Annotated in this window: 201 protein-coding genes, 3 tRNA genes and 2 pseudogenes (1 of these 206 running past the window's edge); 102 read left to right on the forward strand and 104 right to left on the reverse strand. The window is 67.5% G+C overall.

Translation table 11 applies throughout. The features are described from left to right. The 4 genes from MWN34_RS19790 to MWN34_RS08140 all read right to left on the reverse strand — a co-directional run. Positions 1-62 (reverse strand): NAD(P)-binding domain-containing protein (locus MWN34_RS19790; RefSeq protein ID WP_425532081.1); only part of this gene is annotated, 62 nt, incomplete at its 3' end. A gap of 51 nt (positions 63-113) precedes the next feature. After that, the gene (locus MWN34_RS08130) at positions 114-1,103 is read right to left on the reverse strand and encodes a 2-hydroxyacid dehydrogenase (RefSeq protein ID WP_247028377.1); all 990 of its coding nucleotides are present in this window, start codon (positions 1,101-1,103) and stop codon (positions 114-116) included. Positions 1,104-1,117: 14 nt separating this feature from the next. Beyond that, positions 1,118-1,525 (reverse strand): GlcG/HbpS family heme-binding protein, encoded by a 408-nt coding sequence (locus tag MWN34_RS08135; RefSeq protein ID WP_247028380.1) that lies wholly within the window; start codon positions 1,523-1,525, stop codon positions 1,118-1,120. A 78-nt stretch (positions 1,526-1,603) separates the two neighbouring features. Beyond that, a complete protein-coding gene (locus MWN34_RS08140; protein WP_247028382.1) occupies positions 1,604-2,719 on the reverse strand; it encodes a 2-keto-3-deoxygluconate permease in 1,116 nt (371 codons plus the stop codon). Between the two features lie 302 nt (positions 2,720-3,021). Between MWN34_RS08140 and MWN34_RS08145 the strand changes: the two genes are divergently transcribed. Next, positions 3,022-3,879, forward strand: a complete 858-nt coding sequence (locus MWN34_RS08145; protein WP_247028383.1) for an IclR family transcriptional regulator — start codon at positions 3,022-3,024, stop codon at positions 3,877-3,879. 531 nt (positions 3,880-4,410) lie between these two features. Then, entirely contained in the window at positions 4,411-5,637 is a 1,227-nt protein-coding gene (locus MWN34_RS08150) for a tyrosine-type recombinase/integrase (protein WP_247028384.1), read from the forward strand. A gap of 762 nt (positions 5,638-6,399) precedes the next feature. Here MWN34_RS08150 and MWN34_RS08155 read toward each other — a convergent pair. From MWN34_RS08155 to MWN34_RS08165, 3 genes are all read right to left on the reverse strand, one after another. Further along, positions 6,400-7,068 carry a Fic family protein gene (locus MWN34_RS08155; protein WP_247028385.1) on the reverse strand — a complete coding sequence of 223 codons (669 nt, stop codon included), beginning with the start codon at positions 7,066-7,068 and terminating at the stop codon, positions 6,400-6,402. 71 nt (positions 7,069-7,139) lie between these two features. Beyond that, positions 7,140-7,340, reverse strand: a complete 201-nt coding sequence (locus MWN34_RS08160) for a hypothetical protein (protein ID WP_247028386.1) — start codon at positions 7,338-7,340, stop codon at positions 7,140-7,142. 202 nt (positions 7,341-7,542) lie between these two features. Continuing rightward, on the reverse strand, positions 7,543-7,749 hold the full coding sequence (locus MWN34_RS08165; RefSeq protein WP_247028387.1) for a hypothetical protein: 207 nt from the start codon (positions 7,747-7,749) through the stop codon (positions 7,543-7,545). Positions 7,750-7,887: 138 nt separating this feature from the next. Here MWN34_RS08165 and MWN34_RS08170 point away from each other — a divergent pair, with 138 nt between their 5' ends. Next, positions 7,888-10,503, forward strand: coding sequence for a serine protease (locus MWN34_RS08170; RefSeq protein ID WP_247028388.1), 2,616 nt, complete (start codon positions 7,888-7,890; stop codon positions 10,501-10,503). 212 nt (positions 10,504-10,715) lie between these two features. Here the strand turns inward: MWN34_RS08170 and MWN34_RS08175 are convergent, their stop codons facing one another. The 4 genes from MWN34_RS08175 to MWN34_RS08190 all read right to left on the reverse strand — a co-directional run bounded on the left by MWN34_RS08175 (position 10,716) and on the right by MWN34_RS08190 (position 12,145). Next, on the reverse strand, positions 10,716-11,000 hold the full coding sequence (locus tag MWN34_RS08175) for a BrnA antitoxin family protein (RefSeq protein ID WP_247028389.1): 285 nt from the start codon (positions 10,998-11,000) through the stop codon (positions 10,716-10,718). Next, positions 10,960-11,235, reverse strand: coding sequence for a BrnT family toxin (locus MWN34_RS08180; RefSeq protein ID WP_247028391.1), 276 nt, complete (start codon positions 11,233-11,235; stop codon positions 10,960-10,962). Before MWN34_RS08180 ends, MWN34_RS08175 begins: the two co-directional genes overlap by 41 nt. 422 nt (positions 11,236-11,657) lie before the next feature. Next, a complete protein-coding gene (locus MWN34_RS08185; protein WP_247028392.1) occupies positions 11,658-11,912 on the reverse strand; it encodes a hypothetical protein in 255 nt (84 codons plus the stop codon). Then, positions 11,909-12,145 carry a helix-turn-helix domain-containing protein gene (locus tag MWN34_RS08190; RefSeq protein WP_247028394.1) on the reverse strand — a complete coding sequence of 79 codons (237 nt, stop codon included), beginning with the start codon at positions 12,143-12,145 and terminating at the stop codon, positions 11,909-11,911. The genes MWN34_RS08185 and MWN34_RS08190 overlap by 4 nt, the downstream gene beginning before the upstream one ends. Before the next feature lie 68 nt (positions 12,146-12,213). Between MWN34_RS08190 and MWN34_RS08195 the strand changes: the two genes are divergently transcribed. From MWN34_RS08195 to MWN34_RS08240, 11 genes are all read left to right on the forward strand, one after another. Further along, positions 12,214-12,720 carry a hypothetical protein gene (locus MWN34_RS08195; RefSeq protein WP_247028396.1) on the forward strand — a complete coding sequence of 169 codons (507 nt, stop codon included), beginning with the start codon at positions 12,214-12,216 and terminating at the stop codon, positions 12,718-12,720. Then, positions 12,720-12,896, forward strand: a complete 177-nt coding sequence (locus MWN34_RS08200; protein ID WP_247028398.1) for a hypothetical protein — start codon at positions 12,720-12,722, stop codon at positions 12,894-12,896. Before MWN34_RS08195 ends, MWN34_RS08200 begins: the two co-directional genes overlap by 1 nt. Then, on the forward strand, positions 12,862-13,740 hold the full coding sequence (locus MWN34_RS19600) for a DUF927 domain-containing protein (RefSeq protein WP_281502936.1): 879 nt from the start codon (positions 12,862-12,864) through the stop codon (positions 13,738-13,740). Before MWN34_RS08200 ends, MWN34_RS19600 begins: the two co-directional genes overlap by 35 nt. Continuing rightward, positions 13,733-15,097 (forward strand): DUF927 domain-containing protein, encoded by a 1,365-nt coding sequence (locus tag MWN34_RS08205; RefSeq protein ID WP_281502937.1) that lies wholly within the window; start codon positions 13,733-13,735, stop codon positions 15,095-15,097. Before MWN34_RS19600 ends, MWN34_RS08205 begins: the two co-directional genes overlap by 8 nt. Positions 15,098-15,107: 10 nt before the next feature. After that, entirely contained in the window at positions 15,108-15,581 is a 474-nt protein-coding gene (locus MWN34_RS08210) for a hypothetical protein (RefSeq protein WP_247028400.1), read from the forward strand. A gap of 3 nt (positions 15,582-15,584) precedes the next feature. Further along, positions 15,585-15,776 (forward strand): helix-turn-helix transcriptional regulator, encoded by a 192-nt coding sequence (locus MWN34_RS08215; protein ID WP_247028401.1) that lies wholly within the window; start codon positions 15,585-15,587, stop codon positions 15,774-15,776. Between the two features lie 89 nt (positions 15,777-15,865). Next, on the forward strand, positions 15,866-16,126 hold the full coding sequence (locus MWN34_RS08220) for a helix-turn-helix transcriptional regulator (protein WP_247028402.1): 261 nt from the start codon (positions 15,866-15,868) through the stop codon (positions 16,124-16,126). A gap of 226 nt (positions 16,127-16,352) precedes the next feature. Next, positions 16,353-16,976 (forward strand): head maturation protease, ClpP-related, encoded by a 624-nt coding sequence (locus tag MWN34_RS08225; protein ID WP_247028403.1) that lies wholly within the window; start codon positions 16,353-16,355, stop codon positions 16,974-16,976. Beyond that, entirely contained in the window at positions 16,973-17,266 is a 294-nt protein-coding gene (locus MWN34_RS08230) for a phage tail assembly protein (RefSeq protein ID WP_247028404.1), read from the forward strand. The genes MWN34_RS08225 and MWN34_RS08230 overlap by 4 nt, the downstream gene beginning before the upstream one ends. A gap of 136 nt (positions 17,267-17,402) precedes the next feature. Beyond that, entirely contained in the window at positions 17,403-19,232 is a 1,830-nt protein-coding gene (locus MWN34_RS08235) for a phage tail tape measure protein (RefSeq protein ID WP_247028405.1), read from the forward strand. Between the two features lie 58 nt (positions 19,233-19,290). Continuing rightward, positions 19,291-20,238: a hypothetical protein gene (locus tag MWN34_RS08240; RefSeq protein ID WP_247028406.1), complete on the forward strand. Its 948-nt coding sequence runs from the start codon at positions 19,291-19,293 to the stop codon at positions 20,236-20,238. A 120-nt stretch (positions 20,239-20,358) separates the two neighbouring features. On the opposite strand, the gene MWN34_RS08245 is transcribed toward MWN34_RS08240, so the two are convergent. The 4 genes from MWN34_RS08245 to MWN34_RS08260 all read right to left on the reverse strand — a co-directional run bounded on the left by MWN34_RS08245 (position 20,359) and on the right by MWN34_RS08260 (position 23,511). Further along, positions 20,359-20,435: transfer RNA gene (locus tag MWN34_RS08245), tRNA-Arg, on the reverse strand. 375 nt (positions 20,436-20,810) lie between these two features. Next, a complete protein-coding gene (locus MWN34_RS08250; RefSeq protein WP_247028408.1) occupies positions 20,811-21,662 on the reverse strand; it encodes an SDR family oxidoreductase in 852 nt (283 codons plus the stop codon). Beyond that, complete coding sequence (gene queG / locus MWN34_RS08255) at positions 21,659-22,825, reverse strand: tRNA epoxyqueuosine(34) reductase QueG (RefSeq protein ID WP_247028827.1); 1,167 nt, start codon at positions 22,823-22,825, stop codon at positions 21,659-21,661. The genes MWN34_RS08250 and queG overlap by 4 nt, the downstream gene beginning before the upstream one ends. Then, positions 22,822-23,511 (reverse strand): glutathione S-transferase family protein, encoded by a 690-nt coding sequence (locus MWN34_RS08260; RefSeq protein WP_247028410.1) that lies wholly within the window; start codon positions 23,509-23,511, stop codon positions 22,822-22,824. Before MWN34_RS08260 ends, queG begins: the two co-directional genes overlap by 4 nt. A gap of 223 nt (positions 23,512-23,734) precedes the next feature. On the opposite strand from MWN34_RS08260, the gene MWN34_RS08265 reads away from it, so the two are divergent. The 9 genes from MWN34_RS08265 to rpsU all read left to right on the forward strand — a co-directional run bounded on the left by MWN34_RS08265 (position 23,735) and on the right by rpsU (position 32,808). Further along, on the forward strand, positions 23,735-24,175 hold the full coding sequence (locus MWN34_RS08265; RefSeq protein ID WP_247028413.1) for a VOC family protein: 441 nt from the start codon (positions 23,735-23,737) through the stop codon (positions 24,173-24,175). A gap of 171 nt (positions 24,176-24,346) precedes the next feature. Beyond that, positions 24,347-25,267, forward strand: a complete 921-nt coding sequence (locus MWN34_RS08270) for a sugar phosphate isomerase/epimerase family protein (protein WP_247028415.1) — start codon at positions 24,347-24,349, stop codon at positions 25,265-25,267. 242 nt (positions 25,268-25,509) lie between these two features. Further along, positions 25,510-27,411, forward strand: coding sequence for a molecular chaperone DnaK (gene dnaK, locus MWN34_RS08275; protein WP_247028417.1), 1,902 nt, complete (start codon positions 25,510-25,512; stop codon positions 27,409-27,411). 230 nt (positions 27,412-27,641) lie between these two features. Then, entirely contained in the window at positions 27,642-28,775 is a 1,134-nt protein-coding gene (gene dnaJ, locus MWN34_RS08280; RefSeq protein ID WP_247028418.1) for a molecular chaperone DnaJ, read from the forward strand. Positions 28,776-29,093: 318 nt separating this feature from the next. After that, on the forward strand, positions 29,094-29,720 hold the full coding sequence (locus tag MWN34_RS08285; RefSeq protein ID WP_247028419.1) for a class I SAM-dependent methyltransferase: 627 nt from the start codon (positions 29,094-29,096) through the stop codon (positions 29,718-29,720). A gap of 11 nt (positions 29,721-29,731) precedes the next feature. Next, the gene (locus MWN34_RS08290) at positions 29,732-30,304 is read left to right on the forward strand and encodes an NADPH-dependent FMN reductase (RefSeq protein ID WP_247028420.1); all 573 of its coding nucleotides are present in this window, start codon (positions 29,732-29,734) and stop codon (positions 30,302-30,304) included. Between the two features lie 539 nt (positions 30,305-30,843). Continuing rightward, positions 30,844-31,557: an orotidine-5'-phosphate decarboxylase gene (gene pyrF / locus MWN34_RS08295; protein WP_247028421.1), complete on the forward strand. Its 714-nt coding sequence runs from the start codon at positions 30,844-30,846 to the stop codon at positions 31,555-31,557. Between the two features lie 131 nt (positions 31,558-31,688). After that, positions 31,689-32,333 carry a DUF1330 domain-containing protein gene (locus MWN34_RS08300; protein ID WP_247028422.1) on the forward strand — a complete coding sequence of 215 codons (645 nt, stop codon included), beginning with the start codon at positions 31,689-31,691 and terminating at the stop codon, positions 32,331-32,333. 238 nt (positions 32,334-32,571) lie between these two features. Beyond that, positions 32,572-32,808, forward strand: coding sequence for a 30S ribosomal protein S21 (gene rpsU, locus MWN34_RS08305; RefSeq protein ID WP_247028423.1), 237 nt, complete (start codon positions 32,572-32,574; stop codon positions 32,806-32,808). A 479-nt stretch (positions 32,809-33,287) separates the two neighbouring features. Here the strand turns inward: rpsU and MWN34_RS08310 are convergent, their stop codons facing one another. The 3 genes from MWN34_RS08310 to MWN34_RS08320 form a co-directional block, all read right to left on the reverse strand. Continuing rightward, a complete protein-coding gene (locus MWN34_RS08310) occupies positions 33,288-33,554 on the reverse strand; it encodes a hypothetical protein (protein WP_425532082.1) in 267 nt (88 codons plus the stop codon). Between the two features lie 145 nt (positions 33,555-33,699). After that, complete coding sequence (locus MWN34_RS08315; RefSeq protein ID WP_247028426.1) at positions 33,700-34,089, reverse strand: TIGR02301 family protein; 390 nt, start codon at positions 34,087-34,089, stop codon at positions 33,700-33,702. Positions 34,090-34,178: 89 nt separating this feature from the next. After that, positions 34,179-34,643: an NUDIX hydrolase gene (locus tag MWN34_RS08320; protein WP_247028428.1), complete on the reverse strand. Its 465-nt coding sequence runs from the start codon at positions 34,641-34,643 to the stop codon at positions 34,179-34,181. Positions 34,644-34,952: 309 nt separating this feature from the next. Here MWN34_RS08320 and MWN34_RS08325 point away from each other — a divergent pair, with 309 nt between their 5' ends. Next, positions 34,953-35,285 (forward strand): hypothetical protein, encoded by a 333-nt coding sequence (locus MWN34_RS08325; RefSeq protein ID WP_247028429.1) that lies wholly within the window; start codon positions 34,953-34,955, stop codon positions 35,283-35,285. A 10-nt stretch (positions 35,286-35,295) separates the two neighbouring features. Here MWN34_RS08325 and dapE read toward each other — a convergent pair whose 3' ends face one another. The 5 genes from dapE to argB all read right to left on the reverse strand — a co-directional run bounded on the left by dapE (position 35,296) and on the right by argB (position 40,186). After that, positions 35,296-36,510, reverse strand: a complete 1,215-nt coding sequence (gene dapE / locus MWN34_RS08330) for a succinyl-diaminopimelate desuccinylase (protein WP_247028431.1) — start codon at positions 36,508-36,510, stop codon at positions 35,296-35,298. A 245-nt stretch (positions 36,511-36,755) separates the two neighbouring features. Beyond that, a complete protein-coding gene (dapD, locus tag MWN34_RS08335; protein ID WP_247028433.1) occupies positions 36,756-37,598 on the reverse strand; it encodes a 2,3,4,5-tetrahydropyridine-2,6-dicarboxylate N-succinyltransferase in 843 nt (280 codons plus the stop codon). Positions 37,599-37,706: 108 nt separating this feature from the next. Beyond that, on the reverse strand, positions 37,707-38,489 hold the full coding sequence (locus tag MWN34_RS08340; RefSeq protein WP_425532074.1) for a pyrimidine 5'-nucleotidase: 783 nt from the start codon (positions 38,487-38,489) through the stop codon (positions 37,707-37,709). Between the two features lie 78 nt (positions 38,490-38,567). Next, positions 38,568-39,050, reverse strand: a complete 483-nt coding sequence (locus MWN34_RS08345) for a hypothetical protein (protein ID WP_247028434.1) — start codon at positions 39,048-39,050, stop codon at positions 38,568-38,570. A 224-nt stretch (positions 39,051-39,274) separates the two neighbouring features. After that, positions 39,275-40,186: an acetylglutamate kinase gene (argB, locus tag MWN34_RS08350; RefSeq protein ID WP_247028435.1), complete on the reverse strand. Its 912-nt coding sequence runs from the start codon at positions 40,184-40,186 to the stop codon at positions 39,275-39,277. A gap of 259 nt (positions 40,187-40,445) precedes the next feature. Here argB and MWN34_RS08355 point away from each other — a divergent pair, with 259 nt between their 5' ends. Next, the gene (locus MWN34_RS08355; RefSeq protein WP_247028436.1) at positions 40,446-41,927 is read left to right on the forward strand and encodes an MATE family efflux transporter; all 1,482 of its coding nucleotides are present in this window, start codon (positions 40,446-40,448) and stop codon (positions 41,925-41,927) included. A gap of 6 nt (positions 41,928-41,933) precedes the next feature. On the opposite strand, the gene MWN34_RS08360 is transcribed toward MWN34_RS08355, so the two are convergent. After that, complete coding sequence (locus tag MWN34_RS08360; protein WP_247028437.1) at positions 41,934-42,458, reverse strand: chromate transporter; 525 nt, start codon at positions 42,456-42,458, stop codon at positions 41,934-41,936. Next, positions 42,455-43,075: a chromate transporter gene (locus MWN34_RS08365; RefSeq protein ID WP_247028438.1), complete on the reverse strand. Its 621-nt coding sequence runs from the start codon at positions 43,073-43,075 to the stop codon at positions 42,455-42,457. The genes MWN34_RS08360 and MWN34_RS08365 overlap by 4 nt, the downstream gene beginning before the upstream one ends. Positions 43,076-43,229: 154 nt before the next feature. On the opposite strand from MWN34_RS08365, the gene MWN34_RS08370 reads away from it, so the two are divergent. Beyond that, on the forward strand, positions 43,230-43,745 hold the full coding sequence (locus tag MWN34_RS08370; protein WP_281502938.1) for an MmcB family DNA repair protein: 516 nt from the start codon (positions 43,230-43,232) through the stop codon (positions 43,743-43,745). Positions 43,746-44,110: 365 nt separating this feature from the next. After that, entirely contained in the window at positions 44,111-45,733 is a 1,623-nt protein-coding gene (locus MWN34_RS08375) for an ABC-F family ATP-binding cassette domain-containing protein (RefSeq protein ID WP_247028439.1), read from the forward strand. A gap of 239 nt (positions 45,734-45,972) precedes the next feature. Here MWN34_RS08375 and MWN34_RS08380 read toward each other — a convergent pair whose 3' ends face one another. Beyond that, positions 45,973-46,863: a LysR family transcriptional regulator gene (locus tag MWN34_RS08380; RefSeq protein WP_247028440.1), complete on the reverse strand. Its 891-nt coding sequence runs from the start codon at positions 46,861-46,863 to the stop codon at positions 45,973-45,975. A 154-nt stretch (positions 46,864-47,017) separates the two neighbouring features. Here MWN34_RS08380 and MWN34_RS08385 point away from each other — a divergent pair, with 154 nt between their 5' ends. Further along, a complete protein-coding gene (locus MWN34_RS08385; protein ID WP_247028441.1) occupies positions 47,018-48,514 on the forward strand; it encodes a CoA-acylating methylmalonate-semialdehyde dehydrogenase in 1,497 nt (498 codons plus the stop codon). 91 nt (positions 48,515-48,605) lie between these two features. On the opposite strand, the gene MWN34_RS08390 is transcribed toward MWN34_RS08385, so the two are convergent. Beyond that, positions 48,606-49,019: a DUF6691 family protein gene (locus MWN34_RS08390; protein ID WP_247028443.1), complete on the reverse strand. Its 414-nt coding sequence runs from the start codon at positions 49,017-49,019 to the stop codon at positions 48,606-48,608. A gap of 3 nt (positions 49,020-49,022) precedes the next feature. Further along, positions 49,023-49,448, reverse strand: a complete 426-nt coding sequence (locus tag MWN34_RS08395) for a YeeE/YedE family protein (RefSeq protein ID WP_247028445.1) — start codon at positions 49,446-49,448, stop codon at positions 49,023-49,025. A 183-nt stretch (positions 49,449-49,631) separates the two neighbouring features. Here MWN34_RS08395 and MWN34_RS08400 point away from each other — a divergent pair, with 183 nt between their 5' ends. Further along, positions 49,632-50,897, forward strand: a complete 1,266-nt coding sequence (locus tag MWN34_RS08400; protein ID WP_247028832.1) for an Hsp70 family protein — start codon at positions 49,632-49,634, stop codon at positions 50,895-50,897. An 87-nt stretch (positions 50,898-50,984) separates the two neighbouring features. Continuing rightward, entirely contained in the window at positions 50,985-51,365 is a 381-nt protein-coding gene (locus tag MWN34_RS08405; RefSeq protein ID WP_247028447.1) for an apolipoprotein A1/A4/E family protein, read from the forward strand. 63 nt (positions 51,366-51,428) lie between these two features. Here the strand turns inward: MWN34_RS08405 and MWN34_RS08410 are convergent, their stop codons facing one another. Next, the gene (locus tag MWN34_RS08410) at positions 51,429-51,851 is read right to left on the reverse strand and encodes a DUF2934 domain-containing protein (protein ID WP_247028449.1); all 423 of its coding nucleotides are present in this window, start codon (positions 51,849-51,851) and stop codon (positions 51,429-51,431) included. A 242-nt stretch (positions 51,852-52,093) separates the two neighbouring features. On the opposite strand from MWN34_RS08410, the gene MWN34_RS08415 reads away from it, so the two are divergent. The 6 genes from MWN34_RS08415 to MWN34_RS08440 all read left to right on the forward strand — a co-directional run bounded on the left by MWN34_RS08415 (position 52,094) and on the right by MWN34_RS08440 (position 60,879). Continuing rightward, positions 52,094-53,887: an alkaline phosphatase gene (locus MWN34_RS08415; protein ID WP_247028451.1), complete on the forward strand. Its 1,794-nt coding sequence runs from the start codon at positions 52,094-52,096 to the stop codon at positions 53,885-53,887. Positions 53,888-53,910: 23 nt separating this feature from the next. Further along, positions 53,911-54,387, forward strand: a complete 477-nt coding sequence (locus MWN34_RS08420) for a hypothetical protein (RefSeq protein ID WP_247028453.1) — start codon at positions 53,911-53,913, stop codon at positions 54,385-54,387. A 3-nt stretch (positions 54,388-54,390) separates the two neighbouring features. After that, complete coding sequence (locus tag MWN34_RS08425; protein ID WP_247028455.1) at positions 54,391-55,071, forward strand: ABC transporter ATP-binding protein; 681 nt, start codon at positions 54,391-54,393, stop codon at positions 55,069-55,071. Between the two features lie 3 nt (positions 55,072-55,074). Then, complete coding sequence (locus MWN34_RS08430; protein ID WP_247028457.1) at positions 55,075-56,355, forward strand: FtsX-like permease family protein; 1,281 nt, start codon at positions 55,075-55,077, stop codon at positions 56,353-56,355. Between the two features lie 116 nt (positions 56,356-56,471). Beyond that, positions 56,472-57,695 (forward strand): L-2-hydroxyglutarate oxidase, encoded by a 1,224-nt coding sequence (lhgO, locus tag MWN34_RS08435; protein ID WP_247028459.1) that lies wholly within the window; start codon positions 56,472-56,474, stop codon positions 57,693-57,695. Between the two features lie 151 nt (positions 57,696-57,846). After that, positions 57,847-60,879 (forward strand): PAS domain S-box protein, encoded by a 3,033-nt coding sequence (locus MWN34_RS08440; RefSeq protein ID WP_247028461.1) that lies wholly within the window; start codon positions 57,847-57,849, stop codon positions 60,877-60,879. A gap of 33 nt (positions 60,880-60,912) precedes the next feature. Here MWN34_RS08440 and MWN34_RS08445 read toward each other — a convergent pair whose 3' ends face one another. Then, positions 60,913-61,134 carry a hypothetical protein gene (locus MWN34_RS08445; RefSeq protein ID WP_247028463.1) on the reverse strand — a complete coding sequence of 74 codons (222 nt, stop codon included), beginning with the start codon at positions 61,132-61,134 and terminating at the stop codon, positions 60,913-60,915. A 191-nt stretch (positions 61,135-61,325) separates the two neighbouring features. Between MWN34_RS08445 and MWN34_RS08450 the strand changes: the two genes are divergently transcribed. After that, entirely contained in the window at positions 61,326-62,042 is a 717-nt protein-coding gene (locus MWN34_RS08450) for an SHOCT domain-containing protein (RefSeq protein WP_247028465.1), read from the forward strand. Between the two features lie 4 nt (positions 62,043-62,046). Here the strand turns inward: MWN34_RS08450 and MWN34_RS08455 are convergent, their stop codons facing one another. Further along, on the reverse strand, positions 62,047-62,508 hold the full coding sequence (locus tag MWN34_RS08455) for a DUF1810 domain-containing protein (RefSeq protein WP_247028467.1): 462 nt from the start codon (positions 62,506-62,508) through the stop codon (positions 62,047-62,049). Between the two features lie 73 nt (positions 62,509-62,581). Between MWN34_RS08455 and MWN34_RS08460 the strand changes: the two genes are divergently transcribed. Beyond that, positions 62,582-62,812, forward strand: a complete 231-nt coding sequence (locus MWN34_RS08460; protein WP_247028469.1) for a DUF2188 domain-containing protein — start codon at positions 62,582-62,584, stop codon at positions 62,810-62,812. 7 nt (positions 62,813-62,819) lie between these two features. Here MWN34_RS08460 and MWN34_RS08465 read toward each other — a convergent pair whose 3' ends face one another. Both MWN34_RS08465 and MWN34_RS08470 read right to left on the reverse strand, forming a co-directional pair. Continuing rightward, complete coding sequence (locus MWN34_RS08465) at positions 62,820-64,241, reverse strand: PQQ-dependent sugar dehydrogenase (RefSeq protein WP_247028471.1); 1,422 nt, start codon at positions 64,239-64,241, stop codon at positions 62,820-62,822. A 147-nt stretch (positions 64,242-64,388) separates the two neighbouring features. Next, the gene (locus MWN34_RS08470; RefSeq protein ID WP_247028473.1) at positions 64,389-64,928 is read right to left on the reverse strand and encodes a GNAT family N-acetyltransferase; all 540 of its coding nucleotides are present in this window, start codon (positions 64,926-64,928) and stop codon (positions 64,389-64,391) included. 165 nt (positions 64,929-65,093) lie between these two features. Between MWN34_RS08470 and MWN34_RS08475 the strand changes: the two genes are divergently transcribed. The 5 genes from MWN34_RS08475 to MWN34_RS08495 are packed head-to-tail and all read left to right on the forward strand — an operon-like array spanning position 65,094 to position 70,364. Beyond that, complete coding sequence (locus MWN34_RS08475; protein ID WP_247028475.1) at positions 65,094-66,077, forward strand: aliphatic sulfonate ABC transporter substrate-binding protein; 984 nt, start codon at positions 65,094-65,096, stop codon at positions 66,075-66,077. A gap of 29 nt (positions 66,078-66,106) precedes the next feature. After that, positions 66,107-66,976: an ABC transporter permease gene (locus MWN34_RS08480; RefSeq protein ID WP_247028476.1), complete on the forward strand. Its 870-nt coding sequence runs from the start codon at positions 66,107-66,109 to the stop codon at positions 66,974-66,976. Then, positions 66,970-67,743, forward strand: a complete 774-nt coding sequence (locus tag MWN34_RS08485) for an ABC transporter ATP-binding protein (protein WP_247028479.1) — start codon at positions 66,970-66,972, stop codon at positions 67,741-67,743. The genes MWN34_RS08480 and MWN34_RS08485 overlap by 7 nt, the downstream gene beginning before the upstream one ends. Positions 67,744-67,770: 27 nt before the next feature. Then, on the forward strand, positions 67,771-68,961 hold the full coding sequence (ssuD, locus tag MWN34_RS08490) for an FMNH2-dependent alkanesulfonate monooxygenase (RefSeq protein ID WP_247028481.1): 1,191 nt from the start codon (positions 67,771-67,773) through the stop codon (positions 68,959-68,961). Further along, positions 68,958-70,364 carry an FAD/NAD(P)-binding protein gene (locus MWN34_RS08495; protein WP_247028482.1) on the forward strand — a complete coding sequence of 469 codons (1,407 nt, stop codon included), beginning with the start codon at positions 68,958-68,960 and terminating at the stop codon, positions 70,362-70,364. Before ssuD ends, MWN34_RS08495 begins: the two co-directional genes overlap by 4 nt. A 3-nt stretch (positions 70,365-70,367) precedes the next feature. Here MWN34_RS08495 and MWN34_RS08500 read toward each other — a convergent pair whose 3' ends face one another. Both MWN34_RS08500 and MWN34_RS08505 read right to left on the reverse strand, forming a co-directional pair. Beyond that, positions 70,368-70,817, reverse strand: a complete 450-nt coding sequence (locus MWN34_RS08500) for an RrF2 family transcriptional regulator (protein ID WP_247028484.1) — start codon at positions 70,815-70,817, stop codon at positions 70,368-70,370. Between the two features lie 93 nt (positions 70,818-70,910). Further along, complete coding sequence (locus MWN34_RS08505) at positions 70,911-71,822, reverse strand: LysR substrate-binding domain-containing protein (RefSeq protein WP_247028486.1); 912 nt, start codon at positions 71,820-71,822, stop codon at positions 70,911-70,913. 151 nt (positions 71,823-71,973) lie between these two features. Between MWN34_RS08505 and choX the strand changes: the two genes are divergently transcribed. Then, positions 71,974-72,915 (forward strand): choline ABC transporter substrate-binding protein, encoded by a 942-nt coding sequence (gene choX / locus MWN34_RS08510; protein WP_425532075.1) that lies wholly within the window; start codon positions 71,974-71,976, stop codon positions 72,913-72,915. A gap of 600 nt (positions 72,916-73,515) precedes the next feature. Continuing rightward, complete coding sequence (betC, locus tag MWN34_RS08515) at positions 73,516-75,042, forward strand: choline-sulfatase (protein WP_247028488.1); 1,527 nt, start codon at positions 73,516-73,518, stop codon at positions 75,040-75,042. Positions 75,043-75,049: 7 nt separating this feature from the next. On the opposite strand, the gene MWN34_RS08520 is transcribed toward betC, so the two are convergent. The 17 genes from MWN34_RS08520 to MWN34_RS08600 all read right to left on the reverse strand — a co-directional run bounded on the left by MWN34_RS08520 (position 75,050) and on the right by MWN34_RS08600 (position 97,624). Then, positions 75,050-77,677, reverse strand: coding sequence for an AAA family ATPase (locus MWN34_RS08520; protein WP_247028491.1), 2,628 nt, complete (start codon positions 77,675-77,677; stop codon positions 75,050-75,052). After that, positions 77,674-78,798 (reverse strand): metallophosphoesterase family protein, encoded by a 1,125-nt coding sequence (locus MWN34_RS08525; protein ID WP_247028492.1) that lies wholly within the window; start codon positions 78,796-78,798, stop codon positions 77,674-77,676. The genes MWN34_RS08520 and MWN34_RS08525 overlap by 4 nt, the downstream gene beginning before the upstream one ends. Before the next feature lie 78 nt (positions 78,799-78,876). After that, the gene (locus tag MWN34_RS08530) at positions 78,877-79,989 is read right to left on the reverse strand and encodes an ABC transporter permease (RefSeq protein ID WP_247028494.1); all 1,113 of its coding nucleotides are present in this window, start codon (positions 79,987-79,989) and stop codon (positions 78,877-78,879) included. Positions 79,990-79,992: 3 nt separating this feature from the next. Then, a complete protein-coding gene (gene rbbA, locus MWN34_RS08535; RefSeq protein WP_247028496.1) occupies positions 79,993-82,800 on the reverse strand; it encodes a ribosome-associated ATPase/putative transporter RbbA in 2,808 nt (935 codons plus the stop codon). Continuing rightward, positions 82,797-83,864 carry an HlyD family secretion protein gene (locus tag MWN34_RS08540; RefSeq protein ID WP_425532083.1) on the reverse strand — a complete coding sequence of 356 codons (1,068 nt, stop codon included), beginning with the start codon at positions 83,862-83,864 and terminating at the stop codon, positions 82,797-82,799. The genes rbbA and MWN34_RS08540 overlap by 4 nt, the downstream gene beginning before the upstream one ends. A gap of 199 nt (positions 83,865-84,063) precedes the next feature. Then, positions 84,064-85,176 carry a siderophore-interacting protein gene (locus tag MWN34_RS08545; RefSeq protein WP_247028498.1) on the reverse strand — a complete coding sequence of 371 codons (1,113 nt, stop codon included), beginning with the start codon at positions 85,174-85,176 and terminating at the stop codon, positions 84,064-84,066. Positions 85,177-85,260: 84 nt separating this feature from the next. Further along, a complete protein-coding gene (locus tag MWN34_RS08550; RefSeq protein WP_247028499.1) occupies positions 85,261-86,412 on the reverse strand; it encodes an ABC transporter substrate-binding protein in 1,152 nt (383 codons plus the stop codon). Positions 86,413-86,423: 11 nt separating this feature from the next. Next, positions 86,424-89,042: a TonB-dependent siderophore receptor gene (locus tag MWN34_RS08555; RefSeq protein WP_247028500.1), complete on the reverse strand. Its 2,619-nt coding sequence runs from the start codon at positions 89,040-89,042 to the stop codon at positions 86,424-86,426. Positions 89,043-89,165: 123 nt separating this feature from the next. Beyond that, the gene (locus MWN34_RS08560) at positions 89,166-90,131 is read right to left on the reverse strand and encodes a FecR family protein (protein WP_247028836.1); all 966 of its coding nucleotides are present in this window, start codon (positions 90,129-90,131) and stop codon (positions 89,166-89,168) included. A 31-nt stretch (positions 90,132-90,162) separates the two neighbouring features. Then, positions 90,163-90,696: a sigma-70 family RNA polymerase sigma factor gene (locus tag MWN34_RS08565; protein ID WP_247028501.1), complete on the reverse strand. Its 534-nt coding sequence runs from the start codon at positions 90,694-90,696 to the stop codon at positions 90,163-90,165. Between the two features lie 255 nt (positions 90,697-90,951). Continuing rightward, positions 90,952-92,475, reverse strand: a complete 1,524-nt coding sequence (locus MWN34_RS08570) for a UxaA family hydrolase (RefSeq protein ID WP_247028502.1) — start codon at positions 92,473-92,475, stop codon at positions 90,952-90,954. A 3-nt stretch (positions 92,476-92,478) separates the two neighbouring features. Next, positions 92,479-93,489 carry a zinc-binding alcohol dehydrogenase family protein gene (locus tag MWN34_RS08575; RefSeq protein ID WP_247028503.1) on the reverse strand — a complete coding sequence of 337 codons (1,011 nt, stop codon included), beginning with the start codon at positions 93,487-93,489 and terminating at the stop codon, positions 92,479-92,481. Positions 93,490-93,558: 69 nt separating this feature from the next. Then, positions 93,559-94,377 carry a transporter substrate-binding domain-containing protein gene (locus MWN34_RS08580; protein ID WP_425532076.1) on the reverse strand — a complete coding sequence of 273 codons (819 nt, stop codon included), beginning with the start codon at positions 94,375-94,377 and terminating at the stop codon, positions 93,559-93,561. Positions 94,378-94,431: 54 nt separating this feature from the next. Continuing rightward, complete coding sequence (locus tag MWN34_RS08585) at positions 94,432-95,160, reverse strand: amino acid ABC transporter ATP-binding protein (RefSeq protein ID WP_247028504.1); 729 nt, start codon at positions 95,158-95,160, stop codon at positions 94,432-94,434. Then, positions 95,144-95,797, reverse strand: coding sequence for an amino acid ABC transporter permease (locus MWN34_RS08590; protein ID WP_247028506.1), 654 nt, complete (start codon positions 95,795-95,797; stop codon positions 95,144-95,146). The genes MWN34_RS08585 and MWN34_RS08590 overlap by 17 nt, the downstream gene beginning before the upstream one ends. A gap of 10 nt (positions 95,798-95,807) precedes the next feature. Then, positions 95,808-96,491 carry an amino acid ABC transporter permease gene (locus MWN34_RS08595; protein ID WP_247028508.1) on the reverse strand — a complete coding sequence of 228 codons (684 nt, stop codon included), beginning with the start codon at positions 96,489-96,491 and terminating at the stop codon, positions 95,808-95,810. Next, positions 96,488-97,624 (reverse strand): mannitol dehydrogenase family protein, encoded by a 1,137-nt coding sequence (locus MWN34_RS08600; protein ID WP_247028510.1) that lies wholly within the window; start codon positions 97,622-97,624, stop codon positions 96,488-96,490. Before MWN34_RS08600 ends, MWN34_RS08595 begins: the two co-directional genes overlap by 4 nt. A 238-nt stretch (positions 97,625-97,862) precedes the next feature. Here MWN34_RS08600 and MWN34_RS08605 point away from each other — a divergent pair, with 238 nt between their 5' ends. Beyond that, positions 97,863-98,795 carry a GntR family transcriptional regulator gene (locus tag MWN34_RS08605; RefSeq protein WP_247028512.1) on the forward strand — a complete coding sequence of 311 codons (933 nt, stop codon included), beginning with the start codon at positions 97,863-97,865 and terminating at the stop codon, positions 98,793-98,795. Next, a complete protein-coding gene (locus MWN34_RS08610; RefSeq protein WP_247028514.1) occupies positions 98,792-99,736 on the forward strand; it encodes a sugar kinase in 945 nt (314 codons plus the stop codon). Before MWN34_RS08605 ends, MWN34_RS08610 begins: the two co-directional genes overlap by 4 nt. A 5-nt stretch (positions 99,737-99,741) precedes the next feature. On the opposite strand, the gene MWN34_RS08615 is transcribed toward MWN34_RS08610, so the two are convergent. Next, positions 99,742-100,437, reverse strand: coding sequence for a FadR/GntR family transcriptional regulator (locus MWN34_RS08615; protein WP_247028516.1), 696 nt, complete (start codon positions 100,435-100,437; stop codon positions 99,742-99,744). Between the two features lie 239 nt (positions 100,438-100,676). On the opposite strand from MWN34_RS08615, the gene MWN34_RS08620 reads away from it, so the two are divergent. From MWN34_RS08620 to MWN34_RS08655, 8 genes are all read left to right on the forward strand, one after another. After that, on the forward strand, positions 100,677-102,242 hold the full coding sequence (locus tag MWN34_RS08620; protein ID WP_247028518.1) for a sugar ABC transporter ATP-binding protein: 1,566 nt from the start codon (positions 100,677-100,679) through the stop codon (positions 102,240-102,242). A gap of 24 nt (positions 102,243-102,266) precedes the next feature. Then, complete coding sequence (locus MWN34_RS08625; RefSeq protein WP_247028838.1) at positions 102,267-103,310, forward strand: ABC transporter permease; 1,044 nt, start codon at positions 102,267-102,269, stop codon at positions 103,308-103,310. A 69-nt stretch (positions 103,311-103,379) separates the two neighbouring features. Beyond that, a complete protein-coding gene (locus MWN34_RS08630) occupies positions 103,380-104,348 on the forward strand; it encodes an ABC transporter substrate-binding protein (protein WP_247028520.1) in 969 nt (322 codons plus the stop codon). 155 nt (positions 104,349-104,503) lie between these two features. After that, positions 104,504-105,508 (forward strand): aldo/keto reductase, encoded by a 1,005-nt coding sequence (locus MWN34_RS08635; protein ID WP_247028521.1) that lies wholly within the window; start codon positions 104,504-104,506, stop codon positions 105,506-105,508. Positions 105,509-105,525: 17 nt separating this feature from the next. Beyond that, complete coding sequence (locus tag MWN34_RS08640; RefSeq protein ID WP_247028522.1) at positions 105,526-106,353, forward strand: amidohydrolase family protein; 828 nt, start codon at positions 105,526-105,528, stop codon at positions 106,351-106,353. 12 nt (positions 106,354-106,365) lie between these two features. Next, positions 106,366-106,695: an L-rhamnose mutarotase gene (locus MWN34_RS08645; protein ID WP_247028523.1), complete on the forward strand. Its 330-nt coding sequence runs from the start codon at positions 106,366-106,368 to the stop codon at positions 106,693-106,695. A 19-nt stretch (positions 106,696-106,714) separates the two neighbouring features. Further along, entirely contained in the window at positions 106,715-107,446 is a 732-nt protein-coding gene (locus MWN34_RS08650) for an SDR family oxidoreductase (protein WP_247028524.1), read from the forward strand. Between the two features lie 13 nt (positions 107,447-107,459). Continuing rightward, positions 107,460-108,758, forward strand: a complete 1,299-nt coding sequence (locus tag MWN34_RS08655) for an L-fuconate dehydratase (protein WP_247028525.1) — start codon at positions 107,460-107,462, stop codon at positions 108,756-108,758. 46 nt (positions 108,759-108,804) lie between these two features. Here the strand turns inward: MWN34_RS08655 and MWN34_RS08660 are convergent, their stop codons facing one another. Further along, complete coding sequence (locus tag MWN34_RS08660) at positions 108,805-110,019, reverse strand: MFS transporter (RefSeq protein ID WP_247028526.1); 1,215 nt, start codon at positions 110,017-110,019, stop codon at positions 108,805-108,807. Between the two features lie 112 nt (positions 110,020-110,131). Here MWN34_RS08660 and MWN34_RS08665 point away from each other — a divergent pair, with 112 nt between their 5' ends. Then, positions 110,132-110,914, forward strand: coding sequence for an AraC family transcriptional regulator (locus MWN34_RS08665; protein WP_247028528.1), 783 nt, complete (start codon positions 110,132-110,134; stop codon positions 110,912-110,914). Between the two features lies 1 nt (position 110,915). On the opposite strand, the gene MWN34_RS08670 is transcribed toward MWN34_RS08665, so the two are convergent. The 10 genes from MWN34_RS08670 to MWN34_RS08715 form a co-directional block, all read right to left on the reverse strand. Continuing rightward, on the reverse strand, positions 110,916-111,860 hold the full coding sequence (locus MWN34_RS08670) for a ChuX/HutX family heme-like substrate-binding protein (RefSeq protein ID WP_247028530.1): 945 nt from the start codon (positions 111,858-111,860) through the stop codon (positions 110,916-110,918). Positions 111,861-111,887: 27 nt separating this feature from the next. Then, positions 111,888-113,639, reverse strand: a complete 1,752-nt coding sequence (locus MWN34_RS08675) for a sulfite reductase subunit alpha (RefSeq protein WP_343311920.1) — start codon at positions 113,637-113,639, stop codon at positions 111,888-111,890. Next, on the reverse strand, positions 113,636-119,143 hold the full coding sequence (locus tag MWN34_RS08680; RefSeq protein ID WP_247028533.1) for a glutamate synthase-related protein: 5,508 nt from the start codon (positions 119,141-119,143) through the stop codon (positions 113,636-113,638). Before MWN34_RS08680 ends, MWN34_RS08675 begins: the two co-directional genes overlap by 4 nt. A 541-nt stretch (positions 119,144-119,684) precedes the next feature. After that, positions 119,685-120,803: a hypothetical protein gene (locus MWN34_RS08685; RefSeq protein WP_247028534.1), complete on the reverse strand. Its 1,119-nt coding sequence runs from the start codon at positions 120,801-120,803 to the stop codon at positions 119,685-119,687. A gap of 24 nt (positions 120,804-120,827) precedes the next feature. Next, positions 120,828-122,108, reverse strand: coding sequence for a polysaccharide biosynthesis/export family protein (locus MWN34_RS08690; RefSeq protein WP_247028535.1), 1,281 nt, complete (start codon positions 122,106-122,108; stop codon positions 120,828-120,830). 109 nt (positions 122,109-122,217) lie between these two features. Then, positions 122,218-122,409 carry a hypothetical protein gene (locus MWN34_RS08695; protein ID WP_247028536.1) on the reverse strand — a complete coding sequence of 64 codons (192 nt, stop codon included), beginning with the start codon at positions 122,407-122,409 and terminating at the stop codon, positions 122,218-122,220. 34 nt (positions 122,410-122,443) lie between these two features. Next, a complete protein-coding gene (locus tag MWN34_RS08700) occupies positions 122,444-123,190 on the reverse strand; it encodes an ABC transporter ATP-binding protein (protein WP_247028537.1) in 747 nt (248 codons plus the stop codon). After that, entirely contained in the window at positions 123,187-123,927 is a 741-nt protein-coding gene (locus tag MWN34_RS08705; protein WP_247028538.1) for an ABC transporter permease, read from the reverse strand. Before MWN34_RS08705 ends, MWN34_RS08700 begins: the two co-directional genes overlap by 4 nt. A 102-nt stretch (positions 123,928-124,029) precedes the next feature. Further along, positions 124,030-125,445: a KpsE/RkpR family capsule polysaccharide export protein gene (locus MWN34_RS08710; protein WP_247028539.1), complete on the reverse strand. Its 1,416-nt coding sequence runs from the start codon at positions 125,443-125,445 to the stop codon at positions 124,030-124,032. Between the two features lies 1 nt (position 125,446). Continuing rightward, on the reverse strand, positions 125,447-125,701 hold the full coding sequence (locus MWN34_RS08715; protein WP_247028541.1) for a hypothetical protein: 255 nt from the start codon (positions 125,699-125,701) through the stop codon (positions 125,447-125,449). Between the two features lie 402 nt (positions 125,702-126,103). Between MWN34_RS08715 and MWN34_RS08720 the strand changes: the two are divergent. After that, positions 126,104-127,018, forward strand: a pseudogene (locus tag MWN34_RS08720) (LTA synthase family protein); the annotation flags it as partial. On the opposite strand, the gene MWN34_RS08725 reads toward MWN34_RS08720, so the two are convergent. From MWN34_RS08725 to MWN34_RS08740, 4 genes are all read right to left on the reverse strand, one after another. Next, positions 126,958-128,445 (reverse strand): glycosyltransferase family 4 protein, encoded by a 1,488-nt coding sequence (locus tag MWN34_RS08725; protein ID WP_247028543.1) that lies wholly within the window; start codon positions 128,443-128,445, stop codon positions 126,958-126,960. The pseudogene MWN34_RS08720 and the gene MWN34_RS08725 overlap by 61 nt on opposite strands. After that, entirely contained in the window at positions 128,442-129,836 is a 1,395-nt protein-coding gene (locus tag MWN34_RS08730; protein ID WP_247028839.1) for an aminotransferase class I/II-fold pyridoxal phosphate-dependent enzyme, read from the reverse strand. The genes MWN34_RS08725 and MWN34_RS08730 overlap by 4 nt, the downstream gene beginning before the upstream one ends. Positions 129,837-129,838: 2 nt before the next feature. Further along, positions 129,839-137,110, reverse strand: coding sequence for a type I polyketide synthase (locus tag MWN34_RS08735; RefSeq protein WP_247028545.1), 7,272 nt, complete (start codon positions 137,108-137,110; stop codon positions 129,839-129,841). Positions 137,111-137,199: 89 nt separating this feature from the next. Further along, positions 137,200-139,341 carry a glycosyltransferase family protein gene (locus tag MWN34_RS08740; RefSeq protein WP_247028547.1) on the reverse strand — a complete coding sequence of 714 codons (2,142 nt, stop codon included), beginning with the start codon at positions 139,339-139,341 and terminating at the stop codon, positions 137,200-137,202. Between the two features lie 63 nt (positions 139,342-139,404). On the opposite strand from MWN34_RS08740, the gene MWN34_RS08745 reads away from it, so the two are divergent. The 11 genes from MWN34_RS08745 (at position 139,405) to MWN34_RS19795 (ending at position 152,533) form a co-directional block, all read left to right on the forward strand. Beyond that, positions 139,405-139,620 carry a hypothetical protein gene (locus tag MWN34_RS08745; protein ID WP_247028549.1) on the forward strand — a complete coding sequence of 72 codons (216 nt, stop codon included), beginning with the start codon at positions 139,405-139,407 and terminating at the stop codon, positions 139,618-139,620. 692 nt (positions 139,621-140,312) lie between these two features. Further along, positions 140,313-142,421, forward strand: coding sequence for a polysaccharide pyruvyl transferase family protein (locus MWN34_RS08750; RefSeq protein WP_247028551.1), 2,109 nt, complete (start codon positions 140,313-140,315; stop codon positions 142,419-142,421). 80 nt (positions 142,422-142,501) lie between these two features. Beyond that, positions 142,502-143,806, forward strand: a complete 1,305-nt coding sequence (locus MWN34_RS08755; protein ID WP_247028553.1) for a capsule biosynthesis protein — start codon at positions 142,502-142,504, stop codon at positions 143,804-143,806. Then, the gene (locus MWN34_RS08760) at positions 143,803-144,735 is read left to right on the forward strand and encodes an SDR family NAD(P)-dependent oxidoreductase (RefSeq protein WP_247028555.1); all 933 of its coding nucleotides are present in this window, start codon (positions 143,803-143,805) and stop codon (positions 144,733-144,735) included. Before MWN34_RS08755 ends, MWN34_RS08760 begins: the two co-directional genes overlap by 4 nt. An 87-nt stretch (positions 144,736-144,822) precedes the next feature. Next, on the forward strand, positions 144,823-146,247 hold the full coding sequence (locus MWN34_RS08765; protein ID WP_247028557.1) for a mannose-1-phosphate guanylyltransferase/mannose-6-phosphate isomerase: 1,425 nt from the start codon (positions 144,823-144,825) through the stop codon (positions 146,245-146,247). A gap of 90 nt (positions 146,248-146,337) precedes the next feature. Next, positions 146,338-147,408 carry a polysaccharide pyruvyl transferase family protein gene (locus tag MWN34_RS08770; RefSeq protein WP_247028559.1) on the forward strand — a complete coding sequence of 357 codons (1,071 nt, stop codon included), beginning with the start codon at positions 146,338-146,340 and terminating at the stop codon, positions 147,406-147,408. Continuing rightward, positions 147,395-148,801, forward strand: coding sequence for a glycosyltransferase family 4 protein (locus tag MWN34_RS08775; protein WP_247028561.1), 1,407 nt, complete (start codon positions 147,395-147,397; stop codon positions 148,799-148,801). Before MWN34_RS08770 ends, MWN34_RS08775 begins: the two co-directional genes overlap by 14 nt. 20 nt (positions 148,802-148,821) lie before the next feature. Continuing rightward, positions 148,822-150,276: a cytochrome P450 gene (locus MWN34_RS08780; RefSeq protein WP_247028562.1), complete on the forward strand. Its 1,455-nt coding sequence runs from the start codon at positions 148,822-148,824 to the stop codon at positions 150,274-150,276. Positions 150,277-150,291: 15 nt separating this feature from the next. Further along, on the forward strand, positions 150,292-151,176 hold the full coding sequence (locus MWN34_RS08785; RefSeq protein ID WP_247028564.1) for a lysophospholipid acyltransferase family protein: 885 nt from the start codon (positions 150,292-150,294) through the stop codon (positions 151,174-151,176). Positions 151,177-151,252: 76 nt separating this feature from the next. Next, complete coding sequence (locus tag MWN34_RS08790) at positions 151,253-152,308, forward strand: polysaccharide pyruvyl transferase family protein (protein ID WP_247028566.1); 1,056 nt, start codon at positions 151,253-151,255, stop codon at positions 152,306-152,308. Between the two features lie 99 nt (positions 152,309-152,407). Next, positions 152,408-152,533 carry a hypothetical protein gene (locus MWN34_RS19795; protein ID WP_425532084.1) on the forward strand — a complete coding sequence of 42 codons (126 nt, stop codon included), beginning with the start codon at positions 152,408-152,410 and terminating at the stop codon, positions 152,531-152,533. 3 nt (positions 152,534-152,536) lie between these two features. Here the strand turns inward: MWN34_RS19795 and MWN34_RS08795 are convergent. Then, positions 152,537-152,688: pseudogene (locus tag MWN34_RS08795) on the reverse strand (ATP-binding protein); the annotation flags it as partial. A gap of 2 nt (positions 152,689-152,690) precedes the next feature. Here MWN34_RS08795 and MWN34_RS08800 point away from each other — a divergent pair. From MWN34_RS08800 to MWN34_RS08810, 3 genes are read left to right on the forward strand one after another with little or no spacing between them, the layout of a single operon-like run. Further along, positions 152,691-153,284: a hypothetical protein gene (locus MWN34_RS08800; protein WP_247028568.1), complete on the forward strand. Its 594-nt coding sequence runs from the start codon at positions 152,691-152,693 to the stop codon at positions 153,282-153,284. Next, positions 153,277-155,958: a DEAD/DEAH box helicase gene (locus MWN34_RS08805; protein WP_247028570.1), complete on the forward strand. Its 2,682-nt coding sequence runs from the start codon at positions 153,277-153,279 to the stop codon at positions 155,956-155,958. The genes MWN34_RS08800 and MWN34_RS08805 overlap by 8 nt, the downstream gene beginning before the upstream one ends. Continuing rightward, positions 155,888-156,598: a hypothetical protein gene (locus MWN34_RS08810; protein ID WP_247028572.1), complete on the forward strand. Its 711-nt coding sequence runs from the start codon at positions 155,888-155,890 to the stop codon at positions 156,596-156,598. Before MWN34_RS08805 ends, MWN34_RS08810 begins: the two co-directional genes overlap by 71 nt. A 211-nt stretch (positions 156,599-156,809) precedes the next feature. Here the strand turns inward: MWN34_RS08810 and MWN34_RS08815 are convergent. The 3 genes from MWN34_RS08815 to MWN34_RS08825 form a co-directional block, all read right to left on the reverse strand. Next, positions 156,810-156,886, reverse strand: a tRNA-Arg gene (locus MWN34_RS08815). A gap of 160 nt (positions 156,887-157,046) precedes the next feature. Further along, on the reverse strand, positions 157,047-158,363 hold the full coding sequence (locus tag MWN34_RS08820) for a glycoside hydrolase family 2 protein (protein WP_247028574.1): 1,317 nt from the start codon (positions 158,361-158,363) through the stop codon (positions 157,047-157,049). Continuing rightward, on the reverse strand, positions 158,356-159,843 hold the full coding sequence (locus MWN34_RS08825; RefSeq protein WP_247028840.1) for an ATP-binding protein: 1,488 nt from the start codon (positions 159,841-159,843) through the stop codon (positions 158,356-158,358). The genes MWN34_RS08820 and MWN34_RS08825 overlap by 8 nt, the downstream gene beginning before the upstream one ends. A 526-nt stretch (positions 159,844-160,369) precedes the next feature. Here MWN34_RS08825 and rpmH point away from each other — a divergent pair. The 4 genes from rpmH to yihA are packed head-to-tail and all read left to right on the forward strand — an operon-like array spanning position 160,370 to position 163,465. Beyond that, positions 160,370-160,504 carry a 50S ribosomal protein L34 gene (gene rpmH, locus MWN34_RS08830; protein WP_247028576.1) on the forward strand — a complete coding sequence of 45 codons (135 nt, stop codon included), beginning with the start codon at positions 160,370-160,372 and terminating at the stop codon, positions 160,502-160,504. A 45-nt stretch (positions 160,505-160,549) separates the two neighbouring features. Then, a complete protein-coding gene (gene rnpA / locus MWN34_RS08835; RefSeq protein ID WP_247028578.1) occupies positions 160,550-160,960 on the forward strand; it encodes a ribonuclease P protein component in 411 nt (136 codons plus the stop codon). Further along, positions 160,950-162,776 carry a membrane protein insertase YidC gene (yidC, locus tag MWN34_RS08840; protein WP_247028580.1) on the forward strand — a complete coding sequence of 609 codons (1,827 nt, stop codon included), beginning with the start codon at positions 160,950-160,952 and terminating at the stop codon, positions 162,774-162,776. The genes rnpA and yidC overlap by 11 nt, the downstream gene beginning before the upstream one ends. Continuing rightward, positions 162,776-163,465, forward strand: coding sequence for a ribosome biogenesis GTP-binding protein YihA/YsxC (gene yihA, locus MWN34_RS08845; RefSeq protein WP_247028581.1), 690 nt, complete (start codon positions 162,776-162,778; stop codon positions 163,463-163,465). The genes yidC and yihA overlap by 1 nt, the downstream gene beginning before the upstream one ends. A gap of 188 nt (positions 163,466-163,653) precedes the next feature. On the opposite strand, the gene ptsN is transcribed toward yihA, so the two are convergent. From ptsN to MWN34_RS08890, 9 genes are all read right to left on the reverse strand, one after another. Further along, a complete protein-coding gene (ptsN, locus tag MWN34_RS08850) occupies positions 163,654-164,118 on the reverse strand; it encodes a PTS IIA-like nitrogen regulatory protein PtsN (protein ID WP_247028583.1) in 465 nt (154 codons plus the stop codon). A 163-nt stretch (positions 164,119-164,281) separates the two neighbouring features. Beyond that, positions 164,282-164,881 (reverse strand): ribosome hibernation-promoting factor, HPF/YfiA family, encoded by a 600-nt coding sequence (gene hpf, locus MWN34_RS08855; RefSeq protein WP_247028585.1) that lies wholly within the window; start codon positions 164,879-164,881, stop codon positions 164,282-164,284. Between the two features lie 161 nt (positions 164,882-165,042). Continuing rightward, positions 165,043-166,584, reverse strand: a complete 1,542-nt coding sequence (rpoN, locus tag MWN34_RS08860) for an RNA polymerase factor sigma-54 (protein WP_247028587.1) — start codon at positions 166,582-166,584, stop codon at positions 165,043-165,045. 49 nt (positions 166,585-166,633) lie between these two features. Beyond that, positions 166,634-167,395 carry an LPS export ABC transporter ATP-binding protein gene (lptB, locus tag MWN34_RS08865; RefSeq protein WP_425532085.1) on the reverse strand — a complete coding sequence of 254 codons (762 nt, stop codon included), beginning with the start codon at positions 167,393-167,395 and terminating at the stop codon, positions 166,634-166,636. 450 nt (positions 167,396-167,845) lie between these two features. Next, the gene (locus tag MWN34_RS08870; RefSeq protein WP_425532077.1) at positions 167,846-168,619 is read right to left on the reverse strand and encodes an LptA/OstA family protein; all 774 of its coding nucleotides are present in this window, start codon (positions 168,617-168,619) and stop codon (positions 167,846-167,848) included. A 103-nt stretch (positions 168,620-168,722) separates the two neighbouring features. Beyond that, positions 168,723-169,670 carry an LPS export ABC transporter periplasmic protein LptC gene (lptC, locus tag MWN34_RS08875; RefSeq protein ID WP_247028589.1) on the reverse strand — a complete coding sequence of 316 codons (948 nt, stop codon included), beginning with the start codon at positions 169,668-169,670 and terminating at the stop codon, positions 168,723-168,725. Positions 169,671-169,771: 101 nt separating this feature from the next. After that, positions 169,772-170,398, reverse strand: a complete 627-nt coding sequence (locus MWN34_RS08880; RefSeq protein WP_247028592.1) for a ribonuclease D — start codon at positions 170,396-170,398, stop codon at positions 169,772-169,774. Between the two features lie 134 nt (positions 170,399-170,532). Then, entirely contained in the window at positions 170,533-171,495 is a 963-nt protein-coding gene (ubiA, locus tag MWN34_RS08885) for a 4-hydroxybenzoate octaprenyltransferase (RefSeq protein ID WP_247028594.1), read from the reverse strand. Between the two features lie 17 nt (positions 171,496-171,512). After that, positions 171,513-172,268 (reverse strand): hypothetical protein, encoded by a 756-nt coding sequence (locus tag MWN34_RS08890; RefSeq protein ID WP_247028596.1) that lies wholly within the window; start codon positions 172,266-172,268, stop codon positions 171,513-171,515. 91 nt (positions 172,269-172,359) lie between these two features. Between MWN34_RS08890 and MWN34_RS08895 the strand changes: the two genes are divergently transcribed. The 3 genes from MWN34_RS08895 to MWN34_RS08905 all read left to right on the forward strand — a co-directional run bounded on the left by MWN34_RS08895 (position 172,360) and on the right by MWN34_RS08905 (position 176,110). Continuing rightward, the gene (locus MWN34_RS08895) at positions 172,360-173,199 is read left to right on the forward strand and encodes a 16S rRNA (uracil(1498)-N(3))-methyltransferase (RefSeq protein ID WP_247028598.1); all 840 of its coding nucleotides are present in this window, start codon (positions 172,360-172,362) and stop codon (positions 173,197-173,199) included. 246 nt (positions 173,200-173,445) lie between these two features. After that, on the forward strand, positions 173,446-174,624 hold the full coding sequence (locus MWN34_RS08900) for a carboxylate-amine ligase (RefSeq protein WP_247028600.1): 1,179 nt from the start codon (positions 173,446-173,448) through the stop codon (positions 174,622-174,624). Between the two features lie 115 nt (positions 174,625-174,739). Next, positions 174,740-176,110 carry a glutamate--cysteine ligase gene (locus tag MWN34_RS08905; protein WP_247028602.1) on the forward strand — a complete coding sequence of 457 codons (1,371 nt, stop codon included), beginning with the start codon at positions 174,740-174,742 and terminating at the stop codon, positions 176,108-176,110. A gap of 40 nt (positions 176,111-176,150) precedes the next feature. Here MWN34_RS08905 and MWN34_RS08910 read toward each other — a convergent pair whose 3' ends face one another. Next, positions 176,151-177,035 carry a LysR substrate-binding domain-containing protein gene (locus tag MWN34_RS08910; protein ID WP_247028604.1) on the reverse strand — a complete coding sequence of 295 codons (885 nt, stop codon included), beginning with the start codon at positions 177,033-177,035 and terminating at the stop codon, positions 176,151-176,153. Between the two features lie 192 nt (positions 177,036-177,227). On the opposite strand from MWN34_RS08910, the gene MWN34_RS08915 reads away from it, so the two are divergent. Next, positions 177,228-177,635 (forward strand): DUF1127 domain-containing protein, encoded by a 408-nt coding sequence (locus MWN34_RS08915; protein WP_247028605.1) that lies wholly within the window; start codon positions 177,228-177,230, stop codon positions 177,633-177,635. Between the two features lie 407 nt (positions 177,636-178,042). Here MWN34_RS08915 and MWN34_RS08920 read toward each other — a convergent pair whose 3' ends face one another. Then, complete coding sequence (locus MWN34_RS08920) at positions 178,043-179,443, reverse strand: glutamine synthetase family protein (protein ID WP_247028607.1); 1,401 nt, start codon at positions 179,441-179,443, stop codon at positions 178,043-178,045. 189 nt (positions 179,444-179,632) lie between these two features. Here MWN34_RS08920 and MWN34_RS08925 point away from each other — a divergent pair, with 189 nt between their 5' ends. From MWN34_RS08925 to MWN34_RS08955, 7 genes are all read left to right on the forward strand, one after another. Continuing rightward, entirely contained in the window at positions 179,633-180,817 is a 1,185-nt protein-coding gene (locus MWN34_RS08925) for an ABC transporter ATP-binding protein (RefSeq protein WP_247028609.1), read from the forward strand. Between the two features lie 12 nt (positions 180,818-180,829). Then, positions 180,830-181,735: an ABC transporter permease gene (locus tag MWN34_RS08930; RefSeq protein WP_247028610.1), complete on the forward strand. Its 906-nt coding sequence runs from the start codon at positions 180,830-180,832 to the stop codon at positions 181,733-181,735. Next, a complete protein-coding gene (locus tag MWN34_RS08935; RefSeq protein ID WP_247028611.1) occupies positions 181,736-182,563 on the forward strand; it encodes an ABC transporter permease subunit in 828 nt (275 codons plus the stop codon). It abuts the gene before it with no gap. A gap of 112 nt (positions 182,564-182,675) precedes the next feature. After that, on the forward strand, positions 182,676-183,290 hold the full coding sequence (locus MWN34_RS08940; RefSeq protein WP_247028612.1) for a dual specificity protein phosphatase family protein: 615 nt from the start codon (positions 182,676-182,678) through the stop codon (positions 183,288-183,290). A 134-nt stretch (positions 183,291-183,424) separates the two neighbouring features. Further along, positions 183,425-185,350, forward strand: coding sequence for a DNA mismatch repair endonuclease MutL (gene mutL, locus MWN34_RS08945; RefSeq protein WP_247028613.1), 1,926 nt, complete (start codon positions 183,425-183,427; stop codon positions 185,348-185,350). 5 nt (positions 185,351-185,355) lie between these two features. Further along, positions 185,356-186,645, forward strand: a complete 1,290-nt coding sequence (locus tag MWN34_RS08950) for an NAD(P)/FAD-dependent oxidoreductase (RefSeq protein WP_247028614.1) — start codon at positions 185,356-185,358, stop codon at positions 186,643-186,645. Positions 186,646-186,673: 28 nt separating this feature from the next. Continuing rightward, on the forward strand, positions 186,674-187,180 hold the full coding sequence (locus MWN34_RS08955; protein ID WP_247028845.1) for a DedA family protein: 507 nt from the start codon (positions 186,674-186,676) through the stop codon (positions 187,178-187,180). A gap of 85 nt (positions 187,181-187,265) precedes the next feature. Here MWN34_RS08955 and ilvC read toward each other — a convergent pair whose 3' ends face one another. From ilvC to MWN34_RS08980, 5 genes are all read right to left on the reverse strand, one after another. Further along, positions 187,266-188,285, reverse strand: coding sequence for a ketol-acid reductoisomerase (ilvC, locus tag MWN34_RS08960; protein WP_247028615.1), 1,020 nt, complete (start codon positions 188,283-188,285; stop codon positions 187,266-187,268). A gap of 27 nt (positions 188,286-188,312) precedes the next feature. After that, positions 188,313-188,960 carry a TetR/AcrR family transcriptional regulator gene (locus MWN34_RS08965; protein ID WP_247028616.1) on the reverse strand — a complete coding sequence of 216 codons (648 nt, stop codon included), beginning with the start codon at positions 188,958-188,960 and terminating at the stop codon, positions 188,313-188,315. A 93-nt stretch (positions 188,961-189,053) separates the two neighbouring features. After that, positions 189,054-190,031, reverse strand: coding sequence for a DMT family transporter (locus MWN34_RS08970; RefSeq protein ID WP_247028618.1), 978 nt, complete (start codon positions 190,029-190,031; stop codon positions 189,054-189,056). Between the two features lie 95 nt (positions 190,032-190,126). Next, positions 190,127-190,642 (reverse strand): acetolactate synthase small subunit, encoded by a 516-nt coding sequence (gene ilvN / locus MWN34_RS08975; protein WP_247028620.1) that lies wholly within the window; start codon positions 190,640-190,642, stop codon positions 190,127-190,129. A 128-nt stretch (positions 190,643-190,770) separates the two neighbouring features. Beyond that, on the reverse strand, positions 190,771-192,531 hold the full coding sequence (locus MWN34_RS08980; protein ID WP_247028622.1) for an acetolactate synthase 3 large subunit: 1,761 nt from the start codon (positions 192,529-192,531) through the stop codon (positions 190,771-190,773). Positions 192,532-192,872: 341 nt separating this feature from the next. On the opposite strand from MWN34_RS08980, the gene dapB reads away from it, so the two are divergent. From dapB to MWN34_RS08995, 3 genes are read left to right on the forward strand one after another with little or no spacing between them, the layout of a single operon-like run. Further along, on the forward strand, positions 192,873-193,688 hold the full coding sequence (gene dapB / locus MWN34_RS08985; RefSeq protein WP_247028624.1) for a 4-hydroxy-tetrahydrodipicolinate reductase: 816 nt from the start codon (positions 192,873-192,875) through the stop codon (positions 193,686-193,688). Positions 193,689-193,727: 39 nt separating this feature from the next. Further along, complete coding sequence (locus tag MWN34_RS08990) at positions 193,728-194,351, forward strand: 2,3-bisphosphoglycerate-dependent phosphoglycerate mutase (protein WP_247028626.1); 624 nt, start codon at positions 193,728-193,730, stop codon at positions 194,349-194,351. An 18-nt stretch (positions 194,352-194,369) separates the two neighbouring features. After that, positions 194,370-194,702, forward strand: a complete 333-nt coding sequence (locus MWN34_RS08995) for an SMR family transporter (protein ID WP_247028847.1) — start codon at positions 194,370-194,372, stop codon at positions 194,700-194,702. Positions 194,703-194,723: 21 nt separating this feature from the next. On the opposite strand, the gene MWN34_RS09000 is transcribed toward MWN34_RS08995, so the two are convergent. Next, positions 194,724-195,605 (reverse strand): methylated-DNA--[protein]-cysteine S-methyltransferase, encoded by an 882-nt coding sequence (locus tag MWN34_RS09000; RefSeq protein ID WP_247028628.1) that lies wholly within the window; start codon positions 195,603-195,605, stop codon positions 194,724-194,726. A gap of 83 nt (positions 195,606-195,688) precedes the next feature. Then, positions 195,689-196,240 (reverse strand): DUF2244 domain-containing protein, encoded by a 552-nt coding sequence (locus tag MWN34_RS09005; protein WP_247028630.1) that lies wholly within the window; start codon positions 196,238-196,240, stop codon positions 195,689-195,691. Positions 196,241-196,315: 75 nt separating this feature from the next. Between MWN34_RS09005 and nth the strand changes: the two genes are divergently transcribed. After that, a complete protein-coding gene (gene nth, locus MWN34_RS09010; RefSeq protein ID WP_247028632.1) occupies positions 196,316-197,191 on the forward strand; it encodes an endonuclease III in 876 nt (291 codons plus the stop codon). Here nth and MWN34_RS09015 read toward each other — a convergent pair. Continuing rightward, the gene (locus MWN34_RS09015; protein ID WP_247028634.1) at positions 197,142-197,858 is read right to left on the reverse strand and encodes a sulfate transporter family protein; all 717 of its coding nucleotides are present in this window, start codon (positions 197,856-197,858) and stop codon (positions 197,142-197,144) included. The genes nth and MWN34_RS09015 overlap by 50 nt on opposite strands. 230 nt (positions 197,859-198,088) lie before the next feature. Here MWN34_RS09015 and MWN34_RS09020 point away from each other — a divergent pair, with 230 nt between their 5' ends. Further along, on the forward strand, positions 198,089-199,462 hold the full coding sequence (locus tag MWN34_RS09020) for a flavin monoamine oxidase family protein (protein WP_247028636.1): 1,374 nt from the start codon (positions 198,089-198,091) through the stop codon (positions 199,460-199,462). 24 nt (positions 199,463-199,486) lie between these two features. Here MWN34_RS09020 and pheT read toward each other — a convergent pair whose 3' ends face one another. From pheT to MWN34_RS19800, 5 genes are all read right to left on the reverse strand, one after another. Further along, positions 199,487-201,892 (reverse strand): phenylalanine--tRNA ligase subunit beta, encoded by a 2,406-nt coding sequence (gene pheT, locus MWN34_RS09025; protein WP_247028637.1) that lies wholly within the window; start codon positions 201,890-201,892, stop codon positions 199,487-199,489. Positions 201,893-201,913: 21 nt separating this feature from the next. Continuing rightward, positions 201,914-203,014: a phenylalanine--tRNA ligase subunit alpha gene (pheS, locus tag MWN34_RS09030; protein ID WP_247028638.1), complete on the reverse strand. Its 1,101-nt coding sequence runs from the start codon at positions 203,012-203,014 to the stop codon at positions 201,914-201,916. A 237-nt stretch (positions 203,015-203,251) separates the two neighbouring features. After that, positions 203,252-203,620 (reverse strand): 50S ribosomal protein L20, encoded by a 369-nt coding sequence (gene rplT, locus MWN34_RS09035; RefSeq protein WP_247028639.1) that lies wholly within the window; start codon positions 203,618-203,620, stop codon positions 203,252-203,254. A 31-nt stretch (positions 203,621-203,651) separates the two neighbouring features. Next, the gene (gene rpmI, locus MWN34_RS09040) at positions 203,652-203,852 is read right to left on the reverse strand and encodes a 50S ribosomal protein L35 (RefSeq protein WP_247028640.1); all 201 of its coding nucleotides are present in this window, start codon (positions 203,850-203,852) and stop codon (positions 203,652-203,654) included. 182 nt (positions 203,853-204,034) lie between these two features. Continuing rightward, positions 204,035-205,156, reverse strand: coding sequence for an SH3 domain-containing protein (locus tag MWN34_RS19800; protein WP_425532078.1), 1,122 nt, complete (start codon positions 205,154-205,156; stop codon positions 204,035-204,037). 226 nt (positions 205,157-205,382) lie between these two features. Here MWN34_RS19800 and MWN34_RS09045 point away from each other — a divergent pair, with 226 nt between their 5' ends. Then, on the forward strand, positions 205,383-206,186 hold the full coding sequence (locus MWN34_RS09045) for an undecaprenyl-diphosphate phosphatase (RefSeq protein WP_247028641.1): 804 nt from the start codon (positions 205,383-205,385) through the stop codon (positions 206,184-206,186). Positions 206,187-206,259: 73 nt separating this feature from the next. Here MWN34_RS09045 and MWN34_RS09050 read toward each other — a convergent pair whose 3' ends face one another. After that, positions 206,260-207,261, reverse strand: a complete 1,002-nt coding sequence (locus MWN34_RS09050; protein ID WP_247028850.1) for a complex I NDUFA9 subunit family protein — start codon at positions 207,259-207,261, stop codon at positions 206,260-206,262. Between the two features lie 258 nt (positions 207,262-207,519). Here MWN34_RS09050 and MWN34_RS09055 point away from each other — a divergent pair. From MWN34_RS09055 to MWN34_RS09085, 7 genes are all read left to right on the forward strand, one after another. Then, positions 207,520-207,604, forward strand: a tRNA-Leu gene (locus MWN34_RS09055). 109 nt (positions 207,605-207,713) lie between these two features. After that, positions 207,714-209,309 carry a phage integrase gene (locus MWN34_RS09060; RefSeq protein WP_247028642.1) on the forward strand — a complete coding sequence of 532 codons (1,596 nt, stop codon included), beginning with the start codon at positions 207,714-207,716 and terminating at the stop codon, positions 209,307-209,309. 394 nt (positions 209,310-209,703) lie between these two features. Beyond that, positions 209,704-210,078, forward strand: coding sequence for a hypothetical protein (locus MWN34_RS09065; protein WP_247028643.1), 375 nt, complete (start codon positions 209,704-209,706; stop codon positions 210,076-210,078). 191 nt (positions 210,079-210,269) lie between these two features. Next, entirely contained in the window at positions 210,270-210,521 is a 252-nt protein-coding gene (locus MWN34_RS09070; RefSeq protein WP_247028645.1) for a BRO-N domain-containing protein, read from the forward strand. A gap of 532 nt (positions 210,522-211,053) precedes the next feature. Beyond that, positions 211,054-211,704, forward strand: a complete 651-nt coding sequence (locus MWN34_RS09075; protein ID WP_247028647.1) for a virion core protein, T7 gp14 family — start codon at positions 211,054-211,056, stop codon at positions 211,702-211,704. Between the two features lie 278 nt (positions 211,705-211,982). Beyond that, the gene (locus tag MWN34_RS09080; RefSeq protein WP_247028649.1) at positions 211,983-212,531 is read left to right on the forward strand and encodes a hypothetical protein; all 549 of its coding nucleotides are present in this window, start codon (positions 211,983-211,985) and stop codon (positions 212,529-212,531) included. 128 nt (positions 212,532-212,659) lie between these two features. Then, complete coding sequence (locus tag MWN34_RS09085; RefSeq protein WP_247028651.1) at positions 212,660-213,298, forward strand: recombinase family protein; 639 nt, start codon at positions 212,660-212,662, stop codon at positions 213,296-213,298. Positions 213,299-214,011: 713 nt separating this feature from the next. Here MWN34_RS09085 and MWN34_RS09090 read toward each other — a convergent pair. Together MWN34_RS09090 and MWN34_RS09095 are read right to left on the reverse strand one after the other, a co-directional pair. Further along, positions 214,012-214,656 carry an outer membrane protein gene (locus MWN34_RS09090; protein ID WP_247028653.1) on the reverse strand — a complete coding sequence of 215 codons (645 nt, stop codon included), beginning with the start codon at positions 214,654-214,656 and terminating at the stop codon, positions 214,012-214,014. A 406-nt stretch (positions 214,657-215,062) separates the two neighbouring features. Continuing rightward, positions 215,063-215,746: a YoaK family protein gene (locus MWN34_RS09095; protein ID WP_247028655.1), complete on the reverse strand. Its 684-nt coding sequence runs from the start codon at positions 215,744-215,746 to the stop codon at positions 215,063-215,065. Between the two features lie 311 nt (positions 215,747-216,057). Here MWN34_RS09095 and tal point away from each other — a divergent pair, with 311 nt between their 5' ends. From tal to MWN34_RS09110, 3 genes are all read left to right on the forward strand, one after another. Further along, positions 216,058-217,029 (forward strand): transaldolase, encoded by a 972-nt coding sequence (gene tal, locus MWN34_RS09100; RefSeq protein ID WP_247028656.1) that lies wholly within the window; start codon positions 216,058-216,060, stop codon positions 217,027-217,029. 36 nt (positions 217,030-217,065) lie between these two features. Continuing rightward, positions 217,066-217,815 (forward strand): sulfite exporter TauE/SafE family protein, encoded by a 750-nt coding sequence (locus tag MWN34_RS09105; RefSeq protein WP_247028657.1) that lies wholly within the window; start codon positions 217,066-217,068, stop codon positions 217,813-217,815. A gap of 97 nt (positions 217,816-217,912) precedes the next feature. Continuing rightward, positions 217,913-218,863, forward strand: coding sequence for a ring-cleaving dioxygenase (locus MWN34_RS09110; RefSeq protein WP_247028658.1), 951 nt, complete (start codon positions 217,913-217,915; stop codon positions 218,861-218,863). Between the two features lie 64 nt (positions 218,864-218,927). Here the strand turns inward: MWN34_RS09110 and trxA are convergent, their stop codons facing one another. The 5 genes from trxA to tsaE form a co-directional block, all read right to left on the reverse strand. Beyond that, positions 218,928-219,248 (reverse strand): thioredoxin, encoded by a 321-nt coding sequence (gene trxA, locus MWN34_RS09115; RefSeq protein ID WP_247028659.1) that lies wholly within the window; start codon positions 219,246-219,248, stop codon positions 218,928-218,930. A 116-nt stretch (positions 219,249-219,364) separates the two neighbouring features. Next, positions 219,365-222,763, reverse strand: a complete 3,399-nt coding sequence (gene addA / locus MWN34_RS09120; protein ID WP_247028660.1) for a double-strand break repair helicase AddA — start codon at positions 222,761-222,763, stop codon at positions 219,365-219,367. Further along, entirely contained in the window at positions 222,760-225,822 is a 3,063-nt protein-coding gene (gene addB, locus MWN34_RS09125; protein WP_247028661.1) for a double-strand break repair protein AddB, read from the reverse strand. Before addB ends, addA begins: the two co-directional genes overlap by 4 nt. Before the next feature lie 434 nt (positions 225,823-226,256). Further along, positions 226,257-226,955, reverse strand: a complete 699-nt coding sequence (locus MWN34_RS09130; protein ID WP_247028662.1) for a nucleotidyltransferase family protein — start codon at positions 226,953-226,955, stop codon at positions 226,257-226,259. 50 nt (positions 226,956-227,005) lie between these two features. After that, positions 227,006-228,638: the 3' portion of a tRNA (adenosine(37)-N6)-threonylcarbamoyltransferase complex ATPase subunit type 1 TsaE gene (gene tsaE / locus MWN34_RS09135; protein WP_247028664.1), read on the reverse strand. Its footprint extends 65 nt past the window's final position; only the last 1,633 of its 1,698 coding nucleotides appear in the window; the start codon falls outside the window, past its right edge — the gene reads right to left on this strand; its stop codon occupies positions 227,006-227,008.

The raw sequence follows: 228,638 nt of genomic DNA on the forward strand, positions 1-228,638 counted from the left end.
TCGATCAGGTGACCCGCCATCGGCGCCCCCATGATCCCCAGACCGACAAATCCGACCTTCATCTTCGTTCCTCGTTTCTGGTCGCGTTATTTTCGAATCCGCATGCCCACGCTTCAGGCCGTCTTCCGCAGTACGTCCGGGTTGACGCAGGTTTCCGGAGCCCGGCCGTTCAATACCTTGATGATGTTGCCGGCGGCGATCCGGCCCATGGCGATGCGCGTGGCCGGCGTCGCCGAGGCGATGTGTGGAACGATGACAACATTGCGAAGCTCGGCCAAGCCCGGCGCCAGCTTCGGCTCGTCCTCGAACACGTCGAGCCCGGCGCCCCAGATTTCGCCGCTGCGCAACGCCTCGACGAGAGCAACCTCGTCCACCACCGGTCCTCGGCTCGCATTGATGAGCACGGCGGTCGTCTTCATTGCCCGGAGCTCGGCCGCGCCAATGTAGTGATGGGTCTCCGGCAGCAGCGGCACATGAAGGGTCAGGAAGTCGGCTTCGCGCAGCAGGGTATCCTTGTCGACATGGCGTGCACCGAAGGCTGCCTCGAACGCCCGATCCGGCCTCACATCGCTGTAGATAATATTCATATCGAAGGCGTGCGCCTTTTTAGCGACGTTCCGGCCGATGCGTCCGAGGCCGGCGATGCCGAGTGTCCGGCGATCGACATCGAGACCGACGAAGGTCATCGGCGCCCAGCCCTGCCAGCAGCCCTGCCGAACGAAGGTATCCGCTTCCGCGATGCGCCTCGCCGTGGCGAGCAGCAGCGTCATGGTGTGCGTCGCAGTGGCATCGTCCAGCACGCCGGGCGTGTTGGTCAGGACCACGCCGCGGCGGGTGGCGGCGGCAACATCGAAATTGTTGAAGCCCACCGCGTAATTGGCAACGATCCGCAATTGCGGCCCGGCGGCGTCGAGAACCTCGCCGTCGACCGTGTCGGTCAAAAGCGTGATCGCCGCGTCCCGTCCGCGCAGCCGCTCCTGCAACTCTGCGCGGCTCAGGGCACGGTCGTCGTTATTGACCTCGACATCGAAATGCGCGCGCAGTTCCTCGATCGTCTCGACTGGAATGGCGCGCGTCACATAAACGGATTTCCGGTTCGTCATGATGCGGATCCTGATCAGAAAGTGCCGTACGACTGCGCGAGGCCATCCGCGATGGCCTGATCCTCGCTCGGCGCGAGGCCGCTGATGCCTACCCCGCCGAGAACCGCGCCGGCGGCGTCTTTCAGCACCGCTCCGCCCGGCAATCCAGTGAGGCCGGGATCGCAAAAGGAGCTGGCCTGAATGTTTTCCCGCTGCAAACGCTCAAGGAAGACGTCTGTGCCCACTCCCATGCGGGCGGCGGAGTAGGCCTTTCCCTGGGATATCGCGATGCTTCGGACGGGGGCGCCGTCGGCACGCGCGAAGGCGAGGAGAAAACCGTGCGCATCGCAGGTGGCGACGCAGATCGGGCGGCCGGCATAATTGGCAGATGCCCGCGCGAGCCCTTCCGCGACGAGGCGACGGGCCTGTTCATAGCTGATCATCGATGGAGGCCTGTACGGTTGAGGCGGGTGGTCCGGGACAAGTAACTCGGGCCACCGCGCCGTGAGGCTGGGAGAAGGTCAGGACTTGGCCTGCTCGTAGAGTGGACGGTCGGACACCAAGGACGGTGCCGCGGGACCGCTTGCCACCAATCCTTCGGCCAGCTTGGCGGCGTTCTGCTTCTGCACCTTGCGGTAGACCCAGGCCGTCAGAAGGGGTGTGAGCACCGCAGTGACGATGACGGAGGCCGCCACCTGCACCGTCGCGACCGGAGCGATCGCGGCATAGGAGGGATCGGCCGCCGCGATGGCCTTCGGTACCGCCGCCGCATTGCCCGCGGTGCTGGACGCAGCCGCGCCGGCAACGCCCGAGCCGCCCAACAGCCTGTCGACGAAGACGCAGCAGAGGCCGGTCACGGTGAACACCAGGATGCCGAGCAGGATGCCGGAGAGACCGCCGGCAACGACATTGTTCAGGTTGATGTTCTGGCCGAGCGTGAAGGCCATGAAAGGCACAACGAGCCCTTCCTTCGAGCCGAAGAACTCACGAAGATCATCGTCGAGATTGCCCAGGATGGCGCCGGCGAAGATCGGAGCAATGACTGAAACCATCGACAGCCAAGGAATATTGGCGAGCCCCGCGCCGACCAGGATGACCATCGTCAGAAAGGGGCCGGTTTCGATGCTCTGTGCGACATAGGTTCCGGCATCCTCCTTGCTGCCCATGGCGCTGGTCAACGCCATGAACATGCCGCCATTCGTGTCGCTCATCGCCACGAGCAGCGCCAGCGTGGACAGGCCGAACAGCTCGCCGTCGAAAAATTTCGCGACCGACAGCGAGATGAGCATCGCCACGCCGACCTTCGCGAACAGGATGCCGAAGCCCCTCTTCAACATGGTGGGTGCGGCTTTGAAGGTCATTTTCGTGCCGACGGTGAAGAGATACATGCCGAGCACGGTCGGATACCCGGTACCGCTGAGCGCCTCGGTAAACCCTCCAATCTTGAGCAGGTTTGGAAAGAAGGTATTGATGATCATGCCGATAAACAGCGGCACAACCATCAGCCCTCCGGGAACCTTGTTGATCGTCTGGTAAATCTTCATGGAGCGGCATTTCCTCTGATGTTCTGATGTTCTGATGTTCTGATGTTCTGATGTTCTGATGTCCGACGGCCGGGCCGAACCATTCCACGGCATGTAGATCGAACGATCTGGTATTTATTTACCTTTATCATTGCGCGTCACATGCTTCTGCTTGGTAACGCGGAGATTCGGCGTCGAGCAGCGAAGGAGCCGGTCCGGCTCGACCGGTCACGACGTCTTCCCTCCTACCGGGTGTGCCGGCGTTTATCGCGCGTCAGGGACCGTCCATCTGCCGCGAAAGGTCGATACTCGGCACACGTGCTTCCTCTAATAAATTTCCATATATGGAATTATAATTCGTTATATGGTCATGCTAATTCCGCGACGAGCGAAGATCAATGGGGTCAGGACGGTTGATGCCAGCAGGTATCGTTGATAGTGCGCTGTGCGACGTTTCGGGGCAGGCGATGACCGACCAGGATCCGCATTCGACGAAGTCACCGGCTCCCGCCCTGACCAAGGGGTTCGCCATACTTGAGCTTTTGGCCGAGACGCCGGGCCTGCGTTTCGCGGAGATCCGCGCGCGGCTCAATCTGCCCAACAGCAGCTGCCACCACCTCGTCAACACGCTATGCCAGCTGGGCGCGCTGCAGATGAACGAGCAGCGCGGCTATGTCCTCGGCCTGCGCCTGCTGGAGCTTGGCGCGCGCGCGGTCGGCCAGCGGCAGATCGAGCATCAGGCGCTGCCCTTCCTGCGCCGCATGTCGCAAGAGTTGCAACTCACCTGCCATCTCGGCGTGCTGGAGGGGCACGCCGCGGTTTATCTTCTAAAGGTCGAAGGGCAGCGGGAGATCCGCGTCAACACCTGGGTCGGCAAACGCCTGTCGCTGCACAGCTCCTCGCTGGGCAAGGTGTTGCTTGCCTGGCTCCCGGCCGCTGATGTCGAGGACCGGCTTCGGCATGCGACCTGGGAACAGAAGGGACCGAAGACGATCACCGATCCGGCGCAATATCGCGCGCACTTGGCCGAGGTGCGCGATCAAGGCTGGGCGCTCGACGACGAGGAGGACAATCCCAACATCCGCTGTATCGCTGCGCCGGTGCTGGACCTTCATGCGCGTGTCGTAGCAGCAATAAGTGTCGTCGGCACCGTTCTTGACGTCGTACCCAGTCATATCGACGCTTTGGCCTATGCGGTTCGCCGCACTGCGGATGAGATTTCGCGCGAACTTGGCCATCGCTCTCTGGACGAAACCCCGGAGTTTCGGCGCTGAGGCCCGGGCACCGATCTCGCCGGCGTGCCCAACAATCACCCTAAGGGCGCATCCCGGCATGAAAGGTGTGCCAAAGGCGAGTAATGCCGAGTCGGCGTGTGAGCCTTTGGTGCCGATACGGCTGGGACGGCGGCTATCGCCGTGACCATCTGCGCGCACTCGCACAGCGCATCGAAGTTGACGACGCCGAGGCTCGCATCATGGGATCGAAGTCGGAATTGCTGCGAACACTCGTCGCCGCTTCGGGAGGGAAATCGGCGGCGTTCGGCGCTCAGAGTTCTGTTCTGAAATGGCGCACCCGGCACGATTCGAACGTGCGACCTTTGCCTTCGGAGGATTTCGGTCGGGTAATTTCGCGACATCGCCAGAGATTTCATCCTTAGGGTAAGCCTCTGAAAATAAGCGGTATTCCTGCTCTGTTCTGATCGTGCGAAATGGCGGGCATATTCCCGAGATGGGCATTTCGTGGTGAGTATTTGGTGAGTTTTTCCGCAAGGCAAAGGTTGCCACGTGCCCAGGCTCACCAAGTCCATGGTCGATGCCGCCGTACCAAGGGAGCGTCAGTTCACCCTCTGGTGCAGCGAGCTGCCTGGCTTCGGCGTCTATATCCATCCAACTGGCCGGCGGACCTATTTCGTCGATTACCGGAATGCTGATGGCGTCAGACGTCGAATGACGATCGGCCGGCACGGCAAGATCACGACGGAGGAGGCCCGCAGGCTCGCCATTGCCACCATGGGCGAGACGGTGCGAGGCGAAGATCCAGCGCTCGAACGGGCGACCCGCCGCAGCTCACTCACCGTCTCGGAGCTTTGCGACAATTACATCGCTGCCGCCGAGAGGGGGCTGATCATGGGCAAGCGAGGGCGCGCAAAGAAAGCGACCACGCTCTATGTCGATCGCGGCAGGATTGCCGCTCACGTCAAGCCGTTACTGGGCAAGAAGCTGGTCCGTGACGTGTCAAAGGCGGACATCGCCAAATTCATCCGCGACGTTGCGGCCGGAAAGACCGCCGCGGATCGGAAGACTGGAAAGGCACGTAGCAGGATCATCGTGGAGGGAGGTGCCGGTACGGCTGCCAGGACGGCCGGCCTGCTCGGCGGCATCCTCAGCTATGCCGTTTCGGATGGCGTGATCGACACCAATCCCGCAACGGGCGTGAAGCGCCCGGCCGACAAGCGAAGAGAGCGACGGCTGACGCCGGCGGAGTACGGCAAGCTGGGCGAGGCGCTGCGCCAAGCCGCCAGCGAGACGGAGATCGAGCAGGTCCTCGCGGGTGTGAATCTACTCGCGCTGACGGGCTGCCGCATTGGTGAGATTGCCAAGCTCAAATGGTCCGAGGTCGACGAGGCCGGACAATGCCTGCGGTTGGAGGATACGAAGGAAGGTGCCAGCGTGCGGCCTGCCGGTCGTGCTGTATTCGACCTGCTGGCGACCATCACAAGACGGCCGGGCTGCCCCTACGTGCTGCCGGCGGCGCGCGGCGGTTCGGAGTTCTATGGCGCCCTGCCGGCGGGCCTCGCCCGCATCGTCAAAAGAACGGGACTCTCTAGCGTCACGGCTCACACCCTCAGGCACAGCTATGCCTCCACCGCTGGCGACCTGGGGTTCTCGGAAAGTACCATCGCCGCGCTGCTCGGCCATGCCGCCGGGACCGTTACCAGCCGATATGTCCACCATCTCGATAGTGTCCTGGTCGCCGCCGCCGACAGGGTGACTGACGCCATTCTCGCGCACATGGCGCGCGCGGGAGAGTGATTTTCGTTCTCAGCTACATCGTTTTCGCGGGGAACACGGGGAACACGGGGAACAATGCTGGTAAGTCCTGTAATATCAATGTGTTAGCTTGTTCCCCAGCTTGTTCCCCGCGTGGGGAACAGTCGGGGAACAAGGGGAACAGAGTGTGATTGGGGTTCGCCAAAAATGGCTGCTGTGCGAAAGTGGACGTGCAACGTCGGATATTCGACCGGAGGTGGTTTCTGTGCGCGATCAAGATTTCGATCCTGCGAGCTTTCTTGCAAGACATGCAGAGCACCAGACAACGATCTGGGATAATCCCCCGAGTGACGGCAAAGTCCATTGGGTTGGAAGCTGCCTCTACCCCTCTTTATCAGAAGCTATTGAAGCTATGTGTAGGGCAGGCAATGGTGCGCCCATGCAAATGGTCGTTCATGCAAAACCTGATCGCTTTCTTGAGCGAGCCGAGATTAATGCCCTATGCGAGCATGTGATCAGCGGCACATAGCCCGTAACATGCTGAACGACCTGCTCGAAGATGGGCTGCCGGCGGTCGAGATGCGGCAGGGCTGGGTAACGATGGCGCCGGCCATCAAGGAGCTGGAGCGCGCCATTATCGGGCGGCGATCCTGTGGGCGGCTGGACAGGTCAGAAAGCCCCGGCCGGGCGACACGGCGCGCGAGATCGTCGAGGGCGCGGCGGCATAGTCAAAACAAATGCACGCCTTAGTGTAATGAAGTCGTAAATTGTTTTGAATCGAATATTATAGGCAAAAATATCGCGTCACGTGCCATTATTTTCTTCCGCGGGTATTGACGTCAGCTGCTCAATAAAAAGCCGTTTAATAAAATCATTCATAGGTCTTAAGTCTGCACTTCCAGTCTCGGAAAATGTTGAATCCGCCTCACGTAATGCAGCTTCGAATTCTGGTTTGTTACTCATTATAAGGTCTATAACAGTCGGCGTCCCCGGAATCATGACGCCAATTTTTAGACAAAGACAAGCATACGCAAACGCTCTAGCTGCGCGTCCATTGCCGTTCACAAACGGATGTATCCAATTTATTCGCCAAAGACACCAAGCAGCTATAGCAATGGCGTCCGCTTTTTCCCACATGACGGTCAAATCAGCCTCAAACGACGCCATATGACCTTCAACTTCGCTGCACGTGGGAGGCTGATGCACTATGGTTCCATCTGGTCGACCGACTCGCACCTCAATTCCCCGGTACTCACCCGGATTTATCAGGAGAAAGAGGGTCCCAGCATGATGAAGCGCCTTAAGTGCCCGTGCATTCGGTGGAGCGCGACAGCCATTTTCGGGATGAGACCCAAAAAGGGCCGTCAGTAACCGAAAAAGCGCCTCGATGACATTTACCTGATTCGCGAAATTCAGGAACTCGATGTGGTGAGCCGCGGGACCGTTGACCAATTCCCAATTATCGTCGCGCATGCTCGACTCACGAAAAAGAACCCGGAAAAACCGGGTCCTTACGTAACATCCGAACTACTTTAAATACAATCCTATCGCTTCCCGGTCACTGCCGTGGAATGGCCTTCGTGCTCGTCGAGAAGCTCCTCGACCTGCTCACGGGTAAGGGAGGAATTCTTATCCTTCAGCCCCATAATGAGGCTCACGCGCTGCATGCGGCGCTCATTGGGAGTCATCTTGTGAGCACGAGCTCGTGCAACAAGATCCTCCAAAGTTGGGGTGCGAGCCAACATTCATACCTCCTCCGAAAACAAGGAAACCCTTGATTAAGCCTCATCACAACGAACGACGAAGCTCTATGGTTTCGAAGGCGGCCGTGGGCAAAACAAACATAGGGCGATTTGGCAATCCGTTCAATCGGAATTGCATGTCCGCCTTTTTGCATAGCTGAGCATTTCCGCTATGCGCGCTTGTCCCGTAAGCTCCGTCTGTTCCTTACAAATTATCCAACGTGTAGCGGCTTTCCGGTTCTTCCGCGCCTTCGGCGATCACGGCATCAATCGCTTCGATCGCGAGCTGGATATGGGCGACCGTCACGATGCCGTCATCATGGTGATCGCTTCCGATCCGATATGCCTCTTTCCGGCGGCGCTCCACGAGATTGGCGCGCAGGTTCTTCAAATCCTCAATCGTCTTCGTCATCAGCGTTCCTTCCTCAACCTCACCCCCGGCCCCTCGCCGTCTCTGACACGAATATCACGCCGGCAGTCGCCAGCACGGGGCGTCGCATCGAAGGAGTGCCTTGGCTGTGTGAACTGCCCGTCCAACGGATAGAGATCATTGAAGGATGCTTCCCGCCCGGTATGCTTTGCCCAGGGTGCCTTTGGGGGTGGGATGTCGTATCGACAAATTATTGCTGCGGTCCTTGCCGCGGCTGTGTTGGGCAGTGGTCTGGCGCGCGCCCGAGCAGAAGACTTCACGCCTCCGCGTAACAAGCAATGGGTGATGCTCGCCAGCACTCAGGATCTCGACACAGCAATAGGGATTGCTCGATCCTATCGAGGCCAAGCCCGCGTCGTTAAGGCCAGGAACGGCTGGTATGCGGTCGCGCTAGAGCCGCACGCCGGAACAATGGAAACCATCCGCAAGGCGGTCGACTGGCCGCCTCTGCCTGCCGACGCCATGCTCTCCCAGGGCACAGGCTATATTGAGACGGTCTGGCGCTATTCCGAAGTGCCGCAGGTGACCGCAAAGGTAGGGAAGGATAAGCCCGGCACCGCGCGGATGGCCGGCCTCGAAGTTACCCTCACCCGCGAGCCGGCGCAGGAAGGCTGGACCGCCCATCTCATCGGCAGAAACGCTTCTGGCGTGTTGTTCGACCTAAGGCAGCGATTCGAGACGGCGGCGGACTACGATTCGTCGCTCAGCATCCTCGAGCTGGACCGCTCCAACGGCACACCGGAAGTCGTCTTCGATTCCTTCTCGGGAGGCGCCCATTGCTGCACGACGATGGTCGCCGTCACGCGCATCCCCGGCGGCGAATGGAAGCTGGTTCCTCTCGGAACCATTGATGGCGAGGGAATGAGTTTCGAGGATGTCGACAACGACGGCACGGCCGAGATCGTGCGAGGCGATAACCGCTTTCTCTATACGTTCGATTCCTATGCCGGGTCGATGCAGCCCGTTCTCATCGAGAGGCTGAACGGCACCCGCGTCGAGGATGTGACGACGCAGCCTGCCTTCCGCAGCCGGATCGTGCAGGACGTAAGGTGGATGGAATTCCTTGCCAAATCGGAGCCGAAGCTGTGGCGGTCAAACGGCTTCCTTGCTGCCTGGGTCGCAGCGAAGACCCGCATAGGCGAGGGTGTGGAAGCGTGGCAGCGCATGCTGCCACTCTATGATCGCTCTACTGATTTCGGCATCTCGGTCTGCACCACGGCCAAGCCGCTGACGGACTGTCCGTCAAGCGAGCAACGGCAACTGTCTTTTCCTGAAGGGCTTCGGCGTTTCATGGCGGAAGCCGGCTATGGCAACGGACCGATTGGCGATGATGCAGGCCGCGCGGCGCTGGCACCGACCTCGCTCAAGGATGCCCGTGCGGCCTTTCTGGCCCTCCCGGTCGAGCGCCGCCGCGATATCCAATTGCTCCTGGCGACGCTCGGACACTGGCCGGCGGTCGCCAATGACAGTTTCGGGCCGAAGCTGTTCGATGCGATCCGCGCTTTTCAGGCGTCGGTTGGAAGGGAGGCAACGGGCGTGATGACGTCCGATGATTATAATACGCTGCTGACAGCGGCGTCGCCCGTGCTTCGCATGTGGGGCTTGGAGCGCGTGCGCCATCCCGCCGGGAATGCAACGCTGTGGGTCCCACAGGGTCTCGGTCTCGAGCGGAGGGTTGAGGATGGGGATCTGATCCTCAAATCAGCGCACTACAATGTAACCGTATTGTTCTTCCAGATGGTCGGCGTCTCGCTTGCCGGCGGACACGCTTCGATGCTCGCCCGACTTGGCGCTGATGGGCATGTGATCGACTATTCCCTATTGAAACCGCAGTTCTTCGCCATCAGCAGCCATCGCGATGGCATGTCGGTCTACAGCCGATTCCAAGCGATCGCCGGTGGGATCGTGGGCTTCTCGCTCGTTTGGCCGTCCGACTCGGATGCACATGGTGAGCGGCTATCGACGGTAATGTCCGATCTCTTCCGGGCGGAGAACGAACTGCAGCAGCGCCGCTCGCCGCCTGCACCTATCGTTGAGATAGTCCATGCGCCCGCCGCAGCGCCCGAACCCGGCACAGCCCCATCGTCCCGCCGTTCAGATCCTGCACCGACCGATGCCGCCGTGTCCGGTTCAGGATTTTTCATCGCTGCCGACAGCCTCCTCACGAATGCACATGTGGTGAAGGGTTGCACAGACGTCGCTGTCTCGGTCAGTGGACGCACGTCGCCCGGCCGCGTCGCAAAGCGGGATGCGGTGAATGACCTTGCACTTGTCGAGACATCGGCGCGCAGCGTCACCACCGCACGCCTTCGCCTGGGCGTACGCTTGGGCGAGGATGTCGCCGTGTTCGGTTATCCGCTCAGTGGCCTGCTCGCGAGCTCAGGCAACTTTACCAAGGGCACGGTAACGGCGACCGCGGGCATGGGTGACGATACCCGCCGTCTTCAGATTTCCGCGCCGGTTCAGCCCGGCAACAGCGGAGGGCCATTGCTCGACGAGTCCGGGAACGTGGTCGGAGTTGTCGTCGCGAAGATCAACGCCGTAGCGGTGGCAGCCGCGACCGATGATATTCCACAGAACGTGAACTTCGCGATCAAGAGCGCAATCGCAGCCAGCTTCCTTGAGTCCAATGGCGTATCGTACCAATCGGGCTCCCTTGGCGAGGCGTTGAAGCCGGCCGACCTCGCGGAGAAGGCTCAATCCTTCTCAGCCTTCATTGAGTGCACGCCGAATTGATGCTTTGCGGCCAGCGCCTACCGTATCTGTCGGAAACCGACAGATGGATAAATCCTCCCGCCCCCGCCTCGTCGAGCGCAACGGCACGGTCTACGAGCAGAACACCGCCCGCATTGGCGGCGCGCCGCGTCTCTCCGCATCCGAACTCGCGGAGGCCCGCGCGCTTCGGAGTGTGGAGCGAGCCGACCCGCAAGGCAAGACAAGACGCAGGATCAGATACCCAGCGCCTTGCGCAGCGCCTCATTCATCCGCACCTGCCATCCTGGCCCGCCGGAACGCAGCGCGGACAGCACGTCAGGATCGAGGCGCACCGACACCTGTTCCTTGGGCTTGTCGATCTTCGGCCGGCCCCTGCCTCGGGTGAGCGTACCCTGCGCCGGGCGCAGCACCTTGCCGCCTTCCGCCAGCTCGGCGCGGTCGAGCTGATCTTCCGTCCATTCCGGAGCGTCGTCGGGGTCAACCCAGACGGGGGAGGACTTTGCGGGCTTCCTTGTCATGGCAATGCCTCATGCTGATGACGTGGCGACCTTCGCCGCGTGGGGTCCAAACGATCATCACCAGCCGGTCGCGCACGATGCCGTAGGACTGGAAGCGATCCTCGCCATAGTCGAAACGGTCGTCGCGCTGCGTCAGGGTGCGGCCCGCGAAGGCAATGGCGCTATCGGCCTCAAGATCGAGCCCGCGTTCCCGCAGGGTCGTCTCGCGCTTCGTGGGGTCGCTGGTGATCTTCATGTGATTATGTGTATCACAGAAAATCAGGGACGCAATAACCGTATCACAAAAATAATGTACGCGCGTTCGCTTCCCCGCTGCCGCCTGCAGTAAAGTCTGCCGGCTGACGGGTACGGATGAGTGGACGGCAGCGCATTAGGAAGAAGGGTTCAAGGTTGGTTAAGTTGTTTTGGCTCCGACATCTTCCCGCGCTCTAGGGCGGGGTGAATAGGGGAGGCCTAACCGCTCCGCTATTCCCTTGACTTGCTCAAAGGTTTTGTCAGAGCAAACCTGTTTCAATCCCTTATTGTTATGGTGGCGTCGCTTTTTGGCGCCGTTCGGATGCCGGGCAGGATCAAATCTCATGAAGGCGACCATTCCCTCTTGGGAGCCGCACCCCGGCACCGCAGCCATTCTCCGCGATGAATTCGACGCCTGCAACTTCAGGCTTCGACGATACGCAGACTTCCGGGTGAGATGAGCGACCCGCGCTTGCCTCTCGCATGCATCCAGAGAGAGTGACCCCGGCGGATCAACGCTGCGGCTTCTTCCAACGTCTTCACATAGACGGCGAATTCTGCGTGGTGCTTGCGCCGGCCGTAGAGTGGATCGCCCAGTTTATATCCGCGCGGCGTCAGCAACGGCTCTTCGACCACGCCCGGGCGTGGCTGGGTTCTTTCAATCCGGAGGATGCTCATACTCTCTTCCTCAACCTCACCCCCGGCCCCTCGCCATTCTCCGAGACGAAGATGATGCCGGCAGATTCAAGGGCGCGGCCGATTGCTTCCATCGCCTCCGCCGAAGCGGCTGGCTTGCCGGAGCCCTCAGCGCGCTTGAGCGTCATGGTGGAGATGCCGGCGGCCGTCGCCACCTCCTGTTGAGAGAGCCCTAGCAATGCCCGCGCTGCTCTCAATTGTTCCGAAGAGAACATATCTATTGATCCATTTAGAACAGTCATCTATGTTCTAATTGTATCATCTCTATCACAGGAGCACGCCCATGGGCACCCATGCCGGCGAACGGGAAAACTATGTCCGCAGCTTCACCATGGTGGAGCAGGCGGCCTTGAGGAGACAGGCGGAGGCGACAATTGAGGCGCTGCTGGACCTGCTGAATGAACTGGACGGTCCTGACAATGACGACGAGCCCGGCACATGGCCGGAGGCCGAATGGGTCCGCGCCAGCGACGCCCTGCCGGACGAGAACTGCGAGGCCAATGGCGATGAACTGGATGCCTCGGCACCGGAGGGGTGGCGGGCCGTTCGGCTTGCCTGCCTGCACGAGGACGCAGAGGAAGACGATGCGCCGGAGGATGACGACCCGCGCGAGAACACGTCGCTCGAGACTTACGGAATGGGCTTCGTTCGGTCCGGCCCTGATGACGCCGAGGACACTCATGACGCGGAGTGGGACACCTCGGACTATGAGCCCAGTCTCGGCTGGTGCGCCCATGAGCGCGGCATCTCCTACAACGGCACCGACGACCTCGAAGCGGGGTGGCTGTGATGGCGAGCGCCAGCGATTCCTTCCGCCACGCGGTCGCGGAGTTCGAGCCGCGCATCGCCGATATGGTGTTGATGGCGAGTATCGCCTCCACGCTGATCGGTGACGCATTGGAGTTCGCGGATCCTGTCGCGCCCCGAGGACATGGTGCTGATCACGGAGGGCGAGAAATCGCGTGACGCTGCGGCGGTGCTGTTCCCCGACATGGTGGTGACGACGCCGGCACATGGCGCCAAGAGCCCGCATTTGACCGATTTCGCCCCGCTCGCCGGCCGTGTCGTGGTGATCGCCATCGACAATGACGGGGCCGGGCAGCAATTCGGCGACAAGGTGTGCGATCTGGTGCGCACGGCCGGCGCGGATGCCGTCCTGCACCTCCCTCCCGATCGGCTGGGAGCATGGCGTTGGCAGGACGGCGAGAAGCTGTTGCGTGACGAGCCGCTGCCGGAGGGCTGGGACCTTGCCGACGCGCTGGAAGAAGGCTGGACCGCCGAGGCGGTGGCGGCGCTCTACAGCGATCCGGCGTTCCTGCCGCCCTATCGCGATGCCGAGGAGCGCGAGACGCTGCGCCGTCGCGAGGCCGGCGAACCGGAGGAAACCACCCGCTGGCCCTTCCGGCTGGCAGCGAACGGTGTCGAGAAGCGCATCGAGCGGGCGGACAAGGAAACCGGCATGATCACCGTCGAATGGCGGTGGTTCTGCTCCCTGCTCGATGTGGCAGCGGAAACCCGCAGCTCGGACGGCGAAGAATGGGGGCGGTTGCTCGTCGTCACCGATCGCGACAGGCGCACCAAGGAATGGGCGATGCCCATGGCGATGCTTGCCGGTGACGGCACCGCCTATCGCGAGCGCCTCCTCTCCCTTGGCCTCGTCATGGCGCCGGGCAAGTTCGCCCGCGATGCCCTGCACGAATACATCTCGACCGCCCGCCCCGAGGTGAAGGCCCGCTGCGTGGGCCGGGTCGGCTGGCACGTCCGCTCCTTCACCCTGAGCACCCTCACAGTGGAGCCGGCCCATGGCTGAACGCATCATCCTGCAGACCAATGGCGCGGTCGACCACGCCATGCGCAATGCCGGCACCCTTGAGGGATGGAAAGAGCATGTCGCCCGCTATGCTGTCGGCAATTCCCGGCTGGTGCTGGCGCTCTCGACCGCCTTTGCCGCCCCGCTGCTCTATCCGACAGGAGCCGAGAGCGGTGGCTTCCATTTCCGCGGCGCGTCCTCGACCGGCAAGAGCACGGCACTTGTAGTCGCCGGCTCGGCTTGGGGCGGTGGCGGCATCCGGGGCTATGTGCGCACCTGGCGCGCCACCTCGAACGGGATCGAGGGCATCGCCAGCATGCATTGCGACTGCCTGCTCTGCCTCGACGAGATGGGGCAGGTGGACGGGCGCGAGGCCGGGCAGATCGCCTATATGCTGGCGAATGGGGTCGGTAAGGCGCGCGCCAGCCGCACGGGTGAGGCCCGGCCGGCGGCGGAGTGGCGGCTGCTGTTCCTGTCGAGCGGCGAACTGAGCCTTGCCGACAAGATCGCGGAGGATGGCCGGGGCCGGAAGGCGGCGGCAGGCCAGCAGGTGCGCATCGTGGACATTCCCGCCGATGCCGGGGCCGGGATGGGCCTGTTCGAGAACCTGCACGGCTTTCCTTCGGCCGATGCCTTTGCCCGGCACCTCAAGATGGCGGCCGGCGAGCATTACGGGCACGCCAGCATCGCCTTCCTGCGCACGCTGGTCGACAATTTCGATGCCATCGCACCGAACGTCAAAGCCTATGTAGATGAGTTCCTCGAAGAGAATTGCCCGACCGATGCCGACGGGCAGGTGAGCCGCGTGGCGGCCCGCTTCGGCCTTGTCGCCGCCGCAGGGGAGATGGCGACGCTCGCCGATGTTCTGCCCTGGGAGCCGGGCGAGGCGACACGGGCGGCGGCGCGCTGCTTCCGGGACTGGCTTGCCATGCGCGGTGGCGTGGAGCCTGCGGAGGAAAGCGAGGGGATCGCCACGGTGCGCCGGTTCATCGAACTGCACGGCACCTCGCGTTTCGAGGCCATGGGCGATCTGGCACCGAAAGACGGTTTCGGCGGCCCGGTCGAGCAGCGCATCAGCAATCGCGTCGGCTTCCGCCGCCGTGCCGATGGTGGGGGCATCGAATATCTCGTGTTGCCGGAGGCATGGCGCACTGAGGTGTGTGCCGGCCTCGATGCGGCGGCGGTGGCGCGCACGCTGGCCCGGCGCGGCTATCTCGCCACCGACAGCGAGGGCAAGCCCCAGGTGAAGACCCGCCTGCCGGGCTTCGCCAATGCGGTGCGCTGCTACGTCATCCCGGCGGACATCCTGGGCGAGGCGGAGCCCGCGCCTGTAGCGGCCGGCGGGCCCTTGTTCTGAGGAGATGCCCATGCCGGACCTCAGCCGCTTCGCCATCTTCGCCAGCAAGAGCCGGCCTGTTCCCCTTGTTCCCCAGCCCGTGGAACGCCGGGGAACAAAAGGTGAAACAGGAAAAGCCATTGTAAATCATACACTTGGATATTCCGTTCCCCGTGTTCCCCACGTTCCCCGGCAAAACGATGTAGCTGAGAACGCATCGCGGTCGGCTGGTGTTGTTCCCCGTGTTCCCCACGCCCCGGAAGGCTGGGGAACAAGTCGGGGAACAGCACAAAGCGTTGAGGATAAAGGGTTTGTGGGCATTGTTCCCTCTGTTCCCCTTGTTCCCCGCGAAAACGATGATGGCGGAAACGAAAATGAGTGGCGGTACGCCTACGACGAGCGTGCCGGCATCCTCGAATATGACGAAGGCCTGCCACGGGCGGAGGCCGAGCGGCTGGCTGCCGAACAGATCGCCCATTCCCGATTCCTCGCGCGTGAAAGGTGAGCCATGTCCGACCGCGTCCTTCGCACCATGAAAGTCATCGCCAAGCGCCTCGGCGTCTCGTCCGCCACTGTGTGGCGCTACGCTGCCTATGAAGGCCTGCCTGTCTTCAAGATGGCGTCGGGTCCGACGTCGCCGCTCTGTATTCGGGAGAGTGATCTCGACGCTTGGCTGAAAAGCAGGTCGGAATGTAAATGACCTGAAATGCAAGAAGTATTCGATTTCTGATCTGATCCTATATTAAACGAACTGAGCTATAACTGTCTGAGCTATTCAACTGACCGTCCATGAACAAGGACACAGGGCTCACGATGGTCAAGATCGTTTCTGACGGTGATGTACTCTATGGGGCATCTGCCATTGCCGAGTTTCTCGGCCTCCCTCCCAAGCACATCTACTACCGGGTGAGCGTCGGCGACCTGCCGACGTTCCGCCTTGGCGCCATCATCTGCGCCCGCCGCTCCACCCTGCACGCATGGATGGCTCAGCAAGAGGGGACCGTCGGCACCGACCATTCGCGGGCCGGGATGATGGAGCCGAGAGGATGACGGACAAGCAGGATAGCCGTAGGCACGGCTGCAAAAGACCGTCGCAAGGCGATCGGCTTTCTCTATCGATTTCAAAAGAAAATTGCTCCAAAGATAATTCAGAAGAAAGTTCCTTTCGTTCGGGTCCTTCCCGGCTACCCCCGGCCATGGGTGTTTCGGAGGCTCGGGACATCCCTAGCGATAAAATTTTCCTATGGGGTAATGATAATATTCGGCGGACCGGCCCATGCAGGTAGCCGCCCAAAAACTCGTTGCCGACGGGGCCTTGTGGCTCTGGGGGGCGATCGGGACGACCGATCCCTATTGGCCGATGATCCGCGCCGCAGATGTAGAGGCGGCGCTCGCCGAGATGGCCGGGCCGGTGGTGGTTCGACTGAACAGCGGCGGCGGATCCCTCGGCGAGGGTCTGAAGATCTGGGCCTTGCTCGCGCAACATCCGGCGACGGTGACCATCATCATCGACCGGCTTGCTGCATCGGCCGCTTCCATCATCGCCATGGCCGGTGATCACGTCGTGATGCGGGCCGGGGCGGAGATGATGATCCACCGGCCCCGGCAGGTCTCCATGACGTCCGACAAGGCGCTTCAGCTCATTGCGGCCGGTGTCGCCTATCGCGCCGATGCCTGCGCCAGCATGGCCCTGGACATCGTGGCGATCTACGCCGCGCGGACTGGCCTGCACTCGGAGACGATCGAGCAACTCCTCGATGCGGCTGCGGTCATGTCCGGTCGTGAGGCCGTTCGTCTCGGCTTCGCGGACGAGGCTGACGTCCTCGCGTGGCAGCCATCCAGCCTCCTGCCTCATCAAGCCCTCTGTGCCGGTACGGCGCTTCATGGAGAGATCTCATGACCACGATTACGTTTTCCCGTTCGACCACCGCCTTTGGAGAAGAAGTTCAGGAGGTCGAACTGAGGGAGCCGACGGGCGCTGAAATCCGCCGGATCGGCCTTCCCTTCATGTCCCTGCCGTCGGGGGCGATCGACTTCGATATGGACCGCGTGGCGCAATACGCGGTGCTGCTCGCGAAACCTGCACTCACGCCCATGGCGGTCGACAAGCTCGGCGGTGGGGACCTCATCCGCCTAGCCGTCGGTCTCGCACCTTTTTTCGGGGATTCGACCATCCCTCCGACGTCGTGAGGCTGGCTTTCGATCTGGCGTGGTTTTGGCGGGCCACGCCGGATCACTACCTCGCCAAGCCGCTCTTGGAACTTGTTCAGGACCATGAGGACACGGTCGCCTTCATGGAGCGCAACAGAAAGGCAGAGGATCGAGCATGAGCCAGCCTCTCGACATCCGCGGCGTTGCCGAAATCAGCGATCGCGTCTCCCCGACACTGGCACGCATCAGTGCGACCATGGCGGGGGTCGCACGTAATCCCGCTCTGAAGCGCGTGGCCTCAGACATGAGCGGGCTGCGTTCGGCATCGGTCCTGACGGGCCGAGCTCTGGCTGGGGTCGGCGGCGCACTGAAGACGGTGGCGTGGAATTTCGCTGCCGTGGGGTCTGTCGCGGCGCTCGGAGTGGCCACCTATTTCGGCGCGGTTGCGACGGCGGCCTATTCCGCCGCGAAGTCGTTCGCCGCCGCTGGAGCCGAGGTGTCCGACGTGGCCGGGCGGCTCGGGGTGTCCGGGGAGAAGCTTCAGGAGTGGCGCTACGCCGCACAGGCGAGCGGCGCTTCGGCTGGCGCCCTCGATGCTGGCCTCAGCAGGCTTCAGAAGACGATGGTCGATGCGAGCCGTGGCAAGAACAAGGATGCCGCCGCGCTTCTGCATAAACTCGGCATTTCGGCCAAGGACGCGAAGGGGCACATCAAGCCTCTTGCGACGATCATGCCGCAGCTTGCCAAGGCGTTCGAGAAGAACACCGACCCGGCGCTGCGCGCCCGCATGGCTATGGCACTTTTCGGGGAGAGCGGCGCCGCGCTGGTGCCGATGTTGGCGGACGGGAAGCGGGGGCTCGAAGAGTTGGCGGCGGAAGCCCGGAAGATGGGCATCATCCTGTCGGAAGAGGACATCAAGCGCGCCAAGCGGCTGAGCGATGAAATCGACAAGACCGGGACCTCCCTCCACGGTCTCGGCCTCACCATCGGCTCGGAACTGGAGCCGGTCATGACGCCGATGCTCGGGCAGTTCCGGGAATGGATTGCCGTCAACCGCCAATGGATTGCCCTTAAAATTCGGCAGGTCGTGGAGAGCCTGCGTGACGCCTTCAAGGACTTCGACATCAAGGGCTTTGTCGAGCAGACCGAGCGAGGTTTCAGGCGCATCGACTGGGCGATTGGTAAAATCGGTGGATGGAGGAACGCATTCATCGGCTTTGCTGCCATTCTCTCCTCACCTGTGTGGCTGCCGCTCCTGAAGACGGCGTGGGCGATCGGCACCGTTGCCGGCCGCATCGTGCGCACTGGCGCCTCCCTTCTCGCCCTCGGCGGCTGGCCTGTAATCCTCGGCGTCGCGGCCATCGCCGGAGCGCTGAACAACTGGCAGGAATTTTCCGCAGGCGTCTCGGGCATCTGGAACGGCTTCAAGACGATGTTCTCGGGCGACGTGTTCGGAGGCATCGTCGGGATATGGACGGGGGTGTTCGAGACCCTCAAGTCGATCATCCGGGGCCTGCTCGCGGTGGTGGACGAGACATTCGGCACGGACCTGCGGGGCGCGCTGGAAAATGCGCTATCGTGGCTTGGCGGGTTCCTTGAGGAAAATCTGTTCGGCCCCTTCAAGCGGATCATCGATCGCATCAAGGGTCTGTGGGAAAGCCTATCGTTCACGGTGCCGTCGATTAACACGCCGGCCACCAACGGCCCGCATGGGGAGACGGTCCAGCCGACCAATCGCCCACGCGGCGCTCCGGCACTCAATTCGGCGCCGGCTACGCCGTCCCAACCGTCGCGCGGGCGGTACGGCGCCCTGTCCGATCGTCCGAGCCTCTACGCCATGGAGCGGGGTGTGCGGCAGGCCGATGCAGGCTCCGCCGTTCGCGGCGGGGCCACCCTGAACGTCCGATTCGCCAACGCACCGCCCGGCACCAAGGCCAACGTCACGCCGCAAGGATCAATCTTTGGCGACTGGAGCCTCGATATGGGCCTTCAGGGCACCGGCTGACGACAAGCGCAGGCACCACGCAATCTGCCAACTCCTGCACCCTCCAATGGAGACGACGATGAAGATCTTCGACGCATTGAAGAACATCCTGAAAGACCCGCAGCGATCGCCGGCCGATCTCGCCACTGCCGTGGAAGACGCCCGTGCAGTCGTGGCCGAAGCCGGCGCCGAGGTCGAGCGCCTTCAGGGTGAGCGCAGGGCTATGCTGACGGCGAGCGAGCCCGACCGCGCGCGTCACAAGCAGGCCCTTGCCGCGGCCTCCGACCGCCTGGCGGATGCACGGCTCTATGTCGAGGCTCTCGAGGAGCGTCGTGCCGAAGCCCAGAAGCAGGCGCAGGAAGTCATGCGGGTTGAGCGCTACGAGCACGCGCTGGCCGCGCGCGATGCCGCCGCCAAACGGCTTGCGAAGGAGTATCCGCACCTCGTGGGCATCTTCGTTGATCTGATGGAGGCGGTCGCTGGTGCCGACCTGATTGTCGACGCGGCGAACGCCGATCTTCCCACCAGCAAGCCACCGATTGCGCGCACGGAGGCACACGCACGGTTCCCCCGCCGGCAGCGGGAAGTGCTGAGCGACCGGGTTGAATTCCTCTGGGTTGCGGAGGGCATGTCGCAGCCGCTGGACAATCAGAGCCTAGTGCAGCCGACCGGGGCAGATGTGGGCGTAGCCAGGGTAAGCGACCCTCGACATAACCCGCTATGGGCTGTGCGCTCGCATGTACCCGTTCACCGCTGTGCGTTCCGCCGGATTGAATATCGCCCGGCCGACCCCGTGGTGGCGCCCCCGAACGTGCTCTCCGGTTCCGTGCGGCTGCCGGCCATGCGGGAAGGGAGCCTGTCGTGGGGCTACAGCCAGGGTCGGATCGTTGATCCGCCGGAGGTGTTGGAAGAGGTGCACGCGGTCCGCTCTGCAAAGGCGGCATGGAAGGCTGAAGCGGTTGATCCAGCCCCGGTGACGGTCGAATTCGAGAGGATAGACGATCCCGTTGAACAGACCGCCGCCTGACCATCCTGCCGGACCGACAGCTTCAGAACGGCCGCGCCTAGGTGCGGCCGTTTTGGTGAGTATTTGGTGAGTAGCTTCACTCGGGCAGAGGTGTCTGAGCAGCTAAGTATTTGAAATAATTGGCGCACCCGGCACGATTCGAACGTGCGACCTTTGCCTTCGGAGGGCAACGCTCTATCCAGCTGAGCTACGGGTGCCCGGGGCGAATGTAAATGCCCTGAGAACGCGCCTTTCATAGCCGAGGGTTTCGATGCGGGCAACTGTTCGCAGCGTTCCCCACAACAGGCAGGCATCAGGCTCTTCGCCGAACCTGTCCGATGCCCGGCCTCGGCCGACCAGGCGCCGACGGTACATTGCGTCCGCCCCGTCCGCACGGCCAGCATTCACATCCACTCCGCGCCCCCATCCGTAACGCGAACGAGGTGGACGCCGAGGCTCAGGGCAATCATTTGGCGCGACTCCTGCGAGGCGTTCGCCGCATTGCGCTGGAGCGGCGGGTACGGTGCGCGGGATGGGTCTTGAGCCCCTTGCTGTCCAGAGGGTGTCCGTGCGCGGGTTGCCGTTGTGTCTGGTTATCGCCGGTTCGTTTGGTGGAGGGCGGCGAGGCCCGCGCGATAGTCCGGGTAGCGCAGCGTGACGCCGAGCCGGCACTTGAGGCGCTCATTGCGGACGCGGCGGTTGTCCTGCCAGAACGACAGCGCCATGGGCGACATGGCAGATGCGGCTTCGGCAAAGGGAACCGGTGCCGGTGGCGCGATGCCGAGCAATTCCGCGGCGTAGCGCACGGGCGCGCAGGAAGGGGAGGGCTCGTCGTCGACGACGTTCACCGCTCCGTCGAAGCCGGTCTTGATGGCTGCGGCGAGGGCATTGGCGATGTCGTCGACATGGATCCGGTTGAACACCTGCTCCTCGCGCTCGATGCAGCGCGCCTTGCCGCTGCGCAGGTCCTCCAGCGCATTGCGGCCGGGCCCGTAGATGCCGCCGAGCCGCAGCAGGGCGACCGGACGCTGCCGCCGCTCGCCGAGCGCGCGCCATTCGGCTTCCGCCTCCAGCCGGCGGCGGCCGCGCGGATTGGTGGCGGGCGGGGCGTTGTCTTCGTCGATCCAGCCCCCGCCGGAATCGCCGTAGACCCCGATGGTGGAGAGATAGGCGATCACGCCGCTCCCGGCGCGATCGAGGGCTTGCGCGAGCTTTGCGGCGAACGGATCGCCGGTTTCGCCCGGCGGGGCGGAAACGAGCAGGACGTCCGCCCGACCGGCGGCGTCGATCAGTGCGGGGGAAGCGGCGGGAATGAGCTCGACCCGTCCGGCAGGGCTCGGCATGGCCTCACGCGTCGAGCCGAGGATGCGCGTGAAGCCGTCGCCGTGAAGGGCGACGAAGCGCTGCGCGCAATAGCCGTAGCCGAGGCAGAGAAGCGTCGTCATGACGTGTTCGCGCTCTGGTGGGCGGGGGGGTCTCCTAACATGGAACCGGCAGCGAGCCATTCCGCCCGCACCTGCGGATCGTCTTCGCTCGCCAGATGGGCTGTGCGCAGTTCTTCCAACGCGCCTGGTGCCAAAAGTTCGCCCAGCGCCCACGCCGCGGCACCGCGTACCAGTGCGGCAGGGTCGGCGAGCAGCGAGATGGCATCCGGCACGAGCGCGGCGTCTCCGGAATTGCCGATCGCGACAAGCACGTTGCGCAGGAAGCGGGTGCGGCCCGTGCGCTTGATCGGGCTTTTCGAGAAGCGCAGGCGGAACGCTGCATCGTCAAGCCGGGCGAGTTCCGCCAGCGCGGGTGCCCGGTTCTCGGTCCGGGCGGCAAGGCGGGCTTCACGGCCAAGGGCGGCGAACTTGTTCCACGGACAGGCGGCGAGGCAGTCGTCACAGCCATAGATCCGGTTGCCGATCGCCTTGCGCAGGCCATGCGGGATCGGGCCGCGATGCTCGATGGTGAGGTAGGAGACGCAGCGCCGGGCGTCGATGCGGTAGGGGGCGGGAAACGCCGCCGTTGGGCAGGCGTCGAGACAGGCACGGCAGGAGCCGCAATGGTCGTGCTCGGGCGCATCAGGCGGAAGTGCCAGGGTGGTGGCGATGGCGCCGAGGAAGAGCCAGGAGCCCCGCTCACGGGAGACGAGGTTGGTGTGCTTGCCCTGCCAGCCGATCCCGGCGGCCGCGGCGAGGGGCTTTTCCATGAGGGGCGCGGTATCGACGAAGACCTTCACGTCGCCGCCGGCACGCGGCACGAAGCGCGAAGCGATGCGCTTGAGCTTGCCCTTGATGAGCTCATGATAGTCGTCGCCGCGCGCATAGACCGAAATGGCGCCGGCGCTGCGCTCGGCGAGGACGTGGCGGGGGTCCTGGTCCGGTCCGTAATTGAGGCCAAGCATCAGCACTGCCCCGATCTCGGACCACAGCGCCCGCGGGCTGGCGCGGCGTTCGGCAGTCTCCGGCATCCAGTCCATGTCGCCATGGGCGCCGGTCGCGATCCACTCCTTCAGGCGCGGTCCGGCCTGCGGGATGGCATCCGGGGCAGCGATGCCGGCGGCGTCGAACCCCTCGCTCCGGGCGAGGTCGAACAGAAGGACCTTCGCCGCTTCCGGCGTCAGAAGTCGAGATCCGCGTAGGTCGCGGAGGGGGGAATGCCGGCCATCGTCACCGCCAGCAGCGGGCGGAAGGAGGGGCGCGACTTGATCCGCGCATACCAGGTCCTGGCGGTCTCGTCCTCGTCCCACGGCACGTCGCCCAGATAGTCGACACAGGAGATGTGGGCGGCTGCGGCAAGGTCGGCATAGGAGAGGCGGTCACCCGCGAGCCAGTTCCGCGCCTTCAGCAGCCAGCCGATATATTGCAGATGATAGCGGACATTGGCGCGGGCCGCGCGGATCGCCTGCATGTCCGGCGGGCCGCCGCCGAATTCGCGGGGCATGAAGCGCTTGAAGATCTTTTCGCGCACCAGCGGCTCGGACACTTCCAGGAAGAACTTGTCGTTGAACCAGGCGGCGAGCCGCCGCACCTCGACCCGCGCACCGATGTCGACGGGCAGCATGCGGCGGTCGCCATAGCTCGCGCCGCGCGTCTCGTCGATATATTCACCGATGATCGTGGCGCCCGGCACGGCAAAGCCGTTCGGCTCGACCAGCACCGGCGTGGCGCCGGCGGGATCGAGCATGAGGAAGTCCGGCCGTCGCTCCCAGACGCGCTCCTCGACGAGGGTCGGCTCAAGCCCGTACTCGCTCAGGAGGAGACGGACGAAGCGGGAGTGGGGGCAGAATGGATGATGATGGAGATGCATCGCTCGGGGAGAGTTTCGCCGCCTCGGCAGGGTGCGACGTCCCCCGATCTAGAGACGTTCGTGTCACACTGCAAGTGATAGCCCGGTCAATCCCCCCGGCACGGCATGCCGGAGAAACTCGCCAGTGGACCCCCGGGGCCGGTCGATGCAACATCTCCGTCGTGTAACGTCGCTACCCTGTCACCATCACGCCGAACGCGCAGCCGCGCTGGGAGCAACCGCCATGTCCGACGATCTGACCTTGCCCGAACACGGAACCTTCGTGTGGAACGAATTGCGGACGTGGGACGTCGCGAGCGCGAAGGCCTTCTACGGCACGACCCTCGGCTGGACCTTCGAGGAAATGCCGATGGAAGAAGGAGCGGCCCCCTACTGGGTGTGCCTCGCCGACGAGGAGATGGTGGCGGGCATCCTGCCCATGACCAGCGCGGATTTCGAAGGCACCCCTTCGCACTGGTTCGCCTATGTCGAGGTCGATGATGTCGATGTGCGGGTCGCGCTGGTCGAGGAAGCCGGCGGCACCGTCGTGCGCCCGCCCTTCGACGTGCCCGGCGTCGGTCGCATGGCGATCGTGAAGGCGCCGGACGGCGCTTCGATCGGCTGGATCACCTCCGCGTGGGAAGAGGAGGAGGACGAAGAAGACGACGAGGACGACGAGGATTGAGGGCGGCCCTCCGGGCAGCCCCGATCGCGCCCGCTTTCGACGCCGGCGCCCTGCCGTGCCATAAAGCGCGCCCGGACCTGCATCAGGGATGCCGCAGGTTCGGGTGCCCGACACTCCGCGAGGAGGTGTCGATCCGACGACGTCGATCCAACGACAAGGAACAACCAAACGATGCAGATGCAGATGACCGTTTCCCCCATCATCGCCACAGGTTTTTCGCTTCGTGAAGGCAGCCCCGAATTCGACGACCTCGCCGCGGGCCTCGACGAGGCGGAGGCGCTCGGCGTCGATGTGGTGGAACTGCCGGTCTATGCCTGGCATCTGATGGTCAATGGCCGGCTGCTGGACAGCCGCGTTAAGGATCTGGCCCGGATCCTTGCTGGCCGTTCGTTGAAGGCGAGCGTCCATGGCCCGCTTTCCGTCAACCTCATGGACAATGTCGAGCGTCTGCCGCGCCACGAGCGGGTGCTGGCGGCCAGCATCGAGCTGACCGCCGCAATCGGGGCGAAGCATCTCGTGGTCCATACCGGCTCGGTCCGCGGCCAGGACGATGTCGAGGTCGCCTATTCCCGGCAGCGCGAGGCGCTCGCTACGGCGGGCGACATCGCTCAGGCGGCGGGCGTACTGCTGTGCGTGGAGAACATTTTCCGCTTCGGCGATGTGCGCGAGACCGCGACCCCTTCGAAGCTCGCCGGTGAACTGGCGGCAATCGACCATCCGGCCGTCGCGGCGACGCTGGATGTGAGCCACGCCTATATCCGTGCGGCGCAGGACCGGCTGGATCCGCTGCCGGAGATAGCCGCACTGGCGCCCTATGCCCGGCACCTGCATCTGCACGATTCCTTCGGCCGCCCGTCCCAGCTCTGGACCTATGATCCCGCAGAGGCGGTGGCGTTCGGGGAGGGCGACCTGCACCTGCCGATCGGGTGGGGGGCGATCGAGTGGGACGCGGTAACCGAAAACCCGCTCCCGGCTGAGACCGTCGCGATCATGGAGCTCGACCCGCGCCATTGGAGGGAACTTGCCGGCCAGGTCCCGACGCTCAAGGCTTTGGCCGGGCGCTTCAGGCTCGCCGCTCAGGCCGCGGCCTGAGCGTTCCGCCGGCGGGTATCGGATGTGGGACGGCGGCGGGTGCGTCGCCGTCATTTTTCCGTGTTGGAAGCTTCTTGCGGGGCCAGCGGGGTGCCCCTATATCCGCCCGGAACGGTGTGGGATACACGCCGTACCCTGTTTGATTGGGGGCCGGTCCGAGGGCGCGGCGTCGGCGACAGCCACAACCGTTCTGCTCCGGGTGCTTAACGAGGCCCGGCCGGCCTGCCGGAAGGAGAGAGTATATGTCGAAAGTCATCGGTATTGATCTCGGCACGACCAATAGTTGCGTCGCCGTGATGGAAGGCTCGACGCCGAAGGTGATCGAGAACGCGGAAGGTGCACGCACCACGCCGTCCATCGTCGCCTTCACCGAGGACGGCGAGCGCCTGGTGGGCCAGCCGGCCAAGCGCCAGGCGGTGACCAATCCCGAGCGCACCTTCTTCGCGGTGAAGCGCCTCATCGGCCGCCGCTATGACGACCCGATGGTCGAGAAGGACAAGAAGCTCGTTCCCTATTCCATCGTGCGTGCAGACAATGGCGACGCGTGGCTGGAAGCGGACGGCAAGAAATATTCCCCCTCGCAGATCTCCGCCTTCATCCTGCAGAAGATGAAGGAGACGGCCGAGGCTTTCCTAGGCGACAAGGTCGACAAGGCGGTCATCACCGTCCCGGCCTATTTCAACGACGCCCAGCGCCAGGCCACCAAGGACGCAGGCAAGATCGCCGGCCTCGAGGTGCTGCGCATCATCAACGAGCCGACCGCGGCCGCTCTCGCCTATGGCCTCGACAAGAAGTCGGCCGGAACCATCGCGGTCTATGACCTCGGCGGCGGCACCTTCGACGTGTCGGTGCTGGAGATCGGCGACGGCGTGTTCGAAGTGAAGTCCACGAATGGCGACACGTTCCTGGGCGGCGAAGACTTCGACATGCGGCTCGTCAATTATCTTGCCGACGAGTTCAAGAAGGAGCAGGGCATTGACCTGCGCAACGACAAGCTCGCCCTTCAGCGCCTGAAGGAAGCGGCGGAAAAGGCGAAGATCGAGCTGTCCTCTGCCACCCAGACCGAGATCAACCTGCCTTTCATCACCGCCGATGCGTCGGGTCCGAAGCATCTGACGATGAAGCTCACCCGCGCCAAGTTCGAGGCGCTGGTGGACGATCTCATCCAGCGCACCGTCGAGCCCTGCCGCAAGGCGCTCAAGGATGCCGGCCTCACCGCCGGGCAGATCGACGAGGTCGTCCTCGTCGGCGGCATGACCCGCATGCCCAAGGTGCAGGAGATCGTGAAGCAGTTTTTCGGCAAGGAGCCCCACAAGGGCGTCAACCCGGATGAGGTGGTCGCCATCGGCGCCGCGATCCAGGCCGGCGTTCTGCAGGGCGACGTGAAGGACGTGCTGCTGCTCGACGTGACCCCGCTCTCGCTCGGTATCGAGACGCTGGGCGGTGTGTTCACGCGCCTCATCGACCGCAACACGACCATCCCGACCAAGAAGAGCCAGACCTTCTCGACTGCCGAGGACGGCCAGACCGCGGTGACCATCCGCGTGTTCCAGGGCGAGCGTGAAATGGCTGCGGATAACAAGATCCTCGGCCAGTTCGACCTCGTCGGCATTCCCCCGGCGCCGCGTGGCGTGCCGCAGATCGAGGTCGCGTTCGACATCGACGCCAACGGCATCGTGAATGTGTCGGCCAAGGACAAGGGCACCGGCAAGGAGCAGCAGATCCGCATCCAGGCGTCCGGTGGCCTGTCCGACAACGACATCGACAAGATGGTGAAGGACGCCGAGGCCCATGCGGCCGAGGACAAGAAGCGCAAGGCTCTGGCGGAAGCCAGGAACCATGGCGAGGCTCTGGTCCACTCCACCGAGAAGGCGCTCTCCGAGCACGGCACCAAGATCGGCGCCGACGACAGGGGCGCCATCGAGACCGCCATCACCGACCTCAAGTCGGCGCTGGAGGGTGAGGACGCCGAGGCGATCGCCGCCAAGACCAATACCCTTGCCCAGGTGTCGCTGAAGCTCGGCGAGGCGATGTACAGTCAGTCCGGTGAGGAGGGCAGTGAGTCCAAATCCGACGCTCCGGGCGAGGACGTGGTCGATGCCGAGTTCACCGAGGTGGACGACGACAAGAAGAAGTCGGCCTGACGCCCCCGTTCCGGGCTTCGCCTGCCCACGACATGGTGCCCGGGCCAGCCCCGGGCACTCCAGTTTAGAGGGCGATCTTCCGATCGGATCGCCCTCCAGCGTTCCGGTCCAGCGGCCGCCATCCCCATGGGAGCGGTCGGATGGCACCCGCGAGGGGTGCCGCGGGCCGTCCGATCCCCCTTCCGCCACTGGGTCTGCCACTGGCGCACCACCGGAGCCCGCGCGCACCCATGTCGAAGCGCGACTATTACGAGGTGCTCGAAGTCTCCCGCGCCGTCACCGACGGGGAACTGAAGAGCACCTACCGCAAGCTCGCCATGAAGTGGCATCCCGACCGCAATCCGGGCGACGCCGAGGCCGAGATTCGATTCCGCGAGGTCAGCGAGGCCTATGAGTGCCTGAAGGACCCGCAGAAGCGAGCGGCCTATGACCGTTTCGGCCATGCCGCCTTCGAGAATGGCGGCGCCGGGGGCCCTGGCTTCGGGGCGGACTTCGCCTCCACCTTCTCCGACATCTTCGACGACCTGTTCGGCATGGCCGGCGGCCGGCGGGGCGGGCGCGGTTCGGGCGGGCGCGAGCGCGGCGCGGACCTGCGCTACAACATGGAGATCACGCTCGAGGAGGCGTATGGCGGCAAGGACGCCACCATAAAGATCCCGACCTCGATCACCTGCGAGGCCTGCTCGGGGACCGGCGCCAAGCCGGGCACGCAGCCCAAGCCCTGCCGCGCCTGCGGCGGGTCGGGCCGGATCCGTCACGCCCAGGGCTTCTTCACGCTGGAACGCACCTGCCCGACCTGCCAGGGCCGCGGCCAGGTGATCGAGGACCCCTGCGCGGCCTGCGCCGGCGCCGGGCGCGTGACCAAGGAGCGCACCCTAAAGGTCGCGATTCCGGCGGGCGTCGAGGACGGCACCCGCATCCGGCTCGGCAATGAGGGCGAAGCCGGCGCGCGCGGCGGGCCGCCCGGCGACCTCTACATCTTCCTCTCCATCCTGCCGCACGAGTTCTTCCAGCGCGACGGTGCCGACCTGTTCTGCCGGGTGCCGATCTCCATGGTGCAGGCCGCGGTCGGCGGCGGCGTCGAGGTGCCGACCATCGACGGCGACAAGACCAAGGTGAAGATCCCCGAAGGCACCCAGACCGGCAAGCGCTTCCGCCTGACCGGCAAGGGCATGCCGGTGCTGCGCACGCGCAATTTCGGCGACATGTATGTGCAGGTCGTCGTCGAGACCCCGCAGAAGCTCACCAAGCGCCAGCGCGAATTGCTGATGGAATTCGAGAAAGAATGCTCCGGCGAGACACACCCGGAAGCCACTGGATTCTTCGGCAAGGTGAAGGACTTCTTCGCCGGCGAGGCCGAATAGGCTGGTGGCTGCGCGGAGCCGGCAACCCGGCGCTGCTGCTTCCGGAGCGATCATTGCCTCAGACCGCCCGCGGCGTCGCGACGCGGAGCGGCCCGTGCGCCGGCGTCGTAATGCAATCGTAATCGCGATGGCCTAGGACGACGAGGCCGGCACGGCCGGATGCGGTCCGGCCGGAACCCGGACGGCCCTGCACCCCCATGCGGGGCCGGCTCAGCCGGGCGCCACAGTGCGGCGACCCCGGTGGCGGGGTGTGCCGCCGGGCTTCCGTCCGGCGGGGCGAGGTGCCATTATCGCGGCTGCAGGCCTTCAGGAGTGCGCATGTTGGATCGTTCCGTCTCCGACGCTTCCCTTTCCGGCGAGCACATTGCCGGTAAGCATCCCGATGAAATCCGCTTTCTGCAGTCCTGGTTCCAGAATCCGTTGCGCACCGGCGCCGTCTCGCCCTCCGGACGGGCGCTCGCACGAAAGATGGCGTCCTATGTCGATCCCGGGCAGGCCGGTCCGGTCATCGAACTCGGCCCCGGCACCGGCCCGGTGACGAGCGCGCTGATCGAGCGCGGCATCGCCGAGGAACGCCTCGTGCTGATCGAATACAACCCGCAATTCTGCACCTTGCTGAAGCAGCGCTACCCGCTCGCGACGGTGATACGCGGCGACGCCTACAACATGGCGCGCACGCTGGACGGCCAGCTCGACGCCAAGGCGGTCGCGGTGGTTTCCAGCCTGCCGCTCTTCACCCGTCCGGTGCCGGAGCGCCGTTCGCTCTGCGAACAGGCCTTCGGCCTGTGCGTGAAGGATGCTCCGCTGATCCAGTTCACCTATGCGGTGGTTTCCCCGCTGCCGCTGGATGAGATTCCGCTGCGCGCCAATCGCAGCCGGCGCATCTGGCGCAACATTCCCCCGGCCTGCGTCTGGGTCTACCGTTCCGCTCCGCTGAACGGCTGAGGAGGTATTTCATGGCCACGCGCATCGTCGTTTTCGCCGGCTCCATCCGCACCGGCGCTTTTTCCGGCAAGCTCGCCGCGCTGGCCGCGAAGGAGCTGGCCGCAGCGGGAGCGGAGGCAGAGCTTCTCTCGCTCGCCGACTATCCCCTGCCGATCTACAATGGCGACGAGGAAGCTGCCGACGGCGTGCCGGCTCCCGCAAAGGCGCTGCGCGACCGGCTGGCGGGCGCCCATGGCGTCTTCGTGGTGACGCCGGAATACAATGCGGGCATTCCCCCGCTCCTGAAGAACGCAATCGACTGGGTAAGCCGCGTCAAAGGCGGCGAGGGCGATCCCTTCAAGGGGCCGGTCTGGGCCATCGGCTGCAGCTCGCCGGGCGCGATGGGTGGCTATCGCGCCTCGATCATGCTGCGCCAGACACTGGCGCTCGGCCTCGGCGCGCTGGTGCTGGGCGATCAGGCCTCCGTCGGCGGCGCCGGGCAGGCTTTCGACGACACGGGTGCGCTGAAGGACGAGCGCACCGCCGGATTCCTGCGCGGCGTGCTGGGCAAGCTGGTCGCGGAGGCCGGGCGCAGGGCTGGCTGAACCAGGGCGCTGGCTCTGCTTGTTCGTGCTGCCGGCTGATGCTCCCGCTCCCCGCCTGCGCTGTCGCCTCCCGCGCTCCGGACGCCATGTTTTCGCTCCCACCCGTCATTTCAGGCGGTGAAACCTTCTCATTCCTCACCCGGCTGAAGGCGAAGCCGCAGAAGCCGGGACCATGCTTCGGTGACCGCGACGCTGCCATTGCGGGGTGACGAGGAGCGCGTTCCGCCGTGCCGGGATGGCGAGGGGCCGACATTCCATCATTCCGCTGCGCCTCTCCTCCCCACGCCGTCATCCCGGCCGCAGGCGGAGCCGGTAAGTCGGGATCGGGCGCCGCTGAAGGAGGTCATCCCGGCGGGGGCGCGATCCCGGATCGCCTTTGGCCGTCCGGTGACAAGGGGCGTGCCGCGGTCCGGGGCGGCGAAAAGCGCGCGGCCTTTCCGGACGACGGGGGAGGTCCGTCGTGCAACCCCGGCGGTTGCGCCGGGACGCGGGGACCGCTACCACGCGGGGAGCCCGTTCCTGCTGCCGGAGTGCTCCACATGCCCGCGCTTCAACCCGTTGCCGATCCGCGCGATCGCCTGATCGTGGCGCTGGACCTGCCCTCGGTGCGGCAGGCGGAGGCCATTGTCGGCCGGCTGGGCGAGACGGTGAGTTTCTACAAGATCGGCTACGAGCTCGGCTATGCCGGGGGCCTCAGCTTCGCGCGCGAACTCATCGCCGAGGGCAAGAAGGTCTTTATCGACTTCAAGCTGCACGACATCGGCAACACGGTCGCCCATGGAGTCGCGAGCATCGCTGCGCTGGGCGCGACCTTCCTGACCGTTCATGCCTATCCGCAGACCATGCGCGCGGCGATGGAGGGCAAGGGCGCCAGCCCGCTGCGCATCCTCGCCGTGACGGTGCTCACCTCCTATGACGAAGCCGACCTCGCGGAGGCCGGCTATGCCGCGGGTGTCGAGCAGACGGTGGATCGCCGGGTGGCGCAGGCCCGCGAGATCGGGATCGACGGCATCGTCTGTGCGCCCACCGATGCGGCGCGGGTGCGCGGCATTCTCGGCGCGCGCGGTGCCATCGTGACCCCGGGCGTGCGCCCGGCCGGCAGCGACAGCGGCGACCAGAAGAGGGTGGCGATGCCGGGCGATGCGATCCGCGCCGGGGCCGATCATCTGGTGGTGGGCCGCCCGATCGTCGCCGCGCCGGATCCGGCCGCAGCCGCCCGCGCGGTACAGGCGGAGATCGCCGCCGCCCTCTGAAGCCATGGCTGCCCGCGATTCGGGCGGAAGGGCCAAAAAACCTCGCTTCCCCTGCGTCGGGCGAACGAACCCTCAACCTTTGTCGCGACACCATGCCCGCAAGGGTTCGGCCGCGCGTTGAGGAGGCGCCTTTGGCCAGGGGGTACTGGGTGATGCGGCTCGACACCATCGGCGAGGTCGCGCATGCGCAGGCCGCGGTGCGGGCCTGCTTTGCGCGGGCGCTCGCGGCGGTAGCGCGCTACAGCGGCCGGTTCCTGGTTCTGGGCGGAGCCTATGAGGCGCCGGAGCCGCCGGCTCGCGCGGTGAATGCGGTGGTCGAGTTCGCGGACTACGCCACGGCGCAGGCCTGCGTCGGCTCGACGATATGCCGCGAGATCCTCGCCGACCTCGGGAAGGTGTCGGTCGGCGAGCATATCGTGATCGAGGGCTATGCCGGCGCGCAGCCGGCGCTCGGCCGGACCGACGGGCCGGCGCCGCCGCAGCAGGCGGCCTACTGGATCCTGCGCGACGATGTCGAGGATGTGGAGACCTACAAGGCCTTCATCAGTGCGGACGCCATTGCCATCGAGGCGCATCGCGGCTGGTTCCTCGTCCGCGGCGGCCGCTACGAGGTGATGGCGGGCACGGCGCGGACCCGCAATGTGGTGCTGGCGTTTCACGATTTCGCCGCCGCGCTCGCCTGCTATGAGGCGCCGGCCAATCGCGAGGCCCTTGCGCTCAGGAAGGCGGCGAGTCGGGGCGAGGTGGTAATCGTCCGCGGCTATGCCGGGCGCTGAGCCGCCGGGAAGCTCTCCCGACGCGCGGCTCCGCACCGGCTGGTACGAAAGCCGTGTTTCCTGGCGCCTGCCATGTGGACAAGGCGCATGGGTTCTGCTATCTGCCCACACCTTGATCGGCGCGCCGCTCGTCCTGCCTTCGGCGGGATGCCCGCTCCGGTCTCCCGAATGCTTACAAACGAAGGTCGCGTGCGCGAGGCAAGGATCGCGGAACGCGAAGGCGCGAAGAGGAACACACGTGCAGGTTCTCGTCCGTGACAACAATGTCGACCAGGCCCTGAAGGCTCTCAAGAAGAAGATGCAGCGCGAGGGCATCTTCCGCGAGATGAAGCTTCGTGGTCACTACGAGAAGCCGTCCGAGAAGCGCGCCCGCGAGGAGGCCGAGGCCGTCCGTCGCGCGCGCAAGCTGGCCCGCAAGCGCGCCCAGCGCGAAGGCCTGCTGCCCGCCAAGCCGAAGGTCGTCCCCGGCCGCTGAGGCCAGGCCAGCCCTTCGATGCCCCGGTCCTCAGGGCCGGGCGGCATTCGGACGACGAGATTTTCGGGAGCGCGGTGGCATCGGTCGCCGCGCTTTTCGTCGTTGATGCGGCTTTGCGTGACGATGGGCATGTCGAACCGGACTGCTCTTCACCTCGCCATCTGTCCCGACATCGCCATGGGTTCCGAAGTCGTACTCCCACGTTGCGCGCTGGATCGCCGACCGTAGCTGGCGGGGATGTCCGCTGCTGCGGCGGGTTTTGCCCCCGCTCGATCCGGGCGTGGGCCGACCGTGTACAGCTTCCATCGCGACCCGGACTGGGACGGCATCAAGACCAGACGTGGACGGGCTCGATACCCATGAGCAGATGACGCTGGACTGACAAAGAGGCGGTGGCCGCTGCGTGCCACAGGAAGGCCGCGGGCTGTTGCGCGGGGACGTGAGGCATCCTGCGGGTCGCTGGCCGGCAGGTACTGTCGCTACTGGCGGTTTTCGGGGACCGTATATTCGCCTGCGCGGATGCGATCGGCGAGGCGGGTGGCGAAGCCCGCGGCGGCTTCCTCGCCATAGGTCGAAACCAGCGAGCGGATGGCGGCAAAGAGCGCGGCCTGGGCGAGGCAGTCCTCGTCGAGGCCATCATAGATCGCCTCGTTCCACGCCTCGTCGAGATAGGCAAGCGCAGCGTGGCGCTCGTCTTCCGCCTGCTGGTCGGTCTCGCCGTCGGCGAACTGGGAGTCGAGTACGATGGACAAATGCAAATCTCCGGGCCGGCTTCTGCCTGCGCCCCGACCATAACACGCTGCGGCAGGTCGCCCGGCCCAAGCTTGCGTAAAGGTTAACACCGGAGAGGGGCGGTTGCGCAACCCTTATGCTGCGTTGCGGCAAAAATTCTCAGTTGCTGCCATAGCGGGTGGCGATTTCGCGCGACAGCTTCATGCCCTCCTGCAGATAGCGGGAAGCCGCCAGCCGTGCCGAGGGCGTGCAACTGCGGTAGACCTGCGAATAGCTGTCATAGCCGCGGTTGAAGCTGGCGACGAACTGGCCGCGCCGCGGTTCCGCGGGGGTCTCCGCCTCGATCAGAGCCCGCATCTCGTCGCGCCAGCGGGTCTGCTCCTTCGCCCCGCAGAGCGGGCGCAGATAGTGCAGTGCGCCCAGCACCTCGGCGAGATGCTGCATGTCGGCATCGTAGGGCGGGGCCGCACCCTCGACCTGCTGCTGGGCGCCGAGCGGCGTGCCGACGAGCAGCAAGGGAAGAATGAGGAGCAGGGCATGCGCGCGCATGGCTCCCTTCCTGCCCGGCGCAGGTGGCAGGGTCAAGGCGGCAGCCGGCACGGGGCCGCGGGCCGGGGCGGCCGGTCGTAGGGCGGCACTCACGGCGCGGCATCCGCCGGTGCGGCGGCGCGCGCGGCGAGGGCGGCGGCAAGGTCCACCATCTCCCCCAGCCGATCGGTGATCGGTACGGGGAGGGCGTCGGGCGCGAACCAGCCGATCTCGGTCGCCTCCGGCCCCGTCTGCGGCTCGCCGGCCCGCCACAGCGCGGTATGGACCACCACGACGAAATGGGCCGCCAGAGCGCCGGCGGGGTCCTGATGGATGATGTCCAGCGCGCCGCAGACGCCGAGGATCCGCGCATCGACCGCGACCTCCTCCATCAGCTCGCGGGCAGCGGCGTCGGCCAGCGTCTCGCCGGGTTCGACCCGCCCGCCCGGCAGGGTCCAGACACCCTTCATCGGTGCCGTGCCGCGCCGTGCCAGCAGCACGCGCCCGTCGCGGAACACCGCGGTGCTGGCGGCGAGGACCGGGCGGATGTCTGTCGCGGGGATAGGCTGGGTCAAGGCGGGAACTCCGATTCCGGGGGCATGCTAGAGCGTTTTACGTGCCGGTTGATAGGCTTTCGCGGTTGGGAAACGCTCTGATCGCTTCAACCGGGAGCCCATTGAATCGAGAGCCGGATGGCGGCCGGCGGCGCAGCGGGAACGCCGCAGGATCGAAGCCCGGCACCGCCGCGGCGCGGTCCGCCGCCGGGTCGGACAGTCCGAGGCGCCCTGCCGTCCTATTCGGGCCGCAATTGCGCCAGAACTTGCTGTGGTGGCTCGGCTTGCTGTGGGGGCTTGGCTTGTCACGGGGCATGGGAGAACGGCGCCATGAACGCTCGGAAAAGCAAGGAATCGCGGGCGGCGGGCCGTGCGGGCGTCAATCGTGCCGGCGCGGGTGTCCTGCTGCTTGCCGCGATGCTGCTGGCGACACCGTCGCAGGCCGGCAGCCAGCCTTTTGCGGGGCGTAATAACGCGCCGGCCAATGCGACCGCCGCCGCGAAGGATCCGCTCTGCGCCTCCTATGGCCCCGGTTTCGTCCGTGTGGCCGGGGGCAGCACCTGCGTGCGGGTGAGCGGCTCGGTGCAGTCCGATGCCTATGTCGGCTCCGGGAACACCAGCGTGAGCGGCAGCGCCACGGCGCCCGCCCTCACCACGAAATAGCGGGCACGGCCTATCGCCCGAAGGCCTCGAAATAGCGGGCGATGATGCCGGCATAGGCCGCTTTCAGCGCAACGAGTTCCGTCACCGGGGTGGATTCGTTCGCGGCATGCATGCTGGTGCCCACCGCGCCGAATTCCAGCACCGGGCAAAAATCCTTGATGAAGCGGGCGTCCGAGGTGCCACCGGTGGTGGAAAGCTCGGGTTTGCATCCGGTGGCTTCCTCGACCGCCGCCGTCACCAGCTCGACGAAGGGGCCGGGCGCGGTGAGGAAGCTGTCGCTGGAGCGGGGCTCGAACGCCACGGAAAAGTGCACCTCGTTGCCGGCGGCGCGGGTGAGGCGGCGCTCGATCTCGGCGGCCAGCGTGTCGGGCATCCACAGTTCGTTGAAACGCACATTGAAGCGCGCCTTCGCCTCGGCCGGGATGACGTTGTAGGCCGGATTGCCGACATCCACCGACACCACCTCCAGATTGGAGGCCTGGAAATGCGTCGTGCCGCCGTCGAGCCGTTCGCCCGTCAGCGCCGCGAGCAGCCGGACCATGCCGGGAATCGGGTTTTCGGCGAGGTGGGGGTAGCCGACATGGCCCTGCCGGCCATGCACCGTGAGCGTGCCCGACAGCGAGCCGCGCCGGCCGATCTTCACCATGTCGCCCAGCGCCGCCCGGCTGGTGGGCTCGCCCAGCACGCAATGATCGATGCGCTCGTCGCGGTCGGCCATCCAGCGCAGCACCTTCTCGGTGCCGTTGACGGCCGGGCCTTCCTCGTCGCCGGTGATGAGGAAGGAGATGGAGCCGGGCAGCGCCTCGCCTGTCGCCTTCACATGGTCGATCGCCGCCGCCGCCATGGCCGCGACGCCGCCCTTCATGTCGACCGCGCCGCGGCCATGCAGCACGCCCTCCGCGATCGCACCCTCGAAGGGGGGAAAGCGCCAGTGCTCGGGATCGCCCGGAGGCACCACGTCGGTGTGGCCGGCGAAGCAGAGATTGGGCGAACGGGTGCCGAAGCGGGCATAGAGGTTCTCGACATCCGGCGTGCCGGGAGCGGAGAGCGTCATGCGGTGCACGATGAACCCCGCCGCCGCAAGGACCCCGCCCAGCAGGGTCAGCGCGCCGCCTTCGGCCGGGGTCACCGAGGCGCAGCGCACGAGGTCGCGGGCAAGGATGACGGGATCGGCGGGAGAGGGGCCGCTCGAGGGAGCGGACGGGTCGGCGGATGATGCGGCCATCGGGGGCGTCTCTCTCCAGCGCGGCGTTCGGTCGGTGCGGCGGCGCCGCATGCGCGGCGCCTGAGTTGTAACGGGGCTTGCCGCCGGGCGGAACCGCGCCGGGCGGCACGATGTCGTCATACCGGATGGCTCCGGCCGACCCGGCGTGCGCCCGGCCGGGGGGCCTCATCCACCGGGCGTGCGATCCCGGCCGGGGCTGCGCCTGGGCCGGGATGACGCCACCGGGATGACGCCACGTGAAAGGCTCAGTCGCGCAGCAGGTCGTTGATCGCGGTCTTGGCGCGGGTCTGGGCGTCGACCCGCTTCACGATCACCGCGCAGGCGAGCGAGGGGCCCGGCGTGCCGTCCGGCAAAGGCTTGCCCGGCAGCGCGCCCGGCACCACCACCGAATAGGCCGGCACCTCGCCGACGAAGACCTCGCCGGTCGCCCGGTCGACGATCTTGGTGGTGGAGGACAGGAACACGCCCATGGCGAGCACCGCGCCGGTCCGCACGATCACGCCCTCGACCACCTCGGAGCGGGCGCCGATGAAGCAGTCGTCCTCGATGATGACAGGGCCGGCCTGCAGCGGCTCCAGCACGCCGCCGATGCCGACGCCGCCGGACAGGTGCACGTTCTTCCCGATCTGCGCGCAGGAACCGACGGTGGCCCAGGTGTCGACCATGGTGCTTTCGCCGACATGGGCGCCGAGATTCACGAAGGACGGCATCAGCACCACATTCGGCGCGATATAGGCCGAGCGGCGCACGATGGAGCCGGGCACGGCGCGGAAGCCGGCCGCGCGGAACTCGGCCGCCCCCCAGCCGTCGAACTTCGAGGGAACCTTGTCCCACCAGTGCGCGCCGCCGGGGCCGCCCGGGATCGGGGCCATGTCGTTGAGACGGAAGGACAGCAGCACCGCCTTCTTGAGCCACTGATTGACGGTCCAGTTGCCGTCGGCGCCCTGTTCGGCGACCCGGGCCTTGCCGGCATCGAGCAGGGTCAGCGCTTCGTTCACGGCGTGGCGGATGTCGCCGCCGGTCTCGAAATTGACCTCGGCGCGCTTCTCGAACGCGTCCTCGATGATGGTCTGCAACTGGCTGGACATGGCTCACTCTCTCAAAACGGCAGGCGGTACGCAGGGCGCGCCGCACTTGGGACAGCGGGAACATCGCTGTCAACGGGGTTGTGGGGCGCGGCCGGGATCCGCGCCGGTTCAGCGCTTCAGCCCGGCGAGGAAGAACGCGAGGTCGTCGGTGACGAAATCGACATGGGTGGCGTCGAAGCCCTCATTCTCCCACGCCTCGCGGGTGGGAGCGGCCGGCGCGGCGGCGTGCGGCACCACCAGCACGGTCTTCATGCCGAGCATGGCGGGCACTTCGAGATTGCGCGAGAGGTCCTCGAACATCGCGGCCCGGGTCGGCTCCACCGCGAAGGCGTCGAGGAAGCGGCGATAGGCCGGTTCCTGGGGCTTCGGGTGGAATTCGGCGGCGACGATGTCGTGCACGTCGGCGAAATGCGCGGTGATGCCGAGCTTGTCGAGCACCTGCCGGGCATGGTGGCGCGAGCCGTTGGTGTAGATGAGCTTGCGCCCCGGCAGGCCCGCCAGCGCCTCGCCCAGCGCCGGGGCGGGGTCGAGCGAGGCGAGGTCGATGGAGTGGACATGGGCGAGGAACGCCGCCGGGTCCATGCCGTGCTCGATCATCAGCCCGCGCAGCGAGGTGCCGTATTGCCGGTAATAGCTCTTCTGCAGCGCGAAGGCTTCCTCCAGCGTGAGCCCGAGGAAATTCGCGATGTAGCTCTTCATCCGCTCGTCGATCTGCCGCCACAGGTCGATGCCGGGCGGATAGAGCGTGTTGTCGAGATCGAACACCCAGGTATCGACGTGGGAGAAGGCGTCGATGGGGGAAAACGCGTCGGCGGAGGCGGGCGCATCCATGGTCGCGGCGGCGTCGGAGTGAGCGGGGCGGGCGTCGTCAGGCGGGGAAGCGTGGGTCATGATGTCCTTCGTGTCGCGGCGCAGTCTAGCCGGGCGCACCGCCGGCCGCCATCCCGCCCATGCGTGCCCCCGGCGTTCCTAGCGGCCCAGCGCCTCGCGCAGGCGGGCGAAGGCGGCGTCGGCGCGGGCGCGGTCGGCGTGGTGGCCGAGCGGCACCGCCGAGCCGTCCGGCAGGCGCACGAAGACGCGGTAGACGGTGCCGCCATCGGCATCCGGCGCCCGGTTCAGCCAAGGCTGCAGCGCCTCGCGGCTGAAGCGGCGGCGGCGGATGCCGAACAGGCCGATCTGAACCAGCTCCGCCTCGTCGCCGACAAGGGCGAGCGAGGCATAGGGCCGGCGCAGCGCGTCGCGCGTCATCCATATGCCCATGATGAGGAGCAGGCCGAGCGCGAGGCCTACCAGCAGGTCGGGCACCAGCCCGGCCGGGCCGTGGCCGGTGACCAGGGCGACCATAAGCCCGCCGAGCACGAGGAGCCAGAGAAGGCTCACCGCCCAGCTGCGCGGGCCTTCCAGATTGCGCACCACGACGCGGCGCTTCGGCCTCGTCTCTTTCTTCGCCACGCTCTGCCGTCCATCCGCCTGCCGGCCCTACCTTCGACCGCCGGGGCAGGATTCGGCAAGTGGGATGTGCACAGCCTGCGATGTGCGCGGAGCCGGCAAGCGGGGGGCAGGACGGGAAGGGCCGCGGGCCGCGACCCATGGCGGCGGCGGCGATGCCCGGCTTGCGCCGGGCACGACACGGGTTCGGACGGGACGGGGCGGTTTCCGCGCCCGTCCCCTGGCTCTCAGCGGCGGATCAGCGTGCCGGCACCGAGGTCGGTCAAGAGCTCCAGCAGCACCGCATGGGGCACCTTGCCGTCGAGGATCACCACGCCCTCCACGCCTTGCTCCAGCGCGTAGATGCAGGTTTCCACCTTCGGGATCATGCCGCCCGAAATGGTGCCATCGGCGATCAGCGCGCGCGCCTCCGCGATGGTGAGCTCCTTGATGAGCTCCTTGTTGCGATCGAGCACGCCCGGAACGTCGGTGAGCAGCAGCAGGCGCTTGGCCCCGAGCGCACCGGCGATGGCGCCGGCGAAGGTGTCGGCGTTCACGTTGAAGGTGCCGCCCTCCATGCCCGTCGCCACCGGCGCCAGCACCGGGATGAGCTCGCGGCCGAGGATCTGGTCGAGCACGGTGGTGTCCACCGTCTCCGGCTCGCCGACGAAGCCGAGGTCGATCTCGTGCTCCTCCTTCGAGGTCGGGTCGACGACGGAGCGCGTCACCTTGGCGGCGCGCACCATGTTGCCGTCCTTGCCGGACAGCCCCAGCGCCTTGCCGCCGGCCTCGTTGATGAAGCCGACGATCTGCTTGTTGATGGAGCCGGCCAGCACCATCTCGACGATCTCGACGGTCGCCTTATCGGTGATGCGCAGGCCCGCGGCGAATTCCGACTTGATGCCGAGCTTGTTCAGCATGGCGCCGATCTGCGGGCCGCCGCCGTGAACCACCACCGGGTTCACGCCGGACTGCTCGAGCAGGACGATGTCCTGCGCGAAATCCCGCGCCACCTGTTCGTCGCCCATGGCGTGGCCGCCATATTTCACCACGACGATGGCGTCGTCGTAACGCTGCATGTGCGGCAGCGCCTGCACCAGCACGCGGGCCTTGGCGTGCTCGTCGATGGTGTCGGCGATCTTGTCGGTTTCGGTGCTCATCGGCGGATCGGTCCTCGCCCGGAGGGCTCAAGCGGATCACGGCGTCGGGTGACGCGGTCGAAAAGGCGTGTGCGGCGGCGTATCGTTCCCGCACCCGGCCTGTTGCAGCAGGCGGATGGGGCAGGTTTCGGGCGCGCTGCCTATAACCGATTTGTGTGACGCTTCTCAATTGCCGCGTTCACGGCTTGCGGGTCTGCACGCGATGCTTCGCATCCCGACGCCTTGTCGCGGTGGCGTGGCCGGTGCCATATCGCTGCCCATGACCGATCACGGCACGCCCTCCCGTTCCTCCGCCCGTTCTCCCGCCGCGACGTCGCTCGCCGCGGCCGATGCGCGGGGACGCTTCCTCACCGGCTCGACCCTGCGCCATGTCGCGGTGATGGCGGCCACAGGGTCGGTCGGCCTCGTCGCGGTGTTCATCGTCGACCTGCTGAACCTCTTCTACATCTCGCTGCTCGGCGAGCAGGAGCTGGCGGCGGCGATCGGCTATTCCGGCACGCTGATGTTCTTCACCACCTCGATGGCGGTCGGCATCATGATCGCGGCCTCGGCCGTGGTCTCGCGCGCCATCGGCGCCGGGCGGCCGGAGGAGGCGCGCCGGCTTGCCGCCTCCTCGCTGGTCTACATGGTGCTCGGCACGCTGCTGGTCACCGCGCTCGCGATGCCGGGGCAGGATGCGCTGCTCGGGGTGCTGGGGGCGAGCGGGCGCACGCGGGACGTGGCGAACGGCTTCCTCCACATCGTACTGCCCTCCACCGCGATCCTCGGCATCGGCATGGCGACCTCCGGCATCCTGCGCGCGGTGGGCGACGCGCGGCGCGCCATGTGGGTGACGCTGGCCGGCGGTCTCGCCACCGCGGTGCTCGACCCCATCTTCATCCTCGCGCTCGGCTGGGGCGTTGAGGGGGCGGCCTTCGTCTCGGTGGTGTCGCGCCTCATGATGGCGGGCTACGGCCTCTATGCCACCGTGAAGGTGCACGATCTCGTGGCGCGCCCGAGCGTGGCCGGCTTCCTCGCCGATGCACGGCCGATCTCGGCGATCGCGGTGCCGGCGGTGCTCACCAATGTCGCGACCCCCGTCGGCAATGGCTACATGACGTTCGCGCTCGCCGCCCATGGCGATGCGGCGGTGGCAGCCTGGGCGGTGATCGGGCGCATTATCCCGGTCGCCTTCGGGCCGATCTTCGCGCTCACCGGCGCCATCGGGCCGATCATCGGGCAGAATGTGGGGGCGGGGCAGTACCCCCGCGTGCGGCAGGCGCTAATGGACTGCCTGAAGCTGACCATCGCCTATGTGGTGGCGGTATGGGGGCTGATGGCTCTGGACTGGCATCCGATCGCGACCTCCTTCGGCCTGTCGGCGGAAGGGGCGGATCTGGTGGGCTTCTTCTGCGTCTATGCGGCGGGCAGCTTCATCTTCATCGGCGCGCTGTTCGTGGCGAATGCTTCGTTCAACAATCTCGGCGCGCCGCTGCTGTCCACCGTCTTCAACTGGGGGCGGGCGACGCTCGGCACCATTCCCTTCGTGATGCTCGGCGGCCGGTTGTGGGGCGCGGAAGGCGTCATCGCCGGGCAGGCGGTGGGCTCGCTCGCCTTCGGTGCGGTGGCGCTGGTCTTCGCCTTCCGGCAGGTCGGCCGTCTCGCCGCGCGCGCCGCGCCTCCGCCGAAGTCCGATCCGGTGGGCACGGCCGCGGTGCCGCCCTTCGCCCGGCCGGAAGATGCCGCCGCGATCGAGCCGTAGCGCCCCTCAGATCAGATGGAGCGCCCCGGCCGCGGCGCCGAGCGCGAGCATCCAGATCGGGCTCAGCCGGGTGAAGAACAACACCAGCGCCGAGACGAGGGTGAGCGCCACCGCGCCGTAGCTGCGCGCCGCCCCTTCCGCCAGCAGCGTGCCGCTCGCCGCGATCAGCCCGATGGTCATCGGCACCAGCCCGGCCTGCAGCGCCCGGCGCCAGCGCGCGGCGCGGAACCGGTGCCACGCCCCGCCCACCGCATAGGCCAGCAGGCAGGTCGGCCCGCACATGGCGAGGGTCGTCGCCAGCGCTCCGGCCAGCCCGGCGACATGCCAGCCGATCAGCGTCACCACCAGCACGTTCGGCCCCGGCGAGGCCTGCGCGATGGCGAAGGCCTGCGCGAACTGGGCATCGCTCATCCAGCCCGCGCCCACCACCTGCCGGTGCATCTCCGGCAGCACCGCATTGGCGCCGCCCACCGCGAACAGCGAGATCATGAGGAAATGCGCGACCAGCGCGGGAATCGGATCGACCTTCATGGCGCACCGCTCTTCCGTGCCGCTCGCGCGATCTGCCACCAGGCGAGCGCGACCGAGACCGGGGCGATGGTCAGCATCACCGGCACCAGCGGCAGGCCGAGCCCGGCGACCGCGCCATAGGCGGCGAACGCGACCGCCGCCGCATGGACGGTCGGCCGGCGCCAGATCGTTTCCGCCATGCGCCCGGCCATCGCTAGCACCAGCCCCGCGGCGGCGGCGGCAAGGCCGGCCAGCACGTCGCGCAGGATGGCGACATCGGCATAGCGGGTGAAGAGGGCGCCCAGCGTGATGACGATGGCCATGGGCACCAGCGTCAGCCCCAGCACCGCCACCAGCGCCCCGACCGGCCCGCGGAAGCGTCCGCCGATGACCACGGCGAGATTGACGATGTTCGGGCCGGGGAGGAACTGGGCGAGGCCGACCAGCTCGACGAACTCCTCCGGGCTCACCCATTGGTAGCGCTCCACCACGGCGCGGCGGGCGATGGGCAGCACCCCGCCAAAGGCTACCACCGCCACCGAAAGGAAGCCGACGAACAGATCGCGCAGGCTCGGCGCGGGGCGTGCGTCGGGGGACAGGGGAGCGGTCGGTTCGGCTGTGGCGTCGGGCAGGGACATCGGCAGGCTCGGGCGGGGCACGCCACCTGCTTAGAGCACGCCGATCCGCTTGCACAGATCGACGAAGGACGTTCCGCTGCGGCGCCCCGCCCGCGTCGTGCAAGCGGCCGCCATGGAGGTTTCGCTGCCGCGGAGGCAGGGGTATAAGGGGAACATGACCGATGCCCTGCTTCCACCGACCGGCCCTCTCGGTCCCCTTGCCGATCCCGTCGCACCCGTTGATGGCCGCCAGTCGCCGATGGCGCTCGCGATCCGGCGCGGGGCGATGCGGCTTCTCGCCAGCGCCGGGCTCACCGGCGTGCCCGAATTGCCGCTCGCCTCCGGGCGGCGGGCCGACATCGTCGCGCTGGACGGGCGGGGCGAGGTCTGGATCGTGGAGATCAAATCCTCGCTGGCCGATTTCCGCGCCGATCGCAAATGGCCGGACTACCGGCTGCATTGCGACCGGTTGTTCTTCGCGGTGGCGCCCGATTTTCCGCTCGCGGTGCTGCCGGAGGAGGTCGGCATCATCCTCGCCGACGGCTTCGGGGCGGCGATCGAGCGGCAGGCTCCACACCATCCGATGCCGGGCGCCACCCGCCGCGCCCTCACTTTGCGCTACGCCCGCGCCGCCGCCGCCCGCATGATGGCGCTGGCCGACCCGGACGGGTTCCGGGAGATGATGCTGTAGAGGGCGGAGAGCGCGCTGCACACAAGGTGCGGTTCCCTTGGGCGCGACGATCTCCGTCATATCGCGCCATATCGCGCTGTTTGGGCGAGGCCGTCCCCAAGCACCTTCTTAACCCGTCCCCGGCAGGGAGAGGTCGGCGCGCAGCGCCGGGTGAGCGGGAGGGCGGGCTCGTCTTCGCCGCGCGCGAGGCTCCTTACCCCAGCCCTCTCCCCGACCGGGAGAGGGGGCAAGGCGCGCCAGCCACGGCCCTTGATCGTCGCGGCGGGGGCTCCCGCATGGCACCTGCGCCCGCGTGCCGGTTTCCCCGCGGCGCAACATGGGTTAATGGGCGCGCATCCTCATTCCTGCCAGAGCGCGCCGTTCCCATGATCCGTCTCGATTCCATCAGCAAGCAGAACGGCCGCCAGATCGTCTTCATCGAGGCCTCGATGGCGCTCAACAAGGGCGAGAAAGCCGGCCTCGTCGGGCCGAACGGGGCCGGCAAGACCACGCTGTTCCGCATGATCGCCGGGCAGGAGCCGCCCGATGAGGGGCAGGTCTCGGTCGATCGCGGGGTCACCATCGGCTATTTCAGCCAGGATGTCGGCGAGATGTCCGGCCGCAGCGCGGCCGCCGAGGTCATGGAGGGCGCCGGCCCGGTGAGCGTCGTGGCCGCCGAGCTGCGCGAGCTGGAAACCGCCATGGCCGATCCCGACCGCATGGACGAGATGGACGCCATCATCGAGCGCTATGGCGAGGTGCAGGCCCGCTTCGAGGAGCTGGACGGCTATGCGCTGGACGGGCGCGCCCGCGAGGTGCTGGCCGGCCTCGGCTTCTCGCAGGAGATGATGGACGGCGACGTCGGCAAGCTGTCCGGCGGCTGGAAGATGCGCGTGGCGCTGGGCCGCATCCTGCTGATGCGCCCGGACGTGATGCTGCTCGACGAGCCGTCCAACCATCTCGACCTTGAAAGCCTGATCTGGCTGGAGGGCTTCCTGAAGGGGTATGACGGCGCGCTGCTGATGACCTCGCACGACCGCGAGTTCATGAACCGCATCGTCAACCGCATCGTCGAGATCGACGGCGGCAGCCTGACCTCCTATGCCGGCGATTACGGCTTCTACGAGCAGCAGCGCGCGCTCGCCGAGAAGCAGCAGCAGGCGCAGTTCGAGCGCCAGCAGGCCATGCTCGCCAAGGAGATCGCCTTCATCGAACGCTTCAAGGCCCGCGCCTCCCATGCCGCGCAGGTGCAGAGCCGGGTGAAGAAGCTGGAGAAGATCGACCGGGTCGAGCCGCCGCGCCGGCGCGAGAGCGTGTCCTTCGAGTTCCGCCCGGCGCCGCGTTCGGGCGAGGATGTCGTGACGCTGGCCCGCGTCAACAAGAGCTACGGCACCCGCACCATCTATGAAGGGCTGGACCTCAAGCTGCGCCGGCGCGAGCGCTGGGCGGTGATGGGTGTGAACGGGGCCGGCAAGTCCACCCTGCTCAAGCTGATCGCCGGGGCTGCCGAGCCGGATTCCGGCACGGTCGCGGTCGGCGCCAGCGTGAAGATGGGCTATTTCGCCCAGCACGCCATGGAGGTGCTGGACGGCGACCAGACCATCTTCGAATGGCTGGAGGGCCGTTTCCCGCAAGCGGCGCAGGGCAGCCTGCGCGCGCTCGCCGGCTGCTTCGGCTTTTCCGGCGACGACGTGGAAAAGCGTTGCCGGGTGCTTTCGGGCGGCGAGAAGGCGCGGCTCGTCATGGCCGGCATGCTGTTCGACCCGCCCAATTTTCTGGTGCTGGACGAGCCGACCAACCATCTCGACATGGCCACCAAGCAGATGCTGATCGAGGCGCTGGCGGCCTATGAGGGCACGATGCTGTTCGTCTCGCACGACCGGCACTTCCTCGCCGCGCTGTCGAACCGGGTGCTGGAACTGACGCCGGACGGCATCCACGCCTATGGCGGCGGCTACACCGAATATGTCGCCCGCACCGGCCAGGAAGCGCCGGGGCTGAGGAGCTGAGGCCGCGTTTCGCCGCTATCGGGATAGCCGCGATCCGATCCGCGATCGGTCCGGCGGCCGCCCCGGCGGTCGCCCCTCTTGGTCGGCACGCGATCCCGGCTTTCCGCAGCAGCGACCGGCGCCTTCTCCCCATGGGGAGAAGGCTGGGGTGAAGGGCGAATCCTCCTCGTTTCTATGTGAAATAGGCCTGGACGGGAACGCCGGAATGATGACGGGGGGTGGAGCTCTGGCAGCCTTGCTCACCCCTCCACGATGAACCGCTCCCGGTTCTCCCGGAACGTCGCGATCAGGAAGTCGTGGCACGCCGCCACCCGCGCGAGGTCGCGCGTGTCGGGATGGGCGAAGAGGTGGTAGGCGCGGCGAAAGCGGATGGCGGGCAATATCCGCACCAGCTCCGGCACGTCGCGCACCGCGAAATCGTGCAGCACGCCGATGCCGATGCCGGCGCGCACCGCTTCCATCTGTCCCACCACGCCGGCGCAGCGGAACAGGCGCTGCGCCCGGCCGGCCAGCACATGGGCGTAGTCCAGCGAGGAGGCGTAGGCATAGTCCTCCACGCCGCTGACCACGCGGTGGCGGGCGACCTCCTCCAGCGTTGCCGGCGCGCCATGGGCCTCGACATAGGCCCGTGCGGCATAGACCCCCAGCGTGTAGTCGCCGAGCCAGGTGACGGTGAGCCGCCCCTCCGCCGGCACGTCGAGCCCGATGGCGAGATCGGCCTCGCGCTTGGAGATCGAGAAGGCCCGCGGCAGCGGCACCAGCTCGATGACGAGGTCGGGATGGGCCTGCGCGAGCGTGCCGAGGGCGGGCGCGAGGAACAGGTTGCCGAGCCCGTCCGGCGCGCCGATCCTGACCGTGCCGGAGACCGAGGCGCCGGCCCCGCGCATGGCGTCCGAGATGCCAAGCAGCTCGGTCTCGATGCGCTCCGCCGCCGGCAGCAGCCGCTCGCCGGCCTCGGTGAGCAGGGAGCCGGGCGGGCGGCGGTCGAACAGAGGGCTGCCGAGCGCGGCCTCGAGCGCGTCGAGCCGGCGGGCGACCGTCGCGTGGTTGAGGCCGAGCTTGCGCGCGGCGGCGAGGATCTGACCCTCGCGCGCCACGGCGAGGAAGACGCGGATCAGGTCCCAATCCATCGCATGCCGTTTTCTGCACAATGATTGCGCCGATATGGCGCTTGATGTGCATAAAACGATAGATAAGGTGGGGCCGGTCCGCAATCGGCGGGGAGCGTCCGGCGCTTTCCTCCGCCACAAAGGGCGCCCGGGCGCCCCATGCAGAGGTCACGCCATGGTCGAGAGCATTCCCCACTATATCGGCGGTCGCCGCGTGCCCGGCACCGGCCGCACCGCGGCGGTCTTCAACCCCGCCACCGGCCGGCAGTCGGGCGAGGTGGCGCTCGCCTCCGCCGCCGAGGTGCGCGAGGTGGCGAAGGTCGCCGCCGCGGCCGCCGTCGCGTGGGGCGAGACCACGCCGCTGCGCCGCGCCCGCATCCTGAACAAGTTCCTGCGCATCGTCGAGGAGCGTACCGACGAGCTCGCCAAGGTCATCACCGCCGAGCATGGCAAGGTGCTGTCGGATGCGGTGGGCGAGATCCAGCGCGGCATGGAGGTGATCGAGTTCGCCACCGGCGCGCCGCAGCTCCTCAAGAGCGAGATGAGCGAGAGCGTCGGCACCCGCGTCGACTGCCACGCGCTGCGCCAGCCGCTCGGCGTGGTCGCCGGCATCACCCCGTTCAACTTCCCGGCCATGGTGCCGCTGTGGATGTTCCCGGTGGCGCTGGCCTGCGGCAACGCCTTCATCCTGAAGCCGTCCGAGCGCGACCCCTCGGCCTCGCTGCTGCTGGCCGAATGGCTGAAGGAAGCCGGCCTGCCGGACGGCGTGTTCAACGTGGTGCAGGGCGACAAGGAAGCGGTGGATGCGCTGCTCGCCGACCCGGACATCTCGGCGGTGAGCTTCGTCGGCTCGACCCCGATCGCCCGCTACATCTACGAGACAGCGGCGAAATACGGCAAGCGCTGCCAGGCGCTGGGCGGCGCCAAGAACCACATGATCATCATGCCCGACGCCGACATGGACCAGGCGGTCGATGCGCTGATGGGCGCGGCCTACGGCTCGGCCGGCGAGCGCTGCATGGCGGTGTCGGTGGCGGTTCCGGTCGGCGAGAAAACCGCCGAGACCCTGATCGAGAAGCTGGCGCCCCGCGTGCGGGCGCTGAAGGTCGGCCCCGGCACCGATCCCGAGGCCGAGATGGGCCCGCTGGTGACGAAGCAGCACTTCGAGAAGGTGAAGGGTTATATCGACGCCGGCGAGGCCGCGGGCGCCAAGGTGGTGGTCGACGGCCGCACGCTGAAGCTTCAGGGCTATGAGGACGGCTATTTCCTCGGCGGCACGCTGTTCGACAACGTGACCCCGGAGATGAGCATCTACAAGGAAGAGATCTTCGGCCCGGTGTTGGGCGTGGTGCGCGCGCCGGATTACGACACCGCGGCGAAGCTCATCAACGAGCATGAATTCGGCAACGGCACCGCCATCTTCACCCGCGACGGCGATGCGGCGCGCGAATTCGCGCATTCCATCAAGGTCGGCATGGTGGGCATCAATGTGCCGATCCCGGTGCCGGTGGCCTATCACTCCTTCGGCGGCTGGAAGGCCTCGCTGTTCGGCGACCATCACATGCACGGACCGGAAGGCGTGCGCTTCTACACCAAGCTGAAGACCATCACGACCCGTTGGCCGACCGGCATCCGCTCGGGCGCCGAATTCGTGATGCCGACCCTGAAGTGAGGCCGACCCTGACGTGAGGCGGGCGGCGTCCGCGCCGTCCCGATGATACGCGATGGCCGCCGGGACCCGCACCCGGCGGCCGTTCGCATGTTCAGCGGTTGCGGGTCAGCGCCCGCGCCGCCCACATTCCGGCGAGCATGGCCGGCACGAAGGCGAGCGTGCCCGGCGCGCTCAAGCCCAGCGAGACGAGCGCCGGGCCGGGGCAGAAGCCCGACAGCCCCCAGCCGATTCCGAACAGCGCCGCCCCGCCGACCAGCCGGGCGTCGATGTCGCGCCGGGTCGGCAGCTCGAAGCGCGGGGCGAGCATCGGCCGGGCGCGGCGGAAGGCCAGCCGGTAGCCGATGAAGGTCACCGCCAGCGCCGCGGCCATGACCAGCGCCAGCGAAGGGTCGAAGCTGCCGGCGAGATCGAGGAAGTTCAGCACCTTGGCCGGGTCGCTCATGCCGGCGACGATAAGGCCGATGCCGAACAGCAGGCCGAGCGCGAGGTTCACCGCGAGTGCCATCGCTCAGCCCCCGATGACGTGGCGGGTGATGAAGACGGTGAGGAAGCCGGCGGCCATGAAGGTCAGCGTCGCCACCAGGGAGCGCGGCGAGAGCCGGGCAAGGCCGCACACCCCATGCCCGGAGGTGCAGCCGCTGCCGAGCGCGGTCCCGAGGCCGACCAGCAGCCCGGCGCCGGCCATGAGGGGCAGGTTGCCGGAAACGGTTTGCAGCACGCGAGCGCCCGTGACGGCCTCGACCGTGAAGGGCGCGGCAATGAGGCCGAGCACGAAGGCGAGGCGCTGTCCCGCTCCCGCCTGCCATGGCGGCAGCAGGCGCCCGGCGATGCCGCTGATGCCGGCGATGCGACCTTCCAGCAGCATCAGCAGAACGGCGGAAAGCCCGATCAGTGCGCCGCCGGCGAGCGCGGAAAGGGGTGTAAAGGTCGTCATGGGGTCAGCTCATGCGCTGGTAGGACGAAAACCGGGCCGAACGGCCGGCATGGCGCCACTCTGCGTCACTCTCCGCGCGCGGAACATGGCCTTTTTCGTGGATGGTGACATCCGGAGGCGCCAGTCTCGCCATTTTGCTGTAGGACACCGCGCTCCCTTTCGTCTTCCGGGAGCAGACCCATGATCGCCGCCTGCGGCCTCGATTTCGGCACCTCCAACACCACGCTCGGCCTTGCGGGGGCGAACGGCCCGCATTTGGCGGCGCTGGAGGGCGAGGCCGTGGCGGTGCCGAGCGCGCTGTTCTATGACCGGTCCGGCACCCCCACCATCGGCCGCGCCGCCATCGCCCGCTATGTCGGCGGCGAGGACGGGCGGCTGCTGCGCTCGATCAAATCGGTGCTCGGCAGTGCGCTGATCGAGGAAAAGACGCAGGTCGGCCGTTCCGCCATCGGCTTTCGCGAGGTGATCGCGGATTTCCTGAGGATGGTGAAGGCCCGCGCCGAGCAGGCCGAGGACCGTGCGCTGGATGCGGTGGTGTTGGGGCGGCCGGTGTTCTTCGTGGACAATGATGCCGCGGGCAATGCCCGCGCCGAGGCGGTGCTGCGCGAGATCGCGGCGAAGATCGGCTTTTCCGAGATTTCCACCCAGTACGAGCCGATCGCCGCCGCCTTCGACTATGAGCAGCAGGTCCGGGCCGAGGAGATCGCGCTGATCGCCGATATCGGCGGCGGCACCTCGGATTTCTCGGTGGTGCGCCTGTCCCCGGAGCGGCACCGCGCGGTGGACCGGGCGGCCGACATCCTCGCCAATGACGGCGTGAGGATCGGCGGTACCGATTTCGACCGCCATCTCAGTCTCGGCGAGCTGATGCCGCTGCTCGGCTATCGCAGCCCGATGAAGCGGGCGGGCCGCGACGTGCCGAGCGGCTATTTCCACGAGCTGGCCACCTGGTCGCGCATCAACCGGCTCTACAACGCCCGCACCCTGCGCGAACTCGCCGAGGTGCGGCGCGAGGCGGCGCGGCCCGAACTGGTCGACCGGCTGATCCATGTGCTCGCGGAAGAGCGGGGCCACACGCTGGCCATGGAGGCGGAGGCCGCCAAGATCACCCTGTCCGACGCGCCCGAGGCGCGGGTGGAACTCGGCTGGCTGGAGCCGGGCCTGCACAGCGACATCGCCGCGCCCGCGCTCGTGTCCCACACCGCCGAGCTGGCCCGGCGCATCGCGGCGCGGGTCGAGACCTGCGTGAAGGCGGCGGGACTCGGGGTGGGCGACATCGACGCGCTGTTCCTCACCGGCGGCTCGACCCGGTTGCCGCATGTGCGCGCCGCCATCGTCGCGGCGGCGCCCGAGGCCCGCGTGGTGGAGGGCGACACCTTCGGCTCGGTCGGCACCGGCCTCGCCATCGAGGCAACCCGGCGCTACGGCTCCCGGCGCAAGGCGGCCTAAATCGACCATCCGTCGCTTTGGCGGGGAACCCCAGCCCGCCACCGGCCGTTCTGCTCACCGAGGCAAACGGTGCCAGCGGAGGACATCATGTCGTATTTCAACACGAACAATGGCAAGGAAGAAGAGCTGAAGAAGGAGGCCGGCCGGACAGTGGAGACCGCGAAAGAGGTTGCCCGCGACAAGGCCGACGAGCTGTCCGCAAAGGCCGGCGCGGCCTTCGACAACACCAAGGACAACGTCTCCGAGGCGGCCACGCGCACCATCGACCAGGCTTCGCGCAAGATCGACGAGATGAGCGAGGCGGCTCGCGACACGCTCGACACTGCCCGCGAGAAGGCCGGCCGCATGTATAATCGGGGCAATCTCGCCCTGGTGCGCAACACCGACCCGATTCCGAGCCTCGCCATCGCGGCCGCGCTGGGCTTCCTCGCCGGCTATGCGCTGAATGCGGGCTCGCGTCGTTCCTGACCCGGGCGCGCTTTCGAAAAAGGAAGGGGCCGGCCGCCGCAGGGTGGCCGGCCTCTTCGCGTTTCAGTCCTGCTTCGCGGAGCGGGACGTGCGGGCGGCTTCCTTGCCGGCCTTCGCCGGCTTCTTGACCGCCTTGTCGCCGCTCTTCGCCGTCTTCGCCGCAGCACGCGGTTTTCCCACCGGTTCGGCCGGCGCGGGGGCGGCATCCGCCGGGGCGGCATCGGCGCCAGGCAGGTGGGGAACCTGCATCTCGCCCTGATCGGTCGTCGTGGGGAACTCCCCGGCATTCTCCAGCGCCTCGATGGGCTCGACCGGCGTACCGGCCGGCGCCTCGTCGAGGGGGATCAGCGTCGCCGCCTGATTCTCCTCGATGGCGATGAGTTCGCCGGCAAGGACCCAATGGTCGGCATGGCGGCCATGCGGCCGGCCTTCCTCCATCCACAGATGATAGGCTCTCTCGCGGATACGCTGTTCACGGTCGTCCATAACGGCCTCCAGATGGCGATGACGGTCAACGGAAAGAACAGGCTTGGGTTTCAGGGCTCCCGCGTCCTTGATCCCGGACAAGTCCGGTCCCTCATCGGCACGAAACGTGACGGAAAGCCCGTGCCCGACCTTTCGCGTGCCGCCGCGAATCACGTGGCGAACAGCGTAACCCGAACCGGCTGTCATCGGGGTGACATCCGCGAAATCTAACGCAGGGACAGATTTCAGGCAGGAGATACGGCATGTCCACCGTCCGCCGCGCCATTCTGGCGTCCCTCGCGCTTTCCACGAGCCTCGCAGCCGCCGGCCCCGCCGGGGCGGCTACCATCTTTCCGCTCGACCGGGCGACGATCCTGGTGCGCTCGCCCTTCGACCTGAAGGTCGAGTTCTCCAAGGTGGTGGCGAAGGATGATGTCCGCGTCACCATCAATGGCGAGCCGGCGGAAGCCGTGCTGGGCCGCGGGCTCGACTTCATCGAGCAGGAGCCGGGTCTCGCACCGGGCGTCGAGGCCTCCGCGGTGCGCCTGTCCGCCGCCAGCCTCGCCAATCCGGGCCGCTACACGGTGGAAGCCCGCGCCGGCGACGAGGTGAAGACGGTGACCTGGGACGTCTACGTCACGGCCGAGCAGCCCAGGGCGAAGAACGTCATCTTCTTCCTCGGCGACGGCCTGTCCGTCGCGCACCGCACGGCGGCGCGGATCATGTCCAGGGGCATGACCGAGGGCAAGGCCAACGGCCATCTCAACCTCGACACGCTGGACCGCGCCGCCTTCATCGGCACCTCGGCCACCGATGCGGTGTCCACCGACAGCGCCAACACCATGTCGGCCTACATGACCGGCCACAAGACCGCGGTGAACGCGCTCGGCGTCTATGCCGACCGCACCAAGGACGCCTTCGACGACCCGAAGGTGGAGAACATCGCCGAGGCGGTGCGCCGCACCACCAAGAAGTCGCTTGGGGTGGTCAGCCTCGCCGAGCTGGAGGACGCCACGCCTGCCGCCGTGGTCGCCCACACCCGCCGCCGCGCCGAGAAGGCGGAGATCGCGCTCGCCTTCGAGCGGCTGAAGCCCGAGGTCATCCTCGGCGGCGGCTCGGCCTATTTCCTGCCCAAGAGCGTGCCCGGTTCCAAGCGCAAGGACGACATCGACCTCGTCGCCAAGCTGAAGGAGGAGGGCTACACACTCGCTACTTCCGCGACCGAGCTGACGGCGGCGCAGGCGGAGGCGCCCGACCGGCTGCTCGGCCTGTTCCACACCGGCAACATGGATGTCGCGCTGGATCGCCGGCAACTCAAGAAGGGAACCGTCTCCAAGTTCCCGGACCAGCCCGGCCTCGTGCAGATGACGGAAGCGGCTCTCGCCACGCTGGCTAAGAATCCGGACGGCTTCTTCCTCATGGTCGAGGGCGCTTCCATCGACAAGATGTCCCACCCGATGGACTGGGACCGCGCGGTCTACGACACCATCGAGTTCGACCAGGCGGTCGGCGCCGGCCTCGCCTTCGCCAAGGCGCATCCCGATACGCTGGTCGTCGTCACCGGCGACCACACCCATGGCGTCTCGGTGATCGGCACCATCGACGACGACAAGCCCGGCACCGAGATGCGCGAGAAGGTCGGCACCTACGCCGCGGCGGGCTTCCCGAACTATGAGGACAAGGACGGCGACGGCTATCCCGACCGGGTCGACGTCTCCCGCCGCCTCGCCATCTTCTCCAGCAACTACCCCGATTATTACGAGACCTTCCGTCCCAAGCTCGACGGCCCCTTCGTGCCGGCGATCAAGAACGAGAAGGGCGAATACGTCGCCAACGAAGCCTACAAGGACATCCCCGGCGCGGTGCTGCGGACCGGCAACATCCCGCGCGACGAGGACACCGCGGTCCATGCGGTGGACGACGTGATCCTGCAGGCGACCGGGCCGGGCTCGGATGGCTTCAAGGGCTATCTGGAGGAGAGCGACGTCTATCGGGTGCTGGTGGATGCCATGGCCCTCGCCCCTGTGCAGAAGGCCGCCAGCGCGGCGGCCCAGTGAAGGTCTACCGTGAGGACAAGAGCGTGAGCGGCAGCGCCCGTCATCCTTCCCGCCGCATCGTGCTCCGGCATGGCGCGGTGGGTCTGGCGGCGGCGCTGGCGCTCTCCTTCCGGCCTGCGCCGGCCCGCGCGGCGACGCCGCTCGGCTTCGGCGATCTCTACGGCTCGGTCGGCGTGCTGGGGCTCACCTTCTCCGACAAGGTGAAGGCGCTCGACGGCCAGGAGGTCGTGATGCGCGGCTTCATGGCGCCTCCGCTCAAGGCGGAGGCCGATTTCTTCGTGCTGACCGAGATCCCGATGTCGATCTGCCCGTTCTGCTCTTCCGATGCCGACTGGCCCGACAACATCGTGGTCGTCTATCTGGAGCGGGCCCAGACCTTCGAGCAGGTCAACCGCATGATCGAGGCGACGGGGCGGCTTCAGGTCGGCTCTTGGACCGACCCGAAGACGGGTTTTCTCAGCCGGCTGCGCATCGTCGATGCCGGCTTCGCGCGGGCCTGAGCGATGCCGGTGCTCGATCTGCGCGACGTGGAGATCTGCTTCCCGGGCCTCGACCGTCCGGCGCTGGCTGTTCCCGGACTCGCTCTCGCCGAAGGCGAGCATGCGGTGCTGACCGGGCCCTCGGGGGCCGGCAAGACGACCTTCCTCAACCTTCTCTCCGGGCTTGAGCGCACGGCACGGGGCCGGGTGGCGTGGGATGGCGTCGATCTCGGCGCACTGTCCGAAAGCGGGCGCGATCGCTGGCGGGCGGCCCATGTCGGGCTGGTGATGCAGGACTTCCACCTCTTTCCCGGCCTGTCCGCGCTGGAGAACGTGCTGCTGCCGCAGAGATTGCGGCGCTTCCGGCTGCCCGTCGCTCTCGAGAGCGAGGCGGCGCGGCTGCTGGGCCGCGTCGGCATCCTCCGCACGGAGCAGGATGTCGCGACGCTCTCGCGCGGGCAGATGCAGCGCGTCGCGGTGGCGCGCGCGCTTCTTGCCCGGCCCGGCATCATCGTCGCCGACGAGCCGACCGCCTCGCTCGACGAGGCCTCCGGCGCCGCCGTGGCGGAGCTGCTGACCGGGCTGGCGCGGGAGGCCGGCGCGACCCTCATCGTGGCGAGCCACGACCCGCTCTTCACCCGGCCGGCGTCGCGCGGCTTTGCCCGCCTGCTGCGGCTGGAAGCCGGCAGCCTCGCGGAGGACTAGACCATGCTCCGCTTCATTGCCGCCGATCTGCGCCGGCACCTCGCCGGCGTTCTCGCCATTCTTGCCATCGTGGCGCTGGCCACGGCACTCGGGGTCGCAGTGACCCTTCAGGAGCGGACGCTCCGGCTCGGCAGCGCGCGGGCAGCGGATGCGTTCGACCTCGTGATCGGGGCGCCCGGTGCGGAGACGCAGCTCGTGCTCTCCTCCGTTTTCCTGCAGGCCGCGCCCCTCCCGCTGATGCGGGGCTCTGTGCTGGCCGGGCTGCTGGCCGATCCGCGCGTCGCCTGGGCGGCGCCGATCGGTTTCGGCGACGAGGTGGAGGGCCTGCCCATCGTCGGCACCTCGCCGGCCCTGATCGCGGGCCTTGGCGGGGTGACCGAGGGCAGCGTCTTCGCCCGGCTCGACGAGGCGGTGATCGGGGCGGCGGTTCCGTTCCGCATCGGCGATCGCTTCCGCCCCATGCACGGCCACGCTTCCGAGGGCGGCGAGGTGCATGCCGGGGTCAGCTGTGAAGTCGTCGGCCGGCTGAAGCCCACCGGCACGCCGTGGGACCGGGCGGTGCTGGTGCCGATCGAGGCGGTGTGGCGCCTCCACGCACATGCGGCGACGGAGCACGCGCAGAAGGACGGCCCGCAGGCAGCTCACGATCCGGCGGGTCATGATGAGGCGCGTCCCGATGAGGTGGCTCACGGCGCGGGCGACCCCGCCTTCCACGTACCCCTCGATCCCGCGGCGCTCGCCGATCCCGGCGCGCCGGGCCTGCCGGCGATCCTTGTGAAGCCGCGCAGCGTGGCCGATGCCTACCGGCTGCGGCAATCCTATCGCGGCGAGACGACGCTCGCGGTCTTTCCCGCCGAGGTGCTGACCCGGCTCTATGGCGTTCTCGGCGACGCCCGGCTGGTGCTCGGCGCGGTGGCCTATGGCGCGCAGGCGCTGGTGGGCGCGGCGATCCTCATCGCCATCCTCGTTCACGTGCTGCAGCGGCGGCGGCAGATCGGCGCCCTCCGGGCATTCGGGGCACCGCGGCTTGCCGTGCTGGCCATCGTCTGGGGCGAGGTGTTCCTCGTGCTCGGCCTCGGCCTTCTCGCCGGGATCGGGCTCGGCTACGTCGCCGCGCAGGTGCTGTCCTCGCACGTCGCTGGCGCCACCGGGGTGCCGATGCCGGTCGGCTTCGTGCGGGAGGACGTGCTGCCGCTCGCCGGCCTGCTGCTCGCCGGTGCGCTGATCGCGCTCGTCCCCGCCGTGCTGGCCTATCGCCAGTCGCCGGCGGCGGCATTGCGCTGAGCCGGACGACTGCCAGCCGCGACGCTGCGTCTCCCGTCGGGGGCATGGCGTCCGGGAAGCCGCGAGGCTAGTGTCGCCTCCGTTTCGTGGCGAGGACGGGCAGGGTTCGGGACGGTATGAGCGACTTCGATCTGATCGTGGTCGGCGGCGGCATTGTCGGCCTTGCCAGCGCGCGTGAATTCATGCGGGCCTATCCCGGGCTCTCGGTGGCGGTGCTGGAGAAGGAGCCGGCGATCGCCGGGCACCAGACCGGGCGCAACAGCGGCGTCATCCATGCCGGCGTCTATTACGCGCCGGGCAGCCTGAAGGCGCGCTTCTGCCGCGAGGGCTCCGCCGACACCATGGCGTTCTGCCGTGAGCACGGCATCCCCTTCGACCAGTGCGGCAAGCTGATCGTCGCCACCGAGGAGGCCGAGCTGCCGCGCCTGAAGGCGCTGACCGAGCGGGCGCGGGCCAACGGGCTCGACATCGAGGAGATGGACGGGCCGGAGCTTGCCCGCCGCGAGCCGCACATCCGCGGCATCGCCGGCTTCCTCGTCAAGGCGAGCGGCATCGTTGACTACCGCGCCGTCGCCGAGGCGATGGCGGGCGAAATCACCGCGGGCGGCGGCACAATCCTCACCGGGGCCGAGGTGACCGGCATCGAAGAGAGTCCCGCCGGGGTGAGCGTGGAGACGAGGCGCGGGCGCTTCACCGCCCCCCATCTGGTCGCGTGCGCCGGCCTGATGGCGGACCGCATCGCGCGCATGTGCGGGGTGGCGGCGGATTTCCGCATCGTGCCCTTCCGCGGCGAATATTACCGCCTCGCCCACCGGCACGACCACATCGTGCAGCACCTCATCTATCCGGTGCCCGACCCGGACCTGCCCTTCCTCGGCGTGCACCTCACCCGCATGATCGGCGGTTATGTGACGGTGGGGCCGAATGCGGTGCTGGCCTTTGCGCGCGAGGGCTATCGTTTCGGCGACGTCAATCTGCGCGATCTCGCGGAGATGATCGCCTATCCCGGCTTCCGCCGCGCCATCCGCAACAATCTGCGCTCGGGCATCGACGAGATGCGCAATTCGCTCAGCAAGGCGCATTACCTCGAACTGTGCCGGCGCTACTGCCCCGAACTGACGCTGGAAGACCTGATGCCCTATCGGGCCGGCGTGCGGGCCCAGGCGGTGCTGCGCGACGGCACGCTGCTGCACGACTTCCTCATCGAGGGCACGGCGGCGACGGTGCATGTGTGCAACGCCCCCTCGCCGGCAGCGACCTCCGCCATGCCCATCGCCCGGCACATCGTCGCCCACGCCGCGACGCAGTGGAAGCTGAAGGGCGCGCCGGTCGCCCCGTGACGCCATGCGTCGTAGGGCCTACGGTATGTCGATCCGGCGCCCTCCTTTCCCCGCCCGCGCGGAAAAAACCGTGAAGAGCCGCGAAACTCTGGCGATGCTCGGCTGTTAGCGCTCAGCATCACCTCCATCTGCATCCGCCAGGTTCGTCCGCATGCACAACCCGTCCACCACCACCGCCGGTGCCAGGCCCACGGACGGCACGGTTCCCGGCTGGCGGGTCGCGCGCAGCGCGCAGAGCGAGATGGGCCGGCTGATCGAGAGCCACGACTGGACCCGCTCCCCGCTCGGCCTCCAGGCGGGCTGGAGCGCGGCGCTGGGCCATGCGGTGCGGATGCTGCTGCCGGCGCGGGCGCAGATCGTGCTGTTCTGGGGACCCGATTTCTGCGCGCTCTACAATGACGCCTACAGCCCCACCATCGGCGCCAAGCATCCCCATGCGCTGGGCCGGCCGGCGCACGAATATTGGTCCGAGCTGTGGAGCGATCTCCACCCCCTGCTCGCCCATGTTCGGGACACCGGCGAGACGCTGCACGCCAATGACCGGCCCTTCTATATCGAGCGCCACGGCTTCGGGGAGAGCGTCTATTTCGACATCTCCTATTCCCCGGTCGCCGACGATGACGGCTCGGTCGGCGGGGTGCTGTGCATCGTCAACGAGACGACGCCCCGCATCCGCGCGCAGGCGGCGCTCAAGGAATCCTCGGAGCGGCTGACGCTGGCGACCCGGGCCGCCGATATCGGCATCTGGGATTACGACCCGGTCAGCGGCACGCTGCTGTGGGACGAACGCTGCCGGCGGCTGTTCGGGCTCTCTCCCGACGCGCCGGTGACCTATGAGGGCTCCTTCCTCGCCGGCCTCCATCCGGACGACCGCGCGCGCACCGTCGCGGCGGTGGCGGGCGCGCTGGAGGAAGGCGGGACGGGGCAATATGATGTCGAGTACCGCACCATCGGCATTGAGGATGGCATCGAGCGCTGGATCGAGGCGACCGGCCGCACGATCTTCGAGGCCGGAACCGCCCGCCGCTTCGTCGGCACGGTGCGCGACATCACCGCCGACAAGGCCGCCGAAGCCGCCCTCGCCGCCGCCAGCCGGGCGCTGCGCGAGGAAACCTATGCGCTGGAGACGCTCAACGGCACCGCGATGCAGGTGGCGGCGGAGCTCGATCTCGACCGGCTGGTGGAGAGCGTGGTGGGAGCCGGCGCGGCACTGAGCGGGGCGGCCTTCGGCGGCTTCCTGAACCGGGTTGAGGATGGGTCCCGCGTCGCCGATCCCTGCACCGCGCAGGGCCGGGTGCCCGGCTTTCCCATGCCGATCCCGCCCGCTTTGCTCACCGCCACCTTCGAGGGCGGCCCGCTGCGCTGCGACGACCTTACCACCGATGCCGCCCGCATCGCCGCCGGGCTCTACGGGCCGGAGGGGGAGGGCGGCAGCGCGGTGCGCTCCTATCTCGCCGTGCCCGTGGTCTCGCGTTCCGGCGCCGTGCTGGGCGGGCTGTTCTACGGCCACGGCCAGCCGGGCATCTTCACCGAACGCGCCGAACGGCTGATCCGGGGCCTCGCCGCCCAAGCCGCCATCGGGATCGACAATGCGCGGCTGTTCCAGGCCCAGCAATATCTCAACCGCAGTCTCGAGGAGCAGGTCGCCGCCCGCACCCAGGAGCGCGACCGGATCTGGACGCTCGCCCGCGATCCCTTCCTCGTCATCGACCGCGACGGCACCTGGATCAGCGCCAGCCCGGCCTGGACCGAGATCCTCGGCTGGACGAACGACGAGCTGATCGGGCGCGACGCCCGCTGGATGGCGCATCCCGACGAGCAGAGCGAGGTACCCGGCGGGCTGGCGCGGCTGGCGGCTGGCGCCGCCGGCGAGCGGTTGCAGGCGCGGCTGCGGGCCCGCGACGGCAGCTATCGCTGGTTCTCCTGGACAGCGGCGCCGCAGGGCGAGCTGATCTATTGCGTCGCCCGCGACATCACCGCCGAGAAGCAGGCCGCCGAAGCGCTCCGGCAGGCCGAGGAAAACCTGCGCCACGCGCAGAAGATGGAAACCGTCGGCCAGCTCACCGGGGGAATCGCGCACGACTTCAACAACCTTTTGCAGATCGTCACCGGCAATCTCGAAATCATCGGCCGCAACCTGCCTGCCGAGCCGGCGCGGCTGCACCGCTCGCTGGACCACGCCATGACCGGGGCGCGGCGTGCCGCGACGCTGACCCAGCGCCTGCTCGCCTTCGCCCGGCAGCAGCCGCTCGCTCCGCGCCGGCTGGAGCCGAACCGGCTGGTCGCGGGCATGTCGGAGCTGCTGCACCGCACGCTGGGCGAGACCATCGAGATCGAGACGGTGGAAGCGGCGCGGCTCTGGCCGGTGGAGGCCGATCCCAACCAGCTCGAAAACGCCATCCTCAACCTCGCTATCAACGCCCGCGACGCCATGCCCGAGGGCGGCAAGCTCACCATCGAGACCTCGAACGCCTGGATGGACGAGGCCGCCGCACGCCACGCCGAGCTGCCGGCCGGCCAGTATGTGGTGCTGAGCGTTTCGGACACCGGCAGCGGCATGGACGAGGCGACGATCGGCCGGGCCTTCGAGCCGTTCTTCACCACCAAGGAGGTGGGGCGCGGCACCGGGCTGGGGCTCAGCATGGTCTACGGCTTCGTGCGCCAGTCCGGCGGCCATGTGAAGATCTATTCCGAACCCGGCCACGGCACCTCGGTGAAGATCTTCCTGCCGCGGTTCGTCGGTCCGGCGGAAGCGGAGGACGAGGCGGACAGCGCGCCGGCGCCGGAGGCGGGGCGCAACGAGACGGTTCTGGTCTGCGAGGACGATGCCGGGGTGCGCACCTATTCGCTGGAGGTGCTGCGCGAGCTCGGCTACCGCGTGCTCGAGGCGGAGGATGCGGAGGCGGCGCTCGCCATCATCGAGCGCGGCGACCGGGTGGACCTGCTCTTCACCGACGTGGTGCTGCCCGGCGGGCGGACCGGAGCCGATCTCGCCCGGCTGGCCCGCGAGCGGCGGCCGGAACTCAAGGTGCTGTTCACCACCGGCTATGCCCGCAACGCCATCGTGCATCACGGGCGGCTCGATGCCGGGGTCGAGTTGATCACCAAGCCCTTCACCTATGCCGATCTTGCCGCGCGGGTGCGCGACCTGCTGGACGGCGCGCCCGTCCTCGGTCAGGGCTGAGTCGCAGGAACGGGTTCGGCTGGGGGGCCGGGCTCACGGGTTTTTGGGCGCCCCGGGGCCCTCCATGATGGGGGCGACGCCCGGCCCTACCACCACCTCGTCGCTGATGAAGCCGGCGATCGCGAGGATGATGAAGGCCACCACCAGCGCCATCACGAGGCCGCCGATGAGCCCGCGCCGCGATCCGGTGCGATGGCCGAAAAAGCCGCCGCCGAGCAGCACCAGAAGGATGATGAGGATCAGGATGGTGACCATGGAACGCCCCTCCGCGGCCGGGCCCGCGAGTGCGTCCCGCGATACCGCCGCTCTTCGCAACGCGCAGGGCGCCCGCGCGTTCCGGCCGGCCGGGGCGCCGATGGGGCGCGCGGGCGCCGTGCACGCGGAACCTTGCCACCCGCTTCCGGTTATCGGGGCACATCACGCCTTGCGCGCAGTGGAACCGCATCATGGGCCAAAACATCGACAGCCGCCTTCAAGATATCGCCTCGGGCCTCGGCTTCAGCGCCGATGCGGCGCGGGAGGTCTTCGCGGCCTTGCAGCGCGGCGGCGGCCACATGGCGCAGTTCAATCATTCCGATCTCGGCGGCATGGGGCAGTGGTCGCGCGGCGGCATGATCATGGTCGGCGACATGTTCAACCACGACCTCGCCCACCGGGTCGCCCGGCTGTGCGAGGAGGTGTCGGCGTTGGAAGGGGGTAGCTCCGCTTCGGCGGCTGCGTCCGGCTCCATGGGCGGGCCGCGCAACTGGTGGCCGGACGAACTCGGCTCGCCCTCGTCGAGCGGCGGGCAGAACGACATGGCCTACGCCGTCTTCCCGACCTCCCGCCGCCTCGCGGTCCGTCAGGGGGGCACGGTGACGCTTTACGACACCGGCGCCCATATCCTGTCCGGCGTCTCCCAGCAGCAGTCGTCCGGGCAGGATCTTGCCTTCGCCAGCCAGCAGGGCACCGTGCGGCTGAGCGATTTCCAGGTGGTGGACGGCGCCAGCGAAGGAGCGCCGGAGGCCGGCGCCACGCCCGCCGCGTCCCCCGCACCGGACACCGCCTCCGCGGAGGGCGACATCGGCGCCCGGCTGGAGCGGCTCACCGATCTCTATCGCCGCGGCATCGTCAGCGAGCGGGAATATGCCGCCAAGAAGGCGGAGCTTCTGGCGAAGCTGTGAACCTTCATGCTGGCGGCCGTGTCGCCAGCAGGGCGAGGGTGCGTGGGCACTCCTCGCCCCGACAATGCACCGCCAGCGCCCGCCGCCACAGTGCGGCCCCCTCCGGGCGGGCCGGCTCTTGTCGAGCCAGCGCGAACAGCGTCATCGAGGACCGGTATTTCAGATCGTCCGGCGTGCCAAACAGGGCTCGCAGCGGCGTGTCGGCGTGGTCGATCACGGCCTCGGTGATGATGGCAAGGCGTGGGCCGAGCACCGGATGATCGAGATAGGCCCGTGCCTCGGCCAGCGAGCCGATGGCGTAGCGTTGCGCCATCGGCGACGAGCCGAGCCCGCGCAGTTGCGGGAAGACGAACCACATCCAGTGGCTCGCCTTGCGTCCGGCCCGGATCTCGGCGAGGGCTGCGTCGAAGCTGCCGTCCTGCGCGCGCAGGAAGCGGCCGAGGTCGAAGGGGTCGGGCTCGTTCATGCGGGTCGCTCCGGGAATGGAACGCGGCGGTGACGTGCCGGTTGATGCACGAGGGGTGTGCAGGGAGACGCCAATGCGCAGCGAAATCTACGAAGTGGTCGGCGGCAACGGACCCGCGAGCGGCGCGTGGCAGGTCGCGCACAATGGCAAGGCCGGTATGGATTATTCGACGAAGGAAGCGGCGTTCGAGGCCGCCGTCGCCGCGGCGTCCCTCGCCATCCGCGACGGCGCCGAGGTCTCCATCGTCGTGCAGGGGTCGGCCGAGGCAGGCCGGCCGACGCGCGATCTTGCCGATCTCACCTGATGACCGTTCAATCGCCCTCCTGCGTGGCCGCCAGGCTCCAGGCCGAGCCGAAACCGGAGGACGGGCCGGAACGCGCCGTGGTCGCCTGCCGGCTCAGCACCCGCCAGACCGTGTTGCCGACATCGTCGGCCACCAGCAGCCCGCCGCGCCGGTCCAGCAGCACCCCGACCGGGCGGCCCTGTGCCTCGCCCGCCTTGTTGAGAAAGCCGGTGAGGATCGGCTCCGGCATCCCGACCGGCCTGCCATTTTCGAAGCGCACGAAGACCACCTTGTAGCCCGCCTGCGGCCTGCGGTTCCATGAGCCGTGCTGGCCGATGATGGCTCCCCCCTCGAAGCGGGCGCCGAAGGCCGGGGTCTTCACGAAGGTGAAGCCGAGGGAGGCGGTGTGGGCGCCGAGCGCATAATCGGGCTTGATGGCCCTCGCCACCATGGCGGGCTCGGGCGGGGTCACCCGGGCATCGACATTGCCGCCGTAATAGGACCACGGCCAGCCATAAAAGCCGCCGTCCTGCACCGCGGTCATGTAGTCCGGCACGATGTGGTTGCCGATCTCGTCGCGCTCGTTCACCGAGACCCAGAGCCGGCCGTCCGCGGGATTGAAATCCATGCCGACCGGATTGCGCAGACCGCTCGCATAGATGCCGGCCTTGCCGGTGGCGAGGTCGATCCGCCAGATCGCGGCGCGCCCCTGCTCCTCGGCCATGCCGTTTTCGGCGACATTGGAATTCGAGCCGACACCGACATAGAGCGTCGTCCCGTCCGGGCTGGCAACGAGGCTCTTGGTCCAGTGATGGTTGCGCCCCGCCGGCAGGTCCGCGACCTTCACGCCCGGCTCGGTGATCGTCGTCGCGCCCTCCTTGTAGGGAAAGCGCAGCACCGCGTCGGCATTGGCGACATAGAGCTGGTCGCCGATCAGGGCCATGCCGAAGGGCGAGTTGAGGCCGGTAAGGAAGTCGGTCTTGGTCTCGGCGACGCCGTCACCATTCTCGTCGCGCAGCAGCAGGATGCGGTTCGGGCTGGGGGTCTGGGCGCCGGCCTTCTTCATGAACAATGACTGGATCCAGCCGCGCAGCCCCTCGGTCCTGCCCGGGGGCTTGGGCGGAGCGCTGGTCTCGGCGACGAGGATGTCGCCGTTCGGCAGTTCATAGAGCCAGCGCGGATGGTCGAGGCCGGTGGCGAAGGCCGCGACCTGGAACCCGTCTGCCGCCTTCGGCAGCGCGCCCTTCTGCCAGCCCACCGCATCGGCGACCTTCAGGGTCGGAATCCAGGAGTGCCGCGCCGGCGGCAGCACCGGGTCGGGACCATATTCGGCGCTTTCGGGCAGGGGCGGCTCGTTCTTGCAGCCGGCGAGCAGCAGCGCCGCACCGAGCACGGCAAGGCATGCGAAAGCGGGACGGCAGACGAAGGCGGGATGGTGGCGGGCGGGCATCGCGGGCTCCCTCGTCCTCGTGCGGATGCGACCGCATGGACAGGTTCTCTCGACCGGACAAGGCGCGAGCCGCCCGCTGCGTTCCCCGCGCCGCCGCAGCATGGTCCCATGATGGCGCGGATGCGTCTGACGTTTGCGTGAGCCGCGTCAGCACGGGCCGGGCGGGCTGTTGCGCCCGGGGCCGAGCGGACGCTGCATCAGCACCGAATCCACCCAGCGCCCGAATTTGAAGCCGACCGCCTCCAGTGTTCCGGCGGGACGGAAGCCGAGGCTGCGGTGCAGGCCGATCGAGCCGGCATTGCCGCTGTCGCCGATCACCGCCAGCATCTGCCGCCATGACCCTTCCTCGCAGCGGGCGATCAGGGTGCCGAGCAGCGTCCGCCCGACACCGCGCCCGTTCAACCCGTCGGCGACATAGACCGAATCCTCGACCGTGTGGCGGTAGGCCGGGCGCGGGCGATAGGCGCCGGCATAGCAGAAGCCAGCCACCGTACCGTCCAGCTCCGCTACCAGATAAGGCAGGCCCTGGGCCAGCACTGCGGCCCGGCGGGCGGCTATCTCGTCAATGTCCGGCGGCACCTCCTCGAAGCTCGCGAGGCCGTGGAGGACGTGATGGGCATAGATGGCGGCGATCGCCGGCAGGTCGGCGGGCTCGGCGTCACGGATCGATGGGGAGGCGCTGGGCATGGCATCCATGGGTGGAGAAGGCGGCATCGGAGGGCAGGGCAGATTGCGGCGAACCGTCCCGTTGCCGCGTTCAATGCCAGAAATAAGCCGGGAGTTTAGCGAACAGGCCGGTTGAGGGGTGTGAATTTATAGTCTATTAAAACGATGATCTAAGGAGAATTCATCATGCCCCACGTCTTTTCCGGCCTTCTGCGCGTCGCCGCCCTGTTCGCCGCCCTTCTGGTCCCTGCGGCCGTGCGCGCCGCCTCGCCCGAGGAGGTGAGGCTCGACTGGGCGACTTACAATCCGGTCTCCATCGTTCTGAAGGACAGGAGCTTCCTGGAGGACGACCTGGCGAAGGACGGCATTGGCGTGCGCTGGGTTCAGTCCGCTGGCTCCAACAAGGCGCTGGAATTCCTCAATGCCGGCTCGCTGGACATCGGTTCGACGGCGGGCGCTGCGGCGCTGGTGGGGCGCATCAACGGCAATCCGGTAAAGGCGGTCTATGTCTATTCGCAGCCGGAATGGACGGCGCTCGTCACCGGGAAGAACAGCCCCATCGCCTCGGTGGCGGACCTCAAGGGAAAGAGCATCGCGGTGACGCGGGGCACGGACCCGCACATCTTCCTCATCCGCGCGCTGGCGGAGAAGGGGCTGACCGAGAAGGACGTGCGTCTCGTCCTGCTGCAGCACGCCGATGGCCGGCTGGCGCTCGCGCGCGGCGATGTCGATGCCTGGGCCGGGCTCGACCCGATCATGGCCTCCGCCGAGATCGAGGACGGCGCCCGCCTGTTCTACCGCAACCCGGCGGCCAACAGCTGGGGCGTGCTCGATGTGCGCGAGGCCTTCGCGCAGGAGCATCCCGACCTCGTGCGCCGGGTGATCGCGGCCTATGAGAAGGCCCGGCAATGGTCGCTCGCCCACCCGAAGGAACTCGCCAGCCTGCTGGAGGGTGCGACCAAGCTGCCGCCCCCGGTCATCGAGCGCCAGCTCGCCCGCACCGATCTGAGCCATGCCGCTATCGGCCCGGTGCAGGCCGAGACGCTGAACGCCGCCGGCCTCGCCCTGCAGAAGGCCGGCGTGCTGAAGCCGGAGGTGGACGTGAAGGCGGCGGTGGCCGGCCTCATCGACCCCTCCTTCCTGCCGGCCGACCTCGCCGCGAAACCCTGAGCGTGGATGCGGGACAGCGGGAGACGGTCATGAGCCATGTGGAAGGCCTGCCCCTGACGCGCGGCGTCCCGCAGCGGGCGGACACGCGCCTGCGCATCCGCCGGCAGGGCCGGTGGCTGCTCGGCCTCCTGGTGCCGGCCGGCGCCGCGCTGGCGTGGGAGCTGGCGGTGCGGGCCGGGCTCGCCAATGGCCGGCTGATGCCGCCGCCCAGCGTGCTCGGCGCCACGCTGCTCGATCTGGCGCAGGGCGGCGATCTCGCTCTTCACATCCGCGCGACGCTGGCGCGCATGGCGGCGGGCTTCGCGCTCGGCGTCCTTGCCGGCACTGCGCTGGGCGTACTGACCGGCACCTTCGCCGGAGTGCGGGCGGCGCTCGACCCGACGCTGCAGGCGTTGCGCGCCATTCCCTCCATCGCCTGGGTGCCGTTGTTCATCCTGTGGTTCGGCATCTTCGAGGCGTCGAAGATCATGCTGATCGCGGTCGGCGTCGCCTTCCCGGTCTATCTCGGCACGCTCGGCGCCATCCGCACGGTGGACCGCCGCATCGTCGAGGTAGGACGCAGCTTCCGGCTCGGCCGGCTGGCGCTCGCCCGCCGCATCCTGTTCCCGGCGGTGCTGCCTCATTACGTCGTGGCGCTGCGCTCCGGCCTCGGGCTCGGCTGGATGTTCGTGGTCGCCGCCGAGTTCATGGGGGCGTCGGAAGGGCTCGGCTATCTGCTGGTCGATGGCCAGCAGCTCGGCAAGCCGGCGCAGATCCTCGCCGCCATTCTCGTCTTCGCGCTGCTTGGCAAGCTCACCGACACGCTGCTGGTCGCGGCCGCCGCGCCGTTCCTGCGCTGGCAGGACGTCGCCCAAGATGTGGTGCCCGGTGAACCGCCGCGGAGGCGTGAGCCATGCTGAGCCTGCGTCATGTCGGAAAGACCTATCCCAATGGCGCGGAGGCGCTGGCCGGCGTCACGCTGGAGGTCGCGCCCGGCGAGATCCTTGCCATCGTCGGCGGCTCGGGCTGCGGCAAGAGCACGCTTCTGCGCCTCGTCGCGGGCCTGGAGGGGGCGAGCGCCGGGCGCATCGCGCTGGACGGCGTGCCGCTCGCCGGGCCGCACCCGGCCATCGGCATCGTGTTCCAGGAGCCACGCCTGCTGCCCTGGCTCACGGTTGCCGGCAATATCGGCTTCGGGCTCACCCACCTCTCCCGACCCGCCCGCGAGGCCCGCATCGCCGCCGCGCTGGCGCGTATCGGCCTGCCCGATTATGGCGGGCGCTGGCCGCGCGAATTGTCCGGCGGACAGGCCCAGCGGGTGGCGCTGGCGCGCGCCCTCGTCGTCGAGCCGCGCGTGCTGCTGCTGGACGAGCCCTTCTCCGCGCTCGACGCCTTCATCCGCGAGGATCTGCAGGGCCATCTCCTGGCGCTGTGGAGCGACACGCGGCCGACCCTCGTGCTGGTGACGCACGACATTGAGGAAGCGCTGGTGCTTGCCGACCGGGTGGTGGTGATGCAGCCGAAACCCGGCCGCATCACGCAGGTGCTGACCATCGACCTGCCGCGCCCGCGCGCCCGCACCGGCGCCGATCTTCTTCACCTCAAGCAGCAGGTGCTCGGCCTTCTGCGCCATGCGCGGCCCGCGGCCGCCAAGGCAAACGCCTACGCGGCGTCGCCCGCAGCCTGACGCCGCAGAAACCTCAAGGACCGCCCAATGCCGCTTTCCGATCCGATCCCGACGCCCACCGACGGTGTCAACGTCCTCTGGTTCCTGCCGACCCACGGCGACGGGCGCTATCTCGGCACAACCGCCGGCGGACGGCAGGTGAGCATCGACTATCTGCGCCAGGTGGCGCAGGCGGCCGACCAGCTCGGCTATTACGGAGTGCTGATTCCCACCGGCAAAAGCTGCGAGGATTCCTGGCTGGTCGCCTCGGCGCTGGCGCCGGCGACGCGCAATCTGCGCTATCTCGTGGCGGTGCGCCCCGGCCTCGCCTCGCCGACGCTTTATGCCCGGATGACGGCGACGCTCGACCGCCTCTCGAGCGGGCGCCTGCTCGTCAACATCGTGACTGGCGGCGACCCGGTGGAGAATGCCGGCGACGGCATCTTCCTCAGCCATGACGCGCGCTATGAGGTCACGGACGAGTTCCTGCAGGTCTATCGCCGGCTGCTGGCGGGCGAGCATGTGAGCTTTGCCGGCAAGCATATCCGGGTGGAGGATGCCCATATCCTGTTCCCGCCGGAGCAGAAGCCCTATCCGCCGCTCTATTTCGGCGGCTCCTCGGCGGCGGCGAACGCGGTCGCGGCGACCCATGTCGACACCTACCTCACCTGGGGCGAGCCGCCCGCGGCGGTGGCCGCCAAGATCGCCGAGGTGCGGGCGCGGGCGGAGGCCGCGGGACGCACGGTGCGCTTCGGCATCCGCCTGCACGTCATCGCCCGCGAGACCACGGCGAAGGCATGGGAGGCGGCGGAGGACCTCATCAGCCATCTCGATGAGGACACCATCGCAGCGGCGCAGAAGGTGTTCGCGCGGCTCGATTCCGTCGGGCAGGCGCGGATGAGCGCGCTCCATGGCGGCCGGCGCGACCGGCTGGAGGTGAGCCCGAATCTATGGGCCGGGGTCGGTTTGGTGCGCGGCGGGGCGGGCACCGCGCTGGTCGGCGACGGCCGCACCGTCGCGGCGCGCATGCAGGAATATGTCGATCTCGGCATCGACAGCTTTATTCTCTCCGGCTACCCGCATCTGGAGGAGGCCTATCGCGTGGCCGAGCTGGTATTGCCGCATCTGAAGCTGAACCACCGCGTCGAAGGCGGCACGCTTTCGGTCAATACCGGGCCGTTCGGCGAGACCATCGCGAATGACCGCCGCCCGCCGGTCCGCGCGGTGGCGCAGTCGTGAGCGAGGGGCCGATCCGCACCCGCGTCGCCATCATCGGCGGGGGCTTCTCGGGGGCCGCTGTCGCCTGGCACCTCATGACGGCGCGGCCCGACCTCGAGCACGTGGTCGTCATCGAACCGCGCGACGAGATCGGACGGGGTGTCGCCTATGGTGCCGTCGATCCGAGCCACCGCATCAACGTGCCGGCGGCGCGCATGACGTTGCGCCCGGAGGAGCCGGAGCATTTCGCGCGATGGCTGGATGCCTCCGGCCTGCTCGATGCCGACCCCGCCGCGCGGATGCCGGACGGGCGGAACTTCCCGGCGCGCCATGTCTTCGGACGCTACGTCGCCGACGAGGTGGCCGCCCTGGGGGCGCGGGTGCTGCATCTGAAGACGACGGCGTGCGAGGTGCAGCGCGGCGCGGGCGGCTATCGCCTGCGCTGTGCCGACGGCTCCCTGGTGGAGACGGAGCTTCTGGTTCTCGCCGTCGCTCATCCTCCGCCGGGCCTGCCGGCGCGGATGGCGGGGCTGGCGGGCGATCCCCGGCTCGTCGCCGATCCGTGGCGGGCCGGCGCACTGGATTCGATCGCACCGGAGGACCGCGTGCTCATCGTCGGCACCGGGCTCACCATGGCCGACATCGTCGCCGGGCTGGACACCCGCGGCCATGAGGGGCCGGTCACCGCCATCTCGCGCCGCGGCCTGCGCTCGCGCGGTCATCCGGCGCGCGCCCATGAGGCGGTCGGCGATTTCGCGGAATCTCCCGCCCGCACGGTGCGCGAACTGGTGCGCCGGGTGCGTGCGGAGATCGAGCGGGCCGACACGGCCGGCATCTCCTGGCACGCGGTGCTCGACGCGGTGCGCCAGCAGGGCGGGGCGATCTGGCAGGCGCTGCCCTTGGGGGAAAAGCGCCGGCTGGTCCGGCATCTGCGCCCGTTCTGGGACGTGCACCGCTTCCGCATCGCCCCGCAGGTCGAGGCGGTGCTCGACCGCCGGCTCGCCGAGTGCACGCTCCACCTCCACCGCGCCGGGCTCGTCGCGGCCGAGGGTCGGCCGGCGGGCATCGCGGTGCGCCTGCGGTTGCGCGACGGGCGCGAAGTGGAACGGATCTTCGATGCGGTGGTGCTCGCCACCGGGCCGGCCCATGGACGGCTGTTCGACGACGATCCGCTCCTGTCCGCCCTGAAGGCGCGCGGGCTGGCGGGGCCCGATCCGGTCGGGCTCGGCATCGCGGTGGATGGCGCGGGCCGCGCGCTGGGTGCCGACGGCACCGCAGCGCCAGACCTTTTCGTCGCCGGCCCGCTGGCACGCGGCACCTTCGGTGAGCTGATGGGATTGCCCGAGGTCACCCGCCATGCGGTGCGGGTGGCGGAAGGGCTGGCGGCAGCGCTGCCGCGGCGGGCGGCAAGCGCGGCGGAATGAGCGTCAGATATGATACATCAGGTCGGGATGGGCGGTCTTGCCGAAGGCGACCATCTCCTCCAGCGTCATGCGGTCGAGGATGTCGGAGATGGCGTCGCGCACCTTGGCCATGGTGATGCGGACCTCGCAGCTCGGCAGGTCGCGGCAATCCTCGCAGGGCACGAAGGCGCTCTTGCTGGCGCACTGGATGGGCGCCAGCGGACCATCCAGCGCGCGGATGATGTGGCCGACGCGGATGTTCTTCGGCGATTGCGAGAGCGCATAGCCCCCGCCGGGACCCTTTTTGGTGCGCACCATGCCGGCATTGCGCAGTTCGAGCAGGATGGCGTCGAGGAACTTCTTCGGGATGTTGTTGGCCGCGGCGATCTCGGCGCCCATGGCGATCTGCCCGGCCTCAAGCGCGGCGAGGTGGATCATCGCCTTGAGGCCGTATTTGCCCTTGTTGGTCAGCATGCGCGTTCCGTCATCTCGCAGAAACTCTTTCGAAGCAGCCGAAGCCGGCACGTCTCGTGCCATCCGCCTCGCCGAATGTCGAGCGCGGTCCGGTCACGGCGCCGCCTCCCGCTCGCGCGCGACTTCGGCGATGATCCAGTCGATCAGGTCGCGGGCCGGTTCGGTGAGGTCCGGGCCCGGCAGCAGCCAGTAGCCGTGCTCGGAACGCTCCAGCGGCGCGCCGATGGCGACCAGAGTGCCGTCCTTGAGGGCGGAATCGATGAGGCCCGACCAACCCAGCGCCACGCCCTGCTCGGCGATCGCCGCCTGCACCACCATGCCGTAGGTGTTGAGGCCGAGGTCGCCGCTGTGGGGCTGGCGGGCCGTTCCCTGCGCCGCGAACCAGTCGCGCCAGCCGAACCAGCGCGGGCGGGGCGTGCTTTCAAGATGCAGCAGCGCCATGGCCCCGATCCGTTCCGGATGCTCGGCCAGCCCGTGGCGGGCGGCGAAGCCCGGCCCGCACACCGGCACCACCCGCTCCTCGAAAAGCTGCACCGCCTCGACCGGAAAGTCGCCCCGCGCGCCGAACAGCACCGCGACGTCGCCGGCATCGTCGATGCCGGGATCGGCGCTCGCGGAGGCGATGATGTGCACCTGCGCATCCGGGTGGACCCGCCGGAACCGTGCGACCCGCGGCATCATCCAGAACGAGGCGAAGCCGTAGTCGGTGAAGAGCCGCACCACCTTCTGCCGGCCCATGCGGCGGATGGTGCGGGTGCTGTCGTCTATGCCGGCCTGGGCGGTGGCGGCCGCCCGGTGCAGCACCCGCCCTGCGGCGGAGAGCGTGCTGCCCCTCGGCCCGCGGGCGAGGAGCGTGGTGCCGAGCTGGTCCTCGAGCTGGCGGATGGTGTAGCTGACCGCTGGCTGCGAGAGGCCGAGCTCGTGGGCGGCGGCGGTCAGGCTGCCGAGCCGGCCCACCGCCTCCAGCACGCGAATCCAGCCAAGATCGAGCGGGCGTTCAGCCATAAAGAATCTTGTGGTCAGATATCGAAAAGAGGCAGCTTCACAACATCACCCATCTAACGGTCTGATACCCGCCAATGCAAGGCGGGGGACAGACCGGAAACCGGCAACCCCCTTGCGGGGTCCCGCCACTCCCTTCCCAGAGGTTCCACCGATGATGCGTTCCCTTTTCGCCGCCGCGGCCGTGATCGCCGGGCTGGCCCTTGCTCCCGCCGTCGCGGCCGATGCCCCCACCTGCAAGATCATCCGCATGTCGGATCCCGGCTGGACCGACATCACCTCCACCAACGCGCTGGCCGGCGTGGTGCTCGCCGGCCTCGGCTACACCCAGGACGTGAAGACCCTGTCGGTACCGATCGGCTATGAGTCGATGAAGAACAAGCAGGTCGATGTCTTCCTCGGCAACTGGATGCCGGCGCAGCAGAAGTTCATCGACGCGCTGAACGAGGCCAAGGCGATCGAGGTGCTGAACACCAACCTCACCGGCGCCAAGTTCACCCTCGCGGTGCCGAGCTACGTCGCCGCCGAGGGGGTGAAGGACTTCAAGGACCTCGCCGCCCATGCCGACAGGTTCGGCAGCCAGATCTACGGCATTGAGCCCGGCGCGCCGGCCAATGCCAACATCCAGAAGATGATCGACGCCGATGATTTCGGCCTGAAGGGCTGGAAGGTGGTGGAATCCGGCGAGCAGGCCATGCTCGCGCAGGTGAAGCGCCAGCAGGGCAGCAAGGGCTGGATCGTGTTCCTCGCCTGGGCCCCGCACCCGATGAACAACGCCTTCGACCTCACCTATCTGTCGGGCGGCGACGCCTATTTCGGCAAGAACTACGGCGGCGCCGACGTGCGCACGCTGGCGCGCACCGGCTGGCCGGCGGACTGCCCCAATGCGGCGACCTTCTTCAAGCAGCTCACCTTCGACCTGCCGATGGAGAACGCCATGATGGGCAAGATCCTCGATGACGGACAGGAGCCGAAGGCCGCCGCCAAGGCGTGGCTGAAGGCCAACCCCGCCGTGCTCGACGGCTGGCTGAAGGGCGTCACCACCTTCGACGGCAAGCCGGGCCTTCCGGCCGTGAAGGCCGAACTGGGGCTGTGAGGCCAGGGAGCAGGGGCGCCGCGCGGCGGCAGGCGATGGAGGGCGGCGCCGCGTGAGGCCGCCCTATCGCCGGCCAACCCCCCGACCCGCCGTCATCCCCGGGCCCGGCCCGGGGACCAAGTCCGGGCTGGGCACGTTCCCGGCCGGACGGCATGGACGGCCGGGTCATGATGGCTCGTCCTTCCCGGCTGTCATTTCGGCTCCCATCACGACCGGAGGCGCAGCCTGAAGGTGGGGATTGTTCCCCCGGCAGAGCCCCCACGATGCCGGATAAGGCTGCGGCCTTTCCGGGGCGACTTCGGGCAGGAGGGCAAGGCGGCGCTTCAACCGTGCCGCGCCGCAACGAACCGGTCCGCTCGCACACCGTCATCCCCGGCGCGGCCCGGGGATCCACATCTTGGCCGGCACCGTTCCCGGCCGGACGGCGTGGATGTCCGGGCCAAGCCCGCCATGACGGCATTCACTTTCCGGTCGTGATCCCGCCGGAGGCGAAGCTGTTGAGGCGGGATCGTTGCCCGGCCCGGCCGGACCTGCGGCTCGGTGCTGCCCGATCCCTGAACCATCCATCCCAACGCCCATCCGACAAGCGTGAACCAGCCCATGACCGCGACGCCCGCCCGCCCGAACATCCTGATCCTGATGGTCGATCAGCTCAACGGGACCCTGTTCCCGGACGGGCCGGCGGATTTCCTGCATGCGCCGAACCTGAAGGCGCTGGCGGCGCGCTCGGCACGCTTCGCCAACAGCTACACGGCGAGCCCGCTCTGCGCGCCGGCGCGGGCCTCCTTCATGTCCGGGCAATTGCCGCGCCGCACCCGGGTCTATGACAATGCCGCCGAGTTCACTTCGGACATCCCGACCTATGCGCACCATCTGCGCCGCGCCGGCTATCACACCGCGCTGTCCGGCAAGATGCACTTCGTCGGGCCGGACCAGCTCCACGGTTTCGAGGAGCGCCTCACCACCGATATCTACCCCGCCGATTTCGGCTGGACCCCGGACTACACCAAGCCCGGCGAGCGGATCGACTGGTGGTATCACAATCTCGGCTCGGTGACCGGGGCCGGCGTTGCCGAGATCACCAACCAGCTCGAATATGATGACGAGGTCGCCTATCACGCCGCGCGCAAGCTCTACGACCTCTCCCGCCGGCAGGACGAGCGCCCCTGGTGCCTGACGGTGAGCTTCACCCACCCGCACGACCCCTATGTGGCGCGCCGCCGGTTCTGGGACCTCTATGAGGATTGCCCGGCCCTCGATCCGGTGGTGCCGCCCATCCCCTTCGCGCGGCAGGATCCGCATTCCCAGCGCCTGATGCTGGCGAGCGACCACGACAAGAGCGTGGTGACGCCCGAGGATGTGCGCCGCTCGCGCCGGGCCTATTTCGCCAACATCTCCTATGTCGACGAGAAGATCGGCGAACTGCTCGACGTGCTGGAGCGCGGGCGGATGGCGCAGGACACCATCGTGGTGTTCGTCTCCGACCATGGCGACATGCTCGGCGAGCGCGGGCTCTGGTTCAAGATGAACTTCTTCGAGGGCTCGGCCCGCGTGCCGCTGATGATCAGCGCTCCCGGCCTGCCGGCGGGCCGGATCGACATGCCGGCCTCTACGCTCGACGTGCTGCCGACGCTGGCCGACCTCGCGAGCCTCGACCTGTCCGGCGTCATGCCGTGGACCGATGGAGAGAGCCTCGTCCCGCTGGCGCGGGGAACCGGCGGACGCGGCCCGGTGCCGATGGAATATGCCGCCGAGGGCTCCTACGCCCCGCTGGTGGCATTGCGCGAGGGCCCGTGGAAGCTGGTGCTGTGCGAGCTCGATCCGCCGGTGCTGACCAACCTCGACGAGGATCCCCACGAGCGCGTCAACCGCGCCGCCGATCCCGCCTGCGCACCGGTGCTGGTGCGGATGACCGAGGCGATGAATGCGCGCTGGGACCTCTCCCGCTTCGACGCCGAGGTGCGGGCCAGCCAGGCCCGTCGCCACGTGGTCTATGAGGCGCTGCGCAACGGGGCCTATTATCCGTGGGACTTCCAGCCGCTGCAGAAGGCCTCGGAGCGCTACATGCGCAACCACATGGACCTGAACATCCTGGAGGATTCGCAGCGTTACCCGCGCGGGGAGTGAGCGGCGTTCAGCCGGGCGTCCAGTCGGTGAGCGTCAGCGCGGTGCCGCCGAGCCGGGCGAAGGCACGCTGGCGGCAGGAGAACACGATGATCTGCTGCTCGCGGGACTGCCGGTGCAGGGCATCGAACATCTTCTCGATGCGGTCATCGTCGGAATAGACGAGGGCATCGTCGAGGATGACCGGCGCCGGCCGCCCGTCCTTCGCCAGCAGTCGGGCGAAGGCGAGGCGGGTGAGCACGGCGAGCTGCTCGCGCATGCCGCCGCTGAGGCGTTCCACCTCCTCGACCTGCCCGTTGCGCTGCACGGTGCGCGGCAGCAGCGTGTCGTCGTCGAACGCCACGGTGGCATCGTCGAACATGGACTGCAGCAGCGGCCGCAATTCGCGCATCACCGGCTCGAAATAATGCTCGCGTGCGGCGGTGCGGGCAGCGGCGAGGGTGTCGCGCAGCCGGGTGAGCACCGCCACCTCGCGCTCGAGGCGGGCGAGCGTGGCCTGTGCCTGCGACAGCGCCTCGGCCGCCTCCCGCCAGTCCTCCTCCACCGCGTCGGTGGAGCGGGTGTGGATCCGGCCATTGAGGTCGGCAAGCTGCTCGCGCAGCCGCCCGGTCTCCGCCACCGCGGCGGCGAGGGCGGAACGGCGGCGGGCGAGGCTCGCCTCGGCGGCTTCCGGGTCGGGGGCGGAAGCCCTCAGCACGGCGACGGCCTGACCGGACTCACTGTTCGCCACACTGCACTGACTGACCTCCCGCACCAGCCCCGCCTCGCGCTCCGCCCGGTCGGCCTCCGGCCCGAGCCGGAGGTCCAGCCCCTCGCGCTCCGCCGAGAGGGCGGCAAGGGCCTTTTCCGCTGCGACGAGCGCCGCATCCGCCGCATCCCGCGCCGGCTGCAGGGTGCGGCGTGCATTGCGGCTTTCGGTGACCGCGCGGGTCGCCGCGGCAAAGGAGAGGCGGGCGGCGGGAAGATCGCCGGCGGGGGCGTCATCAGGGAACGAGGCGACCTCGGTGCCGAGCCGCTCCGCCTCGCCGCGCATGGCGCCAAGCCCCTGTGGCGCCAGAAGAATCAGGCGCTGTCGGGCTAACTCCGCCTCGCTTTGCAGGGCCTGCGCCTCGATCTGGCGACGGCGCGCCCCTGCAAGGTTTTCGACCCCCAGCGCCGCCAGAATCCCCTGCCGACGCTCCAGCGCCGGGCCCAGCGCCTCGGCCGCGGAGCGGTGTCGCGGCGTGACCGAAAGACGGCCGATGCCCGGGAGGGTCAGCACGGCAGGGCCGGCGACCGGATGTTCCTCGCCATCGGCCAGCGCGGAACCGTCGAGGGTGACCGCCGGCGCATCGGGCTCGTAGTCGATGCGAAGCACAGGCGCCTGCGCCGTCTCGGCTGCGCGAAGCCCGACGATCTCCGTCTCGATGCGCTCCAGAGCTTCGATCCGTCCGTCGGGCATCTCCCGGTCGCGACGTTTTTCCTCCAGTATTTCCAATGTCTTGTGCGCTTCGTCTGCCTGTTCAAGGGTCGAGGTGACGAGCGCGAGCCGTCGCGCGGCCTCGCGTGCATGTTCACCGCGCTCCAGTCGCGACAGGGCCTCGCGCGCCATGCTTTCCGCCTGCTCGGCCTCCTCGACCTGCCGTGCCGTCGTCTCAACCTCGGCAAATACCTGAAGCTGCCGCTCCAGCGCCTGATCGCGGCGGCGCAGCGCCTCGGCCTGTCGCACGCGGGTAACGCCGAGGTGACTCAATATTTCGCGGAAACCCTCGAGCGCCGTCCGCGCCCGCTCGAAACGGCCTTGAGCGATGCTGGCCGCCGTCTCGGCGCGCTGCAGAGCCTCGCCATGGCTGCGGGCGGCCGCGAGCGCCTGCTCCGCCTCATCGAGCGCGCGGCGACGGGCGGCATCCTCGTCGGCGTCCTCCAGCTCGGCAAGACGCGCGCGGGCCCGGCGCCGGGCGTCCAGCGCGTCCTGCAGGTCGCGCACGTCGCGTGCCAGGCGCTGCTCAACATCCTGAAGACGCTCGCATTCTTTCCTTGCTTCGGCCAGCGGCCCGCCCGCCTTGTCGCGCCCGGTGGCGGTCACATAGCGGGCGAGATCCTCCTCGCAGGCGGCCTGGACATCCGCCATGCGGCGCCCGCCGGTAAGCGCCTCGACCTCGCCGCGCACCGAGGACAGCACGCTCTCGCGCGCCCGCTTCTCGCCTTCCTCGTCGCCCTTCGCCCGCGGCTCGATGCCGGTGATGCCCTGTCGAACCCAGAGCAGCCCGGCCGGCCCTCCCATGCCGCCATGCACCAGCTCGGCGAGAATGCGCTCCGCTTCATCGGCCTGCGCGAGCAGACGGCCGGTGTCGAGATCGGTGACGCTGGCGCGGCGGCCGCCGAAGAACTGCTTGGCGATGCGCAGCCGGCCGCGCCCGGTCACGATGTCGGCCTCGATCAACGGATTGCCGCCGCTATAGGGGCGCAGGGCGGTGACGGCCTGCTTGGTGCTGCCATGGGGCAGGAAGAACAGCGCATGCAATGCATCGAAACAGGTCGACTTGCCGAATTCATTGGCCGCGCACAGCACGTTGACGCCGTCGCCGATATTCTCGATCGCGACCCCGCGGCCGGCGAAGCGGCGGACATTGTGAAGACGCAGGGCCCGGAGCTTCATGCCGTCTCGATCGCCTGACAATAGGTGAACAGCCGCACCAGCGCTTCGCGGGCGATGTCGCGATCGGCGGCGGGAGCGGCGCCGTCCTCGCCGGCGGTCCGCAGATCCTCCGCCGCCTGCCGGAGCGCACCGGCACGGTCGATCAGGTCGAGATCGGTGGTCTCGCACAGGGTGACGAGCCCGGAAGCCTCCATCTCCGCATGGGCGAAGTGCGGGGCGAGGGTGTCGAAGATCGCGGAAAGCTCGGTGCGCGCCGCGATGCGGGCCCGGCCGCCCACCATCAGCCGCAGCAGGATATCGCGGCGCCCGGAGGCCGGGAGCACCGAGCCGAGCGCATCCGCCATCACCTCGTCGCCAAGAAGGGCAAGCTCGCGGGTCGTCCAGAGGAAACGGCCGGTTTCCACCGGCGTCACCTCGGGTTGCGCGCCCGGTCCGGCGATGGAAACCAGCAGCGCATGGCCGGCGCGGTCGTGCTTGAAGCGATCCGGCTCCGGCGTGCCGCTGTACCAGGCCCGCGGACCGATGCGGACCTGGCCGTGCCAGTCGCCGAGCGCGAGATAATCCAGCCCGGCGCGTTCCGGCCGGTCGGGAGCGATGATGTCGGTACCGGCGCCGTCCTCGGAGAAGTCCTGCACCGGGCCATGGGCGAGACCGATGCGGAGCATTCCCTCGGGCGTCGCCGCCGTGCCCATCCATTCGGTGAGGTCCCGGCCCGGTCGCCGGGTGGTGCAGGGCGCAGGCAGCAGCACGACGTTCGGGGTGAGTGCTATGGGTTCCGGCGTCGCGGCTAGCCGGACATTGGGCGGCAGTGCGCCGCGTGCCGCCGCCCATAGCTCATCCGCGAGCAGGGAATCGTGGTTGCCGGGCAGGATGATCCAGACGAGATCGGGATGGTCCGCCATGGCGGCGAGCGCCTGATGAAGCATGGCGGGCGTCGGCGTTTCGGTGTCGAAGGTGTCTCCGGCCAACAGGACCGCCGAGACCCCGCCCTGTCGCGCCGCGTCGGCGAGGCGCGCGAGTGCGCCGTGACGGGCTTCGCGCAGGCGGCCCCTTATGTCGTCGGGCAGATGGCCGAAGCGCTTGCCGATATGCAGGTCGGAACTGTGAAGCAGGCGAAACATGCAGACATGACGATTCGGTAGGTCTCGATCCGCGCAGCATTGCGGCACGGAGCATCGCTGTCGAGGGGACATGCCTCGTCAGCGCAAAAACTGTCGGAAGCGTCGCAGCGCGAGGATGAACAACGCGCCGCCGATGCCGATCAGCGCGAGGAATTGCGGCCACACCACCGAGATGCCGGCGCCGCGGAACAGGATGGACTGGGCCAGGATCACGAAATGGGTGTTCGGCGCCAGCAGCATGATGTCCTGGATGATCTGCGGCATGCTCTCGCGCGGTGTGGTGCCGCCGGACAGCACCTGCAGCGGCAGCAGGATGAGCACCAGCAGCAGCCCGAATTGCGGCATGGTGCCGGCGACCGTGGCCAGCAGGATCCCCATGGACGTGGTCGCGAAGAGCTGGAGAGCGGTGCCCACCAGGAACAGGGCGACCGAGCCGTTGAGGGGCACTTTCAGGGCCCCCTGGACGATGACGATGAGCGAAACCGCGGTTGCCACCAGAACCACCAGACCCATCGACCAGATCTTGCTCAGCATGATCTCGGTGGGCGTCACCGGCATCACCAGCAGGTGCTCGATCGTGCCGTGCTCGCGCTCGCGGATCAGCGCGGCGCCGGTCAGGATGATCGACAGCATCGTGATCGAGGAGATGACATTCGTCACCGAGCCGAACCAGCCCTTGTCGAGCTGCGGATTGAAGCGTGCGCGAAGAGCGAGGTCCACGGGGACGGTCGTGGCGCGTCGCTCCCGTTCGAGAAACTCGCTCACCTCGCCGGAGACAATGGACTGGATATAGCTGCCGCCGGTGAAGGCCTGCGACATGCGGGTGGCATCGACATTGAGCTGGATGCTCGGCGAGCGGCCCGCCAGCAGGTCGCGCTGGAAATTCGGCGGGATGTCGAGGGCGAAGGTGTCCTGCCCGGCGTCCATGCGCCGGTCCATCTCATGGGATGAGATCAGCTTCGGCACGGTGAAATAGGGTGGATAGAACGCCGTGATGATGCGCGACGACACCGGCGACTGGTCCTCGTCCACGATCGCGATGGCGGCGCGGTTCAGCGTCTCCGGCATGGCGGTGGATGCTGTGTAGATCGAGACGGTGAAGGAATAAACGATCAGCACCATCAGCATCGGGTCGCGGCCGAGGCCGCGCAGTTCCTTGATGCCGAGCTGGAAGATGTTGGCGAGGCGCATGGATCAGCTCGCCTGCTTGCGCAGCAGCGCCGCACCGAGGCCGAGAAAGATCGGCCCCGCCAGCAGCAGCGGCAGGAAGGAATCCCGCAGCTCCGCAAAGCCCAGCCCCTTGGAGAAGGTGCCGCGTGCGATGGTGATGAAATAGGTGGTCGGATAGATGTGCCCGATAAAGGCGCCGGCCCCCTGCAACGAGGAAACCGGGTCGATCATCCCGGAATACTGCACGGCGGGAATAAGGGTGATGAGTGCTGTGCCGAAGATGGCGGCGATCTGGCTGTTCATGAAGCTGGAGATCAGCAACCCGAGCGCCGTGGCCGAGAAAACATAGAGCAGCGCGGCAAGGCTCAGCGTTGGCAGGCTGCCGGTGAAGGGCACCTTGAAGGCGAACACTGCGAAGGCCGTCAGCATGATGAAGTTCAGGAAGGCCAGCACGACATAGGGCAATTGCTTGCCCAGCAGGAATTCGAAGCGCGTGACCGGGGTCACGTAGAAATTGATGATGGAGCCCAGCTCCTTCTCGCGCACCACGCTGAGAACCGCCAGCATGGCCGGAATCATCATCAGGAGCAGCGGCATCACCGCGGGCGCGATTGCGATCAGGCTTTCGACGCCGGGGTTGTAGCGGTAGCGGATCGCGATCTGGAAGTCGCCGATGGTCGCGGCATTCCCGTAGAGTTCGCGCGCCTTCTGGGTGAGCCAGGTCTGGTGCATGCCCTGGACATAGCCACGCACCGTCTCGGCCCGGTTGGGCATGGACCCGTCGATCCAAGCGCCGATCTGCACCGTCGTGTGGCCGCGCTCCACGTCCCGGCCGAAGCCGGGAGGGATCTCGATGGCGAGAGTGATCTCGCCGCTGCCCATGCGGCGATCCAGATCGGCGTAATCGGTGATCGGCGCCTTCTCGGTGAAGTAGCGCGAACCGGCGATCTGCTGGATGTAATCGCGGCTGATGGTGGTGTCGTCGCGGTCCAGCACGGCGAAGGACAGGTTCTGCACGTCCATGTTGATGCCGTAGCCGATGACGAACATCAGGATGACGCTGCCGAGGATGGCGAGCGTGGCGCGGATCGGATCGCGGGCCAGTTCCAAAGCCTCGCGCCGGGAATAGGCGAGGAGGCGACGCAGATCGAAGCTGCGATCCCGGGCCGCGACATGACCGGCGGGGGCCGGAAGGGCGGGCGCAGGAACCGGGCCTGTCGCCGCCGCCGTCTTTGCGCCGATGGCGTCTTCGAGATAGGCGATGAAGGCGTCTTCCAGCGTCTTTGCCCCGCGTTTTTCGACGATCGCGGCCGGCGTGTCGCTCACCAGCACCTTGCCCGCATGCATCAGCGAGATGCGGTCGCAGAGTTCAGCCTCGTTCATGAAGTGGGTGGAGACGAAGATGGTGACGTTGTCCTTGCGCGAGAGGTCGGACAGGATCTGCCAGAAGGCATCGCGCGCCACGGGGTCGACGCCGGAGGTTGGCTCGTCGAGGATGAGGATGTCGGGCGCATGGATCATCGCCACGGCGAGGGACAGGCGCTGGCGCACGCCGAGCGGCAGCGCGTCCGGCAGGGTTTCCATGATGTCGGTGAGGCCAAAGTGCGTGGCCATCTCCTCGATGCGGGCCGGTATTTTCTCCGGATCGAGCCGGAACAGGCGGGCGTGCAGATCGAGATTCTGCCGCACCGTCAATTCGCTGTAGAGCGAGAAGGCCTGGCTCATATAGCCCACGCGCCGGCGTACCTCTATGTCTTTGGGATCGACCTCGTGGCCGAACAGCCGCGCCGTGCCCTCGCTGGCCGGCAGAAGGCCGGTGAGCATCTTCATGGTGGTGGTCTTGCCGCAGCCGTTCGAGCCGAGAAAGCCGAAGATCTCGCCGCGCGGGATGCGGAAGCTCACATCGTCGACCGCAGTGAAGCTGCCGAACCGCATGGTGAGATGCTCGGCCTCGATCGCGATGTCGCTATCCCGTCCCGGCTGGCGCGCCGGGATATCCACCTTCTTGTAATCGCGACGTTTTTCTTCTGGCAGCAGGGCGACGAAGGCGGCATCGAGGTTGTTCGTGCCGGTGCGCTGGAGCAGTTCGTCGGGGGTTCCCGTGGCTAGAATCGCGCCGTCATCCATCGCGACCAGCCAGTCGAAGCCCTGCGCTTCCTCCATATAGGCGGTGGCGACGATCACGCTCATGCCCGGCCGGTCGCGCCTTATATCGGCGATGAGCTGCCAGAACTGGCGGCGGGACAGGGGGTCGACGCCGGTGGTGGGTTCGTCGAGGATCAGTAGGTCGGGATCGTGGATCAGCGCGCAGCACAGGCCGAGCTTCTGCTTCATGCCGCCGGACAACTTGCCGGCCGGGCGGTCCGGGAAGGGGTCGAGCCCGGTGCCGCGCAGCAATTCGCCGATGCGGCGCTCGCGCTCGGCCTTGTCCTGCCCGAACAGGCGGCCGAAGAAATCGACGTTTTCATAGACGGACAGCGTCGGATAGAGGTTCTTGCCGAGGCCCTGCGGCATGTAGGCGATGCGCGGGCAGGTGCGGCGGCGGTGGCCGGAATCGGTCATGTCGCCGCCCAGCACCTCGACGCGGCCCTGCTGCACCGCATGGGCCCCGGAGACGAGCGAGAGAAGGCTCGACTTGCCCACGCCGTCCGGTCCGATGAGTCCGATCATGCGACCGGTGGGGACAGTGAGGGTAACCTCGCGCACCGCACGGGTCGCGCCATAGGAGAGGCCGACCTTTTCCAGCCGCACAACCGCGTCGGCGGTCTTCTTGCCGGCCTCCTCCGTGCCGGCGGCGGCGTCCTCCTTGCCGGGAGGCGCGGGCGGGGTCATTGCACGAGGTTCCGGCTGAGATTGGCCGGCCACTCGACCGCCGGGTCGACGCGGACATAGGCCATGCCGGGCAGGCCGGTCTTCACCTGCTGGATGTGCTTGCGCAGCAGCTCCGGGGAGATCCGCGCCTTGATGCGGAACATGAGCTTCTGGCGCTCCTCCTCGGTCTCCACCGTCTTGGGCGTGAACTGGGCGACGTCGGCGACGAAGCTCACCTTGGCCGGCACCACATATTGGGGGATCGCGTCGAGCACGAGCCTCACCTCGGTGCCGAGCGCGACCCGCCCGGCCTGGGCGGTGGGCAGGAAGAAGGTCATGTAGACATCGCCGAGATCGACGAGGTTCAGCACCCGGCCGCCGGCCGAGAGCACCTCGCCCGGCTGGGCGACGCGGTACTGCACGCGCCCGTCGCGCGGCGAGGCAAGGGTGCTGTCGTCGATGTCGGCATTGATGCTGGCGATGCTGGCCTTGGCCGCATCCACTGCCGCCCCGGCGTCGATCACCTGCGCCTTCGCTGCGTTCACCGCGGCATCCGAGGCCGCGAGCTGGGCCTGCGCGGCGGCGACGGCGGCCGTCGCGCCCTGCTGGCTGGCCTTGTCGTCGTCCAGCGTCTGCTGCGAGACCGAATTGGTCTGGACGAGCTGCGAGGAGCGGGCGAGGCGCTTGTCGGCGGCATCGAGCTCGGCCTGCCGCTGGGCGATGGTCGCCTGCGCCGCCTTGCGCTCGGCTTCGCGCTGGGCAACGAGGCTCTCCGCGGTGTCGATGCCGATCTCCGCGCGCCGGAGCTGGGCTTCCGCCTGCCGGCGCTGGGCCTCGAGCTGCACCGTGTCCATCCGGGCGAGCACCTGCCCGGCGGTGACGAAGTCGCCTTCATCGACAAGGATCTCACGGATGCGGCCGGGGGTCTTGGTCGAGATGTCGATCTCGGTGGCTTCGATGCGCCCATTGCCGGCGGCGATGCCGGCGGGAAGACCCGATCCCTGATAGACCCGCCAGCCATACCACGCGCCACCTGCGAGCAGGATGACCAGAACCGCGAGAATCCAACCCTTTGCCGACTTCATCATCCAGCGATCCACGATCTCGACGGGCATATGGTCCGGCATCTCGGCCGGTCCGGCTGGAGGCTGCCAGCCGGGACAGGTGACACGCCTCAACCTTTCGCGAGATAACCGGAATTCCCCTGGCAAGGTAGCCGGGATTCCCACGTGCGCAATCCTTGCCGGCGGAAATATGCCGGTCGAGCCCTGTCGCGCGGCGCGCTCAAGCCTCGCCGGCCCGTCCCCGCCGCCAATAGGACACGATCAGCGCCTGCTTCGGGGTCATGCCCATCTCGCTGCGCAGAAATGTGCGAATGCGCAGGGCGGCCTCATGTTCGCAGCCGGCGACGACCGAGACGCTGCGGGCGGCGTCCGGCCAGTCCAGCCCGCGCAGGGCATCCTCGATCAGCGTGGTGGTGCCCGGAGCGGCGCCGTCGCGGTGCAGCCAGCGAATGTCGAGCTGGGCGGGCGAGCAGATGGGCTGCTCCTCGCGTGCATCCGCGACCTCGATCAGCGCGACGGCACGGCTCGTCGCCGGCAGGTTCTCCGCAAGGCGGGCGATGAGGGGCAAGGCGGTCTCGTCCCCCGCCAGCACGCAGATCTCGGCCGCGATGCCCGACAATCCGCCCGGCCCCACCATGCCGATCCGCGCGCCCGGCACGGCCCGCGCTGCCCACCCTGCGCCGGGACCCGGCACGTCGTGCAGCACGAAGTCGATGTCGAGGGTCGACGCCTCAAGGTCGACCGAGCGGATAGTGTATTTGCGGATGACCGGCTTGCCGGCCCCCTGCGGCCACTGGAAGCGCCCCTCGCTGTCGAGGCGGGGCCATTCCGGCTCGAAAGGGGGCGGCGGCGGTATCAGCAGCTTGCAGTGGAGGTCGCGATCGCCCGAGAAGCGCAGAAGGTTCTCGCCGGCAAGGGTGATACGGCGCATGTGCGGGGTGAGATCCCGCACCGCGACGACCTCCATCAGCCGGAAATTCGGCGGCGCTTCGAGCGTGGCCTGCCGCCCCGCTTCTTCCCACAGGAGGGAATTGGCGCGCCGGCCGGAAAATTCGGCCAGATGCTCGCCGAGCAGGGCGCGGATCTCCTGTAGAAAGGCGGAATCGGCAGCATAGGCCCGCATTTCCAGCATGTCGTCGGCTGTCTCCAGCTCCGCACCGAAGAAATCGAAGTCGAGCCGGGTGACGGCGCCGTCATTCGCCACCAGCGCGCCATGCTCACCCATGTGCTCGGCGATCTGCGCCGCATGGAAATCCGCGCGCGGCAGTTCGAGCCGGACGCGATCTCGGAAAGGCATGGGGCGGGGGGTGGCGCGAGGGTTGGCGTGCGTCATGGCGTTCTCCCACTCAGGTTGATGCGGTCCGGCTCGCGACCCGCGCGGCGGGCCTGCTCACGGCCCTGAATTCATGGCGCCGATTCACGGCGCCGGCGCGCTCTCCGGCCCGACGAGAAGGGTTCCGGTGAGCGGGACGGCGAGAAAGTCGCGGTTGATCGTCGCGAGCGTCGCCGCCGGATCGAGATTGGCGAACAGCTCGGGATGGATCCAGCGGGCGATGGCTTCGATGGCGACGAGGTTCAGGGCCGAGCGCGCGAGATCGTGCCAGATCGCGTAGGCGCGCCTGTCCCGCACCGCCTTGAGGGTGGAGATACCGGGCCGTGCCAGCACGCGGGCGAGCGTCGCCTCCGCCTCGCCGAACGTGCGGCCGGGGCCGAGCACCACGCCGCCGCGGCTTGCCATGTAGCCGCCACCGGTCGCGATATAGACCGCCGGGTCGGCCGCGATGATGTATTCGAGGCTCAGCGTGCCGGCCATGCCGGAAATGAGCGCGGCGCCGATATTCTCCCCGCCTGCGAAATCCACGAAACGACCGATTCCCTCGCCGCGGCCCGGCGACATGCAGCAGGCCGCGCTGCCGGCATGGGCTTCCAGCAGCACCTTGGGACGGGGGAGGCCGGGCTGCGCGGCGAGCCGGTCGCGGATCCGGGCGATGCGGGCCTCGAAGAAAGCGAGATAGGCGTTCGCCTCCTTCTCGCGACCGACGAGGCGGCCGAGCTTCAGGAGATCCTGCTCCGCTGCCGGCCGTTCCACCGTGGGGGAGGGGGAGAGGATCGCGACCGCGATGCCGGCGGCTTCCAGCGTACCGACGAGGTTGGTCTGGCCCGCGAAATAGGGGCTGAGCACGATGAGATCCGGGCGCAGCGCGAGGGCGGCCTCAACCGGAAAGGCGTCGCCGGCGGTGATGCCGGGCACCGCATCGATGCCTGGCGCCACGGCCCGGATGAGGGCCATGGTCGGCTCGTCGAGGAAGCGGGGGCTCCAGCCGGCGAGCCGCTCGACCGGGTGGGGGTCGATGAGGCCGAGGGCGATCAGGTCGATGCCGTCCGACAGCACGATGCGCCGTGCCGGCGCCGGCAGCGTCACGGTGCGGCCGGCATGGTCAACAATGCTGATCTCGGCCCGCGCCCCGGTCGTGGCCGCGATCAGCAGCCCGGCCAGCAGGAAGGGGAGCAGGGCGGCGAGCACCTGCCACCGGCGCGACGCCGGCGGCAGGTGCCAGGTAGGACTCATTTGGCAGGGGCTCACCACTTGTAGCGCAGCGTTGCCAGCACGGTGCGGCCCTCGCCATAGTAGCAGGTGTAATAGGGGTTGCAGGACGCCACATAGGACTTGTCGAACAGGTTCTTGGCGTTCACGTCGAGCGAGAGGCCCTTGAGCTTGGGGTTCTTCACGCCGAAATCATAACCGACCACCATGTCGAACAGGGTGTAGGACGGCACCTTGGCGGCGGTGTAGCTGTATTGCGGCGCCACCAGCCCGACATTGGGATCGGTGCCCCAGATGTTGGAATCGGTGCCGTAGGTCGAGCCGATGTAGCGCACGCCGCCGCCGATGGAGAAGCCGCCGAAGGGGCTGGCTTCCGGCACCTTGTAGTCCAGCCATGCCGAGGCGGTGTTGCGGGCGACGCCCACCGGGGTCTTGCCGAGCTGGGAAGCGGTGCCGACCACGCCGGTCTCGCCGCCGCCGATGTCGCCATAGATGTCGTAGGTGGTGTTGCTCTTGCTCACCTCGGCATCGGTATAGGCGTAGGCCAGCGTCAGGTTGAAGCCGTTGCCGAGGCTGGCCTTGGCCTCGAACTCCACGCCGCGCGAGGTGATCTCGCCGGTCTGGGTGGCGTAGAGCGGGTTGGTAGGGTCGACGGTCGAGACGTTCTGCTTGGTGATGTCGAACAGCGACACCGTGAAGAACGCATTGTAGCCCTGCGGCTGGTACTTCAGGCCGACCTCGTATTGCTGGCCGGTGGTCGGTTTGAAGGCGCTGCCGTCGATCGTGGTGCCGGCCTGCGGCTGGAACGATTCCGAATAGCTGAAATAGGGCGCGAGGCCGCTGTCGAAGAGATAGACGAGGCCGGCGCGGCCGGTGAAGGCGTCGGAACTGGTCTTGGCGTCCGAGAGGACGGTGCCGGTGGAGATGAGGCTGCGCTCCTGCTGGGTGCGCGCCCAGTCCTCGCGCCCGCCGAGCCACAGCCGCCAATTGCCGAGTTCGGCGATGTTCTGGGCGTAGAGGCCGGTCTGGTTCAGCGATTCCTGGAAATTGACGCGCATCACCGGGTTGATGGCGGCGGTGCCATAGACCGGGTTGAACAGGTCGAGCGAGGGCGCCGAGCCCCAGCCATAGGTCCAGGGCGCATCCATGTACTGGTAATCGAGGCCGACCAGCGTGGTGTTGGCGACAGGACCGATGTTGTACTTGAACTCGATCTGGTTATCGATCGAGAAGGTCTGGTCGTCATTGTGCTTGGCCCAGACCGCCAGGCGGTCGGCCGTGCGCTGGTCGGCGTGGAGGAAGTTGGCGGCGGTGGTGGCCGAGAGGTCGACGCCGCGGAAATCATCCTTCAACTGGCCGTAGAGCACGTTCTGGCGCACGGTGACGACCTCGTTGAAACGGTGCTCGAACTGGTAGGACGCCCAGGCCTGCGTGCGCTCGAACTTGCTCCATGCCGGCTCGCCGGTGAAGAGCGTGTTCTTGAGCTTGCCGTTCGGCGTCGGCAGCACCGAGCCGAGAACCGGCACGAAGCTCGCTTCCGAGGTCTCGGGGTCGTGCTGGTAGACGAACTGCACGGTCAGCGAGGTGTCGGTGTTCGGCCGCCAGGTGAAGGACGGTGCGAGCAGGATGCGCTGGTCCTGCTGGAAATCGACCTGGGTGTCGGCGCTGCGGCCGAGGCCGATCATGCGGTAGAGCAGCTTGCCCTCGGCATCCACCGGGCCGGAGAGGTCGAAGCCGCCCTCGATATACTTGTTGTTGCCGCCGCGGATGAAGACCTCGCCCTGGGCCACGTCGCTGGGGCGCTTGCTGACGAGGTTGACGAAGCCGCCGGGGGTCGCCTGCCCGTAGAGCACCGAGGACGGCCCCTTGAACACCTCGACCCGTTCCAGCAGGAAGGGATCGAACTGCACCGCGGTGCGGGCCGGGAAGTTCCAGCGCAGCCCGTCGATGTAGGACACATAGCTCGCATCGGCCGAATAGCCGCCGAAGCCGCGCATGAAGATCGGGTCGAAGCGCCGGCTCTGCAGGCCCGCCTGCCCGGTGACGATGCCGGCCGTGTAGCGCAGCGCTTCCGACACGGTGGTGGCGGCCTGATCCTGGAACTGGTCGCGGGTGACGACCGAGATCGACTGTGGCGTCGCGATCAGTGGTACATCGACCTTCGAGCCGGTTTCCGAACGGGTCGCGACATAGCCGTCCACCGGGCCGTCCGCCCGCTCGCCCTGCACCGCGATGGTGTCGAGCATCTCGCCCGCGGCCCCGCCGGAGGGATCGGCGGCCGTGGTGGCGGGGTTGTAGATGCTGACCGCATTGGCAGAGGTGAAGCGGTAGCTGAGGCCGCTGCCGGCCAGCAGCCGGCCCAACGCCTCCGACTGGGTGAACGAGCCGCGCAGTGCCGGTGCGGTGCGGCCCTGCGTCAACGGCGCGCTGTAGGCGAGCTTCAGCCCGGAATGGATCGCGAAGGCGGTGAGCGCCGAGGTGAGCGGCTGGGCCGGAATGTCGTAGCTGATGACCTCAATGGATCGCGCCGGCACGGCTGCGGTCTGCGCCTGTGTGAGCAAGGTCGAGCCGAGCAGGGCGGCACTCGTCGCCGCGACGATCGACCATCCGCGCATCCGGCCCTGCCGATGCCCCCGCATCGAAAGAAACGCCATGTCTTACCCCCGTTGAAACCCCATGCCTGCCATCTGCGGGCGGCTCTCCGGGGATTGAGACGGGTGGGACCGCGGAAATCCTCAATGCCGGTCCCACATTTTTTTCGGGACCGGCGGAAGGGCTCAGCGCGCGGCGATGATGGCGAGGAAGCGCGAGACCCGGCTGACGCTGATCGGCAGGCCGGCGGCCAGCGTGTCGAGCGCCGCGTTGGGGTTCCTGAGGTCCAGCACGGCGGTGACGCTCATCTGCCGGACGGCGTCGCCACGGATCACCAGCCAGCCGGGATAATAGGCCCCGAGCGCGGCGATCACGTCCTCCAGCGCGCGGCCCTCGGCGACATAGTGGCCGGAGCGCCAGGCGGTCGCGACCATCGGGCTGCGGGCGATGGGGGTGCCGAGCCGGCCGCCGGCATCGACGAAGACGCTCTCCCCGGATGACAGAGTGAGTGGCGCGTCGCCGGAGCGGGCGAGCGATTCCACCCGCACCGCATGCTCGGTGACGGAAACCATGGTGCGGTGCTCGGCCAGCGTCATGTCGATGTCGAAGGCGGTGCCGAGCGCGGTCACGCTGACCTCGCCGGTGTGCACGACGAAGGGGCGGGCGGCATTCTCCGTGACCTCAAAGAAGGCCTGTCCCTCGATGAGACGGACCGTTCGGCGGCCGGGCTCGAAGGCGACGGCGAGCGCCGAGCGGGCATTGAGGAAGACCCGCGAACCGTCCGGCAGCACGATGCCGCGCGTCTCGCCGGTTCCGGTCGTATAGTCGGCCCGCACGGTGCGGAACGCGCCCGAACTCCAGAGCACGCCCGCAGCGACGCCGACGCCGGCAAGCCCGAACGTGCCGCGACGGGAGAACCGGCGGGCAGCGCCGGGCTTGACGAGGCCGGAGCGGGCATCGTGGCGCAGCGCGCCGGCATCGCCCCACAGCGCCTCGGCTTCCCGCGCAGCCTGCTCATGGGCGGTGCTCAGCATGCGCCATTGCTGGAAGGCATGCCGCTCGGCCGGGCCCGACCCGCCGGAATGGAGGCGGACGATCCAGCGCAGGGCTTCGTCGGAGAGTTGGGGCGGGGAAAGCGGCGCTTCCGGCATTTCGCTCACGACGGCACGGCCCGCCTGTTTTTCAGTACTCGTCCAGATTCCGCAGCACGTCGCGACAGTGCAGCATGGCACGCATCATATGCTTCTCGACCATGCTGGTCGAGACGCCGAGCCGGGCCGCGATCTCCTTGTGGCTGCGTCCTTCCAGCTTGTTCATCACGAAGGCGGCGCGGCAGGCGGGGGCCAGTTCGTTGAGCGCGACGGCCAGCGCGGCGATGCGCTGGCGATGCTCGAGCGCGCGCTCGTGGTCCTCGCTCGGCAGGACGGCGTCGAGATCCTCGATGTCGACACGGTACGACCATTCGGTGCGCCGCCGCGCCGTCACGTCGATCGCGACATGGCGCGCCGAGATGAAGAGGTAAGCCTTCAGGTGCTCGATAGGGCCGGCGAGGGCATTGCGCCCGACGATCCGCAGATAGGCGTCCTGCGCGATCTCCTCGCCGGTCTCGCGGTCCCCCACCAGCCGGGCGGCGAAGCGGACGAGCTCGCGATGATGCAGCCGGAACAGCTCGGACAACCGGTGATTGAGGGTCGTCGGCAGCAGGCTACCATTCATCGCGCTGACCTGAGTTACGGTTCGTAATCCGAGATAGCAGGCGGTGAATTTTATTGCAATATCAATATGTTGTAGGGATTCTAAGGTGTGGGCGCCTGCACTGTCTTTCGTCACGGTGCGCCTTGCTCTCGTCATCCCGGCCGGAGGCGGAGCCGTCGAGCCGGATCGCGTGCCGACAAGGAGGTCTGCCCGGCGGGAGACGATCCCGGCCCGGACCTGCGGTTCGTCCGGGATGACGAGGAGACCTCGCCGCCGCTACATGACCGCGCCGATCTGCCAGGGCACGAACTCGTTGCGGCCATAGCCCAGCAGTTCGGATTTCGACCGCCGGCCGGAGGCGATGTCGAGCACCAGAGCGAAGATCTCGCGTCCCTTCTCGTCGATCGAGACGCCTTCGAGCACGTCGCCGCAATTGATGTCCATGTCCTCCTCCATGCGCCGGTAGAGGTCGGAGTTGGTGGCGAGCTTGATCGAGGGGGTGGGCTTGCAGCCATAGGCCGAGCCGCGTCCGGTGGTGAAGCACAGCACGTTCGCCCCGCCCGCCACCTGCCCGGTGGCGGCCACGGGGTCGTAGCCGGGCGTGTCCATGTAGACGAAGCCCTTGCGGTCGATGCGCTCGGCGTAGCGATAGACGCCGCGCAAGGTGGAGCTGCCGCCCTTGGCGACCGCACCGAGCGATTTCTCCAGAATGGTGGTGAGCCCGCCCGCCTTGTTGCCGGGGGAAGGGTTGTTGTTGAGTTCGCCGCCGGTGCGGGCGGCATAGTCGCGCCACCAGTCGATCAGGTCGACGATCTGCCGTCCCACCGCCTCGCTCTCGGCGCGCCGGGTGAGCAGATGCTCGGCGCCGAAGATCTCGGGCGTTTCGGAGAGGATGGCGGTGCCGCCGTGGCGCACCAGCAGGTCCACCGCCGCGCCGAGGGCCGGGTTTGCGGTCAGCCCGGAATAGCCGTCCGATCCGCCGCATTGCAGGGCGAGGACGAGCTCGGAGGCCGGCACCGTTTCGCGGTGCGGCCGGTTGGCGAGCGGCAGCATCTCGCGGATCTTCGCGACCCCGGCCTCGACCGAACGCCGGGTGCCGCCGCTTTCCTGGATGGTCAGGGTCTGGAAATGCGGGCCTTCGACCAGCCCGTACTTTTCCTTAAGGCGGGGAATCTGGAACACCTCGCAGCCGAGCCCGACCAGAAGGATGGCGGCGAAGTTCGGGTGGCTGGCATAGCCCCATTGGGTGCGGGCCAGGATATCGAACTCCTCGCCCTTGGCGCCCATGCCGCAGCCGGTGCCGTGGGTGAAGGCGATGACGCCGTCGACATTGGGATAGTCGTCCAGCACGCCGGAACGCGTCACCGCATCGGCGATGAACTCCGCCACCGTGGCCGAGCAGTTCACCGAGGAGAGGATGCCGATATAGTTGCGGGTGCCGACCCGCCCGTCGGCGCGACGGAAACCCTCGAAGGCGGCGGGCGCCTCGCCGGGCCGCAGGCCTTCATCGGGCCTGGCTTCGGCGGCATAGGCATAATCGCGCTCGAAATCGTGCAGCACCACATTGTGCTCGTGCACCCAGTCGCCGGGCGCGATGTCGCCTTTGGCAAAGCCGATCACCTGGCCGAACTTGCGCACCGCCTCGCCATCCGCGATGGGCCGGGCCGCGATCTTGTGGCCCTTGGGAATGAGCCGCGCGGCGGCTATCCCCTCCGCCACCTGCTCACCGGCGCGGATGCCGTCCACGGCGATGATGACGTTGTCGGCGTCGCTGAGACGCAGGGTGCGCGGGGTGGCCATGGTTCAGACTTCCAGGATCGCCTTGATGACCCCGGCCTCCGGCCGGAGCCATGCATCGAACAGCGCCGGGCCGTCGGCCAGCGGACCACGATGGGTGTTGAGCGCGCGCGTCGGCACCTTGCCGGCCTCCATCTGGCGGACCACCTCGGCGAAATCGTCGGCCTGGGCGTTGCGGCTCGCATAGAGCGTGGCCTCGCGCTTGTGGAATTCGGGATCGGAGAAGGTGATGTCGGTGCGCACGACGCTCACCAGCACATAGCGGCCGGCATGGGCGAGGAAGCCGAAGCCGCGCTGCATCGCCCCGGCATTGCCGGTGGCGTCGATGACGACGTCGTAGAAGTCGCCGCCGGTGAGACGCTTCGCCTCCGCCTCGGCATTGCCGTCGGCGATCAGCATCTGGTCGGCGCCGAGTTCGTTCACGGTGAAGGCGATCCGGTCCTCGCGCACGTCCATGACTGTGACATGGGCGCCCCGTGCCTTGGCGAAGATGATGGCGGACATGCCGATCGGGCCGGAGCCAACCACAAGCACGCGGTCCTGCGCGGTGATGCCGCCGCGCTTCACGCCATGGGCGCCGATGGCGAGGAACTCGATCATCGCCGCGTCGTCCAGCGAGGCGGTGCCTGCCGGCACGACATTGCCGACCGGCACGCACAGATATTCCGCCATGCCGCCGTCGCGATGCACGCCCAGCACGTTGATGTTCATGCAGGCATTGTTCACGCCCTTGCGACAGGCGAGGCAGGTGCCGCAGGACAGATACGGCACGATGTAGACGTTCTGCCCGCTGGCGAGCCCGCTGCCCTCCGGCGCGCTCTCCACCGTGCCGGACAGCTCGTGGCCCATCACGCGCGGATAGTCGAGGAAGGGGTGCTTGCCCTGGTAGATGTGGAAGTCGGTGCCGCAGATGCCGACGCGCCGGATGCGCACCAGCGCCTCGCCGGGGCCCGGCACCGGCTCGGGCCGGCTGATGATCGACAGGCGGCCGGGTTCGTCGCAGATCAGGGCTTTCATCGCAGCGTTTTCCAGAGAGCGGGGCAAGGCGCAGGCGGCCCGGCGTCGCCGGGCCGCGGATAAGAAACGTCAGTTGGTCTTGGGCAGCTCGGCCGGCAGCGGAACGCCGTTATATTTCACGTAGATCTCGCGCAGCTTGCCGCTGGCGAGGTCCTTGGCGATCCATTCGTTGAGCCGCGTGCGCAGCGCGTCCTCGCCCTTGCGCAGGCCGATGGCGTAGGGGTTGGTCTTGAGAACGATCTTGGTCTCCAGCGGGTCGTTCGGCCGGCGCTGGTTGACCGCGGCCATGACCTGCGGCGAGGAGCCCATGACATCCACTTGGCCGGAGACGAGCGCCGTGATCAGGGTGGCGTCGTCGTCATAGCGCACGATGGTGGCGTTCTTGATCTGGGTGGTGACTTCCTTGTCGTTGGTCGAGCCGCGCGTGGTGCCGACGCGCTTGCCGGCGAGGTCGTCGATGCTTTTGATCGCAACGCCCTTCGGCGCGGCGACGACCACCTGAATCACGCCATAGGCATCGGAGAAGTCGATCACCTTCTTGCGCTCCTCGTTCACGCTGAACGAGGCCATCACGATGTCGGCCTTGCCGGTGAGCAGGAAGGGCACGCGGTTGGGGCTGGTCACCTGCACGATTTCCAGCGGCACGCCGAGATCGGCGGCGAGCAGGCGCGCGCTCTCCACATCCGAGCCGGTGGGCTGCATCTGGGCGTCGGTCTGGCCGAAGGGCGGGGAGCCGAGGTCGATGGCGACCAGGAGCTTGCCGCGCTTCTTGATCTCGTCGAGCGTGTCGGCGCGGGCCGGGCTCACGAGGCCGGCGGTGGTGCCGGCGAGGCCGGCCATGCCGATGGCGAGCGTGGCGGCGGTGGTGAGGAAGCGGCGGCGGTTCATGGTGTCCTCCCTGCGGACGTTCATTGTTGTGGTGGCGGATCCGATCCTGCGGCCTCAGAGGCCGGAGCCGACGAAATCGGCGAGTTCGGGCGTGGTCGGCTTGTCCAGCATGCTGCCGGGGCCGGTCTCCCAGACCTTGCCCTTGTGCATGTAGACGACCTTGCTCGCGACCTTGCGGGCGAAGGCCATTTCATGGGTGACGAGGATCATGGTCATGCCGCCCCGGGCGAGGTCCTCCATCACCTTCAGCACCTCTCCGGTGAGCTGGGGATCGAGCGCGGAGGTGACCTCGTCGAACAGCATCAGCTTCGGCTGCATGGCGAGCGAGCGGGCGATGGCGACGCGCTGCTGCTGGCCGCCGGAGAGCTGCTCGGGATAGTGCCCGGCCTTCTCGCCGAGGCCGACGCGGGCCAGCACCTCATGGGCGAGATCGCGTGCCTTCTGCTTGGACAACGCCTTCACGCAGGTCGGTGCGAGCATGATGTTCTGCTCGACCGTGAGGTGCGGAAACAGGTTGTAGCTCTGGAACACGATGCCGACGTCGCGCCGCAGGTTGCGCCGGTCGAGCGCCTTGTCGTGCACCGCATGGCCGCAGACCTCGATGGTGCCGCCCTCGATGGTCTCCAGCGCGTTGATGCAGCGCAGGGCCGTGGACTTTCCCGAGCCGGACTGTCCGATGACCGCGGCGACCTCGCCACGGCCGACCTCGAAGGACACCCCGTCGAGAACCTTGTTGGAGCCGAAGCTCTTGTGGACGTTGGCGAGTTTAACGACGGCCGACATTGAGCTTCCTTTCCAGACTCCGGCTCCACGTGGAGAGCGGGAAGCAGATGGCGAAATAGAAGGCCGCCACGACCATGAAGACGGTGAAGGGTTCGAAGATCGAATTGTTGATGAGCTTGCCCGCCTGGGCGAGCTCCACGAAGCCGACCACCGAGGCGAGCGAGGTGTTCTTGACGATCTGAACCAGGAACCCGACCGTTGGCGCGGTGGCGATGCGCAGCGCCTGCGGCAGGATCACCCGCGTCATGCGCTGCCAGGGCGTCAGCGCCAGGCATTCCGCGGCCTCCCACTGGGTCTTCGGCACGGATTCGATGCAGCCGCGCCAGATCTCGGCAAGGAAGCCGGAAGAGTAGATGGTGAGGCCGATGCCGGCCGCGATGATCGCCGGCACCTCGTTGAAGCCGACAATGGCGATGCCGAAATAGATGAGGAACAGCAGGATCAGCAGGGGCGTGCCCTGCACCACCTGGATGTAGACGATGGCGGCGTAACGCAGCGCGCGGATGTGCGAGATGCGCGCCAGCGCGACGGCGAAGCCCACGATGCCGCCGCCGACGAAGGCGATGGCCGAGAGCCCGATGGTCCAAAGGGCGGCGAAGGCAATGAATTCGAGATGGACGGCGCTGAAGGTCGGCATGGGTTCCACCTCACAGAGCCGTGCCGAGCTTGCGGCGCCGGACGAACACGACAAGTCCGAACAGCCACAGGCCGATGCGCACGATGAAGGACAGCGCGAGATAGATGACGCCGACCACGATGTAGGTCTCGAAACTGCGGAACGTGTCGGACTGGATGCGGTTGGCGACCGCCGTGAGCTCTTCCGCCGAGATCTGCGAGGTGATGGAGGAGGCGAGCATCAGCAGCACATACTGGCTGGTGAGCGCGGGATAGACGCGCTCGATCGCCGGGCGCAGCACGACATGCCAGTAGATCTGCGTGCGCGACAGGCCGAGGCAGTCGGCGGCCTCGAGCTGCGACTTGTGCACGGATTCGAGCCCGGCGCGGACGATCTCGCTGGTATAGGCGCCGACATTCACCACCAGTGCGATCACCGCGGCCATATCGGCGCCGACATGGAAGCCGAGCGTCGCGATGCCGAAATAGACGATGAAGACCTGCACCAGCAGCGGGGTGTTACGGATCACCTCGACATAGGTGGCAACGAGAAACCTGACCCAGCGGGGCCCGTCGGCCCGGCCGATGGCGCAGAGCGTGCCGAGGATGAAGCCGAGCACGGTGGCGATGGCGGAGAGCTGCAGGGTGAGCAGCGCACCCTGCAGGAACTCGTGCCAATAGGGCAGCAGGGCCGCGAAATCGAACTGGTATGTCATTCCGCCACCTGCTTCGAACGGTGCCGGTCGACGAGGGCGGCGAGATGCGGGGTTTCGGGCGGGCCACGATCTTCCGCGATCCAGTCGAGGAAGGCGCCGATCCGGCGCTCCACCTTCACCGCGTGGTTTTGCGCGATGTCGGCGATGCGGTGATCGAGGAAGGGATTGCGGAAGCGGTCTAGGGTGACCGCGACATAGGCGCCCGCCTGCGCCTCCATGCCGCGCGCGGCAAAGCCGGGCACGACCTCCAGCGCGTAGAGCGTTTCGAGGCGCTCGCGGACGGCATCATCGGCGAGGAGGCCGCGTACCGTCTCGTCCGCGGGGCGGCCCTCGCGCATCCACAGATCGGCGAGGACCGTGTGGCCGAGATTGAGGATGTGGAGCTTGAGCCGTTCGAAAGGTTCGAGGTCGTCGGTCATGACGAGGCTCGGATGGACGAAGGGCGCTTCGAGACCGGGCCGGTTCTCGATGGCCCAGAGCGCATAGGGCTCGGCCACGGCACCGACCGGTTCGATCGGCTCGGAGACGATGCGGTCGACCAGCGTGTTGGCGAAGACCACCTCGCGCGCGATCCACGCGGTGAAGGCGTCCGGCGCGCCGCTCTGCCGGGCGAGGTCGAGCACGGCGGCGGCCAGCACGTCGCCATTGCGGTTCACGAGCTCGCAGGGCAGCACGGTCAGGGGTGCGCCACCGGCGGTCCAGCGGTGATGCAGCAGGGCGGTGAGCTTGGCCGGAAAGGAAGCGGGCACGCCGCCCGACAACAGAGCGGGTCCGTGGTCGGCCGGCACGACCCGGTAGCCGGTGTCGCCCATATTGGACACGATGAAGGCGGCATCGAGAAAGAGCGCCTGCAACTGCGTCCAATCGGCGGCGGCGGACAGGCCGCGCTCGACCGCGCGCACCCGGATCTCGCGGTCGACCGGCCGGCCGTCCACCAGGCCGCGGATGCGGACCGGATAGCCCTCCGGCCGGCCGAAGGCGGCGACGCGGCCGACGCGCTCCGCCGAGCCGGAGGCTTGCACGATGGTGATGGGGCCGACATCCGCACCCGCCTCGCGCGCCTCATGGACGAAGAGATCGACATGGGCCTGCAGGAAGCGGCTGGTGCCGAACTGTATGATCGGCCGGCTCACGGAAGAGCCTTCCCGATGCGGGCGATGTCGCCGATGGGTACCACAAGAAATTGACAAGGCACGGCTTTCCAGCCGCCGCTTCTGCGCCGCATGGTCGTTTTCCTCGCCCGAACATTTTTGTTCTTGATGTCTTTTAAATATAAAAATCCATGCTGGACGCGGCGTGTCAACCTGTTTTTAATGTAAAAAAGACAGAGGTATTCGGGGGCTCACCCAGGAGGAGCCCGGCGGGGAGGCGATGAAGGGAAATTCGGTCTTCAAGCGGTGCTACAATCACTGCCTCGACAGGCTGGCGCAGATGGCGCCCGGTGCGGGGCTGCCGTCGGAGAGCGAGCTGGCGCAGCGGCTGGAGGTGAGCCGCACCACGGTGCGCGCCGTGCTGGCGGCGCTGGCCGAGCGCGGCATCGTCCGTGCCGCGGCCGGTCGCCGGGAGGTGCTGCGCCTGCCCGCCGCCGCCGATTATTTTCCCGATCCGCAGACCATGTCGGCGGTCGCCAGCGTGGAGCGGCGATTCATGGACTGGATCCTTCAAGGCGACTTCCGTGCCGGACAGCTTCTCAATACCGCCGAGCTGGCCCGGCAGTTCGGCACCTCGACCACCACGATCCGCGAGCATCTGGCCCAGTTCCAGCACCTCGGCCTGCTGGAGCGGCGGCCCAACAGCGCGTGGCTGTTCAAGGGTGTGACCACCGAATTCGCGACCGAGATCTACGACGTGCGCGAGATGTTCGAGCTGCGCGCAACCCGCAGCTTCATCGAGCTGCCGGCCGATTCCGGGCCATGGCAGGAGCTCGACGCCATCGAGGCCGATCACCATGCGCTGCTGGCGAACATGGATACGGATTATCCGCGCTTTCCCAGGCTCGACGAACGGTTCCACCACATGATCCACGCCAGCGCGCAGAATCGCTTCATCCTCGATTTCTACGATACCGTCTCGACCCTGTTCCACTACACCTATCGGTGGAACAAGACCGACGAGAAGCAGCGCAACACCACGGCACTGCTGGAGCATCTGGACTACATCGAGGCCTTGCGCAGCCGCGACCCGCGTGCCATCGACGCGCGCTGCCGCAAGCATCTGCGCACCTCGCGCGCCACCTTGCTGCGCTCGATCGCGGTCGGACCCTTCCGCATCGACGCCATTTCTTCTCCGGGAGCCCAGTCGTGAGCCGCACATTTGTCAGCATCGGCGAATGCATGATCGAAATGGCGGTGACGGAGCAGGGGCTCTATCGCCGGGGCTTTGCCGGCGACACGCTCAACACCGCCTGGGGCGTGCGCGGCTTAACCGATCCCGCGGCCCTTGCGGTGCGCTATGTGACGCGGGTGGGCGACGACGTGCCTTCCAGCGACATGCTGCGCTTCATCGCCGGGGCGGGCATCGACGCCGGCCACATCGGACGGGAAGCCGGGCGTACGGTCGGCCTCTACATGATCGCGCTCGACGGCTATGAGCGCAGCTTCACCTATTGGCGCGACAGCTCCGCGGCCCGGCTGCTGGCGGCGGACCGCGACGTGCTGGGCGTGGCGCTGGAGGGGGCGGACTACATCTATTTCTCCGGCATCACGCTGGCGATCCTCTCCCCCGCGCACCGGGCGACGCTGCTCGGCGTTCTCGCCGAGGCACGGGCGCGCGGCGTGCCGGTCGCCTTCGACGGCAACATCCGCCACCGGCTCTGGGCCGGTCCGGACGACCTGAAGGCCGGCCTAGAGGCCGGCTACCGCGCCGCCACCGTTGGGCTGCCGACCTTTCCGGACGAGGCCGGCCTGTTCGGCGATGCGTCTCCCGCGGACACGGTGGCGCGGCTCCGCGGCTATGGCGTCGAGGAGATCGCGGTGAAGGACGGGGCCGAGCCCTGCACCCTTTATGCGGAGGGGGCGAGCGAGGTCATCCCCGCCGTGAAGGTCGCCAGCCCGCTCGACACCACCGGCGCCGGCGATGCCTTCAATGCCGGCTATATCGCCGCGCGGCTGGATGGCCGCTCCCCGGCGGAGGCGGTGCGCTTCGCCCACCGGGTGGCGGCCCGGGTCATTTCCTGCCGTGGCGCGCTCGTCGACATGACCCTGCTGCGCGAGCTTGGCGATGGGGAAAGAGTAGCCGGCGCATAGATCGGCTAGCGCGGCTCGCTTTCGATCCAGCGCCGGCGCGATTCCTCCAGATGACGGTGCATCCGCATCTGCGCGGCCGGCGTGTCGCGCATCTCCAGAGCGGCGAGGATGGCCTCGTGCTCGGCCAGCGCACACCGCCAGTTGTCGGTCGTGTCGAAATGGGCCCGCAGCTGCGAGGAGATCGGGCTATGGCGCTCGTCGAACAGCTCGGCGACCACGCGCGCCATTACGCCGTTGCCGGTCTGGCCGGCGATGAGGAGATGGAACTGCCGGTCGTGCTCGATCGGCTTGCGGCCTTCTTCGATCGCCGCGCGCATGCCCTCGATGCTCTGCCGCAATTCGTCGAGCGCCTCCTGAGTGAAGCGCCCGGCGGCGAGGCCGAGGATGGCGGCCTCCAGCGTCGCCCGGGCATCCATCAACTCCACCGGGCTCTCCCCGGTCGCCGCCGGCGGCGAGGGTTTCTGCTCGCCATTCGAGGCGACATAGATGCCGGATCCCATGCGGATCTCGACCGTTCCGTCGATCTCCAGCGCAATCAGCGCCTCGCGAAGAGAGGGCCGGGACACCCCGAGCTGCTGGGCCAGCTCGCGCTCCGCCGGCAGGCGGGCGCCGAGCGTGAAATGACCGCTCTGGATCAGCCGGCGGATCTGGTCGGCGACCTGCTGATAGAGCCGGCGTTCGGGTGTTCGATTCACGGACATAGCTGCTCTCGATTGGCCTTACCATAGATCAGAAAATGGCGCATGCTGAAAGCCGACACGAAAGATTTCGGAGCATTTCGGGCGAGATTTTGCTCCTGAAAGAGCGGTCTCTAAAATTGGCTTGACCAATTCGTGCGTCATGGGCAGCATGATCCTTAATCGGCCGGACATGATCCGGCCCGCTCGAGAGCCCGCGTCAATCGGGCCGTCGCATGGGTGCGACACCTGGGAGGAAGCCTATGCCGGACGGCGCCAGCGCCGGTCTTCGGCCCGATCTGCCGCACCCGGTGCGGGCGGGCGAGGATCTGCTGTTCCTCGATGCGATCAGCAAGGAGTTCCCCGGCGTGCGCGCGCTGCAGGGCGTGAGCTTCGACCTGCGCCGCGGCGAGGTCCATGCGGTGTGCGGAGAGAACGGCGCCGGCAAGTCGACGCTGATGAAGATCGTCAGCGGCGTGTTCGCGCCGACGGCCGGCCGCATCGTCTACAAGGGAGTGGAGCGGCGGTTCTCCTCCCCGCTCGACGCCGAGGCGCTGGGCATCGCCATCATCCACCAGGAACTCAACCTCGTCCCGCATCTGAGCGTGGCGGAGAACATCTATCTCGCCCGCGAGCCGCGCCGCGGCTTTCTGGTCGATCGCAAGGCGCTGCGGACCAACGCCGCCGCCTGTCTCGCCCGGCTCGGGGTCGCCATCGACCCCGACCGCCCGGTGCGGGGGCTTTCGGTGGCGCAGTGCCAGATGGTGGAGATCGCCAAGGCGCTGTCGCTGAACGCCGAGGTGCTCATCATGGACGAGCCCACCTCCTCGCTGACCGAGCAGGAGACCCGGCGGCTGTTCAAGGTGATCCACGACCTCAAGGCGGCCGGCGTCGGCATCGTCTACATCTCGCACCGGCTCGACGAGATGGCGGAGATCGTGGACCGGGTGACGGTGCTGCGCGACGGCCACCATGTCGCGACCACCGACTTCGCGGCCACCACGGTCGACGAGATCGTCGCCCGCATGGTGGGGCGCTCGCTGGAGGAGAAGTTCCCCGAGCGGACCTCCCGTCCTGCCGGAGACTGCTTGCTCAAGGTCGAGGGGCTGGCCCGCAGCGGCGTGTTCGCCGATGTCGGATTCGAGCTGCGCCGCGGCGAGATCCTGGGCTTTGCCGGCCTTATGGGGTCGGGGCGTACCGAGGTGGCGCGTGCCATCTTCGGAGCCGATCCGCGCGATGCCGGAACGGTGACGCTGGAGGGTCGGCGGCTCGATATTCGCTCCCCGCGCGACGCCATCGCCGCGGGCCTCGCCTATCTGTCGGAAGACCGGAAGGCGCAGGGCCTCGCCATCAAGATGCCGGTCGATGCCAACATGACGCTCGCCAATATGGAGGCGGTGTCGAACCGCTTCGGCCTCATCGACTTCGCGCGGGAGGCCGAGGTGGCGCGGCGTTATGTCGACCTGCTCAACATCCGCACGCCGACGATCCACCAGCCGGTGCGCCTCCTCTCGGGCGGCAACCAGCAGAAGATCATCATCGGCAAGTGGCTGTTCCGCAAATCCCGCGTGCTGTTCTTCGACGAGCCGACCCGCGGCATCGATGTCGGCGCCAAATTCGCGATCTACCGCATCATGGACGAACTGGCGGCGGAGGGCATCGGCGTGGTGCTCATCTCGTCCGAATTGCCGGAAATCCTCGGCATGACGGACAGGGTCTGCGTGTTCCACCAGGGTCGCATTGCCGGAATCCTCGAAACCGCCCGCACCGACCAGGAAGAAATCATGCGCTACGCCTCCGGCTACGGCCCGGCGCACAGCCGTCACTGACGGGGCCGCGAGATGACCATGACCATGACCGATCCGCCTGCCCGCCCTCCCGCGGAGCCCGCCATCGCCCCGCGCCGCGGCCTGACCGACCGGCAGAAGGACATCCTGCAGAAATTCGCCGCGCTCGGCAGCCTTCTGGTGCTGATCCTCGTCTTCTCGCTCACCAGCGGCGCCTTCTTCACCGTCAGCAACGGCATGACGATCGCGCTGCAGGTGACTTCGATCGCCCTGCTCGGCATCGGTGCGACCTGCGTGATCATCACCGGCGGCATCGACCTCTCGGTCGGCTCGGTGCTGGCGCTTTCCGGCGTGGTGGCGGCGCTGGGGGTGAAGGAACTCGGCATGCCGGTGCCGGTCGGCATGGCGCTCGGCATCCTCACGGGGGCGGCGTGCGGGCTACTGAACGGGCTGGTGGTGACCGTGATGCGCCTGCCGCCCTTCATCGCGACGCTCGGCATGATGCTGATCGCGCGCGGCGTCGCCCTGCAGATCACCGGCGCCCGCGCGGTGTCCGGCCTCGGCGAGAGCTTCGGCGAACTCGGTAACGGCGCGCTGTTCCGCATGGTGACGATCGGCGATGACGGCTTTCCCAATGTCGCCTTTCCCGGCATCCCCTATCCGGTCATCCTCATGGCGGCGATAGCGCTGGCGGTTTCGCTGATGCTGAACCGCTCGGTGCTGGGCCGGCACATCTATGCGGTCGGCTCCAATGTCGAGGCGGCGCGGCTGTCGGGCGTCAATGTCCGCCGGGTGGTGTGCTTCACCTATGTGTTGTCCGGCACGCTCGCCGGGCTGACCGGCTGTGTGCTGATGTCCCGCCTCGTCACCGCCCAGCCCAATGAAGGCGTGATGTACGAGCTGGATGCCATCGCCAGCGCGGTAATCGGCGGCACCTCGCTGATCGGGGGCGTGGGCACCATCTCCGGCACCGCGATCGGCGCCTTCGTCATCGGCATCCTGCGCAACGGCCTGAACATGAACGGTGTCTCGGCCTTCACCCAGCAGATCATCATCGGCCTCGTGATCCTTCTCACCGTCTGGATCGACCAGTTGCGCAACCGCCGGTGAACGCACGCCTCAACGCACGCCAATGCTCCGGCGACCGGAAGACCGGCGCCGTTTCCTGGAGGAAACCCAATGAAGACGCTTGTGACCAAGAACCGTGTCACCAAGAATCTTGCCGCCGCCCTTCTGGCCTCGGCGGTGTTGTTCGGCGGCGCGGCCGCCGATGCCGGTGAAATCGCCGTCATCGTGAAGACCGTGAACTCCACCTTCTGGCAGAACGTGCAGAAGGGCGCCGATGCGGCGATGAAGGAAGCGGGTAGCAACACGCTGACCTTCCAGGGCCCGGCCTCCGAATCCGCGATCGCCGATCAGGTCAACATGGTCGAGAACGCGGTGAACCGGGGCGTCTCCGGCATCGTGCTCGCACCCTCCGATCCCGATGCGCTGGTGCCGGCGGTGAAGAAGGCCTGGGAGGCCCGCATCCCGGTCGTGATCATCGACTCGCAGCTCGCCAAGGGCGCGGAGCAGTACTACCAGTCCTTCCTCGCCACCGATAACCGCAAGGCCGGCGAACTCGCCGCCAAGGCGCTGATCGAGAAGACGGGCACCGAGGGCAAGATCGCGGTCATGTCCTATGTCGCGGGCGCGGGCTCGGAGATCGGGCGCGTGGGCGGCTTCACCGACTATATCAATGCCCATTCCAAGCTCACCATCGTCGGTCCGTTCTACTCGCAGTCGCAGATGGCGACCGCACTGAACCAGACCACCGACGTGCTGGCTGCCAATCCCGATCTCAAGGGCATCTTCGGCGCCAATGAGCCGACCGCCATCGGTATGGCGCGCGCGATCAAGGAGGCCGGAAAGTCCGGCAAGATCGCGGCGGTGGGCTTCGACGGCAATCAGGACCTGCAGGGCTTCGTCAAGGACGGCACGCTCGCCGCCATCGTCGTGCAGGGCTCGTTCCAGATGGGTGAGCGGGGCATCCAGACCCTGGCCAGGCTGATGAAGAAAGAGAAGGTCGAAAAGTTCGTGGATACCGGCGCGGTCGTGGTGACCAAGGCCAATATCGACGAGCCGGAAGCCAGGAACGTCCTCTACTGAGGCGCCTTGTTGACGAGCCTTCACTTCATTCAGGGCCTTCCTCCCGCTCTCCGGGGCGCGGCCTCTCCCGCTGCGCCCCAGCCTTTCTCTCTTCAGATCGCCTTTCTCTCTTCAGATCGCCTTTCTCTGCACGGCATTGTCGGAACCATCCAGTCATGAAGGTCGGCGACACACGCATCCATGCCCGCACCGGCGTCCGGGTCACGGCGCTCGGGCTCGGTTGCGCGCAGATGGGCAGCCTCTACCGCGTCACCAGCTACGCGGAGGCGGCGGGCGCTTTCGATGCCGCCTGGCAGGCGGGCATCCGTTCCTTCGACACCGCGCCCTATTACGGCTTCACCCGTTCCGAGCGCCGGCTCGGCACGATGCTGACCGACAAGCCTCGCGAGGCCTACACCCTCTCCACCAAGGTCGGCCGGGTGATGGTGCCGGACTCGACAGTGGGACCGATGGAAGAGGGTTATGCCGAGCCGCTGCCCTTCCGCCCGACCTTCGACTACAGCCATGACGGCGTGATGCGTTCCTTCGAGGCCAGCCAGCAGCGGCTCGGCATTCTCGCGCCGGATATCCTCTATGTGCATGACATCGGTCGCTTCACCCATGGCGAGCGTCATGCCCATTACTGGTCGCAGCTCACCGATGGCGGCGGCTTCCGGGCATTGACGCGGCTGCGCGAGGAGGGCGCGATCCGCGCTTTCGGGCTGGGGGTCAACGAGATCGAGGTGATCGGGCAGGCGATGGAGGTCGCCGACCTCGACATCTGCATGCTTGCCGGCCGCTACACCCTTCTGGAACAGGCGAGCCTCTCCCTGATCGATGCCTGCGCGGCGCGCGGCATCGGCATCATGGTCGCGGGGGCGTTCAATTCCGGCATCCTCGCGGGCGGCACTATGTTCAACTACGGCGCTGCGCCACCGAAAATCGTGGCGCGGGTCGAGGCGCTGCGTGCCGTCTGCCGCGAGCAGGGCGTGCGGCTGGAGGCGGCGGCGCTGCAGTTCCCGCTCGCCCATCCGGCTGCGCTCGCCGTGGTCTCGGGCGCGCATGATGGCGGGCAGATCAGCGCCAATATCGGCTGGTTCGAGACCCCGATCCCCACCGGGTTCTGGACCTGCCTGAAGGAGCGCGGGCTGATCGCCGCCGGCGCCCCGGTGCCGGCGTGACGGGCGGGGCTGCGGGCATGCGCATCGACGCCCACCAGCATTTCTGGCGCCTTGCCGACCGGGCCGGGCAATGGCCGCCACCCGCACTGGCGGCGATCCATCGCGATTTCGGGCCGGAGGATCTGGAGCCGCTGCTCGCCGCCAGCGGCATGGACGGCACCGTGCTGGTGCAGAGCCTGCCCTGCGAAGCCGACACGCTGTGGATGCTGGAGCTTGCTGAGCGGCATGCGTTCATCCGCGGCGTGGTCGGCTGGTGCGATCTCAAGGTGGAGGACGCGCCCGCGACGATCGAAAGGCTGTCCCGGCATCGCAAGCTGAAGGGCCTGCGGCCGATGCTGCAGGACATTGCCGACGATCGCTGGATCGAGGATCCGGGGCTCGACCCCGCCGTCGCGGCGATGATCGCCCACGATCTCGCTTTCGACGCTTTGGTGTTGCCGCGCCATCTCGAACCGCTGCTCGTCTTCGCCACGCGCCACCCCGGCCTGCGCGTTGTCATAGACCATGGCGCCAAGCCGCGGATCGCCGAGGGGCGGATGTCGACCTGGCGGCAGGACATGACGCGCCTCGCTTCGCTGCCGCAGGTGCACTGCAAATTGTCCGGCTTGCTGACCGAGGCGGGCGGGCACGATCCGGTTGCCGTGCGGCCCTATGCCGAGACGCTGCTGGATCTGTTCGGCCCGGAGCGCCTCATCTTCGGCAGCGACTGGCCGGTGCTGCGCCTTGCGGGGCAGTACGACGCCTGGGTCGAGCAGTGCCGCGCCATCGTGCCGGCCGAGCACCATGATGCGGTGTTCGGAGCCAACGCGGCGCGCTTCTACCGGCTCGATGCCACGGCTTCATGAGGTGAGGGCGCGATGCAACGCATGGGTATGATGATCGGGCTGGAGCCCGGCATGGTCGAAAGCTACCGCGAACTGCACGCGGCGGTGTGGCCGCAGGTGCTGGCGCTCATATCGAGCTGCAATATCCGCAACTACACGATCTTCCTGCGCGAGCCGGAGAACGTCCTGTTCGCGAGCTTCGAATATCACGGCACCGACTTTCCCGCCGACATGGCGCGGATGGCGGCCGATCCCGTCAATCAGAAATGGTGGGAACTCACCATCCCCTGCCAACGTCCGCTCGACAGCCGGGCGCCGGGCGAATGGTGGGCCGCCATGGAAAACGTCTTCCATCTGGACTGAACGAACAAGGAGAGTTGGCATGGCCAATCTTGAGGGCAGGACCGTCCTCGTCACCGCCGCCGGGCAGGGCATCGGCCGCGCCAGCGCGCTCGCTTTCCTGGCCGCCGGTGCGACCGTGCACGCGACCGACATCAACGAGACGCTGCTGGCCACGCTGCCTGCGTCCGATCGCCTCGTGACCGCCCGGCTCGACGTGCTGGACGATGATGCGGTTCGCGAGACGGTGGGCCGGATCGGGCAGGTGGACGTGCTGTTCAACGGCGCCGGCTTCGTCCATGCCGGCAGCATCCTCGACATGAAGGACGGCGATTTCGACTTCGCGGTCGACCTCAACGTCCATTCCATGGTGCGCACCATCCGCGCCGTGCTGCCCGGCATGATCGAGCGGCGCGAAGGCGCGATCATCAACATCGCCTCTGTCGCCTCCTCGGTGAAGGGCGTGCCGAACCGCTTCGCCTACAGCACCACCAAGGCGGCGGTGATCGGGCTCACCAAGTCGGTCGCGGCCGACTACGTGGCCCACAACATCCGCTGCAACGCGATCTGCCCCGGCACGGTGGAAAGCCCCTCGCTGCAGGAGCGGCTGCGGGCGCAGGGCGACTACGAGACGACCCGCGCCGCGTTCATCGCCCGCCAGCCGATCGGGCGCATCGGGACGCCGGAGGAGATCGCCGACCTCGCGGTCTATCTCGCGGGTGCCACCTACACCACGGGCCAGGCCGTCTGCATCGATGGCGGCTGGTCGCTCTGAAGGGGAGGGCATCATGACGACAATCACCGGCATGCGGGTCCTCGACCTGCGCTTTCCGACCTCGCTGTCGCTCGACGGCTCGGATGCGATGAACCCGGACCCGGACTATTCTGCCGCCTATGTGGTGCTGGAAACCGACATGCCGGGACTGGAAGGGCATGGCCTGACCTTCACCATCGGGCGCGGCAACGAGATCTGCTGCCTTGCGATCTCCGCGATGCGCCATCTCATCGTCGGCACCGATCTCGACGTGGTCCGCGCCGCACCGAGCCGGTTCTGGCACCATCTCACCGGCGACAGCCAGCTGCGCTGGATCGGGCCTGACAAGGGGGCGATGCACCTTGCCACCGGCGCGGTCGTCAATGCGGTGTGGGACCTGATCGCCAAGGAAGCCGGCAAGCCGGTGTGGCGGCTGGTGGCCGAAATGTCGCCCGAAGAGATCGCCGACATCGTCGACTACCGCTATCTCACCGACGTTCTGGACCGCGACGATGCGCTCGCCATCCTGCGGCAGGCCGAGTCCGGGAAGACCGGGCGCATTGCGACGCTTCGGGCGGAGGGCTATGCCTGCTACACCACGTCGGCCGGCTGGCTGGGCTATGACGACGACAAGCTGCGCCGGCTGTGCCGCGAAGCGATCGATGCGGGCTTCAACCATGTGAAGATGAAGGTCGGCCGCGATCTCGAGGACGATATTCGCCGGCTCACCATCGCCCGCGAGGTGATCGGTCCGGACCGCTTTCTGATGATCGACGCCAACCAGGTGTGGGAGGTCGGCGAGGCGATCGACTGGGTGAAGCGGCTGGCCTTCGCCAAACCCTTCTTCATCGAGGAGCCTACCAGCCCGGACGATATCGCCGGCCATCGCAAGATCCGCTCCGGCGTCGCCCCGGTGAAGGTCGCGACCGGCGAGATGTGCCAGAACCGCATCATGTTCAAGCAGTTCATCGCCGAAGGCGCGATCGACGTGGTGCAGATCGATTCCTGCCGCATGGGCGGGCTCAACGAAGTGCTCGCGGTGCTGCTGGTGGCGGCGAAATATGGCCTGCCGGTCTGGCCGCATGCCGGTGGCGTCGGCTTGTGCGAATACGTCCAGCACCTGTCGATGATCGACTATGTGGCGGTGTCCGGCACCAAGGAAGGGCGGGTGATCGAATATGTCGACCACCTGCACGAGCACTTCCTCGACCCCTGCGTCATCAGGGACGCCGCCTACATGCCGCCCGAACGGCCCGGTTTCTCGATCGAGATGAAGCCGGAAACGCTTGCCGGCTTTGCGTTCCACCCGCAAGCGCGCCCATCGGCAGCCTGAAGCCGCGCCGACGGGACAGGGACCGTACTGCCGGACGTCTTCCGGTTCATGCCGTTGCAGGTCTGGGCGCGCGGCGGTCGAGATTGGGCAGCAGCGCGGCGAGCAGGCCGATGGCCGGCAGCACGGAGCAGGCCTCGAAGACGAAGGTGATGCTGGTCCAGTCGGCGAGCACGCCGAGCACGGCCGCCCCGATGCCTCCCAATCCGAAGGCGAGGCCGAAGAACAGTCCCGACACCATGCCGACCCGCCCCGGCATCAGGTCCTGCGCATAGACCACGATGGCCGAGAAGGCCGAGGCCATGATCAGCCCGATCAGCACGCTGAGCACCAGCGTCGCAGTGAGGCCGACATGGGGCAGCACCAGCGAGAAGGGCAGCACGCCGAAGATCGAGCCCCAGATGATCGCCTTGCGCCCGATGCGGTCGCCCAGCGGGCCGCCGACCAGCGTACCGGCGGCGACCGCGGCGAGGAACACGAACAGATAGAGCTGTGCCTGCTCCTGCGAGGTGCCGAAATGCTGCATCAGATAGAAGGTGTAGAAGCTGGTGAAGCTGGCGAGATAGAACCACTTCGAGACCAGCAGCGCGACGAGGATCGCCATCGCGCCGATCACCTTGCCGCGCGGCAGAGGCTGGGCCGTGTTTGCAGCGGCGGCGGTGCGCCGGGCATGGCCGTGGGTCTTGTACCAGCTTCCCAGCCCGGTGAGCATGATGATGCCGCCGAGCGCGGCGAGGGTGAACCAGGCAAGGCTCGACTGGCCGTGCGGCAGCACGAAGATCACCAGCAGCAGCGGCCCGAGCGCGCTCCCGATATTGCCGCCGACCTGGAAGGTGGATTGCGCCAGCCCATAGGCGCCGCCGGAGGCGAGGCGGGCGATGCGCGAGGATTCCGGGTGGAAGATCGACGAGCCGATGCCGAGCAGCACGCCGCCCAGCAGCAGCACCGGGAAGGCGGGGGCGAAGGCCAGCACCAGAAGGCCGGTGAGCGACATCGCCATGCCGCAGGGCAGCGAGTAGGGCAGCGGCCGGCGATCGGTATAGAGCCCGATCACCGGCTGCAGCAGCGAGGCGGTGACGTTGTAGACCAGGGTCAGCAGGCCGATCTGCGCGTAGTTCAGGTCGAAATTGGCCTTGAACATGGGATAGGCCGCGATGAAGAGCGACTGCAGCATGTCGTTCAGCAGGTGGCACAGCCCGGCGACGCCGAGGACGAGATAGGCGGCACCCATATGCGGGCTTCGCGCGGCGGCAATGTCGGACATGGCGGTACGGCACCCTTGGTTGCGCCCGGAGGCGCTTCAGCGAGCCTCAGTCATAATCCCTGGCGGGCGGCCCGCAACCGCGTTAGGGTCAGTTTCTTATGCGAGTGGGCCAATGAACGGGCACAAGCCGGCCGATCACGTCTTCGCCAATGTCGCCCGCCCCGTGGTGGCGCTGGGCACGGATTATCCCGACGGCCACATCGTCGCGCCGCATCACCACGGGCGCGACCAGTTGCTCTATGGCGCGACCGGGGTCGTGCTGCTGAACACGCCCCATGGCGCCTGGGTGATGCCGCCGGAGCGCGGCATGTGGATTCCGGCCGGTATGGTGCATGACGTGCGCATGATGGGCGAGGTGCGGATGCGCAGCCTGTACATGTCGCAGGGCGTCATCACCGGCATGCCGCCGCATTGCCAGGTGCTGGCGATCACGCCGCTGATGCGCAGCCTGCTGGCCGAGGCGGTCGCGGTGCCGGCGGCATATGATCCTCATGGGCGGGACGGCGCGCTGATGCAGCTGATCCAGCATGAGATTCCCCGCCTGCCGGCGCTACCGCTCTCACTGCCGCTGCCGGGTCATCCGGCGCTGGCGCGGCTGTGCCGCAACTTTCTGCTGGAGCCGACGCATCATGCGCGGATCGAGGACTGGAGCGACGCAATCGGGGCCAGCCGGCGCACCTTCACCCGGCTGTTCCGCCGGGAAACCGGGCTGAGCTTCGTTGCCTGGCGCCAGCAGGCCTGCGTGATGGCGGCGCTGCCGCGCCTTGCAGCGGGTCATCCGGTCACGGAGGTCGCGATCGACCTCGGCTACGACAATCCGGCGGCCTTCACCACCATGTTCAAGCGCATCCTCGGGGCCGCGCCGGCCAGCTATATCGGGCGGGACGCTTCGTGAATTATCCGCCTCCGATCCGGCCCAGCGACAGCAGCACCTGCCGCCAGTAGCCGCCGAGGCCGGGATCGGGGAGGCCGGGAGCGGCGAATTGCGCGACGCAGTGGAAGCGCCAGTCGTAAAGCTCCAGCATGTGGGCCTCGCCGGACGGGCTGCGGTAGCAGGTGACCCAGGCTTCCTCGATCTCCGCGCCGTCGAAGGACAGGGTGCAGCAGCCCGAGCGCAGGATGACGAGGGCCTGCGAACGACGGACCTGTTCAAGCGGCCCGTTATGGATCTGGGCTGCGCCGGCATTGCCCACCATCTGGCTCAGCGGCATGCGGATTTCGGCGGCGAGAGCGAGGGCGTTCAACGCCAGTTCCGGCGCGACTCGCCATGCGCGCGTCCCGCCCCATCCCGGGAGCTGCGACCGGCGAGTCAGGCCGCTGTCGCCGAAGACGCTGTCGAGCTGCGCCGCGCAATCGCCCTCGGGGCGGGCCGGGCTGGGCGACCGGCACGAATCAGCGTGTGTCTCCGCCGGGCCTGCCCACAGATCGGTCAGCCGCGCGAAATCGAGGTCGTCGCGGCATTGGGTGAGGAAGCATTTGTGCAGCACGGCCCCTGCCGGGCAATAGAACTGGAGGGAGCAGGGCAGCCGCTGCACCGGCATGCGCTCCACTGCCAACGCGGTGTCGATGGCGGATGTCTCGAGCCGCACGCAGGTCGCCTCGGGATCACAGCGCAGGGGCTCGCCGGTGAACTGGGGTGGGCCGTAATGGCCGATGCGGGTCATTACCGCGGTGGTGTTGGAGGTCACGGCCACCGCTTCGCCGAGGAGCCGGAAGTCCGCGGCGATGCGCTCGACCGGTGCGTGCAGCCGGCTGCCGCAGAAGCCGGGTTCGGCGGTGAGGGCGCCGAGTTCGCTGACGAAGGGACGGGAGCAGCCGCCACGTCCGCAGGCTGATGCCATGATGTCTCGCCTTCCCGTGAACGCCGCTCAATACACGTCGCGCTGGTAGCGCTTCTCGCGCCGCAGCCGCGCGACATAGTCGGCGGCCGCTTCCGCCGACAGGCCGCCATGGACGACGATGACGTCGTGAAGGGCCTGCTCGACGTCCTTCGCCATGCGGCTGGCGTCGCCGCAGATATAGACATGAGCGCCTTCTTCCAGCCACGCGAACAGGTCGCGGCCATTTTCTCGCATGCGGGTCTGGACATAGATCTTCTCGGCCTGGTCGCGCGAGAAGGCGAGGTCGAGCCGGGTCAGCACGCCGTCGCGGCTCATCTCGGCGAGTTCGTCGGCGTAGATGAAGTCGCTGGCCTGGTGCTGGTCGCCGAAGAACAGCCAGTTGCGCCCCTCCGCGCCCTGCGCCTTGCGGTGATGCAGGAAGCCGCGAAAGGGGGCGATGCCGGTGCCGGGTCCGACCATGATCATCGGCACGGCCGGATCGGTGGGCGGGCGGAAAGCCTTGTTGGGCGACATGAAGATGCCGGCCTGCCCGCCTTCCGCCAGACGGTCGGCGAGATGGGTGGAGCACACGCCGCCATGCTGGCGCCCCTCCCGCTGCCAGCGGACCGCGGCGATGGTGAGGTGCACCGATCCTTCATGCGCGAGCGGGCTCGACGAGATCGAATAGGCGCGGTGCTGCAAGGGCCTCAGCCAGCCGAGGAACTCGGCGAGATCGAAGGAGAGGGCGGGATTGAGGTCGACGAGGTCCAGCACGTCGCGACCCCACAGCCACGCATCCAGCGCCTCGCGGTCGCCATGGCGCAGGACATGCGTGAGCTGGTCGTCGCCCGCGCGGGCCTCGATCGCGGCGATCAACTCGCGGGACGGGGTGCGGATTTCGTAATGCCGCAGCAGGGCCTCGCCGAGCGGCCGGTCGCCCGAGGGAGCTGGCTGCTCCCACGCGGCGCCGAGCCGGGCGAGCAGGGCCTTCACCAGTACCGGATCGTTGAGCGGCATCACGCCCAGCGCATCGCCGGCCTCGTAGGTCAGCCCGCTTCCCGTGAGGTCGAACTCGTAATGGCGGATGTCCTTGGCCGATTCGCTACCGGAGAGGCGCCGGCTCACGGCGAGGCACGCCGGATAGGGGTTGCGCCGGCTCCATTCCGCCCGCGCCGGCGCCGTGGACGCAGCCGCGACCGGGGCGAGCGGAGCCTCCGCACCCTTGGGTCGCGGGAACTGCGGCAGGGTGCTGGCGATCCAGCCGGCGCAGGCGCGCTCGTAATCGACGTCGCAATCGAGGCGGGAGGCGAGCCGGCGCGCGCCGAGCTGCTCAAGGCGGGTGTCGATCAGCTTGCCGGCCTGGCAGAAGCCGTCATAGGCGGAATCGCCGAGCGCCAGCACCGCATAGCCCACCGCTTCAAGCCGTGGGGCGTCGGGCGCGGACAGCGCCTGCCAGAACAGATGCGCATTGTCCGGCATCTCGCCCTCTCCATAGGTCGAGGTCGCGACGATGACGCGCTCCATGGCGGCGAGGCGGGGCATGTCGACATCGTCGAGACCCATCACTTCCGGATCGAAACCCTGGGCGCGCGCCGCGGCGGCGGCCTCCTGCGCGACCTGTTCGGCATTGCCGGTCTGGGTGCCGAACAGGATGCTCAGTCGCGGCCGCGCGACCGATGCCGCAGACGTGGCTTCAGCTTCGACGAGGCGCGAATTGAGCCCGGCCATGAAGCCGGCGAGCCATGCGCGCTGCTCGCCCGAAAACGGGGCGTCGTCGGGAATGGCGGGGAACGTCATCATTTGCCTCGGCTGAAAGCCACGAGATCGGGCAGGGCGGCGCGGGCGAAAAGCTCCTCATAGCTGGGGATACGCCCGACGATCTCGCGGTTCCTGGCGCTCTGATGGAGGATCCAGCCATAGGAGCCCGGACCGTCCATGGAGAGGATGTTGCGCCGGGTGAGGGCCGTCTTGTAGTCGCCGAGCCGCTTGTCGGCGACCAAGGCGGCGAGCTGCTCGTCCGGGTAATGCTGAAGCGCCGCGCGCGCATGGCGCTGGATCTTCTGCATCAGGCCGAAATCCTCGGTCATGATGAGCTTGCGCACGCCGCCCTGCAGGGCAGGATCGTCCATGTCCTGCACACCCGGCAGTCGGGCGCGGGCGAGCTGCTGGGCCATGGCGAGCACGGTGTAGTTGTTCAGCAGCACCAGCATGTCGGTGCCGTTCGCGGCATTGGCGTCCGGCAGGGCGCCGGCGAGGATCGGCGTGCCGTCCCGATAGGCCAGTTTGAACTTGCGCAATTGGTGACCAGCCACGGCGGTGGCGAGCTCCTCCAGCAGGTCCTTGCGCGGCTTCACCTTCAGGATCGCGCCGCTGTCCTGGTATTGCAGCAGCGCGACCGGCAGGCCGTAGACGAAATTCTGCCGCTCGCTTTCCCAGTTCTCCAGCAGCCACGCTGCCTTTGCCGAGCCGGTCGCCTCAAGGTGCCAGCCGAGCAGAAGGTGGATGGCGGCGGCATGAAGCTCGGCTTCCGGCCCCTCCTCGCGCAGCGAGAACAGCAGGATGGAATCGTGGCTGGCCCGCGCCGGCAGATCGCCATAAGGATCGTACTGGTAGACGAACCCTCCGCTCATGCCGTTGCCGACGCCCTTGCCGAAGGCGCCGAGATTGAGCACCGCGCCGTTCGTCATGTATTCGCAGGCGAAATCGCCGACGCCCTCGACCACGGCGGTGGCGCCGGAATTGCGCACGGCGAAGCGGTCGCCGGCCTGTCCTTCGACGAAGAGACGGCCGCCGGTGGCCCCGAAGAGCGCGAAATTGCCGATCAGGACATTGCCGCCGGCCTCGTCGCAGCCGCCGCCGGGCGAACGCACGGTGATGGTGCCGCCGCACTGGCCCTTGCCGACGCCGTCATTGCAGGTGCCCACATGGCGCAAGGCCATGCCGTCATTGCAGAACGCGCCGTAGGACTGGCCGGCCGAGCCGGTGGTGCGGATCACGACGCTGTCGGGTTGCAGATAGCGCCGACCGCGATCGTCCTCGCACGCGGCGGGCAGCGCGCGGGCGGCCTCGGGCGCGAGCGTATGGTTGAGCATCCGCTCGATGTCGACGGCGAGCTGCGCGCCCACGCTCTTGTTGCGGTTGCCGAGCCGGATGCCTTCGCCGAGGGCGACGCTCTCCGCGCCGCCTTCGATCAGGGCGGCGGTCATCCCGGCGAGGAAATCCGCGTCGAGCCCATAATCGGCTTCCATATAGACCGGTTCGTCGATCACCACCTCCGGCACCACGGCGAGCATGGCCCGCAGGTCGAGCTGGCCGACGCTGGAGGGGTGGTCGAGCAGGTGCAGCAGGTCGGAGCGCCCGCGCGCCTCCTTCAGCGAGCGCAGGCCGAGCGCGGCGAGGATCTCGCGCGTCTCATGGGCGATGTTCATGAGATATTGCGCCAGCGCGCGGGGATCGCCGTCGAACAGTTCCGAATTGGTGGTGAGGCCGGCCGGGCACTTGATGTTGCAGTTCTTGGCCATGACGCATTTCAGCATCATCAGAGCGGTGGTACCGAACTCGAAACTGTCGCCTCCGAGCAGCGCCGACTTCACCACATCGCTCGCGGTCTGGTGTGCGCCGGAGCAGCGCAGCGTCACCTTGCGGCGCAGGCCGTTGGCGCAGAGCGCCTGGTGCACCTCGGCGATGCCGATCTCCGCGGCACGCCCGGTGTATTTCAGGCTGGTCACGGCCGCCGCGCCGGTGCCGCCGGTGTTGCCCGCGACATTGATCACGTCCGCCCCGGCCTTGGCGACGCCGACGGCGATGGTGCCGATGCCTTCGGACGACACCAGCTTGACGATGACCCGCACCCGCGCCGCCTTGCAGTCGTGGATGAGCTGGGCGAGGTCCTCGATCGAATAGGTGTCGTGGTGCGGGGGCGGCGACACCAGCTCGACGCCCGGCGTGCCGCCGCGGGCGGCGGCGATCTCGACCGTCACCTTCTGGGCCGGAAGCTGGCCGCCCTCGCCGGGCTTGGCACCCTGGCCGATCTTGATCTCCAGCTCTTCCAGCGAGGGATCGGCCAGATAGCCGGCCCATACGCCGAAACGGCCGGAGGCGAGCTGCTTGATGCGCGAGGCGCGGATCGTGCCGTAGCGCGAGATGTGCTCGCCGCCCTCGCCGGAATTGGAGAGGCCGCCCACCATGTTGGTTCCATGGGCCACCGCCTCGTGGGCAGGGGCGTTCAGCGCGCCGTGGCTCATGGCGCCTGAGGTCAGGAGAGGGGTGATCTCGCTCGCCTTCTGCACCTCTTCCAGCGGGATCGAGTCGGGCGCCGCGTGCAGCAGGCAGAGCCAGTCTTTGGCCTCGCCGGTGGCGCGTAGCGCCAGCCTGCCCGCTTGCAGCCAATGGCCGTTGATCGCACCGCGGAACCGCATGAGGAGCGACTGGCCGAGTGCCGCGAGCCGCGCCGGATCATCGCCCAGCGGGCCGGTGAGGCCGACGAGGAACACATTGCCCGGCATCTGCTCGCAGGTGAGGCCGCGCACCAGGAAGCTGTTGTTGCCGCGCCGCGCGAACTTGCCCATCTCGCGGCGGAAATCCTGCGCGTGGCTGAGGAAAGTGATGTCCGCCGGCAGGGACAGCACGTCGCGCAAGGCGGCAGGGCGGCGCATCCGCTCCTCCGTCATCATGCGGCTGAAGGCACGATAGGCCGGAGTGATGCGGAAGGCATCCACCGCTTCCGGCGTCAGCGCCTCGAAGCTGGTCGAGCGATAGGCCCCGGCATCGAGGCCGAAGGCGTCCGTTAGCCGGTTGAGAGGCAGCAGGCGCAGGGCGTCGACATCGGTCTGCGGCGCCTCGGCCTCCGGCAGAAGGTCGGCGGGCTCCTCGGTCATGTCGACGAAGCCGCGCACGGCGATGGCGCCGAAGGAATGGCCGGCACCTTCCGCGCGTTCCTTGAACAGGCCGAGCAACGGAATATCCGCCTCGTCCTTCACGGTGAGCGCGCGGGCATGCCAGTCATTGACCGCCTGGGCGATGACCGGGAAGGTGACGCCGCCGACCGGGGTGCGCATGTTCGGGAAATAGCGCTTCAGGACGGGATCGTTGGTATCGAGGAAATTGGGCTCGAAGAACTCGCCGCCGATATAGCTTTCGGCGGTGCAGAGCCCGACCTTGCCCATGGTCTTCATCAGCGACTTCTCCGCCGCCTTGGCGAAGCGCTTGAACGCCTTGTCGGCCTCGGCGCCGAACTTTTCCTCGGCCCGGAACTGCACGCAGAGCGGATAGACAGCGGAGGCGCCGAAGCCCAGCGCCACGGCGCAATGATGCGAGGAGGAGATCTGGCCGCTCTCGGCGATGATGGAGAGGCGCAGGCGCAACCCTTCTTCGATCAGCCGCTGGTTGACCGCAGAGACCGCCAGCGTCAACGGCAGCGCGGCGCGCTCGCGCGCGACATGGCGGTCGGTCAGCACCGCGATGCCGCCGGCCCCGCGTGCGAAATCGGTTACCTCGCGGCATAGCGCATCGAGCGCGTCCTCGATGGCCTGCGTGTTTGCCTGCGCCTCGCCCGGTACCGGGCGGTACAGCATCTCGAAGCGGCGCACTGGCGTCGCCGTCTGCTCGCGGATCTTGAGCATGTCGAGATGGGTGAGGATCGGCGAACGGATCACGATCTGCGGGGCAGAGGGTGCGCCGATGTTCGGCTTGGCACCCAGCGCCACGCGCAGCGTCATACCATCGGCTTCGCGCAGGGAGTCGAGCGGCGGGTTGGTGACCTGCGCGAAGCGCTGCGAGAAGTATTTCGCGACGCCGCCTTCCTGGTCCGACAAGGCATTGATGGCGTTGCCATAGCCCATGGCGGAGATCTTTTCGGCGCCGGCCTCCAGCATCGGGTCCATCAGGAACCGGAAGCTTTCCTGATTATGCGAATAGGCGACATAACGCTGGTGCCGTTCCAGATCGCCATTGTAGCGCAGCGGCGAGCCCTGCTTTTCGGGCGGGATTTCCGGCAGCGATTCAAGCGTCACGCGCGCGGCATCGAGCAGCGCCGGATAGTCGCGCCGGGCCGCCAGAATCTCCAGCGCCTCGATCGAGCCGTAGCTGCGCTGCTCCCGGTGATCCCAGTAGAGCATGCCGCCGGCCTCGATCCGGCCGCGCCGCAGCACGCTGTCGGGGGGAAAGCCGATCTGCCCGGCTTCCGACATCACGCACAGATAATCGGTCGTCTCCACCGTACGCAGCGGACGCAGGCCGAGCCGATCGAGCCGGGCGCCGACGATCTCGCCATTGCCGAAGATGAGCGCCGCCGGCCCGTCGTTCTTCTCCTCATACAGCGAGAAATATTCGAGCATGGCGCGCACGGCAGGGGAGAGCGTGTCGTCGTTCTCCCAGGCCGGCGGCATCATCGACACCACGGCCGTGACCAGATCGAGGTCGTCCTGCATCATCCGGCTTTGCAGGGTCTGGTCGAGCCGGCAGGAATCCGACTGGCCCTTCGGCGCCACGATGAGCCCGTTTCGCGCCCGTGCGATCGCCGCCTCGGAGAGACGGTTCTTCTTGTCGGTGTTCAATTCGCCATTATGCGCCATCAGCCGGAAGGGCTGGGCCATGGAGGGGTGCGGGTCGGTGTTGGTCGAGAAGCGGGTGTGGAAATAGAGCGTGTGAACCGCGTGGTCGGGATCGGCCAGATCGCGAAAATAGGGGATGACCTCGTTCGAGTTGAGGCGGCCCTTCAGCACCTGGGTCCGCGCCGAGAGCGAGAGCGGGTAGAACCCCTCGAGCGCCGGATCGGTGAAGGCCTCCGCTTCGATGACCAGCAGAGCGCGATGGATCGCCCGGTCCAGGGCCTCGACCGACGTCGTCCCCCCGGCCGCGGCGAAGACCCACTGGCGGATAGGGAGCTGGTACTTCAGCGCCGCCGGCCGCAGGACGGACGGCTCCACCGGCACTTCGCGCTCCAGCAGCACCGCGAAGCCTTCGTCGGCCAGCGCGTTCCCGATGATGAGGCGCGCCCGGTCCTGCTGCGAGCTATCGGAGGGCATGAAGAAATTGCCGACGCCGAAGCGGCCGGCTTCCAGATCGCCCCGACCGGTCCGCGCGCGGAAGAAGGCCAGCGACAGGTCGATCGACACGCCCGCGCCGTCGCCTACCCCTTCGGATGACATGCCACCGCGATGCGGCACGGCGCATAGCGCCTCATGGGCTTTCTGCAGCACGTCCGGGGTCTGGCGTCCATCCTTACGGGTAATGAAGCCGACGCCGCAGCTGCTCCTGTCGGATGCAGGATCGAAAAGCCCGTAAGGAGAAACGGATGTGCTCAAAGGCGAACAATCCTGCTGGCAAGGGTGAAGGAATGTCTATTTCGACCGTTTCCAGACAGGGTGAAAGTTGATGCTTGCCCAACCCGGAGATCGATCCATATGCACGCAAGAATTCCGGGGCAAGTACTTCATGAAAGTATAGAAGTATAATCGTTATAATCTGTCGAGGCGTATTGCCTCGTGCCCTGTGTGTCCATGTCGACGGACCGGCCCAATGGACTACGCCGATGGACATGGCTGATAGCCGGCGTCAGCGATCCTGTTCGGGATTCGGCATTCTTGGTGCGCCTCACCCCAAAAACGGGGGCCTCATTCCATGCCGATTCACAGTCCACGGATATGCTGCGGCTCGACGAGCCGGACCACCTATCTCGACATCGCCCATCGGCTGGACGTGGTCGATCTGCTCCAGAGGCGGGTTCGCGGAGAGGGAAAAATGATGAATGCAGGCATAATCCATCATCAGCGAAGACGTGAAGCTGAGCTGTGGAACACGGAGGATCCCAGCTCCCTCCAGAGCATCCGGCTTGAGGTTGATCGGTCAGGGAAGCCAGTAGGCCTCGTCCGAGAAACGGAGCATCTCCGGCATCGGGCTCGCGAGACGCGGCTGGATGTTGGTGTAGTCCTCGCACAGCGTCATGTACCAGACATGGCTTTCGCCGGTCGAAGGATCGCTGATGGTCCGAGTGTAGGCACCTGCCTTTGAGGGACCGTCGCTGAAGCGTGTATGCGCCGATACGTTGAAAGTACCACCCGCCGGAGGGCTGCAACGTCCGCGACGGAAAAGCTCCTGCGCCAGGTCCGGTGCAGCGCGTCCGCTACGAGGGTGGATCCAGTCGGCGCGCGCCCACTTCTCCCAGCGTGACAGTCCGAATTCGCGGGTCCAGTAGGTCTGTTCCAGCTGCATGGAGTCACCCGGCGAAGCGCCATCTTCGCCGACCTGCGCAAAATGGCCGGAAACGATCGCCAACAGATCCCGCCCGGACTTGAAACGGACATTCGTGATCAGCCATGTGGTCAGGGCGCTGCGATAATCGGTGGGGCACTGGGCGGGCAGGTTCGAGGCGGCTCCGGTTGTGAGCTTGCTCTGGAACACGCCATAGCCAGCCGCCCCCACAGCGGGAACCTGTGCCGGAGCGATCACCCAGCCGCGAAAGAACCGGCGAGACGAGCGCGTGCCGGGCTGGCAGCCGGGGGTCTGATAGATCGACAGCGCCACCGGGCTGTAGCTGCCCATGATGAAGCCATAGCCATTGTCGTGCCACTGTATCGACGCGCCGCCGCTTTCGCCGTCCTTTGCCGCGCCGCCGCCCGCGCAGGGCGCCGCGACCGGTGTGTTCGACGAGACGATGCGCGTCTGACCGTTACGTGTCACCGGCAGGTTCAGGCGCGTGATCGTGCCGGTATTCGCCGGACACCCGCGGCCGGGGCTGCCGAAGTTCCGCAGTTCGTAAGGCGGTGTCTCGCCGGGCCGGATGTCACGATGCCGGCGGCATCCGGCATCGCCGGGGGCAAGAGGCAGGATGCGGTCGGAACTGTCGACGCACACATCCATGGTCATGAAGTCGGCGATGTTCAGCCCGTCCGCGTAAACCACGGTGGAAGGCTGACCCGCGGCGACAGCCGCGAGAAGCACGGCCGCGAGCAGGCGTGGAGTCATCTCAATCCTCGCGCTGGTTGCCGATCAGTCCGACACGGCCACGGCGTTGGACCGCACCACCGAAGAGATCGTCTGCGCCATTCTCAGGAACTTGGTGAACTCGACGCCGGGCGCGTTGGCGACATAGACGACGTCGCCGACCCGAACAGGGAAGGCGCGAGCGATGAAATAGCCCGACGGATCCTTGAGGTTCAGCCGGTAGATGACCGGCACGAAGCTGTTGCCGTTCAGGAATGGCGACTCCGGATTGATGGCACGCACCACCGGAGACTGCTCGAACCGGAAGATGAAGACGCCGCTCGGATCCGCCTGCGTATCGGTCAGGCCGCCGGAAACGCCCATGGCCTCCGCGACGGTGAAGTTGTCACGGTCGATGGGAAGTTCGCCGGAGTTCCTGATCGCCCCGAGAGCGGTGAAGGTCTGCGGCCGACGATAGACATAAACCGTATCCGCCGGGCGCATGTAGACGTTCTCGGACGGATTGGCGAGGATCGCCGTGAGTTGCATGGTCGTGGAGCGCGAGCCACGCGTCAGCCGCACGAATGTCTCATTCGCCGGCCCCTTGATCCCGCCGGCCTGGGCGATGACCTCGAGCAGCCGGTCGCCCTTCACGTTCAGGCTCACCCGACCAGCGCCGGTCAGGTCGCCGACCACCACCACCGAAGCCGAGGATTGCTGCGGCAGCGTGACAAGGACCTGCGGTTCGATAGCCTTGCCCTTGAGCGCCTGCTCGATCTGGCTGGCGATCTCGCCGGGGCGCTTTCCTACCACCGACACCTCGCCGGCATAGGGGATCTTGATATGGCCGTCACGCCCGACGGTCTGGGGAGGAAGCGTGGCGTTGCCGCCCACGGCGTCGGACGCGCTGCGCGAGCTGAACAGCCCGCCGCCGCTGGCCTCCCAGATCGAGACCTCGACGACATCGCCGACATTCACCACATTCTCCGGGGCGGTCTTCCGCGCACCGAAGCTGCGGGCGAGGCTGTCCGAGCGCCACAGGCGCATGGCGTCGATCGCCCGGCCATCGACGTCGACGATCTCGTAGTCGGCCACGTCCTTTTTCGGGTTGATGACTTCCTCGGTCGTGGGACCGGAGCCGGGGAAAAATGTGCATCCTCCCAGCCCCAATGACAGGACAATGAGAGCGAGAGCGCCGACTTTCATACAACGCGCAAACAAGCCGATTATTCCCCTTGCGTTTAGAAATAACCGATAAGCCAGAATGCCGTCGATTTCATCGTCATCAAAGGAGTTATCCGCAATAATGCGAATCTCATGTGCCAATTTTGTCACACGATGAGGCATGCAATATTTGCAGGATACTTGACCTACAGTGATGTAGCAAAGAAGGAGGAAATGTCACTGCAAGTGGCGAGCGCGACCGGCTAAAGAATTCACCGGTCGCGCTGCAGGCTCAGGCGGTCTGCGGGGCGGCCGCCTGGCGGGCGTAGTAGTTGCGTTCCGCACGCAGGGCCCGGCGCGCGATGAGAATGCATTCCTTGCGCTTCTCCACGGTCAGCTCCTTCCAGCCATTCTGATCGAAATCGAGCATGCGGCGAGCCACGAAGCGTTCAAGCTGGCGATCGATCTGCGGCAGTTCGTTCATGTCAGTTCCTTCCATGTTGAGAGCAGGTGGGAGGTCATTCGAGCGGTCCGAACGGTTCGTCCAGATCGCGCTCTTCATCGACTTCGTCGTCCTCTTCCAGGGTATCGTCCGATTGGGGCGTCGCCTTGTCGAGAGCGAGGAAGGTTCGTATCGCGTCACCGACGCGATCGAATAGCTGCAACTGCCCGTCATGCAGGACGCCGCCGATATCGGCGAAACGTCGCAGCATCTGCGGAGAACGGGTGGCGAAGATGAAGCTCGCCTGCGCGCGCCGCGCCTGCACCAGGGCGGCACAGCGTTCCCGGAACGGGCCGGACCCGCCGAACAACGCCTCGTCGGCGATGTATACGTCGAAGGGCAGCGCGTAGGACGCGGCGAACAGGAACCGTGCGCGGCTTTCGCGGGTATAGGTCGACAGCGGCTGATCGAGCGTCGCCCCAAGCCCGGTGAAGTTTTCGACGAAGGCGGAAGCGGTCGGACCGTCCAGACCGTTGACCCTCGCCACGAAGTGGATGTTCTCGCGTCCGCTGAGCGAAGCATGGTAGGCGCGGGTGTTGGCAATGGGCGGCGAGACGAGCCCCTGACGCCGGATCCGTCCCCGATCCGGCAGGGTAGATCCGCCGATGAGGCGTATCAGCGTGCTCTTGCCCGAGCCCTTGGTACCAAGAATGCCGACGGCGCTGCCGGCCGGAAAGCGCACGCTCAGATTTTCGAACACCCGCTTCGCGCCATGCTTGCCGCGATAGGTTTTCGTGACGTCGTCGAGATCGACCGCGATCATATCAGCCTCGACCGGAAGACCCGCTCGAGTGCCAGGCCGATCAGCAGTGAGGCGACGCCGAAACCGATCAGATAGGACTTGCTCAGGGTCAATGTCGGATAGGTAAGATAGAAGCCCGAGCGGAACCATTCGAGCCCATGGAGAAGCGGGTTCCAGCTCAGCACGTACCGGATACCGGGCGGCATCAGGTCCGGCACGAAGAACACGCCCGACAGGAAGATGAGCGAACGCGACGCCACCCCGTAGATCACAGCCCAGAGACGGAAGAAGGAGCCGATCACCCCGTTGATTAGGCCGACGCCGATGCCGAGCAGGGCGGTGGCCGCAAAGCCCTGGATCGCCACGATCGGCTGGATGGGAAACGCTTCCCGCACCCCGGTCGCGTAGATGAAGCTGAACAGCATCACGGCAACGATAAGCAGCGTCGCCGTCTCGAGCAACGCCCGGGCGATCATGATGTCGATCGGCTGCACTGCCGTCAGCGCCCGCACCAGCCCGCTCGCGCGGATTGCGCCGGTGCAGCGACCCGAAACGTGCGTGAACAGAAAGAACGGCATGATGCCGGTGCCGAGGAACAGAAGCAGGCTGGTGCCGAAATCCGGACGGCGGCCGATCAGGGTGAAGATGGTCATCATCATCACCAACTGGAGGATCGGTTCCACGAAAGCGAGCAGATAGCTCAGCCGCGAATGGATCGAACGCAGTCGGATTTCACGCAACATCAACGCCGCGATCACCCGCGCCTGGGTCCGAAACCCGTCGAACAGGGTCGCATGCCGGGTGCGCCGGTCGTCGCCGTGGTCGAAGAAAACGTTGTCCACCATGCCGTACCGGTCCCGTCAGGCCGTGTGGTCACGGATGGAGAAGAACAGCATCACGCTCACGAACCAGAACGCCGCGCAGGCCAGGAACACGATGAGGATGGCGATGGCCCGTTGCGGGTATTCGCTCATCTGGGCAATGCCGGGTTGCACGTAGGTTGCGACATAGGTCTGCTGCGTGGCGGCCTGCGACCGGGCAAGTTCGAGAGCGGACAGGGTCGTGTCGTAATATTTCTGTGCGAACTGCGTGCTGAGCTCGACATCCTCATATTTCGACAGCGTCTCGGCCATGACCTGCGGGTCGCCGCCCGCGCTTTTGGCCGATGCGGCAGTGGAGGAGCCGGATGCAGTTGCTCCATCCGCCCCGGTGCCGAGTTCGCGCCCGACGGAAGCGATCTGCTTGTTGACGGCGGCTATGCGGCTCTCCAGCACTTTCACCGAGGGCGCGTTCGCATCCATGTAGGTGCGCAGCGTCGTGAGTTGGGACTGGAGCGTGGCGACTTCGGCCCGCAGGTTCATCGCGAGATCCAGCGTGCCGCCGGCGGTGCGCGCCGCGTCGGGTGTCTGCTGGCGGTCGCGGAACTGGCGCATGTCGGCACGCGCCGCACGCAACCGCTCCTCCGCTCGCGTCACATCGCCCTCGGCGAACTTCACAGCGTCGAGACGTGCACGCGCGGTTATGTCGTTGACGAGCTTCTCGCTCTGTTTGACAAGCGCCGAAGCGATGGTGTGGGCGTCTTCCGGGTTGAAGGCGCGCACACGCACCAGAGCGAGGCCGGTGACGAGGTCGTAGGAAGCGTCGATCTTCGATTGCCAGTAGCGCAGAAGCTCCTCATTGGTGCTTTCCGCGCGGAGTCGCGAAAGGTAATCGATATGCTCGTTGTCGTACATCTTGCGCAGATCGACGGCCTTCATCAGATCCTCGATCGCCTGCCGGCTCTGCAGGTAGTCAATCACCATGAAATCATTAGTGAACATCGAGCCGCTCACCACGCCGCTGAGGGTTGTCGCGGATGACGATGAGCCTGCCGGAGCGAAATCCTGGCTGCGAACGGTGAAGCGGAACTCCGACATATACTGGTTCGAGGCGATAGCGACGTAATAGACGGTCGCCGCCAGGGTCGGAAGCGCCACCAGAAGCAGGAAGGACGCCCAGAGGCTACGCGAACGCTTCGGCTTCCTATGCTTCGGCAATGTTGCCGTGAGGCCCGAGAGGTCCGGCAGCTCGGTGTTCGACTCCCTGGGACTTCTCGCCATCGGACGCACCGGTGTCGGACGTACCGGCTTGGCACGTATCGGCTGAGGAGCCTCGGCATCGGCTTCAATAGACTTCGTCGGCCGGATGGGTTTCACCTTCGAGGCCACAGCCACCGGCTCGACATCCGCAAGATCGGGCGTCGCCGGAATATTCTTCAGCGGTTCCACCTTGCTCATTTCACGACCTCGTCCTTTTCGGGCGATAAACATCTTTCACGACAAAGCGAATATGAAGATATTTACAGTGCAAATGTTGTTTATTATATGAATAATGACTTTCTGTCGGAAATAATGCCAGAAGTCCTGGGTGTTTTTTGATGTTGAGAGCAAGCATGAGCCGTTCTTCCGGCGTATGCCGCAGACCGCCGGCGCGCCGATGACCGGGTGCATATCCTTCGGGCTGGCGTGCTTCGGCGTTGCGGGTATCGGACACATCGTCCTGGATCGTTTCGCCATGCCGGGTGTCGTAAATGACGAGGGCTGGGCCCGCGGACGTCTCGCGCTCGGACTGGCGATTGCGCTGTGGCTGTGGGCGCTGTGGATAGGCTTTGCGGCGCGACCGGCGTTCGCCACGCTCGCCACGCTCGTCACCAGCGCGGTGTTCGTGTTCATCTCGCGGGAGAAATACACCTATCTGCGCGAACCGCTGGTCTTCAGCGACCTCGGCTTTCTGAGCCTGCTCATCCGTCATCCGGCACTGTTCTATATCGGGCGCAAGGAGGGTCTCGCCCTCGGGACGGTGGTTGTCGCGTTGCTGGCGGTCATCGTGGTGTGGACCCATTACGAGCCCCGCACCATGGGTGGCGGGATTCAGGGCGCCGTCGCGTTCCTGGCCATGCTGGGGGCCGGACTGTTCGTAGCCGGCGCCGGGAAGGGCGCCCGCTTCGTTCCCGGACTGGTCGCGGAGGTGGCAGATCATCCGGCGCGCCGGTTCGTCAAGCGCCTCGGCCTTTCGGGATCCCTTGTGGCCGGCTATGCGGCCTGGCGCGCGGGCGGCGGCGTTCATCAGGCCGGAACGCTCGACGGAACGGGCCATGACGTCGTCATCGTCGTGCAGTCGGAATCCTTCGTCGATCTGCGCCGTGAGGGTGTCGGCATCGACCTGCCGAACCTCGACCGGATGCGCCGCCGCGCGCTGGCTCACGGACGGCTCGCGGTGTCCTGCTTCGGAGCCTACACGCACCGCTCGGAGGTGGAGATGCTCACGGGCGTTCCGTTCGCCGCGCAGGGCATGGATCGCTTCGATCCCTATCTTCGCCCCGAGCGGCTGGCCGCAGCCTCGCTCGCCACCGGCCTGCGCCGCCTCGGCTGGCGCACCTGCTTCATCCATCCGCACGACAAGCGCTTCTTTCGCCGCGACCACGCCATTTCGCGGCTCGGCTTCGATCGCTTCGTCGGCGAAGATGAATTCGCCGCGACCGACCGCTACGGCCTCTATGTCGGCGACCGCGCGCTTGCTGCACGGATCATCGACGAGATCGACGCCGCCCGTCATGCGGGACAACCACTTTTCCTGATGGCCGTGTCGATGGAGGCTCATGATCCCTATGGCGTCGGCCGCCTGCCAGACACCGACGATCCGGTCGAGCAGTATATCCGCCACATAACCCATGCCGACATGATGCTGGGGCAATTGGTCGACGCACTGGATGCGTCTGCTCGGCGCGCGCTGCTGGTGTTCTACGGCGATCATGCGCCGATCCTTCCCGGCCATGAATCATTGGCCGAGGATACGGCGACCGACTTCGTGCTGCTCTCGTGCGGGCTGAAGGCGGACAAGGTCGAAGAAGAGCTCGCACCCGTGACGCTGCCGCCCGCCGGGGTCCATGCCTTGCTCCGGTCGAGGCTCGGCAGCCAGCCGGCAAGCAGCGACGTGCCTTCCTCCGGCGTGGCGATCGAATCGATCAGCTGATCGACATCCTTGAAGTGATCGCTCCATCGCGGCACCTGGAACGTGGAGAGCCGCTCCAGCTGAGCGGGGCGCCGAACCGAGTCCGGACGAGCGTATTCCTCGATGACCCTGGCCCAGCCGATCCCGTCGATCGGATCGAGATAGCAGGGCGTCGCGCCGGCGATGTCTCGGAACACGGGAAGATTCGAGCAGATGACCGGCACCCGCAGCGCCAGCGCCTCGAACAGCGGCAGGCCGAAACCCTCGGTGAAGGAGGGCAGCAGCACCGCCCGCGCCTGGCGCATCAGCCGGCGGAGATGGGCATCCGGCAGGCGGTTACACTCGAGGACATGATCGCTGAGCGTGCGCGAGCGCTCGATGATGTCGATGACGTTTTCATTCTCCCAGCCGCGCCGGCCGATGATGAGCAGCTTGGGAGCCTTCGGGCCCAGCTTTTCGACCAGGGCGCGCCACGCATGCAGCAAGACCAGATGGTTCTTGCGGGGCTCGATGGTGCCAAGCGCAATGAAGAACGGCGCTCCCTCGTGCGGCGGAACATCGACCGACCCGAATTCGTCCTCGATGCCCAGCGGACTGACGACGGCCGGCGGCAGGGGCATCTGCCGCGCCCTGGCAAAGCTCGCGAGGTTCATCTGCGTGTCGCGCGAATTGCAGATCACCGCACGTGCCGATTCCAGCACCGTGCGCATGCGCGTCTGGTGTTTCTCGGCATCGCCTGGGCGGACATATTCGGGATGGGTCAGCGGAATGAGGTCATGGACGAGGAAAACCGGCTGCATGGCCTGCCCACGCACCAGGGAGCGCATGCCGCCGGGAGCGATCAGTCCCTCATGGGAAACATTTAGGTAGACCATGCCGCGGTTGCGGTGGCGGCGCAGCAGGCTGGGCAGGAGATTGACGGGGGACAGCAGGCGCTGGAGCGGCGGCAGCATGTCCGGCAGCACCGAGCGCAGCGTCGTCGTCGGCAGACCGGCGGCGAGGGAGCCGTCGGGCTGTCCGAGAAACTGCTCGATGGTGGAAAGTTCGCGCCGGGTCACCCGTGCTGCGGACAGACGCCAGCGCAGCGCCTGCGTCTCGATGAAGGGCCGCACGATCTTGGCATCGAGATACCAGGTCGATGCACGCAGTCGCGCCACGAAGGAAACATCGGCAGCATCACCTTTCAGCAGGTGGCGTGCATAGGCGAGTTCGACCCGGTCGATGCCTGTCGGCGTCGCCTGTGCCGCGCGGCGGAGCAGCCGCGTGATGTCAAGCACGGCTTTCATGACCAGACCCCTCGCATGCGTTCCGGCATCGGCGCTCGGTCGTCGTCGTCCTGCACGTCGATGCCGAGCGTCGCGATAATCCCGGTGCAGGCGTCCAATTCCTCGGCGACGACGCGCACCGCTTCGTCCAATTGCTCCGCCGAATGTCCAGCCGTGATGAAGAAGCGCAGCCGTGCCGATTTGTGCGGCACGGCAGGCGGAATGATCGGCAGAACGTTGATCTGCCGGTCCAGCAGCCTCTCTGCCATCATCACTGCCTTCAAGGAATCCCCGACCATGATCGGAACGATGGCGTGTCCCGCAGCATGGCCGGTCGAAAGGCCGGCCGCCTCCGCGGCGCGGAGGAAATGGCGTGAATTGGACTGAAGTCGGGCAATCCGCGCCGGCTCCGTCTCCATCGCGTCGAGGGCGGCGAGAGCCGCCGCCGCGGCCGGTGGCGACAGGCCGACACTGTAGACGAAGCCGGGAGCCTTGGCACGCAGCCAGTCGATCAATGGTTGACGGCCGGCAATGTAGCCGCCGCACGACGCCAGCGACTTCGACAACGTGCCCATCCAGATATCGACCTCGGACGGGTCGATGCCGAGATGCTCGGCGATGCCCTGGCCCGTAGCTCCCAGCACGCCGAGCGCATGCGCTTCGTCGACCATCAGCCAGGCACCGAAGCGCTCCTTGAGCGCGATCAGCCTGGCGAGGTCAGGCACGTCGCCATCCATGGAATAGAGGCCCTCGACGACGATCAGCGCCCGGCCTGTCGCCGGGCGTTCGGTGGCGAGTATCCGCTCCAGTTCGTCGAGGTCGTTATGCGGGAAGGACCGCCGGCGGGCGCCGGCCAGTTCCGCACCCACCACGATGCTGTTGTGGATCAGCGCATCGTGGAAAATCGTGTCGGCCGGACCGAGAAGCGAGCCGATCGTGGTGACGTTGGCGGCATGGCCCGAGACGAAGACCAGCGCGTCTTCTGTGCGATAAACGCCGGCCAGACGGGTTTCCAGCCCGCGGTGGAATGGTCGTTCACCGGCGACGAGCCGACTGGCCGATACGGTGGTACCGAACCGTTCGATCGCTTGCTGCGCCGCCCGGCGAACATCCGGATGGGCGTTGAGGCCCAGATAATCGTAGGAAGCGAAATTCATCACCTCCTTGCCGGCAATGGAGGTTACCGCGCCGGCACAGCCGTCGTGGGCGCGGAAAAACGGGTTCTCCAGCCCAAGCGCGCTGCCCGCGGCCCTCATCATCTGGAGATCTTCATAGCCGGGCAGGGTTTCGAATGAGATATCGTAACGCTGCGGCGCAGGAGCCGACGCCGGCGTCCGTGAAGTCTGGCGCATGCGGGCGAGCAGTTTTTCCCGCGCCTCCGCCGGCAGTCCGTGAGAGGTGGAGCGCATCATCGTCACAGCGACCTCCCGGTGGTCTGGCGCCGTGTGGTCGTCATGCGGCGCTGCAACTGCTGGAGCGCGGGCGTCGCGATCTCCGATCCGACATGACTGTCGATCAGGGCGGCGTTGTCATGCGCGAGCGCTGCAGATGAGGGTAGCTCGATGGCCGTCCTCCCTTCGTCGGCATCGTCCTCGACACCGGAGCCGCGCAGCTTGCGCAGCACCTTGTCGGCCACGTCGAACAACGTCGCGCCGGCACCCAGCCCGAGCATGGGCAGTGCCAGCTTGTGGCGCCGCTGCATCTCCATGTCGAGCTCCAGCGCCATGAGCGAGTCCATGCCGAGATCGACGAGCGGGCGGGCCGGATCGACCGACCCGGACGGCAGGCGAAGGATTCGCCCGAGTTCCACCGCGAGAATACGAACCAGCGTGGCCTTGGCCTCCCGATCGGTCTGCCCCTCGATGAGGGCTGAGATGCTGGCGTCGCCGTCTTCACTGCCGTCATCGGCGGTCGCCGGCCGAAGCCATGCAAAACTCGCGCCCTGCATCACCGCCAGTTCGCCGGTGCGCCGCCAGTCGATGGGCGCGCAACTGCGCACAGCCGCACCTGCATCATCGGCGAGGCAGGCGCCAAGCCTGTCCAGCGCGGCGCTGGCCGTCAACGTCGCCAGACCGAGGCGGTGACGCAGCACGTCCGCCATGTCGGTGTTGCGGGCAAGAACGCCGACATCGGAAATGGCACCCCATGCCATGGCAATGGCCGGCCGACCCGACGCGCGGCGGCGGCGGGCCAGCCCTTCCAGATAGGCATTGGCCGCGACATAGGCGCACTGGCCGGGATTGCCGATCAGCGTCGTCGCGGAGGAGAACAGGACGAAATAATCGAGGTTGAGGCCGGCGGTAGCGGCATCGAGGTTGTTGGCGCCGTCGATCTTCGGCGCGAGCACTGCGGCGAGACGCCGTGCATCCATGTCGCGGATCAGTGCATCGTCCAGCACCATTGCGGCGTGGATCACGCCGGCAACCCGGCCGTGGCGCTGGCGCAGATCCTCGATCAGCGCGGCGCATCGACCGGCATCTCGCACATCGCAGCTCACAGCCTCGATGCTCACGCCGGCGATGTCGAGTGGCGGATCCATGCGGCCGCTCCGGGAGGCGACGGCGATGTGGCGGGCACCCGAGCGGACCAGCCACTCCACGGCCGCACGGCCAAAGCCCGTTCCGCCGCCGACAACGAGATGCACACCGTCCGTCGAAGCTTCGAAGGCACGGGCGGCCGCAGAGATCGGGCGAGCCGCGGGCGGCCGGACGAGGATCTTGCCGATATGGCCCGAGGACTGCAGCAGACGGAAGGCGCCATGCACATCGTCGGGCGGAAACACCTCATAGGGCAATGGCCGGAATGTACCGGTCGAGAACTGCTCGCGCAGCGCGCCGAGCATGTCGCGAACGAACGTGGGCTGGGCGGCGATGAGCTGGTCGGCATCGACGCCGAAATAGGTGAGGTTGCGGGCGAAGGGGCGTAGTCCGAGGCGCGCATCGGCGATGAAGTCGCGCTTGCCGAGCTCGACGAAGCGGCCGAAGGGTTTGAGAACCCTCAGCGACTCTTCCATCGCGCGGCCGGCGAGCGAGTTGAGCACGACGTCGCAGCCGCCCGCCCCCGCGAGCGCGTCGGCGAAGGCCGTGTCGCGCGAGCTGTAGACGACATCGGCTCCGAACAACCGGGCCAGCGCCCGTTTTTCCGGGCTTCCGGCGGTGGCGACGATGCGCGCACCCCGCGCGCGGGCGATCTGCAGGGCGGCGAGCCCGACGCCGCCGCTGGCGCCGTGGATGAGCACGGTTTCGCCGGCGGACAGCCGCGCGCAATGGACGAGGCTGTACCAGGCCGTCAGGAACGCGACCAGAAGGGTGGCAGCCGGCTCCGGTCCGATGCCTTCCGGCATCGGAAGCACGGCGTCGGCCGCGACCGTGACATGGCTGGCCAGCGCATTTGGAGCGAAGACGGCAACCACCTCGCCGGGTTTCAGCGTCGTTACGCCCTCGCCGACGCGCAGCACCGTGCCGGCACATTCGAAGCCGAGGCTGGGACCGGCGAAGCCGTTTTCCAGCATGTCGTCGCCGATCAGCCCCTGCGCGAACATCACGTCGCGGAAATTGAGCGCGCTGGCGCCAATGCCGATCTCGACCTCGCCCGCCGCCGGCGCGCGGCGCGGGACCGTCTGCCAGACGAGCCGGTCCAGCGCGCCGGGCTGCTCGATGGTGAGATGGGCGCAGCCTTCCTCCTCCCCAATCGCTGCCAGCGGCTCGCGCGGCATTAGCCGAACGACTTTAAGCCCTTCAGCCGAAACGATGATTTCATATTCGTCGGCGATGCCGGCCACAGCGCCGGCCAGCAGGGCGTCCGCGCCCGGCGACGGATCGGCCAGGGCGATCAGGCGGATGTCGAGATCGGGATATTCGTTCATCGCGACCCGGCCGAAGGCCCACAGCGCCGCGGCGACGGGCGCGGGGCCGAGCGGATCGCCATCCACCAGGAAACGGATGGCGAGCGGCTGCGCCGCGGCTCGGGCGGTTTCGAGAAGGCGGCGCGCACCGTCTATGGCTTCGGCGATGCTTTCCGCCTCCGGGGCGGCGGCGAGACGGTGCAGGAGGATGTCGTCTTTCCGTGCGCCGGCGATGGTGGCGTCAGACGGGGCGAGGTGGGTTCCCGAGGCGGTTACCAGTCGCGTCGCGATCCCGTCCGTCAGCCGTGCGGCAAGAGCGGAGATGAGGGGGGCGGAGGACGGCGTGTCGGCGGCGGGCATCGTTTGCGACACGATGTCGACGGCGCCGCGCGTGCCGGGCAGGTGCGATCCGGACGGCCCCCAGGGCTTTCCGGCTGCGAGCAGGGCGACGAATCCGCTGCGGGCCGGACCCAGCGCAAGACCGGCGCCCCCGGGCTTGAGCATTGAAATCAAAGATGTTTCTGTTGCATCCGTAGCCAGCGACAGCATGAGATCAACCGGCGCGATCTCCTCGTCACCGACCAGCCGGATCAGCGGCGAGCCGACCAGACGGCCGGCCAGCCGTGACTGCGCCGCCGGGTCGGCCGGGCGAATGAAGAGCCGGATGTCGCCACGTTCCGCCAGTGGCCGCAGGGCCTCCAGCAGGACGCCGTGGGAATCGACGGCCAGTATGGCGGGCGCGGGCTCGCCGTCACGCTGCAGCGAGCTGACGAGAGAGGCAGCCTGGCGACCGACTTCGCGAGCGGTGGGAGAGGCCGTTTCCCACAGTTCGATGAGTGCAGTGGGGTGGACGATGAGGCCAGCCTCACCCAGCGAGGCCGGCAGATCGGCGGCAAGGCGCGCCGCGAGCGTCGCCTCCACCGCGCGGTCGGGCGAACCGGCGAGGATCTCGCCGAGCAGGGCCTCGGCGGACGGCAGGTCGCTGGCGGCGAGGACGCTCCATGCCCCGGCCGAGGACGCGCGGGCCAGCGCCCCCTCTTCCAGCAGGCGGAGCAGGTCGAGGAACGCATCGCGCTTGCCAGCGGCCAGCCGCCCCTCCTCGACCAGCGCCGCGACATCGACCGGCTGCCAGCCCTCGCCCGCCAGCCCGGCAACCTCCGTGACGGCATGATGGGCGATGGCGTAGGCGCAGGCGTCGAGCAGAAGGGTGTCGTCGGTGGCGCTATCGGCCGGGACCGCGGCGGCGAGCGCGTCGAGCGCCGCCGCAAGCCTTTCGCCGGCCCGGCTCCCGGTTGCGCCGAGGGACACCGCAACCTGCACGAAATCGCTTTCCAGTCGCGCTTCGGCGGCGAAATGAAGGGCGCGCAGGCGCACTCCCTCCATTCGGGCGACCAGCGTGCCCTCGTCGTCGAGCAGGTCGACGTCAAGCAGCAGCGACCGTGCGGTGGCGCGGCGGATCTCCAGCACCGCGCGTGCCGGCACGGCACCGGCCTGCACCACCAGCCGGTCAATACGAACCGGGACGAAGGTGCGGTTCTGCGTCTCGGTCATCTCCTCCGCGACCAGCGCGAGGCCGTGAAGGGCGGCATCGGCATGAGTGGGCGACAGGATGTGGCGCCCCGGCGCTTCGGCCGGGATGAGGTCGAGAAGGATGCGGGAGCCGCGCCGCCGAGCGGAGCCGACCAGTCGAAAGGCCGGGCCATAGTGAAGGCCCAGCCGGTCGGCGGCGGCATAGAGGGCCTCGGCCGCGACGGATGTTCCCCCCTCGCCATCCACGGGACGAGCTGCGGGCAGGCGCGGGGCGGCGAGCACGCGGCCGCGGGCGCGCAGGCTCCATTCGCCGGTGCCGCGGGGCCGGGCGGACAGCGTCACGAAGCCGTCCTCGTCCATCCGCACCAAGGTCTCGGTGCTCTCGCCCGGATCGAGACGCAGCGCGCCGAGGATGGCGAAATCCTCCAGCTGCAGCAGGTCCGCGCCGAGCGCCTCATGGCCGGCCGCCAGCACGGTTTCCGCCATCGCGGTCGCCGGCACCAGCACATGCTCGCCCACCTTGTGGTCGGCGAGGAAGGGCAGCCGGTCCATATCGATCAGACCGCGCCACTCTCGGGCGTCCTCGGAATTCCGGTGGCCGAGCAACGGATGCCGGCGGGAGGAATGACCGAACAGGTCGATGGCTTCGCGCGTGTGCGGAATACCGATTTTCCGGCGCTGCCAGGGCGTGCGCGGCAGGTCCGGCCGGCCGACCGGGCCGGCGCTGCCGAACAGCGCCTGCTCATCGAACCGCACGCCATGGGTGAGCATGGCCAGCATGGTGCGGGTGACGGGGTCCTGGCCGGCGATGTCGCTCGCCTGAAACGAGGCGAGCACCGTGGCGGAGGGCTGCTGCTCGGCCAATGTCTCGCGCACGAAACCGGTGAGCACCGGCCGCGGCCCGATCTCGATGAACAGCGACGCCCGCATGGCGGCGGCGACCCGCACGGCCCCCTCGAACTGCACCGGCTCGCGAATGTTGCGCCACCAGTAGTCGGCGTCGAGCGCGGCGCCGTCGATGAGGGCGCCCGTAACGGTGGAGATGAACGGGATGTCGCCGGGGCGCGGACCGAGCGCCTTCAGCGCCGAGAGGATCGGCGCCCTGAGTGCCTCCAGCGCCGGGGAGTGGAAGGGGTAGTCGATATCGAGCCGCTTGCCGACGGCGCCCTGCCGGCGTGCATAGCGCAGCACGGCCGACATGGCGGCGGTCGGACCGGCCAGGGTGACGCCGTTCGGGGCGTTGACCGCCGCGATCACCACCTCGTTCTGGGCCGAGGCGGTGATGAAATCCTGCGCCCGGGCCTGGCCGACAAGCAGGAACGCCATGGTGCCCGCGCCGCGCAGCCGCGCCTGCAGATGGCTGCGCCAGTAGATGAGGTGGACCGCGTCCTTCAGGTCGAGACTGCCGGCGATATGGGCTGCGGCGATCTCGCCGACGCTGTGCCCGAACACCGCCGCCGGCCGGCATCCATCCGCCATCAGCGAACGAGCGAGCGCCACTTCCAGCGCGAAGATGAGCGGCTGCGCCACCTCCGTCGCGGCCAGCCGCTCGGCATCCGGCGGGTTGGCGAAGGCCCCGCCCAGCGACCAGCCGGCGAGAGGCTCGAAATGCTCGTCGATCTCTGCAACGGCCTCGCGGAAGGCCGCGCTGGCCCGCCACGCGGCATGGCCCATGCCGGGATATTGCGCACCGTTGCCGCTGAACACGAAGGCGAACCCGCCTTTTGCCGCGTGCGGGGGAACCGGCGCGCCGCTCTCGCGGCCAACCGCCGCACGGCGCAGCCTTGCCACCGTCTCCGGATCGGACAGCGCGACGGCGAGGCGATGGGGCAGGCGCGCGCGGCCATGGGCTGCGGCGTGAGCGAGCCGGGCGGCCTGCGCGGCGTCGGGCGCGGCCTCCAGACGGTCGGCGTACTGGCCGGCCAGCGTGGCCAGCCCCTCCGGGTCGCTCGCCGAGATCAGCAGGACCTGAGCGGTCGGCGCTGCAGGGGCAGGACATTCATCCGGTTCCGGCAGGCGGATGACGACGTGGGCGTTGGTGCCGCCGAAGCCGAAGGAGGAGATGCCCGCCGAGCGGCGATCCGCCGGCAGGTCCAGCGCCTCATGGGAGGGAACGAGGTTGAGCGCGCCGAAGTCGATTGCCTCGTTCAGCGTGTCGAGATGCAGCGAGGCCGGCAGCCGCCGCCGCTCCAGCGCGTTGAGCGCCTTCAGCAGCCCCGCGAGGCCGGACGCGGGTTCGAGATGGCCGATATTGGATTTCACCGAGCCGATGGGCAGCGGCGCGGCGCGGCGCTGGCCGAGCGCCATGCCGAGTGCGCGCGCCTCCGCGGGGTCGCCGACCAGGGTTCCGGTGCCATGCGCCTCGACGAAGGCGAGCTCGGCCGGATCGATGCCCCGCCCGCGGTAGAGCTCGTCGAACAGGCGCTGCTGGGCGAGACTGGCCGGCATGGCGATGCCGACCGTGTGCCCGTCCGAATTGGTTCCGCTGGCCCGCACCACGGCGCGCGGCGTGCGGCCGGCGGCCTTCGCGGCATCGAGCCGGCCGAGCACGGTGACGACACCGCCCTCCGCCCGCACATAGCCGTCTGCCGCCCCGGAGAAAGGCCGGCACAGGCCGCTCGGCGAGAGCATGCCGGCCTGGGCGAAGCCGACGAAATAGAACGGGCTGCACAGGATGTTCACCCCGCCCACCACGGCGATGTCGATCTCGCCGGCCTCGATGGCCTTCACGGCACGGTCGAAGGCGACCAGCGACGAGGAGCAGGCGGTGTCGATGGTGAGGCTCGCCCCGGTGAAGCCGTAGACGTGGGAAATGCGGTTGGCGATGATGGACATCGCATTGCCGGTGACGAAATGGCTGCCGGCAGCCGCGATGTCGGCAACGAAATTCATCGAATGATCGAGGGAGGACGCGCCGACGAACACGCCGACCCTCTCGCTGGACAGCCTGTCCAGCGGGATATGCGCGTCCTCGAAGGCCTCGCGCACGAGTTCGAGCAGCAGGCGCTGCTGCGGGTCGATCTGCTCGGCCTCGCGCGGCGACAGGCCGAAGGCGGCCGGATCGAACGAGGTGATGTCCTCGAGAACACCGGCCGCGAAGGTGTAGCTGCGCCCCGGTATGTTGCGGCCGGGGTGGAAGAAGCGCTCCTGCGACCAGCGATCGCGAGGTATCTCGCTCACCGAGCAGCGCCCTTCGTCCAGAAGCGACCAGAAGGCGCTTTCGTCCGACGCACCCGGCAGCCGGCAGGCGCAGCCCAGAAGAGCTGCGGCATATCGGGGGATGATATCGGCTGGACCTACCGCTTGCTGCAAAATACTACCTCTGGAAAACGCGTTTGCCGGCGGCGGCCGGCCGCCGGCAGTCAGTCGTGGGAAAGGGGGCGCCTAGGCTGGCCGCCCGCTCAGGCGAAGGTCTGGAGCCTGCCGGATTCGTCCTGGGTCGTGTCGGTCGCGGGAGCGGCGGGCTCAGGCAGATATGCCCGGATCCTTTCGCCGATCGTGTCGGTCCAGCGCTTGAAGTCGTAGACCTGCGAGATCCGCTCGAAGCCGGCATGGGCGCGGGCGGCGCGCAGGTCGGGATGCTCGGCGGCCTCGTACATGGCGAGGGCCGCCTTATCGACATCCGGGATGCCCCACTGGCCGATATAGCCGCGGCTGTCGAGGCACTCGGGCGGGGCCGGCGTCTGGGTGACCGGCACCAGGAAGGCGTCGCTCTCGTCGCAGAAATCCTGCGATCCGGAATAGTCGGAAACGATGACCGACTTCTTCGCCAGCATCGAGTCGGCGATCACATAGCCGAAGCCCTCGGACCGGTGCAGCGAGACCATGGCGTCCACGGTCCACAGCAGGGTCCAGTACTCCTCCGACGTCAGGCTGCCTTCCAGCACCGAAATGCGGTCGTCGCCGGCGATGCGCTCCTCGATCTCCTCCCAATAGGAGTCGATATTGCTCCAGTGGCCGGGGTTGACCTCGCGGATCTTGATGATGAGCCGCACCGGTAGGTCGCTGTGCTCGAACGCCTTCTGGAAGGCCTTCACCACGTCGAGCGGGTTTTTCCGCACGATCGAGGAACCGAACTCCGCCGCCGTGAGGAAGATGAACTCGGACGGGTCCTGCCGGAACCGGTCGAGGAAGGGCACGTAATCGAGCGGCTTCTGCAGGCCCTTGTTGATGACGTGGACCGGCACGGTCGTGATCTTGCGATAGGCGTCGGCGACATAGGTGGTGGGGCACCAGATCTCGTCGACGGCACGCGCGCCGAGCACGTGGTTCGCCGGCGGGCGGTCGCTCTCCCACAGATAGAAGCCGATGACGTGGGCATCCTCGCAGATGCCGGCGAAGCGCGACAGCATCTCGGGCGCGCGATCGGCGTTGACGCACAGGATGACCACCCGCGCACGCACCCCGACGGCGGGATTGTAGGAGGCGTCGGGATTGACGCAGGCGCCGTCGTCGGCGTTGAAGATCAGAGGGTTGAAGGCGGCGGTGGCCTCCTTGAACATCCACAGGTTGCGGCCGACGCCCGTCTCGTTGGCATAGCCGATGATGACGAGGTCGCGCATCGGCAGTTCCAGCGCGCGGGCGGCGGTCGGGTGTGTTCCCGCGGAGAGCACCGCCAGTTCCGGCGACCCCTCATACACCTCCCGCCGCAGCCGCTCGTGCCAGTAATCGGCGCCGCGCTCGGCCACCACCACCTCGGGAACCGCCACGTCGGCGATCAGCGAGATCAGCGCCAGGTCGAAGCGGGTGAAGCCGGAACTGGCGCCGGCGCCCCAATAGGCCCGCCAGATGTGCGGATTGAAGGACAGGCGATCGGGCTGGGTGGTGTCGAGGGCGACCTCCTTGAAGCTCGTCGTCCTGACGAACTCCTCCTCGCCCATCCGCCCGCCGAGGCCCTGGTCGTCCAGCAGGAACATCCAGTACCAGCTCCAGGGGAGCTCGTGCTTGCGATACATGTCCGCCGGGCCCGAGAGCGACTGGCGCACGCCGTCCGACACCAGGTGGACGTTGTTCTTGTCGGAGATGAAGGGCGCGGTGGCAAAGCGATACTGAACGAGCCGCAGACCCTCTTCGCTGAAGATGTCGATGTGCGGATAGTGCCGCCGCCAGAACGCGAACAAGGTGAGATTGATCTCGTGCTTCATCACCCGGCGGTTCAGCACGGGCTCGTTCAGCAGGGCGCGGATCTCGTCGGTGAGGCAGAAGACCTGCCGCTTGAACCAGTCCTCGAACACGTCCGACACGATCCAGTTCGCCACCGACTGGCCGCCGGACAGCTTGCTCTGCAGGCCGAGGCGGCTCGCCATGTAGCGGGCATAGACCGACGCCCGCCAGCGGGAGGGCGGCTCGCTGGAGCTCTCCAGCCGCATGGCGGTGTTGGGCAGCTTGCGCCAGATGGCGTGGCGCAACCGCGCTTCGACGGCGTTGCCGGGAATGGTCTTGACGAAATTGCCGAGGTCGTCGCGCGCACCGCGATCCGACCAGAAGGTCTGACCGACGAAGGGGCTCGCGGAAACCCGCGCGTCGCCGACGGCGAGCACCATGGAACGGTGTGAATTCAGACGATATCCCGTCGAAAACACGATCTGATCAGCAGACGGCGATGTTTGACGCTCGAAAACAATCGAATTGTCGACGATCAGGCGCAATGTGACGGGCTTCGAAAGATCGGACGTATCGACACCCCAGACGAAGCATTGACCGTCCTCAACGAAAAGGCCGCCGCCGGTCTCGCACTGATCGGGAATTTGAAGATAATTGTACCGAGAAAGCGCAAGAACGACCGTATCCAGCGTCTTTTCATCGGTATTCGTATCGCTTGATGCGGAATTGTGGTCCCGGAGACCGTGGATCAGGCTTGAAAGACTAGCATGATCGAACTCCATTCCCACCTGTCGCTTGAAGCTCTCAAGGCTCATGATCACTCCGTCTATATTTTGAAGAGTGCGCGTAGACACTTGACGCTGGGTCACGCCCAAACGTCGTCAATTCGCCGTTCGGTGCATTGCAGCATCAAATTTGCGCAGTTGTCCAGCGAAGGTTTTCTGATAGGCGTAGAAGAGGCCCACCGAATTCGACTCATAGCAGGCATAGAAAGATTTATCTCTATATGGATAACGGTATCAAGATGCCATATTGCAACACCGAATTCGGTCGATGACTTTCAAAATGGGCAAAGTTTTGACAAAATGTGCTCCAAAAAATGCAGCGCGGCGCTGTGCATCATATGTTCGGCAAGGCTTTTATGTCGCCATCTCGAAGCGGAATGCCGTGAAATAAATTGTAGTTAATTTTAAAACTTGGATTAATTTTCGTGACAAATCATGCTAAGGCGTTGTTTTAGTATAGTACTATGCGTCCAACTTGATGTACCTTCCTTGCGGAAGGCTCTTCGCAAAGATTTTGGCGTCCGGCAGGTAATCGTTATATAAGAGGCGGCATGCACTCTCCCATCGATGCGACTTTTCGTAAGGAATACGAAATTCCGCTTGGGTGGGCGGGATCCACCACGCTGATGGATTACCTCAATTTCGAGGATGCCATCAGCCCGGTCATCACGGCGATGGTCGGTGGCCGCCCTGTGCGCCGTGTTCCCGCCAAGTCCCAGTCCATTCGGATGTCGGCCATCGGCGCGATCGGCCACACATTCGAAGGCGGTACGGTCCATGTCTGGGGGACGGGCTGCTCGGTGTGGAAAAACCCCTCCGCCCCGCCCGAGCGTCGCGTGGCCTTCAGCGCGCCGCCCCATGGCGAGATGGTGCTTCACGCCACCAGCGGCCCGGTCGCCGAGCGGCTGATGTCGAATGGCGGGCCAGGGCCGGGACTTTATGGCGATCCGGCATGGCTGCTTCCGCATTTCTACCGCCCCCGCATCCGCAAGAAGTGGAAGCTCGGCGTGGTGCTGCATCTGTCCGAGCTGATGGATCGCTCCTTCGAGGCGCGCCCCCTGTCCGCCTTCCTGCGCTATGTGATTCCGCCGGAGCTGCAGGACGATGTGCGGCTTATAACCACGGTAACGCCGCTGGGTGTGCCCTCGCTGCGCGGGAAACTGGACGAGATGCTCGCCTGCGAGCGAATCGTCTCCATGACGATGCACGGCCTGCTGGTCGCCGAGGCTTATGGCATCCCCTCGCTCTATTTCTCCCCGCATTCCGAGCCGCGCGGCCTCGGTCGCCTGGATCTCGACCCGGACGGCCCGACGGACCTGCGGGTCATCGACTTCTATCTGGGGCTCGGCCGCCGCTCCGCGCCGGCCTATTTCCAGGACCGCGGCCTGCCCACCAACTGGCGCGACGTGATGGATGCGGTGGACCGTGCCGGCGATGCCGCGCGGATGGACGCCGGCCGGCTGATCGAGGCTTTCCCCTATGGAGCAAAGCCGCTGAAGGCACCGTCGGGCAAGACCATCTGGGATCATCCGATCATCAAAAACCTCGTTCTCCAGCACGACGTCGCCGAACTGCGCCGGCTCGACCAGGAAGCGACCGAGCGGGCAGCCTATCGCGAGGTGCCCGGCGCCACGGTGTCCAAAAAGGTGCAGCGCGAACCCGCGGCCCCTGCCGCACCGCCTGCCGCCGAGAAGGTCGCGGCGGCGGCCGCGGCGCCCCCTCCCGGTTCGCCGCAGCTGGACACGCTGCTGCGGATGAATGCGGACCGGATGTCCGTTCCGTTGTCATGGGCAGCGACCACACGCGAAAATCCGCATGCCAATCTCGGCGATACGCTGAGCGCGCTGGTGGTGGCCGGCATGGCCGGCGTGACGGTGCGGCGGGCGGGCTTCGACCAGAACATCGAGCGCATGGTGGCGGTGGGCACCATCGGCCATAACCAGCGCAACGGCATCCTGCATTTCTGGGGCACCGGCGTCGATGCCGAGCGGAACCCGGTGGATCCCTTCGTGCGCGGCTATGTGCGCCCCGCCAATACCGAATTCCACGTCCACGCCATGCGCGGCCCGAACAGCGCCCGCACCTTCCGCGCCGCCGGCATCGACGTGCCGGAGATCTATGGCGATCCGGTGTGGATGCTGCCGCGCTTCTGGCCGATGAAAGACGTGGAGAAGACCCATGATCTCGGCGTCATCCTCCACATCACCGAGATGGAGGACCGCACGCCGGAGGCCCAGGTGAAGGAGAGCCTGCGGCGCTACGCGATCCCGGAAGCCTTCCGCAACCGCATCCGGCTGATCAACACACATTGTCCCGCCACCGTGGAGGGCATGAAGGCCAAGGTGGCCGAGATCGTCTCCTGCCGCGCCATCGTGTCGACCTCACTGCACGGCCTCATCATCTCGGAAACCTACGGCATTCCGTGCGCCTGGTTCGCCACCTATGGCGACGGCGAAGGTCGGATGCTGGAGCTCGCCAATCCCGAGCACCAGATCGACCATCGCATGCGCGACTTCTACATGGGGGTGGAGCGTTCCACGCTCTCGTCCTATTGCCTCGACCGCTCGAAGCTCACCGACTGGAAGGCGGTGCTGGACTGGGTTCACGGCACATGGCGCCCGCTCTCCTATGACGACCGCCCGCTCATCCGCGCCTTTCCCGTGCCGCTCGCGGTATCGCCGGAAACACCGGCATGGCCGCTTCCCCCCGCCATCGTCGATTCGATCGAATATTGAGGTCGGGAATGGCAGCAGGCGCGGCATGGCCTCTCGCTCAGGACGTCCCGCCTTGCGCGCGGATTCGGGCGGTGCAGGACATGACGCAAGGGCATGCGGGGTGGCGCCGGCCCACCCATTCGCCGGCGCCGGCGGACAATCCGGCGGAACATCCGTCGTCGGCGCGATTGTCCGGGAAGGACAGGACCTTCCTGTTCCTGCAGGGGCCGGCGTCGCCCTTCGCCTTCCGTCTGGCCGGCGCGCTGCGGTCCGCCGGCGCGGGCGTCGTCAAGGTGCATCTGTGCGGAGGCGACATGGTGTTCTGGCCCGGCGTCGCACACCTCTATCGCCAGCGGTTCGAGGACTGGCCGGCTTATGTGACGGCGCTTCTGACGGCCGGGGAGATCACCGATCTGGTGCTGTTCGGCGATTGCCGCCCCTATCACGCACCGGCGGTGGCGGCCGCCCATGAACAGGGTATCCGGGTCCACCTGTTCGAGGAAGGCTATGTGCGGCCGGGCTATGTGACCTGCGAGAATCATGGCGTGAACGCCCATTCCGACCTCCCGCGCACCCCGCAGGCGGTGCTGGAGGCTGCGGCCCTGCTGCCGGAGCCGGCCCGGCCCGAACCGGTGGCGGAACCGTTCCGGATGCGGGCGCAATGGGATATCGCCTGGCATGTCGGCCTGGCCACCTTCTGGCTGGCCTTTGCCCGCTACCGGCGCCACACGCTGGCTCACCCCGCCGCGGACTATGCGGGTTGGGTGCTGCACGCGCTGCGCAGCCCGCTGGCCCGCCGCCGCGACCGACGCGCCTATGCGCGCATCCGCGAGGGTGCACCCTATTTCCTGTTTCCGCTGCAACTGCCCGGCGACTTCCAGATGCGGGTGCATTCGGATTTCGCCTCGATCGAACAGGTGGCGCAGACGGTCATCGGCTCCTTCGCCCGCGCCGCGCCGGCAGAAGCGCGGCTGATCGTCAAGAGACACCCCTACGATGTCGGCTTCATCGCCAGCGCGCGGATGATCGCCCGGCTCGCCGCCGCGAACGGGATTGCCGACCGGGTGGTGTTCGTCGAGGACGGAGACGTCGCCCCGCTGGTGGCGCGGGCCGAAGGCGTGGTGCTGGTCAATTCCACCACCGCGATGCTGGCGCTGGACCACCGGCGGCCGCTCAAGGTTCTCGGCCGCGCCACCTACGACATGCCCGGCCTCTCCCATCAGGGGTCGCTCGACAGCTTCTGGACCGCGCCCGAACCGCCCGAACCGGGGCTGACGCGCGCCTATCGACGGGTGGTCGTCGCGCGGACCCAGCTTCCGGGCGGCTTCTTCTCGGTCGAGGGCATAGAGCGGCTGGTGCCGGCCTGCGTGTCGCGCATGCTGGCGCCGGCGGAGGGGATGCAATGAACGCCGCGGCGTCAGCCAGGCATGAGGTGGTGCGGGACGCCATGGTACCGGCGATCCCGCGCAGCCTCGTCACCGGCGCATCCGGCGGCCTCGGTGCGGCTCTGGCGCGTCGCCTTGCCCGACCCGGCGTTGCGCTGGTGCTGGTGGCGCGCGACGCCGCCCGTCTCGACGCCGTCGCGCGCGAATGTCGGGCCCGCGGCGCGCAGGTCGAGACGGCCGTGCTCGACGTCCGGGCCAGCGACGTGCTGGCCGCCTTCGTCGCCTCCGCCGATGCCGACCATCCGATCGACGCGGTCTATGCCAATGCCGGCGTCGAGGCGAGCGTGGGGGCAGGCCGCGCCGCCGAGGCGTTCGACGACGTGACGGCCCAGCTCCGTACCAATCTGGAGGGGGCGATCGCCACCGTGCTGCCGCTGATCGAACCGATGCGGGCGCGGGGGAGCGGGCGGGTGGTGCTGATCGCCTCGCTCGCCGGGCTGATGCCGCTGCCCGACCAGCCGACCTATTGCGCGACCAAGGCCGGCCTCATCGCCTATGGCGAGGCGCTGCGCCCGATGCTCGGCGCCTATGGCGTCACGGTGACCGTGGCCTGCCCCGGCTTCATCGCCACCGGCATGGCGCGTGGCTATCGCGGCTGGCGGCCTTTCGAATGGAGCGCCGAGAAGGCCGCGGCCCACATCGTGGCGGCCGCGGAACGCGGCGCGCGGCGGGTGGCGTTTCCCTGGCCGCTGGTCGGGCTGATCCGCCTCGGCCGGCTGGTGCCCGCCTTCATGCGCGAGCCGGTCCTGAAGAGCCTGTTTCGTGCGGACATAGAACCCATGGTCGCAGAACGCACGTCTTCGCCACCAGACAACGCCGCCTCCGAACATATTTCAGATGAAAGTCGGAGCCTGCGGCCTCTAAAAAAGCTCTCATCGATTGAACGATGAGATCATTTCTGGGGAGGCCACCGGTAATTTTCCACGAGCATCGTGGATTTATTATCAAGTTTGTAGCATGTACGGAGAAATTGGTTGATGGCCGCCCAGCCTAGCATCGTTCCTGTCATTCTCGCCGGCGGATCGGGAACCCGCCTCTGGCCGATTTCCCGCGATTCGCTGCCCAAGCAGTTCCTGCCGCTGTCCACCAGCGGCAACACGCTCTATCAGGACACGCTGAAGCGCGTCGCGCCGGGGGAGACCTTCACGGCGCCGCTGATCGTCACCAATGAGGAATTCCGCTTCTTCGCCCAGCGCCAGGCCCGCGAAATAGGCATAGAGCCGACGGTGGTGCTGGAACCGGTGCGGCGGGATTCCGCGCCCGCGCTGCTCGCCGCGACGCTGCTTGCCCAGCAGCTCCATGGCGAGGAAGCCTTCATCCTCGTGCTGGCCGCCGACCATGTGATCGGCGACGAGGCAAGCTTCCGCAAAGCCTGCCGCAAGGCGATGAACGCCGCCGAACTTGGCCACATCGTCACCTTCGGCATCACGCCGACCGAGGCGCGCTCCTCCTATGGCTATATCCGCCGCGGCTCGGCGGTGAATGGCGGCAGCGCCGCGAGGGTCGAGACCTTCGCCGAGAAGCCGAGCGTCGATGTCGCCCGGACCTATATCGACGAGGGCTATCTGTGGAACTCGGGCAACTTCCTGTTCCGCGCCGACGTGATGATGGCGGAGGCGGAACAGTTCGAGCCCGCGATCTGCGGCGCGGTGCGCCATGCGGTGGCTCATTCCACCGGCGATCTGGGCTTCTGCCGGCTCGGCCCGCAATTCGCGTCCGCGCCGGCCGTGTCGATCGACTATGCGGTGATGGAGCGCACCAGCCGCGCCGCCGTGGTGGAAGGCGCCTTTCCGTGGTCTGATGTCGGCTCGTGGAAGGCGCTGCACGAGATTTCCGAGGCCGATGAGGACGGCAACGTCCTGCGCGGTCCGGTGACCGTGATGGATGCGAAGTCGTCCTACTTCCACTCGGAAGGCCCGCTGGTCGCCGCCATCGGCGTCGAGGGCGTCTCGGTCATCGCCACGGGCGATGCGGTCCTCGTCATGCCGTCGGAGCGTTCGGAGGATGTGAAGAAGCTCGTCGCCTCGATGAAATCGCAGCAGCACAACGAGGCGAATGAGCATCCGCGCTGCTATCGGCCCTGGGGCAGCTATGAGACGATCAATCTCGGCTCGCGTTTCCGGGTCAAGAAGATCGTGGTCGATCCGGGCGAGCAGCTGTCGCTGCAGAAGCACCATCACCGTGCCGAGCACTGGATCGTGGTGCACGGCACCGCCGAGGTGACGGTCGGACAGAAGGTGTTCACCGTCCATGAGAACGAGTCCACCTATATCCCGCTCGGAGAGGTGCATCGGCTCGCCAATCCCGGCCGCATTCCGCTGGAGCTGATCGAGGTGCAGGTGGGCTCCTATCTCGGCGAGGACGACATCCAGCGCCTTGAGGACATCTATCACCGCGCATGAACGCGCCGGCCGCGTTGCGGCCGCAGAAACAAGGACGAGGCGCCGGTCCCTCAGAGGACCAGGCCCTCCTCGCAACAGAGGATGAGCGACGTGACCAAAGCGAGCCTGCGCGACATCGTGCGCGACACGGGGTCGGTACCCCTGACCTGGGCGGCGGCGACGCCGCAGCAGGATTATCTCAATCTCGGCGACGCCCTCAGCCCGGTGATGGTGTCGCTGCTGTCCGGCCGGCCCAGCGTCCACCGGGCGCATGACAGCACCGGCGTGCGGATGGCGGCGGTCGGCACCATCGCCCAGAACCTGAAGGGCGGCGACGTCTCGGTGTGGGGTACCGGCTCCTCGCGCTATCTCAACCCCACCAGCAGCGGCGAGCGCGAGCTGTTCGTGCCCGATCCGTCCACGCGGTTCCGGGTCTATGCGACGCGCGGGCCGGTGGGACGCGCCATTCTCGGCGAGGAGAACGCCGTGGGTGCGCCGGTCTATGGCGACCCGGTGTGGATGCTGCCGCGCTTCTACAACCCGAAGATCGAGAAGAAGTGGGAGATCGGCGTTATCGTCCACCTCTCCGACCTCACCGACCGGGCGCTCGATACCAAGCCGCGCGAAGCCTATGAGCGCTACCATGTGCCCAAGGAACTCGAGGGCAGTGTGAAGATCATCAACACGCTCACCGCCATCAGCGCGACCTCGATGCGCGAGAAGCTCGACGAGATCCTGTCCTGCAAGCGGCTCGTCTCGACCAGCCTGCACGGCATGGTCTTCGCCGAGAGCTACGGCATCCCCTGCCTCTATTTCTCGCCGCGGGGCAAGCCCGAAGGGCTCATCAACCGTCCGCTCGATCCCGATGACGGCTACGACCTGCGCATCACGGACCTTTATCAGGGCCTCGGGCGCACGAGCCTGCCGGTCTATGTGCAGCGGCGCAACCGGCCGACCGACTGGGAGCACCTGATGTGGTGCATCGACATCGCCTGGCGTCCGGTGGACTTCGACACCGACCCGCTGGTCGACGCCTTCCCGGTGGACGTGAACCCGCTGACCGCGCCCGTGGGCAAGACGGTGTTCGACCATCCCGTCATCCGCGACCTTCCCTATGCGCATGTCGGCCCGGTGCGGGCAGGCGCCAAGGCCGCGCCGGCCGAGGCCCATGCTGAGGGATGACGCCAGCGACGGGACGGCCCCGCCGACCCGTCCCGTGACGACGCCCCGGCCGACCGGCCGGGGCACGGTCATGATCGACGGTTACAACCTCGCGCTGGAAGCCGGCACGGGGGTGGCGACCTATGCCCGCAATCTCAGCTTCGCGTGCGGCGAGCTCGGCTACCGCACGGAAATCCTGTACGGCACCCGCGCCTCGCCGAGCACCGATCCGCTGCTGCGGGAAATCTCCTTTTTCGATTCCAATGCCGGCGCACCCTCGTTCTGGCTGGAGCTGGTCCGGCGCGTGACGCAGCTCGCGACCTCGCCGCTCGGGGTGCGGGCGAGCGAGGTGCCGATCACCGGCAAGGTGGTGACGCGGGCCTTCCAGTCCCGCATGCCGCACTATGACCGGATCTGGAACGCGCCGGAGCTGTTCTCGCGCAGCTACTGGCATTTCCACGCCTACAAGCACTTCCTGACCGTGAGCGGCCTGCCGCGCCCGGACGTGATGCACTGGACCTATCCGCTGCCGCTGCGGCTGCGCGGCACCCGCAACATCTACACGCTGCACGACCTGGTGCCGCTGCGCCTGCCCTTCACCACGCTGGACAACAAGAAGTTCTACAGCCGCATGATCCGCGGCGTGCTGAAGCGCGCCGACCACATCATCACGGTCTCGGAGGTTTCCAAGCGCGACATCGTCGAGTTGTTCGGATATCCCGAGGAAAAGATCACAAATACCTACCAAGCGGTCAGCATTCCGGCGAAATACGCCAATAAGAGCGACGATCTGGTGCGCGAGGAGGTCGAGGGTGCCTTCGGCCTGACCTATAAGAAATACTTCCTGTTCTTCGGCGCCATCGAGCCCAAGAAGAATGTCTCGCGGCTGATCGAGGCCTATCTCGCCTCGCAGGTGGACGAGCCGCTGGTGGTGCTGGGCAAGTCAGCCTGGAAGGCCGGCGAGGAACTGCGCTTCCTCAACGAGGGATCGAACCGCTATCTCGAACAGCTCGACAATCTCACCTTCGTGCGCGACCGCGTACGGCGCTTCGACTATGCGCCGTTTCCGCTGCTGGTGAGCCTGATTCGCGGCGCGAAGGCGCTGGTGTTTCCCTCGCTCTATGAAGGCTTCGGCCTGCCGGTGCTGGAAGCGATGTCGCTCGGCACGCCGGTGATTACGTCGACCGCCGCCTCGATCCCGGAGATCGCCGGCGATGCGGCGATCATGGTCGATCCCTACGATCCGCGCGCCATCGCGGACGCCATCAAGACGGTGTCGGGGGACGAGGCCCTGCGCGCCCGGCTGTCCGCGGCGGGGGTCCGGCAGGCGGCGCTGTTTTCCCCGGAACGCTATCGCGAGCGGCTCGACAAGGTCTATTCCGGCCTTGTCCCGCAGTGGGCGGCAGCGCGCTGAACGGCCAGCAACGGATGAGCATGTTCCAGCCCGGCCGAGTGATCGAGCGCCTCGCGTCCCGGCTGCACGCGCCACCGGAGATCGTCGAGCGCCGGGAGGAGCGGGCCTTCATTCCCTGCCACCCCGCGCCGCCGGTGAAGAGCCCCAATCTGGTCGAACTCGTCATCGGCGCCCGCCGCAATCTCATCGAGGGCTGGACCGAGCGCTATTACCGCGCCGGCATCGGTAGCTTTCGGATACTGCGCCGGCAAATCGTCTTCGTGAACAGCCCCGAGCACATCCGCTACGTGGTGGTGACCCGGCACGGCAATTTCGAGCGCAAGAGCCCGCAGATGCGCCGGGCGCTGGAAGCCCTGCTCGGCGACGGGCTGTTCATCAGCGATGGCGACACCTGGAGCCGCCGCCGACCGCTGGTCGCCGACATCGTCCACAAGCGCCGCCTGCCCGAATTCGGGCGTACCATGGAGGATGCCGCGCTCGCGGTCGCGGCGGAATGGGCGGCGCTGCCGCAGGAAGCCGAGATCGAGCTGACCGAGGAGATGGGACGGCTCACTGCCGCCATCATCTCGCGCGCGGTCTTCGGCAAGAACATCGCCCGCGCGGCGGCCCAGCAGGTCATCGAGGGGTTCAGTGCCTATCAGCGCCAGGCCGATTCCTTCAATCTCGGCTATTTCCTCGGTGCCGACGAAGGCTGGCCCACCCTTGGCGGGCCGCAGCGGCGCCGGGCCATTGCCAAGGTGCACGGCGTGGTCGAGGCCGTCATCAACGCGCATCTGGCCGGCGAAGGCGATGCCGGCTCCATGGTGGACCTGCTGATCCGCCGCAACCGGCGCAGCGAGGGGCAGCCGCTCGACACCACGGCGCTGCGCAACGAGGCCGCGACCATCTTCATGGCCGGGCACGAGACCACCGCGACCACGCTGACCTGGGCCTGGTACCTGCTGGCGAACGCACCCTGGGTGGCGAAGGCCGTTCATGACGAGATCGACGCCGCCTGCGGGCCGCGCAGCCCGACGCTGGCGGACCTGCCGCAGCTCCGCTGGTGCCGCGCCGTCATACAGGAGACGCTGCGGCTCTATCCCCCGGTTCCCCTGCTGCCCCGGCAGGCGCTGGAGGCGGACCGCATCGGCGACCTCGCGGTGGAGAAATCCGCCCTGGTGATGATCGCGCCCTGGCTGCTGCACCGTTCCGCCGACCTGTGGGAGAAGCCGAACCATTTCCTGCCCGAACGCTTCCTCTCGGGCGCCCGCATCGACCCCTACGCCTATATCCCCTTCGCCGTCGGGCCGCGCATCTGCCCCGGCATGAATTTCGGGCTGGACGAAGCGACGCTCTGCCTCGCCATTCTGGCGCAGCGCTTCGAGGTGCAGCCGCGCGCCGGCTACCGGGTCGAGCCCGTGTGCCGACTTACGCTTCGTCCCAAGGGGGGACTGCCCGCAACCATCGTCCGGCGCCCCGCGCCGAACGCGGGGTGAGACGGAGCGGGCCCCATGGCGGCACTGGTCAAAGCGCTCCATCTCGCCCTGCGGCCCCTGCCGATCGGGTTCGTTTCCGATCTCGGCGCCCGGCTGGCACGGCTCAATGTCCGGTTCGTCAATCCGCAGGTGGCGCAGAACGCCCGCCGCAATGTGCGGCGGCATTTCCCGGACCTGCCGGAGGCGGAGGTCGAGGCGCTGGTCCGGCGCTTCGTCGGCAATGTCGGCCGGCTGATGACCGAGTTCTCGGTCATCCATCGCTTCGCCGCGGCGAAGCGGATGGAGTTCGTCGGGGTGGATGTCGCCCGCGTCGACGTTGGGAAGATACCGACCATCGCGCTGTGCCTGCATCTCGGAAATTGGGAGGTTCTGGCGGGTGCGATGCAGGCGATCGGCATTCCGGTCGCGTCGATCTCGGAGGTCCGGCGGAACGAGGCCCAGCGCGACATCGCCGCCGCGACCCGCCGCGGCTTCGACCTGCGCGTGCTGGCGCCCGACCAGAGCGGCCTGCGGCAGGCGCTCTCCATCCTCCGGGGCAACGGCGTTCTCGCCATCTTTCCCGACGAGAAGCGCGACGGCACGATGATGGCGCCCCTGTTCGGCCGCCCGCCGCACGCGAAGGGAAACCTCGCTCTCGTGGCACGGCTGGCGCGGCGGACCGGCGCCCAGCTTGTCGTGACCTATTGCGAACGGGTGGACGCCACGCATTTCCGGCTCTGCTTCGAACCTCCCTTCCAGATGAAGGGCGAGGGGCCGGGGATGCTGGCCGATGTCGCCCTGCTCAACAGCCGCATCGAACCGGTCATCCTGCGCCATCTCGACCAATGGTACTATCTGGACGACCCGATCGGCCCCATCGAGCCGGAGCCCGCCGACCGGGCCGGAACGCCCGATGGATGAGTCCCTGCCCAGCCGACGCCTTCCTGCCGGAGAGTCCCGGCCACGTTCCCCAGGGCGAAACACCAGCGAGCCATCCATGCGCAAGGATCTTGATGACGTCGTCGATGCCGCGGGGAGCATTCCGCTCGCCTGGGCCGGCTCGACGATGCAGATGAACTATCTCAATTTCGGCGATGCGCTCAGCCCGGTCATGGTCGCCCTTGTGAGCGGCAAGCCGGTCCACCGTGTGCCGACCAAGGCGACGACGCCGCGGCTCGCGGCGGTCGGCACGATCGGCCACGGCTTTGCGGGCGGCGACGTGTGGTTCTGGGGCACGGGATGCTCCAACTGGCGCAACCCGTCCAAGCCGCTGTCGGAGCGCGAGGCCTTCGTTCCCCCGGCGGGCTCGCGCTTTCACGTCAAGGCGACGCGCGGCCCGGTTTCGGAACGGTTGCTGAACGGCGATACCCCCGGCTCGGGCATCCATGGCGATCCCGTCTGGCTGCTGCCGCGCTTCTATGCGCCTCCGGCCGCCAAGAAATGGAAGCTCGGCTGCATCCTGCATCTGTCGGAGCTGGCCGACCGGGAGATGGAAGCCCATCCCCATGCCGACTATCTGCGCTATCGGATCCCGGACGATTATCGCGACGATGTCCACCTGATAACCACGGTCACGCCCATTTCGGTCGACGCGCTCAAGGACAAGATCGACGAGATCCGCGCCTGCGAGCGAATCGTCTCGACCAGCCTTCACGGCATGGTCATCGCCGAAAGCTACGGGATTCCCTGCCTCTATTTCTCGCCGACCGGACCGGTCCCCGGCGCCGCGGACCTCGATCTCGGCCCGGATTCGGGCGTGGATCTGCGGATCATCGACCTCTATCGGGGTCTCGGGCGGCAAAGTCTGCGGGCCTATCGGCAGCTGCGCGAGGCCCTGACAGACTGGGACGGCCTGATGCGCGCCATCGACGCCGATTGGGAGCCGATCGACCTCGTCGATGCACAGGCGCTGATCGAGGCCCTGCCGGTGAGCGGTACGCCGCTCCAGGCCGCGCCCGGGGGCACCATCTGGCAGCACCCGATCCTGCAGGGCCTCACCCTTCAGCACGACGTGACCGAACTGAAGCTGCTGCAGAAGGGCAAGCTGAAGTGACGCCGGCATCGACGCCGGCACCATAAAGACGCGCGCGATCGACGCCAAGGCGCGCCTCGTCCCGCCTCCACCAGCGCCAAGGCGCCAGACCTGCGCGTCATCGTCTCCGGTGCCGAGATCGGCGCCGCCTGGCGCCGGGCCTCGAAGGACGGCTGTCAAACGGCGTTGGAACGGGACCGCCATCGGTGTCCAAACAGGCCCCCTCCGAGGCGCTGGGGCGGTTGATTGGAGGCGGTTCTTGAAGCGCCAACTCTGGTTCCGGTCTCGATGATCTCGCAGCGCTGGGTCAGCCGATCGAGGAGCATCGTCGTCCTCTTGGCGTCGCCGAAGACCGAGGGCCCTTCACCAAAGGCGAGATTGGTGGTGATGATCACGGAGGTTTATGACGCGATCGAAGCCGCCTTACCACCGTGACGGTTGGGTCTTCCAGGCGATCTCATGGATTGCCGCGCATCGTGGCGAGGCGGGCGCGGTCATCCGCGCGCCGCACATGATCCATGCCCATAAGGGCTTCGACGGCTTCCAGCTGAAGCTCGACAATGCTGGCCAGAACGTCACTGCCGTAGTGGTCTTCGAAGACAAGGCGACCGAGAACCCGCGCAGCAAAATCACCGGCGACGTGTGGAAAGGCATCCGTGATCTAGAAGGTGGCGGGCGGATGAATGAGTTGATCCCCGAGACCGGTGGCTTGCTCGAAGCGCATCACCAGCGCTTTCTCGAACTTGACATCGATGCCGCCATCGAGCGGATCGCCTGGGAGGAGGCCCGCCATTTCCGCGTTGCGGTGACGGCCGACACGAGCCACGACGACGACCTTGCCCGCGCCGAACTCTTTAGGGGGTTCGACGAGGTGGCGCCTGGGCAATCCGCCCGCCGCCAAGCTGAAACCATGGCGATCCCGAAGCTGCGCAACTGGATGAAGACGTTCTCGGCCAATGCGATCCAGCAGATCGAGGAATGGCGCGACAATGTTTGATCCCGTTACGATCGACCTGATCACCCGCGCTCCCCCGCTCGGCGATCTCGACTTCGAGGCGCTGCCGCAGCGCTTCACCAACGCCTTTGCTGAGATCGTGGCGGCGCGCGTCCGGCTGCGCGGCGTAGCCAGTCTGGAGCAGCGCGGCGAGGCCGTGACAGAATTGCTCTCGGAGATGCGCAGGCTGGCGGCGGCACAAGAGCTTCTGGTCGCGACAGCGCCAGAGCGCGCCGACCGCGCATCGGCTGCGTTCGTCGCCGGGACAGCGCACCAGCTTTGCCTGATGGCCGAGATCGTTGTCGCTGACGGGGAGCCCCACTTCTCCAACATCAATGCGATCCATGCCGACCACGAGATCTGCGCGACGCTGCTATTCCTGATCGCTGATTCGCAGAGCGACGCTGCCGAGATGGCTAAGCGGCTCAGGCGGCCGGAGGGCGATCTCAGTGCAGAATCACGCCTCGTGACTGCGATCGGCGACCTCGCGGCTGGCCGCTTGCGTGCGGTGATCGCCAGCGAGGTGGCCGAGGACGATTTCGACGTCTACGATTCGCCCGCCGATACGAGCGGCGGCGGGATCGCGGTCGAGGCACTGCTCCGCCGGCTGCATGCAGGCGTGATCCAGTTGGCGCGGGAACTGCTTACCGCCCCGCGTGCCGATCCCGAGGCGGTCACGATTCCGGAATCCCAGCGCATATTCGCACAGGTTCGCGACCTGTGCGTCGCCCCGATCGACGATGTGTTCGATGCTGACGGCCCGCTTGCCGTCAGCGTCTTTCCCGGTCCCCTGCATATCGCAAAGCTGCTGTTGGCAGTATCCGGCAACCTTGTCGAGGCCAGCCTGTGCCGTGTTTCCGCACCCGATGGCGTCGATTCGGCGGCATGGTGGCAGATCATTCGGCGCGCCGCCCGCAAGCGACCTTACCTCTGGCGAAATCACCGCGAGGCGTTGGAGCGCGGATACCTGGCCAAGGGTGTTTCCGCCGCCGTTAGCTTCCCCACCGGCGGCGGCAAATCCACTCTGGCGGAGCTCAAGATCGCGGCGGCACTGCTGGGCGGCGGTCAGGTCGTCGTACTCGCACCGACGCTGGCGTTGGTCGACCAGACTGCATTTTCTCTAGGGAACGCATTCAAGGACTATAACGTCTTCGGCGACCTCGACGACGAGATCACCTTCTCCGACGTCCTGGTGCTGCCAGAAATCATCGTCACGACGCCTGAGCGCTGTCTCGTGCTCCAGTCGATACAGCCCGAAGCCTTTGCCGATGTGGCTCTTGTGGTGTTCGACGAGTGCCATCTCCTGCATCCGCGTGAATCTGACCGCAGCAGGCGGGCGATCGACGCGATGCTCTGCATCCTGAATCTCACGAGCTACGCGCCGGACGCCGACCTGTTGCTCGTGTCGGCGATGATGCAGAACACGGAAGAAATGGCCGGCTGGGTCGCGGAACTCACCGGTCGCCCATGTCTTCCACTCGACCTCGCCTGGAAGCCGACGCGGCAGGCGCGAGGATGCGTCGCGTATGACGCTGCGCGCATCACCGAGCTTAACGAACTCCTCGCGACCGAGCAGCTCACGGCTACCACCAAGGGCGTTCCCAAGCATCTCGCGAGTCAGCTCGATGCACCGCCCTTCGCATTCTTCTGCCTCCGGCAGACGTGGGCCACCCGCAATCGCGACGATTATGCCCTGATGGCACTGCTTGATGAAGCGGTCCAGTTCGCCTCCAATGCGGCCGAGAAATCTGGCAAATGGTATTTAACGCCGAATGGCAACGTCGTCGCTGGCACCATAGCGGCCGCGGCCGCGGAGGACGGGCTGAAGACACTGACCTTCGTCCAGAGCACGACTGCTGCCGAATCCACCGTCCGCACTTTCCGGAGCCTGCTTCCCAAGCGCCGGGTAACCTTGACCGAGGAAGAGCAGGCCTGGCGCAAGATTGTGGAGGAAGAGCTTGGCGGCCCCCAGCACTGCTATCTCAAACTGGACGCCACCGGCCAGGTCGATGGCAGCGCCACGAGCCATCACGGGCAGTTGCTCAAAGCAGAACGCATGCTTCACGAATCCTTGTTCAAGCGGCGGGATGGCGTAGACGCGTTGTTTGCCACGTCGACGCTCGCACAAGGCATGAATCTGCCGAGTGACATCGTGCTCATCGCCGGCGACAGCCGCTGGGACGTGACCGACGACAAGTTCAAACAACTCGATGCCCACGAACTGCTCAATGCTGCCGGACGCGCTGGCCGTGCCGGCGAAGGAGGACAGGGGTTCATACTCGTAGTTCCTAGCAAGATCATCAACATCGATGATCACGAGAACACGATCAACCAGCATTGGATGTCACTGCAGAGCATTTTCTCGCAATCCGATCAGTGCCTCAGGATCGATGATCCGATCACCGGCCTGCTCGATCGCATCCATATGCACGCGCACGAGGGCAACGAGGACTATTTCCTGGCCCGTCTGCCGGTCGGCGACGGGGACGTCGCCGACGAACCTGCCAGAGCGATGATCAAGCGCTCCTTCGCAGCATACCGAAAGCGCCAGGAAGGCCAGGAAGCATGGATCGACAGCCGTATAGACGCTGCGCTCCAACGTCGCGATGAGCTTTGCGCTGAAGCAGGATCTGACCTGGCTGGAACGCGTCGCCGCTTCCGCCGGCCTACCCTATGAGATCGTCGTCAGTCTTACAGAGCTGGTTGACGCGGGCGCATTCACCGGAGCCAGCGCCGATCGCATAAACGTCCTGTTCGACTGGATCGAAGCGCATCCTGCTTGGTTGATGCACTTGATCCGGCCTAATGACATCGAGGGGCTGTTCGGCAAGGATTATCGTGAGATCGATGGCAATGCCGCAAAGGCAAAGGTCGCACTGCCGGAAATCAGGCCACTCCTGACGGCGTGGATGGCCGGCAAGCCGCTGTGCGAACTCGAACGGGCGATCGGCACCAAGGAGCATCTCATCAAGACCTGTGAGACGGCCCGGCATTTCGCCGTGCGCCTCGTTCCGGACCTCGCCTTTGTCGCTGGTCTCCCCGCACGTATCCTCGCGGCAAAGGCAATGGCGGCGGGTGAAGTGCCAGCCATACCGATCATCGTGCAAACGCTGAGCGGCGTCGTCCGCAAAGGGTGCGCGAGCCCGGAGCAACTCGCCAATGCCGTGCACCTAAAATCCCAGTCGCGGCCGAGTGCCCGCCAAACCTTTGCCACTGTCGCTCATCTCATCCCACCCGGCGATCCGTTCGAGGACTTCGATGATGTTCTGATCCGAGTTCGGCACGCGCACGACGCAGCGATGTTCGACGATCTCTAACGGAGGGCTTGACGCGCGCCACTGCCACACCACGCCGCAGCGTATTTCGTGTGGCAATCATTCGACCGAAAGCGATTCGAACTTTTTCCACCGCCTAACGCCGCCGTTTCTACGCCTTTTCGCTGGCCGGCTATTTCGCGCTCTTTGCAAAGTCGTAGTTTCGGCGGCAATCGGCGGCAATATCGTGCTATAGAGGGCAATCGGCGGAATTTGGCGCGCCCGAAAGGATTCGAACCTCTGACCCCCAGATTCGTAGTCTGGTGCTCTATCCAGCTGAGCTACGGGCGCCCTTGGGCCTGAACGGTGGGTTCAGGCCAACCTCGCGGGGAAGTGTCTCGCGAGGTGGAGCGCTACGTACTTCGTTCCGCGGCGCATTGCAATATCCCCGTCGAAAAGCCCGCCTCTCTTTTGCCGGCCTGTGGATGGCGCCCGGGGGACGGGCTCGGGTTCAGCGGATCTCGAAGGGAAGGTTGGCGGTGGCGGCGGCGCCGCGGCCATCGCGCAGCTCGACGGAAATGCGATAGTGCCCGGGCGGCAGGTCGGCGATCGTGGCCTCCGTCGCAGTCCCGCTCTCCAGCGCCTCCGGATGTTCCGGCGGCAACGGTTCGGTGTCGCCGCCGACCGAGCGGGCGGTGCTCTCCGAGGTGATGATCCAGCGTGCGTCGAGGGTGTCGCCGTCGGGATCGCCAGCCTCGAGCCGCACCCGGCCGGTGCTGCCGGCAGGCCAGGAGGCAAAGGGGGCGCTGATGTTCTCGGCGGGCGTGAGCGAGACGATGCGGGGTGCGCGGTTGTCGCCGGGCGTGTGACCCTTCCAATTTTCTGCCATGGATTCAAGGGGTTCCGTCCATTCCCCGGTGGGCAGGAACAGGCTGTGCCAGCTAGTGGTCACCTCCTGTTTCTGGCCCCAGAAAAAGAGGATGGCGCCCACGCCCTCCGTGCCGAGGGGGGCGAGGTAGCGGCGCAGCAGGATGGCCTTCTGCGTCGATGACGGCTCGAACGGGGCGCCCCACGGGGTGGTCGCGGCCTGCCACTGGCCCAGCACGCCCATCTCGGTGACGACGACCGGGCCGTCCCAGCCGGCCTCGCGGACGCGGCGGGGGAGGGAGGGGAGAGCCTCGCCATAGGAGTTCACGCCGAGCACCGCGACGTCGGGCGCCGCGGCCTTCAATCGGGCGACCTTGTCGCCGCCGAGTTCGGCCAGAACCGCCATCGTCGGATGCTGCGAATCGAGGCTGCGCACCAGCCGGGCGGCTTCGCCGATCGCGGGCCAAACCTTTGAATCGTCTGATAGATCGACTTCGACCTCATTGCCGATTCCCCACATCAGCAGGGCGGGATGGGTCCGGTAGCGCTCGACCGTGGCGCGGATGTCGGCGAGTTGGCGGGCGACAAAAACCGGGTCGTCATAGTTCGCGCCGACCCTCGGATGGCCGAGCCAGAGCCCGGCGATGACCTTCAGCCCGGCCTTATCCGCCGCGTCCAGAACCGGACCCGGATCGCCGCCATAGGTGCGGATCGTGGTGGCGCCGAGGGCCTTCAGCATCTCCATCCGGCCCTCGCCGGCAGCGCCGCGTACCGGGAAGGGCCGCCCGTCGACGAGCACGTCGCGACCGTCGACGGTGACCTCGGCGGCGTTCACCGGGGACAGGCCGATGGGTGCAGTGAGGTGGATGATGAGGCCAAAAAGGCCGATGCGCACGGCGCGGCGGGCGACAGTCGCGTCGTGACCGGGAAAAAGGTATTTAAGAGCCGCCGCATCAGCCATGCGAGCGTAGAGCCCGGTGGGCGTCGAGATCGAGCGGCCGGTCGGGGATGCTGATCTGGAAGGTCGCGCCGATGGTCCCCGGCACCAGCCGCACGCTGCCGCCATGCGCGCGCATCAGCTCGGCGGCGATGGTGAGGCCGAGCCCGGTGCCGCCGCGCCGGGTGGAGCTCTGGAATGGCTTGAACAGGTGCTCGCGCGCCTTGTCCGGCACGCCGGGCCCGGTGTCGGCGACCTCGATCACCACGATGGCCCCATCCCGCCTCCCGGTGATGCGGAGCTGGTCGCGCGCGGGATCGTTGGGCGCGCGGGCGGCCATCGCCTCGATGGCGTTGCGCGAGAGGTTCAGCAGCACCCGGAAGAGCTGGTCGGGATCGGCATCGACCTCCAGCCCGCGCTCCACCGAGGCGATCCAGCGGATGCCGGCGGCCTCCTCGGCGGTGCCGAAGCCGAGCTGGTCGCGCACCTCGCCCACCAGCCGGGCAAGCTCGACCTTGCGGCGCTGCGGCGCCGGCTCCTGCGCGCGACCATAGGAGAGGCTCTGCTCGCAATAGGCGATGGCGCGGTCCAGCGCCGCGACGAGCTTGGGCGCGAAGCGCTGCACCGCCGGATCGGAGATCATGGTGAGCCGGTCGGACAGAAGCTGGGCGGAGGCAAGCAGGTTGCGCAGGTCGTGATTGATCTTGGAGACCGCCAGCCCCAGCGCCGCGAGGTGGTTCTGCTGCTGCAGCGTGTCGACGATCTGCTTCTGCATCGCGCCGAATTCCCGCTCGGCCTGGCCGATCTCGTCGAAACGCTGCACCGGGCCGAGGGGGATCGGCGTGGTCTCCGGCGATTCGCGGAAGGCGATCATGCGCTGGGTGAGGCGGCGCATCGGGGCGACGAACATCCAGGCGAGGCCGTAATAGACCAGGGCGCCGGTGAGTGCGGTCACCGCCAGCGAGATGAGCAGGATGTTGCGGGTGAAGCGCAGCATCGCCTTGCGCAGCGGGGTTTCGTCCAGCACGATCTCGACGAAGCCGTCGCCACGCGGCGGAGTGCCGACGGCGCGGATGATGCGCCCGTCGCGGGCCATCAGCGTGTCGAGCGCCTCGCTCACCGCCTGCCAGGGGCCGACATCGCGCACGTCGGCGTGATGGTCGACCTCGGGGGGCATGTCGGAGGAGGCCAGCAGGCGGCGGGTGTCGTTCCGCTTGAGGGCGACCGTGATGGCGCCGACGCTGTTCAGCAGTTCCTGCGTGAGCTGCGGCTGGATCATGCCCTCCGGCGCGGCGTCCAGCACGAGGGCGGCGGTGCGGGCGGCGGCCAGCCGGTCGGACAGCCAGTTGAGGCGGAAGGCGGCGACGGCCGGCACCATGATGAGCACCTCCGCCAAAACGACGAAGGCGAGGGTGAAAGCGAGCAGCTTGCCGGACAGGCCGAGCCGGGGGCGCAGGCGCGCAAGACCGCGACCGCCCGCCGCCGCTGCGACGGACGCCGGAATTTCGCCGCTCCTGTTAGAGGCGTCCTCGGCCACCTGAGCTCCCATGCCGGGCGGAAGGCTCCAACCGGCTTTCGCTAAATTAGGAATCGCCTGCTTTTTTGCTAGAGTCGCGCCTCGCGCTCATGTGGTTTCGACAGTGAACGCCTCTCAATAAGGCGGAACGCCGGCTGCTGCACGCATCCTTGTGCGGCGATGCGCCGCGAAGCGGGCGGAAATGGGCCCGCCCGCGGATGGGCCAAAGGCCGGCGCTCCCTTGACGTGACCCGGCGCGCGATCCACAGGAGCGGATACGGAGAGGTCCGCGCGCCGTCCTCCGAAAATCCCGCCTGCGAGAATCCCTCCCTGCTCGTACCCACCCTCGTTGACTTGGCCGCGCCGTCCTCCTATAAGCCGCCACCAACCTTGGCCGCACGGCGACCGGGTCCCCCTGCATTGCGCGACTGCGCCGCGACTGGTTCGTGGCGAGAAGGCCGCGGCGGAGGCGTCCCGGCCGGAAGGCGGCGTGAACAACAGCGGAGAATGACCCGTGAAGCGCACCTATCAACCGAGCAAGCTCGTGCGCGCCCGCCGGCACGGCTTCCGTGCGCGCATGGCGACCCGCAACGGCCGCAAGGTCATTGCCGCCCGCCGGGCGCACGGTCGCAAGCGCCTGTCGGCCTGATCGAGCTGAGAGGCGCGGCGCCTCGTGTCGAGGAGCGGCGCCCCCATGCATCGATTGCTGAAACGCAGGGATTTCGTCGCCGCCGCGGCGGCCCTGCGTGCCAATTCCGGGCCCCTGCTGCTGCAGGCGCGCGCGCGGCACGATGACGACCCGCTTCGCATCGGCCTCACCGTTACCAAGAAACACGGCACCGCGGTTGAGCGAAACCGCATCCGCCGCCGCCTGCGCGCCGCCGTGCGCGAGGCGCTTCCGCGCGCCGGCAAGCCCGGCTTCGATTATGTGATCGTCGCGCGCCGCGACGTCATATCCGCGCGGTTCGACGACCTTATCCATGACATAGAGCGGGGTGTCGCCCGCCTTCATTCGGGAAGCCGGCGCCGGCCGGGCGGGCAGGGGCCGAAAGCCCCGGCGCCCGCATTGCCGCGTGCCGTCGGAGATGCTGTCGATGACCAATGAAAACCGCAACATGATCCTCGCGGTCGTGCTGTCGATGCTGGTTCTGATCGCCTTCCAGTTCTTCTCCGGCATTCCGCAGATGGACAAGCAACGCCAGGTCGCCCAGCAGCAGACGCTGCAGGAGGGCGTGGGCAAAGGCACGACGGCCGAGCAGGCTCCCCCCGCCGCTCCCGGCGCCCCCGATTCGGCGACCCGCGCCCAGCCCGTGCAGCCCGGCATGCCGCTGACCCGCGAGCAGGCGCTGGCGCTTTCCCCGCGCGCTGCGATCGAGACGCCGCGGGTCATCGGCTCGGTGTCGCTGAAGGGCGGACGCATCGACGACCTCTCGCTCAAGGACTACCGCGAGACGGTGGACCCCAAGAGCCCGATCATCATCCTGCTCTCGCCCTCGGGCGGGCCGAGCCCGTTCTATTCCGAATTCGGCTGGGTCGCCGGCGCCGGTTCCACGGTGAAGCTGCCGGATTCCTCGACGCTGTGGTCGGTCGCCGACGGCGCGAAGCTGACCCCCGAGACCCCGCTGGTCCTCACCTTCGACAATGGCGAGGGCCTGTCCTTCCGCCGCACGATCTCGGTCGACGCGAACTACATGTTCGACGTGAAGGACGAGGTGGAGAACAAGGGCGCCGCGGCGGTCTCCCTGCACCCCTTCGCGCTGGTCTCGCGCCACGGCACGCCGCACACGCTCGGCTATTACATCCTGCATGAAGGCCTGATCGGGGTGACCTCCGAGGGCGGCCTGCACGAGATCAAATACAAGGACATCGCCGAGAAGAAGTCCGAGACCTTCCCCTCGACCGGCGGCTGGGTCGGCATCACAGACAAGTACTGGGCCGCCACCGTCATCCCGGACCAGAAGGAGAAGGTGCAGGCGCGCTTCTCCGCGGCTCCTGTGGGCGGCGACACCAGCTTCCAGACCGACTTCCTGGGCGACGCCATCACCGTGCAGCCCGGCGCCACCGGCGCCGTGGACGGCCGGCTGTTCGCCGGCGCCAAGGAGGTGCGGGTGGTCGACGGCTACGAGCACAATCTCGGCATCGACCGCTTCCGCCTGCTGATCGACTGGGGGTGGTTCTGGTTCATCACCCAGCCGATGTTCTGGCTGCTGGACTTCATCTACAAGGGCGTCGGCAATTTCGGCGTCGCCATCCTGATCGTGACCGTGCTGCTGAAGGGCCTGTTCTTCCCGCTCGCCAACAAGAGCTACGCCTCGATGGCCAAGATGAAGGCCATCCAGCCGGAGATCCAGGCGCTCAAGGAGCGCTATGGCGACGACCGGGTGAAGATGCAGCAGGAGATGATGGAGATCTACAAGAAGGAGAAGATCAACCCGGTCGCGGGCTGTCTTCCCATCGTGATCCAGATTCCCGTCTTCTTCGCGCTCTACAAGACGCTGTTCGTCTCGATCGAGATGCGGCACGCGCCGTTCTTCGGCTGGATCCGCGACCTTTCGGCGCCGGATCCGACCACGCTGTTCAACCTGTTCGGGCTGATCCCGTGGGATCCCTCGCAGGTGCCGGTGATCGGCCATTTCCTCATGCTCGGCGTGTGGCCGATCATCATGGGCTGCACCATGTGGGCCCAGATGAAGCTCAACCCGCCGCCGCCGGACCCGACCCAGAAGGCGATCTTCGACTGGATGCCGCTGATCTTCACCTTCATGCTGTCGTCCTTCGCCTCGGGCCTCGTCATCTACTGGGCGTGGAACAACACGCTGTCGGTGATGCAGCAGTCCATCATCATGCGCCGGCATGGCGTGAAGGTTGAACTGTTCGACAACTTGAAGTCGATCTTCCGCCGCAAGAAGAAGACCGTCTGATGGAGCCGGTCGACGGCACGGCGGAGGACGTCGAGGCGTTCTTCACGCCGGAGGAGATCGAGGCCGGGCGCCTGCTGTTCGCGGGCGAATGGAGCTTCACCGGCGCGGCGCCGACCGTCGATGTGCTGCCACCGATGCGGGGCATCGAGATCGCGCTGGCCGGGCGTTCCAATGTCGGCAAGTCGAGCCTGGTCAACGCCATCACCGGGCGGCGGGCGCTGGCGCGCACCTCGGTGACGCCGGGCCGCACCCAGGAACTGATCTTCTTCGCCCGCGGCGCGGGGCTCTCCCTCGTCGACATGCCCGGCTACGGCTTTGCCAAGGCGCCGAAGGAGAAGGTCGACGCCTGGACCGCCACCGTCCACGCCTATCTGCGCGGCCGGGCCAACCTTGCCCGCGTCTTCGTGTTGATCGATTCCCGCCACGGGCTGAAGCCGATCGACGCCGGCGTGCTGGACGGGCTCGACAAGGCGGCGGTGTCCTATGCCGTCGTGCTGACCAAGTTCGACCAGCTCAAGAAGGCCGAGCGCGCCGCCCGCATCGCGGAGACCGAGGCGGCGCTCGCCCGGCGGCCGGCGGCGTTCCCTCACGTGTTCCCGACCTCGAGCCGGGACAATGAGGGCATCGCCGAACTGCGCGCGGGCGTGGCGCGGCTGCTGGCCGAGCGTGGCGTTCCCCTGGCCCCCTGAGGCCACCGGGCCAAGAGGCCACCGGGCCACGGGGCGACCGGGCCACCCTGTTCCCCTGAACATGAAGAAGGCGGCTTCCGGGATCGGAGGCCGCCTTCTTCATGTTCAGGGCAGCGCCACCGCCGCTCAGGCGGTGCACGGGAAGGGGCCAGCGCCGCTGAGGCGGCCGAGACTTCTTCCGATGCCGCTCAGGCGGCGTCGGAGGCCCGGGTGCCGGTCAGCAGCGCGAGGATGGCGCCGGGGTCGCGGGTCGCGCGGATCTTGTTGGCGACCTCCTGGTCGCGCAGCAGCCGGGCGACGCGGGCCAGCGCCTTGAGGTGGTCGGCGCCGGCGGCCTCGGGCGCCAATAGCAGGAAGACGAGGTCCACCGGCTCGCCGTCCAGCGCCTCGAAATCGATCGGCTTGTCGAGCCGGGCGAACATGCCGAACAGGTTCTCCATCTTCGGCAGCTTGCCGTGCGGGATGGCGATGCCGTGGCCGACGCCGGTCGAGCCGAGGCGCTCCCGCTGGTTCAGCGTCTCGAAGATCTCCCGCTCGTCCCGGTGCAGCAATTCGGCGGCACGGGCGGCAAGCTCCTGCAGCGCCTGCTTCTTGCTGCCGGCACGCAGGGCGGGAATGACGGCGGGCAGGGTTACGAGATCGGTCAACGCCATGTCGGATATCCGGGTGAAACGGCGCGTGGGTCGCGGAGCACCGGCCGGGCAGGCGTGCGAGCGCCAAGGGCGGCCGGTGCGGCCATGCGCTCCGCCCGGCAGGCCGGCATCGCGGGGATGCCGGCGGCCGCAGGGCGGGTCGCAGGATGGAGAGGAAGGCCAGTCAATGCACGCCATCCGCCACCGGGAGTGCCGGCGGGTCGATCCAGCCGACATGGCCGTCCGTGCGCCGGTAGACGACGTTGATGCGGCCATGGCTGGCGTGGCGGAACACCATGACGGCGGCGCCGGTGATGTCGAGCTCCAGCACCGCGTCGCTCACCGAGAGGGTGCGCAGGCTGGTGTTGGATTCGGCGACCACGGTGGGGCACCAGGCGTCGACGGGGAGTTCGTCCTCGTCGTCATGCTCCGGCACGGAGAAGACGGTGAGGGGCGCGGATTCCACGGCTTCCGCGACGCTGCCATTGACGGCGCGGCGCTTCACCCGGTTCTTGTAGCGGCGCAGGCGGTTCTCGATCCGCTCCACCGCCGCATCGGCGCTGGCATAGGGCTCCTGCGCGTCGCCATGCGCCTGCAGGATGGTCCCGCTGTCGAGATGCAGCGAACAGTCCGAGCGATAGCCCGAACCCTCGCGGGTGACGGTCACATGACCGGACCACCCGCCATCGAAATATTTGCCGAGGGCTTCGGCAATGCGGTCGGAAACCCGTTGCCGCAAAGCCTCGCCGACGTCGAGATTCTTACCCGAAACGCGCAGCGGCATCGTGACTAGTCCCTTATCTGAGCCGGACGCTGCGGAAGCGTTCCTTCTTCCGCCCGTCCCGCCCGAACCCCCAACTTGCCCGGCCGGCGCCTTTAAGAGCTAGGAGCCTTCACGGATGGTGTCAATGACCACCGCAAACCGGCGTCATGATACCGCCTCAATCAGTGGCCGGAGAGCGCCGCCTGCTTCTCGCGCCGGCGCTGCACGGAGGAGGGAATGCGCATGGCCTCGCGGTATTTCGCGACGGTGCGGCGCGCGATGTCGATGCCCGCCTCGCGCAGGCGTTGCACCAGCGTGTCGTCGGAGAGCACGTCGTCGGCGGTCTCCGCATCGATCATCTGCTTGATTCGGAAGCGGACGGATTCGGCGGAATGCGCCTCCCCGCCATTGGCCGCTGCAATGGAGGACGAGAAGAAATACTTCATCTCGAAGATTCCGCGCGGCGTCGCAATGTATTTGTTCGAAGTAACGCGCGAGACGGTCGATTCATGCATGCCGATCGCGTCGGCCACGATGCGCAGGTTCAGCGGGCGCAGATGCTGCACGCCCAGAGTGAGAAAGGCATCCTGCTGGCGCACGATCTCGGTGGCCACCTTGAGGATGGTCCGCGCCCGCTGGTCGAGCGAGCGGGTGAGCCAGGTGGCGGTCTGCATGCAGTCGGTGAGGAAGGCCTTCTCGCGCTCGTTGCGGGTGGTCTTGCTCACCCGGGCGTAATAGCCCTGGTTCACGAGCACGCGAGGCAGGGTATCGGAGTTGAGCTCGATGAACCAGCTCCCGTCCTGCGCCGCTCGCACGAACACATCCGGCACGATGGGCTGCACCACGCCGGAAGCGAAGGCGAGGCCGGGCTTCGGGTTCAGGCGGCGGATCTCCGCCACCATCTCGGCGAGGTCTTCCTCGTCCACCCCGCAGACCCGCCGGAGCTGGTTGAAGTCGCGCCGCGCCAGCAGGTCGAGATGGTCCAGCAGGGCCGCCATGGCGGGATCGTAACGGTTCTGCTCGCGCAACTGAATGGCGAGGCATTCCGCCAGCGAGCGGGCCCCGATGCCCGGCGGATCAAAGGTGTGGATGACCTCCAGCACCCCCTCGATGGCGGGGGTGAGGGCGCCGAGCTTCTCGGCCACGCTCTCGAGATCGGAGGTCAGGTAGCCCGCCTCGTCGATCAGGTCGATGAGGTGATGGCCGATCAGCCGCGCCACCGGATCGGAGACGGCGAGGGCGAGCTGGCGTTCCAGGTGGTCGGCCAGCGTGGTCTGCGAGGAGACGAAGGCCTCGAGATTGTAGCCCTCCTCGTCACGCCCGCCACCCCCGCCGGTCCATTCCGCATAGCCGCCCGTTTCGACATGGGAGGAGGGCTGAACCGGCTCGCGGCCGGGATCGTCCGGGAACACGTTCTCCAGCCCGGTATCGAGCCGTTCCTCGATGGCGCTGCGGCTGCTGTCGAGGCGGTCCTCCAGCCAGTCGGAGGCCCGCATCTCCGGTTCCGGGAGGCGCTCGCTCTCGCCGGCCTCGCCGGCCTCGGATGCGGCGGGGGCATCCGGCTCGGGCTGGCGCTCCAGCAGCGGGTTGCGTTCCAGCTCGGCCTCGACATAGGCGACGAGATCGAGGTTCGAGAGCTGCAGCAGCTTGATGGCCTGCATCAGCTGCGGGGTCATCACCAGAGACTGGGTCTGGCGGAACTCCATGCGCGGGCTCAGCGACATGGCGAGGCTCCGGTGCGCACCGGGCCGCGGGAAAAAGCCGTCCCGCCGGTCACAGCCTGAACTCCTCGCCGAGATAGAGCCGGCGCACATCGGTGTTGGACACGATCTCGTCCGGCTGGCCCTCCATCAGCACCGTGCCGGAATGGATGATGTAGGCGCGGTCGATAAGGCCCAGGGTCTCGCGCACATTATGGTCGGTGATCAGCACGCCGATGCCGCGCTGGGTGAGATGGCGCACCAGCATCTGGATGTCGCCGACCGCGATCGGGTCGATGCCGGCGAAGGGCTCGTCGAGCAGCATGAAGGTCGGCCGGCTGGCCAGCGCGCGGGCGATCTCGACGCGGCGCCGCTCGCCGCCCGACAGCGCGATCGAGGGCGACTTGCGCACATGGGTGACGCGGAACTCCTCCAGCAGGCTGTCGAGCTGTTCCTCGCGCCGGGCGCGGTTGGGCTCCACCACTTCGAGGATGGCGCGGATGTTGTTCTCCACCGTCAGGCCGCGGAAGATCGAGGCCTCCTGCGGCAGGTAGCCGACACCCAGGCGGGCGCGGCGATACATCGGCAGGTGGGTGACGTCGTGGCCGTCCAGGGTGATGCGGCCGGCATCGGCCTTCACCAGCCCGGTGATCATGTAGAAGATCGTGGTCTTGCCGGCGCCGTTGGGACCGAGCAGGCCGACCGCCTCGCCGCGCCGCACGTTCAGCGCGGCTTCCTTCACGACCTTGCGCCCGCCATAGGTCTTGGCGAGACCGTGGGCGGACAGGATGCCCTCGCCGGCGATGATGCCGGGCGGGCCCCCGCGGCCGGACATCACGCCGGCGCGGGATGCGGACGGAGCGGCCCGCGTGCCGCGCTCGAAGCCGGTGTCGGACGCCATGGCGAGCGTGCCGCCAATGGGAAACAGGCGGTCATTGCGACCGGAGAACGGAAACAGCTTCACGCGCACCCTCCGTGGTGACAGCACCACGGAACCATTGTTAGGGCTTTGCCGGGCAGGTTGCAAATGGACGCATGCAAAAGACGGGCCGCGTATCCGACAAGCCTGCGCACCGCCGCGGCCGCCGGTCGCGGTGGCTCGTCGCGGCGGCTGGTCGCGGCGGCTCATGGACGATGGGCCGCGCCGTCCATGCCGGCCCGGCGTGCGGGCGCTTCCAGCGGGCGACTTGGCCCGAAAGCTTGGCCGGAGGTTCGGCCCGGTGGGGTCGGCACCGCGTCATCCGCCTCGGGCGATGCCGCGCCGTCGTGGGGCGGCGCAGGCCCGTCAGGGCTTCTTGCCCTTGCCGTCGTCCTTCACGCTGTTGGGCACGAGAAGGCTTTCGACGCGCCCGCCCTGAATGCGCGACGTGCCGGTGACGAGATCGACGGTCAGCTTCTTGCCGCGGATGACGTTGGGGCCCTGCGTCAGCACCACGGGGTTGCCGGTGAGCGTGATGAGATTGGTCTTCGCCTCATAGACGCCGTTGTCGCCGGTGGCCTGCTGCTCCTTGGTGGTGACCACGACGCCGCCATTCATCTCCAGCCGGCGGATGGAGGAGGAGGTCATCGGCGCATCCGCGCCCGGAGCTGCCGCGGCGGGCGGCGGTGCCTTGTCCGATCCCGGCTTGGCGGGCGTGCCGGCGGCGGGTTTCGCGGCCGCGCTTGCCGTCTCGCCCGCCTTGGCGGTGCCGCCCGGTCCAGTGGCGGCGGGCTTGGACCCTTCCGCGCCCTGCACCGCGGTTGCGGCATCCTTGCCGTCATAGAAGACGATCAGCTCCTTGCAGCGCAGCGTCGTGTCGCCCTGCACCACCACCACATTGCCGGAGAAGATCGCCGCCTTGTCCTTGTCGCGAACCTCCAGCGTGTCCGCGTCGATGCGGATCGGCTGGTCGCGGTTGGTCGCGAAGCCCTGCAGGGCGTTCGGAACATTGCGCTGCTGCGGCTGCTGCGCGTCGGCGGCCGGAATCGCACCGAGCACCAGCATCAGGCCGAGCAGGCCGGTGGAAACGGCGAGGGCCGGCGCGGGACGGCGGGCGAGGGGGGCAGGGTGCGGCTTCATGGGGTCATGTCATAGCCCGGCGGTGGGCTGGCTTCAATGAGGACGGGGCGGGCGAAAGGCGGCGGCGCGGCACGGCACGGCGATCGGAGCGGTTCAGCGACGCTCACCGGGTCGGGGCGCGCCACATGTCGGCGGGTGCGTTGGACGGCTCGAAGGACATCGCGCCGGCGCCGCTCGCATCCGCCCAGTTCACGGAGCGCCCGACCGCGCGCGCGCCGTCGCGCTGGGCGGGGGTGGTCTCCGGCACGGTGTCGCCGCCTTCCGGCGGCGGGGCGGTCATCTCGGCGGGCGGCGGGTCGCCGGCCTTGCGGCCGGGCGGCGGCAGCTTGAACACCAGCGTGACATTACCGGTGAACAGCGCGCGCGAATCCTTCTGCTGCACCTCCATGGTGTCGGCCGTCAGCCGTCCGTCCAGATAGGTCAGTAGCACGGGCTGGCGGCTCGCGATGATGCCGGACTTCACGTCGATGTCAGCATCCTTCAATTCTCCGCCATAGCCGCTGGCGGTGGAGAAGTGCACCCCGTCGGCGAGCCGCATCTGCTGGCTCTTGGTGTTGTACTGCCCGCTATTGGCCTCCAGCTTCGCCCAGCCCTGGTCGGCCATCTCGAGCCGGGCGCGGATGTCGCGCAGGTCGATCTGGTCGGGGTTGGTGAGATCCTGCGAGGCGGTGGAGGCCGTGACGTTGTAGCCGCGATTGTCCGCCGTGAAGCCGGAAAGCTTCGGCAGGTCCATCACCACCTTGTTGCCGTTCATCGACACCCGGCCGAGCTCCACCGGCAGGTTGGCGGCGATGCGCACCGGATCGAACCAGGCGATGCCGCCGGCAATGGCGAGCCCGAGCGCGACGCCCACCGGCAGTGCGATGCGCAGCAGCCGCACCCAGCGGCTGTGGCGGCGCGAGGAGGTGAAGTCGGCGGGGCTTTCGGCGCGGCTGGTGGCGCCTTCGAGCATGGAGGCATGCGCGGCGGCATGGGCATCGGCGCCCGGTGCGGCCGTGCGCGGATCGTCCTGCGAATCCGCGACCTCCTGGGATGTAGCGTGCCGGTTCATCGTCCCCTGTACGTTACGCCCCCGAAATACCCCAGATTAGAATGGGAGCATCCTGCGCGCGGCGCAAGGCGTCCGACGGGGCGCGATGGGAGGAAGCCCCCTCACGAATGGGAGAAGATGTCCTCTTCCGGCCAGCCGGCAAGGTCGAGCGCGGCGCGGGTCGGCAGGAAGTCGAAGCAGGCCTGAGCCAGACCTGTGCGGTGCTCGCGCTCCAGCATCGCTTCCAGCTTCGCCTGAAGCTGGTGAAGATAGAGCACGTCCGAGGCGGCATATTGGAGCTGCGCCTCGGTGAGGTTGTCCGCGGCCCAGTCCGAGCTCTGCTGGAGCTTGGAGATGTCGATGCCGAGCAGCTCGCGCAACAGCTCCTTGAGCCCGTGGCGATCGGTGTAGGTGCGCACCAGCCGGGAGGCGATCTTGGTGCACCACACCGGCGTGACCTCGACCCCGAAGGCCAGATTCAGCACCGCTATGTCGAAGCGGCCGAAATGGAACAGCTTGCCGATGGCGGGATCGGCCAGCAGCCGGGCGAGGTTCGGCGCGCTGCCGGGCCCCGCGCCCTGCGGGATCTGCACGATGTCCGCCGAGCCGTCGCCGGGCGAGAGCTGCACCACGCAGAGCCGGTCGCGATGCGGGTTCAGCCCTCGCGTCTCGGTGTCGATGGCGGCGAAGCGCACGCCTTCGTAATGGGCGAGGTTCGGCAGGTCGCCGCGGTGCAGGCGGATGGTCATCGTGAGGACTTTCGTGGACGGCGCGGCGCGATCAATGGCGGCGCCTTGCTAACACCGGTACCCCGTGCCGACAACCCGGCCGCGCGCCCGGAGCCTTGCGCGAAAGCTGGCGGCTTTTCGCAACGGGAACCGCTTCAGCCGACCCCGGCCAGCGCGGCATCGGCGGCCAGAGCCACGAAGAGCAGCAGCCCGGCGTCGCGATTGGAGCGGAACAGGGAGAGGCAGAGGGCGGGATTGTCGATGTCGAGCCGGGCGATCTGCTGCGCGAGATGGGCGGCGAACAGCGCCAGCCCGCCCCAGCCGAAGGGCCCGGCGCCGGCCTGCCACAGCCCGGCGCCCATCAGCGCCACCGCCGCGCCATAGATCGGCACCAGCCACAGCCGGGTCGCGCCGGCGAACAGCCGGGCGGAGGACTTCACCCCGACGATGGCGTCGTCCTCGCGATCCTGATGGGCATAGATGGTGTCATAGCCCACCACCCACAGCACGGTGCCGGCATAAAGCAGCAGGAACGCGGCCGGCAGGGTCTGCGTCAGCGCCGGCGCGCCCATCAGCGCGCCCCACGAAAAGGCGAGGCCGAGCACGAGCTGGGGTATCCAGATGATGCGCTTCATCAGCGGGTAGACGGCCACCACGCCCAGCGAGGCCACCGCGGTGATCTGGGCGAAGCGCGGCAGCACCGCCAGCACGGCAAGGCCGACAAGTCCCTGCAGCGCGAGGAAGGCGAAGGCCTGCTTCGTGCTGACCTGGCCGGAGGGAATGGGACGCCAGCGGGTGCGTTCCACCCGCCCGTCGATGTCGCGGTCGAGAATGTCGTTCCAGGTGCAGCCGGCGCCGCGCATCGCCACCGCGCCGAGCGCGAACAGGACGAGAAGCGCGAGCGCCCACGCGCTCCAGCCGGTGCCCGCGATCCGCACGGCGAGCGCGGTGGACCAAAGGCAGGGGATCAGCAGCAGCCAGCTTCCGATCGGCCGGTCGGCGCGGGAGAGGCGCAGATAGGGGCGGGCCCAGGCCGGTGCATGGCGATCCACCCAGTTGCCGGTCGCGTCGGCCGGCGGGGCGACGGGGGCAAGGCCGGGAGAAACGTCCGATGCCATGGTGCGGCGCCTGTCGTTCAGCGCAGCGCGTTGCCGCCGAGGGTGTCGAACACGCCACCCTTGGAGCTGCCGCGCGAGGGCAGGGGCGACTGCAGGCCGAGCCCGGAGGAGAGCGAGCCCTGCGGGGGCGGGCCGCCGCCGCCGGCCGGCTGGCCACCATTGGCTGCGACCTGGCAGACCTTGTCGCGCGTCGAGGCCATCTTGCCGCTGCTGGCCTTGATCTTGGACAGGATCTCGTCCGGCACGCCGCAGGCGGTCTTGTTCTTGCGCAGGTAGCTGTAGAAATTGCTTTGCGCGGTGACGAAGTTGCGGAACAGCGGGCACAGCTCGGTGGGCGGGCGCTTCTTGTCGGCGGCTTTCTGCAACGTCGTGCCGCGAGACTCCAGCGTGCCCTTCAGCCGTTCGATATCGGTGCGGCAATCGACGCCGCCATTGCCGGGCCCCGCGCCCATCGCGCCGGGCGGAGCGCCCATCGGACTGGCGGGCATCGCCATTTCGGGAGAGACGCCGGGCGCCGGCGGGCTGACCGCGGCCGGGCTCTGCGGGGCGGGCAGCGGCTTGGCGTCGCTGCTTCCGTCGCCGCCGACGCTGCCGATCCACTGCGCCTGCGCCGGCAGAGCGGCGGGAAGGGCGATGAGGCTGCCGAGCAGGAGGGCGGCGCATGCCGCACGCGTGCCGCCTCCGCGTCCGGCGCGGCGCGGCGCGCGCTCGACGGAAGCCGGATCAACCAAAAGGGCGGCACGGATGCGCCGGCTCTGCTCTGCCTGCATCATGGGATCAGGATGGTCCTCAAAGTCTTTACGAAGGGTGATACAGAGGCCAGACAGATTGGGCAATATCACGGCAGAACGAGTGGAGCGGCGCGTGTTTCCGCAAGACAGCGACAACGAGCACCCCGGTCCTCGCGCCGAGGCGGAGCCGGAAGCACCGGCGGGGCGCCGGCCCGTCGATGCGCACGGCGCGGAGCCCTATGATTTCCGGGCCCAGCGGCTCTTCGTCGAGGCCGACCTCGCCGAGGGCGCGGAGATCCGGCTCGATCGCGAGCGCGCGCATTATGTCGGCGATGTGATTCGCCTCGGCGTCGGCGAGGCGCTGCACCTGTTCAACGGCCGCGACGGCGAATGGCGGGCCCGCCGCCAGCCGGGCGGCAAGCGCGAGGTGGTGCTGCTCTGCGAGGCGCTGCTGCGGGCGCAGGCGGCGCCGGCCGATCTCGACTATGTGTTCGCTCCCTTGAAGCATGCCCGGCTCGACTACATGGTGCAGAAGGCCGTGGAGATGGGCGCGGGACGGCTGGTGCCGGTGCTGACCCGCCACACCCAGGTGACGCGGGTGAATCTGGAGCGGATGCGCGCCAATGTGATCGAGGCGGCGGAGCAGTGCGGCATCCTCGCCGTGCCCGAGGTGCGCGACCCGGTGCCGCTGGAACGCTGGCTCGCCGCGCTGGAGCCCGGCCGCACGCTGGTGTTCTGCGACGAGGCCGCCCGCCCGGCGGAAGGGCTGGCGGCGCTCGATGCGGCCGTCAGGGGCCCGCTCGCGGTGCTGGTGGGGCCCGAAGGCGGGTTCTCCGACCTCGAGCGCCGGGCGATCGCGGCCAAAGGCGGGGCGATCGTGCTGTCGCTCGGCCCGCGCATCCTGCGTGCCGACACCGCCGCCATCGCCGCGCTGGCCATGGTGGAAGCGGCGCGGGCGCGCTTCGCCGGCTGACAGGCAAGCGGAACGCAGCACTTTTCCTCGCGCCGCAGGGCCAGGGACGAGGAGATGGGCGGGGAGGAGGTGCGCGGGCTTGCCTGTAGCGCGTCGGACATACTCTCCCGCTACAGCATTTTCCGCGACAACGGATCGGTTCTCACGAAGAGAAAATGTGAGAGCAGAGCACCTTCCCGACGGTCAGGCGTTTCCACCTGATCGGAAGGGGCGCCACCCCGGATTCATGTCGGCGAGGAATGCGCGATGGGCGGTGACGATAGGGGCCAAGACAACCGGGAACAAGGCGGCAGGGGCCAAGATGGGGGCCACGTCTATCGCTTCGGCATCGAGGAGGAATATTTCGTCGTCGATGCCGACACCCGCAGCGCGCTGCGCCGCATGCCCGAACCCTTCATGACCGCCGCCCGCGCTGCGCTGGACGACAGCGTTGCCGGCGAATTGCTGCAATCGCAGATCGAGGTGATGACCAGGCCCCACGCCTGCGTCGCCGGGCTGCGCGAGGAGCTGCGCGGCCTGCGGCACAGGCTGTGGCAGGTGGCGGGCGAGCATCGCCTCGCCTTTCTTGCCGCCGGTACCCACCCGACCGCCGCCTGGCAGGGCGGCAAGCGCACTCCCGAAAAACGCTATGACGGGGTGATGCAGGATCTGCAGATGATCGGCCAGCGCAACATGCTGTGCGGCATGCATGTGCATGTCGAGCTCGCCGACCCGGAGCTGCGCATCGACGTGATGCGGCGCATCCTGCCCTTCCTGCCGCTCTTCGTCGCGCTGGCGACCTCATCCCCTTTCTGGGAGGGCAAGCGCACCGGGCTGATGGGCTATCGCCTCGCCGCCTTCGACGAATTGCCGCGCACCGGCCTGCCGGAACTCTTCGAGAGCGCGCGGGACCACGAGGCCTATGTCGAGGCGCTGGTGAGCGCGGGCGCCATTCCCGATTCGAGCTATGTGTGGTGGATGATCCGGCCCTCGGCGAAGCATCGGACGCTGGAATTGCGGGCCTGCGACAGCTGCACGCGGGTGGAGGACACTCTCGCCATCGCCGTGCTCTATCGCGCTCTGGTGCGCCATCTGGTGCGCAACCCGGCACTCAATGCCGGGGTCGATGCGGTGGACCGGGCGATCGCGATGGAAAACAAATGGCGCGCCCAGCGCTATGGCATCCATGGCGGCTTCGTCGACCGCGCCGCGCGGCAGGCGGTGCCCGTGGCGCAGGTGGCCGAGCATCTTCTGGCCCGGCTGGAAGAGGATGCGCAGGCCCTCGGCTGCCTCGACGAGATGGCGCAGGTCGGCACCATCTTGAGCGCCGGCACCAGCGCCGACGTGCAGATCGCGGTCTATCAGGAGGCCAGGCACCGTGCCGGCAACCGGGAGGAGGCGCTGCGCGCGGTGACGACCTGGCTCGCTCACGCCTCGGCGCAGTGAGCGTGGCGCGGCCGGCCGCAACGCCGCCCTGCATCGGGGGCGATTGCGTCGGACGACCCGGTGTGTATGGTCTCGCGCCCACACCTATGCGCCGGAAGGACCGGCCGGAGTTCCCATGGCGCGCGACCAGACCGACACCCAGCCCATCGAGAGCCGCAACGATCTCGTCGCCTGGCTGGAAGCGGGCTGCAAGTCGCCGGAGCGATTCCGCATCGGCACCGAGCACGAGAAGTTCCCCTTCACCCTGAACGGCCATGATCCGGTTCCCTATGAGGGGCCGAACGGTATCCGCGCGCTGCTGGAGGGCATGCAGGCCCTGTCCTGCTGGGAGCCGATCATGGAGGGCGAGACCATCATCGGGCTCGCCGACGATGTCGGGGGCGGGGCGATCTCGCTGGAGCCCGGCGGGCAGTTCGAGCTGTCCGGCGCGCCGCTGATCTCGATCCACGAGACCTGCGCCGAGGTGAACACCCATCTGGAGCAGGTGCGCCAGGTGGCGACCCCGCTCGGCCTCGGCTTCCTCGGCCTCGGCATGAGCCCGAAATGGTCGCTGGCGCAGACCCCGGTGATGCCCAAGGGGCGCTACCGCATCATGTCGAACTACATGCCGAAGGTCGGCACGCACGGCCTCGACATGATGTTCCGTACCTGCACGGTGCAGGTGAATCTCGATTTCGCCTCGGAGGCGGACATGGTGCGCAAGCTGCGGGTGGGCCTCGCCCTGCAGCCGATCGCGACCGCGCTCTTCGCCAATTCGCCCTTCACGGAGGGGCGGCCGAACGGCTTCCTGTCCTTCCGCTCCGAGATCTGGCGCGACACCGACAATGAACGCGCTGGCATGATGCCCTTCGCCTTCGAGGAGGGCATGGGCTTCGAGCGCTACGTGGACTACGCGCTCGACGTGCCGATGTACTTCATCAAGCGCGGCGACCAGTATCTCGATGTCGCCGGCTCCTCCTTCCGCGACCTGCTGGCCGGCCGCCATTCCGCGGTGCCGGGCGAGCGGGCCACGGTGTCGGACTGGGCGAACCACCTGTCCACGATCTTCCCCGAGGTGCGGCTGAAGCGCTATCTGGAGATGCGCGGGGCCGATGCCGGCTCATGGTCCAAGCTCTGCGCCCTCCCGGCGCTGTGGACCGGCCTGCTCTATGACCGTACCAGCCTCGACGCGGCATGGGAGCTGGTGAAGGACTGGACCGCGGGCGAGCGGCAGGGCCTGCGCGATGCGGTGCCGGTCGAGGGCTTCCGGGCCACCCTGCGCGGGCGCAGCGTGCTGGAGATCGCGGCCGATGTCGTCGCCATCGCCCGGCAGGGCCTTGCGCGCCGCGACCGGCGCGACAGCCAGGGCCGCGACGAGACGCGCTTCCTGCTGACGCTGGAAGACAGCCTTTCGCGGGGCAAGACCCCTGCCGAATGCCTGCTCGACCGCTATCAGGGGCCATGGAACGGCTCGGTGGAGCCGGTCTTCGTGGAAGACGCCTACTGAAGGCGAAGCCGGCTATGCAATCGCGTCGCCGGCTCTTTTCTCACTCCGCGGCCTGCGCCTCCGAGATGTTGTCGAGGCCCTGGATGACGTGATTGGCCAGCGCGTCGGCCAACGCGGAAGGCTCATGCCGGTTGCGCAGCAGGCCGATGCGGCAGGGCGGCAAAGGCGGGAAGCCATCTGCCGGGCCGAGCACCCGCATGCCCGGGCGGAGGCCGGATTCCGGCAGCACCGAGATGGCGAGGCCGGAGAGCACCGCCGCCGATACCGCGGTGGAGTTCGACGAGGTGTAGAGGATGCGGAACGGCTTGCCGAGGCTCTGCAGCTCCTTGATCGCCTCCTGCCGCCAGTTGCAGCTCTGCCGCCCCAGCGCCAGCGGGACGGTGGGTTCGAGATGCAGCGCATGGCGTATCGACCCGACCCAGAGAAGCTGTTCGCGGCGGATGATCTCGGTCTCGGAACGGTGGTAATTGTCGCAATCGGTGATGATGGCGAGGTCGAGATCGCCGGTATCGATCCTGTCCATCAGGTCCGTTGATGGATCGCAGACCACCGTCAGCTCGACATTGGGGTGTGTGTTGGAGAAGCGGGCCATGATTTCCGGCAGATAGCGGTCGGCGTAATCGTCCGGCACGCCCAGCCGGACACGGCCGGAAAGCTCGGCATTGGCGAGGCTCGCCACCGCTTCCATGTTCAGCTTCACGATGCGCCGGGCGTAATCCAGCAGGCGCTCGCCTTCGTCGGTGAGTTTCGAGGCGCGCCCGTCGCGGGTGAAGATCGGCTTGCCGACCCGTTCCTCCAGCCGCTTCATTTGCATGGAGACCGCCGACTGGGTCTTGTGGACCACCTCCGACGCCTTGGTGAAGCTGCCGCTTTCGGCGATCGCCATGAAAGTTCTTAATTGATCAATATCGAGCAGGACTGTCATCGCGCTGTCATTCCCGGCTTGTCATCAACGATGATGATAAATCGGATCATGAACATTCGCTAGTGTGATCATTCGCTCTCATCCATAACGGTTCGGTCGCGAACGGGCGGTCGGTTTCGGGTGGTGGCCAAGGAGGGCCGCGGGCAGAGACCGATGAGACGCCGCAGCGCGGCCGGCACGATGGAGGAACCCATGTCGTATATTGGCGAAGTTCGCAGGTCCGCATTCGAGAGTTTCGGCACGGCCGTCACCCATGTGGCGGTGAGCGTGGCCGTTCGCGGAATGAGGATCGTCAAAGCCATCGCCCGCCGCCGCGTCATCGCCCATCTCGGCGAGTTCGACGATCGCATGCTGCGCGACATCGGCCTCAATCGCAGCGATCTGCGCGATGCGGCCTCCGGTCCGATCTGGCGCGATCCGACCAGCGTGCTCGTCGTTCGCGCCGTGGAAAAGCGCGCCGCTCGCCGGCCGGTCCGCGCGCGGGTCGAGGCGCCGGTCCCCGCGAGCGGGGCTCTTGCCACGCTCGGCGCCGAGGAGCAGGCCGCCGTGACACTCGCCCCCTGCGCCGAAGGCCAGGGTTCGGCGCAGGCCTGCGGCTGAGGGCTCGCCGTTTCGAGAGCCTTCCGGACCGCGGCGGGGCTGCGCGCCCCGATCGGTTCGGCTCGCCCGGTTCGGCTTTCATCAGATCTACCGGCGTCCTGACCCCTCTTGGCCGCCGCACTCAACGCCCGCCGGTGCCGCCGGCGGGCGTTCTTTATGGGCGGAACGGCGCGTCTCCCCAAGGAGCACGGCCTCTGCAGAAAGCTGATCGCATCAAGTCGTTCGCAGCAAACCTTGGGTACGCGCTTGGTCGCGGCGCCCGTCCTCTTCCCGAAGCGTCATCCCGGCCGGAGCTGCCGGGGGGATTCAACCGCTGGTCGCCGATAGGGGCATCCGGCCGGACGCGATCCCGGATATGGCCTGGCGGCCATTCCGGGATGACGACGAGAAAACGAAAACCCGCTACTTCACACGTTCAGCAGCAGATATTCCCGCTCCCAGGGCGAGATGACGCGCATAAAGGTCTCGAACTCGGCCTGCTTCACGGCCGAATAGGTCTTCACGAAGGATGGGCCGAGCACATTGGCGATCTCGTCGCAATGCTGCATGGCCGCGACCGCTTCCAGAAGCCCGCGCGGCAGCTCGAAGTCGAGGAACTTGGCGTCGGCCTCCAGCGGCTGGGTCGGGCGCAGCCCTTCCGCCATGCCGAGATAGCCCGCCGCCAGCGAAGCCGCGATGACGAGATAGGGGTTGGCGTCCGAGGACGGCACCCGGTTCTCGACCCGCCGGGCCGCCGGGGACGAGGGCGGCACGCGCAATCCCGCGGTGCGGTTGTCGTAGCCCCACTGGATGTTGATGGGGGCCATCGAATCGCGGGTGAGGCGACGGTAGGAGTTCACATAGGGCGCGAGGATCGACATCACCGCCGGAAGGTATTTCTGCTGGCCGGCGATGAAGGAGAAGAATTCCGGCGTCGGATCGCCCTCGTCGTCGGAGAAGATGTTCTTCCCCGTCTCGGCCGAGACGATGGACTGGTGGATGTGCATCGCCGAGCCGGGCTCGTCGGCGATGGGCTTGGCCATGAAGGTGGCGTAGATCTTGTGCGCCAGCGCCGCCTCGCGGATGGTGCGCTTGAACAGGAAGACCTGGTCAGCCAGCACCAGCGGGTCGCCGTGCAGCAGGTTGATCTCCATCTGCGCCGCGCCGTCCTCATGGATCAGCGTGTCGATCTCGAGCCCCTGCGCTTCCGAATAATCGTAGATGTCCTCGAACAGCGCGTCGAATTCATTCACCGCCTGGATGGAATAGGACTGCCGGCCGATCTCCGGGCGCCCGGAGCGGCCTACCGGAGGCTTCAGGGGATAGTCGGGATCGGTGTTCGGCTCGACCAGGTAGAACTCGATCTCCGGGGCGACCACCGCCTTCCAGCCCTTGTGGGCATAGAGCTCGACGACGCTCTTCAGCACCTGCCGGGGGGCGAGTTCCACCGGCCGGCCGTCGCGGTGATAGGCGTCGTGGATCACCTGCGCGGTCGGGTCCTGCGCCCACGGCACGGCGGTGAGGGTGGAGAGGTCCGGCTCCATGACGAGGTCGCTGTCGACCACGACCGAATCGACGAGACCGTCATAGGGCGGGTATTCGCCCGAAATGGTCTGGAAGAAGACCGAGAGCGGCAGGTTCATCACCGGCCCGCTGAGGAATTTGGACACCGGCATGATCTTGCCGCGGGCGACGCCGGCAAGGTCCGGCACCACGCATTCGATCTCCGTGATGCCTCGTGCGGCCATCCAGGCCTTGGCCTCTGCGAGCGTCGAAACGCCGCGAAGAGAGTCCGCCGCGTCCGAATACGAACGCTTCTTTTTCGCCATCTGATCACCTTGAGCGCGCATCTGCGCGTGCTTTCAGGGGATCACGGGCCCCCACGCGACGTCAAGCAAGGCTGTCCACACCGGGCGATCCTGCCGAAAAATGTTTCGTGCCGACCGGTTGAGCAGGCGCGCTTTCCCCGCTAGCGTTCGCAACGGCAGCCCGGTATGGGCGTTACAGCGGGACCGACGATGAGCAGCGGCGTCGCCGAGAAGACGCAGACGACGATCGGCGGTATCCGCCGCACATTCGCCCCCTGGACCGACCCTTCCGCGGTTCACCTGATCCGCTACAGGAACGTGACGAAGAGATTCGGCAGCTTCACCGCGGTCGACGACCTCTCCCTCGACATCTATGAGCGTGAATTCTTCGCCCTGCTCGGCCCTTCCGGCTGCGGCAAGACCACGCTGATGCGGATGCTGGCCGGCTTCGAGGAGCCGACCTCCGGCCAGATCACGCTGGCAGGGGAGGATCTCGTCGGTACGCCGCCCTACCGGCGGCCGGTCAACATGATGTTCCAGTCCTATGCGCTGTTCCCGCATATGAGCGTGTGGGACAACATCGCCTTCGGCCTGAAGCAGGACGGCATGGGCAAGCCCGACATCGCGGTGCGGGTCGAGGAGATGCTCAGGTTGGTGAAGCTGGAGGCCTTCGCCCGGCGAAAGCCACACCAGCTTTCCGGCGGCCAGCGCCAGCGCGTCGCGCTCGCCCGCTCGCTCGCCAAGCGGCCCAAGGTGCTGCTGCTGGACGAACCGCTGGGTGCGCTCGACAAGAAGCTGCGCGAGGAAACCCAGTTCGAGCTCATGGACATCCAGATGAAGCTCGGCATGACCTTCCTGATCGTGACCCACGACCAGGAGGAGGCGATGACGGTGGCCGACCGCATCGCGGTGATGGACCACGGCAAGCTCATCCAGGTCGCGCCGCCGGCGGTCATCTACGAGCAGCCGGCTTCGCGCTATGTCGCCGGGTTCGTCGGCGACGTGAACCTCATGGCCGGACGGGTCGAGAGCAACCAAAACGGCCTCGTGACGGTGCGCACCGGTTCCGGCGGCGACTCGGCAGGGATGCGGCTCGCGGTGGCGCAGGAGGTGCAGACGGGCGCGGGCGACGAGGTGTGGGTGGCGGTGCGGCCGGAAAAGGTGCGCGTGGACCGCGAACCGCCGGCCGACACGAACGTGAACTGCGTGTCCGGCGAGGTGTGGGACATCGGCTATCTGGGGGATCTCTCCGTCTACCACATCGAACTTGCCGATGGCACGCGGGTGAAGGCTGTGCGGCCGAACCTCACCCGCATGGTGGAGCGCCCGATCACCTGGGAAGACAAGGTCTGGGTCTCGTGGACGCCCGATGCCGGCGTCGTGCTGACGCGCTGACGGGAGCACATCATGGCTCGGAGCAACCGGGAGCGCTGGCTGGTCGTCGCCATACCCTATCTGTGGCTGGCGGCGCTGTTCCTGGTGCCGTTCTTCATCGTCTTCAAGATCAGCCTGTCGCAGGACGTCACGGCCCAGCCGCCCTATGAGCCGGTCTTCGACCTCTCCGGTGGCTGGGACGTGATCAGGGATGCGCTCGGCCAGCTCAATTTCGACAATTACAGCTATGTGCTGAGCTGGGACAACGAGTTCCTGATGGCCTACGTCTCGTCGCTGAAGATCGCGGCGATCTCGACCTTCCTGCTGCTGCTGGTCGGCTACCCCATCGCCTATGCCATGGCGCGGGCACCGAAATCCATCCGCCCGACGCTGCTGATGCTGGTGATCCTGCCGTTCTGGACCTCCTTCCTCATCCGCGTCTATTCGTGGATCGGCATCCTGTCGCCGGAGGGGCTGCTCAACCAGTTCCTGAGCTGGCTCGGCGCCATCGACCAGCCGCTGGAGCTGCTGAACACCGATACCGCCGTCTATATCGGCATCGTCTATTCCTACCTGCCCTTCATGATCCTGCCGCTCTATTCGGCGCTGGAGAAGATGGACGAAACGCTGCTGGAAGCCGCCGCCGATCTCGGTTGCCCGCCTCTCGCGGCGTTCTGGAAGATCACTTGGCCGCTCTCGCTGCCGGGCGTGTTCGCCGGCTGCCTGCTCTGCTTCATCCCAGCGGTGGGCGAGTTCGTCATCCCCGACCTGCTCGGCGGCTCCGACACGATGATGATCGGCAAGTCGCTGTGGACCGAGTTCTCGGTCAACCGCTCCTGGACCGTCGCTTCGGCGGTGGCGGTGCTGCTGCTCATCGTGCTGGTGGTGCCGATCGTGTTCTACCAGAACATCCAGCAGCGCCAGATGGAGGGCCGCTAGATGCGCAAGGGGTTTTCCGCCTTCAACGTGACGGCGCTGGTGCTGGGCTTCACCTTCCTCTACGTGCCGATCCTGCTGCTGGTCATCTACTCCTTCAATGCCTCGCGCCTGGTCACGGTGTGGGGCGGCTTCTCGACGGAGTGGTACTGGAAGCTGCTCGAGAACGATCAGCTGCTCGACGCCGCCTGGGTGACGCTGCGCGTCGCCTTCATCTCGGCAAGCGTCGCCACCGTGCTCGGCACGCTGGCCGCCATTGCGCTCACCCGCTATGGGCGCTTCACCGGGCGCACCCTGTTCTCGGGGATGATCTACGCCCCGCTGGTGATGCCGGACGTGATCACCGGCCTGTCGCTGCTGCTGCTCTTCGTGGCGGTGAATTTCGACCGCGGCTTCTGGACGATCACGCTTGCCCACATCACCTTCACCATGTGCTTCGTCTGCGTGGTGGTGCAGTCGCGGCTCGTGACCTTCGACCGGAGCCTGGAGGAAGCCGCACTCGATCTCGGCTGTCCGCCGTTGAGGACGTTCTTCGTCATCACCCTGCCGATCATCCTGCCGGCGGTGGTCTCGGGTTGGATGCTGGCCTTCACCCTCTCGCTGGACGATCTCGTCATCGCCAGCTTCACCACCGGGCCGGGCGCGACCACGCTGCCGATGCGCATCTATTCGCAGGTGCGCCTCGGCGTGACGCCGGAGATCAACGCGATCTGCACCATCCTCATCGCCATCGTCACGGTGGTGGTGGTCAGCGCCTCGATCGTGACCAAGCGGCAGGAGATCGAGCGTCAGAAGGCGGAGCGACTGGCGGCGGCGGGTGTGATGGAATAGTCGCGCGCCCAGGTTCTGTTCGCAGCCTTGCGGCCGCCGCAAAGTGGGGCTCAATTCGCCCCGATTGCAGGCGATGCAGGGGTATCTCGGCACACCTACGGTCCCCATTCCGATGAACAGTTCCGATCCTGAAGCCGGTCCCGAGGCGCCCGCCGCCGCTGCACTCTCCACGCGCCGCAAGCGGAGCTGGCGCTGGACGCTGCTTGGCGCGGTGCTCGGCATCGGCGCCTTTCTCGGCATCGAGCAGCTGGTCGGCAACTTCCACACCGTGGTGCCGGGCGAGCTCTATCGCTCGGCACAGGTGGATGCGGCAGACATCGCCCGGATCAAGCAGAAATACGGCATTGCCACCATCATCAATCTGCGCGGCTATTCGGGTCGTCCGTGGCATGCGGAGGAGGTCGCCGCGAGCGCGGCGCTCGGCATCAACCACATCGACATCCCGCTCTCGGCGGGGCGCGAGCTGACCGACGAACAGGCCCAGCACCTCATCGCGGTTATGCGCGACGCGCCCAAGCCCATTCTCGTGCACTGCCGCGGCGGCTCGGACCGCAGCGGCATCGCCTCCGCCCTTTACCTCGCTGCCGTCGCCGGGCGGGGCGAGGACGCCGCGGAGGGCCAGCTCTCGATCTGGTACGGCCATTTCTCGCTGCCCTATTTCCCGGCCTGGGCGATGGACGAAACCTTCGAGCGGCTGGAGCCGTGGCTCGGCTTTCCCGATTCGTGATCGCGCAGCGGCACTTCGACGCCGGATTCCTGAGGGCGACGATCCCGGCCCGGTTCCGCCCGGCATGGCGCTGCGTGTAGACTCGGCTCCGTTCGCCGGTTGATTCCGCCGGTCCGACACGGGATTCATGCCTCATGCCGCTGCGCCTGCTCCCTTCCACCCTCGTCGACCGGATCGCTGCCGGCGAGGTGGTGGAGCGCCCGGCTGCGGCGGTGAAGGAGCTGGTCGAGAACGCCCTCGATGCTGGGGCCCGGCGTATCGAGATCGTGCTCCAGGGCGGCGGACGCCGGCTGATCCGCGTCACCGACGATGGCGGGGGCATGAGCGCGGCCGATCTCGCGCTCTGCGTCGAGCGCCATGCCACCTCCAAGCTCGACGACGAGGATCTGACGCAGATCGCGACGCTCGGCTTCCGCGGCGAGGCGCTGCCCTCGATCGGTGCGGTGGCGCGGCTGTCCATCGCCTCGCGGCTTTCGGGCGCGGCAGGCGCGCATGAGGTGCGCGTCGAGGCCGGCGTCCGGCTGCCGGTGCGCCCGGCCGCGCTCGGCGCCGGCACCCGGGTGGAGGTGCGCGACCTGTTCTTCGCCACCCCGGCGCGGCTGAAATTCCTGAAGTCGGAGCGAGCGGAAACGGCAGCGGCGGTGGACGTGGTGCGCCGTCTCGCGCTGTCGCGCCCGGATGTCGCCTTCACTCTCGTCGCGGAGGAGCGCCCGCCCTTGAGCTGGGGCGCGCGCCGCGTGGACATCGAGGGGCGGCGCGCGCGCATCGCCGAGGTGCTGGGTCACGAGGTCGCGGGCAATGCGCTGGCGGTGGAGGGGGTGCGTGGCGGGGTGAGCCTGACCGGCCTCGCCGGCCTGCCGACCTTTTCCAAGGCCAATGCGCTCTCGCAATATTTCTTCGTCAATGGCCGCCCGGTGCGCGACAAGGTGCTGATCGGTGCGGTGCGGGCGGCCTATGCCGATCTGCTGCCGTCCGACCGCCATCCGGTGCTGGCGCTGTTCCTCGATCTCGATCCGCGCGAGGTGGATGTGAACGTGCACCCGGCGAAGACCGAGGTTCGGTTCCGCGACGGCGGGCTGGTGCGCGCGCTCATCATCCGCACCCTGATCGACGCGCTGGAAGCCGCCGTGCCGCGCACCGCGACCACCACGGCGGACCGGCTGGCGCGGCTGGCCGTGCCGGGCTTCGGCGGCGCGCTGACGGATGAGGGCGAGGCCGGCGCGCCCGCGCTGTCCCCGGTTGGCCGCGCCCCGCATCTGCCGCATATGGTGCGCCCGGCGGCGCTCGCCCATCATGACTGGCGCTCCTCCTGGGCGGCTCCGGCGGGCCGCGCCGCTCCGGGGCAGATGGGCCTTGGCCTTGCCGAGCCGGCGCGCGCCTATGAGCCGCCGCCGATCGCGGCCGCCGGCCTCGGCCTCGATCTTGCGCCCTCGGCCGATGCGCGGGCCGGCGCGGCGCCGGCCGCCCCCGACCTGATGGATCGCCCGCTCGGCGCCGCGCGGGCGCAGCTGCATGAAACCTATATCGTCGCCCAGACCCGGGACGGCGCCGTCATCGTTGACCAGCACGCCGCCCATGAGCGCATCGTCTATGAGCGGCTGAAGCAGGCGCTGGCCCGCGACGGGGTGCGCCGGCAGATGCTGCTGCTGCCGCTGGTGGTCGAGCTGGACCCCGCGGAGGCCGATCGTCTCGCGGAGCGGACGGACGCGCTGTCGACGCTCGGTCTGGTGGTGGAGCCCTTCGGCCCCGGCGCGCTGCTGGTGCGCGAGGTGCCGGCGCTTCTCGGCGATGCCGACATTCCCGCGCTGATCCGCGAGCTGGCCGAGCATGCCGAGGAATGGGACGACGCCCTGCCGCTGGAGCGACGGCTTCTTCATGTCGCCGCCACCATGGCGTGCCATGGATCGGTGCGCGCCGGTCGCCGGCTGCGGCCCGAGGAGATGAACGCCTTGTTGCGCGAGATGGAAGACACCCCGAACGCCGCCCAGTGCAATCACGGGCGCCCCACCTTCATCACGCTGTCGCTCGCCGACATCGAAAAACTGTTCGCGCGCCGGTGACACAGGTGAACGCGCCGGCCCGTGAAGGCCATCCCGAGAGCTGGTACGCCGCGACGGCGCTGCCGCATCCGCTCCACCCGCGGCTGGAGGGCGCGGTGCGGGCGGATGTCTGCATAATCGGCGGCGGCTATACCGGACTGTCCGCCGCGCTGGAACTGGCGCAGGCCGGGCTCGACGTCGTGGTTCTGGAGGGCGCGCGCGTCGGCTCGGGCGCCTCGGGCCGCAATGGCGGGCAGATCCACACCGGCCAGCGCCGCGACCAGGACTGGATCGAGCAGCACATGGGCATGGACGATGCCCGCAAATTGTGGACGCTCGCCGAGGACGCCAAGGCGCATCTGAAGGGGCTGATCGCCCGCCACGCCATCGCCTGCGACTATCGGCCGGGCCTGATCGCGGCCGACCACAAGCCCGGCTATGTCGCTCACACCCATGCCTATGCCCGCAAGCTGACCGAGGTCTACCACTACCCCCACGCCCGGCCTCTCTCGCGGGACGAACTCGCCGCTCTGGTCGGTTCCTCGGCCTATTATGGCGGCATGATCGACGCCGATGGCGGTCATCTCCACCCGCTGAACCTGGCGCTCGGCCTTGCCCAGGCGGCCTCCCGCGCCGGCGCGCGGATCCACGAGAACAGCCGTGCGCTGGCGGTGCGCGAGGGCGCGAAGGTGACGGTGGAGGTCTCCGGCGGCGGTTCGGTCGAGGCGGAGTGGGTACTGGAATGCGGCGATGGCCTGCAGGACGGCCTCGACAGGCGGGTCGACCGCCATGTCATGCCGATCGCGAACTACATCGCCGCCACCGAGCCGCTCGGCGAGCGGGCGAAGAGCATCATCGCCAATGACGCGGCGGTGGCGGACAGCCGGTTCGTGGTGAATTATTACCGGCTGAGCCGCGACGGCCGGCTGCTGTTCGGCGGTGGGGAAACCTATCGGCGCACGCTGAAAGCCGATCCCGGCGCCTTCGTGCGGCCCTATATGCTCAAGGTGTTTCCCCAGCTCGCCGATGTGCGGATCGACTATGGCTGGGGCGGCATCCTCGGCATCACCATGACCCGCATGCCCTTCGTGCGCCGGCTGGGACCGCGTGTGCTCACCGCCTCCGGCTATTCGGGGCAGGGGGTGATGCTGGCGCCCTATTTCGGCAAGATCCTCGCCGATGCGGTGCGCGGCGTGCTCGGCGAATTCGACCTGATGGCGCGCGCGCCGACGCCGGGCTTTCCCGGCGGACCGCTGATGCGCTGGCCGCTGCTGGCGGCGGGGCTGAGCTATTACGCCCTGCGCGACCGGCTGTAGGGAGGCCGGCGTGCCCGAGATCGAACAGATGGCGCGCGAGGCGCTCGGCTTCGTCGAGGCGCACCGGCACTACGCGCCCTTCATCGCCTTCCTGCTGGCCTTCGGCGAGTCGCTGGCGGTGATTTCGTTGCTGGTGCCGGCCACCGTCATCCTGGTGGGCATGGGTCCGCTGATCGCGGCGGGTGGACTCGGTTTCCTGCCGGTCTGGGCGGGAGCGACGCTCGGTGCCGCGCTCGGCGACACCGTGTCCTACTGGGTCGGGCGCTATTTTAAGGACCGGGTCCGCAGCTTTCCGATCCTGCGCAACCATCTCGACATGCTCGACAAGGGCGAGCGTTTCTTCCGTCGCCACGGCGTCTGGAGCGTGTTCCTCGGGCGCTTCTTCGGTCCGCTGCGCGCCGTCGTGCCGCTGGTGGCCGGCATGTTCGAGATGCCGCGCCTTCCGTTTCAGCTCGCCAATGTCGGCTCCGCCGCGCTGTGGGCCTTCGTGCTGCTGGCGCCGGGTTCCGCGGCGATGAAGCTGTTCGGGTGGTAGGCGCGCCGAGAGCGCCAGCCGCCTCGAAACGCGCATGGCCGGGACGCGCCCGGCCATGGCCTGTCGGATACGGAGCGCGAAAGGCTCAGTTCTTCGCCTTGTCGACCAGCTTGTTCTTGCCGATCCACGGCATCATGCCGCGCAGCTTCTCGCCGACCTGCTCGATCTGGTGGGCATCGTTGACGCGGCGGATGCCCTTGAAGCGCGCGGCGCCGGCCTTGTACTCCTGCATCCAGTCCGAGGTGAACTTGCCGGTCTGGATGTCCGTGAGGACACGCTTCATCTCCGCCTTGGTCGCTTCGGTGATGATGCGCGGGCCGGTGACGTACTCGCCCCACTCGGCGGTGTTGGAGATCGAGTAGTTCATGTTGGCGATGCCGCCCTCATAGATGAGGTCGACGATCAGCTTCACTTCGTGCAGGCACTCGAAATAGGCCATCTCCGGCGCGTAGCCCGCTTCCACCAGCGTCTCGAAGCCGGCGCGGATCAGCTCGACGAGGCCGCCGCAGAGCACGACCTGCTCGCCGAACAGATCGGTCTCGCACTCTTCCTTGAAGGTGGTCTCGATGATGCCCGAACGACCGCCGCCGACACCCGACGCATAGGACAGGCCGAGGTCGAGCGCATTGCCCGAGGCGTCCTGGTGCACCGCCACGAGGCACGGCACGCCGCCGCCCTTCTGGTATTCGCCGCGCACGGTGTGGCCGGGCCCCTTCGGCGCGATCATGATGACGTCGACGGTCGCCTTCGGCTCGATCAGGCCGAAATGCACGTTGAGGCCGTGCGCGAAGGCGATGGCGGCGCCGTCACGGATGTTCGGGGCGATCTCGTCGCGCCAGATGTCGGCCTGCAGCTCGTCCGGGGTGGCCATCATCATCAGGTCGGCCCACTTGGCGACCTCGGCGACGGTCATGACCTTGAGGCCGTCGGCCTCGACCTTCTTCGCGGTCGCCGAGCCCGGCTTCAGGCCGATGGCGATGTCCTTCACGCCCGAATCCTTCAGGTTCAGCGCATGGGCGCGACCCTGCGAACCGTAGCCGATGATGGCGACCTTCTTGCCCTTGATCAGGTTCAGGTCGGCGTCGCGATCGTAATAAACGCGCATGGGGGTCTCCTTTTATGTCGCGTTGGTTCAGGCACGGCCCGGCGCGCGGCCGGTGCCGTAAAGGGCGAGGAACTGGTCGGTGGCCCGGGCCGCGTCGGCCTCGACCGCGGCAGGACTGAGGTCGAGCGTGTCGCCGAGCAGGACGCGGATCTGCACGTCGCGCCCGACGAGGCCGAGGAAGGTGCGGAAGGCGGTTTCTGTGTCGGCGAAGGTGATGAGCCCGGCCTCGCGCCCGGCATCCAGCACCGGCTTCAGTCGCTCGCCGATGGCGAAGCGCCCGTTGCCCAGCATGATCGCGCCGAGATTGCTCTCGCCCGCCCCGGCCCGGGCGATGGCGAAGCGGTTCAGCGCGATGGAGGTGGGGCTGGAAATGACCGAGAGCCAGTTTGCGGCGAAGCGGATGAGGCTGTCGCGCAGGGCGAGCGCATCGAGCCGCTGGCGGTCGTAATTGCCGGCGCGCACCTTGGAGGCCTGCCAGCGGATGGTCGCGGTCAGGAGCCCGTCCCGGTCGCCGAACCATTTGTAAAGGCTCTCTTTCGAGCAGCTCGCGCGGCGGGCGACCGCGGTCATGGTGACGTCGCCGCCCTGCTCGACCATCAGCGCGAGCACGGCATCCAGCACGGCCTGCTGCCGTGCTGTGAGCTCCTCGCCTGCGGGATCCGTGGACGTCGTCATTGCCGGAAAAATCCGTACCGTACGTTACGGTTCTCTCCTACAGCAGCACCCCGCGGCCTGCAAGACGGTGGACGATGCCGTGCGCGATTTCCTTCACCTGCCGGCGGTTCGTTGCCAGGGCAGGCGCTGCATCGAGGCGAGCGCGACGCCCGCCGCGGCCAGCGCCATGCCGGCCCAGGCCAGCGGAGGCATGGCTTCCCCGACCAGCAGCCAGGCGATGAGCGCCGAGCAGGGCGGCACGAGGAAGAACAGTGCCGAAACGCGCGAGACTTCGCCGGCCCGGATCATCGCCAAATAGAGCGAGATCGCGATCAGGGAATTGCCGATGATGAGATAGGCCAGCGCGCCGATGAAGGGGACGGACCAGATGACGTGGCCATCCTCCATGATGAAGGCGAGCGGCAGCGTGCACACGAAGCCCACCGCATATTGCACGCCATTTGCGATCAGCGGGTGTTGCGGGGTGCCGAAGCGCTTTTCGTAGAGTGCGGCGCTGCACATCGCGAGCAGCGCGCCGATGGCGAGGAAAACGGTGACCGGGGCCGTCACCTCTACCGCGGCGCGCGAAACGATCACCAGCGCCGCGCCGGCAAGGCCGAGCAGCAGCCCGCCCCAGCGCTTGGCGCCCACGCTTTCTCCGGCCAGCAACGGCGCGGCAAGGCCGACCACGATGGGCTGCAAGGAGACGATGAGCGAGAGCGCGCCCGCCGAGACGCCGAAGCGGAAGGCGAAATAGGACAGGTTGAAATAGAGTACCTGGATGAGGAAACCGATCACCACCAGGTGCAGATAGGCGCGCGGATTGCGCGGAAAGGGCGGGCGGAACCAGGCGATCAGCGGCAGCAGGATCAGCAGCACGATCCCGTAGCGCCAGGCAAGCAGGGTGAAAGGGCCGGTATAGAGGATGCCGACCTTCGCCACCGCGAAGCCGCCCGACCAGAGCAGCAGGAAGATGACCGGCGCCGCCTGCAGCCAGAGCGGCTTGTGCGGGGCGACGACGGCGCGAGGGGCAGAGTCCTCGACGGAGAGGCGCTCACGGCCGGAACGCTCGGTGGCCGACCGGTCACTCATGGGCACATGGCCCGGGCCCGCAATCCCCCCATTCTGCCGGCCGTCTCGTCTCACCCACCGTCATCTCCGACTCACGCAGACGTATCGGAGCATCCTCACATGGGATCGGAGCCGCGGCCAATGGCCGCCACGCCGGTGCGCGAGACTTCCACAAGGCCGAGCGGCACCAGCAGCGAAACGAACTGGTCGATCTTGTCCGGCTTGCCGGTGATCTCGAAGACGAAGCTCTCCAGCGTGGTGTCGACGGTGCGGGCGCGGAAGCTCTCCGCGATCAAGAGTGCTTCCTGCCGGATCTCGCCCTTGCCGCGCACCTTGATGAGCGCCAGTTCGCGCTCCACCGACTTGCCGGCGACGGTGAGGTCGACGACGCGATGCACTGGCACGAGCCGGTCGAGCTGGCTCTTGATCTGGTCGATGATCATCGGCGCGCCGGTGGTGACCACGGTGATGCGCGAGAGCTTGCTGTCGTGACTCACCTCGGAGACGGTGAGGCTGTCGATGTTGTAGCCGCGGCCCGAGAACAGGCCGACGATGCGGGCGAGCACGCCCGGCTCGTTGTCGACCAGAAGAGAGAGGGTGTGGCGCTCGGGGGCTTCCTGGACGGGGGGCATGAGGGTACTCGGCAAATCGGGAGAACAGCGTACGGGATGCGAGGCGCGGCGCACCTCACCGCCGCCCGGCGGCGATCCTTTCCCGAGCGGGGAGGGAGCGCGCGCCGTCCGGCGGCCGGGGGCCGGGGTCACACCAGCATCTTGCCTTCCTCGTCGATCGCCTCGTCCAGCGCTTCGGGATGATCGGGCAGGATCATCTCGTTGTGCGGCTTGCCCGAGGGGATCATCGGCAGGCAGTTCTCCTTCTGGTCGACCAGGCAGTCGAACAGCACGGGACGATCGACGCTGATCATTTCCTGGATCGCCGCGTCGAGGTCGCCGGGGCGGTGGCAGCGCATGCCGACCGCGCCATAGGCCTCGGCCAGCTTCACGAAATCGGGCAGCGATTCCGAATAGGAATGCGAGTAGCGCCCGCCATGGAGCAGGTCCTGCCACTGCCGGACCATGCCCATATATTCGTTGTTCAGCACGAAGATCTTGACCGGAAGGTTGAACTGCAGGGCGGTCGACAGCTCCTGCAGGCACATCTGGATCGAGGCTTCCCCGGCGATGTCGATGACGAGGCTGCCCGGATGGGCCACCTGCACGCCGATCGCCGCCGGCAGGCCGTAGCCCATGGTGCCGAGGCCGCCGGAGGTCATCCAGCGGTTCGGCTCCTCGAAGTGGAAGTGCTGGGCCGCCCACATCTGGTGCTGGCCGACCTCGGTGGTGACGTAGACGTCCTTGTCCTTCACCGCGTTGTGGAGCCGCTCAATGGCGTATTGCGGCTTGATGACGTCCGGCGACTTCACATAGGACAGCGACTTGCGGGCGCGCCACGCGTCGATCTGGCCCCACCAGCCGGCGATGGCCTTGCGGTCCGGCTCGGCCTTCATCGCGCGCCACTGGGTCAGCATGTCGGAGAGCACGTGCTTGACGTCGCCGATGATCGGCAGGTCGATCTTGATGTTCTTGTTGATCGAGGACGGGTCGATGTCGATGTGAATCTTCTTCGAGCCCGGCGAGAAGGCATCGACGCGGCCGGTGATGCGGTCGTCGAAGCGCGCGCCGACGCACACCATGACGTCGCAATCATGCATCGCCATGTTGGCTTCGTAGGTGCCGTGCATGCCCAGCATGCCGAGCCACTGCTTGTCGGCCGCCGGATAGGCGCCGAGGCCCATCAGGGTCGAGGTGACCGGGAAGCCGGTCAGCCGGGCGAATTCGCGCAGCAGGCGGCTCGCTTCCGGGCCGGAATTGATGACGCCGCCGCCGGTGTAGAACACAGGGCGCTTGGCCTTGGCCAGCAGCTCGACCGCGGCGCGGACCTTCTCCGGGTCGCCGTTGAGGCGCGGCTGGTAGGTCTTGTGCGAGATGTTCTCGGGGCCGACATAGGTGCCCCTGGCGAACTGCACGTCCTTCGGGATGTCGACCACCACCGGCCCGGGACGGCCATTGGCGGCGACATAGAATGCCTCGTGCAGCACGCGGGCGAGGTCGTTGACGTCGCGGACGAGATAATTGTGCTTGGTGCAGGGCCGGGTGATGCCGACCGTGTCGCACTCCTGGAAGGCATCCGAGCCGATGAGATGGGTCGGAACCTGCCCGGTGATGCAGACCAGCGGAATCGAATCCAGCAGCGCGTCGGTCAGTCCGGTGACGGCATTGGTGGCGCCGGGCCCCGAGGTCACCAGCACGACGCCGACCTTGCCGGAGGAGCGGGCATAGCCTTCCGCCATGTGCACCGCGCCCTGCTCGTGGCGCACGAGCACGTGCTGCACCTGGTTCTTGTGGAACATGGCGTCGTAGATCGGCAGCACCGCGCCGCCCGGATAGCCGAAAATATGCTCGACGCCCTGATCGATCAGGGCCTGGATCACCATTTCGGCGCCGGTCATCTCGCGCATCATGGTCGTCTTCCTTTCGAACGCTGCTCGGTTCTGTCTGTCGTTGTCGCCCAGAAAATCAAAAGGCCCCGTCAGGGGCCCGTTTTAGCGCGTCACCATTCATGCGGCAGGAGCCCTCAGGCTGCCTCCGCGGCGACGCGCCGTCCTACGATAAGGATAATATTCTTGCGCATTTCGGCGCCGCTCCTTCAAAAAGTTGCGCGACCTCTACAGCCATGCCGCGCGCCCGTCAAGCGAGCTTGCCTCTAATGTCGCGCATCCCGACGGAATGACAAGGCCGCGGGCACTTTCCGCCGCTCGCCGGGACCGCTATACCGGCTCAAAAGCGCGGGAGTGTTGGCAAGATGTCGCAGATGCGGCTCGTCGTCGTAGGCGCCAGCGGGCGCATGGGCCGTACACTTGTGCGTGCCATTGCCGAGGCGCCGGACCTTGTTCTGGCCGGCGCGGTGGAGCCCGAGGGTAGCCCCCATCTGGGCACCGATGCCGGCGTGCTGGCCGGCTTGCCACCGCTCGACGTCACGGTGAGCGATGACGCCTTGCCGCTTTTCGCCGCTGCCGAGGGCGTAATCGACTTCACCATTCCCAAGGCCAGCATCGCCTTTGCTGGCCTCGCCGCGCAGGCGCGCATCGTGCACGTGATCGGCACCACCGGGTTCGACGCGGCCGAGCAGGCGGCCGTCGAGGCCGCCGCGCGGCACGCCACCATCGTGAAGTCGGGCAATATGAGCCTCGGCGTCAATCTGGTCGCCGCGCTGGTGAAGCGGGTGGCAGCGACGCTCGACGACAGCTTCGACATCGAGGTGCTGGAGATGCACCACAACCGCAAGATCGACGCCCCCTCCGGTACCGCACTGCTGCTGGGCGAAGCGGCGGCAGCGGGACGGCAGGTCGCGCTGTCGAGCCATGGCGTGTTCGAGCGACACGGCATCACCGGCGCCCGCACGCCGGGCGAGATCGGCTTCGCGACGCTGCGCGGCGGCACCGTGGTGGGCGAGCACGAGGTGATCTTCGCCGGCCCGCATGAGCGCATCTCGATCGGCCATCGTGCCGAGGACCGCATGATCTTCGCCCGCGGCGCGCTGGCCGCGGCACGCTGGGCGCGGGGCCGCAAGCCCGGCCTCTATTCCATGAACGACGTGCTCGGCCTCGCCGACATCTGATCTGCCGCCTGTCCCGCACCCTTCTGGAGAATGAGCTCCATGTCCGATCGCCTTCTCGTCCTCGTCCGCCACGGCCAGAGCGAGTGGAACCTGAAGAACCTGTTCACCGGCTGGCGCGACCCGGACCTGACGCCGCGCGGCGTCGACGAGGCGCGCAAGGCCGGCAAGCGGCTGAAGGCCGAGGGGCTCAGCTTCGATGTCTGCTTCACCTCGGACCTCAAACGCGCCCAGGACACGCTCGATCTCATCCTCGAGGAAATGGGCGAGGACAATCTGCCCGTCATCTGCGACCAGGCGCTGAACGAGCGCGACTATGGCGACCTCTCCGGCCTGAACAAGGATGATGCCCGTGCCAAATGGGGCGAGGAGCAGGTGCATATCTGGCGCCGCTCCTATGATGTGCCCCCGCCCGGCGGCGAGAGCCTGAAGGACACGGTCGCCCGCGCGCTGCCCTATTACGTGAAGGAGATCCTGCCCCGCGTGCTGCGCGGCGAGCGGGTTCTGGTGGCCGCGCACGGCAATTCGCTGCGGGCGCTGATCATGGTTCTGGAGAAGCTGACGCCGGACGGCATCATGAAGCGCGAGCTGAACACCGGCGCGCCGGTCATCTACCGTCTCAATGCCGATTCAACGGTCGAGAGCGTTCTCGACCTCGCGGACTGAGACCGGCCCGTGGCGTCGCTGGCGACCTATCTGCTGCTGCTCGGCGCCATCGTCGCCGAGGTCGTGGCGACCAGCGCGCTCTCGCGTTCCGACGGCTTCACGAAAGCGGGGCCAAGCGCGGTTGCGGTGGTGGGCTATGCCCTCGCGCTGTGGCTGCTCTCGATCTGCCTGCGTACCATCCCGACCGGCATTGCCTATGCGATATGGTCGGGCGTGGGCATCGTGCTGATCGCCCTGGTGGCTTGGCTCTGGCAAGGCCAGAAACTCGATGGCCCTGCCATTGCCGGATTGGGTCTCATCATCACCGGCGTGCTGGTGGTGCAAATCTTCTCGAAATCGGTCACGCACTGAACCAGGGCCTTGGGGCCTCGTTCACCCCCCGGCCACCTGCCCGGCTTCCCAGCCGAGAATCGCCCGCTTGCGCGTAAGGCCCCAGTGATAGCCGGTGAGGTCGCCGTTCTGGCCGAGCACGCGGTGGCAGGGCACCACGAAGGAGATCGGGTTGCGCCCGACCGCCGCCCCGACCGCGCGTGCCGCCTTCGGACGTTCGACGCAGGTCGCTATGCTGGAATAGGTGGTCGCCTTGCCGAGCGGTATGCGCATCAGCGTCTCCCACACCCGCACCTCGAAATCCGTGCCGATGAAGACGACACGCAGCGGATCGTCCGGCCGCCAGGCATCGCGGTCGAAGATGCGCGCGGCATAGGGCGCAGTTGCCGCCGGCTCCTCGCGATAGGTTGCGTTCGGCCAGCGCCTGCGCATGTCGGCCAGAGCTGCCTCCTCCTCGCCTTCGTCAGCAAAGGCGAGGCCGCACAGCCCGCGCGGCGTGACCATGGCGAGGGCGCTGCCGAAGGGCGAGGCATGAAAGCCCCAACGGATCACCAGCCCGGCACCGCCCGTCTTCCATTCCCCCGGCGACATGGATTCGTGCACCACGAACAGATCGTGCAGGCGACCGGGCCCGGACAGGCCCACCTCATAGGCGGCATCAAGCACATTGCCGGATTCCGCCAGCACCCGCCGCGCCGCATCCAGCGTGACCGCCTGCAGGAAGTCCTTCGGCGTCAGTCCGCACCAGCGGCGGAACAGGTCGGTTAGGGCGCGCGGGGTGACGCCGGCGGCGCGGGCGATCGCCTCGACATCGGGCTGGTCGCGGAAGGACCGGTTCACAAAGCCGACGGCACGGCGTACCACCTCATAATCGACGGCGGGGCCTTCCAGCGGCGGCAGCAAGTTGATGTCGGGTGCGAGCATGGTCGTTGCCTCCTGATCCGATCGGACCATGGCGGGCGAAGCCCCGCCACCCGTTTTCGACGCAGGCGTCCGCTGACCTGCGCTCACGTCAGGCTGCGGTCTATGCCGCGCTTGGCGACGGCGAGGGCCGTCGACAGGCCGGCGGCGATCTCCTTGCGCTCGCTGGCGTGCAGGAAGCCGCCGATCTCGGTGGGGGTGCCGCGCGAGATGAGGGTGAGCTTCTGCATGCCGAACTCCTCGTGCACCTCGGTTTGGAGCCGGGTCCAGAGCGGGTTCATCTCGGTGTCCACCGCGAAACCGTTGGGCGATACCTTGCGGACGGTGAGCCGGCTCGGCGTCACCGTGATCTCCTCGCGGGCACGCGCGGCATGGAAGTTCATACGCAGCGCGATCCACATCAGAAGCACGTCGAGCCCGAACAGCCCCATCACCGGCCAGGCGCCCATCAGCATGAAGGCGAGGCCGCAGGCGAAGCTGACCCCCGCGATGACCAGCATCACGATGAGAAAACCCCGCTCGTCCAGCGAACGATAGGGGATCAGCGTCGCTTCATAGAGGGTGGGTTCGAGGCCCGTCGCGTCGGCATCCTCGGGCACGAGATCGGCCGGATCCTCGGCAGATATGGAAGGCTGCATCCTTGAAACTCTGTCGCGACGCCACGAAGGACGGAGACGCTTGGTGTTTGCCCAACCCGCCACTATAGGTCACGCATGGCGAAGAAGATCAAGGATTCCAGTGCATCGACGCCGGCTGTGGCGGCGTCCCGCCGCAGGGTCGGCAAGGGGGCGGTAACCGCTTCCGTGCCGCGCACGCCTGAAAGGCTGGAGGAGGTCGCGCAGGTGGTTGTGGCGAACGGGGATGACGCCGTACCGGATGCGCCGCGCCGGCGGCGTCGCGCGGTCGCCAATGCGGCTGCGGCCGCGGTGGGCGCCCGGTTCCGGCGCTGGACCAAGGCGGAGGTCGTCGAGGCCTTCTCGCGCTTCGAGGCGGCTGATCCCGAGCCGCGTGGCGAGCTCGATCACAGCGACCCCTTCACCCTGCTGGTTGCGGTCGTGCTTTCCGCACAGGCGACCGATGCCGGGGTGAACAAGGCGACGCGAGGGCTCTTCGCCGCGGCCCCGACGCCGGCGGCCATGGTCGCGCTGGGCGAGGAAGGTGTCGCCCGCCACATCCGCACGCTCGGCCTTTATCGCGGCAAGGCAAAGAACGTGGTCGAACTGTCGCGCCTGCTCATCGCTGAGCATGGCGGCCAGGTTCCGCGAGACCGCGAGGCGCTGGAAGCGCTGCCCGGCGTGGGGCGCAAGACTGCCAATGTCGTTCTGAACATCGCCTTCGGCGAACCGACGATCGCGGTCGACACCCACCTGTTTCGTGTTGCGAACCGCACGGGTCTTGCGCCGGGCACGACCCCGCTTGCAGTCGAGCTGGGGTTGGAAAAGGCGATTCCCGACCGCTTCAAGCTGCACGCCCATCATTGGCTGATCCTGCACGGGCGTTATGTCTGCAAGGCACGCCTGCCGGAATGCCCCCGCTGCCTCATTGCCGATTTGTGCCGCTGGCCGGAAAAGACCCCGGCGCCGGCGTGAGCCGGCCGGCCTCGCGTCCGATCCGATGATGCAGCCGCACCATGAAGATGGTCGCGAAGATCGGGGTGACGAGATTGACGATCGGGATCGAGACGACCACCGCGATCATCAGCCCGGCGATGAAGATGCGCAGGCCGTAGCAGCTGCGCAGCTCCGCCGCCTCCTGTTCGCTGCGATAGCGAAGGGCGGCGAGCTGGAAATATTCGCGCCCCAGCAGATAGCCGTTGGCAACATAGAACACGATGAGATTGACGCCCGGCACCAGCAGGAGAAGCAGGGCGATGAGGTTCACCAACACCATCACCCCGAAGAAGCGGATCGTCATGACGATGGACCGCCCCACCGGCACGGCCCGTCCCACCGGCTCGTCCGGGAAGTCCGTCCGCTCCACCGTCTCCGCCACGTCGTCGAGGAACAGGCCGGCGATGAGCGAGGTCACCGGCGGGACGAGGAACACCGCCGCGACGATGATGCCCAGCGCGGCTGCGAGGTCGATGAGGATCTCGGCCCAGTGCCAGTCGAGGTCGACCATCCGGGCGAGCGTCGCCTGTGCCGCGATGCCCAGCACCACCAGCAGGCCGATGGCGAGCCCGACCGAGCGCAGCAGCACCGAACGGTGCTGCGGGGCGAAGGTCTCGGCGAAGGAGAGCAGCGCGATCTGGAGCATGGCGGGATCCGGTTGGGGCGCACCTTACCTAGGTGCATGCTCTTCCGTGCTCAAGGACGAAGGGCGGGAGCGGGCGAAACATATGATGCGACTCGGCTTTTTCGTTTTTTGCTTGCATCGGCCGCGGTTCGCCGGGAATCCCGATTCGTTCCCGGCGAACGGAACATGAATCGCGAACGCCGCACCCGACGGCTTCTTCCGCCGCGTCTCGCCATGCTAGCCTTGCCGCGATGAACCCTTTCGATCCCGCCGACAGCGCTTCCCGAACCGCCTGTCTCACGACCCCGCTGCGCCGGCGCGACGCGTTAGGCTTGCTGGCGGGCGGGCTCGCCTTGCCGGCCCTGTGGCGCAGTGCCGAGGCGCAGGGTGCGGCAGAGGTGGAGGTTGCGGTGGTCGGCGGCGGGGCTGCGGGCATCGCCGCGGCCCGTGCGCTGGCCGCGGCGGGGCGCAGTTGCATGCTGATCGAGGCCTCCCGGGCGCTGGGTGGCCGGGCTCGTACCGAAACCCTGGGCGGCACGCCTCTCGATCTGGGTGTGGCGCGGCTGGATTCGGGCGGGCCGCTGGCCGCGGCGGCTGCAAGCGCGGGCATCACGCCGACCGCGCTCGCGGTGGCGCGCCGGCTCTATGTCGATGGCCGCGAGGCGAGCAATGGCGGCTATGACGGCTTTCTCGCCGCGCTCGGCCGCGCCAACCGGGCGATTGCGGCGACCGCCGATGCAGGCCGCGATATCGCCGTGGCGGCCACCCTGCCGGAGGGCGGGCCATGGGACGGCACGGTCGCCGCCCTGCTGGGCCCTCTCGGCATCGGACGGCCGCTCGACAAGGTGTCCACCGTCGATCTCGCCCGCCGCCAGACGCCGGCCGACGATTCCCGCGCGCCGGACGGCGTCGGTGCCTTGCTCGACAGGCTGGGCTCAGGACTGACGGTGCGGTTCTCCACGCGGGTCGCCCGCATCGATGCGGTGCGCAACGGCGTGGTGCTGGGTTTCGAGGGCGGCGGCACGCTGAAGGCGCGCAGCGTAATTCTGGCGGTGCCGGCGGCAGTGATCGCCGCGGGCGCCATCCGCATCACGCCCTTTCCGGTGCGGATCATGGATGCCCTGCGCGCATTGCCGTCCGGCATGCTGGAGCATGTCGGCTTCCTGTTGCGCGAGAACCCGCTGGGCCTCGATCCCGACGAGCGGGTGGTCCTGAAGGCCGGAACGACGTCGCCCGCCTTGCTGGAGGCGCGGATCGGGGCCGGCGATCTCCACGTCCTCACCTTCGGCGACCAGCAGGCGGTGGAGATCGCCGCGCGAGGCGATGCAGCGGGGCTGGCGCTGGCCCGCGAGGCGCTGGTCGCTGGCTTCGGGGCGCGGGCGGTGTCGAATCTGGAGACGGTGGTGGTGTCGCGTTGGTCGCGCCATCCGCTGATCCGGGGCGCGATGGCCGTCGCGCTTCCCGGGGGCAGCGGGTCGCGCCGCCTGTTCATCGATCCGGTCGGTCGGGTGATCCTCGCCGGCGAATACACCTCCATCGATCGGTGGGGCACCGTGGATGGTGCTTACGCCTCCGGCATGGCGGCGGCGGAGCGCGCGGTGCGCCTGCTGGCGGGACCGGCCTGAACCGATCCCGCCTGCGTTCCTGGCTCAGCCGCGCAGCGTGGCGCCGGTCTTCTTCGCGACTTCTGCGACGATCTTGCCCGTGATGGCCTCGATCTCCGCATCGGTCAGCGTCTTTTCTCGCGGCTGGATGGTGACAGTGAGCGCCACCGACTTGCTGTCCGCGTCGATGCCCGGCCCCTCATACAGGTCGAACACGTTCACCCCGGTGATGAGCTTGCGGTCGACGCCGGCCGCCGCCTTCAGGAGATCGGCGGCCGCCACCGTGCGCGGTACGATGAAGGCAAAGTCGCGCTCCACCGGCTGGAAGGCGGAAAGCTCCAGCAGCGGCTTCACCCGCGTCGCCTTGGCCTTCGGCGCGGGGATGCGGTCCAGCAGGATCTCGAAGCCGACCAGCGGTCCGTCCACCTTGAGCGTCTCGAGCAGCCCCGGATGCAATTCACCGAAATGGCCGATCACATTGGGCCCCAGCCGGAAGGTGCCGGAGCGGCCCGGATGGAACCAGGACGGCGCGTCGGTGGAAACCTGAAGGTTCGCGACCGGCGCGTTGCAGGCGGCGAGAGCGGCCAGCGCATCGGCCTTGGCGTCGAACGCATCCACTGCCTGTGCCTTGCCGGACCAGTGCCGGCCGGTGCCGTCCGGTTTCGCCGTGCCGCGACGCAGGCCGGTGGCAGCGATGAACTGGTCCTGCGGGCGATCTCCCTTGAATATCTGCCCGACCTCGAACAGCGCCGCATCGCCGATGCCACGGTCGGCATTGGCCTGCGCGGAGCGTATGAGGCCCGGCAGCAGGCTCGGGCGCAGGTCGGAAAGGTCCGCCGCGATCGGATTGGCGAGCGCCAGTTCCGGCTGGCCGCCACCGAACATCTCGGCCTGCGCCTTCGGGACAAAGGACCAGGTCACCGCCTCGACCATGCCGCGGCTCGCCAGCGCCCGCTTCGCCTTGCGGGTGCGCAGTTGCAGGGTGGTGAGCACCGGCTTGCGGGCATCCTCGTCGCGCGGGAAGGGTGTGGAGGGTACTCGGTCGAGGCCGAGGATGCGGATGACCTCCTCCACCAGATCGGCCTTGCCCTCGATGTCCGCGCGCCAGGACGGCGGCGTCACCTGACGCACCGGGCCGCTGCCGGAAACCGTGAAGCCGAGGGCGGCGAGCGTCGCCACCTGCTCCTCGTCGCTCGCAACGAGGCCGGTCAGCTTCTCGGTGAGGCCGAGCGGAAAGTCGATCACGCGGGCGTTGTCGGGGATAGCGCCGGCCAGCGTTACCTCGGAGGGCTCGCCGCCGCACAGGTCGAGGATCAGCCGGGTCGCAAGCTCGATGCCGGGGAGGGTGAAGGCCGGGTCGATGCCGCGCTCGAAACGGAAGCGCGCATCGGAATTGAGGCCAAGCCTGCGACCGGTCTGGGCGATGTTGATCGGCTCCCACAGCGCGGACTCGACCAGGACGTCGGTGGTCGCCTCGTCGCAGCCCGACTCCTCGCCGCCCATCACGCCGGCCAGCGATTCGACGCCGCCGTCGTCCGCGATCACGCACATGGCGGGGTCGAGCGCGTAGGTCTTGCCGTCGAGCGCCAGCAGACTCTCCCCGGCCGTCGCATTGCGCACCACGAGGTTGCCGGCGACCTTCGCCGCGTCGAAGACGTGAAGCGGGCGGTTGCGGTCGAAGGTCAGGAGATTGGTAATGTCGACCAGCGCATTGATCGGCCGCAGCCCGATCGCGCGCAGCTTGGCCTGCAGCCACTCGGGCGAGGGACCGTTCTTCACCCCGCGCACGAGGCGCAGCGCGAAGGCCGGGCAGGGCGCGCCTTCGGCGATGCCGACCGACACCGGGCAGGGGAAGGCGCCTGCCACGGGCATGACCGCCGGGGTGACGACGGTGCCGAGGCCGGCTGCGGCAAGGTCGCGGGCGATGCCGGCGACCCCGAGCCCGTCGGCCCGGTTCGGGGTCACGGCGATCTCGATGACCGGATCGGACAGGTTCGCCCATTCGGCATAGGCGACGCCGAGCGGAGCATCCACCGGAAGCTCGATGATGCCGTCATGGTCCTGCGACAGTTCGAGCTCGGCCTCCGAACACATCATGCCGAGGCTCTCGACGCCGCGGATGGTGCCGACGCCGAGCGTGATGTTCTTTCCCGGAATGTAGGTGCCGGGCGGGGAGAACACGCCCTTGATGCCGGCGCGGGCATTGGGCGCACCGCAGACGACCTGCACGGGCGCACCGCCGCCGGTGTCGACCATCAGCACGCGCAGCTTGTCGGCATTGGGGTGCTTCTCGGCGGAGAGGACAGAAGCGATGGAGAAGCCCTTCAGCTTCGCCGCCTTGTCCTCCACGCCCTCGACCTCGAAGCCGATGCGGTTGAGAGTCGCGGTGACGTCCTCCAGCGCGTAGTCGCCGGCCAGATGCTCACGCAGCCAGGAGAGAGTGAATTTCATGATGAGTGCTCCTCTCCGCGCTCAGTTCGACAGGCCGCCGGCCAGCGTCGGGATGTCGAGCGGGCGGAAACCGTAATGGGAGAGCCAGCGGACATCGGCCTCGAAGAAGGCGCGCAGGTCCGGCATGCCGTATTTCAGCATCGCGATGCGGTCGATGCCCATGCCCCAGGCGAAGCCCTGATACTCGTCCGGGTCCAGTCCGCAATTGCGGATGACGTTGGGATGGACCATGCCGCAGCCGAGAATCTCAAGCCAGTCAGAGCCTTCGCCGAAGCGAATCTCGCCGGGGCGGGAGCGATCACACTGGATATCCACTTCCATCGACGGCTCGGTGAAGGGGAAGAAGGACGGGCGGAACCGCATCTTCACCTGATCGACCTCGAAGAAGGCTTTGCAGAACTCCTCGAGAATCCATTTCAGGTGGCCGAGATGGGAGCCCTTGTCGATGACGAGCCCTTCCACCTGATGGAACATCGGGGTGTGGGTCTGGTCGCTGTCCGAACGATAGGTGCGGCCGGGGCAGATCACGCGGATCGGCGGCTTCTTGGACAGCATGGTGCGCACCTGCACCGGCGACGTGTGGGTACGCAGCACGAGGCGCGAGCCGTCCTCGCGGGTCGGCAGGTAGAAGGTGTCGTGCATCTCGCGCGCCGGGTGCCCTTCCGGGAAGTTCAGCGCGGTGAAGTTGTGGAAGTCGTCCTCGATGTCCGGGCCTTCCGCCACCGAGAAGCCCATATCGGCGAAGATCGTGGTGAGCTCGTCAACCACCTGGCTGATGGGATGCACCCGGCCGGTTTCCGCCGGGGTCTCGCGCACGGGGAGCGTGACGTCGACCCGCTCGGTCTCCAGACGCTTCGCCAGGGCGGCGGCCTTCAGTGCGGTGCGGCGGGCGAGAATGGCCTCGTTCAGCCGGTCGCGCAGGCCGTTGATGGCGGGGCCGGCGGTCTTGCGCTCATCGGGGCTCATGCCGCCGAGGCTCTTCAGCAATTCGGAGACGGAGCCCTTCTTGCCCAGAGCCGCGACGCGGATGGCCTCCAGCGCGGCTTCGTCGGCTGCGGCATCGACGGCGGCGCCGAGTTCGCGCTGCAATGCGTCGAGATCGGGAAGGGTGGCGGCGGACATGACGGCTCCTTGGCGGAACGATTGGACTTCATCACCGGCCGCTGCCGGCGATCCACGCGCGGGGCGCGGCGATAAGGAACGGACGGGCATCCGATCCTCGGGTGAGGGCGCTGCGCTTATAGCGGCGTGCTCCGGCGCGGCAAAGCCAGGCGGTACGATTGCGGCACCTTCAACGCAAAAAGCCCCGGCGCCTGCGCGCGGGGCTTCTCGCTGTTCGGTCCCGGAAAGGTCGGGAGATCAGGCAGCCTGCTTTTCCAGCGCGGCCTTCGCCTGGTCGACCAGGGCCTTGAAGGCCTCGGGCTCATGGATGGCGATATCCGAGAGCACCTTGCGGTCGACTTCAATCCCGGCCTTGCCGAGACCATCGATAAATCGGCCATAGGTGAAGCCGAGTTCGCGGGTCGCCGCGTTGATGCGCTGGATCCACAGGGCGCGGAAATTGCGCTTCTTCACCTTGCGGTCGCGATAGGCGTATTGCTGCGCCTTCTCGACGGCCTGCTTGGCGACACGGATGGTATTCTTGCGGCGGCCGAAGTAGCCTTTCGCAGCCTTGAGCACCTTCTTGTGCTTGGCATGCGAGGTTACGCCGCGCTTAACACGGGCCATTGGAGTTCTCCTCGGTACGGGCTAGGTGGCGTCAGCCGTTGGGCAGGAAGTACTTCCGCACGACGACAGCATCGGGCTCGGCCATGACGGTCGTGCCGCGCTGATTGCGGATCTGCTTGTTGGTGCGCTTGATCATGCCATGGCGCTTGTTCGCCTGGGCCATGATCACCTTGCCGGTGCCGGAGAGCTTGAAGCGCTTCTTCGCTCCGGACTTGGTCTTCATCTTGGGCATTTGGCTCGGTCTCCACAGCCGGTGACCCTCTCCGCAAGGAAGAGCATCCCGGCCCAATCTAGTGTGAGCGTTCGAACCGCCACGGCAGCCCTATTGGCCGGACGGTTCGGGAAGGCCGCACCCTCTACAGGACGCGGCCTCCGATTTCAAGAGGCGGAGGCCGCGAGACAGCCTGCCAGCGCTCATTCCTTCGGGCAGGGTGTGCCTGGCACGCACGGTCCGCGATGCTCGGCGCCCGGGGCGGGCGGCCTGCCCTGCGGCATCCGGTGTTGCGGGATCTCCGCAGGAGCCCCGAGCATCGGCGGCCTCTGCGGCTGCCGCTCGGGCATCGGATGCGCCTGCGGTGGCGGCCCGCCCTGCGGCGGACGCCCAGGCTGGGGCTGGCCGGGAGGCGGCCCGCCCTGCGGAGGACGTGCCGGCTGGGGCCGTCCGGGCTGGGGCTGTCCCTGTGGGGGAGGCCCGCCCTGCGGCGGCTGGCCGGGAGGAGGTCCGCCCTGTGGAGGACGTGCCGGCTGGGGCTGTCCCTGCGGGGGAGGCCCGCCTTGCGGCGGCTGGCCGGGAGGAGGCCCACCTTGCGGAGGCCGTCCGGGCTGGGGCTGTCCCTGCGGGGGAGGTCCGCCCTGTGGCGGCTGGCCGGGAGGAGGTCCGCCCTGTGGAGGACGCCCCGGCTGAGGCTGTCCCTGCGGGGGAGGCCCACCCTGAGGCGGCTGGCCGGGGGGAGGTCCACCCTGCGGCGGGCGTCCGCCGGGCGGGGGCGGGCCATTATTCCATCCGCCGGGCGCCGGCGGGGGATTATGCCATGCAGGCGGAGGCGAATTGTCACGCCATCCGCCGGGAGGGGGCGGGGGACCATAACCCGGCCAGCCGGGCGGCGGTGGCGGACGATTGGCCGGTGGCGGTGGGGGCGGTCCGCCGCCCCAACGGTCATTGGTGACGTACCAGGGCTCGTGCCGGTAGTAGCGGCCCCAGTAATCATTGAAATTGAACCCGACGACCGGAACACCTATGCGCGGGGCGTAGTCCTGCAGGACAACGGTGCGTCCCTGATAGAGATAGTTCAGATAACTGCCGGCGACCCAGCCCCGGTATCCGGCGGCGCTGACGTCGCACCATTGATAGTCCTGAAGGCACCCGTACACATCGAGTCCGGTGCCCTCCGCAAGCACCAGCACGACGGGGTAGGTGAGGCCGGGACCTGACCTCAGATTGAGGTCGGTGATCACGACCGCATTGTCCGCATGCGCCGCCCCGGCGCCGAGGAGCAGGGCAAGGGATGTCCCCAGTCCAGCCACATATCGCTTCATTGCACACTCCTGCCGGACCGACGGTCCGCTGTTGCGCCGACGGCCAAGTAAGGTAGAGCGGTCTCTGGCGGTTTCATGGTGCAGGGGTGTCGTTCATGTGCGGCACATTGAAATCCACACGCCCGGCGTTGCCGCGGCGCCGCGAAGCGGACAGGATGCACCGCACAATCTGCGATCCCGTCCTCTTCGCCCATCCTGTCCCGCGAACGTCCCGGAACACTGACACATGCTCGGCACGCTGCTCGAAGCCCTCCTGCTCGGCCTTCTTGAGGGTCTCACGGAGTTCCTGCCCGTCTCCTCGACCGCTCACATCCTGCTGGCAGGACACTTCCTCGGCTTCGAAAGCACGGGCAAGACCTTCGAGGTGCTTATCCAGCTCGGCGCATTGCTGGCGATCGTCACGGTCTATTTCGGTCGATTCTGGGAAGTGCTGGTGACGCTGCCGTCCAGCGCGCGCTCCCGCAATTTCGTCATCGGCATCCTCATCGCGTTCCTGCCCGCGGCGGTCATCGGGGCGGCGCTCCACGGCTTTATCAAGAGCGTGCTCTTCGAGACGCCCGCGCTCATCTGCGTGATGCTGATTCTCGGCGGCATCGTTCTGCTGTGGGTGGACACGTTGGCGCTGCGCCCGCGCTACACCGACGCGATGGCCTTTCCCAAGTCGCTGGCGCTGAAGATCGGCTTCATCCAGTGCCTCGCCATGATTCCCGGCACGTCGCGTTCCGGTTCCACCATCGTCGGGGGGCTGCTGCTGGGAGCCAGCAAGCAGGCCGCGGCGGAATTCTCGTTCTTCCTCGCGCTGCCCACCATGGCGGGCGCCTTCGCCTATGACCTTTACAAGAACTACAGCCTGCTCTCGAAGGACGACGCGCTGACGATCGGTGTCGGCTTCGTGGCGGCCTTCGTGGCCGGCGTCTTCGTGGTGAAGACCCTGCTCGCCTTCATCTCGCGCCACGGCCTTGCCCCGTTCGGCTGGTGGCGGATTCTGGTCGGCGGTGCCGGTCTCGTCGCGCTTGCTCTGGTGGGGTGAGCGCCACGGCATTACCCAAGAAAAAGGGAGGCCGCGGCCTCCCTTTGCAGTCTCCAACGGTGAAGGCGACGCCTCAGGCTTCTTCGGGCCGGCTGAACTGGCCCGCCTTGCGGTAGCGCCACAGATAGCCGGGCAGCACCGCGCCGAGCGCGGTCGGCTGGATGCCGAGGCCTTCCAGCGTGCGGCCTTCCGCGATAGCCGCCGCCGAGACCACATTGTCATGGGCCAGAAGCTTCACCTGGTCGCGCGTCAGCAGGGGCGCCGGCAGAAGCTGGGCGAAACGCGCGAGGATGTCGGCAAGGCCGAAGGGCATCGGCGCCAGCACGCGTTTGCGGCCGATCTCGGCCAGCATCGTCTGCATCAGCTCGCGGAAGGTGCGAACTTCCGGCCCGCCGAGCTCGTAGACCGTGCCCGGCTTTGCCTTCTCGTCCACCGCCCGGCCGATCGCCGCCGCGACATCGCCGACGAAGACGGGCTGGAATTTCGTCGCGCCGCCGCCGATCAGCGGCAGCACCGGATCAAGGCGGGAAAGCGCAGCGAAGCGGTTGAAGAACTCGTCTTCCGGCCCGAAGACGAGCGAGGGACGGAACACCACCACATCCGGCTTGAGCTCGAAAGCCGCCGCTTCGCCCGCCGCCTTGGAGCGTGCATAGCCCGAAGCGGAGTTTGCATCCGCGCCGATCGCCGAGACGTGAATGAGCCGGGCGCCGACCTCCTTCGCTGCCGCGGCCACCTGCCGGGCGCCGAAGCCCTGCACCGCGTCGAAGCGCTGCTTGCCGCCCTCATGCATGATGCCGACGAGGTTGATGACGACCTCGGCCCCTTCCGCCGCCCGCAGCACCGAGGCCGGGTAGCGCAGATTGGCCTGCACCGGATTGATCTGGCCCACCGCACCCAGCGGCTGGAGGTGGCCGGCAAGGTCCGGCCGGCGCACCGCGACGCGGATCCGCCATCCCTGCCGGGCCAGCGCCCGCACGACATGCCGCCCGATGAAGCCCGAGCCGCCATAGATGGTGACGAGCCGCGACATCGGCGCCGGCCGGCTCAGCATTTCCGCCTCGCTGGGCAAGGGCATCTCGATGGGGTGGGAAGGCTCGACCATGACGTTCTCCCGGCGCGCTCCGTGACTGAGGTTGAGGATTAGCGCGCCCTTGCGCGAGCGTCCAGCGCGCAGCCGACCCGAGGCGGCTCAACTTCTTGCGGCGCACAATCGCACCGTGCCGGCCGGGGTCATCAACAGGGGAATCCGCAAACGCGACGATTTCCGCATCAAGCGCGTTGACAAGTCCGATGCCACCCGACTATCTCTCGCCGCCATGCCGAGACGGCATGTGCCCAGGTGGCGGAATTGGTAGACGCGCTGGTTTCAGGTACCAGTGGGTAACACCGTGGAGGTTCGAGTCCTCTCCTGGGCACCATCACTCCCCTAATGCCTTGATTTTGCTGAGGGCCTTGTTAATACAAGGGTTTTGACGTGCCGACCGGTACACACGGGCGGTACACATGGTCCTCAGGATGGCACGGCCGATGCGCCGGGAAGATAGCTCCTACATCCAGTTTCGGCAGCGGGTTCCCGCCGATCTTGTCGGCAAGGTAGCCGGTCATGGGGTCGTTATTCTGTTTCCCGCAGAAGGCGGCGATCCACCCTCCGCTGTGAATGCGACTATCGGCAAGGCAGAAGTCAAGTTCTCCCTCCGCACCCGTGACCCGCGTGTAGCGGCGATCCGCAAGGGGCTCGCGGAGGTGCGCCTGCAACGGCTTTATGACAGCCTGCGGCAGCCTCCCCGTCACCTTTCCACGCGGGAAGTGGTGGCACTGGCCGGGGAGCTTTACCGCGAAGACATGGCGCTGTGGGAGGACAATCCGGCCTCGGCTGCGGTCTGGCGGAAGTTTCGGGATGCGATGGCGTCATCCCGGCTCGACGATGAGGGTGCCCTCGAACGTGAGATGGCTCCCTTCATAGACCGGCTGCTCGCCATGCGGGGCTTGGTGATCGACGACGACAGCCGCTCCCGCCTTGCCCCTGCTGTGCGGAAGGCGATTGCCGATGCAGCGGTGACGCTGGAACGGCGTGCCAGCCTCGACTATGGGCCGGACCTTCTGGTGCATCAGTATCCTGCGTGGCAGGGGCCTGAGGCTGTGGGCGGCACGGACAACAAGCATAGGGAAGGGCCGTCCCCCCAGTTGTCCGGCAAAGCGGTATCCATGCGCGGCTTGGTCGATGGCTGGTGGCAGGAAGCGAAGGCGGCGGGAAGGTCGATCAAGACCCATCAGGCTTATTCATCGGCCATGGATCGGTTGGTCGAGCATGTCGGGCACGACGATGCCTCCCGGATCACCTCGGATCACGTTCTGGCCCTGAAAGACAGTCGCCTTGCTTCCGGTATCAGCCCCAAGACGGTGAAAGACAGCGATCTGGCTGGCCTCAAGGCCGTATTCGGATGGGCCGTGGCCAACAGGCGGTTGGCGTCGAACCCGGCTGACGGGATCAAGGTCCAGCGTGCCCGGCCGATCAAGCTGCGGGACCGGGGGTTCACCGATGCGGAGGCAGAGGCGGTGCTCTCTGCGGCCTCCTGTCACCGGCAGGGCAAGGAGAGGCCCAAGACCTTCGCCGCGAAACGGTGGGTGCCGTGGCTGTGCGCCTATACCGGTGCGCGGGTCGGGGAGGTAGCGCAACTGCGCAAACAGGACGTTCGGCAGCAAGGTGATAGCTGGATTATCACGCTCACGCCCGAGGCCGGGCCGATCAAGAACAAAGAGGCACGGGAGGTACCGCTGCATCCCCATCTGGTGGAGATGGGCTTTCCTGATTTCGTCAGAGGTTCGGCGGAAGGCTACCTGTTCCTCTCTCCCAGCCGCGACGGGCACATCAACGGCCCTCTACAGGGCCTCAAGAACCGCTTGGCAGAGTTCGGCCGGTCCATCGTTGCCGACCCGAACGTTGCCCCCAACCATGCGTGGCGGCACCGGTTCAAGACCGTGGGCATGGAGGCCGGTATATCGGAGCGGGTCTTGGATGCCATCTGCGGCCATGCTCCGAAGACGGTTGGACAGACCTACGGCATGGTGACGATCCCGACCAAGGTGGACGCGATAAGGCGGCTGCCGAGGTATGGCGCTTGAGCCGGTCGGGTTCCTCTGCCGCGCTCAACTCCCGCCCTGTAATGGCTCAGTGGGATTGGATGTCGGGGGCGGCATGTTCTCGTTACGCGGGCGGTCTGGCCAAAAAGACAACTTGAAGCATTCAGTCGCAATCCTGCGACAATCTGTCCAAATACTTCACTAAAATCATGGCTTCATTCACACGAAGTTATGTATTTTGTTATATAATGATTAAGTCATTGATTATTTTGCATAGAAAGGTCGGATATTTCGCAGTCGAAAACTTCATTTCGATTAATAATTGATTTGAATCGGGCCATTCGGACAATCGAAGTCTGATTTTCAACGTTGATGTTCCAGCTATTTGCATCATCCTGTTTGCGAGCACTGACGCTCAATCGCAGGAGGCATTACGATGCAGGCCATCAACGCTTTCCCGTTTCCGTTCTCGCCCACGCCCTATGGATGCCGGTTGGAAGACATCCCCGACGACATCGTGACCGGGGACGGCTGGAAGCCCCTCGACGCCGTGAACCTCGATCACCTGCCGCCGCCCGGCTGGTACACGGTGGGGCACTGGTCGGCACTGACGGAGCCCGGCATCTTCCGCTTGCTCTCCGGGCCCCTTCACGAAGCCCTCGCAGACATGGAAGCGCAGGCGGTAGCGGCCAGCCGCAGAGAGGGCATCGAACCCATTGACTGGCCAGCCCCTCCCGCCTTGGTGGCCATCGGGATCGAGACGGTGAAGCTAATACCGGAGATTGTCCTGCGGGACATCACACGCGGCTGATGCATCGGTGGGGCGGGCGGGGTCTTCCTGTCCCGCCTCTCCGGTTTCTTCGCCAGACGGACACGGCGCATAGACGGCAATCTTTTCGAGCGTTCGTTGACATCGGCAGGCCACCCCCTGCCCCTCGACCTCGCCGCCCACCTCATCGCCCTCGGCTACGACCTTCCCGCCCTCGAACGCCGTTACGCATCATGAGCAACCTCACAACCTACACCTTCGGCACCCACACGATCCGCGTCGTGACGATTGACCGGGAGCCTTGGTTCGTCGCGGCGGATGTCTGCCACGCTCTGGACGCCTACCTCGGACCCCGTTCGGGGAGGCCAAATGTTACTGCGGCCAAGGGACATGCCGGGGAGCCCCTGAACGAAGCTGCCGATGCCATGGCGAAAGCCGAGGCGCACAGGCAGCAGGCGATGGGCAGCATCGTCGGGGCTCCGTGACGCGGCGCTACCTCCAATCCCGGACAAACGATCATCTTCGATACTCCGTCTTCCATGTCGTCCCCCGCCGCTTCCGGCACCGAGGGCGACACGGCTTCATTTACGCCTACGGCCTCCGTCGCCCCCTCTGCCATCGCCCTCTCTTTGACGCCGGCTGGCAATGGCCGGTATGCCGCCTTCCTGCCTGATGGCGAGCACCTTCTCACCAGCCGCCAGCCGCTCTATGCCGGTGCCCGTGTCCTCATGGCCCGTGGTGTCGATCCGGCCACGCCCCTCACCATCCGCCATGACGGAGCCTCTAACGTCGCCATGCGTTCGGCCGTGGGGAAGGCGGCTCGCCTCTACGTGAGGGAACGAGACACAGGGGGCATCCTGACCGTTCCATATCGCCCTCACCCCCTCTCGGCTTCTGGAAGGGCTCCCTGATGTACCCGGTATCGACCAAGGACGCCCATTCGGGGGTGTCGGGCTATATCGGGTGCCCGGAATGCAAATGCCCGTCTGTGGTGAGAGCCGTGTGGCCCGATGCCCCATGCTGCTTGAAGACCTGAGCATGTGTGTCGGACCCGCAGCCATCGCCATCGCGGCTGCAAGCTCCCTCGTCTCCTATGTCGGGGCTGCACAGCAGGCGAAAGCCCAGAACCAGTATTACGCCCAGAACGCCGCTGCCGCCCAGGAGGCCGCTGTCAACCAGTATGCGGCCCTCGGACACAAGCAGGAGCAGGAACGCAAGGCAGCCAGCCTCGACCTGCAACAGAGTAACCTGGAAGCCCTCAAGGCCCGCTCAACGACCGCTACGGGCGCTGGGGAGGCCGGGGTGTCTGGCTTGTCCGTCGATGCCCTGATCGGGGACATCTTCGCCCAGCAGGGTCGCAAGACCGAGGCTATTACCAGCAACTACGCCATGACCTCCGACAGTATCCGAGCCCAGATGGACGAGGTACAGGCGCAGGCAACCTCCCGGATCAACTCCGTGCAGAGGGCGGCAAGCCCTAATCCCCTCGCCTACATCGTGCAGGGGGCCAGCAATGGGCTCGCCATCGCATCGGGCAAGTCTGTTCCCGGTACGGTGACGGCCACGCCCAGCACCACCAAGACGAACGGCCTGTTCGGGGCGGCCGACGAACAGACCTACACCAGCTTCTACACCGCTGGCGGCAAGGCCAAGTCCTATGGCTGGTGAGGGATGCAGCCTGCCTGACTTCTGGAAGGGCTCTCTGATGTCGGACGTATCGACCAAGGACGCCCATTTGAGGCTGTCGGGCTATGTCGGTACTGCGAACCCCAAACGCCCGCCTGTGAACGCTATGGTGTGTAGTGATGCCGTATCGGCCTGACGCTTTCCACGGCGATGACGACAATGAGGGGGCAGCTTTGGCGGCTGCCTTCCTCGACCCCTCCCCGGAGGAACGCCAGCGCCGTGCCGAACAGTGCCGGAATTTGGCGGAAATTTCTGAGGGCATGATTGATAGAAGACGGGCGCGGAACTTCCCCCTCGGCCCCTTCGACGCCATTAGGCAGGGCCATGACTGCCCGCCGCGCAAGGATGACGGTCCGTTCGATCCCGTCCGTGCATCCCAGCCGGTGACGTTGCAGGTTCCACGCAAGGTCGGGAGGCGCATCCTCTCCGTCCATCCGGTGACGATGGAAGCCGCCGACTGGCACCACCTCAGGGCCATGGGCTATGGGCGGCTCCACATCAACGCCCATGGCGTGGCGTCGGGCACGGGCAGTCGCAGTGTCCCGAGGCTCATCGCCTGTGCCGGGCACCATGAGACGGTGGCGTATCGCGATGGCGACCCGTGCAACCTGTGTCGTGGCAACCTCGTCGTCATCACACGGCATCTGCACCACCGGGCAACGGGGCATTATCCGGCCTGCCCCAGCGACGGGGAGATGACGGTGCATCTGGCGAATGGGGCTGTCCGCAACAAGCCCAAGGCAATGGGCCTCACGCCACAGGACCGGCTGCGGGACATTCTGTCGTCGGGCACCACGTCGGCTACCTGACTGTCCCTTGGAGTATACCCCTGCGGTCGTCGTGTCCGCCCGCTGAAACCACGACCGTTAGGGTTGACTTCGGGTCAGGGGACATCTTATCTGCGGTCATGATCCATTCGGACGCATCGGAGCCGATCATGTCCACCATCCTCTATGCCCGCGTCTCCACCGCAGACCAGATCCTCGCCCATCAGCGGACACAGGCCGAGAAGGCCGGCTATGTCTTCGACACGGTGATTGCCGATGAAGGCGTCTCCGGGCTCTCCACGGCCTTGAGAGACCGTCCTCAGGGGCGCCGGCTGTTCGATGTCCTTCGCTCCGGGGATGTCCTCGTGGTCCGCTGGGTGGACCGGCTGGGGCGCAACTATGCCGATGTCACGGAGACGATCAGGGCGTTCATGCGCCGGGGCGTGGTGGTGAAGACCATCATCAACGCCATGACCTTCGACGGGGCCACCACGGACCCCGTGCAGATGGCCGTGAGAGACGCCCTCATCGCCTTCATGGCGGCGACCGCGCAGGCGCAGGCAGAGGCCACCAAGGAAGCGCAGAAGGCCGGCATCGCCCACGCCAAGGCGACCGAAGGGGCCTCCAAATACAAGGGCCGCAAGCCCAGCTTCACGCGGGACCAGTTCGCCACCGTGCGGGACCTGCTGGGGCAAGGGACGGGCATCAGCGAGATTGCCAAGTTGACGGGGCTCACCCGGCAGACGGTCTACAGGATCAAGGACGATCCAGCGGGGCAGGCAAAGGCGCTGGAGGCGTGGGGCGGGTAGGTTGTTCCGATGGCAGGCCGGGGGCATCTATGAGTTTTGTCCGTGTTGTCAGTCCGCCACAAAACCGGTACACAAAGCTCATTCGTCGGCTCGTCGAAATCCAGCATCTTCAAGGATTTTTGGCGATTTTACCGCCAATCCTCTCCTGGGCACCATTCAGTTTTTTGATCATCTGCCTTGCAGGAGATCGCCGAAACGTCGCCCGTGCCACGAGACTGGTGCGGGCGTTTCTGTTTCGGGGTGGAGGCTTTCTGCTTCCTTTCCTCTGATATCCAAGATCTGCCGCGCATCTCTATCGATGCCGGTTGGTCTGGAGAGCGGCGGTACTCGATACCGTTTGCCCGTTTCTCCTTGCACGGCGTTCCGATCCGGAGAGAATGAGCCGCATCCGGCAGCGATTGTCCGTGCCTGCCCATCAAGGAGCGGCGACGGGACTATTCTCAGCAAATATTGGATCTGCCTGGCGGCTGGCTTGGAGTGGGTGATCCACATTCCAACGGCTTCGGCCCAAGCTGACCTGCAATGACGAAGCCTCGCGATCGGCTTTCAGTTCGCGAATGCTCAATTGCCGCGCGAGGCTGTCGCGTCCACAGCCATCAACGGTGTTCTTGTGCGCTTCCGATGGTCGGCGTAGATGTGGCTTCAGCTGAAGGCGCCCGTTGGTCGCAGGGCGTCTTCAGCTGAAAGACAATCACATGCGGATCGGCGATCTATCAAAAGCGATAGTTGATGCCGGCCCGGACGGTATTGAAGTCGACGTCAACCTTGCGGCCGGCATAAGTGTCGTCACCCAGATCCGTCCAGAGATATTCGACCTTCGCGCTGAGATTTGAGGTGAAGGCGTATTCCACACCGGCGCCGATCGTGTAGCCGGTCTGGGTGTTCTTTTCGGAAACCGGTGTCGAATAGTCCAGATTGACTTTATTCGAGCCGTAGGCGAAGCCGCCAGTCACATAGGGCAGGATCCGGTCGAAGGCATAACCTACGCGGGCCCTCACCGTTCCAAAATAGCGCAGCTCGCTGGAAACGGAGCTTCCGCTCGCGAAAGTGAAGCGGTCCTTCATGTCTGCGTATTGGAGGTCGGTTTCGACGCCGAACACAACCTGCCCATATTGCAGATTATAGCCGATCTGGCCGCCGACGAGGCCGCCATCCATCCCGTCGAGATCAACGCCGCTGTTGAATTTCGCGGAGCCCCAGCCATAGCCCGCATTCGCGCCGAGGTAGAAGCCGGTCCAGCTGAAGGCGGGGGCTGGCTCCACGACCGGGGGTGCTTTCACGGGCATTGACAGATCGGCCGCATAGGCGGGCATGGTCATCAGAGCCGCAGCGATCGTGGCAAGAGTCAGCTTGCGCATTGAGGTATCCCTTAGGGTTTCTGGTGAAGAAAATACCAGAGAGATTTCGGCCCTTTCTAGTGCATGAAAGCCACAGTTGTCCGGGATTTATTTACCAACTAACGTAACGTGATATTTTAATATATGATGTCCTATGTAATAAGAATATGTGAGATGGCTATAATGTTTAATTATCAATTAAATGAGTATTTATTTATCTATTTCCGCAGCTGAGATATATCATAAAATGAATTAAGATATAGTATAATTATTTTTATTACCAGATTTTTTATATAAAAATATATATAGACATCGGCTGGCGTGAATTTCTGTTCGGATATCGTTTTCATATTGATCTGATTTTGGTATCCGCAGTTCATGAGTTTGCCGCGGTTGAGCCGCCCAGTGGATGGCCGTGCGCCCAATGTCAGGTGCCCAGCAGCATGGCGACAGCAGCCAGCGCGGCCACGCCGATAGTTGCGGCAGCGAGCGCAAAGGGAAGGCCGATGGCGGCCAGGGTCACCGCGCCGGTTGCCGCCCCCAGCACGAAGGTTCCCCAGGACAGCGCGTAGAAGGCGCAGGCGCCCGCCGTTCCCTTGCCGCGCAGAGCGTTCGCGATGGACTGCCCGAGCGAGAACAGTGCGCCGGTCACAAAACTCTTGCCGATGTCGGCACCGTGTACGCTCTGGTGGATCGCATTCTGCAGGCCCATGGCGGCGGCCACCGGCAACAAAGCGGGTGCCCAGCCAGTGCCCGTGAGGAGCAGAAGCGCGAGCACAAAGAGGAGGGTTTCGGTGGCAAGGATGGCGCTGATCCGCCGCGTCGGCGCGGCGTCACACACATAGGTGCCCAGGGCCGCACCCAGCACGAACAGCGCGATGATCGCGCCGACCCATAGCACCGCCTTTCCATCCAGATTGCCAAGCGCGAGGCCGAGACGGGTCGAATTTCCGCTCATGAAGGAGAGATAGAGATTGCCGATATGGGCGTAGCCCACGGCATCGACATAGCCGGCAAGCCCGGTGATCGCGGTTGCGAACAGGACCGAGCCGGCGCGGGTCGTCGCGAGGGCGGGCCTTCCAGGCTCATCCCTTCCCGGTTCAATCGGCATGGAATGGATCCTTGCTGCGTGTCCTTCGGCGCTATGCATAGGCGGGAGGGTGCCGGTAAACAATCGCATGGCGCATGGCGCATGGCGCATGGCGCATGGCGCATGGCGCATGCGGATCTGCCGTCCGGCGGTTTCCGCCCGACATCGGGCAGGAGGACGGCCTGTGGCGGCAAACGTATTGAAGCGGCATTACCGACCCGGTGAGGTCTGCCGCGAGGCTTGAGCCGGCCTGTCATCTGTGATCCAAGGAGGTGCGTCACACTATCCGCACTGAGATCCGGCGCCGCTCCTTTATTGGAAAGATTGCCCCCATGCCCTCGAAGCTCGAACAGCTGCGTTCCATGACCGTCGTGGTTGCCGATACCGGCGACATCGAAGCGGTCCGCCGCCTCAAGCCACAGGACTGCACCACCAATCCGACGCTTCTGCTCAAGGCATCCGAGATGCCGGCCTATGCGTCGCTGGTGGACGAGGCGATCGGCTGGGGCCGCAAGCTGGGCGGCAGTCGCGAGGCGGCGGTGAAAGCCACCTGCGACCGGCTGGCGGTGAATTTCGGTGCCGAGCTCGCCGGCATCGTGCCCGGCCGCGTCTCCACCGAGGTCGACGCCGATCTTTCCTTCGACACGGCCGCGACGCTCGACAAGGCGCGGCAGTACATCAAGGCCTATGAGGCGCGCGGCATCGGGCGCGAACGCATCCTCATCAAGATCGCCTCCACCTGGGAAGGCATTCAGGCCGCCGAGGTGCTGCAGCGCGAGGGTATCGACTGCAACCTCACTCTGCTCTTCGCCCTGCCGCAGGCGGTGGCCTGTGCGGATGCAGGGGCGTTTCTCATCTCGCCCTTCGTCGGCCGTATTCTCGACTGGCATGTGAAGGCGGGCGAGGGCCCCTTCACCGCCGAGACCGATCCGGGCGTGATGTCGGTGCGACAGATCTATGCCTATTACAAGCGCCACGGCATCTCGACGGTCGTGATGGGCGCCTCCTTCCGCAATACGGGGGAGATCGAGGCGCTGGCCGGCTGCGATCGCCTCACCATCGGCCCGGCGCTGCTCGACCAGCTCGCGGCCGATCAGGGCGACCTGCCGCGCCGTCTCGATCCCGCCGGCATCGACGGTGCGCCCGAGCGCATCGTGCTGGATGAGAAGGCCTTCCGCTTCGCCATGAACGAGGACCCAATGGCGAGCGACAAGCTCTCGGAAGGCATCCGTCAGTTCGTGAAGGATCTGCGCAGCCTGCGCCGCCTCGTCGGCCAGCGCCTGGAGGGTGCCGCGGCCGCCTGACCTTGGGCGGTACCCCCGCGCGCCACCCGCTTTCCCATGGATCCATCGGTCACGTTCTGGCTGGCCGCGCTCGCCGCGGCTTTCGCCGTCGGCATGGGCAAGGGCGGCGTGCCGATGATCGGCACGCTGTCGGTGCCGATCATGTCGCTGGTGATGCATCCGATTCCCGCGGCCGGCCTTCTTCTGCCGGTCTATGTCGTCTCCGACCTGTTCGGCGTCATCGCCTATCGCCGTGAATTCTCGGCCCGCAACGTCGCCATCTTCGTGCCCAGCGCGGCCATCGGTATCCTGATCGGCTGGGCGAGTGCCAGCGTGGTGTCCGAGGCGGCGGTGATGGTGATGGTCGGCAGCATCGGGCTCGCCTTCTGCCTCGTGCGCTGGTTCGGCGCCTCGCGCGAGGCGCGGCCGGCCGATGTGCCGCGCGGCATGTTCTGGGGCACGGTGTCGGGCTTCACCAGCTTCGTCACCCATGGCGGGGCGCCGCCCTTCCAGATGTATGTGGTGCCGCAGCGGCTGCCGAAGATGGTCTATGCGGGCACTTCGACCCTTACCTTCGCCGCCATCAACTGGATGAAGGTTCCAGCCTACTGGGCGCTGGGCGAACTGAACCTCGCCAATCTGGAGACCGCGGCGCTGCTGCTTCCGGTCGCGATCGCGGCGACCTATGTCGGCGTGTGGGCGACCCGGCGGATACCGGACGGCCTGTTCTACCGCCTCATCATGGCCGCGCTGTTCCTGCTGTCGCTGAAGATCCTGCATGACGGAGTGATCGGGCTCCTGTCGTAGCGGAAGACGTCGCTATCTCCGCAAGACCGGTCCTGCGCGTCTGCCAATGCAGCCGCGCGGATGGTGACCTATCTGTGGGGTCAAAGGAGGATCCCACATGCAACTCACCGGAATCCATCACCTCACGGCTATCACCACCCATGCGGCTGCCAACCACGCCTTCTACACCCGCACACTCGGCATGCGGATGGTCAAGAAGACCGTGAATCAGGACGACGTTTCCGCCTATCACCTGTTCTATGCCGATGCGGTAGCCTCGCCCGGCACCGACCTCACCTTCTTCGACTGGCGGGTGCCGGCGGAGCGGCGCGGTACCAACGCGGTCATCCGCACCATGCTGCGGGTGGCGGGCCGCGACAACCTCGACTGGTGGGCGCAGCGCCTGACGGAGAACGGCGTCGCCCATGAGGGCATCGTCGAGCGCGACGGGCGGGCGACGCTCGATTTCGAGGACCCGGAAGGCCAGCGCCTCAGCCTCGTCGACGATGGCGGTGAGGGCGAGGCCCATCCCTGGGACCGCAGCCCGGTGCCGGTGGAGCGCCAGATCCGCGGGCTTGGGCCGATCGTGCTCAGCGTGCCGGCGCTGGAGAACACGGACATCGTGCTCACGCGGGTCATGAACATGCGTGCTGTTCGCCGCTACACGCTCGGTGGCTCGCAGGTTCATGTCTACGAAATGGGCGCCGGCGGGGCGGGGGCGGAACTTCACGTCGCGGTCGAGCCGCATCTGCCGCGGTCCCGGCAGGGTGCGGGGGCGGTCCATCACGTTGCATTCCGCACACCGGACGAGACGGAGTATCGCGGCTGGATCGACCGGTTGAAGGAGCTGCGGGTGCCGTCCAGCGGGGCGGTGGACCGGTTCTATTTCCGCAGCCTCTATTTCCGGGAGCCGAACGGCATCCTGTTCGAGATCGCGACCGACGGGCCGGGCTTCGCTCAGGACGAGCCGCAGGAAACGCTGGGCGAGACGCTCGCCTTGCCGCCTTTCCTGGAACCGCGCCGGGCCGAGATCGAGGCGGGCCTCGTGGCGCTGCCTACCGCATCGTGAGGTGTTGACGAAAAACCCCGGAGCGTTGCCGCTCCGGGGTTTCTTTGGTCTGCGAGGCGAAGGTTCAGACCGCGCTGTTGATCCAGCTCAACAGCTTGGCCTTGGGGGCCGCGCCGACCTGGCGGGAAGCGATCTTGCCGTCCTTGAAGAGCAGCAGCGTCGGGATCGACATGATGCCGAACTTCGAGGCTGTCGCCGGGTTCTCGTCGACGTTCAGCTTCACGATCTTCACCTTGCCCGCCAGCTCGCCGGACACTTCATCGAGCACCGGGGCGACCATGCGGCACGGGCCGCACCACTCCGCCCAGAAGTCGACGATGACCGGCTCGGAGGCATTGATGACGTCCGTCTCGAAGGAGGAGTCGGACACTTTTTCGACGCCCATGGCGTGCACCTTTCATGAAAGCGAGAGTCGCGGGTCGGAATGCAAGGTAGGGAGCCGCCCGCCGGGGCGTCAAGGAGCGTCACGGCGACGTGAGGGTTGTGGAAGACGCAGAGCCCTCAGCGACGGGCCTGCACCTCGATGCGATGGATCGTCGGGCCGGCGGTATAGACGATGCGGGCATCCACCGCGCGGCCCGGGAAGAGCCGTTCCGCCAGGCGCGCATAGAGCGTGATCTGGTGCACATGGCCGGCGAGCGGGGTGGCCGGCGGCCGGGCGTCGGTTTTGAAGTCGGCCAGCAGGATCCGTCCCGGCTCGATGGCGATGCGGTCGATGCGGCCGTTCACCGTGGTGCCGTCGTCGAGCACGCCCATAAGCGGTACCTCGGCATGGCTGTCGATCGCGAAAAGCGGCGCGAGATCCGGCAGCGCCAGCGTGCCGAGCGCCGCGCGCAACACCTCGTCCCGCGCTTCCCCGGTCCAGTCGCGGGCGTGGAGGTCGAGCAGGCGTCGCCCGGCCTCCGCTCGCTCCGCCTCGGGCAGGCCGGGAAGGCCCGCCAGCAGCCGATGGACGAGGTCGCCGCGCCGCAGCGCTTCCTCGCGTTCGCGCCGGCGTTCGGCCGAAAGGTTGTCCGACCCTGCCTGGAGAGCGGACGGGGCAATGCGAGGGTGTGGCGTCGCCTCCGCCGGGGACATGCGCAGACGGGCCAGCAGGTCGTCTTCCGTGAAGACCGCCGCGGCGTTTGGGTCGGCCTTGGCCGGAGGCAAGGCATCCGGCGCCGGCTCGCCGTCCCCGCGCCAGCGCAGCACGGTGCCGGCAAAGCCGACCGCCGGCATCTCGACCGCTTCCGGCTCCAGGGCGGTCCTCACCAGATCGTACCAGCAGTCCGGGCGGCGCTCGGTGCGGCCCTGCGCGCCGGCGATCACCAGCGTGGTTTCGGCACGGGTCAGCGCGACATAGAGCAGGCGCCTGTATTCATCGAGCGCCGCCTGCTCGCCGCGCTGGCGCAGCTCGGCGGTGACCGGGGTGTCCGTCTTCTTCGAAGGCGAGAACAACGCGAGCGGACGTCCATCCGGCGTCGCGGCGCGCACGAGGCGGGCGTCGTCGCCGGTGCGCGGCATGCCGGTGGTGTCGGCGAGAATGACATAGGGCGCCTCGAGCCCCTTGGCGCCATGCACCGTCATCACCCGCACCTCGTCGCGCTCGGCTTCCATATCGCGCTTGGCATCGGTCGAGCCCCGGCGCAGGAAGGCGAGGAAGCCGGTGAGGGACGGTGTCTCGATCCCCTCGTAGCTGCGCGCCAGCGTGAGCATTTCATCAAGCGCATCAGCGGCTTCCGGGCCGAGGCGGGCGAGCATCTTCGCCCGGCCCCGCTCGCGGGTGAGCACGCGCGTGTAGAAGTCGAAGGGGCGCAGGGTGAGCGCTTCCTCGCGCAGGCGATCCAGCATCTGCGCCGCTTCGGCCCAGTGCGGACGGCTCCGCGCCTGCGCCCGCAATTCCTCGCCGAGCCGGCGGGTTCGCCGGGCAGCGAGATCCAGCAGATCCTTCTCGCTGAAGCCGAAAAGTGGGCTTTTCAGCACGCTGGCGAGGGCCAGTTCGTCATCGGGCGACAGGAGGCAATCGCCGAGCGCCATCAGGTCCATCACCGCGATATGCTCGGCGACCTTCAGCCGGTCGGCGCCGGCCACGGGGACGCCGAGATTCTTCAGCGAACGGATCACCGCTTCGAAGATGCCGCCGCGCCGGCGCACTAGAACGAGGACGTCGCCGGGGCGGATCGGCCTTGTGTCCTTGCGCCGGCTGACGGGAAAGCGGGCGTCGATGCGGGCCTTGACGTGTCGGGCGATCTTCTCGCCCAGCCGGCTCACCGGGTCGTCCTCGTCAGGTGCGTCGAGCGGGCGAGTCCATTGATCGGTCTCGACTTTTTCCTCCGGCCTCTCAACTTGCCAGATATCGACCAGCGCCGGAAGGGCGGCGTGGATCGGCTGGTGGATGGTGGCCTCCGGCTCTGCGGTGAGGCCGCTATAGGCCTGTTCGCGGCCGAATACGGTGTCGACCGCTTCCAAAATGCCCGGCGCCGAGCGGAAGGAGTGCTGGAGCCGCACCTGCTCGAACCGGACACTGCCGGCGCGACGGGAAAATTCGGCGCGCATCGCGTCGAAACGGCGCGGATCGGCGCCCTGAAATGAAAAGATGGACTGTTTTTCGTCGCCAACGACGAAAAGGCTACGGTTGCGGGGCTGTGCGCCTTCGCCGGCGAAGAACTCCATCACCAGCGGGCGGATGACGTCCCATTGCTCCGGGCTCGTGTCCTGGGCCTCGTCGACCAGCACATGGTCGATGCCCTGGTCGAGCTTGTAATGCACCCAGGCCGAGCCGTTCTCATGGTCGAGCAGGCGGCGTGTGGCGGTGATGAGGTCGGTGAAATCGAGCCGGCCGCGCGCCCGCTTGGCCTTTTCGTAGCGGGAAAAAGCCTCTTTCGCCAAAAGGATAGCGGCCACGCTGCGGGCTGCGGCACGGGCGGCGGTCAGACGCGCGGCAAGCGGGATGAGCCGGTCGCGCTCGGCCAGCATCTGCGGATAGCGCTCGCGCACCTTGGCCGCGCCGAACTGGCTGTCGCCATAGGGGCCGCCATCGGCCTTGAAGAAAACGCGGGCATAAGCATCGGCCACGAAGGCCTCCGGGGCGCTCGCGGCCTCCAGCAGAGCCTGCCCGCGCCGGGCGCAGTTGCCGCCTTCCTGGATCAGAGCCTCGGCGAAGCCGCGCCAGGCTCCGCGTGCGAAAATGCCATCATCGACGATTTTTCGCTCGATCTCGCGTGCATCCGCGCCGGGTTCCGCGCCCACCGCCATTGCGATGTCTGCGGGGCTCGCGGCCAGCGTTTCGGGGTGGTCGATCAGTCCAGTGAGGAGTGCAGTCAGTCCAGCGTCGGACACTTCCGCGACCAGATGGGCCAGCGCCCGGCCGCGCTCGCTCGACGGCGCCGCGGCGGCCTCCAGCACCACCTCCTCGCGCACCCGGCGCAGCAGGTCGGCACGGGCGGCCTCGTCGAGGTCGCCGAACCCGGCCGGCACCCCCGCCTCGAAGGGGAAGCGGTGGAGCAGGGCGCTGCAGAAGGCGTGGATGGTCTGGATCTTCAGCCCGCCCGGCGTCTCCAGCGCGGCGGCAAAGAGGCGGCGGGCGTGGGCGCGGCGGCGGATGGCGCTCTCGCCCTGCATCGGGCCGTCGGCGGCCTCGATGCGGGCGTCGAGGTCAGCGGCCGGCAGGCTCACCCAGCTCCGCAATTCGCCGAGCACCCGGTTCGCCATGTTGGCGGCGGCGGCCTTGGTGTAGGTGAGGCAGAGGATGCGGGAGGGGGCGACGCCGCGCAGCAGCAGCCGGATCACCCGGCGCGCCAGCACATGGGTTTTGCCCGAGCCGGCATTGGCGGCGACCCAGACCGAGATGTCGGGATCGGAGGCGAGAGTCTGCCGCTCGGTGGCAAGGCCGATGGCGTCGGTGGATGGCGTTGCGCTCATTCGCCTTCTCCCTCGCCGTTCACCGACCATTCCTTCACCCGCGCCAGATGGTCGTAATCGCCGAAACGGCCGCGGAACATGGGGCGGCGCAGCGCGACATAGGGCTGCGCCGGGTTCTCGAAGGCGTGCAGCAGCGTCTGCAGCCGGGCCAGCGCCTCCTCGGCGAGGTCCATGGCGCTGGTATCGGCCTCGACCACGCTCTTCTCCTCGATCGCTGTGCCGCCGATCTTCACATAGACGAGGTCCGCCGTCGGAAAGGGCGGCACATTGCGGAAACCGTCGGCGCGGGCGATGGCGGCTTCCAGCGGCAATTGCGGGGAATAGTTCACGCGGGTCTGCCGGGCGGTCGGCACGGTACCGGTCTTGAAGTCGAGGATGGCGAGCGTCCCGTCGCGGAACACCTCGATGCGGTCGGCCCGGCCCCGCAGCACGAAGGGCCCGCGCGTGCCGGCAATCTCCATCCTGCCGAAGGTCTCGGCGACGATCGCGGGCCGGGTGGCGCGGCGTTCGCGCTCGAAGGCGAGATAGGAGCCGATCATCGCCTCGAACCGCGCCCACCACAGCGTGTATTCCGCCGGGAAGGGCCGCAGCGGGGCGAAGGCCTCGCGCCCTATCGCCGCGAGCCGGGCTTCCGCATCCTCCGGCAGCGCTTCGGGCCACTGAGCGGCAAAGCGGCCCAGCGCCTCATGGATCGCGGTGCCGCGCTCGGAGGCGCCGGGCTCGTCGTCCAGCCGCTCTAGCGGGTTCAGCTTCAGCACGTGGCGGGCATAGATGGAGTAGGGGTCGCGCAGGAAGGTCTCGATCTCGGTGACGCTGAGGCTGGTCGGGCGCAGCTCCACCGGGGGCGTCGGGGCCGGGCGCTCGAAGGGGGGCAGGGCGGGCACGCTGTCGAGCCGGGCCGCCAGCCCGCGCAACCGGTCGCCGCGCGCCACCGCCGCGGTCCAGTTGGCGTCGCCGGCCACGGCGGCGAGGCGTTGCAGGAAGCGCGAAGGCACGGTCGGCGCCCCGCCGACCTTGGCGGCGCGGCTGAGAATCACCTCGCGGGCGCCACAGGCCTGCGCGAAGTCGTGCGCCGACAGGCCGATGCGCCGCTCCGGCGCGTCGAGGCCGAGGCTGGCGCGCATCGGGCGGCTGAGCCACGGGTCGGTGCGCGCGGCGCCGGGCCATGTCCCTTCCACCAGACCGCCCAGCACCACCCGGTCGACGCTGACGAGGCGGGCTTCCAGCGGGCCGAGGATGCGCAGCCGCGCCTCCGGCACCAGGGCGGCGCGCACCGGCATGGCGGCGAGCAAAGCGGGGAGCTGCTCGGCATAGTCCGACAGCGTCTGCGGGGCCGCCCACAATGCACCGTCGGCGAGCTGCTCGAAGGGGGCGGCGAGATCGGCGAGGGCCTGCGCGTCGTCCGTCGCGGCGGCGAGAGCGGCGTGATGGGCCTCCACTAGCGCGGCGAAGGAGTGGGTGCCGCTGTCCAGCGCGACGAGGGGACCGAGCGCGGCGGCGATGCGGCGGGCGAGGTCGCGGGCGGCCTGCTGCGCCTCTTCCGTCAGCTTCGCGCGCGGATCGGACGGGTGCACGTCGCCGGCCGAGAAGGCGTCCGCCGCGGCGATGAGGCCGTCGCTGCCGGCGGCCGGGCGCGGTCCGCGCAGCAGCATCAGCTCCAGCGCGTCGGCGGCGGCCTCATGGAGCGCCCGTTCCTGCCCGAAGCGGGCGAGGGGGTGGCGGAGCAATGCCGAGAGCGGCACCGGGGCAAAGCGCTGCTCGACCACGCCGGCCACCAGCCGGACGAAGCGGCCGAGCGGGGTTTCCGACAGCGGCACGCCGGCGGAATCGTCGATGGCGATGCCGAAGCGCAGCAGCTCCGCCGCTACCCGGCGGCCGAGGTCGCGGTCCGGGGTGACGAGGGCGGCGCTCCGGCCGGGCGTCTCCAGCGCCTCGCGCAAGGCGAGGGCGATGACCAGCGCCTCCTCGCGGGAATCGTCGGCCTCGATCACCGTGGCGCCGGCGAAGCCGCGGGCGAGACGGGCCTGCGGTTCGACCTCGGCGAGTCCGGCCCAGCGATCCGTGGTGGCGGCCGGGCGCAGCGCCTCGGAGAGCAGCCATTCCCGGTCGGCTGCGGCCGGCGGATGAAGGGGCAGGACATCCGCGCGCCGGACACCGAGCCGGCTCAGCAACGCGGCAAGGCCGAATTGCGGATGGCTCGGGCTGGGGTCGTCCTCGGCCAGCAGGGCGTTCCACGCGGCCTCGTCCAGCGAGGTATCGAGGCCGGGCAGCACGAGACAGCCGAGCGGCAGCCGGGCCACGGTGTCGAGCAGGCGCGCGGTGCGCGGCATGGAGCCGGTGGAGCCCGCCGCCACCACCGGGCCGGCCGCGGCGCCAAGGCTGCGCAGGCGCTCCACCTCGGCGTCGATGAGCTGGTCGCGGCGCACCCCGCCATCCACCATCCGCTGCTCCGCCAGCATGGCGGGCCACATGTCGCGAGCGATCTTGAGGAAATCGAGCGTCAGATCCCAATAGGCGTCGTGCTCGCCGGGAACGAGGTCGTCGAGCCGCGACCACGGCACGTTCTGGGCCGACATCTCGTCGATCAGCCCGACCAGCGCGTCGGCCAGCGCCAGCTCGGTGGCCGGCCCGGCGGCGACCGCCTGCCGGTTGTCCGACCCCTCGCCCACCGCATCGCGCCATGTCCGCACCAGACGGGCGAGGCCGAGCCGCCGCCGCGTCTCGGGCACCGGGAGCGGCGGGTCGGTGAAGGCGTCGGCGAAGGCGAGCGTGTCCTCGTCGATCTCGCCGAGCGGCACGATGCGCGGCAGCAGCACCGCCGTGCCGCCGCCGGCCGCGATGGTCTTGCGCAGCAGGGTCTCGCCGAACAGCCGGCAGGCGCGGCGGGTGGGCAGATAGATGCTGGCCCGCACCAGCGCGAAGGGATCGCCGCCAGGCGAAAAGCCGGGAATGAGCGTGCCGTCGAGCAGCGCATCCGCGAGGCAGTCGAGGAACGGCACCGAAGAGGCGATGGTGCGCACGCGCGGGGCGGCGGCGTGCCGGCTGGTCTCCTCGCTCATGGGGTGCGTCTCCTCGGGCGGCGGCTGGTCCCGGCCGCCGGGGCACGGGCCGTTGCGGAAACGGCGCCCGCGCAACGGGCTCGCGCCGCTTGCGGGCAGACAAGGGAATCAGGGGCGAAAGCTTGCCGGAAGGTTCCATCTTTCGCCGGAAAGCGGAAGGGGGGCACCTCGCGCCTCGCGCAGCGGCACTCCGCCTCCGTGACCTCCGTCAGTGGTGCCATGCCGGCCGTCATCCCGGCCGCAGGCGTAGCCGGAGAATTGGGTTCGTCCGGTCGGCGAAGGGGGCCGCCCGGCTAGGTGCGATGCCGGATCGGCCTTCCGCTGTCCGGGATGCCGGCTCCGGCGCGGCGGGGGCATCGGCCCTGCCGTCCCCGTTCATCACGGGTCCCCGCGCACCTTGGCGGGACGGCAGGGCCGGATGATGCCGGGTCGCCTCAATCCACCGAGCGGCGGATCGCCTCCTCGGCCTGTGCGATGGCCTCGGGGGTGCCGACATGCATCCACACGCCTTCGAGCCGCATGCCGTAGAGCCGGCCCTTCTCGGCGGCGGCGCGGAACAGGCGGGACAGGGAGAAAGCGCCCTGCGGCGCGTCGGCGAACAGGCCGGGTCGCCATAGCGCCGCGCCGGCGAAGGCGAAGGGGGCGACGATGCGCTCGCCGCGCGGTTCCAGCCGGCCGGCGCCGTCCATGATGAAGTCGCCGCGCCCGAAATAGCCGACCGAGGCGACGGTGGCGGCGCAGAGCAGCAGCACGTCCATCCGCGCCGGGTCGAAATCCTCCGCCAGCGCCGGCAGATTGGGCCGGATGCCCTCGATCCAGAAGGTGTCGGCGTTGATGGTGTAGAACGGTCCTTCCCCGAGCAGAGGCAGCGCGCGCACCACCCCGCCGCCGGTCTCGAGCAGGGCGTCGCGCTCGTCCGAGATGACGATCTCGATGTCGCGTCGGCCCTTGAGATGGCGGACGAGCTGGTCGGCGTGGTGATGGACGTTGACCACCGCACGCGCGACGCCGGCATCGACCAGCCGGTCCAGCACATGATCGATCAGCGGCTGGCCCGCGACCTCGACCAGGGGCTTGGGCATGCGGTCGGTGAGCGGGCGCATGCGGGTGCCGAGGCCGGCGGCCAGCACCATCGCGGTCCGTATCGGGGCCGGCCGGCGGGCGGCGGCTGAGTTGTTCGCATTCATTCGGAAACGGGCGGTTCGCTCGGGTCGGGCGTGGTGGCGGCGGGCGCCGGCACATGCGCGTCATACCACGCCTTCAGCTCGGCGAGCTCCGGGAAGGCGAGGCTTCGCTCCAGATAGCGCCAGATGCGCGGGATGTGGCGCAGATAGGCGGGCTTGCCGTCGCGCCGGTTCAGCCGGGCGAAGATGCCGAGGATCTTGCTGGAACGCTGGGCGCCGAGCACCGCATAGCTGGCGAGGAACTGCGGAACCGAAAAGGCCGGGTTGGCGCGGCGCTTGCCGACATAGCGCGCGAGCAAGGCGAGCTCGGTCGCCTCCGGCACGTCGATGCGGGCGTCCTGGGTGAGCGACACCACGTCATAGGCCGGCGCGCCCATCACCACGTCCTGGAAGTCGAGCAGGCCGAGGCGCTGGATGCCCTCGCGCTCCGGCAGCCACATCAAATTGGGCGAGTGGTAGTCGCGCATCACCCAGGCCGGCTTCTGCGACAGGGGGGCCTGCAGCGCGCGCTCCCACAGCTTGCGGAACTGGGCCCGCTCCGGCGGGGTCGGCTCGGGGGCGCCGCGATGGGGCAGATACCAGTCCAGCAGCAGCTCGACCTCGATCAGCAGGGCGTCGAGATCGTAGCGCGGGATGGAGTAGTCGACCCGCGGGCCCACCGGCAGGCGGTGCGGCAGGTCGAGCATGTGAAGCTCGGCGAGCAGGTCGATCGCGGTCTCGTAGCGCTCGGCGATCGGGCCGGGCGGGTCGCCCTCCACCACGCCCTCATGGCCGAAATCCTCCAGCAGCAGCAGGCCTTCCTGCAGGTCGGCGGCATAGAGCGCGGGGGCGGAAAAGCCGCGCTGCTTGAGGCCCCGCGCCATGCCGACGAAGGGCGTGACGTCTTCCGCCAGATGGGCGATCTGGCTGTAGGGCTTGCCGTCGCGCACCGGAGGGCCGTCCGGCCGGTGCGGGGCGTTCATGAGGATGGCGGTGCGGTCGGCCAGCACGAGGCGCTCATAGGCGCGGGTCGAGGCGTCGCCCTGCACGTGGTGCCGCCGGGCCGCGCCGAAGCCGGCCATGTCGATCAGCCGGCGGATGGCGCGCATCCGGGTGAGGCCGGTCGAGAGCCGGCCATGGCCGACGAGACGCAGCCGCCGCACATTCGGCCCGGAATCCGGCACCAGCGCGATGTGGATGTCCAGCCGGTCCGGCCCCATCAGGCCGCGAGCCCGCTCCGGCCATTCGGCGAGCACGACGGCGTCGTCGGCCATTTCCGACCAGCCGATCTCCTCCAGCTCCTCCGGCTCCTCGATGCGGTAGAAATCGGCGTGGACCAGCCGGCCGCGCGGGAGGTCATAGACCTGCATCAGCGTGAAGGTCGGGCTCGGCACCTCGAGGGCGTCGTCGCCCGCGATCTCGCGCACCAGGGCGCGGGCGAGCGTGGTCTTGCCGGCGCCGAGATCACCCGACAGCGCCACCATGTCGCCGGGGGCGAGCAGCATGGAAAGGTCCATGGCGAGGCGCCGGGTGGCGCCCTCGTCCGGCAGCACCACGTCCCACACCGCGGCGTGGGAGGCCGCGCCGCCCGCCGGCGGGGCGGGATTGGCCGGGCGCCGGGCCGGGGTCGGCAGGCGGGGCGGCAGATTCGGC

This window comes from Ancylobacter crimeensis (assembly GCF_023016805.1).
GTDB classification, from domain to species: Bacteria; Pseudomonadota; Alphaproteobacteria; order Rhizobiales; family Xanthobacteraceae; genus Ancylobacter; species Ancylobacter crimeensis.

Excerpts from the sequence above, each read along its gene's own strand:
- MWN34_RS08130 (WP_247028377.1), bottom strand. The coding sequence starts at position 1,103 with ATGACGAACCGGAAATCCGTTTATGTGACGCGCGCCATTCCAGTCGAG.
- MWN34_RS08135 (WP_247028380.1), bottom strand. The coding sequence starts at position 1,525 with ATGATCAGCTATGAACAGGCCCGTCGCCTCGTCGCGGAAGGGCTCGCG.
- MWN34_RS08140 (WP_247028382.1), bottom strand. The coding sequence starts at position 2,719 with ATGCCGTGGAATGGTTCGGCCCGGCCGTCGGACATCAGAACATCAGAA.
- MWN34_RS08145 (WP_247028383.1), top strand. The coding sequence starts at position 3,022 with ATGCCAGCAGGTATCGTTGATAGTGCGCTGTGCGACGTTTCGGGGCAG.
- MWN34_RS08150 (WP_247028384.1), top strand. The coding sequence starts at position 4,411 with ATGGTCGATGCCGCCGTACCAAGGGAGCGTCAGTTCACCCTCTGGTGC.
- MWN34_RS08155 (WP_247028385.1), bottom strand. The coding sequence starts at position 7,068 with ATGCGCGACGATAATTGGGAATTGGTCAACGGTCCCGCGGCTCACCAC.
- MWN34_RS08160 (WP_247028386.1), bottom strand. The coding sequence starts at position 7,340 with ATGTTGGCTCGCACCCCAACTTTGGAGGATCTTGTTGCACGAGCTCGT.
- MWN34_RS08165 (WP_247028387.1), bottom strand. The coding sequence starts at position 7,749 with ATGACGAAGACGATTGAGGATTTGAAGAACCTGCGCGCCAATCTCGTG.
- MWN34_RS08175 (WP_247028389.1), bottom strand. The coding sequence starts at position 11,000 with ATGACAAGGAAGCCCGCAAAGTCCTCCCCCGTCTGGGTTGACCCCGAC.
- MWN34_RS08180 (WP_247028391.1), bottom strand. The coding sequence starts at position 11,235 with ATGAAGATCACCAGCGACCCCACGAAGCGCGAGACGACCCTGCGGGAA.
- MWN34_RS08185 (WP_247028392.1), bottom strand. The coding sequence starts at position 11,912 with ATGAGCATCCTCCGGATTGAAAGAACCCAGCCACGCCCGGGCGTGGTC.
- MWN34_RS08190 (WP_247028394.1), bottom strand. The coding sequence starts at position 12,145 with ATGTTCTCTTCGGAACAATTGAGAGCAGCGCGGGCATTGCTAGGGCTC.
- MWN34_RS08195 (WP_247028396.1), top strand. The coding sequence starts at position 12,214 with ATGGGCACCCATGCCGGCGAACGGGAAAACTATGTCCGCAGCTTCACC.
- MWN34_RS08200 (WP_247028398.1), top strand. The coding sequence starts at position 12,720 with ATGGCGAGCGCCAGCGATTCCTTCCGCCACGCGGTCGCGGAGTTCGAG.
- MWN34_RS19600 (WP_281502936.1), top strand. The coding sequence starts at position 12,862 with ATGGTGCTGATCACGGAGGGCGAGAAATCGCGTGACGCTGCGGCGGTG.
- MWN34_RS08205 (WP_281502937.1), top strand. The coding sequence starts at position 13,733 with ATGGCTGAACGCATCATCCTGCAGACCAATGGCGCGGTCGACCACGCC.
- MWN34_RS08210 (WP_247028400.1), top strand. The coding sequence starts at position 15,108 with ATGCCGGACCTCAGCCGCTTCGCCATCTTCGCCAGCAAGAGCCGGCCT.
- MWN34_RS08215 (WP_247028401.1), top strand. The coding sequence starts at position 15,585 with ATGTCCGACCGCGTCCTTCGCACCATGAAAGTCATCGCCAAGCGCCTC.
- MWN34_RS08220 (WP_247028402.1), top strand. The coding sequence starts at position 15,866 with ATGAACAAGGACACAGGGCTCACGATGGTCAAGATCGTTTCTGACGGT.
- MWN34_RS08225 (WP_247028403.1), top strand. The coding sequence starts at position 16,353 with ATGCAGGTAGCCGCCCAAAAACTCGTTGCCGACGGGGCCTTGTGGCTC.
- MWN34_RS08230 (WP_247028404.1), top strand. The coding sequence starts at position 16,973 with ATGACCACGATTACGTTTTCCCGTTCGACCACCGCCTTTGGAGAAGAA.
- MWN34_RS08235 (WP_247028405.1), top strand. The coding sequence starts at position 17,403 with ATGAGCCAGCCTCTCGACATCCGCGGCGTTGCCGAAATCAGCGATCGC.
- MWN34_RS08240 (WP_247028406.1), top strand. The coding sequence starts at position 19,291 with ATGAAGATCTTCGACGCATTGAAGAACATCCTGAAAGACCCGCAGCGA.
- MWN34_RS08250 (WP_247028408.1), bottom strand. The coding sequence starts at position 21,662 with ATGACGACGCTTCTCTGCCTCGGCTACGGCTATTGCGCGCAGCGCTTC.
- MWN34_RS08260 (WP_247028410.1), bottom strand. The coding sequence starts at position 23,511 with ATGCATCTCCATCATCATCCATTCTGCCCCCACTCCCGCTTCGTCCGT.
- MWN34_RS08265 (WP_247028413.1), top strand. The coding sequence starts at position 23,735 with ATGTCCGACGATCTGACCTTGCCCGAACACGGAACCTTCGTGTGGAAC.
- MWN34_RS08270 (WP_247028415.1), top strand. The coding sequence starts at position 24,347 with ATGCAGATGCAGATGACCGTTTCCCCCATCATCGCCACAGGTTTTTCG.
- dnaK (WP_247028417.1), top strand. The coding sequence starts at position 25,510 with ATGTCGAAAGTCATCGGTATTGATCTCGGCACGACCAATAGTTGCGTC.
- dnaJ (WP_247028418.1), top strand. The coding sequence starts at position 27,642 with ATGTCGAAGCGCGACTATTACGAGGTGCTCGAAGTCTCCCGCGCCGTC.
- MWN34_RS08285 (WP_247028419.1), top strand. The coding sequence starts at position 29,094 with ATGTTGGATCGTTCCGTCTCCGACGCTTCCCTTTCCGGCGAGCACATT.
- MWN34_RS08290 (WP_247028420.1), top strand. The coding sequence starts at position 29,732 with ATGGCCACGCGCATCGTCGTTTTCGCCGGCTCCATCCGCACCGGCGCT.
- pyrF (WP_247028421.1), top strand. The coding sequence starts at position 30,844 with ATGCCCGCGCTTCAACCCGTTGCCGATCCGCGCGATCGCCTGATCGTG.
- MWN34_RS08315 (WP_247028426.1), bottom strand. The coding sequence starts at position 34,089 with ATGCGCGCGCATGCCCTGCTCCTCATTCTTCCCTTGCTGCTCGTCGGC.
- MWN34_RS08325 (WP_247028429.1), top strand. The coding sequence starts at position 34,953 with ATGAACGCTCGGAAAAGCAAGGAATCGCGGGCGGCGGGCCGTGCGGGC.
- dapE (WP_247028431.1), bottom strand. The coding sequence starts at position 36,510 with ATGGCCGCATCATCCGCCGACCCGTCCGCTCCCTCGAGCGGCCCCTCT.
- dapD (WP_247028433.1), bottom strand. The coding sequence starts at position 37,598 with ATGTCCAGCCAGTTGCAGACCATCATCGAGGACGCGTTCGAGAAGCGC.
- MWN34_RS08340 (WP_425532074.1), bottom strand. The coding sequence starts at position 38,489 with ATGACCCACGCTTCCCCGCCTGACGACGCCCGCCCCGCTCACTCCGAC.
- argB (WP_247028435.1), bottom strand. The coding sequence starts at position 40,186 with ATGAGCACCGAAACCGACAAGATCGCCGACACCATCGACGAGCACGCC.
- MWN34_RS08355 (WP_247028436.1), top strand. The coding sequence starts at position 40,446 with ATGACCGATCACGGCACGCCCTCCCGTTCCTCCGCCCGTTCTCCCGCC.
- MWN34_RS08360 (WP_247028437.1), bottom strand. The coding sequence starts at position 42,458 with ATGAAGGTCGATCCGATTCCCGCGCTGGTCGCGCATTTCCTCATGATC.
- MWN34_RS08365 (WP_247028438.1), bottom strand. The coding sequence starts at position 43,075 with ATGTCCCTGCCCGACGCCACAGCCGAACCGACCGCTCCCCTGTCCCCC.
- MWN34_RS08370 (WP_281502938.1), top strand. The coding sequence starts at position 43,230 with ATGACCGATGCCCTGCTTCCACCGACCGGCCCTCTCGGTCCCCTTGCC.
- MWN34_RS08375 (WP_247028439.1), top strand. The coding sequence starts at position 44,111 with ATGATCCGTCTCGATTCCATCAGCAAGCAGAACGGCCGCCAGATCGTC.
- MWN34_RS08380 (WP_247028440.1), bottom strand. The coding sequence starts at position 46,863 with ATGGATTGGGACCTGATCCGCGTCTTCCTCGCCGTGGCGCGCGAGGGT.
- MWN34_RS08385 (WP_247028441.1), top strand. The coding sequence starts at position 47,018 with ATGGTCGAGAGCATTCCCCACTATATCGGCGGTCGCCGCGTGCCCGGC.
- MWN34_RS08390 (WP_247028443.1), bottom strand. The coding sequence starts at position 49,019 with ATGGCACTCGCGGTGAACCTCGCGCTCGGCCTGCTGTTCGGCATCGGC.
- MWN34_RS08395 (WP_247028445.1), bottom strand. The coding sequence starts at position 49,448 with ATGACGACCTTTACACCCCTTTCCGCGCTCGCCGGCGGCGCACTGATC.
- MWN34_RS08405 (WP_247028447.1), top strand. The coding sequence starts at position 50,985 with ATGTCGTATTTCAACACGAACAATGGCAAGGAAGAAGAGCTGAAGAAG.
- MWN34_RS08410 (WP_247028449.1), bottom strand. The coding sequence starts at position 51,851 with ATGGACGACCGTGAACAGCGTATCCGCGAGAGAGCCTATCATCTGTGG.
- MWN34_RS08415 (WP_247028451.1), top strand. The coding sequence starts at position 52,094 with ATGTCCACCGTCCGCCGCGCCATTCTGGCGTCCCTCGCGCTTTCCACG.
- MWN34_RS08425 (WP_247028455.1), top strand. The coding sequence starts at position 54,391 with ATGCCGGTGCTCGATCTGCGCGACGTGGAGATCTGCTTCCCGGGCCTC.
- MWN34_RS08430 (WP_247028457.1), top strand. The coding sequence starts at position 55,075 with ATGCTCCGCTTCATTGCCGCCGATCTGCGCCGGCACCTCGCCGGCGTT.
- lhgO (WP_247028459.1), top strand. The coding sequence starts at position 56,472 with ATGAGCGACTTCGATCTGATCGTGGTCGGCGGCGGCATTGTCGGCCTT.
- MWN34_RS08440 (WP_247028461.1), top strand. The coding sequence starts at position 57,847 with ATGCACAACCCGTCCACCACCACCGCCGGTGCCAGGCCCACGGACGGC.
- MWN34_RS08445 (WP_247028463.1), bottom strand. The coding sequence starts at position 61,134 with ATGGTCACCATCCTGATCCTCATCATCCTTCTGGTGCTGCTCGGCGGC.
- MWN34_RS08450 (WP_247028465.1), top strand. The coding sequence starts at position 61,326 with ATGGGCCAAAACATCGACAGCCGCCTTCAAGATATCGCCTCGGGCCTC.
- MWN34_RS08455 (WP_247028467.1), bottom strand. The coding sequence starts at position 62,508 with ATGAACGAGCCCGACCCCTTCGACCTCGGCCGCTTCCTGCGCGCGCAG.
- MWN34_RS08460 (WP_247028469.1), top strand. The coding sequence starts at position 62,582 with ATGCGCAGCGAAATCTACGAAGTGGTCGGCGGCAACGGACCCGCGAGC.
- MWN34_RS08465 (WP_247028471.1), bottom strand. The coding sequence starts at position 64,241 with ATGCCCGCCCGCCACCATCCCGCCTTCGTCTGCCGTCCCGCTTTCGCA.
- MWN34_RS08470 (WP_247028473.1), bottom strand. The coding sequence starts at position 64,928 with ATGCCCAGCGCCTCCCCATCGATCCGTGACGCCGAGCCCGCCGACCTG.
- MWN34_RS08475 (WP_247028475.1), top strand. The coding sequence starts at position 65,094 with ATGCCCCACGTCTTTTCCGGCCTTCTGCGCGTCGCCGCCCTGTTCGCC.
- MWN34_RS08480 (WP_247028476.1), top strand. The coding sequence starts at position 66,107 with ATGAGCCATGTGGAAGGCCTGCCCCTGACGCGCGGCGTCCCGCAGCGG.
- MWN34_RS08485 (WP_247028479.1), top strand. The coding sequence starts at position 66,970 with ATGCTGAGCCTGCGTCATGTCGGAAAGACCTATCCCAATGGCGCGGAG.
- ssuD (WP_247028481.1), top strand. The coding sequence starts at position 67,771 with ATGCCGCTTTCCGATCCGATCCCGACGCCCACCGACGGTGTCAACGTC.
- MWN34_RS08500 (WP_247028484.1), bottom strand. The coding sequence starts at position 70,817 with ATGCTGACCAACAAGGGCAAATACGGCCTCAAGGCGATGATCCACCTC.
- MWN34_RS08505 (WP_247028486.1), bottom strand. The coding sequence starts at position 71,822 with ATGGCTGAACGCCCGCTCGATCTTGGCTGGATTCGCGTGCTGGAGGCG.
- choX (WP_425532075.1), top strand. The coding sequence starts at position 71,974 with ATGATGCGTTCCCTTTTCGCCGCCGCGGCCGTGATCGCCGGGCTGGCC.
- betC (WP_247028488.1), top strand. The coding sequence starts at position 73,516 with ATGACCGCGACGCCCGCCCGCCCGAACATCCTGATCCTGATGGTCGAT.
- MWN34_RS08520 (WP_247028491.1), bottom strand. The coding sequence starts at position 77,677 with ATGAAGCTCCGGGCCCTGCGTCTTCACAATGTCCGCCGCTTCGCCGGC.
- MWN34_RS08525 (WP_247028492.1), bottom strand. The coding sequence starts at position 78,798 with ATGTTTCGCCTGCTTCACAGTTCCGACCTGCATATCGGCAAGCGCTTC.
- MWN34_RS08530 (WP_247028494.1), bottom strand. The coding sequence starts at position 79,989 with ATGCGCCTCGCCAACATCTTCCAGCTCGGCATCAAGGAACTGCGCGGC.
- rbbA (WP_247028496.1), bottom strand. The coding sequence starts at position 82,800 with ATGACCCCGCCCGCGCCTCCCGGCAAGGAGGACGCCGCCGCCGGCACG.
- MWN34_RS08540 (WP_425532083.1), bottom strand. The coding sequence starts at position 83,864 with ATGAAGTCGGCAAAGGGTTGGATTCTCGCGGTTCTGGTCATCCTGCTC.
- MWN34_RS08545 (WP_247028498.1), bottom strand. The coding sequence starts at position 85,176 with ATGACGCACGCCAACCCTCGCGCCACCCCCCGCCCCATGCCTTTCCGA.
- MWN34_RS08550 (WP_247028499.1), bottom strand. The coding sequence starts at position 86,412 with ATGAGTCCTACCTGGCACCTGCCGCCGGCGTCGCGCCGGTGGCAGGTG.
- MWN34_RS08555 (WP_247028500.1), bottom strand. The coding sequence starts at position 89,042 with ATGGCGTTTCTTTCGATGCGGGGGCATCGGCAGGGCCGGATGCGCGGA.
- MWN34_RS08560 (WP_247028836.1), bottom strand. The coding sequence starts at position 90,131 with ATGCCGGAAGCGCCGCTTTCCCCGCCCCAACTCTCCGACGAAGCCCTG.
- MWN34_RS08565 (WP_247028501.1), bottom strand. The coding sequence starts at position 90,696 with ATGAATGGTAGCCTGCTGCCGACGACCCTCAATCACCGGTTGTCCGAG.
- MWN34_RS08570 (WP_247028502.1), bottom strand. The coding sequence starts at position 92,475 with ATGGCCACCCCGCGCACCCTGCGTCTCAGCGACGCCGACAACGTCATC.
- MWN34_RS08575 (WP_247028503.1), bottom strand. The coding sequence starts at position 93,489 with ATGAAAGCCCTGATCTGCGACGAACCCGGCCGCCTGTCGATCATCAGC.
- MWN34_RS08580 (WP_425532076.1), bottom strand. The coding sequence starts at position 94,377 with ATGAACCGCCGCCGCTTCCTCACCACCGCCGCCACGCTCGCCATCGGC.
- MWN34_RS08585 (WP_247028504.1), bottom strand. The coding sequence starts at position 95,160 with ATGTCGGCCGTCGTTAAACTCGCCAACGTCCACAAGAGCTTCGGCTCC.
- MWN34_RS08590 (WP_247028506.1), bottom strand. The coding sequence starts at position 95,797 with ATGCCGACCTTCAGCGCCGTCCATCTCGAATTCATTGCCTTCGCCGCC.
- MWN34_RS08595 (WP_247028508.1), bottom strand. The coding sequence starts at position 96,491 with ATGACATACCAGTTCGATTTCGCGGCCCTGCTGCCCTATTGGCACGAG.
- MWN34_RS08605 (WP_247028512.1), top strand. The coding sequence starts at position 97,863 with ATGAAGGGAAATTCGGTCTTCAAGCGGTGCTACAATCACTGCCTCGAC.
- MWN34_RS08615 (WP_247028516.1), bottom strand. The coding sequence starts at position 100,437 with ATGTCCGTGAATCGAACACCCGAACGCCGGCTCTATCAGCAGGTCGCC.
- MWN34_RS08620 (WP_247028518.1), top strand. The coding sequence starts at position 100,677 with ATGCCGGACGGCGCCAGCGCCGGTCTTCGGCCCGATCTGCCGCACCCG.
- MWN34_RS08625 (WP_247028838.1), top strand. The coding sequence starts at position 102,267 with ATGACCGATCCGCCTGCCCGCCCTCCCGCGGAGCCCGCCATCGCCCCG.
- MWN34_RS08630 (WP_247028520.1), top strand. The coding sequence starts at position 103,380 with ATGAAGACGCTTGTGACCAAGAACCGTGTCACCAAGAATCTTGCCGCC.
- MWN34_RS08635 (WP_247028521.1), top strand. The coding sequence starts at position 104,504 with ATGAAGGTCGGCGACACACGCATCCATGCCCGCACCGGCGTCCGGGTC.
- MWN34_RS08640 (WP_247028522.1), top strand. The coding sequence starts at position 105,526 with ATGCGCATCGACGCCCACCAGCATTTCTGGCGCCTTGCCGACCGGGCC.
- MWN34_RS08645 (WP_247028523.1), top strand. The coding sequence starts at position 106,366 with ATGCAACGCATGGGTATGATGATCGGGCTGGAGCCCGGCATGGTCGAA.
- MWN34_RS08650 (WP_247028524.1), top strand. The coding sequence starts at position 106,715 with ATGGCCAATCTTGAGGGCAGGACCGTCCTCGTCACCGCCGCCGGGCAG.
- MWN34_RS08655 (WP_247028525.1), top strand. The coding sequence starts at position 107,460 with ATGACGACAATCACCGGCATGCGGGTCCTCGACCTGCGCTTTCCGACC.
- MWN34_RS08660 (WP_247028526.1), bottom strand. The coding sequence starts at position 110,019 with ATGTCCGACATTGCCGCCGCGCGAAGCCCGCATATGGGTGCCGCCTAT.
- MWN34_RS08665 (WP_247028528.1), top strand. The coding sequence starts at position 110,132 with ATGAACGGGCACAAGCCGGCCGATCACGTCTTCGCCAATGTCGCCCGC.
- MWN34_RS08670 (WP_247028530.1), bottom strand. The coding sequence starts at position 111,860 with ATGGCATCAGCCTGCGGACGTGGCGGCTGCTCCCGTCCCTTCGTCAGC.
- MWN34_RS08675 (WP_343311920.1), bottom strand. The coding sequence starts at position 113,639 with ATGATGACGTTCCCCGCCATTCCCGACGACGCCCCGTTTTCGGGCGAG.
- MWN34_RS08685 (WP_247028534.1), bottom strand. The coding sequence starts at position 120,803 with ATGACTCCACGCCTGCTCGCGGCCGTGCTTCTCGCGGCTGTCGCCGCG.
- MWN34_RS08690 (WP_247028535.1), bottom strand. The coding sequence starts at position 122,108 with ATGCCTCATCGTGTGACAAAATTGGCACATGAGATTCGCATTATTGCG.
- MWN34_RS08695 (WP_247028536.1), bottom strand. The coding sequence starts at position 122,409 with ATGAACGAACTGCCGCAGATCGATCGCCAGCTTGAACGCTTCGTGGCT.
- MWN34_RS08700 (WP_247028537.1), bottom strand. The coding sequence starts at position 123,190 with ATGATCGCGGTCGATCTCGACGACGTCACGAAAACCTATCGCGGCAAG.
- MWN34_RS08710 (WP_247028539.1), bottom strand. The coding sequence starts at position 125,445 with ATGAGCAAGGTGGAACCGCTGAAGAATATTCCGGCGACGCCCGATCTT.
- MWN34_RS08725 (WP_247028543.1), bottom strand. The coding sequence starts at position 128,445 with ATGAAAGCCGTGCTTGACATCACGCGGCTGCTCCGCCGCGCGGCACAG.
- MWN34_RS08730 (WP_247028839.1), bottom strand. The coding sequence starts at position 129,836 with ATGATGCGCTCCACCTCTCACGGACTGCCGGCGGAGGCGCGGGAAAAA.
- MWN34_RS08740 (WP_247028547.1), bottom strand. The coding sequence starts at position 139,341 with ATGGTGCTCGCCGTCGGCGACGCGCGGGTTTCCGCGAGCCCCTTCGTC.
- MWN34_RS08750 (WP_247028551.1), top strand. The coding sequence starts at position 140,313 with ATGGATTACCTCAATTTCGAGGATGCCATCAGCCCGGTCATCACGGCG.
- MWN34_RS08755 (WP_247028553.1), top strand. The coding sequence starts at position 142,502 with ATGACGCAAGGGCATGCGGGGTGGCGCCGGCCCACCCATTCGCCGGCG.
- MWN34_RS08760 (WP_247028555.1), top strand. The coding sequence starts at position 143,803 with ATGAACGCCGCGGCGTCAGCCAGGCATGAGGTGGTGCGGGACGCCATG.
- MWN34_RS08765 (WP_247028557.1), top strand. The coding sequence starts at position 144,823 with ATGGCCGCCCAGCCTAGCATCGTTCCTGTCATTCTCGCCGGCGGATCG.
- MWN34_RS08775 (WP_247028561.1), top strand. The coding sequence starts at position 147,395 with ATGCTGAGGGATGACGCCAGCGACGGGACGGCCCCGCCGACCCGTCCC.
- MWN34_RS08780 (WP_247028562.1), top strand. The coding sequence starts at position 148,822 with ATGTTCCAGCCCGGCCGAGTGATCGAGCGCCTCGCGTCCCGGCTGCAC.
- MWN34_RS08785 (WP_247028564.1), top strand. The coding sequence starts at position 150,292 with ATGGCGGCACTGGTCAAAGCGCTCCATCTCGCCCTGCGGCCCCTGCCG.
- MWN34_RS08790 (WP_247028566.1), top strand. The coding sequence starts at position 151,253 with ATGCGCAAGGATCTTGATGACGTCGTCGATGCCGCGGGGAGCATTCCG.
- MWN34_RS08800 (WP_247028568.1), top strand. The coding sequence starts at position 152,691 with ATGACGCGATCGAAGCCGCCTTACCACCGTGACGGTTGGGTCTTCCAG.
- MWN34_RS08805 (WP_247028570.1), top strand. The coding sequence starts at position 153,277 with ATGTTTGATCCCGTTACGATCGACCTGATCACCCGCGCTCCCCCGCTC.
- MWN34_RS08810 (WP_247028572.1), top strand. The coding sequence starts at position 155,888 with ATGAGCTTTGCGCTGAAGCAGGATCTGACCTGGCTGGAACGCGTCGCC.
- MWN34_RS08820 (WP_247028574.1), bottom strand. The coding sequence starts at position 158,363 with ATGGCTGATGCGGCGGCTCTTAAATACCTTTTTCCCGGTCACGACGCG.
- rnpA (WP_247028578.1), top strand. The coding sequence starts at position 160,550 with ATGCATCGATTGCTGAAACGCAGGGATTTCGTCGCCGCCGCGGCGGCC.
- yidC (WP_247028580.1), top strand. The coding sequence starts at position 160,950 with ATGACCAATGAAAACCGCAACATGATCCTCGCGGTCGTGCTGTCGATG.
- yihA (WP_247028581.1), top strand. The coding sequence starts at position 162,776 with ATGGAGCCGGTCGACGGCACGGCGGAGGACGTCGAGGCGTTCTTCACG.
- ptsN (WP_247028583.1), bottom strand. The coding sequence starts at position 164,118 with ATGGCGTTGACCGATCTCGTAACCCTGCCCGCCGTCATTCCCGCCCTG.
- hpf (WP_247028585.1), bottom strand. The coding sequence starts at position 164,881 with ATGCCGCTGCGCGTTTCGGGTAAGAATCTCGACGTCGGCGAGGCTTTG.
- rpoN (WP_247028587.1), bottom strand. The coding sequence starts at position 166,584 with ATGTCGCTGAGCCCGCGCATGGAGTTCCGCCAGACCCAGTCTCTGGTG.
- lptB (WP_425532085.1), bottom strand. The coding sequence starts at position 167,395 with ATGTCCGGCCGCGGGGGCCCGCCCGGCATCATCGCCGGCGAGGGCATC.
- MWN34_RS08870 (WP_425532077.1), bottom strand. The coding sequence starts at position 168,619 with ATGAAGCCGCACCCTGCCCCCCTCGCCCGCCGTCCCGCGCCGGCCCTC.
- lptC (WP_247028589.1), bottom strand. The coding sequence starts at position 169,670 with ATGAACCGGCACGCTACATCCCAGGAGGTCGCGGATTCGCAGGACGAT.
- MWN34_RS08880 (WP_247028592.1), bottom strand. The coding sequence starts at position 170,398 with ATGACCATCCGCCTGCACCGCGGCGACCTGCCGAACCTCGCCCATTAC.
- ubiA (WP_247028594.1), bottom strand. The coding sequence starts at position 171,495 with ATGGCATCGGACGTTTCTCCCGGCCTTGCCCCCGTCGCCCCGCCGGCC.
- MWN34_RS08890 (WP_247028596.1), bottom strand. The coding sequence starts at position 172,268 with ATGATGCAGGCAGAGCAGAGCCGGCGCATCCGTGCCGCCCTTTTGGTT.
- MWN34_RS08900 (WP_247028600.1), top strand. The coding sequence starts at position 173,446 with ATGGGCGGTGACGATAGGGGCCAAGACAACCGGGAACAAGGCGGCAGG.
- MWN34_RS08905 (WP_247028602.1), top strand. The coding sequence starts at position 174,740 with ATGGCGCGCGACCAGACCGACACCCAGCCCATCGAGAGCCGCAACGAT.
- MWN34_RS08910 (WP_247028604.1), bottom strand. The coding sequence starts at position 177,035 with ATGACAGTCCTGCTCGATATTGATCAATTAAGAACTTTCATGGCGATC.
- MWN34_RS08915 (WP_247028605.1), top strand. The coding sequence starts at position 177,228 with ATGTCGTATATTGGCGAAGTTCGCAGGTCCGCATTCGAGAGTTTCGGC.
- MWN34_RS08920 (WP_247028607.1), bottom strand. The coding sequence starts at position 179,443 with ATGGCGAAAAAGAAGCGTTCGTATTCGGACGCGGCGGACTCTCTTCGC.
- MWN34_RS08925 (WP_247028609.1), top strand. The coding sequence starts at position 179,633 with ATGAGCAGCGGCGTCGCCGAGAAGACGCAGACGACGATCGGCGGTATC.
- MWN34_RS08930 (WP_247028610.1), top strand. The coding sequence starts at position 180,830 with ATGGCTCGGAGCAACCGGGAGCGCTGGCTGGTCGTCGCCATACCCTAT.
- MWN34_RS08935 (WP_247028611.1), top strand. The coding sequence starts at position 181,736 with ATGCGCAAGGGGTTTTCCGCCTTCAACGTGACGGCGCTGGTGCTGGGC.
- MWN34_RS08940 (WP_247028612.1), top strand. The coding sequence starts at position 182,676 with ATGAACAGTTCCGATCCTGAAGCCGGTCCCGAGGCGCCCGCCGCCGCT.
- mutL (WP_247028613.1), top strand. The coding sequence starts at position 183,425 with ATGCCGCTGCGCCTGCTCCCTTCCACCCTCGTCGACCGGATCGCTGCC.
- MWN34_RS08955 (WP_247028845.1), top strand. The coding sequence starts at position 186,674 with ATGGCGCGCGAGGCGCTCGGCTTCGTCGAGGCGCACCGGCACTACGCG.
- ilvC (WP_247028615.1), bottom strand. The coding sequence starts at position 188,285 with ATGCGCGTTTATTACGATCGCGACGCCGACCTGAACCTGATCAAGGGC.
- MWN34_RS08965 (WP_247028616.1), bottom strand. The coding sequence starts at position 188,960 with ATGACGACGTCCACGGATCCCGCAGGCGAGGAGCTCACAGCACGGCAG.
- MWN34_RS08970 (WP_247028618.1), bottom strand. The coding sequence starts at position 190,031 with ATGAGTGACCGGTCGGCCACCGAGCGTTCCGGCCGTGAGCGCCTCTCC.
- ilvN (WP_247028620.1), bottom strand. The coding sequence starts at position 190,642 with ATGCCCCCCGTCCAGGAAGCCCCCGAGCGCCACACCCTCTCTCTTCTG.
- MWN34_RS08980 (WP_247028622.1), bottom strand. The coding sequence starts at position 192,531 with ATGATGCGCGAGATGACCGGCGCCGAAATGGTGATCCAGGCCCTGATC.
- dapB (WP_247028624.1), top strand. The coding sequence starts at position 192,873 with ATGTCGCAGATGCGGCTCGTCGTCGTAGGCGCCAGCGGGCGCATGGGC.
- MWN34_RS08990 (WP_247028626.1), top strand. The coding sequence starts at position 193,728 with ATGTCCGATCGCCTTCTCGTCCTCGTCCGCCACGGCCAGAGCGAGTGG.
- MWN34_RS09000 (WP_247028628.1), bottom strand. The coding sequence starts at position 195,605 with ATGCTCGCACCCGACATCAACTTGCTGCCGCCGCTGGAAGGCCCCGCC.
- MWN34_RS09005 (WP_247028630.1), bottom strand. The coding sequence starts at position 196,240 with ATGCAGCCTTCCATATCTGCCGAGGATCCGGCCGATCTCGTGCCCGAG.
- nth (WP_247028632.1), top strand. The coding sequence starts at position 196,316 with ATGGCGAAGAAGATCAAGGATTCCAGTGCATCGACGCCGGCTGTGGCG.
- MWN34_RS09015 (WP_247028634.1), bottom strand. The coding sequence starts at position 197,858 with ATGCTCCAGATCGCGCTGCTCTCCTTCGCCGAGACCTTCGCCCCGCAG.
- MWN34_RS09020 (WP_247028636.1), top strand. The coding sequence starts at position 198,089 with ATGAACCCTTTCGATCCCGCCGACAGCGCTTCCCGAACCGCCTGTCTC.
- pheT (WP_247028637.1), bottom strand. The coding sequence starts at position 201,892 with ATGAAATTCACTCTCTCCTGGCTGCGTGAGCATCTGGCCGGCGACTAC.
- pheS (WP_247028638.1), bottom strand. The coding sequence starts at position 203,014 with ATGTCCGCCGCCACCCTTCCCGATCTCGACGCATTGCAGCGCGAACTC.
- rplT (WP_247028639.1), bottom strand. The coding sequence starts at position 203,620 with ATGGCCCGTGTTAAGCGCGGCGTAACCTCGCATGCCAAGCACAAGAAG.
- rpmI (WP_247028640.1), bottom strand. The coding sequence starts at position 203,852 with ATGCCCAAGATGAAGACCAAGTCCGGAGCGAAGAAGCGCTTCAAGCTC.
- MWN34_RS19800 (WP_425532078.1), bottom strand. The coding sequence starts at position 205,156 with ATGAAGCGATATGTGGCTGGACTGGGGACATCCCTTGCCCTGCTCCTC.
- MWN34_RS09045 (WP_247028641.1), top strand. The coding sequence starts at position 205,383 with ATGCTCGGCACGCTGCTCGAAGCCCTCCTGCTCGGCCTTCTTGAGGGT.
- MWN34_RS09050 (WP_247028850.1), bottom strand. The coding sequence starts at position 207,261 with ATGCCCTTGCCCAGCGAGGCGGAAATGCTGAGCCGGCCGGCGCCGATG.
- MWN34_RS09060 (WP_247028642.1), top strand. The coding sequence starts at position 207,714 with ATGCGCCGGGAAGATAGCTCCTACATCCAGTTTCGGCAGCGGGTTCCC.
- MWN34_RS09065 (WP_247028643.1), top strand. The coding sequence starts at position 209,704 with ATGCAGGCCATCAACGCTTTCCCGTTTCCGTTCTCGCCCACGCCCTAT.
- MWN34_RS09070 (WP_247028645.1), top strand. The coding sequence starts at position 210,270 with ATGAGCAACCTCACAACCTACACCTTCGGCACCCACACGATCCGCGTC.
- MWN34_RS09075 (WP_247028647.1), top strand. The coding sequence starts at position 211,054 with ATGCTGCTTGAAGACCTGAGCATGTGTGTCGGACCCGCAGCCATCGCC.
- MWN34_RS09080 (WP_247028649.1), top strand. The coding sequence starts at position 211,983 with ATGATTGATAGAAGACGGGCGCGGAACTTCCCCCTCGGCCCCTTCGAC.
- MWN34_RS09085 (WP_247028651.1), top strand. The coding sequence starts at position 212,660 with ATGTCCACCATCCTCTATGCCCGCGTCTCCACCGCAGACCAGATCCTC.
- MWN34_RS09090 (WP_247028653.1), bottom strand. The coding sequence starts at position 214,656 with ATGCGCAAGCTGACTCTTGCCACGATCGCTGCGGCTCTGATGACCATG.
- MWN34_RS09095 (WP_247028655.1), bottom strand. The coding sequence starts at position 215,746 with ATGCCGATTGAACCGGGAAGGGATGAGCCTGGAAGGCCCGCCCTCGCG.
- tal (WP_247028656.1), top strand. The coding sequence starts at position 216,058 with ATGCCCTCGAAGCTCGAACAGCTGCGTTCCATGACCGTCGTGGTTGCC.
- MWN34_RS09105 (WP_247028657.1), top strand. The coding sequence starts at position 217,066 with ATGGATCCATCGGTCACGTTCTGGCTGGCCGCGCTCGCCGCGGCTTTC.
- MWN34_RS09110 (WP_247028658.1), top strand. The coding sequence starts at position 217,913 with ATGCAACTCACCGGAATCCATCACCTCACGGCTATCACCACCCATGCG.
- trxA (WP_247028659.1), bottom strand. The coding sequence starts at position 219,248 with ATGGGCGTCGAAAAAGTGTCCGACTCCTCCTTCGAGACGGACGTCATC.
- addA (WP_247028660.1), bottom strand. The coding sequence starts at position 222,763 with ATGAGCGCAACGCCATCCACCGACGCCATCGGCCTTGCCACCGAGCGG.
- addB (WP_247028661.1), bottom strand. The coding sequence starts at position 225,822 with ATGAGCGAGGAGACCAGCCGGCACGCCGCCGCCCCGCGCGTGCGCACC.
- MWN34_RS09130 (WP_247028662.1), bottom strand. The coding sequence starts at position 226,955 with ATGGTGCTGGCCGCCGGCCTCGGCACCCGCATGCGCCCGCTCACCGAC.